Origin of the sequence: Variovorax sp. PAMC26660, assembly GCF_014302995.1 — a bacterium.
In the GTDB taxonomy this organism is placed as follows: Bacteria; Pseudomonadota; Gammaproteobacteria; order Burkholderiales; family Burkholderiaceae_C; genus Variovorax.
The window spans coordinates 1458893-1685641 of sequence record NZ_CP060295.1 but is presented as its reverse complement, the minus strand read 5'-3'; the positions used below and the strand labels follow the sequence as shown (position 1 = coordinate 1685641).

At 66.6% G+C, this 226749-nt stretch carries 210 protein-coding genes, 2 tRNA genes, 1 pseudogene and 1 riboswitch (2 of these 214 only partly in view); of the genes and pseudogenes, 111 read left to right on the top strand and 102 right to left on the bottom strand.

The genetic code is table 11. From position 1 onward, the window contains the following. The 7 genes in view from H7F35_RS08080 to H7F35_RS08050 are tightly spaced (at most 59 nt apart) and all read left to right on the top strand, a layout consistent with a single transcriptional unit that may run on beyond the window. Nucleotides 1-451 carry the 3' portion of an enoyl-CoA hydratase/isomerase family protein gene (locus tag H7F35_RS08080; protein ID WP_187112397.1) on the top strand. It extends 350 nt beyond the left edge of the window, so the window shows 451 of its 801 coding nt (coding positions 351-801); its start codon lies off the left edge, out of view; the stop codon is at nt 449-451. Between the two features lies 1 nt (nt 452). Further along, nucleotides 453-956: an SMI1/KNR4 family protein gene (locus tag H7F35_RS08075; protein ID WP_187112396.1), complete on the top strand. Its 504-nt coding sequence runs from the start codon at nt 453-455 to the stop codon at nt 954-956. 10 nt (nt 957-966) lie between these two features. Next, nucleotides 967-1641: a DUF4126 domain-containing protein gene (locus tag H7F35_RS08070; RefSeq protein ID WP_187112395.1), complete on the top strand. Its 675-nt coding sequence runs from the start codon at nt 967-969 to the stop codon at nt 1639-1641. Then, complete coding sequence (locus tag H7F35_RS08065) at nt 1634-3637, top strand: acetyl/propionyl/methylcrotonyl-CoA carboxylase subunit alpha (protein ID WP_187112394.1); 2004 nt, start codon at nt 1634-1636, stop codon at nt 3635-3637. The genes H7F35_RS08070 and H7F35_RS08065 overlap by 8 nt, the downstream gene beginning before the upstream one ends. A 59-nt stretch (nt 3638-3696) precedes the next feature. After that, the gene (locus tag H7F35_RS08060; protein ID WP_187112393.1) at nt 3697-4662 is read left to right on the top strand and encodes a DUF4349 domain-containing protein; all 966 of its coding nucleotides are present in this window, start codon (nt 3697-3699) and stop codon (nt 4660-4662) included. A gap of 45 nt (nt 4663-4707) precedes the next feature. After that, complete coding sequence (yfcF, locus tag H7F35_RS08055; RefSeq protein WP_187112392.1) at nt 4708-5334, top strand: glutathione transferase; 627 nt, start codon at nt 4708-4710, stop codon at nt 5332-5334. A gap of 34 nt (nt 5335-5368) precedes the next feature. Next, nucleotides 5369-5947 carry a hypothetical protein gene (locus H7F35_RS08050; protein ID WP_187112391.1) on the top strand — a complete coding sequence of 193 codons (579 nt, stop codon included), beginning with the start codon at nt 5369-5371 and terminating at the stop codon, nt 5945-5947. Between the two features lie 9 nt (nt 5948-5956). Here H7F35_RS08050 and H7F35_RS08045 read toward each other — a convergent pair whose 3' ends face one another. Then, nucleotides 5957-6271: an EthD family reductase gene (locus H7F35_RS08045; protein ID WP_187112390.1), complete on the bottom strand. Its 315-nt coding sequence runs from the start codon at nt 6269-6271 to the stop codon at nt 5957-5959. Between the two features lie 94 nt (nt 6272-6365). On the opposite strand from H7F35_RS08045, the gene H7F35_RS08040 reads away from it, so the two are divergent. The 13 genes from H7F35_RS08040 (at nt 6366) to H7F35_RS07980 (ending at nt 17756) form a co-directional block, all read left to right on the top strand. Then, nucleotides 6366-7286 carry a 2-hydroxyacid dehydrogenase gene (locus tag H7F35_RS08040; protein ID WP_187112389.1) on the top strand — a complete coding sequence of 307 codons (921 nt, stop codon included), beginning with the start codon at nt 6366-6368 and terminating at the stop codon, nt 7284-7286. A gap of 400 nt (nt 7287-7686) precedes the next feature. Then, nucleotides 7687-8436, top strand: coding sequence for an IclR family transcriptional regulator (locus H7F35_RS08035; RefSeq protein ID WP_187112388.1), 750 nt, complete (start codon nt 7687-7689; stop codon nt 8434-8436). Further along, on the top strand, nt 8433-8831 hold the full coding sequence (locus tag H7F35_RS08030; RefSeq protein ID WP_187112387.1) for a cupin domain-containing protein: 399 nt from the start codon (nt 8433-8435) through the stop codon (nt 8829-8831). Before H7F35_RS08035 ends, H7F35_RS08030 begins: the two co-directional genes overlap by 4 nt. Nucleotides 8832-8858: 27 nt before the next feature. Next, the gene (locus H7F35_RS08025; protein ID WP_187112386.1) at nt 8859-9875 is read left to right on the top strand and encodes a Bug family tripartite tricarboxylate transporter substrate binding protein; all 1017 of its coding nucleotides are present in this window, start codon (nt 8859-8861) and stop codon (nt 9873-9875) included. A 148-nt stretch (nt 9876-10023) separates the two neighbouring features. Further along, complete coding sequence (locus tag H7F35_RS08020) at nt 10024-11250, top strand: CaiB/BaiF CoA transferase family protein (protein WP_187112385.1); 1227 nt, start codon at nt 10024-10026, stop codon at nt 11248-11250. Next, nucleotides 11247-12416 (top strand): acyl-CoA dehydrogenase family protein, encoded by a 1170-nt coding sequence (locus tag H7F35_RS08015; RefSeq protein WP_187112384.1) that lies wholly within the window; start codon nt 11247-11249, stop codon nt 12414-12416. Before H7F35_RS08020 ends, H7F35_RS08015 begins: the two co-directional genes overlap by 4 nt. A gap of 179 nt (nt 12417-12595) precedes the next feature. After that, complete coding sequence (locus tag H7F35_RS08010) at nt 12596-13516, top strand: hydroxymethylglutaryl-CoA lyase (RefSeq protein WP_187112383.1); 921 nt, start codon at nt 12596-12598, stop codon at nt 13514-13516. 25 nt (nt 13517-13541) lie between these two features. Further along, entirely contained in the window at nt 13542-14189 is a 648-nt protein-coding gene (gene rhtB, locus H7F35_RS08005) for a homoserine/homoserine lactone efflux protein (RefSeq protein WP_187112382.1), read from the top strand. A gap of 13 nt (nt 14190-14202) precedes the next feature. Beyond that, nucleotides 14203-14691, top strand: a complete 489-nt coding sequence (locus tag H7F35_RS08000) for a YbaK/EbsC family protein (protein ID WP_187112381.1) — start codon at nt 14203-14205, stop codon at nt 14689-14691. Then, on the top strand, nt 14688-14954 hold the full coding sequence (locus H7F35_RS07995) for a DUF1289 domain-containing protein (protein ID WP_187112380.1): 267 nt from the start codon (nt 14688-14690) through the stop codon (nt 14952-14954). The genes H7F35_RS08000 and H7F35_RS07995 overlap by 4 nt, the downstream gene beginning before the upstream one ends. Continuing rightward, nucleotides 14951-15598: a 2-hydroxychromene-2-carboxylate isomerase gene (locus H7F35_RS07990; RefSeq protein ID WP_187112379.1), complete on the top strand. Its 648-nt coding sequence runs from the start codon at nt 14951-14953 to the stop codon at nt 15596-15598. Before H7F35_RS07995 ends, H7F35_RS07990 begins: the two co-directional genes overlap by 4 nt. 180 nt (nt 15599-15778) lie before the next feature. Beyond that, nucleotides 15779-17473 (top strand): MFS transporter, encoded by a 1695-nt coding sequence (locus H7F35_RS07985; protein WP_187112378.1) that lies wholly within the window; start codon nt 15779-15781, stop codon nt 17471-17473. Nucleotides 17474-17591: 118 nt separating this feature from the next. After that, a complete protein-coding gene (locus H7F35_RS07980) occupies nt 17592-17756 on the top strand; it encodes a hypothetical protein (protein ID WP_187112377.1) in 165 nt (54 codons plus the stop codon). 16 nt (nt 17757-17772) lie between these two features. Here the strand turns inward: H7F35_RS07980 and H7F35_RS07975 are convergent, their stop codons facing one another. Beyond that, nucleotides 17773-18885: an ABC transporter substrate-binding protein gene (locus H7F35_RS07975; RefSeq protein WP_187112376.1), complete on the bottom strand. Its 1113-nt coding sequence runs from the start codon at nt 18883-18885 to the stop codon at nt 17773-17775. Between the two features lie 177 nt (nt 18886-19062). After that, complete coding sequence (locus tag H7F35_RS07970; RefSeq protein ID WP_187112375.1) at nt 19063-20175, bottom strand: ABC transporter substrate-binding protein; 1113 nt, start codon at nt 20173-20175, stop codon at nt 19063-19065. A 186-nt stretch (nt 20176-20361) separates the two neighbouring features. On the opposite strand from H7F35_RS07970, the gene uvrA reads away from it, so the two are divergent. Beyond that, on the top strand, nt 20362-26211 hold the full coding sequence (gene uvrA, locus H7F35_RS07965) for an excinuclease ABC subunit UvrA (protein ID WP_187112374.1): 5850 nt from the start codon (nt 20362-20364) through the stop codon (nt 26209-26211). A 30-nt stretch (nt 26212-26241) separates the two neighbouring features. Here uvrA and H7F35_RS07960 read toward each other — a convergent pair whose 3' ends face one another. Next, on the bottom strand, nt 26242-27195 hold the full coding sequence (locus tag H7F35_RS07960; protein WP_187112373.1) for a LysR family transcriptional regulator: 954 nt from the start codon (nt 27193-27195) through the stop codon (nt 26242-26244). 105 nt (nt 27196-27300) lie between these two features. On the opposite strand from H7F35_RS07960, the gene H7F35_RS07955 reads away from it, so the two are divergent. The 5 genes from H7F35_RS07955 (at nt 27301) to H7F35_RS07935 (ending at nt 32894) form a co-directional block, all read left to right on the top strand. Then, nucleotides 27301-28296: a Bug family tripartite tricarboxylate transporter substrate binding protein gene (locus H7F35_RS07955; protein WP_187112372.1), complete on the top strand. Its 996-nt coding sequence runs from the start codon at nt 27301-27303 to the stop codon at nt 28294-28296. An 8-nt stretch (nt 28297-28304) separates the two neighbouring features. After that, complete coding sequence (locus H7F35_RS07950; RefSeq protein ID WP_261803562.1) at nt 28305-29516, top strand: M20 family metallopeptidase; 1212 nt, start codon at nt 28305-28307, stop codon at nt 29514-29516. A gap of 143 nt (nt 29517-29659) precedes the next feature. Then, entirely contained in the window at nt 29660-30709 is a 1050-nt protein-coding gene (locus H7F35_RS07945) for an ornithine cyclodeaminase (RefSeq protein ID WP_187112371.1), read from the top strand. Nucleotides 30710-30740: 31 nt separating this feature from the next. Next, a complete protein-coding gene (locus tag H7F35_RS07940; protein WP_187112370.1) occupies nt 30741-31781 on the top strand; it encodes a histone deacetylase family protein in 1041 nt (346 codons plus the stop codon). Nucleotides 31782-31922: 141 nt separating this feature from the next. Next, nucleotides 31923-32894 carry a Bug family tripartite tricarboxylate transporter substrate binding protein gene (locus H7F35_RS07935; protein ID WP_187112369.1) on the top strand — a complete coding sequence of 324 codons (972 nt, stop codon included), beginning with the start codon at nt 31923-31925 and terminating at the stop codon, nt 32892-32894. A 6-nt stretch (nt 32895-32900) separates the two neighbouring features. On the opposite strand, the gene H7F35_RS07930 is transcribed toward H7F35_RS07935, so the two are convergent. Next, a complete protein-coding gene (locus H7F35_RS07930) occupies nt 32901-33971 on the bottom strand; it encodes a Fic family protein (RefSeq protein ID WP_187112368.1) in 1071 nt (356 codons plus the stop codon). A 94-nt stretch (nt 33972-34065) separates the two neighbouring features. Beyond that, complete coding sequence (locus tag H7F35_RS07925; RefSeq protein WP_187112367.1) at nt 34066-34641, bottom strand: TetR/AcrR family transcriptional regulator; 576 nt, start codon at nt 34639-34641, stop codon at nt 34066-34068. An 88-nt stretch (nt 34642-34729) separates the two neighbouring features. Here H7F35_RS07925 and H7F35_RS07920 point away from each other — a divergent pair, with 88 nt between their 5' ends. Next, entirely contained in the window at nt 34730-35989 is a 1260-nt protein-coding gene (locus H7F35_RS07920) for an MFS transporter (RefSeq protein WP_187112366.1), read from the top strand. On the opposite strand, the gene H7F35_RS07915 is transcribed toward H7F35_RS07920, so the two are convergent. Next, nucleotides 35979-36815 carry an HAD-IIB family hydrolase gene (locus H7F35_RS07915; RefSeq protein ID WP_187112365.1) on the bottom strand — a complete coding sequence of 279 codons (837 nt, stop codon included), beginning with the start codon at nt 36813-36815 and terminating at the stop codon, nt 35979-35981. The genes H7F35_RS07920 and H7F35_RS07915 overlap by 11 nt on opposite strands. A gap of 102 nt (nt 36816-36917) precedes the next feature. Here H7F35_RS07915 and H7F35_RS07910 point away from each other — a divergent pair, with 102 nt between their 5' ends. From H7F35_RS07910 to H7F35_RS07900, 3 genes are all read left to right on the top strand, one after another. Continuing rightward, on the top strand, nt 36918-37913 hold the full coding sequence (locus H7F35_RS07910) for an ATP-binding cassette domain-containing protein (RefSeq protein WP_187112364.1): 996 nt from the start codon (nt 36918-36920) through the stop codon (nt 37911-37913). Further along, complete coding sequence (locus H7F35_RS07905; protein ID WP_187112363.1) at nt 37910-38767, top strand: ABC transporter permease; 858 nt, start codon at nt 37910-37912, stop codon at nt 38765-38767. Before H7F35_RS07910 ends, H7F35_RS07905 begins: the two co-directional genes overlap by 4 nt. A 374-nt stretch (nt 38768-39141) precedes the next feature. Next, nucleotides 39142-39945: an ABC transporter permease gene (locus H7F35_RS07900; protein WP_187112362.1), complete on the top strand. Its 804-nt coding sequence runs from the start codon at nt 39142-39144 to the stop codon at nt 39943-39945. 24 nt (nt 39946-39969) lie between these two features. Here the strand turns inward: H7F35_RS07900 and H7F35_RS07895 are convergent, their stop codons facing one another. From H7F35_RS07895 to H7F35_RS07855, 9 genes are all read right to left on the bottom strand, one after another. After that, nucleotides 39970-40479: a hypothetical protein gene (locus H7F35_RS07895; protein WP_187112361.1), complete on the bottom strand. Its 510-nt coding sequence runs from the start codon at nt 40477-40479 to the stop codon at nt 39970-39972. A 2-nt stretch (nt 40480-40481) separates the two neighbouring features. Then, on the bottom strand, nt 40482-42110 hold the full coding sequence (locus H7F35_RS07890) for a peptide chain release factor 3 (protein WP_187112360.1): 1629 nt from the start codon (nt 42108-42110) through the stop codon (nt 40482-40484). A 67-nt stretch (nt 42111-42177) separates the two neighbouring features. Further along, a complete protein-coding gene (locus H7F35_RS07885; RefSeq protein ID WP_187112359.1) occupies nt 42178-42786 on the bottom strand; it encodes a GNAT family N-acetyltransferase in 609 nt (202 codons plus the stop codon). Further along, the gene (locus H7F35_RS07880; RefSeq protein ID WP_187112358.1) at nt 42783-43853 is read right to left on the bottom strand and encodes an alpha/beta fold hydrolase; all 1071 of its coding nucleotides are present in this window, start codon (nt 43851-43853) and stop codon (nt 42783-42785) included. Before H7F35_RS07880 ends, H7F35_RS07885 begins: the two co-directional genes overlap by 4 nt. Next, nucleotides 43850-44284 carry a hypothetical protein gene (locus H7F35_RS07875; protein WP_187112357.1) on the bottom strand — a complete coding sequence of 145 codons (435 nt, stop codon included), beginning with the start codon at nt 44282-44284 and terminating at the stop codon, nt 43850-43852. Before H7F35_RS07875 ends, H7F35_RS07880 begins: the two co-directional genes overlap by 4 nt. Before the next feature lie 17 nt (nt 44285-44301). After that, nucleotides 44302-45222 carry an alpha/beta fold hydrolase gene (locus tag H7F35_RS07870; protein ID WP_187112356.1) on the bottom strand — a complete coding sequence of 307 codons (921 nt, stop codon included), beginning with the start codon at nt 45220-45222 and terminating at the stop codon, nt 44302-44304. Between the two features lie 20 nt (nt 45223-45242). Further along, the gene (phaP, locus tag H7F35_RS07865; protein WP_187112355.1) at nt 45243-45743 is read right to left on the bottom strand and encodes a TIGR01841 family phasin; all 501 of its coding nucleotides are present in this window, start codon (nt 45741-45743) and stop codon (nt 45243-45245) included. Nucleotides 45744-45892: 149 nt separating this feature from the next. Beyond that, a complete protein-coding gene (locus H7F35_RS07860) occupies nt 45893-46534 on the bottom strand; it encodes a hypothetical protein (protein WP_187112354.1) in 642 nt (213 codons plus the stop codon). A gap of 152 nt (nt 46535-46686) precedes the next feature. Then, on the bottom strand, nt 46687-48774 hold the full coding sequence (locus H7F35_RS07855) for a hypothetical protein (protein WP_187112353.1): 2088 nt from the start codon (nt 48772-48774) through the stop codon (nt 46687-46689). Between the two features lie 162 nt (nt 48775-48936). After that, nucleotides 48937-49005: riboswitch (S-adenosyl-L-homocysteine riboswitch) on the top strand. A gap of 63 nt (nt 49006-49068) precedes the next feature. On the opposite strand from H7F35_RS07855, the gene ahcY reads away from it, so the two are divergent. From ahcY to H7F35_RS07835, 4 genes are all read left to right on the top strand, one after another. Then, complete coding sequence (gene ahcY / locus H7F35_RS07850) at nt 49069-50508, top strand: adenosylhomocysteinase (RefSeq protein WP_187112352.1); 1440 nt, start codon at nt 49069-49071, stop codon at nt 50506-50508. A gap of 71 nt (nt 50509-50579) precedes the next feature. Beyond that, the gene (locus H7F35_RS07845) at nt 50580-51356 is read left to right on the top strand and encodes a TlyA family RNA methyltransferase (protein ID WP_187112351.1); all 777 of its coding nucleotides are present in this window, start codon (nt 50580-50582) and stop codon (nt 51354-51356) included. Nucleotides 51357-51366: 10 nt separating this feature from the next. Then, on the top strand, nt 51367-52191 hold the full coding sequence (gene metF, locus H7F35_RS07840) for a methylenetetrahydrofolate reductase [NAD(P)H] (protein ID WP_187112350.1): 825 nt from the start codon (nt 51367-51369) through the stop codon (nt 52189-52191). Between the two features lie 89 nt (nt 52192-52280). After that, on the top strand, nt 52281-52886 hold the full coding sequence (locus H7F35_RS07835; RefSeq protein ID WP_187112349.1) for a septal ring lytic transglycosylase RlpA family protein: 606 nt from the start codon (nt 52281-52283) through the stop codon (nt 52884-52886). 15 nt (nt 52887-52901) lie between these two features. On the opposite strand, the gene H7F35_RS07830 is transcribed toward H7F35_RS07835, so the two are convergent. Next, a complete protein-coding gene (locus tag H7F35_RS07830) occupies nt 52902-53852 on the bottom strand; it encodes a 23S rRNA (adenine(2030)-N(6))-methyltransferase RlmJ (protein WP_187112348.1) in 951 nt (316 codons plus the stop codon). Between the two features lie 180 nt (nt 53853-54032). On the opposite strand from H7F35_RS07830, the gene H7F35_RS07825 reads away from it, so the two are divergent. From H7F35_RS07825 to mdtD, 6 genes are all read left to right on the top strand, one after another. Next, entirely contained in the window at nt 54033-54554 is a 522-nt protein-coding gene (locus tag H7F35_RS07825; protein ID WP_187112347.1) for a hypothetical protein, read from the top strand. Further along, the gene (locus tag H7F35_RS07820; RefSeq protein ID WP_187112346.1) at nt 54551-55807 is read left to right on the top strand and encodes a S1C family serine protease; all 1257 of its coding nucleotides are present in this window, start codon (nt 54551-54553) and stop codon (nt 55805-55807) included. The genes H7F35_RS07825 and H7F35_RS07820 overlap by 4 nt, the downstream gene beginning before the upstream one ends. A 187-nt stretch (nt 55808-55994) precedes the next feature. Then, nucleotides 55995-56426, top strand: coding sequence for a 50S ribosomal protein L13 (gene rplM, locus H7F35_RS07815; RefSeq protein ID WP_007827946.1), 432 nt, complete (start codon nt 55995-55997; stop codon nt 56424-56426). A 12-nt stretch (nt 56427-56438) separates the two neighbouring features. After that, the gene (gene rpsI / locus H7F35_RS07810; RefSeq protein WP_007827948.1) at nt 56439-56831 is read left to right on the top strand and encodes a 30S ribosomal protein S9; all 393 of its coding nucleotides are present in this window, start codon (nt 56439-56441) and stop codon (nt 56829-56831) included. A gap of 184 nt (nt 56832-57015) precedes the next feature. Further along, on the top strand, nt 57016-57381 hold the full coding sequence (gene erpA, locus H7F35_RS07805) for an iron-sulfur cluster insertion protein ErpA (RefSeq protein ID WP_007827949.1): 366 nt from the start codon (nt 57016-57018) through the stop codon (nt 57379-57381). 90 nt (nt 57382-57471) lie between these two features. Next, nucleotides 57472-58905 (top strand): multidrug transporter subunit MdtD, encoded by a 1434-nt coding sequence (mdtD, locus tag H7F35_RS07800; protein WP_187112345.1) that lies wholly within the window; start codon nt 57472-57474, stop codon nt 58903-58905. Nucleotides 58906-58921: 16 nt separating this feature from the next. Here the strand turns inward: mdtD and H7F35_RS07795 are convergent, their stop codons facing one another. Continuing rightward, on the bottom strand, nt 58922-60046 hold the full coding sequence (locus tag H7F35_RS07795; protein ID WP_187112344.1) for an anhydro-N-acetylmuramic acid kinase: 1125 nt from the start codon (nt 60044-60046) through the stop codon (nt 58922-58924). Nucleotides 60047-60084: 38 nt separating this feature from the next. Further along, nucleotides 60085-61431 carry a M23 family metallopeptidase gene (locus tag H7F35_RS07790; RefSeq protein ID WP_187112343.1) on the bottom strand — a complete coding sequence of 449 codons (1347 nt, stop codon included), beginning with the start codon at nt 61429-61431 and terminating at the stop codon, nt 60085-60087. 159 nt (nt 61432-61590) lie between these two features. Here H7F35_RS07790 and tyrS point away from each other — a divergent pair, with 159 nt between their 5' ends. Further along, nucleotides 61591-62823, top strand: a complete 1233-nt coding sequence (tyrS, locus tag H7F35_RS07785; RefSeq protein WP_187112342.1) for a tyrosine--tRNA ligase — start codon at nt 61591-61593, stop codon at nt 62821-62823. Between the two features lie 27 nt (nt 62824-62850). Here tyrS and H7F35_RS07780 read toward each other — a convergent pair whose 3' ends face one another. Further along, the gene (locus H7F35_RS07780; RefSeq protein WP_187112341.1) at nt 62851-63468 is read right to left on the bottom strand and encodes an OmpA family protein; all 618 of its coding nucleotides are present in this window, start codon (nt 63466-63468) and stop codon (nt 62851-62853) included. Beyond that, a complete protein-coding gene (locus H7F35_RS07775) occupies nt 63465-63995 on the bottom strand; it encodes a FecR domain-containing protein (protein WP_187112340.1) in 531 nt (176 codons plus the stop codon). The genes H7F35_RS07780 and H7F35_RS07775 overlap by 4 nt, the downstream gene beginning before the upstream one ends. A 154-nt stretch (nt 63996-64149) precedes the next feature. On the opposite strand from H7F35_RS07775, the gene H7F35_RS07770 reads away from it, so the two are divergent. Next, nucleotides 64150-65064 (top strand): cation diffusion facilitator family transporter, encoded by a 915-nt coding sequence (locus H7F35_RS07770; RefSeq protein WP_187112339.1) that lies wholly within the window; start codon nt 64150-64152, stop codon nt 65062-65064. Next, nucleotides 65061-65507 (top strand): D-aminoacyl-tRNA deacylase, encoded by a 447-nt coding sequence (gene dtd / locus H7F35_RS07765; protein ID WP_187112338.1) that lies wholly within the window; start codon nt 65061-65063, stop codon nt 65505-65507. Before H7F35_RS07770 ends, dtd begins: the two co-directional genes overlap by 4 nt. On the opposite strand, the gene H7F35_RS07760 is transcribed toward dtd, so the two are convergent. The 3 genes from H7F35_RS07760 to H7F35_RS07750 form a co-directional block, all read right to left on the bottom strand. Further along, complete coding sequence (locus H7F35_RS07760; RefSeq protein WP_187112337.1) at nt 65501-66115, bottom strand: class I SAM-dependent methyltransferase; 615 nt, start codon at nt 66113-66115, stop codon at nt 65501-65503. The genes dtd and H7F35_RS07760 overlap by 7 nt on opposite strands. A gap of 2 nt (nt 66116-66117) precedes the next feature. Further along, entirely contained in the window at nt 66118-66576 is a 459-nt protein-coding gene (gene ybeY / locus H7F35_RS07755) for an rRNA maturation RNase YbeY (RefSeq protein ID WP_187112336.1), read from the bottom strand. A gap of 357 nt (nt 66577-66933) precedes the next feature. Continuing rightward, the gene (locus tag H7F35_RS07750) at nt 66934-67890 is read right to left on the bottom strand and encodes a PhoH family protein (protein WP_187112335.1); all 957 of its coding nucleotides are present in this window, start codon (nt 67888-67890) and stop codon (nt 66934-66936) included. Between the two features lie 20 nt (nt 67891-67910). Here H7F35_RS07750 and ruvA point away from each other — a divergent pair, with 20 nt between their 5' ends. Together ruvA and H7F35_RS07740 are read left to right on the top strand one after the other, a co-directional pair. Continuing rightward, nucleotides 67911-68483 carry a Holliday junction branch migration protein RuvA gene (gene ruvA, locus H7F35_RS07745; protein WP_187112334.1) on the top strand — a complete coding sequence of 191 codons (573 nt, stop codon included), beginning with the start codon at nt 67911-67913 and terminating at the stop codon, nt 68481-68483. After that, nucleotides 68480-69370: a hypothetical protein gene (locus tag H7F35_RS07740; protein ID WP_187112333.1), complete on the top strand. Its 891-nt coding sequence runs from the start codon at nt 68480-68482 to the stop codon at nt 69368-69370. Before ruvA ends, H7F35_RS07740 begins: the two co-directional genes overlap by 4 nt. A 4-nt stretch (nt 69371-69374) precedes the next feature. Here the strand turns inward: H7F35_RS07740 and H7F35_RS07735 are convergent, their stop codons facing one another. The 7 genes from H7F35_RS07735 to H7F35_RS07705 all read right to left on the bottom strand — a co-directional run bounded on the left by H7F35_RS07735 (nt 69375) and on the right by H7F35_RS07705 (nt 78661). Beyond that, the gene (locus H7F35_RS07735; RefSeq protein WP_187112332.1) at nt 69375-70370 is read right to left on the bottom strand and encodes a Bug family tripartite tricarboxylate transporter substrate binding protein; all 996 of its coding nucleotides are present in this window, start codon (nt 70368-70370) and stop codon (nt 69375-69377) included. 24 nt (nt 70371-70394) lie between these two features. Continuing rightward, nucleotides 70395-71654 (bottom strand): alkyl sulfatase dimerization domain-containing protein, encoded by a 1260-nt coding sequence (locus H7F35_RS07730; RefSeq protein ID WP_187112331.1) that lies wholly within the window; start codon nt 71652-71654, stop codon nt 70395-70397. Beyond that, nucleotides 71651-72988 carry a DUF1254 domain-containing protein gene (locus H7F35_RS07725; RefSeq protein WP_187112330.1) on the bottom strand — a complete coding sequence of 446 codons (1338 nt, stop codon included), beginning with the start codon at nt 72986-72988 and terminating at the stop codon, nt 71651-71653. Before H7F35_RS07725 ends, H7F35_RS07730 begins: the two co-directional genes overlap by 4 nt. Nucleotides 72989-72991: 3 nt before the next feature. After that, nucleotides 72992-74407: a DUF1254 domain-containing protein gene (locus H7F35_RS07720; protein ID WP_410010767.1), complete on the bottom strand. Its 1416-nt coding sequence runs from the start codon at nt 74405-74407 to the stop codon at nt 72992-72994. Nucleotides 74408-74428: 21 nt separating this feature from the next. Next, nucleotides 74429-75370, bottom strand: a complete 942-nt coding sequence (locus tag H7F35_RS07715) for a Bug family tripartite tricarboxylate transporter substrate binding protein (protein WP_261803670.1) — start codon at nt 75368-75370, stop codon at nt 74429-74431. Nucleotides 75371-75465: 95 nt separating this feature from the next. Beyond that, nucleotides 75466-77577, bottom strand: a complete 2112-nt coding sequence (locus tag H7F35_RS07710) for an acetate--CoA ligase family protein (protein ID WP_187112328.1) — start codon at nt 77575-77577, stop codon at nt 75466-75468. A 22-nt stretch (nt 77578-77599) separates the two neighbouring features. After that, complete coding sequence (locus H7F35_RS07705) at nt 77600-78661, bottom strand: porin (protein WP_187112327.1); 1062 nt, start codon at nt 78659-78661, stop codon at nt 77600-77602. A gap of 273 nt (nt 78662-78934) precedes the next feature. On the opposite strand from H7F35_RS07705, the gene H7F35_RS07700 reads away from it, so the two are divergent. Further along, entirely contained in the window at nt 78935-79549 is a 615-nt protein-coding gene (locus tag H7F35_RS07700) for a Crp/Fnr family transcriptional regulator (RefSeq protein WP_261803561.1), read from the top strand. 6 nt (nt 79550-79555) lie between these two features. Here the strand turns inward: H7F35_RS07700 and H7F35_RS07695 are convergent, their stop codons facing one another. The 7 genes from H7F35_RS07695 to H7F35_RS07665 all read right to left on the bottom strand — a co-directional run bounded on the left by H7F35_RS07695 (nt 79556) and on the right by H7F35_RS07665 (nt 86131). Then, on the bottom strand, nt 79556-80188 hold the full coding sequence (locus H7F35_RS07695) for a YdeI/OmpD-associated family protein (protein WP_187112326.1): 633 nt from the start codon (nt 80186-80188) through the stop codon (nt 79556-79558). Further along, the gene (locus tag H7F35_RS07690; RefSeq protein WP_187112325.1) at nt 80176-81132 is read right to left on the bottom strand and encodes a phosphatidate cytidylyltransferase; all 957 of its coding nucleotides are present in this window, start codon (nt 81130-81132) and stop codon (nt 80176-80178) included. The genes H7F35_RS07695 and H7F35_RS07690 overlap by 13 nt, the downstream gene beginning before the upstream one ends. Then, complete coding sequence (locus tag H7F35_RS07685; RefSeq protein WP_187112324.1) at nt 81129-81857, bottom strand: lysophospholipid acyltransferase family protein; 729 nt, start codon at nt 81855-81857, stop codon at nt 81129-81131. The genes H7F35_RS07690 and H7F35_RS07685 overlap by 4 nt, the downstream gene beginning before the upstream one ends. Continuing rightward, complete coding sequence (locus tag H7F35_RS07680; RefSeq protein ID WP_187112323.1) at nt 81854-82300, bottom strand: hypothetical protein; 447 nt, start codon at nt 82298-82300, stop codon at nt 81854-81856. The genes H7F35_RS07685 and H7F35_RS07680 overlap by 4 nt, the downstream gene beginning before the upstream one ends. Continuing rightward, the gene (locus tag H7F35_RS07675; protein WP_187112322.1) at nt 82293-83639 is read right to left on the bottom strand and encodes a phosphatase PAP2/dual specificity phosphatase family protein; all 1347 of its coding nucleotides are present in this window, start codon (nt 83637-83639) and stop codon (nt 82293-82295) included. The genes H7F35_RS07680 and H7F35_RS07675 overlap by 8 nt, the downstream gene beginning before the upstream one ends. Before the next feature lie 61 nt (nt 83640-83700). Continuing rightward, a complete protein-coding gene (locus tag H7F35_RS07670; RefSeq protein WP_187112321.1) occupies nt 83701-85470 on the bottom strand; it encodes a bifunctional alpha/beta hydrolase/class I SAM-dependent methyltransferase in 1770 nt (589 codons plus the stop codon). A gap of 34 nt (nt 85471-85504) precedes the next feature. Continuing rightward, on the bottom strand, nt 85505-86131 hold the full coding sequence (locus tag H7F35_RS07665) for a CDP-alcohol phosphatidyltransferase family protein (protein ID WP_187112320.1): 627 nt from the start codon (nt 86129-86131) through the stop codon (nt 85505-85507). Between the two features lie 169 nt (nt 86132-86300). Between H7F35_RS07665 and ruvB the strand changes: the two genes are divergently transcribed. From ruvB to H7F35_RS07650, 3 genes are read left to right on the top strand one after another with little or no spacing between them, the layout of a single operon-like run. Further along, on the top strand, nt 86301-87365 hold the full coding sequence (ruvB, locus tag H7F35_RS07660) for a Holliday junction branch migration DNA helicase RuvB (RefSeq protein ID WP_187112319.1): 1065 nt from the start codon (nt 86301-86303) through the stop codon (nt 87363-87365). Nucleotides 87366-87372: 7 nt separating this feature from the next. Beyond that, a complete protein-coding gene (gene dmeF, locus H7F35_RS07655; protein WP_187112318.1) occupies nt 87373-88329 on the top strand; it encodes a CDF family Co(II)/Ni(II) efflux transporter DmeF in 957 nt (318 codons plus the stop codon). A 4-nt stretch (nt 88330-88333) separates the two neighbouring features. Beyond that, complete coding sequence (locus H7F35_RS07650) at nt 88334-88714, top strand: nuclear transport factor 2 family protein (protein WP_187112317.1); 381 nt, start codon at nt 88334-88336, stop codon at nt 88712-88714. A 135-nt stretch (nt 88715-88849) separates the two neighbouring features. Here H7F35_RS07650 and H7F35_RS07645 read toward each other — a convergent pair whose 3' ends face one another. Continuing rightward, complete coding sequence (locus H7F35_RS07645; protein WP_187112316.1) at nt 88850-90592, bottom strand: lysoplasmalogenase family protein; 1743 nt, start codon at nt 90590-90592, stop codon at nt 88850-88852. A gap of 94 nt (nt 90593-90686) precedes the next feature. Here H7F35_RS07645 and H7F35_RS07640 point away from each other — a divergent pair, with 94 nt between their 5' ends. From H7F35_RS07640 to H7F35_RS07615, 6 genes are all read left to right on the top strand, one after another. Next, nucleotides 90687-91556 (top strand): UDP-2,3-diacylglucosamine diphosphatase, encoded by an 870-nt coding sequence (locus tag H7F35_RS07640; RefSeq protein WP_187112315.1) that lies wholly within the window; start codon nt 90687-90689, stop codon nt 91554-91556. Between the two features lie 84 nt (nt 91557-91640). Beyond that, a complete protein-coding gene (locus H7F35_RS07635) occupies nt 91641-92837 on the top strand; it encodes an acyl-CoA dehydrogenase family protein (RefSeq protein WP_187112314.1) in 1197 nt (398 codons plus the stop codon). A 10-nt stretch (nt 92838-92847) separates the two neighbouring features. Continuing rightward, nucleotides 92848-94005 (top strand): acyl-CoA dehydrogenase family protein, encoded by a 1158-nt coding sequence (locus tag H7F35_RS07630; RefSeq protein WP_187112313.1) that lies wholly within the window; start codon nt 92848-92850, stop codon nt 94003-94005. An 89-nt stretch (nt 94006-94094) separates the two neighbouring features. After that, a complete protein-coding gene (locus H7F35_RS07625; protein ID WP_187112312.1) occupies nt 94095-95207 on the top strand; it encodes a CaiB/BaiF CoA transferase family protein in 1113 nt (370 codons plus the stop codon). Nucleotides 95208-95232: 25 nt separating this feature from the next. Further along, on the top strand, nt 95233-96792 hold the full coding sequence (locus H7F35_RS07620) for a long-chain-fatty-acid--CoA ligase (protein ID WP_187112311.1): 1560 nt from the start codon (nt 95233-95235) through the stop codon (nt 96790-96792). A 42-nt stretch (nt 96793-96834) separates the two neighbouring features. After that, the gene (locus H7F35_RS07615) at nt 96835-97983 is read left to right on the top strand and encodes an acyl-CoA dehydrogenase family protein (protein WP_187112310.1); all 1149 of its coding nucleotides are present in this window, start codon (nt 96835-96837) and stop codon (nt 97981-97983) included. A 22-nt stretch (nt 97984-98005) separates the two neighbouring features. Here H7F35_RS07615 and H7F35_RS07610 read toward each other — a convergent pair whose 3' ends face one another. The 4 genes from H7F35_RS07610 to H7F35_RS07595 form a co-directional block, all read right to left on the bottom strand. Further along, complete coding sequence (locus H7F35_RS07610; protein ID WP_187112309.1) at nt 98006-98386, bottom strand: hypothetical protein; 381 nt, start codon at nt 98384-98386, stop codon at nt 98006-98008. Between the two features lie 97 nt (nt 98387-98483). After that, complete coding sequence (locus H7F35_RS07605; protein ID WP_261803560.1) at nt 98484-99302, bottom strand: AP2 domain-containing protein; 819 nt, start codon at nt 99300-99302, stop codon at nt 98484-98486. Between the two features lie 164 nt (nt 99303-99466). Beyond that, nucleotides 99467-100270 carry an AP2 domain-containing protein gene (locus H7F35_RS07600; protein WP_187112308.1) on the bottom strand — a complete coding sequence of 268 codons (804 nt, stop codon included), beginning with the start codon at nt 100268-100270 and terminating at the stop codon, nt 99467-99469. Nucleotides 100271-100544: 274 nt separating this feature from the next. Further along, nucleotides 100545-103232: a LuxR C-terminal-related transcriptional regulator gene (locus H7F35_RS07595; protein ID WP_187112307.1), complete on the bottom strand. Its 2688-nt coding sequence runs from the start codon at nt 103230-103232 to the stop codon at nt 100545-100547. Between the two features lie 149 nt (nt 103233-103381). Here H7F35_RS07595 and H7F35_RS07590 point away from each other — a divergent pair, with 149 nt between their 5' ends. The 3 genes from H7F35_RS07590 (at nt 103382) to H7F35_RS07580 (ending at nt 106473) form a co-directional block, all read left to right on the top strand. Continuing rightward, nucleotides 103382-104164, top strand: coding sequence for an SDR family NAD(P)-dependent oxidoreductase (locus H7F35_RS07590; RefSeq protein ID WP_093246642.1), 783 nt, complete (start codon nt 103382-103384; stop codon nt 104162-104164). A gap of 76 nt (nt 104165-104240) precedes the next feature. Then, complete coding sequence (locus tag H7F35_RS07585) at nt 104241-105419, top strand: acetyl-CoA C-acetyltransferase (protein ID WP_187112306.1); 1179 nt, start codon at nt 104241-104243, stop codon at nt 105417-105419. 34 nt (nt 105420-105453) lie between these two features. After that, the gene (locus tag H7F35_RS07580; RefSeq protein ID WP_187112305.1) at nt 105454-106473 is read left to right on the top strand and encodes a DUF2272 domain-containing protein; all 1020 of its coding nucleotides are present in this window, start codon (nt 105454-105456) and stop codon (nt 106471-106473) included. Between the two features lie 30 nt (nt 106474-106503). On the opposite strand, the gene H7F35_RS07575 is transcribed toward H7F35_RS07580, so the two are convergent. The 8 genes from H7F35_RS07575 to H7F35_RS07540 form a co-directional block, all read right to left on the bottom strand. After that, nucleotides 106504-106752, bottom strand: coding sequence for a DUF3297 family protein (locus H7F35_RS07575; protein WP_187112304.1), 249 nt, complete (start codon nt 106750-106752; stop codon nt 106504-106506). A gap of 50 nt (nt 106753-106802) precedes the next feature. Further along, entirely contained in the window at nt 106803-107252 is a 450-nt protein-coding gene (locus tag H7F35_RS07570) for a ribonuclease HI family protein (RefSeq protein ID WP_187112303.1), read from the bottom strand. 20 nt (nt 107253-107272) lie between these two features. After that, a complete protein-coding gene (locus H7F35_RS07565; RefSeq protein WP_187112302.1) occupies nt 107273-107743 on the bottom strand; it encodes a DUF4124 domain-containing protein in 471 nt (156 codons plus the stop codon). A gap of 9 nt (nt 107744-107752) precedes the next feature. Further along, the gene (locus tag H7F35_RS07560; RefSeq protein WP_187112301.1) at nt 107753-108358 is read right to left on the bottom strand and encodes a hypothetical protein; all 606 of its coding nucleotides are present in this window, start codon (nt 108356-108358) and stop codon (nt 107753-107755) included. A 110-nt stretch (nt 108359-108468) separates the two neighbouring features. Beyond that, nucleotides 108469-109359, bottom strand: a complete 891-nt coding sequence (locus H7F35_RS07555; RefSeq protein ID WP_187112300.1) for a DMT family transporter — start codon at nt 109357-109359, stop codon at nt 108469-108471. A gap of 36 nt (nt 109360-109395) precedes the next feature. After that, nucleotides 109396-110169: a helix-turn-helix domain-containing protein gene (locus H7F35_RS07550; RefSeq protein ID WP_187112299.1), complete on the bottom strand. Its 774-nt coding sequence runs from the start codon at nt 110167-110169 to the stop codon at nt 109396-109398. Between the two features lie 59 nt (nt 110170-110228). Beyond that, nucleotides 110229-111023 (bottom strand): phosphodiesterase, encoded by a 795-nt coding sequence (locus H7F35_RS07545; RefSeq protein WP_187112298.1) that lies wholly within the window; start codon nt 111021-111023, stop codon nt 110229-110231. A 55-nt stretch (nt 111024-111078) separates the two neighbouring features. Continuing rightward, nucleotides 111079-111750: a nitroreductase gene (locus H7F35_RS07540; RefSeq protein ID WP_187112297.1), complete on the bottom strand. Its 672-nt coding sequence runs from the start codon at nt 111748-111750 to the stop codon at nt 111079-111081. Nucleotides 111751-111904: 154 nt separating this feature from the next. Between H7F35_RS07540 and H7F35_RS07535 the strand changes: the two genes are divergently transcribed. Beyond that, entirely contained in the window at nt 111905-113545 is a 1641-nt protein-coding gene (locus tag H7F35_RS07535) for a 3-(methylthio)propionyl-CoA ligase (protein ID WP_187112296.1), read from the top strand. A gap of 219 nt (nt 113546-113764) precedes the next feature. Here H7F35_RS07535 and H7F35_RS07530 read toward each other — a convergent pair whose 3' ends face one another. From H7F35_RS07530 to H7F35_RS07510, 5 genes are all read right to left on the bottom strand, one after another. Then, entirely contained in the window at nt 113765-114157 is a 393-nt protein-coding gene (locus H7F35_RS07530) for a hypothetical protein (protein WP_187112295.1), read from the bottom strand. 175 nt (nt 114158-114332) lie between these two features. After that, nucleotides 114333-114773 (bottom strand): hypothetical protein, encoded by a 441-nt coding sequence (locus tag H7F35_RS07525; protein ID WP_187112294.1) that lies wholly within the window; start codon nt 114771-114773, stop codon nt 114333-114335. A gap of 261 nt (nt 114774-115034) precedes the next feature. After that, on the bottom strand, nt 115035-115520 hold the full coding sequence (locus H7F35_RS07520; RefSeq protein WP_187112293.1) for a copper chaperone PCu(A)C: 486 nt from the start codon (nt 115518-115520) through the stop codon (nt 115035-115037). Between the two features lie 41 nt (nt 115521-115561). Beyond that, complete coding sequence (locus tag H7F35_RS07515) at nt 115562-116218, bottom strand: SCO family protein (RefSeq protein ID WP_187112292.1); 657 nt, start codon at nt 116216-116218, stop codon at nt 115562-115564. A gap of 104 nt (nt 116219-116322) precedes the next feature. Beyond that, nucleotides 116323-116676: a DUF2946 family protein gene (locus tag H7F35_RS07510; RefSeq protein ID WP_187114187.1), complete on the bottom strand. Its 354-nt coding sequence runs from the start codon at nt 116674-116676 to the stop codon at nt 116323-116325. A 278-nt stretch (nt 116677-116954) separates the two neighbouring features. On the opposite strand from H7F35_RS07510, the gene H7F35_RS07505 reads away from it, so the two are divergent. After that, complete coding sequence (locus H7F35_RS07505; protein WP_261803559.1) at nt 116955-117128, top strand: YadA C-terminal domain-containing protein; 174 nt, start codon at nt 116955-116957, stop codon at nt 117126-117128. A 356-nt stretch (nt 117129-117484) separates the two neighbouring features. Further along, nucleotides 117485-118408 (top strand): response regulator transcription factor, encoded by a 924-nt coding sequence (locus H7F35_RS07500; RefSeq protein WP_187112291.1) that lies wholly within the window; start codon nt 117485-117487, stop codon nt 118406-118408. Between the two features lie 41 nt (nt 118409-118449). On the opposite strand, the gene H7F35_RS34710 is transcribed toward H7F35_RS07500, so the two are convergent. The 3 genes from H7F35_RS34710 to H7F35_RS07490 form a co-directional block, all read right to left on the bottom strand. Further along, nucleotides 118450-118917, bottom strand: a complete 468-nt coding sequence (locus H7F35_RS34710; protein WP_261803558.1) for an amidohydrolase family protein — start codon at nt 118915-118917, stop codon at nt 118450-118452. Beyond that, the gene (locus tag H7F35_RS34705) at nt 118899-119165 is read right to left on the bottom strand and encodes a hypothetical protein (protein ID WP_261803557.1); all 267 of its coding nucleotides are present in this window, start codon (nt 119163-119165) and stop codon (nt 118899-118901) included. The genes H7F35_RS34710 and H7F35_RS34705 overlap by 19 nt, the downstream gene beginning before the upstream one ends. Nucleotides 119166-119231: 66 nt before the next feature. After that, nucleotides 119232-119308, bottom strand: a tRNA-Met gene (locus H7F35_RS07490). A 169-nt stretch (nt 119309-119477) separates the two neighbouring features. Here H7F35_RS07490 and H7F35_RS07485 point away from each other — a divergent pair. Both H7F35_RS07485 and H7F35_RS07480 read left to right on the top strand, forming a co-directional pair. Further along, nucleotides 119478-120143, top strand: coding sequence for a sigma-70 family RNA polymerase sigma factor (locus tag H7F35_RS07485; RefSeq protein WP_187112290.1), 666 nt, complete (start codon nt 119478-119480; stop codon nt 120141-120143). Continuing rightward, complete coding sequence (locus H7F35_RS07480; protein WP_187112289.1) at nt 120140-121477, top strand: hypothetical protein; 1338 nt, start codon at nt 120140-120142, stop codon at nt 121475-121477. The genes H7F35_RS07485 and H7F35_RS07480 overlap by 4 nt, the downstream gene beginning before the upstream one ends. A gap of 48 nt (nt 121478-121525) precedes the next feature. Here the strand turns inward: H7F35_RS07480 and H7F35_RS07475 are convergent, their stop codons facing one another. Continuing rightward, the gene (locus tag H7F35_RS07475) at nt 121526-122305 is read right to left on the bottom strand and encodes an enoyl-CoA hydratase (RefSeq protein ID WP_187112288.1); all 780 of its coding nucleotides are present in this window, start codon (nt 122303-122305) and stop codon (nt 121526-121528) included. Nucleotides 122306-122484: 179 nt separating this feature from the next. On the opposite strand from H7F35_RS07475, the gene H7F35_RS07470 reads away from it, so the two are divergent. Both H7F35_RS07470 and H7F35_RS07465 read left to right on the top strand, forming a co-directional pair. Next, nucleotides 122485-122820: an SMR family transporter gene (locus H7F35_RS07470; protein WP_187112287.1), complete on the top strand. Its 336-nt coding sequence runs from the start codon at nt 122485-122487 to the stop codon at nt 122818-122820. Between the two features lie 65 nt (nt 122821-122885). Next, nucleotides 122886-123473, top strand: coding sequence for a DUF2325 domain-containing protein (locus tag H7F35_RS07465; RefSeq protein ID WP_187112286.1), 588 nt, complete (start codon nt 122886-122888; stop codon nt 123471-123473). A 4-nt stretch (nt 123474-123477) separates the two neighbouring features. Here H7F35_RS07465 and H7F35_RS07460 read toward each other — a convergent pair whose 3' ends face one another. From H7F35_RS07460 to H7F35_RS07450, 3 genes are read right to left on the bottom strand one after another with little or no spacing between them, the layout of a single operon-like run. Further along, complete coding sequence (locus H7F35_RS07460) at nt 123478-125337, bottom strand: M61 family metallopeptidase (protein WP_187112285.1); 1860 nt, start codon at nt 125335-125337, stop codon at nt 123478-123480. Next, a complete protein-coding gene (locus tag H7F35_RS07455) occupies nt 125337-126059 on the bottom strand; it encodes a DsbC family protein (RefSeq protein WP_187112284.1) in 723 nt (240 codons plus the stop codon). The genes H7F35_RS07460 and H7F35_RS07455 overlap by 1 nt, the downstream gene beginning before the upstream one ends. 26 nt (nt 126060-126085) lie before the next feature. After that, nucleotides 126086-127213, bottom strand: a complete 1128-nt coding sequence (locus H7F35_RS07450; protein WP_187112283.1) for an FAD-dependent monooxygenase — start codon at nt 127211-127213, stop codon at nt 126086-126088. A 117-nt stretch (nt 127214-127330) separates the two neighbouring features. Between H7F35_RS07450 and H7F35_RS07445 the strand changes: the two genes are divergently transcribed. After that, the gene (locus H7F35_RS07445) at nt 127331-128212 is read left to right on the top strand and encodes an MOSC domain-containing protein (protein ID WP_187112282.1); all 882 of its coding nucleotides are present in this window, start codon (nt 127331-127333) and stop codon (nt 128210-128212) included. A 323-nt stretch (nt 128213-128535) separates the two neighbouring features. Here H7F35_RS07445 and rbsD read toward each other — a convergent pair whose 3' ends face one another. From rbsD to H7F35_RS07415, 6 genes are read right to left on the bottom strand one after another with little or no spacing between them, the layout of a single operon-like run. Beyond that, entirely contained in the window at nt 128536-128928 is a 393-nt protein-coding gene (rbsD, locus tag H7F35_RS07440) for a D-ribose pyranase (RefSeq protein ID WP_187112281.1), read from the bottom strand. After that, nucleotides 128925-129911 carry a ribokinase gene (gene rbsK / locus H7F35_RS07435; protein ID WP_410010766.1) on the bottom strand — a complete coding sequence of 329 codons (987 nt, stop codon included), beginning with the start codon at nt 129909-129911 and terminating at the stop codon, nt 128925-128927. The genes rbsD and rbsK overlap by 4 nt, the downstream gene beginning before the upstream one ends. Beyond that, complete coding sequence (locus H7F35_RS07430) at nt 129908-131020, bottom strand: LacI family DNA-binding transcriptional regulator (protein WP_187112280.1); 1113 nt, start codon at nt 131018-131020, stop codon at nt 129908-129910. The genes rbsK and H7F35_RS07430 overlap by 4 nt, the downstream gene beginning before the upstream one ends. Before the next feature lie 30 nt (nt 131021-131050). Further along, a complete protein-coding gene (locus H7F35_RS07425) occupies nt 131051-132034 on the bottom strand; it encodes an ABC transporter permease (RefSeq protein ID WP_187112279.1) in 984 nt (327 codons plus the stop codon). Continuing rightward, on the bottom strand, nt 132031-133635 hold the full coding sequence (locus H7F35_RS07420; protein WP_187112278.1) for a sugar ABC transporter ATP-binding protein: 1605 nt from the start codon (nt 133633-133635) through the stop codon (nt 132031-132033). Before H7F35_RS07420 ends, H7F35_RS07425 begins: the two co-directional genes overlap by 4 nt. A gap of 36 nt (nt 133636-133671) precedes the next feature. Next, complete coding sequence (locus H7F35_RS07415; protein ID WP_187112277.1) at nt 133672-134625, bottom strand: sugar ABC transporter substrate-binding protein; 954 nt, start codon at nt 134623-134625, stop codon at nt 133672-133674. 203 nt (nt 134626-134828) lie between these two features. Between H7F35_RS07415 and ychF the strand changes: the two genes are divergently transcribed. The 3 genes from ychF (at nt 134829) to H7F35_RS07400 (ending at nt 138285) form a co-directional block, all read left to right on the top strand. Beyond that, nucleotides 134829-135923, top strand: coding sequence for a redox-regulated ATPase YchF (gene ychF / locus H7F35_RS07410; RefSeq protein WP_187112276.1), 1095 nt, complete (start codon nt 134829-134831; stop codon nt 135921-135923). A 1061-nt stretch (nt 135924-136984) separates the two neighbouring features. Further along, the gene (locus H7F35_RS07405) at nt 136985-137839 is read left to right on the top strand and encodes a DUF4019 domain-containing protein (RefSeq protein WP_187112275.1); all 855 of its coding nucleotides are present in this window, start codon (nt 136985-136987) and stop codon (nt 137837-137839) included. A 17-nt stretch (nt 137840-137856) separates the two neighbouring features. After that, on the top strand, nt 137857-138285 hold the full coding sequence (locus H7F35_RS07400; RefSeq protein WP_187112274.1) for a hypothetical protein: 429 nt from the start codon (nt 137857-137859) through the stop codon (nt 138283-138285). A gap of 87 nt (nt 138286-138372) precedes the next feature. On the opposite strand, the pseudogene H7F35_RS35110 reads toward H7F35_RS07400, so the two are convergent. After that, nucleotides 138373-138480, bottom strand: a pseudogene (locus tag H7F35_RS35110) (serine protease); the annotation flags it as partial. A gap of 255 nt (nt 138481-138735) precedes the next feature. Between H7F35_RS35110 and H7F35_RS07395 the strand changes: the two are divergent. Beyond that, the gene (locus H7F35_RS07395) at nt 138736-139410 is read left to right on the top strand and encodes a glutathione S-transferase (RefSeq protein ID WP_187112273.1); all 675 of its coding nucleotides are present in this window, start codon (nt 138736-138738) and stop codon (nt 139408-139410) included. Nucleotides 139411-139420: 10 nt separating this feature from the next. On the opposite strand, the gene H7F35_RS07390 is transcribed toward H7F35_RS07395, so the two are convergent. Further along, nucleotides 139421-139891 (bottom strand): YqaA family protein, encoded by a 471-nt coding sequence (locus tag H7F35_RS07390; RefSeq protein WP_187112272.1) that lies wholly within the window; start codon nt 139889-139891, stop codon nt 139421-139423. A gap of 174 nt (nt 139892-140065) precedes the next feature. On the opposite strand from H7F35_RS07390, the gene dusB reads away from it, so the two are divergent. The 3 genes from dusB to purH are packed head-to-tail and all read left to right on the top strand — an operon-like array spanning nt 140066 to nt 143002. Beyond that, nucleotides 140066-141124: a tRNA dihydrouridine synthase DusB gene (dusB, locus tag H7F35_RS07385; protein ID WP_187112271.1), complete on the top strand. Its 1059-nt coding sequence runs from the start codon at nt 140066-140068 to the stop codon at nt 141122-141124. 17 nt (nt 141125-141141) lie between these two features. Continuing rightward, on the top strand, nt 141142-141378 hold the full coding sequence (locus H7F35_RS07380) for a Fis family transcriptional regulator (RefSeq protein WP_007838304.1): 237 nt from the start codon (nt 141142-141144) through the stop codon (nt 141376-141378). A 16-nt stretch (nt 141379-141394) separates the two neighbouring features. Then, complete coding sequence (purH, locus tag H7F35_RS07375; RefSeq protein WP_187112270.1) at nt 141395-143002, top strand: bifunctional phosphoribosylaminoimidazolecarboxamide formyltransferase/IMP cyclohydrolase; 1608 nt, start codon at nt 141395-141397, stop codon at nt 143000-143002. 117 nt (nt 143003-143119) lie between these two features. Here the strand turns inward: purH and H7F35_RS07370 are convergent, their stop codons facing one another. From H7F35_RS07370 to H7F35_RS07360, 3 genes are all read right to left on the bottom strand, one after another. Next, the gene (locus H7F35_RS07370; RefSeq protein ID WP_187112269.1) at nt 143120-143593 is read right to left on the bottom strand and encodes a hypothetical protein; all 474 of its coding nucleotides are present in this window, start codon (nt 143591-143593) and stop codon (nt 143120-143122) included. Between the two features lie 231 nt (nt 143594-143824). Further along, nucleotides 143825-145111: a glutamate-1-semialdehyde 2,1-aminomutase gene (hemL, locus tag H7F35_RS07365; protein ID WP_187112268.1), complete on the bottom strand. Its 1287-nt coding sequence runs from the start codon at nt 145109-145111 to the stop codon at nt 143825-143827. Between the two features lie 360 nt (nt 145112-145471). Further along, nucleotides 145472-146440 carry a hydroxymethylpyrimidine/phosphomethylpyrimidine kinase gene (locus tag H7F35_RS07360; RefSeq protein WP_187112267.1) on the bottom strand — a complete coding sequence of 323 codons (969 nt, stop codon included), beginning with the start codon at nt 146438-146440 and terminating at the stop codon, nt 145472-145474. 112 nt (nt 146441-146552) lie between these two features. Between H7F35_RS07360 and H7F35_RS07355 the strand changes: the two genes are divergently transcribed. The 6 genes from H7F35_RS07355 (at nt 146553) to H7F35_RS07330 (ending at nt 156630) form a co-directional block, all read left to right on the top strand. Further along, complete coding sequence (locus H7F35_RS07355) at nt 146553-146723, top strand: rubredoxin (RefSeq protein WP_007838397.1); 171 nt, start codon at nt 146553-146555, stop codon at nt 146721-146723. Nucleotides 146724-146807: 84 nt separating this feature from the next. Further along, nucleotides 146808-147206: a PleD family two-component system response regulator gene (locus tag H7F35_RS07350; protein WP_081271091.1), complete on the top strand. Its 399-nt coding sequence runs from the start codon at nt 146808-146810 to the stop codon at nt 147204-147206. Next, nucleotides 147206-147571, top strand: coding sequence for a PleD family two-component system response regulator (locus H7F35_RS07345; protein WP_013543587.1), 366 nt, complete (start codon nt 147206-147208; stop codon nt 147569-147571). Before H7F35_RS07350 ends, H7F35_RS07345 begins: the two co-directional genes overlap by 1 nt. A gap of 19 nt (nt 147572-147590) precedes the next feature. Beyond that, nucleotides 147591-148127, top strand: coding sequence for a chemotaxis protein CheW (locus H7F35_RS07340; protein WP_187112266.1), 537 nt, complete (start codon nt 147591-147593; stop codon nt 148125-148127). A 42-nt stretch (nt 148128-148169) separates the two neighbouring features. Then, nucleotides 148170-150488 carry a methyl-accepting chemotaxis protein gene (locus H7F35_RS07335; RefSeq protein WP_187112265.1) on the top strand — a complete coding sequence of 773 codons (2319 nt, stop codon included), beginning with the start codon at nt 148170-148172 and terminating at the stop codon, nt 150486-150488. A gap of 28 nt (nt 150489-150516) precedes the next feature. After that, a complete protein-coding gene (locus H7F35_RS07330; RefSeq protein ID WP_187112264.1) occupies nt 150517-156630 on the top strand; it encodes an Hpt domain-containing protein in 6114 nt (2037 codons plus the stop codon). Between the two features lie 47 nt (nt 156631-156677). On the opposite strand, the gene H7F35_RS07325 is transcribed toward H7F35_RS07330, so the two are convergent. Further along, nucleotides 156678-158180, bottom strand: coding sequence for a cryptochrome/photolyase family protein (locus H7F35_RS07325; protein WP_187112263.1), 1503 nt, complete (start codon nt 158178-158180; stop codon nt 156678-156680). Here H7F35_RS07325 and H7F35_RS07320 point away from each other — a divergent pair, their 5' ends adjacent. From H7F35_RS07320 to H7F35_RS07295, 6 genes are all read left to right on the top strand, one after another. Beyond that, a complete protein-coding gene (locus H7F35_RS07320; RefSeq protein WP_187112262.1) occupies nt 158181-158780 on the top strand; it encodes a YqgE/AlgH family protein in 600 nt (199 codons plus the stop codon). Between the two features lie 11 nt (nt 158781-158791). Then, the gene (gene ruvX, locus H7F35_RS07315; protein ID WP_187112261.1) at nt 158792-159232 is read left to right on the top strand and encodes a Holliday junction resolvase RuvX; all 441 of its coding nucleotides are present in this window, start codon (nt 158792-158794) and stop codon (nt 159230-159232) included. Further along, nucleotides 159229-159726: a bifunctional pyr operon transcriptional regulator/uracil phosphoribosyltransferase PyrR gene (pyrR, locus tag H7F35_RS07310; RefSeq protein WP_187112260.1), complete on the top strand. Its 498-nt coding sequence runs from the start codon at nt 159229-159231 to the stop codon at nt 159724-159726. Before ruvX ends, pyrR begins: the two co-directional genes overlap by 4 nt. Nucleotides 159727-159811: 85 nt before the next feature. Then, entirely contained in the window at nt 159812-160774 is a 963-nt protein-coding gene (locus H7F35_RS07305) for an aspartate carbamoyltransferase catalytic subunit (protein WP_187112259.1), read from the top strand. Next, nucleotides 160771-162057 (top strand): dihydroorotase, encoded by a 1287-nt coding sequence (locus H7F35_RS07300; protein WP_187112258.1) that lies wholly within the window; start codon nt 160771-160773, stop codon nt 162055-162057. Before H7F35_RS07305 ends, H7F35_RS07300 begins: the two co-directional genes overlap by 4 nt. 40 nt (nt 162058-162097) lie before the next feature. Further along, nucleotides 162098-162844: a lysophospholipid acyltransferase family protein gene (locus H7F35_RS07295; RefSeq protein WP_187112257.1), complete on the top strand. Its 747-nt coding sequence runs from the start codon at nt 162098-162100 to the stop codon at nt 162842-162844. 277 nt (nt 162845-163121) lie between these two features. Here H7F35_RS07295 and H7F35_RS07290 read toward each other — a convergent pair whose 3' ends face one another. After that, a complete protein-coding gene (locus tag H7F35_RS07290) occupies nt 163122-163919 on the bottom strand; it encodes an IclR family transcriptional regulator (RefSeq protein ID WP_187112256.1) in 798 nt (265 codons plus the stop codon). A gap of 187 nt (nt 163920-164106) precedes the next feature. On the opposite strand from H7F35_RS07290, the gene H7F35_RS07285 reads away from it, so the two are divergent. From H7F35_RS07285 to H7F35_RS07240, 10 genes are all read left to right on the top strand, one after another. Continuing rightward, the gene (locus tag H7F35_RS07285) at nt 164107-165867 is read left to right on the top strand and encodes an FAD-dependent oxidoreductase (protein WP_187112255.1); all 1761 of its coding nucleotides are present in this window, start codon (nt 164107-164109) and stop codon (nt 165865-165867) included. A gap of 37 nt (nt 165868-165904) precedes the next feature. Further along, complete coding sequence (locus tag H7F35_RS07280; protein ID WP_187112254.1) at nt 165905-166681, top strand: SDR family NAD(P)-dependent oxidoreductase; 777 nt, start codon at nt 165905-165907, stop codon at nt 166679-166681. Nucleotides 166682-166733: 52 nt separating this feature from the next. Beyond that, the gene (locus H7F35_RS07275) at nt 166734-167933 is read left to right on the top strand and encodes an ABC transporter substrate-binding protein (RefSeq protein ID WP_187112253.1); all 1200 of its coding nucleotides are present in this window, start codon (nt 166734-166736) and stop codon (nt 167931-167933) included. Between the two features lie 72 nt (nt 167934-168005). Then, nucleotides 168006-168929 carry a branched-chain amino acid ABC transporter permease gene (locus H7F35_RS07270; RefSeq protein ID WP_187112252.1) on the top strand — a complete coding sequence of 308 codons (924 nt, stop codon included), beginning with the start codon at nt 168006-168008 and terminating at the stop codon, nt 168927-168929. Then, nucleotides 168926-170716: an ABC transporter permease subunit gene (locus H7F35_RS07265; RefSeq protein ID WP_187112251.1), complete on the top strand. Its 1791-nt coding sequence runs from the start codon at nt 168926-168928 to the stop codon at nt 170714-170716. Before H7F35_RS07270 ends, H7F35_RS07265 begins: the two co-directional genes overlap by 4 nt. Nucleotides 170717-170736: 20 nt before the next feature. Further along, nucleotides 170737-171447 carry an ABC transporter ATP-binding protein gene (locus H7F35_RS07260; RefSeq protein ID WP_187112250.1) on the top strand — a complete coding sequence of 237 codons (711 nt, stop codon included), beginning with the start codon at nt 170737-170739 and terminating at the stop codon, nt 171445-171447. A 57-nt stretch (nt 171448-171504) separates the two neighbouring features. Beyond that, nucleotides 171505-172479: an MBL fold metallo-hydrolase gene (locus H7F35_RS07255; protein ID WP_187112249.1), complete on the top strand. Its 975-nt coding sequence runs from the start codon at nt 171505-171507 to the stop codon at nt 172477-172479. Nucleotide 172480: 1 nt separating this feature from the next. Continuing rightward, the gene (locus H7F35_RS07250; protein ID WP_261803556.1) at nt 172481-173419 is read left to right on the top strand and encodes a DMT family transporter; all 939 of its coding nucleotides are present in this window, start codon (nt 172481-172483) and stop codon (nt 173417-173419) included. Between the two features lie 24 nt (nt 173420-173443). Then, entirely contained in the window at nt 173444-174622 is a 1179-nt protein-coding gene (locus H7F35_RS07245; RefSeq protein ID WP_187112248.1) for an NADH:flavin oxidoreductase/NADH oxidase, read from the top strand. Next, nucleotides 174619-175317 carry an EthD family reductase gene (locus H7F35_RS07240; protein WP_187112247.1) on the top strand — a complete coding sequence of 233 codons (699 nt, stop codon included), beginning with the start codon at nt 174619-174621 and terminating at the stop codon, nt 175315-175317. The genes H7F35_RS07245 and H7F35_RS07240 overlap by 4 nt, the downstream gene beginning before the upstream one ends. Before the next feature lie 31 nt (nt 175318-175348). Here H7F35_RS07240 and H7F35_RS07235 read toward each other — a convergent pair whose 3' ends face one another. Continuing rightward, nucleotides 175349-176851 (bottom strand): hypothetical protein, encoded by a 1503-nt coding sequence (locus H7F35_RS07235; RefSeq protein WP_187112246.1) that lies wholly within the window; start codon nt 176849-176851, stop codon nt 175349-175351. Nucleotides 176852-177089: 238 nt separating this feature from the next. Between H7F35_RS07235 and H7F35_RS07230 the strand changes: the two genes are divergently transcribed. Further along, nucleotides 177090-177407: a hypothetical protein gene (locus tag H7F35_RS07230; RefSeq protein ID WP_187112245.1), complete on the top strand. Its 318-nt coding sequence runs from the start codon at nt 177090-177092 to the stop codon at nt 177405-177407. A 26-nt stretch (nt 177408-177433) separates the two neighbouring features. Here the strand turns inward: H7F35_RS07230 and H7F35_RS07225 are convergent, their stop codons facing one another. Continuing rightward, nucleotides 177434-179104 carry a methyl-accepting chemotaxis protein gene (locus H7F35_RS07225; protein ID WP_187112244.1) on the bottom strand — a complete coding sequence of 557 codons (1671 nt, stop codon included), beginning with the start codon at nt 179102-179104 and terminating at the stop codon, nt 177434-177436. 135 nt (nt 179105-179239) lie between these two features. Then, nucleotides 179240-179914: a site-2 protease family protein gene (locus H7F35_RS07220; protein ID WP_187112243.1), complete on the bottom strand. Its 675-nt coding sequence runs from the start codon at nt 179912-179914 to the stop codon at nt 179240-179242. 117 nt (nt 179915-180031) lie between these two features. On the opposite strand from H7F35_RS07220, the gene H7F35_RS07215 reads away from it, so the two are divergent. After that, the gene (locus H7F35_RS07215) at nt 180032-180592 is read left to right on the top strand and encodes a DsbC family protein (RefSeq protein ID WP_187112242.1); all 561 of its coding nucleotides are present in this window, start codon (nt 180032-180034) and stop codon (nt 180590-180592) included. 12 nt (nt 180593-180604) lie between these two features. On the opposite strand, the gene H7F35_RS07210 is transcribed toward H7F35_RS07215, so the two are convergent. Continuing rightward, a complete protein-coding gene (locus H7F35_RS07210) occupies nt 180605-181759 on the bottom strand; it encodes an acyltransferase family protein (RefSeq protein WP_187112241.1) in 1155 nt (384 codons plus the stop codon). A 50-nt stretch (nt 181760-181809) separates the two neighbouring features. On the opposite strand from H7F35_RS07210, the gene H7F35_RS35105 reads away from it, so the two are divergent. Next, nucleotides 181810-182187, top strand: a complete 378-nt coding sequence (locus tag H7F35_RS35105; RefSeq protein ID WP_410010765.1) for a TraB/GumN family protein — start codon at nt 181810-181812, stop codon at nt 182185-182187. Between the two features lie 66 nt (nt 182188-182253). Here H7F35_RS35105 and H7F35_RS07200 read toward each other — a convergent pair whose 3' ends face one another. Continuing rightward, nucleotides 182254-182730, bottom strand: coding sequence for a hypothetical protein (locus H7F35_RS07200; protein ID WP_187112239.1), 477 nt, complete (start codon nt 182728-182730; stop codon nt 182254-182256). A gap of 440 nt (nt 182731-183170) precedes the next feature. Here H7F35_RS07200 and H7F35_RS07195 point away from each other — a divergent pair, with 440 nt between their 5' ends. From H7F35_RS07195 to H7F35_RS07180, 4 genes are all read left to right on the top strand, one after another. Next, nucleotides 183171-183380: an excisionase gene (locus H7F35_RS07195; protein ID WP_187112238.1), complete on the top strand. Its 210-nt coding sequence runs from the start codon at nt 183171-183173 to the stop codon at nt 183378-183380. A gap of 1057 nt (nt 183381-184437) precedes the next feature. Next, complete coding sequence (locus H7F35_RS07190; RefSeq protein ID WP_187112237.1) at nt 184438-188382, top strand: RHS repeat-associated core domain-containing protein; 3945 nt, start codon at nt 184438-184440, stop codon at nt 188380-188382. 1 nt (nt 188383) lies between these two features. Further along, the gene (locus H7F35_RS07185; protein WP_187112236.1) at nt 188384-188683 is read left to right on the top strand and encodes a hypothetical protein; all 300 of its coding nucleotides are present in this window, start codon (nt 188384-188386) and stop codon (nt 188681-188683) included. A gap of 2 nt (nt 188684-188685) precedes the next feature. Then, the gene (locus H7F35_RS07180; RefSeq protein ID WP_187112235.1) at nt 188686-188970 is read left to right on the top strand and encodes a hypothetical protein; all 285 of its coding nucleotides are present in this window, start codon (nt 188686-188688) and stop codon (nt 188968-188970) included. 15 nt (nt 188971-188985) lie between these two features. On the opposite strand, the gene H7F35_RS07175 is transcribed toward H7F35_RS07180, so the two are convergent. From H7F35_RS07175 to H7F35_RS07145, 7 genes are all read right to left on the bottom strand, one after another. Continuing rightward, nucleotides 188986-189060, bottom strand: a tRNA-Arg gene (locus H7F35_RS07175). 35 nt (nt 189061-189095) lie between these two features. Next, on the bottom strand, nt 189096-193181 hold the full coding sequence (locus H7F35_RS07170; RefSeq protein WP_187112234.1) for a translocation/assembly module TamB domain-containing protein: 4086 nt from the start codon (nt 193179-193181) through the stop codon (nt 189096-189098). Between the two features lie 15 nt (nt 193182-193196). Next, nucleotides 193197-195143: an autotransporter assembly complex protein TamA gene (locus tag H7F35_RS07165; RefSeq protein WP_187112233.1), complete on the bottom strand. Its 1947-nt coding sequence runs from the start codon at nt 195141-195143 to the stop codon at nt 193197-193199. Between the two features lie 70 nt (nt 195144-195213). Beyond that, the gene (locus H7F35_RS07160) at nt 195214-196401 is read right to left on the bottom strand and encodes a vWA domain-containing protein (RefSeq protein ID WP_187112232.1); all 1188 of its coding nucleotides are present in this window, start codon (nt 196399-196401) and stop codon (nt 195214-195216) included. A gap of 21 nt (nt 196402-196422) precedes the next feature. After that, on the bottom strand, nt 196423-197010 hold the full coding sequence (locus tag H7F35_RS07155; protein WP_187112231.1) for a GNAT family N-acetyltransferase: 588 nt from the start codon (nt 197008-197010) through the stop codon (nt 196423-196425). A 34-nt stretch (nt 197011-197044) separates the two neighbouring features. Next, on the bottom strand, nt 197045-197290 hold the full coding sequence (locus H7F35_RS07150; protein WP_187112230.1) for a hypothetical protein: 246 nt from the start codon (nt 197288-197290) through the stop codon (nt 197045-197047). 4 nt (nt 197291-197294) lie between these two features. After that, nucleotides 197295-198149, bottom strand: coding sequence for an AAA family ATPase (locus H7F35_RS07145; RefSeq protein WP_187112229.1), 855 nt, complete (start codon nt 198147-198149; stop codon nt 197295-197297). Nucleotides 198150-198299: 150 nt separating this feature from the next. On the opposite strand from H7F35_RS07145, the gene H7F35_RS07140 reads away from it, so the two are divergent. Then, nucleotides 198300-198992 carry a c-type cytochrome gene (locus H7F35_RS07140; RefSeq protein ID WP_187112228.1) on the top strand — a complete coding sequence of 231 codons (693 nt, stop codon included), beginning with the start codon at nt 198300-198302 and terminating at the stop codon, nt 198990-198992. Between the two features lie 66 nt (nt 198993-199058). Here H7F35_RS07140 and pcaG read toward each other — a convergent pair whose 3' ends face one another. Continuing rightward, the gene (gene pcaG, locus H7F35_RS07135; protein WP_187112227.1) at nt 199059-199667 is read right to left on the bottom strand and encodes a protocatechuate 3,4-dioxygenase subunit alpha; all 609 of its coding nucleotides are present in this window, start codon (nt 199665-199667) and stop codon (nt 199059-199061) included. Nucleotides 199668-199683: 16 nt separating this feature from the next. Further along, a complete protein-coding gene (pcaH, locus tag H7F35_RS07130) occupies nt 199684-200418 on the bottom strand; it encodes a protocatechuate 3,4-dioxygenase subunit beta (protein WP_410010764.1) in 735 nt (244 codons plus the stop codon). A gap of 104 nt (nt 200419-200522) precedes the next feature. On the opposite strand from pcaH, the gene H7F35_RS07125 reads away from it, so the two are divergent. Then, nucleotides 200523-201512, top strand: coding sequence for a LysR substrate-binding domain-containing protein (locus H7F35_RS07125; RefSeq protein WP_187112226.1), 990 nt, complete (start codon nt 200523-200525; stop codon nt 201510-201512). Nucleotides 201513-201621: 109 nt separating this feature from the next. Here the strand turns inward: H7F35_RS07125 and H7F35_RS07120 are convergent, their stop codons facing one another. After that, nucleotides 201622-202053 (bottom strand): DUF1841 family protein, encoded by a 432-nt coding sequence (locus H7F35_RS07120; RefSeq protein WP_187112225.1) that lies wholly within the window; start codon nt 202051-202053, stop codon nt 201622-201624. Between the two features lie 301 nt (nt 202054-202354). On the opposite strand from H7F35_RS07120, the gene H7F35_RS07115 reads away from it, so the two are divergent. From H7F35_RS07115 to H7F35_RS07085, 7 genes are all read left to right on the top strand, one after another. Next, nucleotides 202355-206758 (top strand): hypothetical protein, encoded by a 4404-nt coding sequence (locus H7F35_RS07115; protein ID WP_261803554.1) that lies wholly within the window; start codon nt 202355-202357, stop codon nt 206756-206758. 83 nt (nt 206759-206841) lie between these two features. Beyond that, the gene (gene pal, locus H7F35_RS07110) at nt 206842-207345 is read left to right on the top strand and encodes a peptidoglycan-associated lipoprotein Pal (protein ID WP_187112224.1); all 504 of its coding nucleotides are present in this window, start codon (nt 206842-206844) and stop codon (nt 207343-207345) included. Nucleotides 207346-207451: 106 nt separating this feature from the next. Further along, entirely contained in the window at nt 207452-210541 is a 3090-nt protein-coding gene (locus H7F35_RS07105; protein WP_187112223.1) for a glutamate ligase domain-containing protein, read from the top strand. Next, nucleotides 210538-210840 carry a hypothetical protein gene (locus H7F35_RS07100; protein WP_261803552.1) on the top strand — a complete coding sequence of 101 codons (303 nt, stop codon included), beginning with the start codon at nt 210538-210540 and terminating at the stop codon, nt 210838-210840. The genes H7F35_RS07105 and H7F35_RS07100 overlap by 4 nt, the downstream gene beginning before the upstream one ends. A gap of 91 nt (nt 210841-210931) precedes the next feature. Next, complete coding sequence (locus H7F35_RS07095) at nt 210932-212752, top strand: peptidase domain-containing ABC transporter (protein ID WP_187112222.1); 1821 nt, start codon at nt 210932-210934, stop codon at nt 212750-212752. Nucleotides 212753-212781: 29 nt separating this feature from the next. Then, a complete protein-coding gene (locus H7F35_RS07090) occupies nt 212782-214098 on the top strand; it encodes an HlyD family type I secretion periplasmic adaptor subunit (protein WP_187112221.1) in 1317 nt (438 codons plus the stop codon). Continuing rightward, the gene (locus H7F35_RS07085; RefSeq protein ID WP_187112220.1) at nt 214095-215672 is read left to right on the top strand and encodes a TolC family protein; all 1578 of its coding nucleotides are present in this window, start codon (nt 214095-214097) and stop codon (nt 215670-215672) included. Before H7F35_RS07090 ends, H7F35_RS07085 begins: the two co-directional genes overlap by 4 nt. Nucleotides 215673-215814: 142 nt before the next feature. Here the strand turns inward: H7F35_RS07085 and H7F35_RS07080 are convergent, their stop codons facing one another. The 11 genes in view from H7F35_RS07080 to H7F35_RS07030 are tightly spaced (at most 48 nt apart) and all read right to left on the bottom strand, a layout consistent with a single transcriptional unit that may run on beyond the window. Next, nucleotides 215815-217236, bottom strand: a complete 1422-nt coding sequence (locus H7F35_RS07080) for a sigma 54-interacting transcriptional regulator (protein WP_187112219.1) — start codon at nt 217234-217236, stop codon at nt 215815-215817. 42 nt (nt 217237-217278) lie between these two features. Next, nucleotides 217279-219378, bottom strand: coding sequence for a TadG family pilus assembly protein (locus H7F35_RS07075; protein WP_187112218.1), 2100 nt, complete (start codon nt 219376-219378; stop codon nt 217279-217281). Between the two features lie 12 nt (nt 219379-219390). Then, nucleotides 219391-219894, bottom strand: a complete 504-nt coding sequence (locus tag H7F35_RS07070) for a TadE/TadG family type IV pilus assembly protein (RefSeq protein WP_261803551.1) — start codon at nt 219892-219894, stop codon at nt 219391-219393. Beyond that, entirely contained in the window at nt 219891-220373 is a 483-nt protein-coding gene (locus H7F35_RS07065; RefSeq protein WP_187112217.1) for a TadE/TadG family type IV pilus assembly protein, read from the bottom strand. Before H7F35_RS07065 ends, H7F35_RS07070 begins: the two co-directional genes overlap by 4 nt. A 48-nt stretch (nt 220374-220421) precedes the next feature. Continuing rightward, nucleotides 220422-220856 carry a DUF3613 domain-containing protein gene (locus tag H7F35_RS07060; protein ID WP_187112216.1) on the bottom strand — a complete coding sequence of 145 codons (435 nt, stop codon included), beginning with the start codon at nt 220854-220856 and terminating at the stop codon, nt 220422-220424. Beyond that, nucleotides 220853-221707 carry a tetratricopeptide repeat protein gene (locus tag H7F35_RS07055; protein WP_222622012.1) on the bottom strand — a complete coding sequence of 285 codons (855 nt, stop codon included), beginning with the start codon at nt 221705-221707 and terminating at the stop codon, nt 220853-220855. The genes H7F35_RS07060 and H7F35_RS07055 overlap by 4 nt, the downstream gene beginning before the upstream one ends. Continuing rightward, nucleotides 221704-222660, bottom strand: a complete 957-nt coding sequence (locus tag H7F35_RS07050; protein WP_187112215.1) for a type II secretion system F family protein — start codon at nt 222658-222660, stop codon at nt 221704-221706. Before H7F35_RS07050 ends, H7F35_RS07055 begins: the two co-directional genes overlap by 4 nt. After that, nucleotides 222660-223658: a type II secretion system F family protein gene (locus H7F35_RS07045; RefSeq protein ID WP_187112214.1), complete on the bottom strand. Its 999-nt coding sequence runs from the start codon at nt 223656-223658 to the stop codon at nt 222660-222662. The genes H7F35_RS07050 and H7F35_RS07045 overlap by 1 nt, the downstream gene beginning before the upstream one ends. Beyond that, nucleotides 223651-224964: a CpaF family protein gene (locus H7F35_RS07040; RefSeq protein ID WP_187112213.1), complete on the bottom strand. Its 1314-nt coding sequence runs from the start codon at nt 224962-224964 to the stop codon at nt 223651-223653. Before H7F35_RS07040 ends, H7F35_RS07045 begins: the two co-directional genes overlap by 8 nt. A gap of 4 nt (nt 224965-224968) precedes the next feature. Continuing rightward, a complete protein-coding gene (locus H7F35_RS07035) occupies nt 224969-226342 on the bottom strand; it encodes a CpaE family protein (RefSeq protein ID WP_261803550.1) in 1374 nt (457 codons plus the stop codon). Further along, nucleotides 226282-226749 carry the final stretch of a type II and III secretion system protein family protein gene (locus tag H7F35_RS07030; RefSeq protein WP_261803668.1) on the bottom strand. It continues 813 nt past the right edge of the window, so the window shows 468 of its 1281 coding nt (coding positions 814-1281); the start codon falls outside the window, past its right edge; the stop codon is at nt 226282-226284. Before H7F35_RS07030 ends, H7F35_RS07035 begins: the two co-directional genes overlap by 61 nt.

Genomic DNA, 226749 nt, shown 5'->3' with positions numbered 1-226749 from the left:
CCTCGTGGCCGCATGCGACATGGCCGTGAGCGTCGACACCGCCTGGTACTGCCTGAGCGAAGTCAAGATCGGCCTTGTGCCCGCGACCATCAGCCCGTATGTGCTGCGCGCGATGGGCACGCGCGCCTCGCAGCGCTACTTCCTCACTGCAGAGCGCTTCACGGCCACCGAGGCGCACCGCATCGGCTTCGTGCATGAAGTGGTGGCGGCCGATGCGCTCGATGCCAAGGTCGACGAGCTGCTGAAGGCGCTGACCGGCGCAAGCCCTGCGGCCGTGCGTGCCTGCAAGCAACTGATTGCCGATGTGGCCGGCCGCGAGATCGACGATGCGCTGATCGCGAAAACAGTGGAAGGCATCGCCGACATCCGTTCGAGCGAAGAAGGCCGCGAGGGCGTGCAGGCCTTCCTGCAGAAGCGCAAGCCATCGTGGCTGGACGCCGGCAAGGCCTGAGATGCCGCACCGCCCGCTGATCGAACGCATGGATGCCTGGCTGGCCGCGAACCGCGCCGGGTATCACGCTGCGCTTCAGCCGGGCGTGAGCGATGCGCAGCTCGACGCCTTCGAGGCGAAGTTCTCGCTGACGCTGCCCGAAGCCTTTCGCGCGCTCTATCGCTGGCGCAACGGCCAGCCGAACAGCAGCTTCGACAGCTTCCAGGACAACCGCATGCTCTCTTCGCTCGAAGACATCGCCGACACCAAGGAGATGCTTGACGACATGATCGGCTCCGACTTCGAGGACCCGGCCACCTGGCGGCGCGGCTGGGTACCGTTCCTGTCGAACGGTGGCGGCAGCTACCTGTGCGTCGATGTCGATGCAGAGGGCGGCGGCCAGCCGGGCCAGTTGATCGCCTTCTGGAAGGCCGACGAAGACCGGCCGGTAGAGCACGCCTCGGTACAGGCCTGGCTCGCGGACCTCGTGGCTTCCATGGAAGCCGGAACGCTCGAACTTTCCTGAGGGCTCATCCATGAACACCAGCCTCGACATGCCCCAACTGCTCGCATTGGCCGCCGCCATCGGCTGGGCCAGCGGCGTGCGCCTTTACCTGGTCGTGCTGCTGACCGGCATCGTCGGCTACTTCGGCTGGGTGCCGTTGCCCAGCGGGCTGCAATTGCTGGCGCATCCGGTCGTGATCGCGGCGAGCGGCTTCATGGTGTTCATCGAGTTCTTCGCTGACAAGATCCCCGGCCTCGATTCGCTGTGGGACATGGTGCACACCGCCATCCGCATCCCGGCCGGCGCGGCGCTCGCGGCCAGCGTGTTCGGTGCCGACCATGGCGTGATGGCCATCGTGGCGGCGCTGGTGGGCGGCGGCTTCGCGGCCACGGCGCATGCGGCCAAGGCCACCACGCGCGCGGCGATCAACACCTCGCCCGAGCCGTTCTCCAATGTGGGCGCATCGCTGGTCGAAGACACGATGGTGCCCGTGGGGCTGTGGCTGGCGGTGGCGCACCCCTTCATTTTTTCCGTGCTGTTCGTGCTGGTGCTTGTGCTGAGCGTGTGGCTCATCCGCAAGAGCTGGCGTTTCCTCAAGGCGCTGTTCGCCCGCGTGGCCCGCATCTTCAGCGGCCGACCCGATCCGGGCGTGGTGCCCGCGTTTCAACTGAAAAAGAATCCTCCGGGAGACACTCCGAATGTTTAAGAAGATCCTCATTGCAAACCGTGGCGAGATCGCTTGCCGTGTTGCTGCAACCGCGCGACGCATGGCGATTCGTACGGTGGCCGTGTACTCCGATGCCGACGCGCATGCCAACCACGTGCGCGCCTGCGACGAGTCGGTGCACATCGGCGGCAGCGCGCCCAAAGACAGCTACCTGCGCTGGGAAAAGCTTCTCGAAGCCGCCAAGGCCACGGGCGCGGAAGCCGTGCACCCCGGCTACGGCTTCCTGAGCGAGAACGAAGAGTTCGCGCGGGCCTGTGCCGAAGCCGGTCTGGTCTTCATCGGCCCGCCGCCCTCGGCCATCAAGGCCATGGGCCTGAAGGCCGAGTCGAAGCAGCTGATGGAAAAGGCCGGCGTGCCGCTGGTGCCCGGCTACCACGGCCATGACCAGGACCCTGCGCTGCTGCAGCGCGAGGCCGACCGCATCGGCTACCCGGTGCTCATCAAGGCCAGCGCCGGCGGTGGCGGCAAGGGCATGCGCGCGGTCGACAAGGCCGAAGACTTCGCGGCGGCGCTGGCCTCTTGCCAGCGCGAGGCGATCAACAGCTTCGGCGACGACGCGGTGCTGATCGAAAAGTACGTGCAACGCCCGCGCCACATCGAGATCCAGGTGTTCGGCGACACGCAAGGCAACTACGTGTACCTGTTCGAGCGCGACTGCTCGGTGCAGCGCCGCCACCAGAAGGTGCTGGAAGAAGCGCCCGCGCCTGGCATGACCGAAGCCATGCGCAAGCAGATGGGCGATGCCGCCGTGGCCGCCGCACGCGCCGTGAACTACGTGGGTGCGGGCACGGTCGAGTTCATCGTCGAGCAGCGAGAAGGCGGCGAAATGAACTTCTTCTTCATGGAGATGAACACGCGCCTGCAGGTGGAGCACCCCGTGACCGAAGCCATCACCGGCCTCGACCTCGTGGAATGGCAACTGCGCGTGGCCTCGGGCGAGCCGCTGCCTGCGAAGCAGGCCGACCTGCAGATCCACGGCCATGCCATCGAGGCGCGCATTTGCGCCGAGAACCCCGACAACAACTTCCTGCCCGCCACAGGCACGCTGCGCGTGTACCGCAAGCCCCAGGCCACGGCCTTCCAGCGCAGCCGTGTCCGCATCGATGATGGCGTGCGCGAAGGCGGCGAAATCTCGCCTTTCTACGACTCGATGATCGCCAAGCTGATCGTGCACGGCAGCACGCGCGAAGAGGCGCTGGCCCGGCTCGACGCCGCGCTGGCACAGGTGCAGATCGTGGGCGTGTCGACCAACGTGCAGTTTCTGCGCGGCATCCTGGCGACCGAGTCGTTCTCGAAGGCCAATCTCGACACGGCGTTGATCGAGCGCGAGCGTGCCGTCTTGTTTGACCGTGAGGCCCTGGGCCTGCCACTGGCGGCGGCCGCCGCCATCACGCGCACGCTGGTCACCGAACGGCCGGCGGGTGTGCCGGATCCTTTCGAGCGCCGCGATGGCTGGCGTTCGCATGGCGAGTACCTGCGCCGCTTCGACTTCGAGTTTCGCGGCGCCGAACAGATCGCCCTGCTGACCTACAAGCGCGACGGCAGCCTCTGGCTCGAAGCCGGCGGCGTGGAAGGCCCGCTGGTTGTCGGCCAGTTCCCGTCGGGCGAGTTCGAGGTCGAGTTCGCGGGCAACCGGCAGACGCTCGACGTGCACGTCGACGGCGCCACGGCCCATGTGTTCGCATCGAAGGGCGCGACGAAGATCACCGCCATCGACCGCCTTGCCCATGCGGGCGATACGCAGGCCGAAGGCGGGCGGCTCACGGCGCCGATGCCGGGCAGGGTCGTGTCCTTCGCGGTCAAGGCCGGCGACAAGGTCAGCCGCGGCCAGCCTCTGGCGGTGATGGAGGCGATGAAAATGGAGCACACCATCGCAGCGCCCGCAGACGGCACCGTGGAAGAACTCATGTTCGCCCCCGGCGAACAGGTGGCCGAAGGCGACGAATTGTTGCGAATGGCCACGGCAACGGTTTAACCCCGTTGCGGGTTCCGGCCCGTATCAGCTGCGGTAGTCGTTTTTTCAAAGGGATTTTCATGCCGCATCGCAAGCCTCTCGTTTCGTCCCGCTTCGCCCGTCACCGCACGGGCATCGTCCTGCTGGCCCTGGCGGCCGCGCTCTCCATCGCCGGTTGTAGCCAGAAGAGAGATGCCGAATCATCTGGCGCGCCACCGCCGCCAGCCCCCATGCAGGCGGCTGCAGGCTATGGTGGCATGGCGAAGAAGGAAGACCGCGTGCGGGCCGCGATGCCGCAGACAGCATCCGCACCCGCGCCTGCTGGCGCCGACCAGCAGGCGCAGGAGACGCCATTCCAGCGCTACCTTGCCATCCGGCAGGACTTGAACGTGGAGGTGCCGTCCGAGCAACTGCCCGACGCTTGGGGCAAGGTGCGCGACCTGTGCGACACCCTGAAGTGCGAGCTGCTGTCGTCATCCCTCTTGCGCGAGACCCCGCGGCAGGTCGGCAAGGCCATGCTTGAAATGCGTGTGGAGCCCGCCGACGTCGACAAGCTGCTCAACGGCCTGGCCGGCGTGGCCAAGGTGGTGTCGCAGAACACCACCTGCGAAGACAAGACCTCGGAAGTGATCGACGTCGAGGCGCGCATCAAGAACCGCACCGAGTTTCGCGACAGCCTGCGCCTGATGCTGCGCGACAAGACCACCAAGCGCGACATGTCCGACGTACTGGAAATACAGCGCACGCTGGCCGACACGCAAGCCGAGCTGGACAGCAGCGCCACGCAGCGCAAGGTGCTCGAGCAGCAGACCAGCAAGCAGCACATCCAGATCCAGTTCACGACGACCCGCGTGCTGGTGCAGGGCGGCGACAGCTACAACCCGATGATGCGTGCGCTGCGCCAGGCGGGCTCGGTGCTGGCCGAGAGCGTGGGCGTGCTCATCACCTTCCTGGCGGCTGTGTTGCCGTGGCTGTTGCTGGTGGTGCTGCCGTTCGGCTGGCTGGTGCGGATGCTGTGGCGCCGTCGCCGTTCTAAGATCGCCTGAGGACCGAGCCCGGGTCCGTCATCTACCTTGCAGGAGATTGCCTTGATGGACCCGCTTCGCCTCTACGTGGACGCCCAGTTCACGAGTCCCTATGCCATGTCGGTGTTCGTGGCGCTGCACGAAAAAGAGTTGCCGTTCGAGATGTCGACGGTCGATCTTGGGGCGCTCGAACATCGGGCGGCGGGCTTTTCAGACCTGTCGCTGACGCAGCGCGTGCCGACGCTGCGGCATGGCGACTTCGCGCTCTCGGAGTCGTCGGCGATCACCGAGTACATCGACGAAGTCTTTCCGGGCACTGCGCTGTATCCGTTGGAGCCGCGCAGCAGGGCGAGGGCGCGCCAGTTGCAGGCCTGGCTTCGCAGCGACCTGATGCCGATCCGGCAGGAGCGTGCGACCGACGTGGTGTTCTTCCGGCCTTCGAGCGTGCCGCTGTCCGCCGCCGCGCAGGCGTCGGCGAAGACGCTTTTCGATTTTGCGGAAGCCCTGCTTCCCGCTGATGCGGAGAACCTGTTCGGCGCGTGGTCCATCGCGGATGTGGACCTGGCGCTGATGCTGAATCGCCTGGTGCTGAATGGGGATGCCGTGCCTCAGAGGCTGGCGTCGTATGCGAGCCGGCAGTGGCAACGGCCGTCTGTCCAGCGTTGGGTTCAGCAGGCGCGTGTGCCGATCTGACATGCCTGGCGCGCGTGCTCCGAGCCGGCGCTCCGTGCTTGCCGCTCTTGCCGGCACGCTCGCGTCATCGTCCGCATTGAGTGAGCCGATGCGCGGCATCGAGCGCGAAGCCATTGCGGCCTATCTGAATTCCCAAGCGCCCGGCGAGCCGTCGCGCAGAACGCTGGTCATCGAGTCGACCACGGCCATCACCGCAGATGCCTTCATATCCAGTGGACCCGACCGCAAGGAACTGGCGAGCCGCTTGCCAGAGGCAACAAGCGCGGTGATCGACGATTTCATCCGCGTGCTCTCCGAGACCTCGGCGTTGCAGATACCCGGGCATCTGCTGCGCCGGGACATTCGCTGGCAAATGATCGGCGAGGGCGATATCGACCGCATTTTCAGTGCGAAAAAACTCGGCGTTGCCTGGGAGAATTTCCACAAGGCCTATCCGGGCGGTGGCCTCCTGGTTCGCTTCTCACGCGTGGGAATCGACGAGCGCGCGGCGCAGGCGCTCTTCTTCGCATCGGTGAGATCCGGTGGCCTGGGCGGCAGTGGATTCTTCGTGCTGTTGCACAGGCGATTCGGCATATGGCGCCTGCTCGCCACCGAGCAGGCGTGGATCAGCTGACGCGCGCGGCTATCCCACCACCACTTCGCTGATCTGCATCACCGGCGCGATGTCGGTGTAGTTCTTCACGTCGCCCATGATCTCCTTCATGTGCGGCCCGAACGCTTTCTGGAAGGCCTCGACGGATTCGCTGAACACGTGGCACATGCCGATGTAGGTGGGCGTGGACCCCGGCGCGCCGCCGGCCAGGCCCTTGTCGATGGTGTACGAGAGGCAGGCGTCGCCCATGCGGGCCTTCAGCAGCGGCATGTGCTTGTCGCGGTAGTAGGCGTGGTCGAAGCGGGCATCGGCCACGTAGGGGTACATCACGCTGACTTTGATCATGGTTGTTCGTCTCCTGGGGTGCGGGGTTGAGTGACGTTCGAGCATAGGAGATGGCTCGCCGCACAACAAGCCGGCGCCCCCTAAGATTCGGGCCATGCGAATCACCGTCTACCTCACCGACAACCGCCCAGACCCCTGGATCGAAGGCCTGCAGGCCGAACTCCCCGATGCCGTCATCGAAGCCTGGAAGCCCGGGGCGGCCCAGGCCGACCATGGCGTCGTCTGGGCGCCGCCGCAGCAGTTTCTCGACGAGCAGCCGAAGCTGCGCGGCCTCTTCAACATCGGAGCGGGCGTTGACGCACTGCTCAAGCTGAAGGTGCCGGCGCACACGCGCATCGTGCGGCTCGACGATGCCGGCATGTCGGTGCAGATGGCCGAATATGTCTGCCACACGCTGATCCGCCATTTCCGCGAGTTCGATGTCTACGAGGCCGATGCGCGCGAAGGGCGCTGGAGCTACCGCAAGCCGAAGCTGCGCCGCGATTTTCCGGTCGGCATCATGGGGCTGGGCGTGCTCGGCGAGCGCGTGGCCAAGGCGGTGGCGCAGTTCGAGTTTCCGGTGCTGGGCTGGAGCCGGTCGGCCAAGGCCATCGATGGCGTGCAGGTGTTCAGCGGCGAAGCGCAGTTCGACGAATTCCTGTCGTCCACGCGTGTGCTGGTCAACCTGCTGCCGCTGACCGAGGCGACGCGGGGCATCCTGAACCGCAAGACGCTGGGCAGGCTTTTGCCCGAGGGCTACCTCATCAGCATCGCGCGCGGCGGCCATCTGGTGGAAGAGGAACTGATCCCGATGCTCGACGCTGGCGAACTGGCAGGCGCCACGCTCGACGTGTTCCAGGTCGAACCGCTGCCGGCTGAACATGCTTTCTGGCGGCATCCGAAGATCACGGTGACGCCGCATGGCTCGGCGCGCACGCTGCGCGAGGAGTCCATCACCCAGATCGCCGGGAAGATCCGTGCGATGGAGCAGGGGCTGCCCGTGAGCGGTGTGGTCGACCCTGCGCGCGGGTACTGACTCGGTACGTCACTGACCGCCGTTGGGGCGGTTGTTTGTTTGCTGGGGGCGCTGCTGTTCAGGGCGACGCTCACGCCGACACGGTGCTCTTTTTCGCGAATGTCCCCCGCTTCGCTCCTCCTTTATTTCGCGAAAAAGAGCACCGTATCGACGTGAGCGTTGGTCAGAGCGGTCGTTGATCGCAGAATCAATCAGAGCGTGCCCAGTGCGAATGACGCCGGGTGCTCCCCGCAGCGAAATAAAGGAGGAGCGAAGCGGGGGACATTCGCGGAGGGGAGTACCCGGTGTCATTCGCACTCGCCCCGAACAGCAGCAGCGCCTCAAACAAGCGCGCCTCGAAAAAAGCATCGGCAGGGGAAACCCTGATCGCTTTGTTTTTCACAAGTGTGAAAATTAATTCATGGTTGTGAAAACTGCATTCCGCGTGATCGAGATCGTCGAGCTCTTCGCTCGGGAGAAGCAGCCCCTTGCGCTGTCTGAAATGGCGCGCCTGCTCGACATGCCCGTGTCGAGCTGCCTCGGCCTGATCCGCACGCTCGAAGAGCAGGGCTACATGTACGAAACCGGCCGCCGCCAGGGCTATTACCCGACCGGCAGGCTGCTCGCGATGGCGCAGGTCATCGCCGCGCATGACCCGGTGCTCGACCGCGTCAAGGCCACGCTCGAAGAGCTGCGCGACGCAGCGCGCGAAACCGTGGTGTTCGGCAAATTCCGCGATGCGAGCCAGGTGGTCTACCTGGAAGTGCTGAGCGCGCCGCAGGCCATCCGCTATTCCGCCGAATCCGGCGAAACACGCCCGGCCTATGCCAACTCGCTGGGCCGCGCCCTGCTGTCCACGCTCGCGCCCGATGCCCGCCGCAAGCTGCTTGACGGCATGACGCTGGCGCCGCTGACCGACGCCACGCTCACCACCGCCGATGCCATCGAAGCCGAACTGCAGCGCGGCACCGCGCGCGGCTGGTACGGCAATCTCGGCGAAAGCATTCCCGATCTCATCGGCCTCGCATGGCCGCTGCGCATCGGCGGCGAGGCCTATGCGATCTCGGTCGCCGGCCCGCGCTACCGCATGGAAGCGCGCATCGAAGACATCGCCGCGATGCTGCGCTCCGCCTGCCTCGCGATCGAACCCAAGACAGAGAACCCCCGATGACCACCACCACCGCCACGGCACCCCGCTACTTCGTCCGGGAAGCCGACATCGCCGGCTACCACCCGGCCAACCACACAGGCACGCTGAACAAGCGCTTGATCGGCCCCGAGACCGTGGGTGCCAAACAGCTCGAAGTGCTGGTGGGCCACATCCAGAAGGGCAAGGGCGCGCTGCCGCATGCGCACCCCGGCATCGAGCAGGTCTGCTACATGCTCGAAGGCCGCGCGGTCGCCGAGGTGGGCGGCCAGCGGCAGGAGCTGAGCCCCGGCGACAGCTGCTTTTTCCCGGCCGACGCCATGCACACCTTCACGGTGGTGAGCGACGAGCCGGTGCGCGTGCTGGTGATCTACAGCCCGCCGTATGAAGAATCGCCGGAGCGCGTGATCCGGCCCTGAACCGACAACAACCCGGAGACAAGCAACATGCAGACAACGAAGAACGCGACCGAGAAATCGGTCGTGGTGGCAAGCCGCCGCCGTTTCATTTCCATCAGTGCCGCCACAGGCCTTGCCAGCGCCGCGCCGTGGGCCTTTGCGCAGGACGGCTACCCGAAGCAGCCGATCCGCCTCGTCGTGCCCTTCGCGGCCGGCAGCGGCACCGACGCGGTGGCGCGCATCACCGGGCTGATGCTCGGCGAGGCGTTGAAGGGCTCGGTCATCGTCGACAACAAGGCGGGCGCCAACGGCGTGATCGGCGCGGAGGCGGTGGCCAAGGCGGCACCCGACGGCTACACGCTGTTCATGACGACCAACACCACCCACTCGGCCAATCCGAGCCTGATGAAGTCGCTGCCCTACGACCCGGTGAAAGACTTCGCGCCCGTCAGCCGCATGGGCAACCTGCCGTTCATGCTGGTGGTCAACAACGACCTGCCGGTCAAGAGCGTGGCCGAGCTGCTGGCCTGGGGCCGCGCGCATCCCGGCAAGCTGACCTACGCGAGCGGCAACAGCACCGGCATCGTGTGCGGCGCCACGCTGTCGCGCATGAGCGGCATTCCCATGCTGCACGTGCCCTACAAGAGCACGCCGCCCGCAATCGCCGATCTGATCGGCGGGCAGGTGTCGATGATGGTGGTCGACCTGGCCGCCGGCCTTGCCACGGTGAAGGCCGGCAAGATGCGCGCGATTGCCGTCACCACGCAGGAACGCACCAAGCTCTTTCCCGAGCTGCCGCCGCTGGCCGATACGCCGGAGCTGAAAGGCTTCGACATCACTTCGTGGAACGGCGTGTTCGCACCGGCCGGCACGCCGCGCGACATCGTGCTGAAGCTGAACAAGGCTCTGTCGGGCATGGCGAACAGTGCGGCGTTTCGCGAGCGGGTGGCCAAGCTGGGCTTCGATGCGTTCGGCAGCACGCCGGAAGAGCTGGGCGCGTTCACCGTGTCCGAGCTGGCGAAGTGGAAGAAGCTGATTCAGGCCGCGGGCATTCAACCCGAATGAGCGCGGTGTCGAATTTGCATTTGAGTTTGAATTTCTCCCTCCCCTTCCGGGGGAGGGCAGGGGTGGGGGAAAGCGGCGTACCCATCGAGCGCTCTGCCCGCCCCCATCCCAATCTTCCCCCAGAGGGGGAAGGAGCGAAGACCAAGACATGAACATCTCCGGACCTCTGCAAGGCATCCGCATCCTCGACCTCACCGCCGTGGTGATGGGCCCCTACGCCACGCAGACGCTGGGCGATCTCGGCGCCGACATCGTCAAGGTCGAGCCGCCCGCCGGCGACAACCTGCGCGCGGTCGGGCCGATGCGCAACGCAGGCATGGGCGCGATGGCGATGCACCTGAACCGCAACAAGCGCTCGATCGTGCTCGACCTGAAGCAACCCGAGGGCCGCGAGGCCTGCCTGCGGCTCGCAGCCGGTTGCGATGCGCTGATCTACAACACGCGTCCGCAGGCGATGGCGCGGCTCGGGCTCGACTACGCGGCGGTGTCCGCGGTGAACCCGAAGATCGTCTACCTCGGCGCCTTCGGCTACGGCGAAGAAGGACCGTATGCAGGCAAGCCCGCGTACGACGACCTGATCCAGGGCGCCGCCGGCGTCGCTTCGCTGTTCGCGCAGCAAAGCGGCGGTGCGCCGCGCTATGCGCCCGTCACGCTGGCCGACCGCGCGGTGGGGCTGCAGGCGGCCATCGCATTGCTGGCGGCAGTGCTGCATGCGCAGCGCACCGGCCAGGGCCAGGCGGTCGAAGTGCCGATGTTCGAGGCACTCTCGCAGTTCGTGATGGGCGACCACCTCGGCGGCCACAGCTTCGAGCCGCCGCTCGGCCCCACCGGCTATGCGCGCCTGCTCGCGCCGCATCGCAAGCCCTACGCCACGTCCGACGGCTACCTCAGCGTGCTCATCTACAACGACAAGCACTGGCAGGCCTTCTTCGATGTGATCGGCCGGCCCGAGCTGCGCAGCTCGCCGATGTTCGGTACGCACACGGCGCGCGCCGCCAACATCGGTGCGGTCTACGCCTTCGTGGCCGAGGTGATGGCCACGCGCGGCAGTGACGAATGGATGACCGTGCTGGAAGCCGCCGACATTCCGGTCGCGCGCCTGCACAGCACCGAAAGCCTGCTCGACGATCCGCACCTGCGCGCCGTCGACTTCTATCCCGAGTTCGATCACCCGACCGAAGGCCGCATCCGCACCCTCGCGCCGGTCGGCCGCTACAGCGCCACGCCCGCCGCCATCCGTCGCCCCACGCCGCGCATCGGCGAGCAGAGCGTCGAGTTGTTGCGCGAAGCGGGCTATGCGAGCGAAGAGATCGACCGGATGCTCGCGCGCGGCATCACCGTGCAGCCGAACCCACCCAAGGACAACAGCGAATGAATTTCTCCCTCGACGAAGACCAGCGCTCGCTGGTCGCGGCCATCGAACGGCTGTGCGAAGACTTCCCCGCCGACTACTGGCGCGACCATGACGACCGCGCCGTGTTCCCGCACGAATTCCACCGCGCCGTGGCCCAGAGCGGCTGGCTCGGCATCGCCATGCCCGAGGCGCAGGGCGGCGCGGGGCTCGGCATCACCGAGGCGGCGCTGATGATGCGCGCCATCAGCGCGTCGGGCGCGGGCATGTCGGGTGCATCGGCGGTGCACATGAACATCTTCGGGCTCAATCCGGTGGTGGTGTTCGGCACGGAAGAACAGCGCCAGCGCTTCCTGCCGCCGCTGATCGCCGGCACCGAGAAGGCCTGCTTTGCCGTGACCGAGCCCGATGCGGGCCTGGACACCACCAGCCTCAAGACACAGGCGGTGCGCCAGCCGCATGGTGGCTACCTGCTGCACGGCCGCAAGATCTGGATTTCGACCGCGCAGGTGGCCGACCGCATGCTGATCCTCACGCGCACCACGCCGCTCGACCGGGTGAAGAAACCCACGCAGGGCCTCACGCTGTTCTATACGCCGCTGGACCGCAGCAAGGTCGAAGTGCGCGAGATCCACAAGCTCGGGCGTGCGGCGGTGGACTCCAACATGCTCTTCATCGACGGGCTCGAAGTGCCGGAAGCAGACCGCATCGGCGAGGAAGGGCGCGGCTTCGAATACATCCTGCACGGCCTCAACCCCGAGCGCATATTGATTGCGGCCGAGGCCATCGGCATCGGCCGCGCTGCGCTTCGCATCGCTTCGCAGTACGCGCAGGAGCGCGTCGTGTTCGGCCGGCCCATCGGCCAGAACCAGGGCGTGGCGCATCCGCTGGCGCGCGCCTGGGCCAACCTCGAAGCGGCCGACCTGATGGTGTTCAAGGCCGCCACGCTGTACGACGCGGGCGAGCCCTGCGGCATCGAGGCCAACGCCGCCAAGTACCTCGCGGCCGAAGCGGCGCACGATGCCTGCCAGAACGCCGTGCTCACGCTGGGCGGCATGGGCTACGCGAAGGAATACCACGTCGAACGCCTGCTGCGCGAAAGCTACATCCCGCGCATCGCACCGGTCAGCCCGCAGATGATCCTGAACTTCATCGCCGAGAAGGCGCTGGGCCTGCCGAAGTCGTACTGATCCTTCGCCGCCGCCGGTGCGGGCACGCGCCGCGCACCCGGCGGCGTGCGGCTGGCACCATTTGCAACCTCACAGGCGCGCATTGCTACCTTCCGCGACTTGTGTACCCAGCAGGGCATTTCCATGTGTCGGACAATGGGCGGCGGTTTTTCATCCTCCCGCGACACAAGAGACATCCCATGAAACTCCCCACCCAAGTCAAGCTCGTCGACGTCGGCCCGCGCGACGGCCTGCAGAACGAAAAGCAGCCCGTTTCCGCCGACATCAAGATCGGCCTCGTGCACCGCCTGCAGGACGCGGGCCTGAAGGAAATCGAGGTCACCAGCTTCGTGTCGCCCAAGTGGGTGCCGCAGATGGCCGACAACGCCGAGGTGATGCACGGCATCCGGCGCTTGCCCGGTGTGCGCTATTCGGTGCTCACGCCCAACATGAAGGGCTTCGAGGCCGCCATCGCCGCGCCGCGCGAAGAGTGGCCCGACGAGATCGTGGTGTTCGGCGCCGCGAGCGAGGCCTTCAGCCAGAAGAACATCAACTGCTCGATCGCCGAGAGCATCGAGCGCTTCGCGCCTGTGGTGGCAGCGGCGCTCGAGAAGGGCATCCGCGTGCGCGGCGCGATGTCGTGCACGGTCGGTTGCCCCTATGAGGGCGAGATCGCGCCGGCCAAGGTCGGCTACCTCGCGCAACTGATGAAGGGCATTGGCGTGCAGCGCGTGGACGTGGCCGACACCATCGGCGTGGGTACGCCGCGCAAGGTGCAAGCGGCGATGGAGGCCACGCTGGCGCACTTCGATGTAGCCGCCATTTCCGGCCACTTTCACGACACCTACGGGCAGGCGCTGGTCAACACGCTGGCGGCGCTCGAGATGGGCGTGTGGAACTTCCAGTCGTCCTCGGCCGGCCTGGGCGGTTGTCCTTACGCCAAGGGGGCGACCGGCAACGTGGCGACCGAAGACGTGGTCTACATGCTGCACGGCATGGGCATCGAGACCGGCATCGATCTCGACAAGCTGATCGACGCGGGCGTGTACATCAGCGAGGCACTGGGCCGCGAGCCGAACTCGCGCGCGTCGAAGGCCATCCGCACCAAGCGGGCCGGCTGAGCCACTTACACACACAGGAGTTTTTGTGGACCTGCATGTCTGGCTCGCATTTCTGGTGGCCAGTTGCGTCATCGCGGTATCGCCCGGTTCGGGCGCGGTGCTCAGCATGAGCCATGGGCTCAGCTACGGCGTGCGGCGCACCACGGCAACCATCGTCGGCCTGCAACTGGGGCTGGCCGTGATCCTGCTGGTGGCCGGTCTTGGCGTGGGCGCGGTGCTCACCGCCTCGGCCACCGCGTTCACGGTGATCAAGGTGGTCGGCGCGTGCTACCTGCTGTGGCTGGGTTGGCGGCAATGGCGAGCGCCTGTCGCGGCCGTGGCAACAGCGGACGGCGGTGCGCCCGAATCGGCGCGCGAGCCCGGCCTCACGGCACCGCAGCGCGTGCTGCGCGGCTTCCTGACCAACGTGACCAACCCCAAGGGCATCGTCTTCATGGCCGCCGTGCTGCCTCAGTTTATTCAGCCGACGCGGCCGTTGTGGCTGCAACTGCTGGTGCTGCTGGCCACGACGGTGATGGTCGATGTGACCGTGATGCACGGCTACGCCTGGCTGGCCGCGCGCCTGCAGGGCATGCTGCGCAGCGTGCGCGCCCGGCGTGCGCAGAACCGCGTCTTCGGCGGCGTGCTGATGGCGATGGGCGCATTCCTGTTCATGTTCAAGCGCAGTGCCTGATAGATTCAAACCCATGTGCGGCTCTGAACTCCACTCGCTCCCCGAAGGCGTCCAGCGCGTCTCCCGTGTGCTGCAGGATGCCGGCCATCCCCATTCGCCGCGCATGCTCGACGACGCCTGCCGCACCGCGCAGCAGGCGGCCGATGCGCTCGGCATCTCGGTCGGTCAGATCGCCAAGAGCATCATCTTCCGCCGCAAGAGCGACGAGGTGGCGGTGCTGGTCATCACCTCGGGCGACAAGCGGGTCGACGAGAAGAAGGTCGATGCGCTGGTCGGCAAGACCGGCCGCGCCGATGCCGAGTTCGTGAAGGCACGCACCGGCTTCACCATCGGCGGCGTGTCGCCGGTCGGGCACGTGACCAAGCCCGTGGTGCTGATCGATCGCGAGCTGTTCCGCTTCGAGGAAATCTGGGCTGCTGCGGGTCATCCGCATGCGGTGTTCCAGCTCAAGCCGCAAGACCTTGAAACGCTCACCGGCGCGCCGGTGGCGGACGTGGTGTGAATTTCGCGGAAGCCGAGACGCTGGCCGATCGCGCGGTGGCCGTGCGCGACTTGCCCGAAGACGTCCCGTCGCCTTGCACCTCGGTCTGCCGCATGGACCGTCTGAGCGGCTTCTGCGAAGGATGCCTGCGCACCATCCCCGAGATCGCGGGCTGGAGCAAGATGGAAGACGACGCGCGGCGCAACGTGTGGCGCGCGATAGAGTTGCGGGCCCGGGCCGGCATCTGGCGCATCCCGGAAGAATCCGGAGACACCCACGCATGAAGCACATCGATTTCTATCTCGACTTCATCTCGCCTTACGCGCACCTCGCGTTCGAGCATTTGCCCGAGGCGCTCGAAGGCCTGTGCTACAGCGTGGCCTACAAGCCGGTGCTGCTCGGCGCGCTGCTCAAGCAGCACGGCCAGCTCGGCCCGGCGGAGATTCCGTCGAAGCGCAGTTGGACCTATCGCCACGTGCTGTGGCTGGGCCACACCCATGGCATCCCCATCGAGATGCCGGCCTCGCACCCCTACAACCCGCTGCCGCATCTGCGGCTCGCGGTGTCGAGCGGCGACGACGGCAGCATCAGCCGCCTCGTGGCCGAGACCATCCTGCGCAACGTGTGGCGCGGCGGCGAAGAAGCCGGCGATGCCACGCGCCTTGCCGCGTTGGCCGCACAACTGAACCCGAAGCGCGAGGCCAGCAGCGACGAGAGCAAGGCCCTGCTCAAGCGCAACACCGACGAAGCATTGGCGCTCGGTGTGTTCGGCACTCCTGCTTATGTCGTCGATGGCCGCCTGTTCTGGGGCTTCGACGGCCTTGCGATGCTGCGCGCGTACCTGGCCGGCGATGCGTGGTTCGACGGTCCGCAATGGACTGCGGCAGACCAGCGTCCGTCTCTGCTGCGCAGCAGCAAACAGGGCTGAGTAAAAACCCGGGCAAGGGCCCGATTTCTTACAGGCTGAAACGCACCGCGCGGGTTTCACCCTAATCCGTAAGCGTCGGTTCAGTTTCGCGAAAGCCTCGGGTCAGTCAGGCCTCCAAGAATGCTTCACGGTCTCCGGAATCGGGGAACCGCATGAACGCATACAACCAGGAGACGACCAATGGCAGCCACACTAGATTCACGGGGAGTGCCGCATCCGGCCCCCCGGCCCATGTCAGCGGAGGAGAAGAAAGTCATCTTCGCCTCCTCGCTCGGCACCGTGTTCGAGTGGTACGACTTCTACCTCTACGGTTCGCTCGCCGCGATCATCGCCAAGCAGTTCTTCAGTGGCCTGGATCCGGCCGCCGGGTTCATCTTCGCGCTGCTGGCGTTTGCTGCCGGTTTCCTGGTGCGTCCGTTCGGCGCCATCGTGTTCGGCCGCCTGGGCGACATGATCGGGCGCAAGTACACATTCCTGGTGACGATCCTGATCATGGGCCTGTCGACCTTCATCGTCGGCCTCTTGCCCAGCTACGCGACCATCGGCGTCGCGGCGCCGGTGATCCTGATCGCGCTGCGCATGCTGCAGGGCCTGGCGCTCGGCGGTGAGTACGGCGGTGCCGCCACCTACGTGGCCGAGCACTCGCCGCACGGCAAGCGCGGTGCGTACACCTCGTGGATCCAGACCACGGCAACGCTGGGCCTGTTCCTGAGCCTGCTGGTGATCCTGGGCGTGCGCGAGTTCATGGGCGAAGCGGTGTTCAACGACTGGGGCTGGCGCATTCCGTTCCTGGTGTCGATCCTGCTGCTCGGCATTTCGGTGTGGATTCGTCTGTCGCTGAGCGAGTCGCCGGCCTTCCAGAAGATGAAGGCCGAGGGCAAGACCTCGAAGGCGCCGCTGTCCGAATCCTTCGGCGAGTGGAAGAACCTGAAGATCGTGATCCTGGCGCTGGTCGGCCTCACGGCAGGCCAGGCGGTGGTCTGGTACTCGGGCCAGTTCTACGCGCTCTTCTTCCTGACGGCACAGCTGAAGGTCGATGCGACCACGGCCAACCTGATGATTGCCGCGGCGCTGCTGCTGGGCACGCCCTTCTTCGTGATCTTCGGAACGCTGTCCGACAAGATCGGCCGCAAGCCGATCATCATGGCCGGCTGCCTGCTGGCCGTGGTCACGTACTTCCCGGTCTTCAAGATGCTGACCGAAGCCGCCAACCCCGACCTGGCCCGTGCGCAAGCCACGGCCGGCGTCACGGTGACGGCCGACCCGGCTTCGTGCTCGTTCCAGGGCAATCCGGTGGCCCGCGAGATCGACTTCAAGAGCTCGTGCGACATCGCCAAGCGCTACCTCGTGCAGAACTCGGTTAGCTATGAGAACGTGGCCGGCGCGCCGGGCTCGAAGGCGATCGTGAAGATCGGCGACAAGTCGGTCGAAGCACCTGTCGGCAACGTCGTGAACCTCAAGTTCGACGAAGGCTCCGCCAAGGAAATCGCCGCCTTCAAGAAGGGCGTGGCCGAAGACCTGAAGGTCGCGGGCTACCCGGCGAAGGCCGACCCCGCGAAGATCAACAAGGTGGTGACGATCCTGCTGCTGTTCTGGCTGGTGCTGCTGGTGACGATGGTCTACGGCCCGATCGCAGCGATGCTGGTCGAGATGTTCCCCACGCGCATCCGCTACACCTCGATGAGCCTGCCGTACCACATCGGCAACGGCTGGTTCGGCGGCCTGCTGCCGACCACCGCCTTCGCCATCGTGGCTTCGACCGGCAACATGTACAACGGCCTCTGGTACCCGATCATCATCGCGGGCATCACGCTGGTGATCGGCACGCTGTTCATCCGCGAGACCAAGGACGTGGACATCTACGCCAACGACTGATCTTCAGCCGCACCGGAGGGCGCAGGCCCTCCGTTCAACAAAGAGGCTTCATGCCAGTCGGCATGAGGCCTTTTTCTTGAACGCATCAGCATCATCAGCAACCCAGGAGACAACCCCCATGTGGAAGATTGCAGTCGGCTTCGTCATCTTCGCGGCCATCGCCTTGTTCGTGATCTCGAAGGCCGGTGACAAGGTCGACATGTCGGGCGAGAAGCACGGCGTGGATGCGACGACGCACGAGCCCGCCGCCACGCCGGTGCCTGCGCCGGCTGCGCCGAAGTAAGGCGCGGGATCGTTCTTCAGCGTTTGAAGCGGCCGTCGCTCACGATCGAGAGGTCGACGTAGTCGATGCCCGTGTGATCCGTCGGCGAATAGCTCACGTCGAGCCCGCCGCCCACGTCGTACTGGAAGTTGTTGAGCGTGGCGATCAGCTTCGCGCGCGTGGGCTTGGGGCCCGTGCGGCGCAGCGCCTCCACCAGCACCTTGGTGGCGACGAAGCCTTCCAGCAGTGCGGGCGACAGGTCGTTCTGGCCCTTGGCCTTGGCGAGCGCCAGCGCCTCCTTGATGAGCGGATGGCCGAACGAACGCTCGTAGGGCAGCACCTGCGTGATGATCACGCCCGCGCTGGCCGAGCCCAGTTCCTTGATGAAACCCGAGGCCGCGTTGTTCGACAGCGTGATGATCTGCGCCGCCGAGCCCGTGGCCCGCAGCGCCTTGATGCCTTCGGTCACCGCGGTGCCCGAGCCGATCCACAGCACCGCCTGCGCATTGGCCTTGGTCAGTTGCGGAACGATGACGCTGTAGTCGGGCTTGTTGCGGTCGGCCAGTGCGACCACAGCCGGCTTCAGCTTCGCTTTCTCGAAGCCCTTGTTCGCGCCTTCCATCGCGTCCTTGCCGAAGGAGTCGTCGGCCTGCACCACGGCAATGCGCTGGATGCCGGTGGTCTGCAGGTGCTGCACGGCCTTCTCGGCTTCGCGCTGGTAGGTCGAGCGCACGTTGAAGATGTTCTTCTGCAGCGGCTTGTGCAGCGCCATCGCGCCGGTCGAAGGGCCGACCAGCGCCACGCCGTACTTGTCGAGCAGCGGAATGATGGCGAGCGTGTTGGGCGTGCCCCGGTTCAGCAGCAGCGCCACGACCTTCTTGTCTTCGATGAGCACGCGCGAGTTTTCCAGCGAACGCTTGGCATCGAGCCCGTCGTCCATGCGGATCACCTCGATCTGCTCGCCATTGATGCCGCCCTGGGCGTTCACCTGGTCGATGACCAGTTGCGAACCCATGATGGTTTCCTTCACGCTGGCCGCCACCGGGCCCGACAGGTCGGCCGACTGGCCGATCAGGATCTGGGCCGATGCGCCCGGAACCGCAGCCGCCAGGAGAAGCGCAGCAGCGCAGGACGTGAACGTCTTCTTCATCAAGCAAAGCCTTTCGCGAGGCGAAGGCCTCTGTCAACAGGTGTGTAATGTGTTGCTGGAAGTGACATTCACTAGCTCGCGGAAACCCTGTCAAACCATTGTTTCCAGAGTCCCAAAAGCAACGGCCCGCCGGGTGACCGGGCGGGCCGTGTGCGGAGCGGCGAAGAGGGCTGCAGCTCAGCGCTTGAACCGCCCGTCGCTGATGATGGCCAGGTCCGCAAAGTCGATCCCGCTGTGGTCTGTGGGCGAATAGCTCACCTCCAGCCCGCCGCCCAGGTCATAGCCCCGGATGCTTTCGAGCGCGGCCACCACCTTGGCGCGCGTCGGCTTGGGGCCCGCGCGGCGCAGCGCCTCGACCAGCACCTTGGCCGAGGCGAAGCCTTCGAGCGCGGCCGGCGACAGTTCCTTCTGGCCCTTGGCCTGCGCGAGTGCGAGCGCCTCCTTCACCATCGGCTGGCCGAGCGAGCGCTCGCTCGGGAACACCTGCGTCACGATCACGCCCTTGCTCGCATCGCCCAGTTGCTTGATGAAGCCCGACGACGCGTTGTTCGACAGCGTGACCACCTGCGCCGCGGAGCCCGAGGCGCGCAGCGCCTTGATGCCATCGACCACCGCGACGCCCGAGCCGATCCACAGCACGGCCTGCGCATTGGCTTCCTTGATGGCCGGCACGATGGTCTTGTAGTCGGGCTTGTCGCGGTCGGCCGGCACCGTCACGATGGGCTTGGCCTTGCCCTTGGTGAAGCCGGTCATGGCGCCTTCGAGCGCGTCCTGCCCGAACGAGTCGGTCACGTAGATCACTGCAATGCGCGTCAGGCCGATGGTCAACAGGTGCTGCACCGCCTTCTCGGCTTCGCGCTGGTAGGTGGCGCGCACGTTGAACACATGCTTTTGCAGCGGCTTGTGCAGCACCATCGCGCCGGTGGACGGGCCGATGAGCGCCACGTCGTACTTGTCGAGCCACGGAATGATGGCCTGCGAATGCGGCGTGCCGCGGCTCATGAAGAGCGCCAGCACCTTCTTGTCCTCGATCAGCACGCGTGCGTTCTCGCTGGCGCGCTTGACGTCGAAGCCGTCGTCCATGCGCAGCACCTCGATCTTCTCGCCGTGGATGCCGCCCTGTGCGTTGGCCGCATCGATCACCAGTTGCGCGCCGCCGATGGTCTCGTTCACGCTTGCGGCCACCGAGCCGGTCATGCCGGCGGTCTGGCCGATCAGGAGCTGGGCCGATGCGCCCATGGCCGTCAGGGCCAGCAGGGCGGCGGCGCAAAGCGTGCGCGTCTTCGTCATGGAAACCTTTCAGAAAGGGCCGCAAGTGGCGGCGGAAACGGGTGCAAACAAACGTCGTATTTGTTTCTGAAAGTGTCCGAAATGCCATCCAGACAAACCCCTGCGCGGCCACCAACCATGTGGGCCCTTGCGCGAACGCGTCACGGACCACTCCCTAGAATGTTTGCCCCACCCCCCAAGGCATCCATGACACAGGGCTCCATCCGGATTCGCGGCGCGCGCCAGCACAACCTCCAGAACCTCGACCTCGACATCCGCACAGGCGAGATGACCGTGGTCACCGGGCCCAGCGGCTCGGGCAAATCGAGCCTCGTGTTCGACACCCTCTATGCCGAAGGCCAGCGGCGCTATGTGGAGACCTTCTCCGCCTATGCGCGCCAGTTCCTGGACCGCATGGACAAGCCGGCCGTCGACAAGGTGGAAGGCGTGCCGCCCGCCATCGCCATCGACCAGACCAACCCGGTGCGCTCCTCGCGCTCCACGGTCGGCACGATGACCGAGCTGAACGACCACCTGAAGCTGCTGTTCGCGCGCGCGGCCAATCTGTTCGACCGCGAGACCGCGCTGCCGGTGCGCCACGATTCGCCCGACAGCATCTATGCGCAGATTGTCGAGCGCGCGGCGGCCGCGGGCGATCCGCGCCTGGTCATCACCTTCCCGGTCGAGCTGCCCGCCGGCACCACGGCGGACGAGGTCACGCAGTGGCTGTCGGCCAGCGGCTTCACGCGGGTGCAGTCGGAGCGCGAGGTGGCCACGCCCACCGGGCCGCGCAAGGTGCTCGACGTGGTGGCCGACCGCTTCCGCGTGTCGAGCGGCGAGCGGGCGCGCGTGGTCGAGGCCATCGAGGTGGCGCTCAAGCGCGGCAGTGGGCGCGTCACGGTGCATGCGCTCGCGGCCGACGAGGCCACGCCGCCCGATGTGTGGAAGTTCTCCACCGGGCTGCATTGCCCCGAGAGCGACATCCGCTACACCGACCCCATTCCGTCGATGTTCTCGTTCAACTCGGCCGTCGGCGCCTGCGACACCTGCCGCGGCTTCGGTCGCGTGATCGGCGTCGACCTGGGCCTGGTGATCCCGAACGACAAGCTCACGCTGCGTGCCGGCGCCATCAAGACCATTCAGACGCCCGCGTGGAAAGAAGCGCAGGACGACCTCATGCGCCACGCCGAGGCCGCCGGCATTCCGCGCGACACGCCCTGGAACAAGCTCACCGACGAGCAGAAGCACTGGGTGATCGAAGGCACGCCCAACTACAAGGACGGCAACTGGAACAAGCAGTGGTACGGCGTGCGCCGCTTCTTCGCGTACCTGGAGAGCAAGGCCTACAAGATGCACATCCGCGTGCTCTTGTCGAAGTACCGCAGCTACACGCAATGCCCGACCTGCAGCGGCGCGCGCCTGAAGCTCGACAGCCTGATCTGGCGCATCGGCAGCAAGGACGACGCCGACGCGGTACTGCCGCCCGAAAAGCGTTTCATGCCGACGGGGGTGAAGTGGACGCGCGCGCAGCTCGAAGCGCTGCCGGGGTTGTGCCTGCATGATTTGATGCTGTTGCCGATCGAGCGGTTGCGGCGGTTCTTCGATCGCGTCGAGCGCCACGGCAACGGCAACAGCGCGAACGAAGGCGACACGCAGGCGCTCAAGCTGCTGTTCGATGAAATCACCACGCGCCTGCGCTACCTGCACGACGTCGGCATCGGCTACCTCACGCTCGACCGCCAGAGCCGCACGCTGAGCGGAGGCGAAGTGCAACGCATCAACCTCACGACAGCACTGGGCACCTCGCTCGTCAACACGCTGTTCGTGCTCGACGAGCCCAGCATCGGCCTGCACCCGCGCGACATGAACCGCATCACCGAGGCCATGCTGCGCCTGCGCGATGCCGGCAATACGCTGGTGGTGGTCGAGCACGACCCGGCCGTGATGCTCGCGGCCGACCGCGTGATCGACATGGGCCCCGGCCCCGGCATCCGCGGCGGGCAGATCGTGTTCGACGGCACCACCGACCAACTGCGCGATGCCGACACGCTCACCGGCCACTATCTCGGCGGGCGCAAGAAGATCGGCATGGGCTTCAAGCGGCTGGTGAGCGAGAACACGCACCGGCTCATCCTGGAGGGTGTGCGCGAGCACAACCTGCAGAACATCACCGTCGAGTTTCCGCTCGCGCGCCTCGTGTGCGTGACCGGCGTCAGCGGCTCCGGCAAGTCGACGCTCATTCAGGACGTGCTGGCGCCCGCGCTCATGCGCCACTTCGGCAAAGCCACGGAAACGCCGGGGGCGCACGACCGCATGCTCGGCGCGGATCACCTGGGCGACGTGGTGTTTGTCGACCAGTCGCCCATCGGCAAGACCGCGCGTTCCAACCCCGCGAGCTACGTGGGCGCATGGGACGCGATCCGCGAAATCTTCGCCACCGCCGCGCTCTCGCGCCAGCGCGGCTACACCGCGAGCAAGTTCAGCTTCAACTCCGGCGACGGGCGCTGCCCGACCTGCGGCGGCTCGGGCTTCGAGCACGTCGAGATGCAGTTCCTGTCGGACGTGTACCTGCGCTGCCCCGATTGCGACGGCAAGCGCTACCGCCCCGAAATCCTCGAAGTGCGCGTGGAGCGCAAGGGCAAGACCTACAACGTGGCCGACGTGCTCGACCTTACCGTGGCCGAATCGGCCGTGGTGTTCGACGCCGACCGCGACGTGCTGCGCGTGCTGCAGCCGATCTCCGACGTGGGGCTCGACTACGTCAAGCTCGGCCAGCCCGTGCCCACGCTGAGCGGCGGCGAGGCGCAGCGCCTGAAGCTCGCCGGCTTCCTTGCGGAAGCGGTGAAGAGCGCGACATCGAGCAAGCAGTCGCTCGCGCGCAAGGGCACGCTGTTCCTGTTCGACGAGCCGACCACCGGCCTGCACTTCGACGACATCGCGCGCCTGATGCGCGCGCTGCGCAAGCTGCTCGACGCCGGCCATTCGCTGGTGGTGATCGAGCACAACCTCGACGTGATCCGCGCCAGCGACTGGTGCATCGACCTCGGCCCCGAAGGCGGCGAGGGCGGCGGCCTGGTGGTGGCCGAAGGCACGCCCGAGCAACTGCGCGAGAACCGCGCATCGCTCACCGGTGCGGCGCTGGCCGACTACGAACTCGCCATCGGCCCCGAGGCCTACAAGGTGGCCGAGCGTGCGGCACGGCGCTACATCGCCAACGCCAAGACGGCGCCCGGCAGCAACGCGATCGAGATCGTGAACGCGCGCGAGCACAACCTGAAGAACCTGAGCGTGAACATCCCGCGCGGCAAGTTCAGCGTGGTGACGGGCGTCAGCGGCTCGGGCAAGTCGACGCTGGCCTTCGACATCCTGTTCAACGAAGGGCAGCGCCGGTATCTCGAATCGCTCAACGCCTATGCGCGCAGCATCGTGCAGCCGGCTGGCCGGCCCGAGGTCGATGCGGTCTACGGCATTCCGCCGACCGTGGCCATCGAGCAGCGCCTGTCGCGCGGCGGCCGCAAGAGCACGGTGGGCACCACCACCGAGGTCTGGCACTTCCTGCGCCTCCTGTACGTGAAGCTCGGCATCCAGCACTGCATCCACGACGGCGCGGCCGTGCAGCCGCAGACGCCCGACAGCATCGCGGCGCAGCTGATGCGCAACTTCAAGGGCCAGCACATCGGCCTGCTCGCGCCGCTGGTGAGCAACCGCAAGGGCGTGTACACCGAGCTGGCCGACTGGGCGCGGCCGCGCGGCTTCACGCACCTGCGCGTGGATGGCGACTTTTTGCCGACCACCGGCTTCCCGCGCATCGACCGCTTCAAGGAGCACAGCATCGAACTGCCGGTGGCCAGCCTCGACGTGCTGCCCTCGAAAGAAAACGAACTGCGCGAGGCATTGACCCGGGCGCTCGAGCACGGCAAGGGCGTGGTGCATGTGCTGAGCAATCTCGACGGCCTGCGCGCCGCGATGATGGCCGGCGTGTCGGCCGTTGGCATCGGCCGCGTCAACGTGTTCTCCACGTTGCGCGCCTGCCCGATCTGCAGCACCAGCTACGCCGAACTCGACCCGCGCCTGTTCAGCTACAACAGCAAGCACGGCTGGTGCCCCGACTGCGTGGGCACCGGCGTCAAGCTCAGCAAGGACCAGCGCAAGGTCTTCGACGACTCCATCCGCGACGACGACAACAAGGGCCGCGAACAGACCTTCGCCGAACCCGAGATCGAAGACCTGGCCGACACCGCCTGTCCGACCTGCCAGGGCACGCGCCTGAACGCCACGGCACGCGCAGTGAGCTTCGGCGCCGCGTTGGCCGACGGCTCGGGCGGCATCGGCATCACCGAGCTGGCGCGCATGAGCGTGACCGAGGTGCGCCAGTGGTTCGAGGGGCTGGTGCTCAAGGGCCGCGAAGCGGAGATCGCGCGCGACCTGGTGCCGGAAATCAAGAGCCGCCTCGAATTTCTCGAAGAGGTGGGCCTGGGCTACCTCACGCTCGACCGTGGCGCGCCCACGCTGAGCGGCGGCGAAGCCCAGCGCATCCGCCTGGCGGCGCAGCTCGGCAGCAACCTGCAGGGCGTGTGCTACGTGCTCGACGAGCCGACCATCGGCCTGCATGCGCGTGACAACCAGATCCTGCTGAACGCGCTGCACAAGCTCGGCGAGAAGGGCAACACGCTGGTGGTTGTGGAGCACGACGAAGACACCATCCGCCGGGCCGATCACATCATCGACATCGGGCCGAGCGCGGGCAAGCGCGGCGGGCGGCTGGTGGCAGAGGGTTCTGTGGCCGACATCGAGGCGGCGGGCGAATCGCAGACCGGGCGCTACCTGCGGGATGCGATCAGACATCCGCTGCAGGCGCGGCGTCTTGTCCCTCTCCCTCCCCTTCCGGGGGAGGGCCGGGGTGGGGGCACGACGGCCTCCAAGAAGACCACTGGCCGTTCGAGCGCCGCTAGCCCCCACCCCAACCCTCCCCCAGAGGGGGAGGGGGCAAATGCCAATGCCTGGCTCACCGTGCACAGCGCCGATCTGCACAACCTGCAGGACATCACCGCCACGGTCCCGCTGCACCGCCTCGTGGTGGTCACTGGCGTCAGCGGCTCGGGCAAGTCCACGCTGGCGCGCGACGTGCTGCTGGCCAACGTGCAGGCCATCGTCATCCAGCGCATGACCAAGGCGGGCCGCGATGCGGACGCCGCCGGCAAGCGCCCGGCCTGGGCCGGCTGCAGCAGCGTCGATGGCTATGAAGTCATCGACCGCGTGCTCGAAGTCGACCAGACCCCCATCGGCAAGACGCCGCGCAGTTGCCCGGCCACCTACATCGGCTTCTGGGACACCATCCGCAAGCTCTTTGCCGACACGCTCGAAGCCAAGGCGCGCGGCTACGGCCCGGCGCGCTTCAGCTTTAACACCGGCGAAGGCCGCTGCCCCGGCTGCGACGGCGCGGGCGTGCGGACCATCGAGATGAGCTTCCTGCCCGACGTGAAGGTGCCCTGCGAGGTCTGCCACGGCGCGCGCTTCAACCCCGAGACGCTGGCCGTGAGCTGGCGCGGCAAGAGCATCGGCGACGTGCTGAAGATGGAAGTGGACGAGGCGGTCGAGTTCTTCTCGGCCATGCCCAACATCAGCCATCCGCTGCAGTTGCTCAAGGATGTGGGGCTGGGCTACCTCACGCTGGGGCAGCCCTCGCCCACGCTGTCGGGTGGCGAGGCGCAGCGCATCAAGCTGGTGACCGAGTTGAGCAAGGTGCGCGACGACATCACGCGCCGCGGCCAGAAGGCGCCGCACACGCTCTACGTGCTCGACGAGCCGACCGTGGGCCTGCACATGGCCGACGTCGAGAAGCTGATCCACGTGCTGCACCGGCTGGTGAACGGCGGCCACAGCGTGGTCGTGATCGAGCACGACCTCAACGTGATCGCCGAGGCCGACTGGATCATCGACCTCGGGCCCGAAGGCGGCAACGCCGGCGGGCGCATCGTGGCGGCGGCGCCGCCTGAAGAAGTGGTGCGGCTGGGCACGCACACCGGCGTGGCATTGGCGCCGGTGCTGGCACGCTGACTTGCCGGCCTTGAGGGGCGCGCGGGCGGTTCAGGCGATGGGCGCCTGCGCCGCCTCGCGCAGCGCTTCGAGGCATGCCACCACGGCCTGGCTGTCGCTCTGGGGGCCCCGCAGCACGCCGATGCCCTCGAACTCGCTGTGCAGCTCGAACGCGACGCGCGCGATCAGCCCCCACTGCACGAAGGGCTCGATCAGGCTGCGCGGCACCAGCGACAGCACACGCTCGCGGCGCAGGATCTCCAGCACCAGCGGAAGCGAGGTGGTCGAGATCGGGTGCAGCGCAGGCGCGGGTGCGCCGGGGTCGAACAGCGCGTCGAAGACGTCGCGCACGCCCAGTCCCTGAACCGGCAGCGTCCAGCGCGCGGCGCGCAGGTCGTCGAGCGTGGGCCTTGGCTTGCGCGCCAAGGGATGGCGCCGGCCCGCCACGATCCAGGGCACGTCCGGCGCAAGGGGCTCGAACATGCAGGGCGCCGGCGTTTCAGTCGGCCGCCGGCACAGCGCCAGGTCGACGCGGCCGGACATCACGTCGGCCTGCAACTGCTCGCCGGGCGCCTCCAGCACTTCGATGCGCAGGCCCGGATGGCGTGCGCCGAACGCGGGCAGTATGCGGCACAGCAGGCCCGATGCGGCCGCAGGAATGGCGCCCACGCGCAGCACACCGCTTGCGCCCGCCTGCAGCGCGTGCACCGTGTCGGCGGAGGCGCGCAAGGCACTCAGCGTGTTGCGGGCCATGGGGACCACGGCGCGCCCGGCAGCCGTGAGCCGCATGCCGCGCACATGGCGCTCGAAGAGCGGCGTGCCGAGCAGTTCCTCGATGTCGCCGAGCGCCTGCGTCGCCGCTGGCTGGCTCATGCCGATCTGCTCGGCCGCGCGCCGGACGCCGCCCGAATCGGCAATCGACACCAGCAGTTGCAGGTGCCGCAGGCGCCCCTTGGCGAGCAGGCGGGCGTACAGAACCGAGGAGGCGGGCGTGACCGTGGGCATCGGGCGGTATTGATTCTGCTTATGGGTGTGGCGATGAATCTATTGGAAACCGATCGATGGCGTCAACATAATCCGACCCACTTTTCGCTCCCACAGAGAAACGCCATGCAGTTTTCGCGACGTCGGCTTGCGGCCCTTTCATCCCTCCTGGGTCTTCTCGCGTTCTCGGCCGCTGCGCCGGTCTTCGCGCAGGACGGCTACCCGCAACGCCCGATCAAGCTGGTCGTTCCGTTCGCGCCCGGTGGTTCCACCGACCTCGTGGCCCGCCTCGTGGCCGACAGGATGCAAGCCACGCTGGGGCAGCCGGTGATCGTGGACAACCGCGCCGGCGGCGGCGGCATGATCGGCTCCGAGGCGGTGAGCCGGGCGGATGCCGATGGCTACACCATCGGCATCGGCACCGTGAGCACGCTGACGGTCAACCCCGTCATGCTCAAGGCGAACCGCGTCGACCCGCTCAAGGACCTGGCGCCGATCACCGTGCTGGCCACCGTGCCGTCCGTGTTCATGGTGCATCCGTCGTTTCCGGCGCGCAGCTTCGAGCAGGTCGTGGCCGAGGTGCGGGCCAAGCCCGACAACTACAACATGGGCTCGTCGGGCCCGGGCTCGATCAGCCACCTGCTGATCGAGGCGATGAACGCCGACCTCAAGTTCAAGCTGCGCCACATTCCCTACCGTGGCATGGGCCCCGCGTTGACCGCGGCGCTCGCGGGCGAGACCCAGGTTTCCAGTGACCAGTACCCCTCGTCGGCCTCGTACATCAAGAGCGGCAAGCTGCTGCCCTTCGCCGTGGGCGCCCAGCGGCGGCTGGACGCGCTGCCCTCGGTGCCTACGCTCAAGGAACTGGGCCAACCCGACCTCAATGAACTCGCCATGACCTGGTTCGGCCTCGTGGCGCCTGTGAAGACGCCACCTGCCATCCAGAAGAAGCTGCACGACGCGGCCGTTGCGGCGCTGCGCGACCCGGCCCTGCTGGCGCGCATGAAGGAACTGGGCGTGGAGGCTGTCGGCGGTTCGCCCGAAGCCTTCCGTGCGCAGATCGAAAGCGGGCTGGCGCGCAACCGCCGCATCGTCCAGGCCGCGGGCATCAGCCCCGAGTGAGCACCGCCATGACCGCAATCAAAGAAATCACCATGTCCCACGCGAGCATTGCAGAAACCGTCGACGCGCAATCGCAGCGCCAGCATGCGGAGGTCGTCGCCATGCGGCGCCACCTGCACCGGCATCCGGAGCTGTCGTTCAAGGAGGTGGACACGGCCGACTTCCTGGAGCGCGAACTCGCGGCCATCGAGGGGTTGGAGGTGACACGCCCCACATCGACAAGTCTGGTGGCGCGCCTGGTCGGAGGCCGGGCAGGGCGCACGCTCGCCATGCGCGCGGACATCGATGCGCTGCCGCTGCAGGACCAGAAAAGCTGCGACTACGCCTCGCGCAATGCCAACGTCATGCACGCCTGCGGCCATGACGGCCACGCGGCCATGCTGCTCGGCGCTGCCCGCATCCTGGCCGGCCTGCGCGCGCAGGTGCCGGGCGAGGTCCGCTTCTTCTTTCAGCATGCCGAAGAACAGCACCCGGGCGGCGCCCAGCAGATGGTGGATGCGGGCGTGATGCAGGGTGTCGATCAGATCATCTCGGCCCACGTGATGTCGACGCTCGACACCGGCCACATTGCCGTGCTCGACGGCCCGGCGCTGGCCAGCTCCGACCGCTTCGTGCTGCGCCTGCGCGGCCGTGGCGGCCACGCGGCCAACCCCGACCGCTGCATCGATCCGATCATGATCGGCGCGCAGATCGTCGGCAACCTGCAGTCGATCGTCTCGCGCAACACCGATCCGCACGAGGCGGTGATTCTCTCGGTCACGCGTTTCGACGGCGGCAGCGCCTTCAACGTGATTCCCGATACGGTCGAACTCTGGGGCTCGGTGCGCTGCTTCAGCGAGCCGGTGCGCGAGCAGGTGCCCGCGCTGGTGGAGCGCATCGCCAACGGCGTGGCGGCGGCGCACGGCGCGCAGTGCACGCTCGAATACATCCGCGGCTACAGCCCGGTGGTCAACGACGCGGCGGTGGCCGAGCGGATGCGCGCGGTGGTGCAGCAAGGCATTGCCACGGCGGCGCTCCACGCGATTCGGCCGCTGCCGAACAGCGAGGACTTCAGCGCCTTCCTGAAGCATGCGCCGGGCGCCTATGTCTTCGTGGGCGCGCGCAGCGGTGCCAAGGGCATCGTGCACCCGCATCACCATCCGCATTTCGACTTCGACGAAGACGCGCTGCTGCATGGCGTGCAACTGTTCGCCAACACGCCATTCCACCTGAACGCATAGGCCTTTCGAGGGTCTCGCACGGGTGTTGAAACGGGCGCACAATGACTCGAACCCTTGGCGCAGGCGCATCCTGAATCAGCCATGGTGGAGTGAACATGTGAAGGGATGAAGCGCCGCGTCGGGGCTACGCAAGGAGCCATGTCATGACCCGCTTCATCGATGTTCACAGCCTGGTCCGCCTGGTGGACGAGACCGGCGTTCCCCAATTCCTCGAGGCCCTGGCGGACGCCCTGCGCGACGACTTCTTGCGCTGGCGCGAGTTCGACAAGAAGGCACGCGTGGCCAGCCATTCGCACCTGGGCGTGATCGAGCTGATGCCGGTGGCCGACGATGGCGCCTACGCCTTCAAGTACGTCAACGGGCACCCCCACAACACACAGGTCGGACTGCCCACCGTCATGGCCTTCGGCGTGCTGGCCGAGGTCGATACCGGCTATCCGACGCTGCTGTCGGAACTCACGCTCACCACCGCCTTGCGCACCGCCGCCACCTCGGCCATGGCGGCGAAGGCGCTGGCGCGGCCCGATTCGCGCAGCCTGGCGCTGATCGGCAACGGCTCGCAAAGCGAGTTCCAGGCGCTGGCCTTCCATGCGCTGCTGGGCATCGAGGAAGTGCGCGTGTTCGACACCGACCCGCACGCCACCGACAAGCTGGTGCGCCACCTGTCGGCGTGCACGCCGCTGGAGATCGTGCGTGCGCGTTCCGTGGCCGAGGCCGTGCGCGGCGCGGACATCGTGACCACCATCACCGCCTACCAGGGCCGCGCGACCGTGCTCACGCCCGACATGATCGAGCCAGGCATGCACATCAACGCCGTGGGCGGCGACTCGCCCGACAAGACCGAACTGCACCCCGACGTGTTGCGCATGGCGCGCGTGTTCGTCGAGTACGAGCCGCAGACCCGCGTGGAGGGCGAGATCCAGCAACTGCCTGCCGACTTCCCGGTGCATGAACTGTGGCGCGTGCTGCTCGGCGAAGTACCGGGCCGCGAAAGTGCGGGGCAGGTCACGCTGTTCGATTCGGTCGGCTTCGCGCTGGAGGACTACACCGCGCTGCGCTACATCCAGCGGATCGCCAGTGAACGCGGCATCGGCCAGCAGATTGCGCTGGTGCCCGAGCTGGACGACCCGAAGGACCTGTTCGGCCTCACGGCCTCGGGGCGGCGCCGGGCGGTGCTGCGGCGTGCGGCATGATCGGCGGCTTCGTCGATCACGCATTCCTTTCATGCTCACCATCTACAACGACCAGCATTCGCTTCACCAGGGCAAAGTCGAGATGTTCCGCGGCGAACTCGTGCCGTGCTTCGAGGTGCCCGCGCGCGTCGACCATGTGAGGCATGAGCTGGAGCGCCGCAAGCTAGGTGCGCTGCAACTGCCCGATGCCTTCGACGACGCCTTGCTCGCCAAGGTGCATGCGCCGCGTTACCTGGACTTCATTGCGCATGCGTGGGAAGAGTGGGTGGCGCTCGATCCAGCCAACGCGACACGCGACGTGCTGCCGTCGTACTGGCCCACGCGCGGCATGCGCACCGATGTGCTGCCCAGGAGCTTTCCGGCGCGCATGGGGCTGTTCTCGTTCGATGCGGGCACGCCGCTGATGGCGGGCAGCTGGGCCGCCGCGCGCCACGGCGCGGCCTGCGCATGGACAGCGGCGCAGCGCGTCATCGGCGGCGAACGCTCGGCCTTCGCACTCACGCGGCCACCGGGCCACCATGCGGGCGTGGATTTCTTCGGCGGTTACTGCTTCCTCAACAACGCCGCCGTCGCGGCGCAGGCGCTGCGCGATGCGGGCGTGGAGCGCGTGGCCGTGCTCGACGTGGACTACCACCACGGCAACGGCACGCAGGCCATCTTCTACGAGCGCAGCGACGTGCACTTCGCCAGCCTGCATGGCGATCCGCTGACCGACTACCCGTACTACCTCGGTCATGCCGACGAGCGCGGCGCCGGAAAAGGCGAGGGCTTCAACCACAACCTGCCACTGCCGCGCGGCACCGATTTCACGGCCTGGCGCGCGGCGCTGAAGACCGCGCTCGACGGCATCGCCGCGGTGAAGGCGGGCGCGCTCGTGGTCTCGCTCGGCGTCGACACCTTCGAGGGCGACCCGATCTCCGGTTTCAAGCTCAAGAGCGACGACTACCTGCGCATGGGCGAAGACCTGGCGCGTGCCGGCCTGCCGACAGTGTTCGTGTTCGAGGGCGGCTACGCGGTGGAAGAAGTCGGCATCAACGCGGTCAACGTGCTCCAGGGGTTCGAGCAGGTGTAGCCACGGGGTCGGGCTGACGCAAGCGCGACTCCGGCAGCCCGAATGGCCCTGATTTCCCCGGGAAATCAGGGGAGCCCCGATTGCCTTCGCCCACCGGGCAAGGCCCAATCGGCGCTTTGCAAAGTCAGGATCCAGTCAGCCATGCTCCGCCGCTCATCATTCCTTCGTGCCGCCACGCTCGCCGCGTGCGGCCTCGTTTCTCCGCTGGCGGCCTTTGCGCAGGCCTTTCCCACCAAGCCCATCAAGCTGGTCATTGCCTTCCCCGCAGGCGGCCCGACCGACATCACGATGCGCCAGCTTGCCGACAACGCAAGCCGCATCCTCGGCCAGCCCGTCATCATCGACAACAAGCCCGGTGCTGGCGGCACGCTGCCCGCGCAGGCGCTGCAGACCTCGCAGCCCGACGGCTACACCGTCGCGCAGATCCCGCTCGGCGTGTTCCGCCTGGGCTACACCACCAAGATCAACTGGGACCCGCTCAAGGACATCACCTACGTCCTGAACGTGACGGGCTACGCCTTCGGCATCGTGGTGCCCGCCAACAGCCCGTTCAAGACCTGGGCCGACTTCGTCGCCTACGCCAAGGCCAACCCCGGCAAGCTCACCTACGGCTCGACCGGCAACCTCACCAGCCCGCACCTGACGACCGAAATCATTGCGCAGAAGGCCGGCATCGAGCTGCAGCACGTGCCCTACAAGGGCAGCGCCGACCTGATGCTCGCGGTGGTCAGCGGCCAACTGATGGCCGCTGCAGACAGCACCGGCTTCGCGCCGCAGGTCGAAGCCGGCAAGCTGCGCGTGCTGAACACCTGGGGCGACAAGCGCCTGGCCAAGTTCCCCGACGCGCCCACGCTGAAGGAACTGGGCTACGACATCGTGCAGAACTCGCCCTTCGGCATCGGCGCACCCAAGGGCACGCCGCCCGAAGTTGTGAAGAAGCTGCACGACGCCTTCAAGCAGGCGATGGAAGAACCGAGCTACGTGGCCTCGCTCGGCCGCTACGACATGCTGCCGAACTACATGAGTTCGGCGACGTACACCAAGTTTGCGCAGGACACGGTGGTGCGAGAGAAGGTCATCATCGACAAGCTGGGGCTGGCGAAGGAGAAGTAGGACGCTCTATTTGCCACCTTGAAGAATGGGCGTGAGTGCCACGTTGATGTAGTAATTGGCGCGCCCGATCTTCTGCTTTTGCAGGAAGCCTCCATCGACCAAAGCATCCAGATACTTGGTCGCAGTGAGGCGCGACACCTGCAGGTCGCGCTGCACGAATTCGATCTTTGTGTAGGGGTGCGTGAAGAGGTTGTTGATCAGGTCCTGGCTATAGAACTTGTAGCCCTCGCGAATTCGGTGCTTGTAGTCGAACAGCGCTGCCTTGATCGCCTGGATGGTTGCGATGGCCTGGCCTGCCGTCTGCTCCACGGCCTCCAGCAGGTAAAGCACCCATTCTTCCCACGCGTCGTCATCTCGTACCGCTTGCAGCAGCCGGTAGTAGTCGGCTTTGGTGCGCACGATGTAACTGCTCAGATAGAGCACTGGAATGTCGAGCAGCCGCTCCTTGACCAGATAGAGCACGTTGAGAATGCGGCCCGTGCGTCCGTTGCCGTCGTAGAACGGATGAATGCTCTCGAACTGATGATGAATCAGTGCCATCTTGATCAAGGGATCGACGGCGAACAGATCGGACTCATTGATGAAGCGCTCGAGTGCGCGCATCAGTGCAACGATTTCGCTGTGATCCTGCGGTGGTGCGTAGACCGTTCGGCCGCCGCTGTCTTTCAGTGCGGTGCCTGGCAGCTTGCGAAAACCTGCGTTGTTCTTCTCCAGTTCCGACTGGATCACGAGGATGTGGTTGGCGGTGATGAGGCCACTTTCGCGCACTTGCTCGAAGCCCACGCGCAATGCCTGCCGGTATCGCAGAACCTCTTTGGCCGCTGGATTGACGAAGGCCTCGGGCAAGACGTCGTCCTTGAACAGTTCGTCGTGTGTGGTGACGATGTTCTCGATTGCGGAACTGTCCTTGGCTTCCTGCAGCCCCAGGGTATTGATGAGGATTCCCTGATTGGGGATGGCCGCCGCGATGCCTTTCAGTTCAGCCAACTGGCGGCTCGCGCTGGCGAGCCTCTTCAGAATGGCGGGCGAATCGAAGCGGGAGGGGACCAGATGGTCAAGGGGCTGGAGGAAGTGCATAGGAGTTTCGGTTTCCTATACATGGTAGGCCTGACATGCATAGAAAAATCGAATTTCTATACATATAGATGCGAAGCATGGAAGATTCGGTGAATCAGTGAGTTGCGGCTGCGATCGCAAACAGCTCGCCCACCAGCCGCTTCGCGAGCGCCGGCTTCACCGGATCGCCCCCAAACACCAGGCGAAACACGATGGGCGCGATCAGGTGGTCGATCACCTGTTCCGGCTCGGGCGTCTGCTCGCCGCGAGCGCGCGCCTGTTCGACCAGCGCGAGCGCCTCCTTGCGGCGGTTGCGCAGGCAGTCGGTGTCGGAGCCGCCGTTGGCCAGCGCAGCCGCGGCTTTCAGCAGCGAGGTGTTGCACGGAAGCGCGAGGTGCACGATGAGTTCGCGCGCCCAGGCTTCCAGGTCCTTGCGCAGCGTGCCGGTGTCGGGCAGCGGCCGGTTCGGGTCCAGCTTGTGGGTGGCCGTTTCGGCCAGCAGCCCCGCCAGATCGCCCCAACGCCGATAGATGCTGGAAGCGCTGACGCCCGCGCGTTCGGCCACGGCCGGCACGGTGACGCGCTCGCGCCCCTGTTCGGCCACCAACTCTTCGAGCGCCGTTCGCACCAGTGTCTGCACCTGTGCGCTGCGGCCGCCTGGGCGCTTGTTGGGAAGGGCAAGGTCGTTCATGTTCGGACTTTAACGCAAAGATATTTGCTTTAGAAGAGGTGCAGGTCTAGAATCACAAAAGCTAAAAAAGTTGCGTTAAGGATCTGCCATGCCGTCCACCTGCCCTGAACTGGCCGTTGCCACCGCCGCCATTGCCGCCCGCTCCAAGCCCTGGCGCCTGCCGGCCGGTGTGGCGTTTCCGTTGCTGGCGGCCGTGCTGTTCGCCTTCTTCTTCGCGGCCAGCGCGCCGTCGCCGCTGTTCGTGGTGTTCCAGCACGCCTGGGGCTTCTCGTCGTCGATGCTCACGGTGGCCTTTGCGATCTATGCGATCGCACTGCTGATCTCGCTGCTGGTGGCGGGCTCGCTGTCGGACCACATCGGCCGGCGGCCGGTGGTGCTGGCCGCGCTGGTGCTGCAGGCGGTGGCGATGGGGCTCTTCCTGTGGGCGCACGACATCGGCGGGCTGATCGTCGCGCGCGTCGTGCAGGGCATTGCCACGGGCGTCGCGAGCGGTGCATTGAGCGCGGCGGTGGTCGAAGCCGCTCCGGCCTCACGCAAGCGGCTGGGCGCGCTGATCACCAGCGTGTCGCCGCTGGCCGGGCTCGCGGTCGGTGCGCTGCTGACGGGCATGGCCGTCAAGCTCACAGGCCAGCCGGTGATGCTGGTGTTCGGCGTGTTGGCGGTCGTGTTTGCCATCGGCGCGGTGGTGGTGCTGTGGATGCCCGAGACCGTCACGCCGCGCGCCGGCGCGCTGGCCTCGCTGGTGCCGCGCGTGTCGATTCCCGTGCAGGCCCGCGCCGAGTTTGCGCGTGGCTTGCCGGCCTTCGTCGTGGTGTGGGCGCTCGGCGGGCTGTACCTTTCCCTTGCGCCGTCGCTGATGCTGCATGTGTTCGGCGTCGACAACGGCGTGGTCAACGGCCTCACGGTGGCGGTGCTCTCGGGCATGGGCGCCATCGCGCCCACGCTGCTCGGTCGCTTTGCCGCGCCCCGGCCGGCCATCGTCGGCATGGCGAGCATCGCGCTGGGCGTTGCGCTGCTGCTGGCATCGCTCGCCACGCGCTCGCTCGCGCTGTTCTTCGTCGGTACCGCGGTGGCGGGCATCGGCTTCGGCGGCGCGTTCTCGGCGCTGGTGCAGACGCTGGCGCCACTGGCGCAATCGCATGAGCGCGGCGAGCTGTTCGCGGCGATCTTCGTGGTGAGCTATCTCGCGTTCAGCCTGCCCGCGATGCTGGCGGGCTTTCTCGTCAAGCCGCTGGGCCTGCTGGCGACAGTGGAAGGCTATGCGGCCGTGCTGATCCTGATTGCCGTCGCGGGCGCGTGGAGCCAATGGGCGGTGCTGCGGCGCAATCGCCTGCCGCTCAGCGGGTAGCGCGGGCCGAGAGAATCGCGCGCGCCGCTTCGGCAAAGCCCGCGCCGCGCTCGCCCTGCGTCACGTAGCGCGGCAGGTGCTCCAGTTGCGGCACGAAGCGCGCAACGTTCGCCACGCCGATGCTGCTGGCGAAGGTGCGGAACATCAACTGGTCGTTGGTGGAATCGCCCACGTAGGCCCAGCGGTCCATCTCGTCGTCGAGCGTGCGGCCCCAGAGTTCGCGCACGATCCAGCGCGCGCCTTCGAGCTTGTCGTTGTCGCCGTACCAGCCGTTGATGTGGATGCTGCTCACGGTGGCGTGCATGCCTTCGCTGCGCATCAGCGCCACGACCTGCGCGATGGTTTCTTCGCCCAGTTGCACGAACTCGCTGTGGTCGATGGCGATGTCGGTTTCGCGGCCGGGCGAGTCGGTGGCGCGTGCGGCGCCGGGAATCTCGCGCTCGATGCGCGCCAGCACGGCCTGCATGCGCGCGAAGTGGGTGGCGCGTGTGGCGGCGTCCTGCTGGTAGCGCTTCTCGACCTGGCCATCGGCCGTGGGCAGCAGCGCCACCGCACCGTTTTCCGCCACGATGGCATCGACCGGCCAGGTGGTCACGAAAGGCAGGCTCCAGCCGACCGGCCGGCCCGTGATGGCCACCACGGCCAGGCCCGCCGCTTTCAGGTCGCCCAGCGCCTGCAGCGCATCGGGCGTGATGGCGCCGTCGGTGGTCAGCGTGTCGTCGATGTCGGTGAACACGCCGACGAGCGCGCTGCGCGCCGGCGCGGCCCATCGGGTCAGCGGCAGCAGGTGGTTCGGCGAGGACGGAAGGAGGGACGACGCGGGCATGGCAAGGAATCTCTGAAGGGGCCGTGATCGTACCGGGTGGATTTTTTGTTTCGTGTAGCATCCCGCCCCCGCCGCGCATTCAAGCCCGGCGCGGCGCTTTCCATGTCTCACATCCTCGTCGATCAACTCCTCAAAACCTACCGCATCTCCGAGCGCGACCCGGGCGTGATGGGCGCGCTGCGCGGGCTCGTGCACCGTCGCCATCGCACGGTGGAGGCGCTGTCGGGCGTGTCTTTTTCGCTCGAACGCGGCGAGCTGCTGGGCTTTATCGGGCCGAACGGCGCGGGCAAGTCCACCACCATCAAGATCCTCGCGGGCATCTTGCGGCCCGACGGCGGTCGCGTGGAAATCGACGGCCACGACCCGTTCAAGGACCGCGAGCGGCACGTGGCGCGCATCGGCGTGGTGTTCGGTCAGCGCACGCAACTGTGGTGGGACCTGCCGGTGGGCGACGGCTTCGACCTGCTGCGCGACATCTACCGTGTCGATCCGCAGCGCTACCGCCGCACGCGTGACGAACTGGTCGCGCTGCTGCACCTGGAGCGCGTGCTCGACCAGCCTGTGCGGCAACTCTCGCTGGGCCAGCGCATGCGCGCCGAGATCGCGGCGGCGCTGCTGCACGAACCCGACATCCTGTTCCTCGACGAGCCGACCATCGGCCTCGACGCGCCGTCGAAGCTGGCGGTGCGCGACTTCGTGCGGCGCGCCAACCGCGAGCGCGGCACCACCGTGCTGCTGACCACGCACGACATGCACGACATCGAAGCGCTGGCGCGGCGCGTGATCGTCATCGGCCACGGCCGCGTGCTGGCCGACAGCCCGGTCGAGGCGCTGCGCGCGCAGGTGATGGCCGAGCGCCGGCTGGTGGTCGATTTCGCGCAAGGTGCCGAACTGCCCGCGCAGGTGCCCGGCGCCACCGTGCATTCGCGCGACGGCCAGACGCTGGTGCTCGACTTCGATCCCGCCGTGACCACGGCCCCGGCGCTGATCGCGCGCATCGCGGCTGAGCATCCGGTGGAAGACCTGCGCCTCGAAGGCATGGCCATCGAGGCCGTCATTGCGCGCTTCTACGCGATGCACGGGGCGGCCGAGGCATGAGCACGCGCACGCACGGCCTGCGAGACACGGTGCGCCCTTACGTCGCGGCCTTTGCTTCGCGCTTCCTGCAGATGCTGCAGTACCGAACGGCCGCGCTCGCGGGCTTTGCAACGCAGTGCTGGTGGGGCGGCATCAAGGTGATGGTGTTCGCCGCGTTCTACGGCGGGACGGCCATTGCGGGCGCGAGTTCGTCGATGTCGCTCGCACAAGCCATTACCTACACCTGGCTCGCGCAGGGCATGCTCGTGCTGATGCCCTGGCTGGGCGACCCGGAGGTGGGGCAGGCCGTGCGCACCGGCGCGGTCGCCTACGACCGGCTGCGTCCGGTGGACGCTTACGCGCTCTGGTTCGCGCGCAGCGCCGGCTGGATCGCAGCGCGTCTGCTGCCGCGCGTGGCGCTCATGGCCGCTTTCGCCGCGGTCGCTCTGCCGCTGACGGGCTTGGGCGACTGGGCCTGGCAATTGCCCGCGAGCGTGACGGCGGCCGTCGCGTTCCTGTTGTCGGCGTTGCTCGCACTGCTGCTTTCGGCGTCGATGGTGATGCTGCTCAACGTGGCAGCCACGGCGGCGCTGAACGAGCGCGGCATCAACGCGGTGGCGACACCTGTGGTCATCGTGCTCTCGGGCAACCTGCTGCCGCTCGCGCTGATGCCGGATGCCTGGCAGACCGCACTGCTGATTCAGCCATTGGCTGGCCTGATGGACATTCCGGCGCGGTTGTACTTCGGGCAACTGAGCGGCTGGCATGCGCTGGCCGGCTTGGGCCTGCAGTGCTTCTGGATCGCGGTGCTGGTCACGTTGGGCCGGTTCGCGATGGGGCGCACGATGCGCAGTCTTCAGATTCAGGGTGGCTAGGATGGAAATTTCCTGCCTTTCTGTTCTTCGCGCTGTTCGTTTGGGGCGCGGTTGTTCAGGGCGTCGCTCACGCCGACACGGTGCTCTTTTTCGCGAATGTTCCCCGCTTCGCTCCTCCTTTATTTCGCGAAAAAGAGCCCCGTATCGACGTGAGCGTTGGACAGAGCGGTCGTTGATCGGCTGCACACCAGCAGCGCGTCCCTGTGCGAATGACACCGGGTGCTCCCCGCAGCGAAATAAAGGAGGAGCGAAGCGGGGGACATTCGCGGAGGGGAGTACCCGGTGTCATTCGCACGCGCCCCGAACGAACTCCCCTGAACGAACACGCCCGAACACAAAAGAACCGCATCACAAAACGAGGAAGGGCAACTGAAATGGGCTCGCTCCCTCTCTTCTTCCGTCTCGTGCAGGCGTCAGTCGGCGGCCAGGCGCGCTATCCCGCCTCGGCGCTGCTGCTGACCCTGGGCCAGTTCCTGGGCAGTGGCATCGAGGTGGTCGCCGTCTGGGCGCTGTTCCACCGCTTTGGCGACGTGCAGGGCTGGCACATCGGCGAGGTGGCGCTGTTCTACGGTCTGGTGAACTGCATGTTCGCCATCGCCGATGCGCTGGGGCGCGGCTTCGATGTGCTCGGCACCGAGTTCCTGCGCACCGGCGCGTTCGATCGCCTGCTGCTGCGCCCGCGCCCGCTCGCGCTGCAACTGATGGGGCATGACTTCCGCATCAGCCGCATGGGCCGGCTGTTGCAGGGCATCGGGGTGATGGTGTTCGCCACGTACCAGGCGGGCATTGCATGGACGCCGGCCACGGTGGCCGTGGCGCTGTTCGCGCTGGCCGGCGGCATCGCGCTGTTCCTCGGCATCCTGGTGCTGCAGGGCACGCTGGCGTTCTGGACCGTCGAGAGCCTGGAGATTGCCAACGTGCTCACCTACGGCGGCGTGCAGGCGGCGCAGTACCCGCTGGCGCTGTACGCGAACTGGTTCCGCCGTGTGCTGACCTTCGTTGTGCCGTTGGCCTGCGTGGCCTATTACCCGGCGCTGACCATCCTCGGCAAGCCCGATCCGCTGGGGGCACCGGATTGGATGGGCATGGTGTCCCCGCTCGCGGGCTTCGTGTTTCTGGCCGCCGCCTTCGGCGTGTGGCGGCTGGGGCTGCGGCGCTACGCCTCAACCGGGAGTTGACCCGGCGCAGCGCGCGAACGTCACTTACTTCTTCGGCACCGCTTTCTTGGCGCGATGCTCGGCAAGAAGAATCCCGGCGGTTTCATAGAACGAGAAGATGGAATCCTCGCCGCCGTTGGCAAATTGCTTGGCCACCTTGTTGAATGGAAAGACGACGAATTCGGGCTCGCACTGCAAGGCGACTTGACCTTCGTTCCCGACCCAGGTGCAGTCGTACTTGCGCCGCATGGCCTCGCCCAGGTAGGAGCCCAGGACCTGTGAAATCCCCGAAGCATCAGGGATCTTGGATCGCGTTCTCTCTATGTATCCGTCGAGCCATTTCACGGACTCTGGCGTGAAATTGAAGTCCACGCCGGAGATCGCGCCAAGCCGATCTTGAACAGACTTCGCGTTCGCCTCGATGGATGCGATCTGCGCGGGCGTGATGGAAGCCATCCTGGACGACCCCCGGGCGTTGTTCGAGGGCGACTGTGCCCATGCAGATGGCAGCAGCAACAGGCTCGCCGCGATCAGCGCGGCACGCAGGCACGACATGCTCAGCCGGCGCTCTGCAGCGCCAACCCCGCATGCTCGCGCAGCGGATGGAAATGGATCTTCGGAAAGCGTTCCTGCGCCAGCCGCACGTCGTACGGCGAGGTGCACAGGAAGGCCAGCGTATCGGCCGCGTCCTTGGCCATGCGCACCGGATAGGCGTTGACGAACTCGCGCAGCTCGGCCGGGGTATCGGCCGTGATCCAGCGCGCGCCGGTGTACTGGCAGCCTTCGAGCCGCACGTCGGCGTCGTACTCGGCCTTCAGGCGGTGCTGCACCACTTCGAACTGCAGCTGGCCGACGGCGCCCAGCAGCATCGGGCCGCCGACTTCGGGGCGGAACACCTGGATTGCGCCTTCTTCACCGAGCTGGGCCAGGCCCTGCTGAAGCTGCTTGGTGCGCAGCGGGTTCTTCAAGATCACCGTCATGAACAGCTCGGGCGCGAAGAAGGGCAGGCCGGTGAACTGCAGGCTCGCGCCGTCGGTGATGGTGTCGCCCAACTGCACGCCGCCATGGGTGGTAAAGCCCACGATGTCGCCCGCATAGGCTTCTTCGACCGCCTCGCGGCGCTGGCTCATGAAGGTCACGACGCTGGTGGGGCGCAGCTCTTTCGAGGTGCGCTGCACCTTCAGCTTCATGCCCGGCGTGTACTTGCCCGAGGCCATGCGCACGAAGGCGATGCGGTCGCGGTGGTTGGCGTCCATGTTGGCCTGCACCTTGAAGACCACGCCCGCGAAGTCCTTGTCCTCGGGCTGGATTTCCTTCACCACCGGCTGGCGGTTGACCATCGTGGTGCTGGTGCGCGACTGCGGTTGCGGTGCCAGGTCGACCAGCGCGTCCAGCACTTCCATCACGCCGAAGTTGTTCACACCCGAGCCGAAGAACACCGGCGTCTGCTTGCCGGCCAGGAAGGCCTCGCGGTCCCAGGTGGGCGATGCACCGGTGGCCAGCTCCATGCTGTCCATGGCGGATTCGAAATCGGCGCCGAAGCGCTTGGTGAGCGTTTCGCGCTCGGTGAGTGCGATGGTCTCGAAGTCATGCGGCAGTCGTTCGCTGCCCGACTCGAACACCGTCATCGTGTGCGTGCGCAGGTTCATGATCCCGCGGAAAGTCTTGCCCTGGCCCACGGGCCAGGTCATGGGCACGCAGGGCATGCCCAGTTCGCGTTCCACTTCGTCCAGGATGTCCAGCGGCTCGCGCACTTCCCGGTCCATCTTGTTGACGAAGGTGATGATGGGCGTGTCGCGCTGGCGGCAGACCTCGATCAGCCGGCGCGTCTGCGCTTCCACGCCGTTGGCCGCGTCGATCACCATCAGCGCCGAGTCGACGGCCGTGAGCACGCGGTAGGTGTCTTCCGAGAAGTCCTTGTGGCCGGGCGTGTCGAGCAGGTTGATCACATGGTCGCGGTACAGCATCTGCATGACCGACGACGCCACCGAGATGCCGCGCTGCTTTTCGATTTCCATCCAGTCGGACGTGGCGTGGCGCGTGGCCTTGCGCGCCTTCACCGAGCCGGCGATCTGGATCGCGCCGGAGAAAAGCAGCAGCTTTTCGGTCAGCGTGGTCTTGCCGGCGTCAGGGTGGGAAATGATCGCAAAGGTGCGACGGCGGCGGGTTTCGGCAACAAAAGACAAGGTGGGCAATCTGCGGGGGAATGCCGCGATTTTAGAAGGGCGCCCGGAACCGGCCCGCTTCGGGGGCCTAAAACGCCTCCGTCATCCCATAAGCCCGCATCTGCGCCTCGAACCGGGCCACGTCGTGGCTCAGCACCACGAGGTCGTGCGTCAGGCCCTGCCAGTCCTTCACGTGCTTGCCCAGCAACGCCTCGGGGCGAAAGCCCAGGGCCTGGAAGACGGCGATGGCGCCGCGCTGGTCGACGGTCATGCGCGCGACGAGTTTTTCCGCACCGCGCTCGATGGCGAGCGCGCAGGCTTCCCGCGCGAGCCGGTGGCCCAGGCCGCTGCCGCGCTGCTCGGGCGCGGCCAGCACGCGCAGCTCGGCCACGTGGCTGGACCACGAGTGCGGATCGCGGATCACCGCCGCGCAGCCGAGCACCGTGTCGCCGCGCACGGCCAGCACACTGTCGATGTCGCCGCGCTCGATGGCGCGAATCCACGCACCCATCACCTTGGGCTGCGTGATGTCGCGCGGCAGGAAGAGCAGGTCGTGTGCGGGCAGGGCCTGTGCGAAGGCCAGCACGGCGGCCGCGTCGAACGCGGTCATCAGGCGCAGGACGATGTTGCCTTCGCTGCTCGTCACGGTGCGCGGATAGGTCCGCGAAAAAGAATCGGAAACGGTGGTGATGGTCATGTCGATCGCACTCCAAGCCATTCGTCGAGTTTGGGCCACAGCCTGCGCACCGCGTTGGCGCCTGCGGCCAGGCTGACGTGGCCGCCCTTGAGCACGATCTCTTCCTTGTCGGCCGAGCCGATGTTGGCGATCAGCGGCTGGCCGGCTTCGTACGGCACGATGTGGTCGTGCTGCGCGAGCGCATGCAGCACCGGCACCTTGATGTTCTTCAGCAGCACCTTGCGGCCGCCCAATACCAGCTCGTTCTTGAAGAGCTTGTTGTCCCACATCAGCTCTTTCACGGTCTGGCGGAAGTACTCGCCGGCCAGCGGCAGCATCTCGGCACCCCAGCGGTCGAACATGCGATAGGACTTCACGAACTCGTCGTTGGCCATGTTGTCCCAGAGCTGCACCACGCCGGCGCTGCGACCGGCCGGGCGCAGCATGTCGAAGGAGGCGAACAGCATCTCGGGCGGCACGTTGCCCACGGTGTCGATGAGGCGGTCAACGTCGAAATAACGGCGGTCCGACCACGCATGGAAGAGCTTCATGCGGCTGAAGTCGATGGGTGTGGTGAAGAGCGCGAGGTTCTTCATCGGCCCGCCGGGGTGCAGCGCCGCGTACATCGTGGACAGCACGCCACCCATGCAGTAGCCGGCAATGGTCACGTCTTCTTCGCCCGAGTCTTCCTGCACGCGGCGGATGGAATCGGGAATGAAGTCGAGCACGTAGTCCTCGATGCGCAGGCGCTTCTCGTCGGCGCGCGGCGCGTTCCAGTCCATCACGTAGACGTCGTAGCCCTTGTGCAGCAAATACTCGACCATGCTCTGGCCCGGCGCGAGGTCGAAGATGTAGGCGCGGTTGGTGGTGGCCATCACCATCAGCACCGGCACGCGGTAGATCTCGTCGACCAGCGGGCGGTAGTGGTACAGGCTCAGGGTGCCGCGGCGATGGATTTCATCCTTCGGCGTCAGGCCGACGGCCGGCGCGGCGGAGGTGAGGAAGTCGAGGCCCTTGATATTGCGCTGGATCGCACGCTCTATTTCGGCGCCGATGTCGGGCAGGGCGAGATCGGCGGGAGGGCTCATCGTGCGCGCTTTCCGGCGGGGCGCTTGGGCGGGGCTGCGGGCGTTTTCGATGCCGCTGCGGGTGGTGCGCCTGGCGGCTGCTTCGTCCGGCGCGGCTTGACGGGCGCCGCGGCCGTTGCACGGGTTGCCGGGCTGCGGCCGCCTTCCATCGCGCGGCTGATGTTCGCCAAGTGATCGTCGATGCGCTGCAACTGCTCGCCCAGCGCCTGGATGTCGGCGCGCGTCGGCAGGTTCAGCAGTGTGAGGTAGCGCGCCATCAATTCGCCCAGCGCCTTCTGCGCCGTCAGCGAGGCGTTCATGCCGCCATGCATGCCCTGGCGGAACGGGTCCGAGGACATGGTCTCGTTGGCGAACGCGTTGGTGCCTTTCTCCCACTGGGCCATCAGCTCGCGCCACATGGCCATCGGGTCGAGGGACGAGAACTGGGTCATGGAAGGAAGCTCCGTCGTCAGTGATCGCGACGTTGCGCCGTGTGCGTGGCGATGGCGTCGACGATCTGCGGCCACATCGGAATCGGCAGCGCGTGGCCCATGCGCGGGATGCGCAGCAGCCGCGCGCCGGGAATGGCATCGGCCACATCGACGCCGCATTCCACCGGCACGAGCGGATCGACATCGCCGTGGATCACCAGCGTGGGCACGCGCACGTCGCGCAGCGCGGGCTTGCGGTTGCCCGACGCGAAGATGGCCGCGAGCTGGCGCGCCACGCCGCCGGGGTTGAGCCCGCGCAGGAAGGTGAGCTGCGCGCGCTCGGCATCGCGTGCTTCATCGAGCGGAAAGGCGTCGGGGCCGCGCAGCACGCGCCACACCTTGGCGTAGTGCGGCAGGTAGGCCTCGAAGGTGGTGGGCGAGGGCGAGAACAGCACCGCCATCGCTTCGGGCGTGGGCGGCGGCAGGCCGGGGTTGCCGGTGGTCGACATGATGCTGGTGAACGAATGCATCCGCTGCGGATGGCGGATTGCCAGCTCCTGCCCGATGGCACCGCCCATCGAGGCGCCGACGATGTGCGCGCGCTCGATCTTCAGTGCGTCGAGCAGGCCGATGCAGTCGTTGGCCATGTCGTGCAGCGTGTAGGGCGCCTGCAGCGCCTTGCCCGCCATGGCCTGCAGCATCAGCGCCTGGATGTCGGGCACGCCGAGATGCGACAGATGCGTCGAGTGGCCGGTGTCGCGGTTGTCGAAGCGGATCACCCGGTGCCCGCCCGCTTGCGCGAGGCGGGCGCAGAACGCGTCGTCCCACGCCACCATCTGGGCGCCGAGGCCCATGATCAGGAGCAGCGGCGGCGCGCCGGGGTCGCCGAAGCTGTCCCATGCGAGTTCGATGCCATTGGCGCGCGTGCGATGTTCGGTGTTCTGCGGAACGGCGGTCATGGGGCTGCCGGCTTGCTTGCTTACTTGCGCTGCAGCAGCTTGGTCACTTCGTCCACGTTGGACTGGATGCGCTGGCGCACCACGTCGAAGGCATCGGCCTGCGACTTGGCGGCGAGGTTGGCCAGCTCCTTGATGTCGTCGATGGCGCGCTGGAACGACTGGCGACCCAGTTCGTCGAGCTTGGCGAGGTTGGCCTTGGCGTCCTTGCCGGGCATTTCCTTGGCTGCAGTCTGCCATTCGCCGATGGCGCTCTTGATCATCTCGGTCTGCCGCTGCACCACGGTCTGCAGGCCCTGGTAGGACTTTTCGTTGGCCTGCATCAGCGCCTGCAGGTCCTTGCGGCCGCTTTCGAGCAGCTTGCCCGCGCCGCCGGTCAGGTTGAGTTCCTGCAGGCGGTCGGTCATGCCCTTGAGATTTTTCAGCGGGTTGAGCATGTCGGCGGCGCTGGGGGCAGCCGCCTTGCTGCTGCCACTGCTGCTGGCAGTGGTCTTCTTGGCGGCGGCTTTCTTGGCAGTGGCCATGGTGCGGTATCTCCTGTGCGGGTGAACGGGTGGATGGCAAGGACCAGCCGGACGGCAAAAGTCCCTCGCCACGATACGCCGCACCGGCACGGCCAAGTTCACCGCAGCGAAAAAAATGCCTGCGGGATTTCCCTTGGGTGACCGATTGATTACATCGGCGGCGCGAAGCCGTTGCGCCCGGCCGTCACGCGCAGCGCCGTGGGCGTGCCGTTCTTTTCCTGCGCGTTCACCAGCACCTTGGCGCCGGGCACCAGCAGGGCCTCGGTGCCGGGGCGGAAGGTAACCACCGGCACGTCGGGCGGCACGATCACGGTTTTTTCGCCGCCCTTGTAGGTCAGCCGCAGTTGCTGCCCGCCGCGTACCGATTTCGGCGCGGCGGCAAGGTCGGCCACGGTGGCGTTGGTCATGGTGCTCTGCGGCAGCAGGTCCCATGGGCGATGGCCTTCGCCGGTGCCGCGCGCGGCCTCGGGGAACACCACCACTTCGAGCGCCTTCTGCGTGCCGTCGGCCTGCGGCATGGCAGCGGTGCCGATGAAGCTGCCGCGCTTGATGTCGGACAGCTTGATGCGGTAGACCTCCGACACCGCCATGTCGGCCGGCCGCGCAAGGCTGATGACTTCGCCGCCACGGTCCTGAACGATGAGGGTGTTTGCGTCGACGCGCACGAGGGTGCCCCGGATGCGCACGGTCTCGGAGGTCTGGGCGGCCGCGGAGATCGGCAGAACGGCGGCGGTCAGGCACAGGGCGGCGGTGGCGAGCAGGACCTTGGGGGCGCCGGGTAGAAGCGACATGAGAGCTTTCGAGGGTGGGGGATGAAGCCAATGTACGCCGCTGCGGCCAAACGTGCCGGCTGCCGAATTAGGTGGAAATGAGCACGCGGAATGAAGAAAGGCCGCATGCCGCGCGATGCGGCATGCGGCCTTTGGCCTGCGCCTTCGGAGCGTCAGTCGATCAGGTCGATTTCAATCGCGCCGGCGGTGGCCGGGTTGCGCGAGCCGACCATCGCAAAGAGCTTGTTGCTCTGGCTCGCGAAGTGGCCTTCGGGGCCGCTGAACGAGGCCAGGCGCATGTTGAGCGGGCCGATGATGCCCATCGTGGCGAGCGTGGCACTGCGGGTGGCCGACGTGCCGTCGGGAAGCACCTGCGTGCGCGCATAGCTGGTGGCGCCGATGGATGTGTTGCCCCAGCTGCCGTTGGTGGCGCCGCCGCGCGCGGCGATGGTGGGCCAGGTCGCGCGCTCCGGCAGGCCGATGCGGAACACCGAGGTGGTGGGCGTCGAAGGCACGATGCCGGCCGAGAGATACACGTTGTCGCCGCCGATGCGCGCGATGCCGAAGTTGCCGTTGTCCGACGGATTGGTCACGTTCACGATGTGCCAGGTGTCGACGGTCGGCCCTGCCGACACGGTGTACGTCCGCACCGAGGCTGTGGGGCAGTTGTCGATGCGGTACACCCCGTTGTCGTTGCACAGGTAGAGCGTGGTCCCGCCGTTGGCGACCTGGATCTGGGTGATCGACGAGTCTCCGGTGGTGGCCGTCAGGTTGATGCCCAGGCGGTTGTAGACGCCGTCAAGCTCGGCCTGTGCCTTGACCAGCGCACGCGAGGCGACGAACGGACGCACCGCGTAGCTGGCCGGCGTGACCTGCGCCACCGCGAACGGGAATGCGCCGACCACCGTGTCCGTCGTCAGCCTGAAACGCGCCGTGTTCGTCGGGCTTGTGATGCGGCTGCTGTCGAAGACGAAGCTGCCCGCCTCGGCACTGTCTGCCGTGAAGCTGCCGGATGCGGTGACGCCGGTGTCGTCGGTCATCTCGTAGCGCAGGCTGTCCATGTTCAGCGCCAGCGTCTGCCGCGAGCCGTTGGCGGCGTAGACCTTGTAGCGGCCGTTGCGTGCATCGGGGGCCGGGCCGGTGTCGATCAGGTTGATCTGGATGTAGCCCTGCGTATTCGGGTTGCGCGTGCCGACGACCACCGACAGCAGGCCGTTCTGCATCGCGTAGTACTTGCGCGTTCCGCTGGCGTTGAGCAGGCGGATGCCTTCGGGCTGCGACGAGAAGGTGCCACCCACCGGGAGCGTCAGGCTGCCGTAGGAACCATCCAGATTGGTGGCGGTTCGCACGGAGTTCGCGGTGTCGATGAGGTTGCTGCCCCAACTGCCCTCGGTCGATGCGCCCAGGCCGCGCGTGGTGGGCCAGTTGGGTGATTCGGGCAGGGCGACCCGCAGGAACTGCACCGCCGGCGTGGTGCTCAGGCCGGCGCTCAGGTAGACGTTCTGGCCCCCGATGCGCGCCATGCGGAAGTTCGCGGTTTCGTTCGCGTTGGCGGTGTTCGTCGCGACCCACGCGTCGTCGATTCCGGCCGTGACCGCATACGTCCGCTTGGAGGCGGCGGGGCAGAGGTCGATCTTGTAGATCACGTTGTCGAAGCAGAACTCCAGCAGCGTGCCGCTGCCTGAAATGCGCATGGCGAGCATCTGCGAATCCGGCCCGCCGGGACTGCGCGTGACGCCGAAGCGGTTGTAGGTGCCGTCGAGCTGCGCCGCCGCTGTCAGGAAGTTGCGCGCGGCCACGAAGGGCTGCACCGCGTATGCGGCAGGGCTCGAATATGCCGCCTGGAACGGGAACGCGCCGACGATGGCATCGGCCGTGACGCGGAAGCGCGCCGTGTTGGCCGCCGAGCTAATGCGGCTGCTGGCGAAGACGTAGGTGCCCGGTTCGGTGAAGTCCTCGCTGAAGGAGCCGGATTCCGCCACGCTGAGGTTGTCGGTCATCGTGTAGCTGGCGGTGTCGAAGTCCACCGACAGCGTTTGCTGCGTGCCGTTGGCCGCGTAGACGCGGTAGGTGCCGCTGCGCGCGTCGGCGTTGTCCTGTGCCTTGGCCATCGCGGCTGCCACCGCGACTTCTGCTTGCGGCTGGGCATTGCCACCGGACAGCGGGAGCCCGCCGCCGGGCGCGCCGCCGCCACCGCCACCTCCGCAGGCCGCCAGCAAGGCGGCCAGTCCGCAACCCGCGAGATATCTCGTCATCCTCATGTGGATCCCTCTTCTTTTCAGATGGGCTAGGCAGCGAGCCGGCTGGCTCCTGAACCGAACCCCGGGGAAATCGTAAAAAGAGGTGTCTTTAACGCCGAGGCTGACAAATGGCAGCCCAAACCCCCCGGCTTGGCTCGGCCTTGCGCCCCGTCTACAATCCGCGGTTCCGAGGAGCGTTGCAGCGCCATCAGGCGTGAGGCTCGGACCACATCGCAACCACGCTCATCCGCTGTTCTCGCGGTGAGTTTTTTCCCCGTACGCAGTGGCATCTTTCAAACCAGTTTTGGAGTTCTCATGAGCGCTGTTCTCAAGCCGACCCCCGTTTCGACCGCCGACCAGGCGATCGCCGACCTTTCCCTTGCCGCCTGGGGCCGCAAGGAAATCCGCATTGCGGAAACCGAAATGCCCGGCCTGATGGCCATCCGCGAAGAGTTCGCCAAGGGCCAGGCGCTCAAGGGCGCGCGCATCACGGGCTCGCTGCACATGACCATTCAAACGGCCGTGCTGATCGAGACGCTGCAAGCCCTGGGCGCCGAGGTGCGCTGGGCCTCGTGCAACATCTTCTCGACGCAGGATCACGCCGCCGCCGCCATCGCTGCCGCAGGCACGCCGGTGTTCGCGATCAAGGGCGAGTCGCTGACGGACTACTGGGAATACACGCACGCCATCTTCGACTTCGGCCCCAAGGGATCGAAGGGCGAAGGCCCGAACATGATCCTGGACGACGGCGGCGACGCCACGCTGCTGATGCATCTGGGCCAACGCGCCGAGAAGGACCTGGGCGTGCTGGCCAACCCGACCAGCGAAGAAGAACGCATCCTGTACGCCGCGATCAAGGCCAAGCTGGCCGTCGATTCGACCTGGTACACCCGCAAGTCCGCCGAAATCATCGGCGTGACCGAAGAAACCACCACGGGCGTGCACCGCCTGAACGAAATGAGCGCCAAGGGCACGCTGCTGTTCCGCGCCATCAACGTGAACGACTCGGTCACCAAGAGCAAGTTCGACAACCTGTACGGCTGCCGTGAATCGCTGGTCGACGGCATCAAGCGCGCAACCGACGTGATGATCGCCGGCAAGGTCGCTTGCGTGGCCGGCTACGGCGACGTGGGCAAGGGCTCGGCACAGGCGCTGCGCGCACTGAGCGCCCAAGTGTGGGTCACCGAGATCGACCCGATCAACGCCCTGCAGGCCGCGATGGAAGGCTACAAGGTCGTGACCATGGAATATGCCGCCGACAAGGCCGACATCTTCGTGACGACCACCGGCAACAAGGACGTCATCACGCACGACACCATGGCCGCCATGAAAGACCAGGCCATCGTCTGCAACATCGGCCACTTCGACAACGAGATCGACGTCGCGTCGATCGAGAAGTACGAGTGGGAAGAAATCAAGCCGCAGGTCGACCACATCACCTTCCCGGACGGCAAGAAGATCATCCTGCTGGCCAAGGGCCGCCTGGTGAACCTGGGCTGCGGCACGGGCCACCCGAGCTTCGTGATGTCGTCGTCGTTCGCGAACCAGACCATCGCCCAGATCGAGCTGTTCACCAAGACCGACGCCTACCAGGTCGGCAAGGTCTACGTGCTGCCCAAGCACCTGGACGAGAAGGTGGCGCGCCTGCACCTGAAGAAGGTCGGCGCCATGCTGACCGAGCTGACCGACTCGCAAGCCGCCTACATCGGCGTGAGCAAGAACGGCCCGTACAAGCCGGACACGTACCGTTACTGATAGCACGATGAAAAACCTTCGTGCTTCGCACTGCGGTGCGAGCTTGCTTGGGGCGGCCCGGCGCTTCGCTCATGCGCGCTGATCAACTGTTGGTGGAGCGCGGCCTTGCCGCGTCGCGTTCGCAGGCCGTGCGGCTGATTGCCGGCGGCATGCGCTGGCGTGACGCGGGCACGAGCGACGCGTGGCGCTCGGTCGTCAAGAACAAGGACGACGTGCCCGAGTCCGCCGAGCTGGAGCTGGTCGATGCGGCCGAGGCGCGCTATGTGTCGCGCGGCGGCCTGAAGCTCGAAGGGGCACTGCAGGTCAGCGGGATCGATCCCGCCGGCAAGCTGTGCTTCGACGTGGGCCAGTCGACCGGCGGCTTCACCGATTGCCTGCTGCAGCGCGGTGCGACGAAGGTTGTGGGCGTCGATGTCGGCCACGGGCAACTGCATGCGAAGTTGCGCGAGGACGAGCGCGTCGTCGCCATCGAAGGCGTCAATGCGCGGGCCCTCTCGCCGGACGATCTGGAAGAAGAAGGTGAGTCGCGCTTCGACCTGATCGTTGGCGACCTGTCCTTCATCTCGCTCACGCTCGTTCTGCCGGCTGTCGTCGAGTTCCTGGCCGAAGACGGCCGTTTGCTCATGCTGGTCAAGCCGCAGTTCGAGCTGCAGCCCGGCCAGGTCGGCAAGGGCGGTATCGTGCGCGACGAGTCGATGTATGCGGTGGTCGAAAAGCGCCTGCGCGAGGCTTGCGAGGCGCTCGATTTGCGCGTGCTGCAGTGGTTCGACAGCCCGATCGCCGGCGGCGACGGCAACCGCGAGTTTTTCATTCATGCCGTTCGCGCGGACGCAGCGAACGGTTCTTAAGGAGACGCAGGTGCGCCTTCCGCTGAGCTTCGAATTCTTTCCGACCAAGACGCCCGAAGGCGCGGTCAAGCTGCGCGCCGTGCGCCAGCAGCTGTATGTGCGCAAGCCGCAGTTCTGCTCGGTCACGTATGGCGCGGGTGGCTCCACGCACCAGGGCACTTTCGGTGCGGTGCAGGAGATTCTTTCTGAAGGCGTCGACGCCGCGAGCCATTTCTCGTGCATCGGCGCCACGCGTGCCACGGTGCGCGAGCAACTCGCCGAGCTGAAGGCCATGGGCGTCAAGCGCCTGGTGGCGTTGCGCGGCGACCTGCCGAGCGGCTACGGCATCGGCGGCGAGTTTCACTATGCGAGCGACCTCGTGGAATTCATCCGCGAAGAGACCGGCCGCGACTTCCACATCGAGGTGGCCTGCTACCCCGAGATCCATCCGCAGGCACGTTCGCCCGAAGCCGACCTGCAGGCCTTTGCCGCGAAGGTGAAGGCGGGTGCCGATTCGGCCATCACGCAGTACTTTTTCAGCCCCGAGGCCTACTTCCGTTTCGTCGACGACGTGCGCAAGCTGGGGATCGACACGCCCATCGTGCCCGGCATCATGCCGATCACCAGTTCGACGCAATTGATGCGCTTCTCCGACGCCTGCGGCGCCGAGATTCCGCGCTGGATTCGCCTGCGGCTGCAGGGCTTTGGCGACGACATCGCGTCGATCAAGTCCTTCGGCCTCGACGTGGTCGCCGACCTGTGCGCACGCCTGCGCGACGGTGGCGCGCCGGCGCTGCACTTCTACACGATGAACCAGTCGGCGGCGACGCTGGCTTTGCTGGAGCGCCTCGATTGACAGGGCGCGCGGCCGGAGCGGCGGGTACGTTGCGCGCGGGGCTTCGCATAGCCCTCGTCGCTGCGACCTGCGTGCTCGCGGGCTGCGCCATGCCTCCGGCCACCGAGGGCACGGCCGATGGCCAGTTGAAGCCCTTGGCACGCGCGCTCGCCGTGCCGCCGGGCGTGCCCGCGCGCTCCGATGTGCCCTCGGTGCGCTACGACCTGGCCGTGTCGGGTACCGGCGAACTGACGCCCGATGACGGCGTGCCCGGCGACGACGGCCCGCGCGACATTTTCGAGCGCGGCGGTGCTTCCTGGTACGGCATCCAGTTTCATCAGCGCAAGACCGCCAGCGGCGAGCGCTTCGACATGACCGCCATGACGGCAGCCCACAAGACCCTGCCTTTCAACACGCGCGTCTGTGTGCGCAGTCTCGTGAATGGCAGCGAAGTGCTGGTGCGCATCAATGACCGTGGCCCCTACGCGCTGGGCCGCGTGATCGACCTGAGCCGCGCGGCGGCCGACCGCATCGGCCTGACCGGGCTGGGCATCAAGCAGGTGGCGTTGACCGTCGTCGACCGGGAGGGCATGCGCTGCGGCGGCTTGTCCGTGGAGTCGGGCGATGCGCAGGCGCCCGCGCCGGTGGCTGATCGCGCGAAGGCGCCGGCTCCCGCACGGCGCAAGGCGGCCGTGCCGCCGCGCCGCCGCCGATAGACAAGCCGTTCGGCTTCAGCCGCCCGAATCGAGCGAGAAGGTGGCGTGCCGGTCTTGCGCCAGGCGCTCTGCCAGTTGCGGCAGTGCAGCCGCGAGCAGCGGCTTCAGCGTGTACGGCGGATTGATCAGGAACATGCCGCTGGCCGGCAGGCCCGGCCGGTGCGTCTCGCCCGAGGCGTCCGTCGTGATCTTGCTGGACTTGACCGTCAGCGTGGCGTGCAGCCACGACTTGCCGGCCTTGGTCGCCATCGTCTTCAGGCGCCGTGGCAGGTCGTGCGCCTCGGGGCGCGGAATGATCGGATACCAGATGGCGTAGGTGCCGGTGGCAAAGCGCTTGAGCGCCTCGGCCGCGAAGTCGAGCACGCGGGCGTAATCGCTCTTGATCTCGTAGCTCGGGTCCATCAGCACCAGCGCGCGGCGCGAGGGCGGCGGCAGGAACTTGGTGGCACTGCCGAAGCCGTCGTCGCGCAGCACGGCGATCTGGCGGCCGGCTTCGAGCTGGGCAATGTTGGCTTCGAGCGTGCGCGAGTCGGTGGGGTGCAGCTCGAACAGCTTGAGCTTGTCGTGGTCGCGCAGCAGGTGCTGCACGATGAACGGCGAGCCCGGGTAGACGCGCGCCCCGCCCTTGGGGTTGAAGTCGTGGATCACGCCGAGGTAGCGCGCGATGGCGTCGGCCAGCGGGACTTCGGCTTTGGGCGCTACCTTTTTTGCAGCGGACTTCGCTGCAGGGATGGGCGTGGCGGGCTCTTTCTTTTCCGCAAGCAGGCGCAGGATGCCGTCGGCCGCCTCGCCGCTGGTGCCGGCGTAGTCGCCGTCAAGGCGATACAGGCCGGCGCCGGCGTGGGTGTCGACGACCGTCAGTGCGGCCTCTTTTTCGAGCATGTGGTCGAGCGTGGCAATCAGCACCGTGTGCTTGAGCACGTCGGCGTGGTTGCCGGCATGGAAGGCGTGGCGGTAACTGAACATGAGAAATGGTGCCTGAAGAATAAAGAAGGGAGAACGCTAGACTTGCCCGGAAACATTGGCTAACAAAAAGGGCAGATGATGCGAGGAACTGGATGGCGATTTTGGGGCCTGTTCGTTGGCGCAGGCGTTCTGTCTATTTTGACGGGCTGTGCGTCGGTCACCCACGGCACCACGCAAAACGTGAAGATCGAGACGCGGACGCCTGCAGGCCAGGTGGTCGACGGTGCCAAGTGCCTGGTAACGAATGACAAGAACGACGCGGTGATGCGCTCGGGCCAGAGCCTGCCGGTGCGCCGTTCGAGCGCCAATCTGAACATCGAATGCACGCAGCCCGGCTATGCGCCAGCCAGCGGACAGGCCGTGTCCCGCGTCAACACGGGCATGGTGGGCAACATCCTGCTGGGCGGCGTGATCGGCGCCGCGGTCGATTCTGGCACGGGAGCCGGCTTCAACTATCCGAGCTGGATGCAACTGGTGTTCGGCGAGGTGCGGAATTTCGACCGGAGCGCGCAGACGGGCGACCAGGTGACGGTGGGCGTGCGCGTCGGGGAGACGAAGCTGGCGTCGGTGGCTGGCAAGCCGGCGACGGGCGCGGCCCCGCCTCAGGTGAGTCCCCCCGTCCCGGCGCCGGCGCCGAAGGCGCAGCCCGACGCTCGCGTCTCGATCGACGATCTCGCGGGCTTGCTACCCCCCAAGCCATGAAGCGGGTCCATCGCGCATTCATCTCGCTGGCGGTCGTGTTCGCCGCCGGCAACGCCTCGGCGCTGGAGCCCGACGCGCTGTTCACCAAAGTGTCGGGCGGCGTCTGGGCCGTCCGCACCTTCGACGCGCAAGAGCGTCCGTTGCGGGCGGGCAGTGCGGTGGTCATTGCGCCCGGGCGGCTGGTCACCAATTGCCATGTGCTGGCCAAGGCCAGCAGCTTCGTGATTCGCCAAGACAACGTCACCTACGGCGCCACGCTGGAATATCCCGACCCGGCGCGCGACCTGTGCCAGATCAAGGTCGCGAATTTCAGCGTTGCGCCCGTTCCACTCGCGCCCGCGGGCAGTGCGCATGTCGGTCAGCGCGTGTATGCCATCGGTAATCCACTGGGCCTGGAGAACACGCTCAGCGAAGGGATTCTGTCGGGGCTTCGCGGCGGCGATTCGCAAGCGCCGCTGCTGCAGACCACCGCCGCCATTTCGCCGGGCTCCAGCGGTGGCGGCCTGTTCGACAGCGAAGGCCGGCTGTTGGGCATCACGAGCTTCGGTGCCAGGGATGGTGGCAGCCTCAATTTCGCGGTCCCGATCGAATTTCTGGCCGAGCTGCCGGCGCGCGCCAAGGCGATGCTGGAGACGCGTCCGAGCGGGCCTGCCGCCGCCGAGACGGTCCGAAAGACGGCCGAAGCCGGCAGCGGCGGCGCAGCCGGGCTCGCCGTGCCGCTGCACCGTGGCGACGCAATCGAATACGTGCACACCGACAAGCTGACGGGCATCCGCACGCCGGTGATCTACCGGCTGGACCGGATCGACGGCGACGTGTTGTCGTTCAACGGTGGCGGACGCATCGAGAAAGCAGATGGGCGGCTGGTGTCGGCACCGTCCCCGCTCGGCGGTCTTTTCGATTCCTCAGCGCCGCCCGGCGGCTGGGGCCGAAAGGACATGCAGCCTGGGATGCGCTGGCACCTGGACTACACGACGCGTGGCAGGCAGCGGCACGAACTGGACGCCACCGTGGGCGAGGAGCGCCCGATGCACATCGGCGGCACGGAAATGAACGTGACGCGAGTGGCCTACGAGGGCTGGATCTACGGGGCCTACGGAGGCGCGCCGCTAACCACGATCAGCGCCCGTTTCACGGGCACCGCGTGGTACAGCGTCGAATTGGGGCGGGTCGTCAAGTTCGACGGCGAGATCCAGCGCACGGGCTCGGTCGGCGGCAGCGAAACCATGGAATTCGTCCGCATCCAGCGCTGATTTGCAGGAAATTGGCCATTTGGCCGTTTCTTCATATAATCGCGGGCTTCGCAGCGTTTTTGTAGCCCCGCGGCGAAGGGCACTCACCTGCTTTGGCAGGCTTGCAAAACCCACCTAAGAGATTCCCATCAGAGGAACGCCGACCGTGGAAAAGGGCTCGCCAAACCCTCTTCAAAGAGAAAAACTCATGACCAAAACGTTCAGCGCCAAGCCCGCTGACGTGACGCACGAGTGGTTTGTGATTGACGCGACCGACAAGGTCCTCGGACGAGTAGCCAGCGAAGTTGCTCTCCGTTTGCGCGGCAAACACAAGGCCATTTACACGCCTCACGTCGATACCGGTGACTTCATCGTCATCATCAACGCCGCGCAACTGCGCGTCACCGGCGCCAAGTCGATCGACAAGGTGTACTACCGTCACTCGGGCTATCCCGGCGGTATCACGGCGACGAACTTCCGCGACATGCAGAACAAGCACCCGGGCCGCGCCCTGGAAAAGGCTGTCAAGGGCATGCTGCCCAAGGGCCCGCTTGGTTACGCGATGATCAAGAAACTCAAGGTGTACGGTGGTGCTGAGCACCCGCATACCGCCCAACAGCCCAAAGTGCTGGAACTGTAAGGAGCCTTGAGAATGATTGGTGAATGGAACAATGGCACCGGCCGTCGCAAATCCAGCGTCGCTCGTGTGTTTCTGAAAAAAGGCACCGGCAAGATCACGGTCAACGGCAAGGACATCCAAGAGTTCTTCGGCCGCGAAACCTCGATCATGATTGCCAAGCAGCCCCTGGCGCTGACCAACAACCTCGAAGCATTCGATGTGATGGTCAACGTGAACGGTGGCGGCGAATCGGGTCAAGCCGGCGCCACGCGCCACGGCATCACCCGTGCGCTGATCGACTACGACGCAACGCTCAAGCCCGTGCTGAGCCAAGCCGGCTTCGTGACGCGCGATGCGCGTGAAGTCGAACGTAAGAAGGTCGGTCTGCACTCCGCCCGTCGTCGCAAGCAGTTCAGCAAGCGCTGATCCTGTTCCTTGCGAACACAAGAGCCGCCTTCGGGCGGCTTTTTCGTTGCCAGTACTTGGTGTGCGAGGCATCCAACCCCACTTGCGTTGGGGTGCACGCCACAGTCCGCCTGCCGGAAATGCGGCATTGCAGTAGCATTCGTTCCATTGGCCGTTCGTTCGGCCCCCCAGGAGTAACCACCCCATGAGCGCCGTAGCCGAAAACATCCAGACCCAGATGCCAGAGCCGATTGTCTTCACCGACAGCGCGGCAGCCAAGGTGGCCGACCTGATCGCCGAAGAAGGCAATCCCGATCTGAAGCTGCGCGTGTTCGTGCAGGGTGGCGGCTGCTCGGGCTTCCAGTACGGTTTCACCTTCGACGAAATCACCAACGAAGACGACACCACCATGACCAAGAATGGTGTGTCGCTGCTGATCGATGCCATGAGCTACCAGTACCTGGTCGGCGCGGAGATCGACTACAAGGAAGATCTGCAAGGCGCCCAGTTCGTGATCAAGAACCCGAACGCCACCAGCACCTGCGGCTGCGGATCGAGCTTCTCGGCCTGATGCCTGGATGCTGCTGATCCAGCCCCCTCAAGAAGCCGCCTCCGGGCGGCTTTTTGCTGCCCGTCGTCTTTTCACTTTTCCTTTTCTTCCATGACCTCCGAGGCAGCCATCCCCGTCGATCCCGCCCGCAAGAGCCTGTTGTGGCTCGTGGCCGTCGGCTTCTTCATGCAGACGCTCGACGCCACCATCATCAACACGGCGTTGCCGGCGATGGCAGCGAGCCTGGGCGAAAGCCCGCTGCGCATGCAGTCGGTGGTGGTGGCTTATGCGCTCACCATGGCGATGCTGATCCCCGCCTCGGGCTGGATCGCCGACCGCTTCGGCACGCGGCGCATCTTTTTTTCGGCCATCGTGCTGTTCGCGATCGGCTCGGTGCTGTGTGCGCTGTCGCACAGCCTGGGCCAACTGGTGGCGGCGCGCGTGGTGCAGGGGCTTGGTGGGGCGCTGCTGCTGCCCGTGGGGCGACTGTCGCTGCTGCGCACGGTGCCGCGCGGGGAGTTCCTCCAGGCGATGAGTTTCGTGGCCATCCCGGGGCTAATAGGGCCCTTGCTGGGGCCTACGCTGGGCGGGTGGCTGGTCCAGTACGCTTCCTGGCACTGGATCTTCCTGATCAACGTGCCAGTGGGGCTGGCGGGCTGCATCGCCACGCTCAAGTACATGCCCGACCTGCGCGGCGTCGTGCAGAAGCGCTTCGACAGTGTGGGCTACGCGATGCTGGCCTTCGGCATGGTGGCAATTTCGCTGGCGCTCGACGGCGTTTCCGAACTGGGGCTGCGCCAGGGTGGCGTGATGGTCGTGCTGATCTTCGGCTTCGCGAGCGTGGTGGCCTACTGGCTGCGCGCGGCACGCACACCCGAGCCGCTGTTCGCGCCCTCGCTCTTCAGCGTGCCGACGCTCAGCATCGGGCTGATCGGCAACCTGTTCTCGCGCCTGGGCAGCAGTTGCATGCCCTTCCTGGTGCCGCTGCTGCTGCAGGTGTCGATGGGCTATTCGCCGGTGAGGGCCGGGCTGATGATGCTGCCGATCGCGCTGGCCGGCATGGCCATGAAGCGCTTTGCCACGCCGCTGATCACGCGCCACGGCTACCGCAAGGTGCTGGTGGTCAACACCGTGTTGGTGGGGCTCACGATGGCCAGCTTCGGCCTGACGGCGCCGGGCCAGCCCATGGTGCTGCACGTGCTGCAACTGCTGGCGTTTGGCGCGGTCAATTCGCTGCAGTTCACGGCCATGAACACCATCACCTTGAAGGACCTGGACGGCAGCATGGCGAGCAGCGGCAACAGCCTGCTGTCGATGGTGCAGATGCTGGCGATGAGCCTGGGCGTGGCGGCGGCCGGCGCCGTGCTGGCGGGCTACAACGGCATCTTCGGCACCGAAACGGCGGCGCACACGCTGGATGCCTTCCAGGCCACTTTTGCAAGCATGGGGTTGATCACGATCGCTTCTGCGCTGATCTTCTGGCATTTGCCGGGCGAAGTGCGCGCAGCGCATCCGGCGCAGCCGGAGGTTTCCGGCCAGGGCTGACGCCGCCAACAGGCGCTCAGGCGGGGTAGATCGCGCCCAGCACCCGGGGACCGCGTGCGCCGGTCACGCTCGCCAGATTGCCAGGCTCGCGCCGCACGGTGGCGCGGGCCAGCCAGGCGAAGGCGGCCGCTTCGACCTGCTGGGGCGGCAGGCCGTGATCGTTCGAGGCAGCCACTTCCACGCCGGGCAGCAACGCCCGTAGGCGTTCGAGCAGGTGGTCGTTCAATGCGCCGCCACCGCAGACGATTAGCAACTTGCTATCTTTTCCGTAGTGCCGAACGTCCGCTGCACAAGCGCTTGCGGTCAATTCGGTCAGCGTCGCCTGCACATCGGCCGGCTCCATCGCCGTGGTGCCGAGTTGCGCGGCAAGCCAGGTCGGGTTGAACAGGTCGCGCCCCGTGCTCTTGGGCGGCGCCTTGGCGAAGTAGGGATCGGCCAGCAACTGCGCAAGCAGACCAGGCAGCACCTGCCCGCTGGCCGCCCATTGGCCGCAGCGGTCAAAAGGCTGGCCGAGGTAGGTCTGGCACCAGTGGTCCATCAGCGCGTTGCCGGGGCCGCAGTCGAAGCCGCGCACGATGGCGCCGTCCGGCGCATTGGTGGCCGGCAGCAGGCTCAAGTTGGAAATGCCGCCGATGTTCAGCACCGCAACGGTCTCGTCGGCGCGCGCGAACAGGGCGCGATGGAAGGCAGGCACCAGCGGCGCACCCTGGCCGCCCGCGGCCAGGTCGCGGCTGCGGAAGTCGCCGACCACGTCGATGCCCGTCAGTTCGGCCAGCAGCGAGGGGTTGTTGATCTGCAGCGTGTAGCCGACCTCATCGAATTCGATCGGCCGGTGGCGCACCGTCTGCCCGTGGGCGCCAATGGCGGTGACGGCCTCGGCGGCCGTGCCGCTGTCCGCCAGGAGCTGATGAACCACGCCGGCATAAGCCCGCGCAAGCCCGTTGCCGGCCAGCGCTGCACGATGCAGTTCGTTGTCGCCCGGTGTGTTCAGCGCCAGCAGCTCGGCCCGCAGTGACACGGGAAACTCGGCCGTCGCGTAGGCCTGCACCGCGATGCGGCCGTCGGAAAGATCGGCAAGCACGCCATCGACACCGTCGAGCGAGGTGCCCGACATCAGGCCGATGAAAAGCTCGGCGGCCATGGTGTTTCGAGGAGGCTGGAAGGCCGCGAGGCGGCGATTCAGTCCGCGCTGGCCTGGATGACCGAGAACGCGGCCGCCAGCTCGGTGCGGGCGCCCACGGCGATCCGCTCGAAGGCCGGGCGCAGCGCCGCGGTGATCGGTGCGCCGCCTTCTTGCGCGATGGAAGCCGGGTCCTGGTAGACGCCGCCCACGCGGAATTCGAAGTGCAGGTGCGGGCCGGTAGCCCAGCCGGTGGAGCCCACCGCGCCGATGGCCTGGCCCTGGCTCACGCTCTGGCCGGCCTTGACGTCGATGCGGCTCAGGTGCGCATACGCCGTCTGCTGGTTGTTGCGGTGGTTGATGATGATGATGTTGCCGTAGCCGTTCTGCGTGCCGGCGAAATCGACCGTGCCATCGCCCACGGTGCGAACCGAGGTGCCCGTGGGCGCCGCGTAGTCGATGCCGTTGTGCTGGCGCCAGCTGTTCAGGATCGGGTGCATGCGCATCGCGAAGCCGCTCGACACGCGCGAGAACTCGACCGGCGTCGCCAGGTAGGCCTTGCGCAGGCTGTCGCCGTTCGGGCGGTAGTAGCTGCCCTTCTGGTTCGCGCCCGGGGGCTGGAACCAGACGGCCTGGTGCACCTTGCCGTTGTTCTCGAACTCGGCCGACAGCACGCGCCCGCTGCGCAGCGCCTGCCCATCGGCCTCGAGGGTTTCATAGACCACGGCGAAGCGGTCGCCCTTGCGCAGCGCGCGCACGTCGACGTCGCCCGCGAAGATGTCGGCCAGTTGGCTCGCCACGGCATCGGGAATGCGCGAGTCGTCGGTGGCGGCGAACAGCGAGGTGCGGATGGTGCCGCTGGCCAGCCGCGTGCCCGGCGTCAGCGTGTCGCGCTCGGTGACGCCGGCAAAGCCGGTAGGCGTGCGTTCGATGACGAAGCGCTTGAAGCCGCCGTCGCCGTCGGGAATCCAGCGGGCGCTGAGCTTCTGGAGCCGGTTTTCCTGCGTGGCCTCGGCCGTCACGGTGCGGCCGGCGCGCGCGAACAGCGCATTGCGGGCTTCGGGGCTGCCGCGCACGAAGGCGGTGGCGGTGGGGTCGGAAATGCCCAGGCGCTTCAGCAGCGCCTCGGCCGTGTCGCTCGAGCGTGTGACATCGGTGCGAAACAGCGTGAAGCTGAAGTTTTCGAGCGATGCCGTCTGGTCGGCGAAAGACACCGGGGCCGCCGCTTCGAGAATCTGGCGGACGGGGAGGTCGGAGGCGTCAGGACCCAGCGAGGCGACCGCGAGGGTGCCGGCGCTCAGCAAGGCCGCCGCGATGATCGCGGTGATCTGCTTGGGGTAGGTCCGGAACGTATAGGCCACGCGAGAAGCGAGAAGCTCCTCGGCGGCAAGAATGCCGTTGATCAAACTTTGAATTCCAGCTCAGGTTCTGCAAATCCGTGCTGCAAGGCCCAGTACGTTCAGGGCGGCAGGAGACGGTGCGGAAAAAGCGCCGCTTAGAATTCGGCGCTTGAAAAGTCGGGCTGAGTATAGCTTCGGCATCTAAAAAGTCAGCCAAAAAAGCCTATGAATGCCGATTCTGTTACATCCGCCAGCCTCTCAGATGGTGTAAGACAAGCACTCGAAATATCCCTCCGCGGCGCTGACGAGCTGCTGCCGCAGGACGAGTGGGTGAAAAAGCTGCAGCGGGCCGAGGCCACTGGAACCTCGCTGCGCATCAAGTTCGGCCTGGACCCCACGGCTCCCGACATCCACCTCGGGCACACGGTCGTCTTCAACAAGATGCGCCAGTTGCAGGACTTGGGGCACACCGTGATCCCCTTGATCGGCGACTTCACGACCACCATCGGCGACCCTTCCGGGCGCAACAACACCCGACCGCCGCTGACGCGCGAGCAGATCGAGGCCAACGCCGCGACCTACTTCGACCAGTTGCGCCTCGTGCTGAACGTGGATCGCGCCGAGGTTCGCTACAACTCCGAATGGAGCGACCCGCTGGGCGCTCGCGGAATGATCCAGCTCGCGGCCAAGTACACGGTCGCCCGGATGATGGAGCGCGACGACTTCAACAAGCGCTTCAAGGCCGGCCAGTCGATCTCGGTGCACGAGTTTCTCTACCCGCTGATGCAGGGCTACGACTCGGTCGCGCTCAAGAGCGACCTCGAACTGGGCGGCACCGACCAGAAGTTCAACCTGCTCGTCGGCCGACATCTCCAGCAGGAGTATGGTCAAGAACCGCAGTGCATACTCACTATGCCGCTGCTGGAAGGGCTCGATGGCGTCGAAAAGATGTCCAAGAGCAAGAACAACTACATCGGCATCAGCGAAGACGCCAACACCATGTTTGCCAAGGTGCTGTCGATTTCCGACGACCTGATGTGGCGCTGGTACACGCTGCTGAGCTTCCAGTCGCTGGCGCAGATCGAGGCGCTCAAGGCGGAAATCGCGGGTGGCCGCAACCCGAAGGATGCGAAGGTCGCGCTGGCCAAGGAAATCACCACGCGCTTCCACAGCGCGGCGGCGGCCGAGACGGCCGAGCAGGATTTCGTCAACCGCAGCAAGGGCGGCGTGCCGGACGAGATTCCCGAGGTGTTGCTGACAGGCGCCCCGTTGGGCATCGGGCAGTTGCTCAAGCAGGCAAACCTGGCAGCTTCGTCGGGGGAAGGCAACCGCCTGATCGACGGTGGCGGTGTGCGGGTCGACTCGACAGTGGTCAGTGACAAGGGGTTGAAGCTGCCTGCGGGCATCTACGTGGTGCAGGTCGGCAAGCGCAAGTTCGCGCGCGTGACCCTGAGCTGATCGACACAGGCCCCGCGGGGCCTGCCCTCAGCGAACTTCGATGGTGACGCGCCGGTTGCGCGGCTCGTCCACGTCATCGGCCGTGGGCACTGCCAGTTCGCGTTCGCCCCGGCCCACCGCCTCGATGCGGCTCGCCGGGAACTGGCGCTCCACGAACAGCTGAGCCACTTCCTGCGCTCGACGGCGCGAAAGCTCGTCGTTCTGCTCGACGGTTCCCTTGGTGTCGGTATGGCCCGTCACCACGATGTCGCCACCGCTGCGCGCCAGCGCCGCAGCCAGTGCCTCGGTCATGATCTGCTGCGAAGCGGCTGTCAGCGTCGTGCCGCCCAGCTCGAAGTACACCGTGTAGCGCTGTGGCAGGGGCGGGCGCATGTCGAACAACGGCTTGTTCTCTGCCTGCACCTTGGCCGCGTCGGCCCGGTCGACAACCGGCGCACCTTTGGCGCCCACGGCCGCAGTGGCGCGCTGGTAGGGCTGCGAGAGGACTTCTTCGCCGTCCTTGGCGCGCACCACCACGGCGGAAGGCGTGCCATCGGCCTGGGGCAGCAGCACCACGCGCGTGCCCGGCGTCGAGCATGCGGCGAGCAGCAGGGCCACCAATGCGGCAGCAAGGAACGAGGCGTAGCGCGATGTCTTCATCTTCATGGCTGGCCGTCCGCCTGCACGATGAAGTCGGTGCCGCGAATGCCGATGGTGGCTGTTTGCGTCTCGACCCGCACCGCGTCGGGGTTCGTCTTGCCGATCAGGCCGGTGATCATCCGCATCGAGCCGCGCAGCAGCGAGACCAGCATGCCGCCTTCGTGCGTGGTGCCGTCGAAGTGGAATTCCTTCAGGTCCAGGCGCGACGAGGGGCCGACCACCAGCGTTGTGTCGTCGCGCAGCACCACGGCGGCGGAGGAGTCGGGGCCGGTCACGATCCGGTCGACGGCGCCCAGCGCGTCACCGGGGTTGGCCGGGCGCGTGGTGCCGGCCGCGCCGAGCAGTTGCACATTGCCGCGCACGGACTTCACGAAGCCCGCGTGGAGTTCGGCTGCGGTTGCGGCAGGCGCCACGGCAGGCGCCGCAACGGGGGCAATGGGCGTTGCAGGTGCGGGGGGCGGTGTCTGGGCTTGCGCCAATGTGGCTGAGCCCACAATGGCAAGACCGCCCAGGGCGATCAAGAAATTTTTCATCGTCTGGCTCTCTGCGATTGGAATGTTTTCGCGATAGTCGTAAATGTTAAGGCGAAGGCGTTACATGTGGACACGAGGCCGATAATTCACTCGGTTCTTGCGGCCTTTTACCGCTTTTCGCGTGGCCTTTTGCCCAAAACTCGACCAAATTTGCATGACGTTGAACCCCAAAACGCTGCTTCGTGTGTCAGTAGTCGTTGCCTTGATCACCATCGTGCTCAAGGGACTGGCCGGCTACATGACGAATTCCATGGGCCTGATCTCGGACGCGATGGAGTCCTTCGTCAACCTCGCGAGCGCCATGTTCGCGCTGGCCATGGTGACCATCGCCGAGCGCCCTGCCGACGACGACCATCCCTACGGCCACCACAAGGCCGAGTATTTCTCCTCGGGCTTCGAAGGCATCCTGATCGTGGGCGCCGCCATCGCGATCCTGTGGGTTTCCATCCAGCGGCTACTGTCCCCGCAGCCCCTGGAGCAGTTGGGCTGGGGCCTTGCGTTGTCGGTGATCAGCTCGGGCTTCAATGCGGCGCTGGCCATCGTGCTGTTCCGGGCGGCGCGCACGCACCGCTCGATTGCGCTGGAAGCAGACGGCCGCCACCTGATGACCGACGTCTGGACCTCCGCCGCCGTGGTGATCGGCATCATCGGCGTGCATTTCAGTGGCTGGCTCTGGCTCGATCCGCTGCTCGCCATCGGCGTCGCGCTCAACATCGTGCGCGAGGGCGTCAAGCTGGTGTGGCGCTCGTCGCAAGGGCTGATGGACGAAGCCCTTGACCCCGAGACCATCGCCACCGTGCGCGCCACCCTCGACGCCTTCGCCGCACGCCAGCCCGAAGGCAACCGGCTGCGCTTCGACGACATGGTGACGCGCGGCGCCGCCCAGCGCCGCTTTGCGGACCTGCACATGCACGTGCCCGGCGACTGGACCCTGCAACGCGCCGCGAACATGCGCGACGAACTGGAGCAGGCCCTGATGGACGCCGTGCCCGGCCTGCGCGTGACCATTCAATTGCTGCCGCTGACCATGGAAGCGCGCGCCACCCGACTCGAGGAACATCACTCATGAAAGCCGTGCTCCAGCGCGTGGCCCACGCCCGTGTCGACATCGCGGGCCGCACCGTCGGCGCCATCGACGCAGGCCTGCTCGTGCTGCTGTGCGCCGAGCGCGGCGACGTCGATGCGCTGGCCGACCGCATGCTCGCGAAAATCCTCAAGCTGCGCATCTTTTCCGACGACGCCGGCAAGATGAACCGCAGCGTGCAGGACGTCGGCGGCGGCCTCTTGGTCGTGAGCCAGTTCACGCTGGCGGCCGATGTGAGCGGCGGCAACCGCCCCAGCTTCACCCAGGCTGCATCGCCCGACGAAGGGCGCAGGCTCTACGACTACTTCGTGACCCAGGCGCGCGCCGCGCATCCGGTGGTGGCGACCGGCGAGTTCGGCGCCGACATGCAGGTGCACCTGCTCAACGACGGACCGGTCACGATCCCGCTGCAGATGACCGCTCAATAAGGCCGGGGCTCGAGCACCACTTCCCACGCGACCTTCGGGTGCTCGTAGCGGTCGATCGTGACCTCTGCGAGATGGTGCATGTGCCAGCCGTCGGCAAAGAGCTGTTCCACCGCAGTGCGGTCGAAGAAGCGCTTGGGGAAACCGTCGAACAGGTAGAAGCAGTCTTCATCCCTGCCGGTCACCGACGACGGGCCGCGCCCTCCGTAGTGCAGGTCGTTGACCGAATTCAGTCGGCACAGCAGCACGCCATCTGGACGCAGCACGCGATGAATGCGTCGGACCAGTTCCAGCGTCGCAGCCCACTCGAAGTAATGCAGCGACAGGCTGGCCAGCACCACGCCCACGGTGGCGTCGGCTGGTAGCGGAAACGGATCGCGAAAATCCTGGCAGTGAAACTGCGCACCGGCCGGCACCCGCACACGCGCGTGCGTCACCGCTTCCGACGACAGCTCGACCGCCACGACATGCAGGCCCGCATCGACCAGCGTGGCGCTGTCGCGACCCGCCGCGCAACCCAGTTCGAGCACCGGGCCTTCACGGGCCCGTTCCACCAGCAGGGGCAGCCACCGCGTCAGCCAGGGATCGGTGTTCGCGCCCGCGTTCGTCACTGCTACTTGCCGTAGGGATTGCGAATGCCCAGGCCCGCAAGAATCTCGATTTCGTACGCTTCCATCTCATCGGCGTCGCCTTCGCTGGTCTCGTGGTCCCAGCCCTGCGCGTGCAGCGTGCCGTGCACCAGCAGGTGCGCGTAGTGCGCGGCCAGCGTCTTGCGGTTTTCCTTCGCCTCGCGCGCGACCACCGGCGCGCACAGCACCAGGTCGGCCATCACCAGCGGGTTGTTCGCATAGTCGAAGGTCAGCACGTTGGTGGCGTAGTCCTTGCCGCGGAACTCGCGGTTCAGGCGCTGGCCTTCGTCGGCATCGACGATGCGCACGGTGATCTCGCCGTCGATGTCGAGCGCATGGCGAATCCAGCGCGTCACGCTGTGGCGCGGCAATGCGGCGCGATGCCGTTCGACGCCTTTGAAACGACCGAACTGCAGGGAGAGTGACAGTGTGGGGAGTGCCATTTCAGTGGCTCCGTTGGGCGTTGTGCTGCGGGTGCGGATGCTGGATACATTCGGGGCTTGTGCGAATGACACCGGGTACTCCCCTGTGCGAATGTCCCCCGCTTCGCTCCTCCTTTATTTCGCTGCGGGGAGCACCCGGTGTCATGCGCACAGGGCACGCTGCTGGTGTGCAGCCGATCAACGACCGCTGTGCATAACGCTCACGCTGGCGGTGTGCTCTGCGCAGCGAAATAAAGGAGGAGGGGCGCGCAGCGCCCCGGGGGACATTCGCGGAGCAGAGCACACCGTCGGCGTGGGCGCGCCCTGAAGAACGACGCACTCCAAACACAACGCGACGAACAAAAAAGCAAGCCCGCATCAGTGAGCCCCCGCACGCTTGCGCTGCCCGTCATAGGCGTCCACGATCTTCGCCACCAGCGGATGCCGCACCACGTCCGCACTCGTGAAGTGCGTGATCGCGATGCCGCTCACGCGCTTGAGCACGCGCTCCGCGTCGATCAGCCCGCTCAGTTGGTTCTTGGGCAGGTCGATCTGGCTCACGTCGCCCGTCACCACCGCGCGCGCACCGAAGCCGATGCGCGTGAGGAACATCTTCATCTGCTCGACCGAAGTGTTCTGCGCTTCGTCCAGGATCACGAAAGCGTTGTTCAGCGTGCGCCCGCGCATGAAGGCCAGCGGCGCGATCTCCAGCGCATTGCGCTCGAAGGCCTTCTGCACCTTCTCGTAGCCCATCAGGTCGTACAGCGCGTCGTACAGCGGGCGCAGATACGGGTCGACCTTCTGCGTCAGGTCACCCGGCAGGAAGCCGAGCCGCTCGCCCGCTTCCACCGCCGGACGCGTGAGCACGATGCGCTGCACCGCCGCCCGCTCCAGCGCATCGACCGCGCAGGCCACCGCCAGGTAAGTCTTGCCCGTGCCGGCCGGGCCGATGCCGAAAGTGATGTCGTGCTTGGCGATGTTGTCCAGATACAGCGCCTGAGTGGGCGTGCGTGCGCGCAGGTCGGGGCGGCGGGTGACGAGCATGGCCGCGTCGTCGTCGCCCTCGGTCATCGAGCCGTCGCCGGCCAGCGTGAGCTGCACCACGGCCGGGTCGATCGTGCGCTGGGCAATTTCGTAGAGTGCCTGCAGCACGTCCATTGCGCGCCGCGCGGTGGCCTTCGGGCCGTCGACCTTGAACTGCTCGTGACGGTGCGCGATCTTCACTCCCAGGGCTTCCTCGATGCGGCGCAGGTGCGCATCCAGGGGGCCGCACAGGTGACCGAGGCGCGAATTGTTCAGTGGGGTAAAGGTGTGTCGCAGAATCACGCCGGACATTTCAAGGAAAAAGGGCACCCATGATAGGCAAACTCACCGGCATCCTGGCCGAACGCAATCCGCCGCAAGTGGTGGTGGACTGCAACGGCGTCGGTTATGAGGTCGATGTGCCGATGAGCACGTTCTACAACCTCCCCGCCACCGGCGAGCGCGTGTCGCTGCTCACGCACTTCGTCGTGCGCGAGGACGCGCAGATTCTCTATGGCTTCGGCACCGCCGAGGAGCGAGCGGCCTTTCGCCAGCTCATCAAGATCACCGGCGTGGGCCCGCGCACCGCGCTCGGCCTGCTCTCGGGCATGAGCGTGGGCGAACTGGCGCAAGCCATCACGCTGCAGGAACTCGGCCGCCTGGTGAAGATTCCGGGCATCGGCAAGAAGACCGGCGAGCGGCTGCTGCTCGAACTCAAGGGCAAGCTGGGCGCCGACATCGGCCTGCCCGCGCACGCGACCTCCGACGCGCAGGCCGACATCCTGCAGGCGCTGATCGCTCTGGGCTACAGCGACAAGGAAGCCGCGCTCGCGCTCAAGGCGTTGCCGAAGGAAGCGACGGTGAGCGAAGGCATCAAGTTGGCACTGAAGGCCCTGGCCAAGTGAGCCTGCGCGGGGCCTGGTCGCGCGTCCAGGCGCTGCGCCAGGAGTCCGTCCGCAGCGATGAGCTGCTGATGCGCGCAGCCCTGATCGGCTGCGTGCCGATCCTCCTGGCCTACGGGTGCGCGGGCCTCGTGTACGGCAACCTGCCGCTGTTCACGCCGATCGGCTTCATCGACATGCCGGGTGCCTGCGCCTGGCTGACGGCCGCGATGGCTTTCGCGCTGGCGATCTTCGCGGTCGACTGGCTGGTGCGTGGCGAGCTGGAGCCCGTGCCGCCGCCAGTCACGGTGGTTAAGAAGCAGGTCTGGCGGCCGGGGATTTTTCCGTTGCCCGCGCCGCCGCCGCATGTTTTTCCGCAGCCTCGTTCTTCCCCGTTGCGCATCGGCTGCCTGAGCGTTGCGGCCGTGGCTTGCATGTCCGCGCTGGCAGGGCGCGCCACGCTCGCGCTGGGCTGGCAGGCCTTTGCGCGCCCCGGCGGCCTGGCGCCGCAGGCGGAATGGCCGCTGTACCCGTTGCAATGGATCTGGCAATGGTTGCTGCCGCTGGTCCGCGACCGCTTCGTGCTCGGGCTGATCGGTGTCGGGGCCGCCCTGTTCGTCGCGGCGCAGTTGATGGCGTGGCGCAAGGTGCGCGGTGCGTGGTTTCCGCTGCTGGTGGTCTTGCCGATGCTGCTGACGCTCAACTTCCTCGGCTCGGCCGCCTTCGACTTCGCCGCCGCCCGGGGACTGGGCGGCTTGAACGAGCCCGAACTGGTGAGCGCGCTCGCGCAACAGCCGGGTCGCTACAACATCTTCACCTTCCTGAGCCTCTGGGGCGCCATCGGCTTCGGCACGGTCGGCCTCATCGTGGGCTTCTGGTTCGGCCGGTCGCGGACCATGGACAAGGATTGATCGCTCATTCGAGCGTCAACCCGATGTCCTTCACCAGCGCGCCCCAGTCGTGCATGTCTTTCTGGATCGTCGCGGCGAACTGCTCGGGCGTGTTCTGCGGCAGGTCGGTGAAATTGAGCTCGCGCATGCGCTGCACCACGGCCGGGTCTTTCAGCACCTGGTTCACCGCCTCGTTGAGCCGCTTCACGATGGCCGGCGGCGTCTTCGCCGGCGCCAGCAACCCGTACCAGGAATAGTTGGTGAAGGGGTAGCCGGCCTCGGTCATCGTCGGCACGTCGGGCAGCATCGGGATGCGCGCGGGCCCGCTGTAGGCCAGCGCCTTCAGGCGCCCGGCGCGCACGATCTCCACCGTCGACGATATGTCGGCGAACGCCGCATCGACCTGGCCGCCCATCAGGTCCTGCACGCAGGGGCCGCTGCCCTTGTAGGGCACATGCATCATCGACAGGCCGGCCTGCTTCTTGAGGCTTTCCATCGCCAGGTGGCCGCCGGAGCCGTTGCCCCAAGAGCAGTAGCTGAGCTTGTCGGGGCGTGCCTTCGCATAGGCGATGAATTCCTTGAGCGTCTTCACCGGCAGGTCCTGGCGCACCAGCAGCAGGTTGCCGCCGCGCCCGACCTGCGCCACTGGCGCGAAGTCCTTCACCGGGTCGTAGGGCAGCTTCTTGTAGAGGCTGGGGTTCACCACCATCGCCGCGGCGTAGGTGAACAGCAGCCGATAGCCGTCGGGCGTGCCGCGCGCCGCAAGGTCGATGCCGAGGATGCCATTGGCACCGGGCCGGTTGTCGACGATGAAGGTCTGCTTCAGCGTCTTGCCGAGCGCTTCCCCGATCAGGCGCGCGATGGTGTCGGTGCCGCCGGCCGCCGTCGTGGGAACGACCAGTGTCACCGGCTTGTCGGGGTAGGCCTCGGGGCCCTGTGCGTGGGTGGCTGTCGCCACCCAGGCGGCGAGCGCGCCGCAGGCCAGCGCGCGCAGGGGGTGTCGCAGGAATGTGTTTGTCATGTTTTTTGTCTCCTGGGATTTGAATCAGTGAATGCCGAAGCGCGCCTGCGTTCCCTGCTCGATCATGTCCGCGCCGACGCGGTACAGGTTGCGCGACACGTAGCTGGGCACCTGCCGTGCGCGCTCGCGAAGCCATTCGGCCTTGAGCGAGCGTGCTTCCACGATCTCTGGCGCGTTGCCCTCGGCGGTGGCCAGCAGGTCGATCACGTGAAGCGCAAGCTGCCAGTTGCCGCCCTGCGCCAAGGTGCTTGCATGCGTGATCACGCCGCGCTTGTCGGTGATGGCGTCGGCCACGGCCTGCCCTATCGCCTCGGGCGCCTCGGGATGCAGCGAGGTCGGGTTGCGGTCCCACCAGCCGTTCTCCGAGCGGTAGATGTCGCGCACGATGTAGCCAGGGTCGCCGTAGGTGGGCTTCATCCAGTCGACGCCGAACAGCTCGTCGGGAAAGCGGATGCGCGCCAGGATGCCGCGCTCGTTCAGCCCCTCGTTCATGAGCCGCACGACTTCGGCACGCAGCCAGCGCAGCGCGCGGGCGGTGTGCGTGAGCACGTGCCGCACCTGTTCCTCGCCTTCGAGCGTGGTGCCGAATTCGCGCACCGCCTTGCGCGCACCGAGTGCTGCGAGCGCATCGAGCGTGTCGGCCCAGCGCACCGTGTCGCGCATCGTGCGAAAGGGCGTGCCGATGTTGGGAATCGAATCGATCAGCGCCGCGCCGCCGTAGAGCACGCGTTGAGCCGGGCTCCACAGCGCGATCGCGTCGTCGGTTTCCGAAGGCGCCCAGCGCAGCTCGACGCGACGGTCGCCGTGGCCGATCTGCAGGCGGTCGTCGAAGGTCTCTGTCGGCGTGTGCATGGCGAGCCGGCGGTCGAAGAAGCCGGCAGGCCGGTTGAACTGGATCTCGGCCATGCGGTGCTGCAGCGCCTCGGTCTCGCGGTAGCGCGCATAGCGCCGCGGCACGTTGCGGTGCGCGATGACGCGTGGCGGCGCATCGCCTCGCTGCGCGGCATGCGCCAGCCACATCGGCACGCCGGCGTTGTAGCCCACGTGCCCGTGGCTGTAGCACAGCGCATGCAGCGGCGCATCGCTGATCTGGCGCACCGCGTCGATCATTCCCTGCGTCACCGAGCCGCCCGGACCGGCGTCGATCACCACGAGGCCGAGGTCGGTCTCGGCCACGAAGGACTGCCCCTGTCCACGCAGGATATGCAGGCCGGGCGCGACCGTCTCGGTGCCCGTGCCGACGATGAGGAAGGGTTTCTCCTGTTCCACGTTGTTCGTGCTCATGCGGCCTCCCCGGTGCGGACCAGCGCCGGCAACGCATAGCGGCCGTCCAGCATTTCGGTGCGCGGCACATAGGCGCGAAGGCAAAGGTAGAAATCGCCTTCGGGCGCGGGCAGCCAGTTCGCCTGCGCGGCTTCGCTGTCGGGGCGCGCATGCTGGATGTGCAGCGTGAGCCCGCCGTCGGCATCGCGGCGCAGCGCGGGCGTGCGGTCGCCGATGGCATAGCGGTCGATAGGGTTGTCGACCAGCATGTAGTCGCGGCAGTCGTACATCGTGAGCGACCAGAAGGCCTCGACCGGTGGCATCGCATTGGGCGCGAATCGCAGCGTGTAGCGGCCGCTTCCGCGCAGCTTGCGGCCCGAGGCGTCGTGCCATGCGAGCGGATAGGTCGCCTCGCGGCTTTCGAGCATGCCGATGTACTTGAGCGCCACCAGCGCGCGCGCCAGATGGTCGTCGCCGAAGCTGCCTTCGACCAGCGGCATCTGCACCCAGCCGGTGGAAGTCGAGGCGCCGGACTGCGCGTTGCGTAGCCGCGGCAGCACGGTATCGAGCGCGTCCTGCAGCACGGTACGTTGCGCTTCGTCGAATGCGCCGGCATCAGGCCCGAGCCCGAGTTGGGCGAAGCGGGCGATCAATTCGGCATCACGCGCGGGCGGCGGGTTCTCGCGCAGCGCACGGTTCACCTGCGCCGCGAAGTGTTCGGCGGTCAGCGGTGCCTTCGGGTCGCAGGCCGGGTCGAAGGGCTTCGGCTTTGAAGGCTTGCCGGCCTGCCAGTCATCGAGCGTGCGAACGAGAAAACCATCCTGCAGCGCATTGACCGCAGGCACGTCCTGCAGCCCGTCGACCAGGATGCGGCCGATGATCCACAGCCAGCGCGTGGGCGCTTCGATGTGCGCGCCGGCCTCACGGAATGGGGCAGGCAGTTCGCCGCGCCAGCCCGGCGGCGTGACGAGGAACGAACGCGCGCCCGTGCCCGTGAGCCGCTGGCCGATGTGCACGAAGGGGTTCGTGTAGAAGTCGAGCAGGCCCAGCACGTAGTAGCGCCCGGCCGTGTCCGGCACGTCGATCACCAGCGGGCCGTCGACCAGGTCGAGCCATGCGTTGGTGTAGAGCGTGTCATTGTTCGGCGTCACCACGCGACTCTTGCCCGCGCCCAGCAACTGCCGCGCGTGCGTGAACACGTTGCACCAGCGCTGGGGCTTCGGCGCCTCGCCGGCGATGTCGGTGCGCTGCGGCGAGGTGGCCGCGCGCATGCGGCCCATCTCGTAGAGCGGAAAGGCGTAGACGACGGCCTCTTCGGCCAGCGTGTGCAGTTCGGTATCGGTGTTCGCTTGCATCGCTCAGCCTTGTTGTGCCTGCAGTGCAGGAATGCGCCAGCTCTGCACGCCTTCGCGCGGGTAGTACATGCGCAGGATCAGGTAGAAGCGACCGGCCGGCGTGGGCAGCCAGTTGGCGGTGTCGGCCGGACGCGCGTGGCTCAGCCTGATCTCCAGGCTGCCGTCCGCTGCGCGCTTCAAACCGGGCGTGCGGTCGCCGATCGCATGGCGCCTGATCTCGTTGGAATAGAGAAAACGGTCTGCGTCGTAAAGCGTCACCGACCAGAAGGCATCCGCCGGCGGCAGGTCGTCCGCCTCGAAGCGCATCGCGTAGCTGCGCTGGCCATCCAGCGGCTCCTGCTTCGCGTCGTGATGCGCCGCCGCGTACACCGCCTCGCTGGTGGCCAGCGCGCCAAGGCCCAGGTAGGCCGTGCGGGCGCGGCCGAGGAATTCGTTGCCGTAGCGTCCGGTCGCTGGTGTCATCGACCAGGGCTTGGGGCGGCGGTTGCGGCCCGTGGCCGCGATCAGCTGCACGCCTTCGGCAAAGCCTTCGAGCAGGCCCTCGCGTGCCGGCTCATCCAGCGACTCCCATGCAAACGCGGCATCCGCTCGCAGCCCGACCTGGCCGAACCAGGCCACCATTGCGCGGTCTTCCACCCGGCCCGGTGATTCGGCCAGCGCGTGGCACATGTTTGTGAAGAAGCGCGGCGCCACCTGCGCGGCCGGCTCGTCGTGCTCGAAGGCGGCGGCCATGGCGTCCACGGGCGGGCCGGCCCAGTGCTCGACGGCGGCCGGCCGCCCCTGCAGTGCTGTGCCGGGAGCAGGCGCCAGCCCGATCTCGGACTGCAGCGCACGCGCGGCCGGCCAGTCGCTCTCGTCGCCTACCAGGATGCGGCCGATCAGCCAGACGAGGTCGGTCGGGCAGCGCACCACGCGGTGGCCGGCGAGCGATTCCGGCACCGTGCCGCCAGGGCCGACGAGCACCACGGTCTCGCCCTCGGGATTGCAGTTGCGCGGCCCCAGGTTCTCGAAGTTCTCGGTGTACGCGTCGTACAGCGGCAGCACGAAGTAGCGCCCCGGATGGCGCGCCGACGCAGGCACCGTCAGCAGCATCGGCCCGTGGGCCAGGTGAATCCACGCGATGGTGTAGAGCAGGTCGTTGGCAGGCGTCACCACGTCGCGGTCTTCGTCGGTGGAAGGGCGCGGCGCATGGTGCAGCGTGTTCAGCGGCGCGCGCACATCCGAGCCGTGCGAGGCACCGGTGCGGCGTTCGCCCTGCGGCGCGGTCTGCATGGCACAGGTGCGGTAGGTCTCGGTGAGCGGATAGCCGTAGACGAAGGCGGCCAGGCCGATCGAGCGGGCGAGTGCCTTGCGCGCGAGGGCGACGGCGAGATGGGGTTCGGGAGCATTCATGGGGAAGACCTCGTTGCTGGAATTCATGGGGATGCGAATGGATGGCGCTCAGTCGAGCTTCACGCCCGTGGCCTGCGTGAGCCGCAGCGTCACGGGAAGGAAGGCCTTGTAGGCGGCCGTGGCCTCGGCCGGCAGGTTGCCGACCGGCTCGGCGCCCAGTTCCTCGATGCGTCGGCTGACCTCTGGCTGGCGGATCACCGCGCTGACTTCGCGCCCGAGCCGTTCGACCACCGCGTCGGGCGTCTTCGCGGGCGCCATCAGCGAGGTCGGACCGGTGAGCGCATAGACCTCGTCGGCGTAGCCCTGCTCGGCGAAGGTCGGCACATCGGGCAGCGCCCTGGCGCGGCGCGGGCCGGCGACCGCCAGCGCGCGCAGCTTGCCGGCCGCGATGTACGGCTGCAGCGTGGTGATCGAGCCCACGGTCATGTTGATGACGCCGCCGATCAGGTCGACTGCCATCGGGCTCTCGCCCTTGTAGGGCACGTGCAGCGTCTGCAGGCCGTAGGTCTTGTCCATGTAGACCTGGATCTGGTGCGGCTGCGTGCCCGGCCCCCACGAGCCCATCGTGTACTTGCCGGGCGCGGCCTTCACCGTGGCGATCAGGCTCTTGAAGTCCCTGGCCGGCACGGAAGGGTGAACCGCCAGCACCGTGCGCGTGGTGGCGATGTCCGAGACCATGCGCAGGTCGGTGCGCGGGTCGTACGGCAGCTTGCTGTAGAGCACCATGTTCGCGGTGACCGGGCCGGGCACCGTCAGCAGCAGCGTGTAGCCGTCGGGCGCGCTCTTGGCAACGTAGTCGGTGCCGATGATCCCGCCCGCGCCGCTGCGGTTCTCGACCACCACCGGCTGCCCCAGTCGCTTCGACAGCCCTTCCGCCACGATGCGCGCAAGGATGTCGGTGGAGCCGCCTGCCTGGTACTGCACGATGATGCGCAGCGGCTTCGACGGGAAGGCGCCTTCTGCCAATGCACTGCCTGCCGCGAGGGCCATCGCAGCGCCGATGCCGAGCACGCGCACAAGTCCGGCGGCCGTGGTGCGTTGCTTCTTCGATGTCGTCATGCGATCTGTCTCCGGTGGTTGTTCGTTCATGTGCCGCGCCCGACGACCAGTGCATCGACCGCCACGCAGCCGCCATCGGCCAGCGGCCGCGCGATCAGCGGGTTGATCTCGGCGCTGTCGAGCGAGTCGCCGGCGCGCAGCGCGAAGTCGGCCAGCGCGCACAGCGCATCGGCGATCGATTCGAGGTCGACTGGCGCACGGCCGCGCGCGCCGTCGAGGATCGCGAAGGCACGCAGCCCGCGCACCATCGCCAGTGCGTCGTCGCGCGTGATCGGCAGCGCGCGCAGCGACACGTCGCGCAGGGTCTCGACGTGGATGCCGCCCAGGCCGAACATCAGCACCGGGCCGAACACCGGGTCGCGGTGCACGCCCGCGATGCATTCGACGCCGCCGGTCAGCATGCGCGCCACGAGCGCGCCGTCGAGCCGTGCATCGGGCCGCGCGGTGAGGGCGTGGTCGCGCGTGCGCTCGAAGGCCGCGCGCGCCTGCGCCGCGCCGCGCAGGCCGAGCGCTACGCCACCGACGTCCGACTTGTGCGGGATGTCCGCGCTCACGATCTTCACGACCACTGCATCGCCGATGGCTGCGGCGGCTGCCGCAGCCTCGTCGGCGCTGCGCACCACGCGGTGCGCCACCACGGGCACGCCGGCTTCGGCAAGCAGCGCCAGCGCGTCGGGTTCGGACATCGCGCCGGGTGCGAGCTTCAGCGGATTCGACGGAGGTGCCGAGGCCGTCGAAGGCGCAGCGCCCGTCTTCAGCCCCGCCAGCGCGGCAATGGTGCGGATGCCGTCCGACGGATCGGCGAACACCAGGCAGCGCATTGCTTCCAGCTCGGCGCGGCGCTCCGGCGCCAGCAGCGTGCTGATGGCGAGCAGCGTGTGGGGATAGACCGCGCGCAGCGAACTCACGAGCCCGCGCAGCACCGGCCAGAACGCATCCGATGCACCCGCAGCAGCCAGGAACCCCATCCACGAGGCGAAGCCACGGTCGTCGAGCATCACGCGGGCGCTGCGCTCCAGCAGGCTCATGTCGTTGGTGACCTGCCCCGTGATGTCGACCGGGTTGCGCGGCGCTGCGAAGGGCACCCAGCTGCGCAGCGTGTCCTGCGCGGCCTCGCTCAGCGGCTGCACATCGAGGCCCTGTGCCGAGGCCTCGTCGGCCATCAGCGCACCCACGCCGCCCGACAGCGTGAACAGGCCTATCGAGCGGTCGCGCGGACGCCCCGCCACGGCCGCGCTGTGCGCCAGGTCGAAGAACTCGGTGAGGTTGCGCGCACGCAGCACGCCGTACTGACGGAATACCGCGTCATACACCGCGTCGTCGCCAGCGAGCGCGGCGGTGTGCGAGGCGGCGGCCTGCGCGCCCAGCGCCGTGCTGCCGACCTTGACCATCACCACCGGCTTTCCGTTCGCCTGTGCCAACGCCAGTGCTGCGCGCAGCCGGGGGCCGTCGCGGCAGCCTTCCATGTAGCCCATGATCACGTCGGTGGCCGGGTCCTGCGCGAGCCAGGCCAGGCAATCGGCGAATTGCACGTCGGCCTCGTTGCCGGTGGTGGCCCACAGCGACAGTCCGACGCCGCGCTCTCGCGCCATCGAATACGCATAGGCACCGAACGCGCCCGATTGGCTCACCAGTCCGATGCGCCCCGCCGCCACGCGGCCCACGCCGGGCGCCGGCGAGAAGGTCGCGTAGACATTGCGCGCGATGTTCATGAAGCCCAGGCAGTTGGGTCCGATGAGCCGCACACCGGCCGCGCGCGCCTTGTCGCCGAGCCGCACCTGCGCAGCGGCACCCTCGGCGCCGATCTCGGCAAAGCCCGAGGAGAACAGCACGACCCCTTTCACCTTGGCGGCAATGGCGTCGTCGAGCGCACCGTCGACCAGCGCGGCGGGCACGGCGAGGATGGCCAGGTCCACCGGTTGGCCGATGTCTCGCAGGCTCGGCCATGCGGGCAGGTCCTGGATGCGGTCGGCATTGGGGTTGACCGGATAGAGCGCGCCGTCGAAGCCGAAGCGGCGCTGGAAGTCGACCGGAATGCCGCCGATCTTCTGCGGGTTGGACGAGGCACCGACCACCGCGATGGAGCGTGGTGCGAACAGGGCCGACAGCGATTCGGCCTGGGAAGTGAAGAAATCCATGGAGCGAGTTGAAGAAGGCGTTTCAGAAGTTGTGGCGGATGCCGGTGGCGAGCACGCGCACGCCGTTGCCGCTGTTGGGCGCGACCGCGATGGTCGCGAGCGAGGCCGAGGCGCCGTGCCGGTTGAGCAGGCGCAGCCAGCGCGCATAGAGCACCGTGCGCTTGCTCAGGTAGTAGTCGTAGCCCAGCGTCCAGGCCAGTTGCGAGCGGTCGGTGCCGGCCACCTTGCGCTGCACGGCCTCGAACATCAGGTTCGACGAAGGCGTCACGTTGTAGGTGGCGCCCAGGCTCGCGAGCTTCGCGGTCGGAACGCCGGGCAGGCTCGAGGTGTTGCGCATGTAGTTGGCATAGAGCTGCAGCCCGATGGCCGGCAGCTCGTACGCACCGCTCAGCGCCTGGTAGGTGGTGGTGGCGGGCGAGGCCACGGGCGCTGCGGCCGAGCCGGAACGCGCGCGCTGAAACGCATAGGCGATGTAGTAGGGCTTGCTCGCCCAGCCCATGCTGCCGCCGTAGAAGTTGCCGCTCTGGTGGCTCGGCGCACTTGATTCGCCCGGTGCATAGGCGATGTCCGCGAAGAAGTCGCTGCTGGCCGGCGTGCGGTAGCGCACCATGTTGCTGGCACGGGCCGCGAAGGGTGTGAGCCCCGGCTGCGCATCGGTGGCGGCCACCAGGTTGATCGGCGAGAACACGGAGTTGATGCCGTACGGGTCGGCCCGGAACAGCGCATAGAACATCGGCGTGTACATGCGGCCCGCGTCGATCTGCCCCCACGGCGCCGAAAAGCCGACGAAGGATTGGCGGCTGAACGAGATGGCCGGCCCGGGCAGCGTGCCGCTGCCGGTATCGGGCGCGAAGCCGCTTTCGAGCGTGAAGTGCACGCCGAGGCCGCCGCCCAGGTCTTCCGTTCCGCGAAAGCCGATGCGCGATGCCGTCTGGCCGCCATCTTCGAGCCGCACCGACGAGGTGTTCCCCGACTTGGCCTGCGCCATGTAGAGGTCGACGGTGCCGTAGACCGTCACGCTGCTCTGCGCCAGCGCGAGCGAGGAGGCCGCCAGCGCGAGGCCGGCGGTGCTTGTCTTCTTCATGTGGTCTTGTCTCCGGTGTGGCTTGCCGCATGCGGATGCATGCCGGTGCCGCTTGTGTGCTTGTCGATGTCCGGTCCTTACGATAGAAACGACAGCCCCCCGAATCTGTCAACGCTTTGACAGATTCGCGAACATCACGGCAGGGAGAACCCGCTGGCCCGATCGACCCCATCCACCTCCAGAGATGCTGAAGAAAGCACCGCGCTGCTGGAGCGCGCGCTGCGCTGGAACGAGCTGTTCTCGCGCTGGCCCGACGCGCGCCGCGCCGATCTCATGAAGTCGGCGCGCCTGGAGCGCTACAGCCGGCGCACGCAGGTGCTGGCGCACGACCGCCACCGGCGGGAGCTGCTGGTGGTGGTGTCGGGCTGCCTGGAGATCAGCAGCATGAGCACCCAAGGGCGCAAGTACGTCAACGCCCTGCTCGGCCCCGGACAGGTGGCGCCACTGGTGCGCCTGCTCGACGACGTGCCGCTGGCCTACGACTACCACGCGCACGAGGACTCGGTGATCGTCCATCTGCCCTGCGATGCCGTGATTGCGGTGCTCGATGCCGAGCCCATCCTGTGGCGCGACGTGGCCAAGCTGGGCCTGCAGCGCCAGCGGCTGAGCATCGTGCTGCTGCAGAACCAGATGCTCAATTCCGTGCACGGCCGCGTGGCCGCCACGCTGATGAGCCTGATCCACTTCTACAGCGGACAGGGGGAGGGCGATGCGGCGCCGCTCGTGCGCCTCTCGCAGCACGACTTGGCGGCGATGCTTGGGCTGTCGCGCCAGACCATCAACAAGGAACTGGGTCGACTGGTGGAAGAGGGTGCGATCGACATGAGCTACAAGCGCATCCGCATCGTCGATGCCGAACGGCTTGCGCGCATTGCCGCAGGCACCTGAGCGCGCTCAGGGGTGGATCTTCTCGCCCTTGGCCAGCATCTCGACGAACTGCGCGATGCGCCGTGCCCGCGTCTCGGCTTTCTTCGCGCCCTGTGTGCGGAACAGCACCGCGTAGCGGTTGCGCGCATCCAGCGTGGCGAAAAACGCGGCGGCTTTCTTGTTGGCATCGAGCGCCGCCTGCAGGTCCGGCGGCACGACGGCCACGCTCGCTGCCTCGTAGGCCGCGTCCCAGCGGCCATCGGCCTTGGCGCGTTCGACTTCGGCCAGCCCGGCCGGCTGCATGCGGCCTTCCTCGATCAGCTTCAGCGCCTTGGCGCGGTTGATCTGCGACCAGATGCTGCGCTTGGTACGTGGCGTGAAGCGCTGCAGGAAGTACTGCGCATCCTCGCCCTTGCGCTGGCCGTCGATCCAGCCATGGCACAGCGCCAGTTCGAGCACGTCGGCGTAGGCCACCGTGGGAAAGCCGCTGTCCTTCTTCGCCATGCGCAGCCACACGCCGGCTGCGGTGCTGTGGTGGCGCTTGAGCCAGCGCGCCCAGCCGGCCACGGTGGGGCAGTCGACCGGCGTGTCGTGCGCGACCCGCTCGGGAACAACCGCCGCCGTGGCCGCCTTGGCGCGCGCCGCGCTCACGGCACCCACCAGTAGCGCAGTGCGTGGAAGTAGATCGGCGCGGCGAAGATCACGGAGTCGAGCCGGTCGAGCATGCCGCCATGGCCCTCGATCATCGAGCCCCAGTCCTTCACGCCACGGTCGCGCTTGATGGCCGACATCACCAGCCCGCCGAAGAAGCCCATCAGGCAGATCGTGAGCGCCATCAGCGCGGCCTGCCACGGGTTGAACGGCGTGGCCCAGGAGAGCGCGGCGCCCAGCGCGGTGGCGCTCGCCACGCCGCCGATCAGGCCTTCCCAGGTCTTGGAAGGCGACAGCTCGGGCGCCACCTTGCGCTTGCCGAACAGCTTGCCCCACACGTACTGCAGCACGTCGCTGCCCTGCACCACGATCACCAGGAAGGCAATCAGCAGCAGGTTGCGGCCCTCGAAGCCCGGAATCTGCAGCGTGAGCAGCGCGGGCACGTGGCTGATGCAGAACACGCACACCATCAGGCCCCACTGGATCTTCGAGGTGCGCTCCAGAAAGCGCTGCGTGTCGCCGCCCATCGTCGCAAGAATGGGCAGGAGCAGGAAGGCGTAGACCGGGATGTAGATCGAATACAGCCCGTACCAATCGATCCAGATCAGGAAGTACTGCCCCGGCAATGCGACGAAGAAGGCCAGCGCGATGGCCCCGTGGTCGCCGCGCCGCGTGTAGGCCAGGCTGATGAACTCGCGCAGCGCGTAGAACGAGATCAGGTAGAACAGCACGATCACGCCGCCCTTGCCGAGCGCGAAGGCCACGCCGATCACCGCCACCATCACCCACCACGCATTGACGCGCGAGTTGAGGTTGTCGATCACCGAATGCGGCTGGCCGTGCGCCACGCGCCACTTGAGCAGCGCGCCGATGGCCGAGGCCAGCACCAGCACGCCGAAGACGCCACCGAAGAGCTTGAGCGTGGTCCAGGCGAAAGGAGACAGTTCGATCATGATGCGGCGCCCTCGGCCTTGTCGTTGCGGTCGTATTCGGGGCGCAGGTCGAGCATGGCGGTGCGTGCGCGGGCGATGAAGGTGTTCTTGTCTTCGCCTTCCTCCAGCTTGATCGGCGCACCGAAGCGCACCGTGCAGGCCAGCGGAATCGGCACCAGCGTGCCCTTGGGCAGCACGCGCTTGAGGTTCTCGATCCACACCGGCACCAGCCGCACGTTGGGGCAGGCGCGCGCCAGGTGAAAGAGCCCGCTCTTGAGCGGCAGCAGGATGTCGTCGCCGGTGTTGCGCGTGCCCTCGGGGAACATGATGAGCGAGTCGCCGCCGTCCAGCGCGGCCTTCATCTGGTCGACCGGGTTCTCGCCGCGCGTTCCGCCGTCGCGCCGGATCATCAGCGCGTTGAACACGTCGGCGCCGATGAAGTGGCGCATCTTCGAGGCCATCCAGTAGTCCTGCCCCGCGACCGGCCGCGTGAGCGCGCGCAGGTCGGGCGGCAGCGTGGCCCAGAGCAGCACGAAGTCGCCGTGGCTCGTGTGGTTGGCGAAGTACAGCGTCTGCTCGGCCTTGGGGCTGGTGCCCGACCAGATCGCGCGCACGCCGGTCAGCAGCCCGGCCGCGCCGATGATCAGCTTGCCCGCGACGATGGCCAGTCCGCGCCGCAGTGCCGTGCTTTCGGGCGCCTGGGCGGGCGTGCCGTCGTTCTTGTTGTTGTTGTCTTCTTCGTTCAAGAGATGTCCTGTGTCATCAAGGCAAGGAGAAACATGGCGCTCTGGCAGGCGACCACGATGGCGTGGCGCTGCATGAGCTGTCGGGTGCCGAGCACGCGGTCGTCGAGCGGGCGTGTGGCTTGTGGTTGCTGCGATGGTGTCTCGCGCAGGCCGAGCGCAGAAAGCGCGCCGTCGAGTGCGTCCAGCGATGCAATGGTGCCGCGCGCCAGGCCGTCGAACAGCGCCTGGTCCAGCCGCAGCCGGAACGAGAAGTAGCGCTCCAGCACGCCGAGCACCAGCACCGCGCCGAAGCCCATGGTGGCCGTGGTCGAGAGCGAATGCAGCGTCAGCGCGAGCACCAGCGCCGCAATGCACATCAGCGCGAAGCCCCAGAGGGCCAGCACGGTGACGGCGTGCAGCAGCCCGGCCAGCGCCGCGCAGGTGGCGCGTTCCTTGTCAGTCATGGGGTGTTGCCTCCTGCACCGGATTCAGCGGTGCCAGCGACACCCGCCATGCGGGGCGCAGCACGATCTGCGGACGCGCGCGGCGCACGGCGTCCTCAGCCTGCGCTACGCCACCGACCGCGCCGTAGCGGCCCAGCCAGGCGATCACCGCGGCGGCGCTGCGCGAGAAGCCGAGCGCGCAGCAGACCCAGACCGGTGCACCGTCCGCATTGCGGCGCTGGCCTTCGATGACCGCCGCCGCGCGCTGCAGCCGCACCGTCGGCGGCACGACCAGATCGAGCAAAGGCACGCAGCGCGCATGCGGCACGCCGGCCGGCATCTGCAGCTCGGCGCACAGGCTCACCAGCCGGGGCTTGCCGGCGGCCAGCCATTCGGCGTGCGTGGGCCGGCGGCCCAGGCGAATGCCTGGCACCACTTCGACGGAGGCCGGGAGCTTGCGCGTCCAGAGCCAGGCGTTGAGCGCTGCGCCCAGTCGGTACGGCGCGAACAGCCAGCGCGCCGCCCAGCCCATGCGGCCCTGTCCGTTCATCTGGAACCCGCGCGCGCCGAAGCCGATGTAGTTGAGCGCCACGAAGGCGAGCGATGCCGCCGGCCATGCGAGCCACAACCACACACCGCCGCCATACAACGCAGCGGCAAGAAACAGCACCGCACCGATCGCATAGAAGCCCGCGAGCTTCCAGCGTTGCGCATCGCGCGTGATCCGCCACGCGCGCGGCATCGACACCACGCGTTCCAGCGGCCACAGCCACACGCACACCAGCCCGAGCAGCGCGCCGGTCGGAATGTCGATGAAGTGGTGCTGCCATGTCGTGAGCACCGAGGCGCAGATCGCGAACGCCCACACATGCAGCACCACCCGCGCCCACAGTGCGCGCAGGAACTGCCGATACCAATCCCACAGGATCACCGCCAGTGCGATGTGCAGCGAAGGCGCCTGGTTGAAAGGCTGGTCGAAGCCGCGCAGCGCATTGAACAGAAACGCCGGCGCGCCCTCGACCGGCGGCTGGCCGAAGCTGAAGTGCAGCGGCCAGACGATGAAACAGGTGCAGGCGATCAGCGTCGCCGTCACGAGCCGCAACGCATGCCGGTCCAGCGTGTGCTTGCTGCGCGCGAGGAACAGCGACAGCGCGTAGAAGACGTTGATCGTCCAGTACGGAAAGATGGTCCACGGCCAGAACGGTATGTGCCGCTCCCACTCGAAGGCCATCGACGGCACGTTCGCACAGGTGGTCGCCCACCAGTTGGCGAAGCCGTAGGTTGCATAGAACAGCGGCCCCAAAAACACCAGCCATGCGGCGGCGCGCTTCCAGGGCCGCTGCGCGAGCCAGGCGGTCATCGGAAAGCCTCCGTGCTGCGCACTGCGGCGCGAGCTTGCTTGGGGCGGCCCGGCGCGGCGCTCATCGCCCGGTGCGCACCGCCAGCGAAACCGTGAAGATCCCCCACTCATCGACCCGCTGGTCGATCTTGCGAAAGCCCGCTTCTTCCACCAGCTGATCCATCTCGACCTGCGTGCGGCGGCGCATCACCCAGGCTTCGCCCTGGCGATGGCTGGTGAGCGCGCGCGCGATCATTTCGAGTTGCGGATGCCACGGCTGGCCGGTGTAGACAAGGTAGCCCCGGTCTTCCACCGCGTCACCCACGCCCGCGAGCGAGCGCTTGACCATTTCGTTGTCGGGGAACAGTTCATACAGGCCCGACACCACGGCCAGCGTGGGGCGCGGCGTCACGCTCGCGAGGCTCATGCGGTCGAAGGCGTCGGCCTGCACGAACTGCGCAATGTCTTCCAGGCCCTTCTCGGCGATGAGTGCGCGACCGTCGCGCACGTTGATGTCGCTGTAGTCGCGCAGCAGGATCGACGCAGCCTTGACCGGGCTCGCCAGCACCGCGTCGAGCACGTAGCGGCCATGGCCGGCCGCGATGTCCATCACGCGCACTTCGCGGTGCATTTCGGCCAGCCGCTCCATCGCGATGCGCAGCAGCTCTTCGACGTGGATCTTGCGTTGGCGAATGCCGCGCCAGCCGATGGAGTTCAGGTAGGTGTTGTCGACGGACTTGCCCAGCGGCCCCTTGCCTTCCGGACGATTGCGGTAGACGTAGTCGAGCGTGCTGCCCGAGTCGAAACCGGTCGCGTGGCCGAGTGCAATGCCGCTCGACAGCGTGCCGCCCACGCGCAGGCCGCCGCGCGTCATGGCCCAGTAGGCGCCGCGCGGCGACAGGGGCGACAGCGGTTCGGCCAGCGCGCGCGATTCATCGGCGGTGTCGCCGCTCAGGTGCGCTTCGCGGCGGTCGACCGGTACGGCCGGCTCGTCGAAGCGCTGCAGGATGAATTCGCGGATCGACGCCACCGCGGGCGCGCGGTCTTTTTCGCCCAGCGTGTCATGGAAGAAGCCCGGCAGTTCGGTCTTGGTCTTGACCGCGCTGCCCAGCCGCTCGAAGAACTGGTGCTGCGGCTTGTGGTGCACCACCCAGTCGGCGCCCGAGATCAGCAGTTGCACCGGCAGCGTGATCGCGTTGGCATCGGCCACCACGCGGTCGGCCGCTTCGTACAGGCCCAGCAGGATGTTGACCGCGATGGGCCGCGAGATCAGCGGATCGCTCTCGTAGCTGGCGATGCGCTCGGGGTCGTGCGTGAGGAACTTCGCCTTCACATAGCTGTTGACGAAGAACAGGCCGCGCAGCTTGTGCATCAGCCCCAGCCCGGCGCGCGCGAACGGCACGTAGAGCTTCACCTTGAAGGCGGGAGACGCCAGCGTGAGGCCGCGCACCTTGGGCGCGTAGTCGTGCGCCCAAGTGGCGATCAGCACCGCGCCCACGCTTTGTGCGACGACGTGGATGTCTTGTTCGGGCACGCCGTGCGTGCTGCCGATGTGATGCACGAAGGTCTGCACGTCGCGCACCGAGGTGCCGAAGCTCGGGCTGTAGCCGCGCTGGCCGGGCGAGCGGCCGTGGCCGCGGGCGTCCCAGGCGAAGAAGTCGAAGTCGGGCAGGTTCAGCTCATCGACCAGGTGCGCCATGCGCGCGCCGTGCTCGTGGCCGCGATGGAACAGCACGATGGCGCCGCGCCGCGTGGCGCCCGTGGCGGGCCAGTGGCGGTAGAACAGCGATTCGCCGTCGTGCGTCTGGAAATGAAGTTCGTTCGGAACGCGTGGGGTGGTGTTGTTGGTCATTGAATCCCTGTGAATCTGTCTTGTTGTGTGTTGTTCAGCGGCGGCCGGCCGTGCCGGCAGCATCGGCTTCGGCCAATGCGCGGCGAATGCGGTTGACGGTGGTCCAGGCCACGAGCGCGGCGACCAGCGGCATCAGCCAGGCCGTCCAGCCCGGCAGCGGCCAGCCCAGCGCCACGTAGAGGCCGAGCGCGCCGAACACGAAGGCCCGGTCGCTCTTGCCCAACGGCCCGTCGTAACGGCGCGAGGCGCCCACCGTGGGGCCCAGCGCGCCGGCGAATTCGCTCAGCCCGGCCAGCACGATCACCGCGCCGACCCAGAACGGGCTGAACGGCAGCACCAGTGCAAAGGGCAGGTAGAGCGCGGCATCGGAGACCACGTCGGTCAGTTCGTTGAGAAAGGCGCCCAGCTTGCTTTGCTGGTTGTGCTCGCGCGCCAGCATGCCGTCGATGGCGTTGAAGGCCATGCGCAGGAACATCCATGCGGGGATGAGCCCGAAGGCCGCGAGCGAGGGGGCGGCAAAGAAAAGCCAGAGCCCGAGCGCGACCGATACGACGCATGCCGCCATCGTGACCTGGTTGGCGGTGACACCCATCGCATGCAGGCGGACCACCAGCGGCCGCAGCAGGGCCTGGAAACGCGGCTTCAGTTCGTAGATGGACACGTGCTGGCTTCCCCTCGTTTGTTATATGGCCGAAGCATTCTGCCAGTGAAGAATGGCCCCCACGCTCGGCACTTCGTGTCCTCGCTGCCCCCCGAGGGGGCCGCTCGCTTGCTTGGGGCGGCCCGGCGCGGCGCTCGGGACTAAACTCGTTGGCGCACACCTCTCTCAAATGACCATCCAGACCGACGACTTCGCGCCCGCCCCCCAACGCGTGGTGTCCGCAGCCCCTGCTTCGCCCAACGAAGAGGCCATCGAGCGGGCTTTGCGCCCCAAGCTGCTCGACGAATATGTCGGTCAGGCGAAGGTGCGCGAGCAGCTTGAAATCTTCATCGGCGCCGCGCGCAAGCGCAAAGAGGCGCTCGACCACGTGCTGCTGTTCGGCCCACCTGGCCTGGGCAAGACCACGCTGTCGCACATCATCGCGGCCGAGCTGGGCGTCAACCTGCGCCAGACCTCCGGCCCCGTGCTCGAAAAGCCCAAGGACCTGGCGGCGCTGCTGACCAACCTGGAGCCCAACGACGTGCTCTTCATCGACGAGATCCACCGCCTGAGCCCGGTCGTCGAAGAAATTTTGTACCCCGCGCTGGAGGACTACCAGATCGACATCATGATCGGCGAAGGCCCCGCGGCGCGCAGCATCAAGCTCGACCTGCAGCCCTTCACGCTGGTGGGCGCCACCACCCGCGCCGGCATGCTGACCAACCCGCTGCGCGACCGCTTCGGCATCGTCGCGCGGCTGGAGTTCTACACACCCGAAGAGCTGGCGTTGATCGTGACCCGCAGCGCCCGCCTGCTCAAGGTGGAAACCGACGAAACCGGCGGCTTCGAGATCGCCCGCCGTTCGCGCGGCACGCCCCGCATTGCCAATCGCCTGCTGCGCCGCGTGCGCGACTACGCCGAGGTCAAGGGCAACGGCCGCATCACCGAAGACATCGCGCACAAGGCGCTGGCCATGCTCGACGTCGATCCGCAGGGCTTCGACCTGATGGACCGCAAGCTGCTCGAAGCCGTGATCCACCGCTTCGACGGCGGCCCGGTCGGGCTGGACAACGTGGCCGCCAGCATCGGCGAAGAGCGCGACACCATCGAGGACGTGATCGAGCCCTACCTCATTCAACAGGGCTACCTGCAACGCACGCCGCGCGGGCGCATCGCCACGCTGGCAGCGTACCGCCACCTGGGCGTGACCCCGCCTTCCAGCCGCTCGGACGGCCAGGACCTGTTCGGAGTTTGAGAAGCCCATGCACACCCATGACCTGAGCGCCTGGCAGCACGACCACCATTTCGGCGCCGGCAATGTTTCGGCCGAGCGCAGCACGCGGCTGGTGATGTGGATCACCGCCGTGATGATGGTCGTCGAGATCGGCGCCGGCTGGTGGTTCAACTCGATGGCATTGCTGGCCGACGGCTGGCACATGAGTTCGCACGCGCTGGCCATCGGCCTGAGCGCCTTCGCCTATGCGGCTGCGCGGCGCTACGCGCGCGACCCGCGCTTCGCCTTCGGCACCTGGAAGATCGAGGTGCTCGGCGGCTTCGCGAGCGCACTGGTGCTGCTCGGCATCGCGGCGCTGATGGTGGCGGGCTCGCTGGAGCGGCTGTGGTCGCCCTCGGCCATTCACTACCCCGAAGCCATCTCGGTGGCCGTGCTGGGGCTGGTGGTCAACCTGGTCTGTGCGCGGCTGCTGGGCGGCACGCATCACGACCACGGCCATGACCATGGGCACCACGGGCATGACCATCACGACCACGACGGCCATGGCCACGACCTGAACCTGCGCTCCGCCTACATCCACGTGGTGGCCGACGCCGCCACATCGGTGCTCGCTATCGCGGCGCTGCTGGGCGGCTGGTTCTACGGCTGGGCCTGGCTCGACCCGGCGATGGGCATCGTCGGCGCGGTGCTGGTCGCGATCTGGGCCAAGGGGCTGCTGAAGGAAACCGGCAAGGTGCTGCTCGACCGCGAGATGGACCACCCGGTGACGGCCGAGATCCGAGAAGGCGTGGAAACCACCCTGGCCGAGTCTGAAACCCGCGTCGCCGACCTGCACGTGTGGCGCGTCGGCCGTGGCGCCTATGCCTGCGCGCTCACCGTCGTGACGCACTCGCTCACGCTGACGGCCGACGAGGTGCGCGCCTGCTTCTCGATGCACGAGGAAATCCGCCACTCGACGGTGGAAATCCAGCGCTGCGTGGACTGAGCCCGTGACGCTTCTTCATTTCTCCGCGGAAGCCGTGGTCCAGCGCCAGTTGGCTGCCTACAACGCGAAGGACCTTCAGGCATGGCTGGCCACCTATGCCGAAGACGCCCGGCAATACGAACTGGCGGGAAAGCTGCTGGCTTCCGGGCACGCCGAGTTGCGCGCCCGAACAGAGGTCCGCTTCGCGGAGCCCGATCTTCATGCGCATCTGCTGCAGCGCTCGGTCATGGGGGATGTCGTGGTCGACCACGAGGTGGTGACGCGCAACTTCCCCGAGGGTGTGGGCACCGTGGAGATGGTTTGCATCTATGTGGTCAGGGATGGCCTGATCCGGACGGCGTCGTTCGAGATCGGCCTACCGACGATGGGGCGAAAGCCCGCATAGCCGAGCGTCGGGTCTGCTCCTTCCCCCTCTGGGGGAAGGTTGGGATGGGGGCAGGCAGAGCGTGCCCAGTGGTGACGCCGCTTGCCCCCACCCCAACCCTCCCCCGAGAGGGGAGGGAGAAAGAGAAAGACAAAGTCAGGCAGCAGGCCGAGCGTGCCGAACGATCAATATCTGCGCCACGTAATACGTGGCCAGCACCCACAGCGACGCCAGCGGCAGCGGCATCACGAACCGATTCGTCGCCAGCAGCGCGTCGCTCAGCATGAAGAAGCACGCACCCACCGCCACCCATCGCGCGGACGGATCGGTGTCACGCAATACCGCAGCCCGCCCGATGGCCTGCGCCGCCATGCAAGCGATCACCGTCACATAGATGCCGACAGGAATGCGCAAGGCCGGCGGCAATCCGCCCTGCCAGAGAAACACATACATCGCCACGCCGATCAGCAGCGTCACCGCCAGCACGCCGCGCCGCGGGAACATGCCGACGCCGATGCGAAAGAGCGCGATGTACGCCAGATGCGCGAGCAGAAAGCACACGAGGCCCGGCACGAACAGGCTGGCGGAGCCCATCAGCAGCACGTCGCCTGCGAGCGAGCCGACCAGCCCCGCGAGCAGCAGCGCATCGAACCGGCCCACCGCGCCGGCTTTCATCGCGCGCCGCGCCGCGAAGAAGATGGCAATCGACAGCGCCAGCGGCTTGAAGATGTGATGCAGCCACGCAATGTCCAGCGCCGCGCTCGCGGTGGCGAAGGCGGCCGCTTCCACCAGCAGCACCTCGGTGACTGAAAGGCGCCCCTGCAGCGCGCAACCGATGGCCCACAGGCACGCCGTCAGCGCGGCCAGCCAGACGGCCGACTGCTGCAACGGCATCGCATCGGAAACCCAGAGGAAGAGCGCCACGCCCACCAGCAACAACAGGAATTGCAGGCCGGCAAACCACTGCACGCCGGGGCTGATCGGTGGCTCGTAGCGCGTCACCTTCGTGATGTCGAACGCCGGCTTCGGAAAGCGCGCCGCCACATCGGCCGGCCGCCAACCGGGCGGCTTGAGCCACACGCGCAGCTTGTCGGTCCAGCTCTTCGCATGCCATGAATCCTTCGCCAGCCCCCAGTACACCTCTGCGTTGGCCCACAGCGGGTCCCAGCTGCGAAGCTCGCCGCGCGTGCCGTAGACGCAGCGTTCGTCTTCCTCGCGGAAGGTGCCGAACATGCGGTCCCAGATGATCAGGATGCCGCCGTAGTTGCGGTCCAGGTAGTGGTCGTTCACGGCATGGTGCACCCGGTGGTTCGACGGCGAACAGAACCAGCGGTCGAACCAGCCCAGCTTGCCGACCTGCTCGGTGTGCACCCAGAACTGGTAGAGCAGGTCGACCAATGCCACCACCGCGAACACCAGTGGCGGCACGCCCGCCACCGCCATGGGTAGGTAGAAGATCCAGCCGAACAGCGCGCCGCTTGAGGTCTGCCGCAGCGCGGTCGACAGGTTGTAGTGCTGGCTCTGGTGATGCACCACGTGCGCCGCCCACAGCACGGCCGACTCGTGGCCCATGCGGTGCAGCCAGTAGTAGCAGAAGTCGTAGAACACCAGCGCCAGCAGCCAGCCGTACCAGGTGGTCCAGAAATCGCGGGCCGCCTCCTGCGGAAACAGCACCACCGCCGAATACACGGCGGTGTAGATGCCGATGCGCAGCAGCCCGGTGAGCACCGCGCTGATCTGGCTCAGCATGCCCAGCCCGATGCTGTTGACCGCATCGGCCAGGCGGTAGGTGTCCTGCCCCGTGCCCCGGCGTGCGCGCACGCGGCCGACCACGAATTCGATCGCGATCAGAAGAAAGAACACAGGGGTCGCAAGAACGATGATCTGGCCAGGGCGCATCGCGCGATTGTGGCGTTGCCGCCGGCCCACATGTCACCGGGATGTCACGGGGGCGCCATCGTCCGGTCACGTGGCAGTGAGAGCCTACCCGTCCATGCAACGCGACGACGCTTTCATTCGCGCATGGCGCGACACCGCGACCCGGGACCTCGACCCCGAGGACGAAGATCGCGCACGCCCACCGCTGCACTTTCGCACGCTGTGGATCTCCGACCTGCACCTGGGCACGCCCGGTTGCCAGGCCCGCGCGCTGCTCGACTTCCTGAAGCACACGGAGTGCGAGACGCTGTTCCTGGTCGGCGACATCATCGACGGCTGGCAGCTCAAGCGCCACTGGTACTGGCCGCAGGCGCACAACGACGTGATCCAGAAGCTGCTGCGCAAGGCGCGCAAGGGCACGCGCGTGATCTTCATTCCGGGCAACCACGACGAGTTCGCCCGCAAGTACCTGCACCACAATTTCGGCGGCATCGACGTGGCCGAAGAGTGGATTCATGAGACGGCCGACGGCCGCAAGCTGTGGATCATTCACGGCGACCTGTTCGACGGCGTGATCCAGTGTGCCAAGTGGCTCGCCTATGTGGGCGATTCGCTTTACGAATTCACGCTCAAGCTCAACCGGCATCTCAACTCGCTGCGCGCGCGGATGGGTCTGCCGTACTGGTCGCTCTCCAAGTACCTCAAGGGCAAGGTCAAGCGCGCCGTGAGCTACGTGGGCGACTTCGAGAACGCCGTGGCGCGCGAGGCCCGCAAGCGCGGTGCGCAGGGCGTGGTCTGCGGCCACATCCACCACGCCGAGATGCGCGACATCGACGGCATCCTCTACTGCAACGACGGCGACTGGGTCGAGAGCCTGACGGCGCTGGCCGAGCATGCGGACGGCACGCTGGAAATCATCGACTGGGCGCAGCACATGGCGGTGCCTTCGAAGGTGCCGGCGCCGCGCGAAGCCATCGCGGCCTGAAAAGACGTTTCTTCGTCCGATCCGACGATGCCCCCGGCGGGTTCCGGGCGCACACTGTCCGGTGCATTCCAACGGGACGACACCATGGCCTGGACCCTCAGCGCGGCGGAGACCGCATTCCGAGACGAGGTGCGCGACTTCCTCGCGCGCGAGCTGACGCCCGAGTTGCGCGCGGCGGGCCGCCGCTGCTCCGGCATCTTCACCGACCACGAATTCGGCAACCGCTGGCACCGTATCCTCGCGGCGCGCGGCTGGAGCGTGCCGCACTGGCCCGTCGAACACGGCGGCACCGGCTGGACGCCGATGCAGCACTACCTGTTCGCGAGCGAGCTGGCCGCCGCCGATGCACCGCCGCGCGCGCCCATGGGCCCCGGCATGGTCGCGCCGGTGATCATCGCCTTCGGCACCGAGGCGCAAAAGCGCGCATGGCTTCCCGGCATCCGCTCGGGCGAAGACTACTGGTGCCAGGGCTACTCGGAGCCGCAATCGGGCTCCGACCTGGCTTCGCTGCAATGCAAGGCCGTGCGCGACGGCGACCACTACGTCATCAACGGCACCAAGATCTGGACCACGCACGCGCAGTACGCCAACCGCATGTTCTGCCTGGTGCGCACCACCTCGGGCGGCAAGCCGCAGCAGGGCATCAGCTTCCTGTGCTTCGACATTCCCGCGCCGGGCATCACCATCCGGCCGATCATCAGCATCTCGGGCGACCACGAACTCAACCAGGTGTTCTTCGACGACGTACGCGTGCCCGCCGAAGGGCTGATCGGCGAGGAGAACCAGGGCTGGACCATCGCCAAGTACCTGCTGCAGCACGAACGCGGCGGTGCGTGGGCACCGATGCTGCGCGCCCGCCTGCGCCGCCTGAGCGCGGCGGCCGATGCGGCGTTCGCGACGTCCGGCCACGACGGCGACGAGGCCTGCGACATGGCCTTGCGCCTGGCCGAAATGGACTGCGCCATCGACGCCGTCGAAGCGACCGAGCTGCAGTCGCTGCGCGCGCAGGCACGTGGCGAGCCGCACGGCATTCGCCCGTCGATGGGCAAGGTGCTCGGTTCCGAACTGCGCCAGCGGCTGACCGAACTCGGCGTCGAAATTGCTGGCCACTACGCCGCCGCCAACCTGCCGCTGGATGACGGACTGCAAGGCGAGCTGCCCATTCCGGAAGAGGCCGTGTTCTCGATGTCGGCCTACCTCAATGACCGCGCAGCTTCCATCTACGCCGGCTCCAACGAGGTGCAGCGCAACATCGTCGCCAGCCACCTGCTCGCCCGCTGAGGACATCGCCATGAACACACGGACCGAACAGGACAACACCCTCGCGATGCTGAGCGACAGCCTCGGGCGCTATCTCGACAACCACCACGGCTTCGAGCAGCGCCTGCATGCGCTGGCCCGCGCCGACGATGCGCCGCCGCCGTTCTGGCAAGGCCTGTCGCGCGAGCTTGATCTGCTGGGCGCGGCCTTGCCTGAATCGCACGGTGGCATGGGCTTCGGCATGGTGGCGCATCTCGCGCTGATGAAAACGCTGGGCGGCGCGCTCGCGGCCGAGCCCTACCTGTCCACGATGGTGATCGGCGCGGGCCTGCTGCAGCGCCATCCCGGCACGCAAGCCGATGCACTGCTCGCACGTGTCGTCGCGGGGCAGGCCGTGCTGGCCTTCGCGCACAGCGAGCCGCAAAGCCGGCATGACCGCGCCGATGTGCAGGCGCGCCTCGTGCGCGAAGGCGATGGCTTCCGGCTCGACGGCCATAAGGCCATCGTGCAGGCCGCGCCGTGGGCCAGCCACCTGATCGTCACCGCGCGAAGCCGGGGCGGCCCCTGCGATGCGGACGGCCTCTCGCTGCTGGTGGTGCCCAAGGACACGCCGGGCCTGCGCCTGCGCGCCTACCCGACGCGCGATGGCGGTCGCGCCGCGGACATCGTTTTCGACAACGTGCATCTGCCCGCCGATGCCCTGCTCGGCACCGAAGGCGCAGCGCTGCCGCAGATCGAGCAAGCACTTGACGAAGCCACGCTCGCCATCTGCGCCGAATCCATCGGCGTCATGCGCCGCCTGATGCGCGACACGCTCGACTACGTGCGCCAGCGCAAGCAGTTCGGCGTGCCGATCTCCAGCTTCCAGGTGCTGCAGCATCGCCTTGTCGACATGCACATGGCGCTGGAGCAGGCGGCTGCGCTCACTGCGAGCGTGGGCGAATCCATCGACACCGCGACGGCGCAAGAGCGCGCCCGCGCCGTGTCTTCCGCCAAGGTGGCCGTCGGCAAAGCGTGCAAGGCCGTGGGGCAGGGTGCGGTGCAACTGCACGGCGGCATGGGCATGACGGAAGAGCTGGCGGTCGGCCACTACGTGCGCCGCGCCACCCTCATCGAAGGCCAGTTCGGCCCGGCCTCGTGGCACCTGCGCCGCGTGGCGCGGCTTCGCGCCGCGAACGACGCGCCGTAGCCACAGCCCGCGCGCTGCATTCGTCGCTTTGGACGATGCAGCGCCACCGTCCCCGCGCCAAGATGGCTCCACGCAACAGGAGACAAACCATGGCAGGCCCATTGCAGGGACTACGGGTGATCGAGATGGCGGGCATCGGCCCCGGGCCTTTCTGCGCGATGCTGTTCGCCGACATGGGCGCGGAGGTGATCCGCATCGAGCGCCCCGGCACGCGCACCGCGCCGCACGACATCCTGGCGCGCGGGCGCAGCACGCTGCAGGTCGACCTGCGCGCGGAAGGCGCGGCGCAATCGGTGCTCGACGCGATCGCGAAGGCCGACGTGCTCATCGAGGGCTTTCGCCCCGGCGTCATGGAACGGCTGGGCCTGGGCCCGGCCGAGTGCCATGCGCGCAACCCGCGCCTGGTGTACGGCCGCATGACCGGCTGGGGGCAGCACGGGCCGCTCGCGCACGCGGCGGGCCATGACATCAACTACATCGCCATCAGCGGCGCGCTGCACGCCATTGGCCGCGCGGGCGAGCCGCCCGTGCCGCCGCTCAACTACGTGGGCGACTTCGGCGGCGGCGCGATGCTGCTGGCCTTCGGCATCCTGGCCGCGCTGCACGAGGCGAAGGGTTCCGGGCAGGGCCAGGTGGTCGATGCCGCCATGACCGATGGCGCGGCGCTGCTGTCTTCGATGATGTACGGCTTCAAGTCGGCCGGCATGTGGAGCAACCAGCGCGGCGAGAACATGCTCGACGGCGGCGCGCACTTCTACGACACCTACGCCTGCGCCGATGGCAAGTACGTCGCCGTGGGCGCCATCGAGCCGCAGTTCTATGCGCTCATGCGCGAGCGCTGCGGCATCGCCGACGACCCGGCCTTCGACGCGCAGATGGACGCCGACCGCTGGCCCCTGCTCAAACTGCGCATGGCCGATGTGTTCCGCACCCGCACGCGCGACGAATGGTGCGTGCTGCTCGAAGGCAGCGACGCCTGCTTTGCCCCCGTGCTCGATTGGGACGAAGCACCCGAACATCCGCACAACGTGGCGCGCGGCACCTTCGCGAACGTGGGCGGCGTGGTGCAGCCCGCGCCCGCGCCGCGCTTCAGCCGCACCGCACCCGTCGTGCCGCCAGCCAGGGCGCACGACGACGGCCCGGCCTTGCTGCGCCGCTGGGGCGTGGCCGCCGAAGCCATCGCGCCGCTGAGCGCAGCCTGAACACAAAGACCGGAGACAAACCCCGATGTTCCTCACCCAACCCCTGCACAAGGGCCGCCGCGAGAAAGGCAAGGCCACCGCCGTCGTCTGCGGCAAGCACCGGCTGAGCTACGGCGAGTTCACCGACCGCGTCGCGCGGCTCGGCGCCGTGCTGAAGCAACTCGGCATGCAGCCGGGCGACCGCGTCGGCATGATGAGCCTGAACTCGCACCGCTTCGTCGAGTACTTCTTCGGCACCTGGTGGGGCGGCGGTGTCATCAACCCCGTCAACATCCGCTGGAACCCGAAGGAGGTCGCCTACTCGCTGGACGACTGCGACACCCGCATCCTGCTGGTGGACGATGTCTTCGCGCCGATGGCCGCCGAGCTGCGCAGGCTCTCGGCCTCGCTGCGCACCGTGGTCTATTGCGGCGATGGCGCCGTGCCCGAAGGCATGGTCGGCTACGAGGCGCTGCTGGCCGATGCCGTGCCCATCGACGACGCACCGCACAGCAGCGACGAGCTGGCGGCCGTCATGTACACCGGCGGCACCACCGGCCAGCCCAAGGGCGTGATGCTCTCGCACGGCAGCCTGTGCATCAACGCACTGGGCACGGTGGCCGCGTTGCCGCGCGACACGCAGGACGCCGTGGCCATCGTCGCGGCGCCCATGTTCCATGTGGCCGGCTGCGGCATCGCGCTGCAGAGCATGCTGCGGCTGGTGCCCGTGCATGTGGTGCCGATGTTCGACGAGCTGGCGGTGCTGCAGACACTGCAGTCGGCGCGCGTCACTGAAATGTTTTTGGTGCCGACCATGATCAAGCGCGTGATCGAGCATCCGCGTTTTACGGAGTTCGACCTGTCGAGCCTGCGCCTGCTGTCGTATGGCGCGGCACCCATCGATGCGGCGCTGCTCGACCAGGCCATGCGCGCCTTTCCGGGCAGCGCGTTCGCGCAGGTCTACGGCATGACGGAGCTGTCGCCGGTGGTCACCGCGCTGCCGCCGCACTGCCACCAGCCCGGTCCCGACCGCGAGCGCCTGCTGCGATCGGCCGGTACGCCCATCACCATCGCCGAAGTCCGCATCGTCGATGGCGAAGACAACGAGCTGCCCTTCGGCCAGGTCGGCGAGATCGTTGCGCGCGGGCCGATGGTCATGAAGGGCTACTGGAACAAGCCGGAGCAAACCGAGGCCGCGCTGCGTGGCGGCTGGATGCACACCGGCGACGGCGGCTACATGGACGAGGACGGCTACGTCTTCGTGGTCGACCGCATGAAGGACATGATCGTGAGCGGCGGCGAGAACGTGTATTCGGCCGAGGTCGAGAACGCCATCGCCCAATTGCCGCAAGTGCTGATGTCCGCCGTGATCGGCGTGCCCGACGACAAGTGGGGCGAGCGCGTGCATGCGGTGATCGTGCGGCGCGAAGGTATGGCGCTGGAGGCTGACGCCGTCATCGCGCACTGCCGCGACCAGATCGCCATCTACAAGTGTCCGCGCAGCGTGGAGTTTCGCGATGCGCTGCCGCTGTCGGCGGCCGGCAAGCTGCAAAAGTTTCAACTGCGCGAGCCCTTCTGGGCTGGCAAGGCCCGCCGCGTCGGTTGACGCGCCAGCGCCCCCCAAAGAACACAACCCAAGGAAACCATCATGCCCATCGACTTCCGCCGCTCCTGGAGCGACGAAGACCTGGAGCTGTACCGCGACAACGTGGTGCGCTTCGTCGAAACCGAAGTGCTTCCGCACGACGAAGAAGCCCGCAAGCGCGGCCACGTGGGCCACGAGGTCTGGCGCAAGGCCGGTGCGCTCGGCCTGCTGTGCGCCGACATTCCCGAGGAGTACAGCGGCGCCGGCGGCGACTTCCGCCACGAAGCCGTGGTCTACGAAGAGATGTCGCGCCGCGCGCTCACCGGCATGGCCACGTCGGTGCATGCCATCGTGGCGCACTACATCCTGAACCACGGCACCGAGGAGCAGAAGCGCCACTACCTGCCACGCATGGCGCGCGGCGAAATGGTCGGTGCCATCGCCATGACCGAGCCCGGCGCCGGCTCCGACCTGCAGGGCGTGCGCACGCGCGCCGAGAAGAAGGACGGCGGCTATCTCATCAACGGCTCGAAGACCTTCATCACCAACGGCTACCTGGCCGGCGTGGTGCTGGTGGTGGCCAAGACCGATGCGACGCAGGGCGCCAAGGGCACGTCCATCCTCATCGTCGAGACCGAGGGCTGCAAGGGCTTTCGCGTCGGCCGCGTGCTCGACAAGATCGGCATGAAGGCGCAGGACACCTCCGAACTTTTCTTCGACGACGTGCGCGTGCCGGCCGATGCGCTGCTGGGCGGCCAGGAAGGGCAGGGCTTCTTCCAGCTCATGAGCGACCTGCCGTACGAGCGCACCATCATCGGCGTGAGCGCGCTCGCGGCGATGGAAGGCGCCTACCAGGCCACGCTCGATTACGTGCGCGACCGCAAGGCCTTCGGCAAGCCGATCGCCGAGTTCCAGAACACCAAGTTCAAGCTGGCCGAGATCGCCACGCAGATCAAGGTGGGCCGCGCCTTCATCGACCGCTGTGTCGAAGACCTCGTGGCCGGCACGCTCGACACCGCCACCGCCTCCATGGCCAAGCTGTGGGGTTCCGAAACGCAGGGCCGCGTGATCGACGAATGCCTGCAGCTCTTCGGCGGCTACGGCTACATGAGCGAATACATGGTGGCGCGCATGTATGCCGACGCGCGGGTGCAGCGCATCTACGGCGGCACCAACGAGATCATGAAAGAGGTGATCTCGCGGGCGCTGTGAGGCGAAGGCGCAGGGCGCCCGATCAGGACAGTCGGCGCAGCTCCGCCCGCGCGATCTCGCGATGCGGGTACGAGGGCGAAAGGCCGATGAAGGTCGAGTACTTCTCGCGCGCCGCCGCCGTGTCGCCGGCGTCTTCCAGCTCCAGCGCCTCGATGGTGAACTGGGTGAAGAGCCGGTTGGCATCTTCCTCCCGCGGCGAGGCCGCCAGCGACTTGGGCTGCAGCTCGGGCTGCAGGGCGTAGATGCGCCGCTGCACTTCGATCAGCTCGATCAGCGCGCGGCCGATGCCTTCGATGTTGTCCGAGACCGGCTCCAGGTCTGTCGTGCGGACATCCGCCGCGGCCTGGTCCAGCAGATGCGAAGCGACCCGCAGCAGTTGGTGAAGGGGCTTGAGCGTCGTCATGGGCGGACGGTTCGTGGTGGGGTGGCCGTTGCGGCAGGCGCGCGCTGGCTGTCGGGCTTCGCTGCTTTGTCTGCGAAGCCGGTTCGGTGTCGATCCATCAGTTGTCCTGTTTCGCGCCGGAGGCCGAGCGACCGCGCTTTTTCACGTGAGGTGGTTGTGGCTGCTGGCTGGCAGCGGCAGACGAGGATTCTTCGCCGCGCAATTTTTCCGCGAGCTGTTTCGCGCGCTCGGCAATCGCCAGGCTCTTGGCCATGTCGGGGCCGTGCTCCTTCACCGAGAACGCCTTGCTCACCGAGCCCTTGCCCGCCGTGTAGGTGATGGCCAGCCAGTAGCCGAGATGCGCGGCGTGGGGCGTCTTGAAATGAACGCCGCTCACGCCGCTGGTGTTGTTGCGCCGGGTGATCTCGGACTTGGAGCGCTTGGGCGAGCGCGGGCCGTGCGCGTGTGCCGACAGCCCCATGCGGATCGCTTCCTCGGCCGGATGCAGCCGCGCCAGTCCCGTCATGTGCTTGAGTTGCCGCGCGCGTTCCATGACGGCCAGCGTGTGCGCCGCATCGCCCAGGCCATCGACGGGAAAGTCGGCGCGCAATATTTCGTCTTGCGCGATGTAGGTCTTGGCCATCCATCCGCGCACCTTGCCGCCGGCCGCGATCTGATGGAACACGCCCGGGACGCCGGTGGTGTTGTTGGCCCGGGGCTTTTGCGCCCGCACGCGCCGCTCGACCGGCGGCACGCTCCTGACGATGAAATCGCGCCAGTCCTGCGCGTGAAGCAGCGCCTGCTCGACGCTGCCGTAGCTGGCCTTGCCGAACAGCTTGTGGTGGCGAATGCCATTGCGAACCAGGGAAACTTCGAAACCCCAGGACCTGGGGTAAATGCCATACATGGCTGCCGGATTGGGGATACCTTTGGGCATTCTCGACGCGCTGATTGCTTCAGCCTTGCTGCTTCTCATGAACTCCCCGAACCGCGCGGGGCTCATTGGCGCTCGCATTTCGCCGCTATTTTGGCCGAAGCGAGAAGACAGTTCGGCGGCACGCCGCTTTTTAAAGACGAAACCGGAGACGGCGCACGAAACCTTCACAGGTCTTGCCTCGCCTCGGAGGTGGTCGCGTGCTGCTGGCGGACCTCTTGCCGGGGCGAAAGAGTGGATACGTCTGTAGCGTTCAGTTTCCGTTCAAGCTGACGTTCGCGCTCCGCGATGGCAAGGCGCTTGGCGGTGTCCGGGCCGTGTTCCTTGATGGAAAACGCCTTGCTCACGCTGCCCTTGCCCGCGGTGTAGGTGATGGCGAGCCAGTAGCCCGGGTGCCCGACGTTGGGCGACTTGAAATGAACCCCGCTGACGCCGCTGGAGTTGGTGCACCGCCTGATTTCCGACTTCGAGCGCTTGGGCGAGCGCGGCTCGGCGGGGCAGGCCGCAGGCGCCGTGCGGATCGCTTCCTCGGCCGGATGCAGCCTGGACAGCCCCGCCATGCGCTCCAGTTGCCGTGCCCGTTCCTCGATGGCCAGCGCTTGCGCCGCGTGGCCCATGGCATCGACGGGGAAGTCGGTGCGAAGTATTTCGTCCTGCCCGATGTAGGTCTTGGCGACCCACGCCCGGATCTTGCCGCTGGACGCAACCTGGCAGAAGACCCCCGACACGCCCGTCGTGTTGTTGACGCGGAGCTTTTCGGCCCGCGTGCGCCGCAGCACCGGCGGCACGCTGCGCACGACGCCGTCGCGCCAGTCCTGCGCCTGCAGCAGCGCCTGTTCCTCGCTGCCGTAGCTGGCCCGCCCGAACTGCTTGTAGTAGCGGGTGCCGTTGCGCACGATCGACACCTCGAAGCCCCAGGCACGGGGCGAAATGCCATACATGGCGGCCGGGTTGGGAATTCCTCTGGGCATGGTGGCTTCGTGCTTTGCAGCGCTCTCGACGTGGACAACTCCCCGAACCGATTTCCGGGCCCGCGGGTCGAACCGTTCCACAGCCGCGCCGGAGGCCGTTGCGGCAGGTGGAAGCTTCGACTCACCAGAGGGAATGCTAGGGATTGCGCGGGGGCGGCGGTATCACCGGAATCCGTAGTACTGTGGGTGGCGGGCCGCGCGGAGGGCCATGCCTACCCAGTTTGCGAGGCCGCCGGTTTCAGGATGTACGCCGCGTCGACGGCGTACCCGGCTGCTAGCGGATCACGCCGAGCTTGCGCGCGATCGCCACCGCCTGCGTCCGGCTTTTTGCATCCAGCTTCATGTTGATGTTTCGCAGGTGCGTGCGCACCGTGCTGTCGGACACAAAAAGTTTCTCGGCCATCGCGTTGTTGGAGTACCCCTCGGCCAGCAGTTGCAGCACGCGGATCTCCTTGCGCGTGAGCGGTTCCTTCATCGCGTCGCCGGCCGGTGCTTCGGCGTCGGCCGGTGTCGCCATCGGCCCGATCAACTGCAGCAGCCGCTGCAGGTAGTCGGCCAGGATCGGATCGGTGTGGCCGCCGCGCGACGCGGGCGCTTCCTGCATCGCCATGGCGTAGCGGTGGATCAGTGTGCCCACGGCCGTGCCTTCGTCCAGGATCAGCCGCACGAAGCCTTCCTGGCTCGCGGTCTGCAGCACCTCGCCGATTTCTTCGATGGCCGCGGCCATGTCGCCGGCGCGTTGCAGCGCCATCGCGCGCAGCACCTTGAGCTTGAGCGCGCGGCGGTTGTGCGCGGAGGCGCGCGCGGCATGGATCTCCGCGTCGAGCACGCCCAGCGCTGCGCGCGGGTCGCCGAATGCGATGTCCCAGCGCGCCTTGGCCAGCGCCAGGTAGTCGAGGTCGTGCGCGGGCAGGCGCTGGCGGCGCTCGCGCTCCCACAGCGCAGGGTCGTCGGCGCGCATCAGTTCGTCGCGCGAGGCGGGGCCGTTGCCTTGCAGCAGCAGCATGCGCGAGCGCTCCAGCTTGGCGCCGGCCACCACGCGCGGCAGTTGCCGGTGATGGCCGAGGTATTCGAGCTCGGTCAGCGCCTGGAAAGCCGCGTCGATGTCACCAGCGTGGAACGCGATGCGCGAGCGCATCACATGGCTCAGGATCATGTGATCGGGCAGGCCCACATCGCGCGCCAGCGGCAGGTACACGTTCAGCAGGTGCTCGGCCTGCACGAGCTGATTGGTTTCGTACACGGCGCCGGCATACAGCACGCCGGCCCAGGCGTTGCCGTGGCTGTGGTTGTACGACACGGCATGGGTCGAATCGACGGCCATGCGCAGGCGCGCGGTGGCCTGCCGCAGCCGGCCTTCCTGCAGGTCGAACAGGCCGGCCAGCGACTCGGTGTACATGCGGTTGAAGGTGCTGCTGCCTTGCTCGCGCGCGGCTTCGAGCATGCGCCGCGCCTCGTGCTGGTCGCCGCGCACCGCCAGGATGTGGGCCATGGCATTGAGCAGCACGCTGTCGGCAAAGGCCAGCCCCGTGGGCAGGCGCGACAGGCTCTGGCGGCCCACTTCGTAAGCCTCGTCGTGCCGGTCCTGCATGGCCAGCAGCAGCGGCACGAGCGTGTGCGCGCTCGCCCGCACTTCGGGAATGGGGCTGTCGAGGCAGCCCGATTGTTCGAGCATGCGCATTGCGTCCCACGGGCCGTGCGTGAAGCAGGTGGCCCACAGCGCGATGGGCTGCAGGAAAGGGTGTTCGCGCAGTTGGTGTTCGGGAATGGCCGAGAACCAGCGCGCGAGCATGCGCATGCGGCCCTGTTCGAGAAACTGCGCCGCATAGCTGTCGAGCAGGGTCAGCGCGTACGGGTGGTCACCGCCTTCGATAGCATGGTCGATCGCGGGCACGGGGCGGTCCTGCGATTCGTACCAGCCCGAGGCCGCGAGGTGCAGGCGCTCGATCTCACCGGGTTGTTCGCGCGCCAGTTGCGCGCGCAGGAAGTCGGCGAACAGGCTGTGATAGCGCCATGCGCGGGCGTCGCCATCGCCGCCCACCGGCGTCAGGAAGAGGTTGGACGCCGCGAGCCGTTCGAGGATGGCGGCGCAGTCCACGCGCGGGTTCAGCGCCTGGCACACCGAGGCATCGAGCTGGCGCAGGATGCTGGTGCGCAGCAAAAAGTCGCGAATCTCCTTCGGCTGGTGTGCGAGCACGTCTTCGGCCAGGTACTCGGCCACCGCGCGGTCGGAGCCCGAGAAGCGTTCGACAAAACCGGTTTCGGTGCCGTGCCGCTCCAGCGCCATCGATGCGAGCCAGATGGCGGCCACCCAGCCTTCGGTCTTGCGATGCAGTTGCGACAGCATGTCGGCGGGCAGCGCCTGCATGGCCAGGGCCGTGCGCAGGCCGAAGAAGGCGCTGGTTTCTTCCAGGCTGAAGCGCAGGCGGTCGGTGTCGATCTCGATGAGCTGGCCGCGCGCGCGCAGCCGCCCCATGCCCAGGTCGGGCAGGCCGCGCGAGCCGATCACGATCTGCCCGCGGCGCGGCAGGTGCTCGACGATCTCGCGCACCAGGCCCAGCACCGCCGGCTCCTGCACCACTTCGAAGTCGTCGAGAAAGAGGGTGAAGGGCGCATCGTGCGCGGCCAGCGCCGCCACCGCATCGAGCGGGCCGTTGGCGTGCGGCTCTTCCACGCCCAGGCGCAGCGCGGCTTCGGCCAGGCAGTTCAGGAAGCGCGAGACGTCGTTGTCGGCGCGGTCCAGCGTGAGCCAGGCGGTGGCAATGCCCTGCGCCTCCATGCGCTCGCGGATCTGCGCCATGGCGGTGGTCTTGCCGAAGCCGGCCGGCGCGCGCACCAGCACCAGCTTCACGGTGGCTGCGGCGGCGATCTCTTCACTGATCGCGGTGCGCGGCACCTGCGTGGCGGTGGAGGCCGGCGGGTTGAGCTTGGTTTCGAGAATCCTGGCGGTGGGAGGCGACATCGCGAACGGAAAAGGACAGGGGCGGCGCAGAGGCCGAAGCGGCCCGGATTTCCGTCGTTTCCGACGATGCCTCCGCCGATTCTGCTTCCTAAACTGGCTGGCGACAAACCCATCGCCCCATCGCCAACCACTCTCCGCAAGGACTCCTGATGCAACTCGATTCCAGCATTGCCGCCGTCGTCACGGGCGGCGCCTCGGGCCTGGGCGCCGCCACCGCGCGCCGCCTGGCCAGCCACGGCGTGAAGGTCGCGCTGTTCGACCTCAACGCGGAGCAGGGCGAAGCGCTGGCCAAAGAACTCGGCGGCGTGTTCTGCAAGGTCGACGTGACCTCCGAAGAGCAGGTCGATGCGGCCTTCGCCAAGGCCCGCGCCGCGCACGGGCAGGAGCGCGTGCTGGTCAACTGCGCCGGCACCGGCAATGCGGTGAAGACCGCGAGCCGCGACAAGGCCACCGGCGAGATCAAGCACTTTCCGCTCGCCAATTTCGACCGCATCATCCAGATCAACCTGGTGGGCACCTTCCGCTGCATCGCCAAGTCGGCGGCCGGCATGCTCACGCTCGACATGCTGCAGGACGGCGAGCGCGGCGCCATCGTCAACACCGCGTCGGTGGCGGCGCAGGACGGGCAGATGGGCCAGGCCGCCTACACCGCGTCGAAGGCCGGCATCGTCGGCATGACGCTGCCCATTGCGCGCGACCTGATGGGCGAGGGCATCCGCGTCAACACCATCCTGCCGGGCATCTTCGACACGCCGCTGCTGCAGGGCGCGCCGGACAACGTGAAGGCGGCACTGGCGGCGTCGGTGCCTTTCCCGAAGCGGTTGGGCAACCCGGCGGAGTACGCGACGCTGGCCGAGCTGATGATCACCAACGGGTATTTCAACGGCGAGAGCGTGCGGCTGGATGGGGCGATCCGCATGGCGCCGCGCTGAGGACTTTGCCTTTCGCTCCTTCCCCCAGAGGGGGAGGGAGCCCCATCCCATTCCCACTTTTGAACAGGAGACCCCAATGCCCGAAGCCTATATCGTCGCCGCCGCGCGCACTGCCGGCGGCCGCCGCAACGGCCGCCTTGCCGGATGGCACCCGGCCGATCTTGCCGCACAGGTGCTCAACGCGCTGGTCGAGCGCACCGACGTTGATCCCGCGCTGGTCGAAGACGTCATCATGGGCTGCGTCGGCCAGGCGGGCGAACAGTCGGCCAACATCGCGCGCAATGCGGTGCTGGCCTCGCGCCTGCCCGAGTCGGTGCCGGCCACCTCGGTCGACCGGCAATGCGGCTCGTCGCAGCAGGCACTGCACTTCGCGGCGCAGGCCGTGATGTCGGGCAGCATGGACATCGTGATTGCCGCCGGCGTCGAGAGCATGACGCGCGTGCCGATGGGCCTGCCCACCACCTTGCCGCTGAAGAACGGCCTGGGCTTCTACGTGAGCCCGCTCATGCAGAAACGCTACCCCGACATCCAGTTCAGCCAGTTCACCGGCGCAGAGATGATCGCGAAGAACTACGGCATCGAGAGATCCGAACTCGATGCCTATGCGCTGCACAGCCATCGCAATGCCATCGAAGCCACGAAGGCCGGCCGCTTCGAGCGCGAGATCGTGCCGGTGGCGGTGCGCCTGGCCGATGGCACCGAGCCGGGCGAGATGCACACCACCGACGAAGGCATCCGCTACGACGCCACGCTGGAGAGCATCGCCAGCGTCAAGCTCATCGCCGAAGGCGGGCGCTGCACGGCGGCCACGGCCAGCCAGATCTGCGACGGCGCGAGCGGCCTGATGGTGGTCAACGAGCGCGGCCTGAAGACGCTGGGCGTGAAGCCGCTGGCACGCATCCATCACATGAGCGTGATCGGGCACGACCCGGTCATCATGCTGGAGGCCCCCATTCCCGCCACGCAGCGCGCGCTGCTGAAGGCCGGCATGAAGATCGAGGACATCGACCTGTACGAAGTCAACGAAGCCTTCGCGCCGGTGCCGCTGGCCTGGCTGCAGACGCTGGGCGCAGACCCGGCGCGGCTGAACGTCAACGGCGGTGCGATCGCGCTGGGCCATCCGCTGGGCGCCTCGGGCACCAAGCTGATGACCACGTTGATCCACGCGCTCGGCCAGCGCGGCAAGCGCTACGGCCTGCAGACCATGTGCGAAGGCGGCGGCATGGCGAACGTGACCATCGTCGAGCGGCTCTGAACGGCGGCGTGGCGCGGGCTATGCTCGCGGCCACATGCCGTCCACCGACTTTTCTTCTTCCCTGCTGGCCACGGGCGTTCTCGCGCTCGTGCTGGCTTTCAGCGGCAATGCATCGGCCATGTCGGGCTGCCTCGACACCGCCGTGCAGATTCCGTCGCCGCCGCGTGCGCTGGCCATGGCCGATGCGGCGCTGCTGGAGCACCAGGCCTTCGGCGGCCAGACCATGGATGCCGAAGGTCGCCTGACCGAAGTAGGCGACTACGAGGCCGAAGACACGCGCCGCACGGCGAAGGGGATGCCACCCTGGCAGCGCGTGCTCGGCTACTGGCGGGCCATCGATCCGCAGGACAGCAGGTTGCCGTCGCTGGTGCGGTTCGGCGGTGCACATCCGGCGGACCGGCGATTGCTGACGCAGGCGCTGAACCAGTCGGCCGCAGCCTCCACGCAAAGCCCTGGCGGCGGACCTGACCAAGGGCTCGACGACGTCGGCCTGCGCGCCGTCGAAGTCGCGGTGAACCGGGTGGCCGTGATCGACTCGCCCTGGTCCGCCGCGTTCATCAGCTGGCTTGCGCGCCGTGCCGGGCTCAGTGACGAGGAGTTCGTTTTCTCGGAAGCGCATGTCGACTATGCCGGCGCCGCGTGGCAGGCCGGCGTGGCCGAGTCGCTGGGGCAGCCCACGCGCTCTGCGATGCGTGCCTGCGATCTGATGCGCACGCCGCCGCGCGTGGGCGACCTGGTCTGCCAGGCGCGGGGCGACGGTGCCGGCCTGGATACCTACGACAAGATCGGCGAGGTGCTGGCCACGCGCTCCACCGGCGGCGATGCGCTGCCGATGCATTGCGATGTGGTCGTGGCCGTCGATGCCACCGGCTTCGACACCGTGGGCGGCAACGTGGTCCAGTCGGTCACCCTGCGCCGCCTCGACTTTGCGCGCGGAACGAACCTGCTGGACCCGAGCTATCTGCCCGAAGGGTGCGCCGTGAGTGGCGCGGCGGGATGTGTGGACCGGCACATGAGCCGCCAGCCGTGGTCGCTGCTGTTGCAGTGGCGCTGAAGAAAGGCCGGTGCCCTGCGGGCTGTCCGGCTATCGGTAGAACGCTTCGACCTTGCCCTTCAGCTTGAGCAGCAGGGGGTGGCCCTTGCGGTCCACGGTCTTGCCCGAGGGCACCTTGATCCAGCCTTCGCTGATGCAGTATTCCTCGACGTCGAGGCGTTCCTTGCCGTTGAATCGGATGCCGACGTCGTGCTCGAAGACAGCCGCCACATGGTGCGGGCTGCGCGGGTTGGAGGACAGGTGGTCGGGAAGGGGTGGGAGGGGAGTGGCTTCTGTCATGGCGCCCGATGATAGGACCTGACGGCCGGCCGTTTCGCCGCGCGGCTGTGCTATCGCCGTTTCTTCTTCGTGACCTTGGCGGCCGGCTTGGGCGCAAAGCCCAGCGCGGCACGTGCCAGCGCGTCGGCCTCGCCATTGCGATGGCGCGGAATCCACCGGATGCTGGCCTGCTCGAAAGTGCCGAGCAGCGCGCGGGCGTCGTCGAACAGCTCGGCCATGCGCGCGATCGGCTTGGCGTGTGCCGCGCCGAGCTGCTCGACCAGGATGCTGTTGTCGCTGTAGGCCAGCACGGCCGTGGCGCCCTGGGCCCGCAGTTCCTGCAGTGCCAGGGTCAGCGCCCTCAGTTCGGCCTCGTTGTTGCAGCCCGTGGTGTGCGTGGCCTGCGACAGCGTGTGGCGGCTGCCGTCAGGCGCGGTGATGACGGCGCCGATGCCCATGCGGCCCGGGTTCGGCATGGCGCTGCCGTCGCAGTAGACGACCCACGGAAGGCTCTCGCTCATTCGTTCGCTCGCTTGCTCGCTCAGCAGTTGTTGCGCTTGATGCCCGCGAGGTTGCAGGGCCGCTGGCCGGGCGGTGGCCCGGGGTCATGCACATGCGGCGGTGGCCGTCGCGGGCGGCGCCAGCCGTCGTAGTACGGGTCCGGGCTCAGGACGACAACACCGGGGTCTTGTGCGGGTTCCTGCACGGGGCGGGCATCGGGGTTGCGCGGAATGATGGACGGACCCGATGGGCGCGTCTGCGCCAAAGGGGGCATGGCGCTCGACGGTGGCGATGCGTAGTCCGGGCGGCGCGCCTCGTCGGATGGTGCGCGTGGCGCCGGCGGCGGCGATTCGAGGATCGGCACCTGCCGCGACTGCCGGTTGCCTGAAGGACAGGCGCCATCGGTGTACGACACGGCGCCGTTGGCGTCCGTGCAACGAACCACGTCCGCGTGCGCGCCCGACGCCATCGCGAGGATCGAGAGGAGGAGCGAAACGGCCGGGATGCGCATGGGGTGAGGTTAGCGGGGATGCGGGGCTGGGGCAATCGGCGTGACGGGCATCCCGAGCTGCGCCACCAGCGCATCGCACACCTGCGCATAGTCCGCCCAGAACCGATGCATGCCAGCTTCTCCCCGCAGCCCGCGCCGGCGTGCATAGGGTGTCTGTTCGATGTACGCGGCGACTTTGCGTGTCCAGTTCGGACCGCGAAAGCTGGCGGTGGCTTGCGAATGAGCCACGGCGTCCACGGGGCGCAGGTAGATGAAGCTCGGCTGCAGTGGGCTGACGATTTCTTCGAAGTGCGCGAAGTATCCGGCGATGCCTTCCCGGTCTTGCTCCAGCATGAAGCGCACCGTGCTCTGAAAGGCGCTGCCTTCGAGAATGTGCAGCGTGTCTTCGGATCGGGTCCGGTCTGCAAAGCGTTGCCAGCTTTGCAGGCACCGGAAGGGGAAGTCGTCATGCGCCTTGCGTGCGCTGAGCGCGTGGGGATGCACCGGGTGGTCCGCCGCCTCTTCCAGATGCCATTCGCTTGCGTGGCCAGCCAGCCGTTCGACTTCACACAGGTGCTTGGCCAGCGTGGTCTTGCCACTTCCCGGCAAGCCTTCGATGAACACCACGCGCTTCACGGTTCACTGCGCCAAGCTGGTCCGGGCCACCGAAAGGATGCGCTTCTCCATGTGTGCCTCGAAGTGATTTTCTGGAGCGCATTCTGCCCGGGCAGCCGCTGCCTGCAGCATCAGGACGGCCTTGCGCGAATTCGCAAGGCACCGCTCGCAAGCACGACGCCCGGCACGACGAGCGCCAGCGCCAGCAGCACCGCACCAGTGACCGGTTCGTTCATCCAGCACGCGGCGCCCAGCGTGGTCAGCACTGGCACCAGCGCGGCAGACAGGGATGCACGCGATGCACCCAAGCGCGCGACCGCCACCATATAGACCACCAGCCCCAGCAGACCTGCGACCACGCCTTGCCCGACAGCTTGCAGCGCAATGTCCTGCCACGGAGCGCTGAGCAGCTTCGGCGCGCCGACAAAGCAAAGCACGGGCAGCAGGAGCAGGCTCGACCACCCGTTCACGAACGCCGCGCCCTGCCACGGCGTGAGCCCGCAATGTGCGAAGGCCAGCGAGTGCACGGCCCACAGCATGGCCGCTGCAAGAAAGAGCAGGTCACCCCGCCAGTCGAGCGAGCCGGAACGGAAGCTGCCTGCGGCAAACAGCGCCATGCCGGCCGCAATGCAGATCAACCCCAGCAAGCGGATGCCACCGACCTTCTGTCCTTTGTGAAGCCATGCCCCAAGCGCCGTGAAGAGCGGCAGGCTGCCCGCCATGAAGATGCCCATGTGGCTCGCGGGTGCCCAGCGCGCGCCGGCCAGCACCATCAGCCCGAAGGGCAGGCCACCGCCGATGACGAGCAGCACGAGCGCGATGCGTGGGGCCTTCGGCGGGATCAGCCCCTTGCCGAACCACAGCGGACTGAGCAGCAACGCGGGAATGCCGTAGCGCATCAGTGCCAGCTCCATCGGGCCCAGCGTGGTGGTCACGCCGTGGCGCGAGACGAGTTGCCATGCGCTGCCGACAAAGGCGGCTGTCAGTGCGGCGAGAAAGCCTGTGGAAAGGTTGCGGTCCATCGCGGTGAGTCTCGCGACCGCGCCGCGTGGCAGCTATCAGATTCGTGCGCCCAGCACCCGCCGCGCTTCGCCCAGTGTCACGCCGACCTCCTGCCTGAACACGGCACCCAGATGGCTCTGGCTGCAGTAGCCCAGGTCGTGCGCGATGCCCGCCAGCTCATGATCGCCATCGACCAGCCGTTCCATGGCCGAGGCCAGCCGCAGGTGCTGGCGGTACTGGTGCAGGCTCAATCCGGTCTGTTGCCGGAAGCTGCGCGCCAGATGAAACGGAGAACGCGATACCGCGTCGGCGACATCGTGCAGGGACACGCGTGTGCTCCGATCGGCGGTTTCCGCCAGCAGCCGCCGGGCACGGGCGACCGCGCCCGTCAGCGGCACTTGCGGGCGCGAGGTGCCGAGCGCTTCGACCAGCGCCGCGACGTCGGCTGCACCCGTGCCGCGCGTCAGAAGCTGCCGCTGCGCGGCATGGAGCCGGTACAGCGACTTCGGCCGCAGAAAGCTGAAGTTGGGCGCGGCATCCACGGGCAGCGGTGAAGCGTGTCCGCTGACCACCATGCTTTGCCGCGCGGCGTGGGCGTTCGGGCGCATCTGGTAGACCGTCGCATCGGCGAAGCGCATGGCAGTGAGCCCATCGACCAGCCAGGTGCCGGACCCCGAGCGCACATCGAACATGGTGCGGCCCATCGGGAAGACGATGCGTTGCGAGGCCACGGTATAGAACGCGCTCCACTCGCTGCGCTGCGCGTGGAAGCGCACGTGCTCCACCGCGAACTCTTGTCCGGTGTAGAGGAGCGTTCGTTCCTTGGGCATCGTCTGGCGTGGGCGGTGGGTTCCGTGCGCATTCTCCTGCCGCGCGGGCCGTGCCGCCATCAGGCAAATGGATAGGGCCCTTCCATCGCGCCGATGTGGCTCACATGGCTCACCATGCCGTGCACCTCGTCCCACAGGTGCAGCATGCAGCCCGGCCGCCCCTTGTACGAAGTCGGTGCCGCGTCGGGGGCCAGCCGCAGCGCGATCTCGGTCGTGCTGCTGGGGCACGAACACACGACCGTGCCGGCCCAGCGCCGCAGCATCGTGCGGTGCACGTGCCCGCACAGCACGCGCTCCACGTTGTCGAACGCACGCACGATGGCTTCGAGCGGGGCCGTGTCCATGTAGCGGTAGGCATCCATGTAGGGAATGCCGCTCATGAACGGCGGGTGGTGCAGCATCAGCAGCGTTGGCTTCTTGCGGTCGGCCTCCAGCGTGCGCTGCAGCCATGCAAGGCCTTCGGCATCGACACCGCCGTGATGCAGGCCGGGAATGCACGAGTCCAGCGCGACGATGCGCACCGGATGGTCGTCGATGCAGTAGTGCAGTGCGCCGGTGTGCGGCAGATAGGCATGGTCCGCGAAGGCCGCGCGAAAGTTCTCGCGGTGGTCGTGGTTGCCGGGGATGACGAGGTACGGAACCTCCAGCCTTGCGAGCCGGGTACGCACTTCAGCGTATTCCTGCGGCCGGCCTTCATCGACGAGGTCGCCTGTCAGCAGCACCAGGTCGGGTTGGCGGTCCAGTGCGTGCAAGTGATCGATGGCCTCGTCGAACATGCGGTTCGAGTCGGCAACGCCCTGGTAGAGCTGCCCGGCGGGCCTTACGTGGGGATCGGAAATCTGCGCGATGAGCATAGGGGGAACAAGCCTCGTGGTTCTCCATCATCAAGCAGGTTTCGTTCCGGGCTCTTCAGATGCCGACGAACTCCGCCACCTCGTCCAGCGCCGCGCGTTCGGTCACCAGCGCATCCAGCGGCCTGCTGCGGTCTGCATAGCCGATGGCCATGCCGGTGAACAGCATGCGTTCGGGCGGCAGCGAGATGAACTGCCCGATGGTCTGCGGGTAGATCGCCCAGCATTCCTGCGGGCAACTGTCGAGGCCTTCGGCGCGCAGCAGCAGCATCACGTTCTGCAGCATCATCCCCAGGTCGGACCACTGCGGCGGGCCCATGCGGCGGTCGACGCTGCAGAACAGCGCGAGCGGCGCACCGAAGAACTGGTAGTTGCGCGCAAACCATTCGCGGCGCGCCGCCTTGTCTTCGCGCGGAATGCCCAGGCGCGCGTACATGGCCTCGCCGACGGCGAAGCGGCGGTCGCGATAGGGCGCGACCAACTCGCGCGGGTAGATGTCGTATTCGCTGCCTTCGCCGGTCGGCGCTTCCTGCACGCGGTTGTGCATGATCGTCTTGAGTTCGGCCAGGCTGTCGCCGCCCACCACATGCAGGTGCCAGGGCTGCAGGTTGCCGCCCGAAGGCGCGCGCAGCGCCTGCGCGACCACGCGGCGTATGACGTCGCCCGGCACCGGCGTGTCTAGAAAATCGCGCACCGAGCGGCGGGTGGCCACAGCGTCCTGAACGTTCATGCAAGGGTCCTTGTGATGCCCCCGGGCGCTGGGGCTCGTCCGGCATGGCGGGCCCATGTTAGGGGCAACCCTCGGGTGCCTTCAATCGTCCGTTCCGACGATGGGGTGCACGATGGGGCCTGCCTACCATTTCCGGCGCACAGGAGACACACACATGCTCGGATTGATGCAAGACCGCCCGCTGCTGATCTCGTCGTTGATCGACCACGCAGCCACCTTCCATCCGCACGCGGAGATCGTCGGACGCACCGTGGAGGGGCCGGTTCACCGCACCAACTACGCGGAACTGCGGCGGCGCTCCAAGCAGGTGGCCAATGCGATGAAGGCGTTGGACATCGAACCCGGCGACCGCGTCGGCACGCTGGCATGGAACACCTACCGTCACCTGGCGCTGTACTTCGGTGTCTCGGGCTCGGGTGCGGTGCTGCACACGGTGAACCCGCGGCTCTTTCCGGAGCAGATCGACTACATCGTCAACCATGCCGAAGACAAGGTGCTGTTCTTCGACGCCAACTTCGCGCCGCTGGTCGAGAAGCTGGCGCCCGGCCTGAAGTCGGTGCGCGCCTTCATCGCCATGACCGACCGCGCGCACATGCCCGCCATCGACGTGCCCAACCTGCTGTGCTACGACGAGCTGATCGGCGCGCAGAGCGAGGACTACACCTGGCCCGAGTTCGACGAGCGCACCGCCTCGTCGCTTTGCTACACCTCGGGCACCACCGGCAACCCCAAGGGCGTGCTGTATTCGCACCGCTCCACCGTGCTGCATTCGCTGATGGAATGCGCGCCCGATACTTTCGGCGTCAACTCGCAGATGACGCTGCTGCTCGCCGTGCCGATGTTCCATGCCAACGCCTGGGGCATGCCCTATGCGGCCGCCATGACCGGCATGAAGCTCGTGATGCCCGGCCCGCACATGGACGGCCAGAGCCTGTACGAGCTGATGCGCGATGAAAAAGTCGGTTTCTCGCAGGCCGTGCCCACCATCTGGATGATGCTGTTCCAGTACTTCGATGCGCACCCCGAAATCGACACGCACGCCCTGGGCCTCAAGCGCATCGGCGTCGGCGGTGCCGCCACGCCGCGCACCATGATCGAACGCTTCGAGCGCGACTTCGGCGCCGACTTCGTGCAGGGCTGGGGCATGACCGAGACCAGCCCCATCGGCGTGATCGGCAACCTGCTGCCCAAGCACTACGCGATGCCGAAGGAAGAGCAGATGCGCGTGAAGATGCGCCAGGGCCGGGGCGTGTGGGGCGTGGAGCTGAAGATCGTCGGCGAAGACGGCCAGCGTCTGCCGCACGACGGCAAGGCCTTCGGTCACCTGCACGTGCGCGGCCCGTGGATCGCGAGCGGCTACTTCAAGAGCGAAGGCGGCTCGGTGCTCGACGCCGAGGGCTTCTTTCCGACGGGCGACGTCGCCAACATCGACGAAGACGGCTACGTGCAGTTGGTCGACCGCGCCAAGGACGTCATCAAGTCGGGTGGCGAATGGATTTCGTCCATCGACCTGGAGAACGCCGCGAGCGCGCACCCGGCCGTGGCCGAGGCGGCGGTGATCGGCATTGCCCATCCGAAGTGGCAAGAGCGCCCGCTGCTCATCGTGGTGAAGCGCCCCGGTGCAGAGGTGACGGGCGAGGAACTGCTCACTTTCCTGTCGGAACGGGTCGTGAAGTGGTGGCTGCCGGACGACGTGGCTTTCGTCGACAGCCTGCCGCATACAGCCACCGGCAAGCTGCTCAAGACCAAGCTGCGCGAGCAGTTCAACGGATATGTCGCGGCCAAGTCAGTTTGATGACTTGTTCGATTTTTCTGTGGACAACTCTGTGGGTTGTCGGGGGAGGCGAGGTAGCGAAGCGAGGATTGACGGGGCTTCCCACCACGTTGCCTGTTGAATAGGCAGTACCTGTGCCTGGGAAAAAAAGGCATCTGCCGGGGGCGCAGGCATTCAGGAAAGCGTGATAGGGGATGGACGGGTTGTGCGGTCGGCCACAACCCGGCCGCCGAACCTGGCTTAGGACTTGCGCCGCGGCGGCGCGTCCTTGCGGGCAGGCTCACTGCCATCGTCGCGATAGCGCAGTTCGTTGCCGACCCGGCTCGGGTACTTCAGCGCATCCATCGATCCTGCGCGTCCCGTGAACGGGCGCATCTCGCCGCCGGTGTACGTTTCGCGGCGCAGGGGGGGGCGGGGGCCGATCGTCGGCATCAGCGCGGAGGCGCCCAGCCCGTCTTGCGCTTGCAGCGCCTGGCTCCCCTTGGCCGTGATCGTTTGCAGATGGCTGGGCGTTCCGTCATGCCGGGGGCTGGAAACTTCCCGCACGTAGCCCTGTGCGCGCAGTGCCGCCAAGTCTTCGGTCACCGGTCTGCCCAGGCTCTGGCCGATGGCGATTCCAAGAGACAGGTCCATGCGGGCAACTGCGCGCAGAACGGCAAGATGGTCCGGGGAGAGGAGGGCAGAGGTTGAGGCGGTCATCTCGCATTCTCCACGGGTCTTGCCACAAAGCGAAATCGAGGCATTGAGAGCGTCACCAGGACGGCCCATCGCCCAGCAACGCGCGCCGGGCAACCGATGAACCCGATGGCTACCTGCCTCGCGCAAGCGCCGCCCGTCCAAATGGCGTGATGCGCCTGACGATCGCCAGCTCGCGCGGAGTGGGGCTGTCTTTCCAGTTCAGCGCAGGGCTGATCGACGCATCGACGAAACCGGCCTGCTTCAGCGCCTCGACGCAGTTGATCTCTTCGGGCTCCTCCACGCGAAGCGGAAACGGCGAGCGCTCGATGTCGTGCAGGTAGGCCATCGGCTCAAGGCTCTTCTTCGCGGGAGCCGATGACAGTCCGGCATCGCGGCCGCGCATTCTTGCGATCTCCGCGTACCCCTCGTCGGTGATGCACAAGACCAGCGCCGCCTGCGCCAACCTGTAGTTGCCGCCCGCATCGAACGCCGGGTCGATCACGGCCTCGATGAGGCTCGTCGCCTTCAGGACAGACACGCGCCTGACATCGTGCGCGTCGGTCACGTGCATCGGCAAGCGAGCGTGCTCCAGTTGGAGAAGGTAAGTAAGCGGCACCGAAGATCCCCTGTGTGCGCCTCCCCACTGCCGTCGATGCTGTTGCGCATCGCCCCCGCCTTGAATTGTCAAAATTTGTTAGCTAATGACGATTTTTGTAGGCCGGGTGTGCGGGCGCCATCCCCAAAACAGGGTATTCGGTGGTGTGGGCTGCCGGCCGTGGGGCTGTCGAATGTAAAGCTGGCGCCATGGGTGCGGCCAACCACCGCCCATTGATCAGTGCTTGTGATCGCCGTGCGCAGAAGCACTGGCAGGCTGCGCCGATGCATTCAACGCCCGCACCGGCGCCTTCACTTCGACCGTTTCGCGCTTGCCGTCTTTCCCCTCGAACACCAGCGTCAGCGGCACCGTGTCGCCTTCCTTCACCTGCTGCTTGAGGTCGAGCAGCATCACGTGGTAGCCGCCGGGCTTGAGTTCGACCGTCTTGCCCGCGGGCACTTCGAGGGCCGGGATCTGCCGCATGCGCATCACGTTGTCCTGCATCGCCATCTCGTGGACTTCGACGACCGGGGTGACGGGTGAGCTGGCCGATACCAGCTTCGTGTCTTTCGCGGCGCTGAGTTGCATGAAAGCGCCGGTGGCCTTCTGCTGCGGCACGGTGGCGCGGACCCACGCCTCCTTGACGGTGACTTGCGCGTGGGCGGTGGCCACCATGAGGAACGAAGCCGCGGAGAGGGCGAGGATGCGTGCAATGGGTGTCATGGAAAGAATCTCCTTGAATGTGTGGATCGGGTTGTTGAAGCTCAGGCGGACGTCTTGAGAATCTGCCGCAGGTCCTGCGCGCATTCTTCTGCGCTCTGCTCGTGGCGCAGCACCAGTCGGATCTTTCCTTTCGGATCGAACACGTAGCTGAAGGCCGAATGGTCCATGGTGTAAGAAGAGCCGGTGGGCACCTTCTTGTAGAAAACCTTGAAGTCCTTCGCCGTCTCGCTGGTCCTCTGCATGTCGCCGTACAGCCCGATGAAGCTCGGGTCGAAGGCCTGGGTGTAGGCCTTCAGCACCACGGGCGAATCGCGCTCCGGATCGACGGTGACGAAGATCACCTGCAGGCGCTCGCCGTCGGCGCCGAGCAATCGGCGGATTTCCGCGGCGCGCACCAGCGCGGTGGGGCAGACATCGGGGCATTGCGTGAAGCCGAAGAACATCATCACGGCTTTGCCTTTGTAGTCGGCCAGGGTGCGTTCGTGGCCGTCGGGGTCGGTCAGGCGAAAGTCCTGCGCGTACTTGGCGCCGCTGATGTCGACGCCGTTGAAGCTGGCGGGCAGCACCTTGTCGCAGCCCGCCACTGACAGCGCGGCCAGGCCGCCGGCCAGCAGCAGCAGGTTGCGGCGGCGCAAAGGTACGCCTGCCCGGGGAGATGCCGCGCACGCCGATGCGCGCGGCCATAGGGTCTTGTTCATGAAAGCTCTCTCCAGCGCCCGCAGGGGCGCCGACTCGTTGCAGGAACGCGCGATGCAACTTCCGCCCTTGCGGCGGCATCACGCGCTGAAGAACCGAAGCAGAGTCAGGAGAACGCAGGAGGCCCACGCGCCGGCATCGGTGCGGCAGTGACCGCAGCGATGTGCGTGGACGGAATCGGCCGGACCGCTTGGGCCAGCGGCACGAGCACAGGAAGAGACGACGTGGCCGGTGCAGCAGGCGGTGCGCCGGACAGCACGCACAGCGGGCAGTCCATGTGGCCGGCACCCAGCTCCTGCGCACCGTCGTCGGTGTGCACGATGGCCTTGATCGAACCGACACTCGCGCAGACGAGTTCCACAGTCTGCGGGTGCACCACCGGCGAAGCCACCGCCACGCCGATCGACAGCGTGAACCACAGCAGCACCCAGCGGATCAGGCCTACACCCGGACGGCGCATGCCTGCGCGCGCGGCGGGCATGTTGCGTGGGGCAAAAGCGAAGGAGCGCATCGGCGCGGATTATCGGCCACCGCGTGAATGAAGGTCCCCCGTTTCACCGACTCGGGTTCGCGATATGCCCCCATGCTTCGGGGTCCAGCACCGTCAGTCATGGCGTTGTACTCAAGGTTAATCGCACCCAAAGCCACCAGTGCCTTGAGTTCCTTGTTCACTGCTTGCCGGTTGGCCTGTGACACCTGCAGGCGAACAATGGCGCCGTCTGCAGCTTGCCGCAAGCGATGACGCCGGGGAAGAGTCTGGTCTCCATCGGTACTGGGCATTACTCGGGCTACAACGCGATTGCCTTCGGGTATTCGGCACGCTCTGAAAGCGGAAAGTGGGTCTACAAGGTCAACGGTGCCTACGCGGGCCAGAAGTTCAACCTTGGCGTGGGGGTGGGCTACGAGTGGTGACGCGCTGAAACGGGTCGACGGCAGCGTCGTGACCGTCGCAAACCTCACACGCGCATCGGGCCTCATGTCGAGGCTCGATGCATTTGCATATGTCAATTCAAAAAATTGTCACGCTTGAAGAAGTTCTTCTGCTGGAAAAAGTCGCTTTCTTGACATTCAAAAAAATGCTTTTGAGAGTGCAAAAGTAAATTCTCTCCCGGTCGATCGGCCCCCGGGAACGGAGAGTTTTTCTCTCCCGATATTTGCCAGTTGCACACACAGCATTCCAGGGCGTGTGTGCCTTTCTTGAAGTAAACAAAATGTTGTATCGCGATACCAGCGACGGCTCTTCCAGCACGTGGGTGAAGGCATCTGAAATGACCCAGACCCTGGAAAAGCGGGGCAACGGCGAAAGAGCCGGGTTTGCCGCACAGCCGGATGTAGGCGTGCACCCCTTGGCGCCGCTGTCTCGCGTTGCTTCCAGGCCGCTGGGGCGTGCGCAAGTCACGGGCGCGGCGTCCCCGAACTCACTGCATCAGTCTGCACAGGCACACCACGCGAAGCAGGACGGACCATTTCTCATGGCACTGGTAGATGGCGATGCCGAGCGACGCAACGCCTTGCGCCAACGGCTCGATGCATTGGGTCATGCCTCCCTGGCGTTCGATTCGCCAGAAGACCTGCTTGCTGCGCTGAGTGTCGGGCGGCAGTTTGGATGCGTGATGGTCGCGCTGCAAGGCGATGCGTTCCAGGCCCAGTTGGAAACCGTCTTGAGCGCGGCTCGCGCTCCCTTGCTGCTTGTCACTCCCCAGGACAGCCTCAGTGTCTTGTCCGACATCGGCAAGTCGTTCCTGGCCTGCGGCAGCGTTGACGTGGTGCCGTTGTCCTGCAGCGATCGTGAGCTCGAATGGCGACTGCAACTGCTGATGCAGCGAAAGACGGCACTTCAGGTCGATGGCGACGATCTGGTCTGCGGGCCCTATCGCTTTGAAACAAGAAGGCGCTCTGCATGGGTCAACGAGCGAAAGGTGTCGCTGAAGCCGTTGGAATTCGAGCTTGCACTTGAATTCTTCCGGCACATGAATTCCATGGTGACGCGCGAGAGGCTCTACGCGGTGTTGTGGGGCGACTTGCCCAGCTCTCCGAAATCCAGAAAGCTCGATGTGTGTGTTTCCAATGTCCGTAGAAAGTTGGGGCTGGGGCCCGACAGCGGCTTTCTCTTGAGGTCGATCTACCGGCGCGGCTACGAACTCAATGAAGTGACGCCGCTAGCCGGGGGCAACGCGCAAGCGCCGCTTTGAACCGCGCCAGTCCGCCTGCCTGGTATCGCCTCGTCCGAACCTCAGAGCTTCAAGGTATCGCCTGCAGCAGTGCGAATCCGGTCCGCTGATTGCTGCGCGCGGCGCATGGTGCCCCGCGTGTCGTAGCCCTGCAGCCGCCCGTTGCGCTTCACGATGCGCCCGTCGACCATCACGGTGTCGACGTTGGCGGCACTGCCGCTCTGCACGATCGCCGTCTCGATGTTGCCGATCGGTCCCATGTTCAGGTCTTGCGTGCGCACCAGAATGATGTCGGCGCGCTTGCCCTCGGTGATCGAGCCGGTGACGTCGCCGAGCCCCAGGGCAATGGCACCGTTGATCGTTGCCATTTCGATCACCTCCGGCACACCGACCGCCTTCGATCGCTCGCTCGGCGTTCCGGCCCACGGCACGCCCAGGTTCCAGGTGAAGTGCATCGCCTCGAACATGTCCGGCGGCGCGATGGAGGTCGCATCGCTCGACAGCGAAATGGTCAGGCCCGCGTTGCGCATTGCGAAGAGCGCGCACGCGCATCGCCGGTGCCGCTGAGCCGCAGTTCGGAATGCGTGGCAAAGGACAGCGGTGTTTTCGTGCGTGCCATCGCCGCCAGGTCGGCCGCGCTGGCGGGCACGTAATGGGCGATCATGAAATCCGGTCCCAGATAGCCGCGTCGCTCGTAGTCGACAGCATCGACGTTGTTCGGTGCCTCCTGCGGTGCATGGATCGCGACGGGCAGTCCGCTGGCCTTGACGAACTTCATCTCTTCGTGGAACCCCGGAAAACAAAAAAGCCTTGTAAGTGGTTGACTTACAAGGCTTTTATTGACTGGTGGCTCTTCACGGATTCGAACCGCGGACCTGTGGATTATGATTCCATCGCTCTAACCGACTGAGCTAAAGAGCCGTTCGGGGCAGTTTTGCACCGAGCCCAAGATTATATCCCAGGCTTTGGGCCGAGTTCAACTCCATGTGGGCAACTTGCCCAAATCTTCTGTCGAGCCCGCGCTGTTTTTTTGCCGGCACCAACCCCGATAGCTCCCGCCGCCCGTACAAGCTGAGGTGAGAATCCTCCGATGTCCGCGCTTCCCCGCGCCCCTTCCGCCAAGAACGCTCCCGAGCACCAGGCCATGCCCGACGACCAGTTGATGCTGGCCTACGCGCACGGCGACGCCGCCGCGTTCGATGTGCTCTATGCGCGCCACGAAGGCGGGCTGTTTCGCTTCGTCAAGCGTTTGCTGGGCGCGCGGCTCGTGGCGCAGGCCGACGAGGTGTTCCAGGACACCTGGGTGCGCATCATCTCGGCGCGTGAGAGTTTCTCGCCGCAAGGCGCCACCTGGCGCACCTGGGCATTCACCATCGCCCACAACCTTGCGATGGACCGTCTGCGGGTGAGCGGGCGTGAAGTGGCACTCGATGCGCATGCGGACGACGACAGCGACCCCGTGCCCTCGCTCGACCGCGGCGTGCGCGGCGCCGTCGATGCGGCGGCACATCCGTCGGCCGAAGAGCTCGCGTTCTGGCGCGCCGCCGGCCGCCGCCTGCTGACTTGTCTCGACGAACTGCCGGCGGAACAACGTGCCGCCTTCCTGCTGCACCACGAAGACGGGCTGACCGTCGAAGCATTGGCGGCGAGCCTGGAGATCGGCTTCGAGACGGTGAAGAGCCGCCTTCGCTACGGACTGCAGAAACTGCGTGGCTGCATGGAACGCTACCTGTCGGTGCTGGAGCAGAAGACATGAGCGGCAACGACACCCTCACCAATTTCGACGGCGATGACGCTCTGCGCGACCCCGCGCTGCGCCGCGCGCTTGACCATGCGCCTGACAGCGAGGCAACGCCCGATCCCCGCACGCGCGACGCCATCCGCAAGATGGCGCACAACCTGGCCGCAACGCCTGTATCGGCAACGGCCTCGGCTGCCAACAGTGCAAGCGACGCGCCGTGGTGGCGCCGACTGCTCGGCGGCGGAAAGCCGCGTTCGCGCATGCCCTGGAATGCGGCGTTTGCGACGGTGCTCGTCGCCACTTTCGTGACCGTGCTGTGGCATCGCGAACCGATCCCGGATGCGCAGCTCGACGGCGAAGCACGCGTTGCAGGAGCGACCGCGCCTGCCCAGGCGCCGGCACCGATTCAGCCTCCTGCGGAGATCACGTCGCAGGCCAGTCAGCCGGCAGCCGCTGCAGCGCCGGAGCCGACGCCACCTGCGGTCGCTGCGCAGCAAGCGCCGGCATCGCCAGCGGCTGCGCCACGCGATTCACGCGCCAAAGAGTCGGCCAATGCAAGCACGGCGGATGAGGTCCGGCGGCCCGCCGCAGCGCAGCCATACGCCAAGCAGGCGCCCCGGGCGCCCGAGAGCGATCAGAAGAAGTCGGTGGAGGCATCGGCACCAGCACCAGCACAGGCTGCACCTGCACCCATCGCGCCTTCACCCCCACCCGCTATTGCTGCCGAGCAATCAGCTCCCGCGCGCGACGAGCAACGCGAAAAGCAATTGGATGGTGAGCGGCGTCGCGCGTACAGTGCGGCACCCTCGGCCGCATCGGTTGCCCTACCGCCCACAGTCGACCTCGAGAGAAGCCCGTCTTCACCACCAGCTCCGGCAGCCGCGCCGCGCCCGGCGATCACGCGCAAGGAAACGCAAGGCAACAACACGTCGTCGTTCGCCGGCCAAGCCAATGCAGATGCACAAGCAACCGGGGCGTTGCGCCAGGCGGCGCCGTCTGCTGCCGCCAAGGCGGCAAAGCCATCTGGCGCCGCATCCTTCGCGGCGCTGGACCAGTGGACTTCATTCGACTTCGCGCGCTCCGGCCTTGGCGTGCGCAATGCGCGCGGTGACATCGAAGGGTTGGCGGCGCTCGTGAACACCGTGGCCCGTTCGGCCACATCCGTCGATCAGCCGCTGGTCGCACCGGTCGAGGTGCGGCTGGCGCTCTATCGAGGCGACGCGCTCATCGCCGTGCTCGAGATCGCCGGGGATCAGGTGCGCTGGACGCCGCAGCCCGATGGCATCGCGACAGTCGGCATGCCCCCGGCCCAGGCGCTCGTTGCACTGCGTGCCTTGCTGACGCGCTGACTGCCGACGAGACGGCAGCCGCGCGTCGCGCTACCCCGATCAGGGCGATCAGGCGTTCTTGAAATCCGGCTGGCGCTTGTTGAGGAAGGCGTCCATGCCTTCCTTCTGGTCGACCGTGGCGAACAGCGCGTGGAACAGCCGGCGCTCGAACATCACGCCATCGCTCAGGCCGCTCTCGAACGCGCGATTCACCGATTCCTTGGCCGCCATCACTGCGATCTGCGAGTAGCCCGCGATGATCAGCGCGGCGCCCAGGGCTTCGTCGGCCAGTTTTTCAAAGGGCACCACGCGGCTCACGAGGCCCGCGCGCTCGGCTTCGGCGGCGTCCATCATGCGGGCGGTGAGCGCCATGTCCATGGCCTTGCTTTTGCCCACTGCGCGCGGCAGGCGCTGCGTGCCGCCGGCGCCAGGGATCACGCCGATCTTGATTTCGGGCTGGCCGAACTTCGCGTTGTCGGCTGCGATGATGAAGTCGCACATCATCGCCAGCTCGCAGCCACCGCCCAGCGCAAAGCCGCTCACAGCCGCGATCACCGGCTTGCGGATCGAGCGGATGGTTTCCCAGTTGCGCGTGATGTAGTCGTTCTTGTAGGTGTCGATGAAGCTGTACTTGGCCATCGCGGCGATGTCGGCGCCTGCGGCGAACGCGCGCTCGCTGCCCGTCAGGATGATGCAGCCGATGGCATCGTCGGCGTCGAAGGCCTTCAGGGCCTGGCCCAGTTCGGTCATCAGCGCGTCGTTCAACGCATTGAGCGCCTTCGGGCGATTGAGGGTGACGATGCCGACCTTGCCTGCTTCGGTCCGCACTTCGATGTTTTCGTAGCTCATGGTGTCTCCGGGGGAAGGGGAAAAAACGCGCTTCACTATACCCAGCATGGCCACGGGCCGCAGGTTTTGCGCACAGCCCTTGCGGGCCGTCAAATTTGCGGGCGATGCCCCGGGGTTGATGCAGGGGCTCCGCCAGCGCGGGTGGCGCGGGGCGGCGAGTTTCCATAGAGTCGGCGCCAATGACATCCAACTACGCCTACCTGTTCGTCGCCATCATTGCCGAGGTGATTGCCACCAGCTTTCTCAAGGGCTCCGACGGCTTCACCAAACTCTGGCCCACCGTGGCGTCCGTGGCCGGCTATGTGGTCGCCTTCTTTTTCCTGTCGTTGACCCTGCGGACCATTCCGACGGGCATCGCGTATGCAATCTGGTCCGGTGTCGGCATCGTGCTGATTTCGCTGGTCAGTTGGCTGTGGTTCGGGCAAAAGCTCGACGGGCCGGCGATTGCGGGTCTCGGGCTGATCATTGCGGGCGTGGTGGTCGTGAATGTCTTCTCCAAGTCCGTAGCCCACTGAGCGACCGGGTAATTGGCTCCAATTGAGAATTGCTCTCAACTAGAATGCCCGCCATGGAGTTCCCGATGCAAGAACATGCCGTGTTGCTGCGGGCTTATGCCCGGGTGCAGGAGCGCTGCTCGCGCCTGCTGGTCGAGCAGGCCGCGCTCGTCGAAAGGCTCGAAGCGCAGATCGTGCGCCTGCGTGGCGCCCTGGTGGCGCGCGATTCGGCCATTGCCATCGTGCGTGAGGAGCTTGCGGCTCGCACCGTTGCGGGTAGCCCGCTGCCCAAGCGCCTGCACGCGCTGCTGGCACCGGGCCGCCGCCGCCATGTCATGCCGCCGGAACAGGATGTACCCGCCGACCTGCGCGAAAAGGCCGTGCTGTGCGTCGGTCGCGAAGAAGCGGCGCCGTCGCTGGCGCGGCAATTGGTCGAAATCGCCGGTGGCCGCTACCTGCAGCACGACGGCGGCGACGATGCCGACGACCCCGCACTTGAGGCCGGCCTGCGCGCCGCCGATCTCGTCATCTGCCAGACCGGCTGCGTGAGCCACGGCGCCTACTGGCGTGTGCAAGACCACTGCCGCCGCACCGGCAAGCCGTGCGTGCTGGTCGGCGAGCCGCAGCCGATGCTTTTCGTGCGGCACCCCGCCGCGGCGGAGCACTTTAGCTAGCTGTTCAGCGCTGCGCCGCCGGCGCCAGCCAGGCCGCCACCTTCGCGGCGTCGTGCGCGAACAGCCGCCAGGTGGTCACCCCCGTGGGCAGTACCAGCGGCAACTTCAACAGCTTGCGATCGCGCGCGACGATGGCAGTGAACTTCGTCGCATCGCCCAGGTACAGTGCCAGGTCGTCGAGCTTGGCGATGCGCCAGGCCTGTGCCGGCCGCTGCTGGCCCTTCTTGCCAACGGCGGGCAGCTCGATGCCGATCCACTCGTCGTTCGCGGAAAAGCCGGCCTTCTCGGCCGCGCCACCGCGCAGCACCACCTTCACCTGCACACTGCCATTGGCTTCGGCCACGCGCAGGCCCAGCACCTGCGCCTGTTGCGAAGGATCTTCCAGCGTGGCGACACCATGGGCGCGCAGCAGTTGCGCCAGCGGCAGCTCTTCGGTCGAGTGCACCCAGCGCGCGAGTTCCACCGCATACGAACGGCCGCTCACGGCTTCGAGTGCCGCAGCCACATCGGCTTCGCTGATCGGCCCGCCGCTGCTGTGCGTCCACAGGTGGCGCATCACGTCGTCGAGCGTGCCCTTGCCTTCGTGGCGCAGCGTGAGGTCGAAGCACAGCGCCACCAGCGCGCCCTTGGTGTAGTAGCTCACCGTGCTGTTGGGCGTCTGTTCGTCTTGGCGGTAGTACTTGACCCAGGCATCGAAGCTCGCATCGGCCACCGGCTGCACGAGGCGGCCCGGCGTCTGCATCACCTGGTTGATGGTCTTGTTCAGCAGGCGCAGGTAGGCCGCATCGTCGATGCGGCCGGCGCGGCGCAGCAGCAGGTCGTCGTAGTAGCTGGTGAAGCCCTCGAAGAACCACAGCAGCTGTGTGTAGTTTTCCTGGCTGTAGTCGTAGCGCGCGAACTCGGCGGGCCGCATGCGCTTGACGTTCCAGGTGTGGAAGTACTCGTGGCTGATCAGGCCCTGCAGCGTGGTGTAGCCCTCGGGCTGCTTTTTCTTCTCGCCGCGCTGCGGCAGGTCCCGGCGATTGCAGATCAGCGCCGTGGAATGCCGATGCTCCAGCCCGCCGTAGCCGTCGTCGACTGCGTTGAGCATGAAGACATAGCGGTCGATGGGCAGCTTCGGGCCGCCGCGCTTGCCGACCTTGTCACCGTGCCAGAAGCGCATCTCGGTCTCGCAGATGGCCTTGGTGTCGGCGATCAGCCGCTCGCCATCGAACGAGGCTGCGGCACCCGCTATCACGAAGCGATGCGGCACACCACAGGCTTCGAATTCAGCGCTCCAGAAAGCGCCCATTTCGACCGGGCTGTCGGCCAGTTCGTCGTAGCCTGAAGCCTGGTAGCTGCCGAAGCCGTGCTTGTCGATCTTCGAGGGGACGAGGGCGGTGGCACACGACCAGCGCGCGCCTTCGTCGGCCGACGGTGCCGGCGCAACGATGTCGATCGCGTGCGGCGCATCGGTCTGGCCTTCGACCCGCAGGCACACGCTGGTGCCGTTGAAGAAGCCGCGCTCGGCATCGAGCCAGGCGGTGCGCACCGAGTTGTCATACGCGCAGACCTGGTACTGCAGCACCAGCGGCTGGTCCGGCGTGCATTCGACCAGCCAGCTGCACTTGTCGAGCTGCGTCAGCACCGTCTTGCGGCGGCCCTGCGTGGCGCGCAGGCCCTGCAGGTTCTTGGAGAACTCGCGCACCAGGTAGCTGCCCGGAATCCATACCGGCAACGTCACGCGCTGCTGCGCGGCGGGCGCGTCGATGGTCAGCGTGACGGCGAAGAGGTGCGCATGCAGGTCCGCGCATTCGACGCGATAGCGCACGCCTGCCACAGGCGCTGCAACGGCCGCGCGCCGCGAGATGGCTTTCGTTGCCATCAGCTGGACGAAGCGGCGAGTTGCTTCTCGACCTGCTCTGCGGGAATGGCGCCCGGCGTGCGGGTGCCGTCGCTGAAGATCAGCGTGGGCGTGCCGGTGATGTTGTACTTGCGGCCGAACTCGACGTTGCGCTGCAACGCGGTCACGTCGCAGCCGCTGGCGGCGGTGGCGGGCTTGGCGCTGGCTTCCATCCAGTCGCCCCAGGCCTTGCCCTTGTCCTTGCTGCACCAGATGTCACGCGACTTGATGGTCGAGTCGGGTCCGAGCACCGGATAGAGGAACAGGTAGACGGTCACGTTGTCGACCGTCTTCATGTCTTTCTCGAAGCGCTTGCAGTAGCCGCAATTCGGGTCCTCGAACACCGCCAGCTTGCGCTTGCCGTTGCCGCGCACGATCTTGATCGAGTCCTTCAGCGGCAGTTGGTCGAAGGCGACCGCAGTGAGCTTGTCCACGCGCTCTTCGGTCAGGTTCTTGCGGGTCTTCACGTCGATCAGGTTGCCCTGCAGCAGGTAGTTGCCCTGTTCGTCGGTGTAGAAGATCTGCGAGCCGTTCACGCGCACTTCGTACAGGCCCGGCACCGGTGACTTCGAGACTTCGTCGATGGTCGGAAACTGCGGAATGCGCGCGGGCAGGTTCTTGCGGATCTCGGCTTCGCCGGCGGTGGCGGCCACGACCGCACCCAGCGTGCAGGCGGCGAGAAGAAGGTTGCGTACGAGTGTCATCGGGAGATCCGTTGAAGAGTTTTGCGTCATGCCTTCAGGCCCATGGCCTGAGCAGTGATCCAGTGCTTGACGAGGCGCGTGCGGTCGAAACCGCGCATGCCCCAGTTGCGCAATGCAGGGAGTGGACCCACGTTGTGCGAGAAAAGTTGCTGCAATCCGTCGGTGGCGAGGCTCATCTGCAGCACATCGGCGCGGCGGGCGCGTTCGTAGCGGCGCAGCAGGCGGGCATCGCCCACGCTGCGCCAGTAGTCGCGGTTGCGGATCACGTCGGCCAGCGCGGCCACATCGGCCAGGCCGAGGTTCAGGCCCTGGCCCGCGAGCGGATGCACCGTGTGCGCGGCATCGCCCGCGAGCGCCCACGAACGGGCAGGTTGCCCCGGCATCACGCCGGTCCAGCGGTCGGCAATCGCACGCTGCAGCGGCCATGCCGCGCGCTCGCTGGTAAGCCGAAGCGCACCGAGCGCACCATGGCTGGCCTCGCTCACGGCGGCATTGAATTCCTCGTCGCCTTGCGCCAACAGGGCCGGCGCGCGCAACTGGTCGACCGACCACACCAGCGCGAGCGACTTGCCGTGCGTGCCGCCGAGCGGCAACAGCGCGAGCACTTCGCCCCTGTCGTTGAACCACTGGCGGGCATTGCCGTCGTGCGACTGGTCGGCATCGAGGCGGGCCGCCACTGCATGCTGCGGATAGCGCGTGACCTCGTAGCTCACGCCGAGCGCCGCGCGCGTGGCGCTGGCCTTGCCTTCGCACACCACGGTCAGCGGCGCGGGCACTGCCTCGGTCACGACTTCGATCTGGGGCTGGAAGCGCACCGCGTCGGCAAGTTGCTGTTCGAGTGCGGGCACATCGACGATCCAGGCCAGCGCATCGACCTTCTGGCGCGCGGCGCTGAACTGCACGCGGCCACCTTCGTCGCCATGCACCAGCATTTCGCGCACCGGCGTGGCATGGGCCGCGTCGGGCCAGGCGCGCAGCGATTCGAGCAGCGTGCGGGAGGCGGTATTGAGCGCGTAGGCGCGGATGTCTTCCTTGCCCTGCGTGGCCGGCGGCACCATCAGCGCAACGCGCACACGCTCGCGCGCGAGCAGCAGGGCCAGCGTGCGGCCGACGATGCCGGCGCCGCGAATGCAAACTTCTGGAGGGAGGGCCATTTCACAATTGTAGGAGTTGCCCGTTCGTGGGCGACCGGCGCCTGCCCCCGGTGCGCGAAGGTCTTCCCGCCGAGGCGATGCGGGACAATCGCAGCCGATTTCCAAGGAACCCCCACCGTGTCCCAGCCCGCTTTCGATCTCGAAGCCACCATCGCGCGCCTGTTCATCTACCCGGTCAAGTCCTGCGGCGGCGTGGAGCTTCCCGAAGTACTGCTGACCGAGACCGGGCTCGAATTCGACCGCGCCTGGATGGTGGTCGACGCCCAGGGCGAGTTCGTCACCCAGCGCCAGTTGCCGCGCATGGCGCTGATCCGGCCGCAGATGAAGCACATGGAAGTGGTGTTGCGCGCCCCCGGCATGCTGGCGCTGCACCTGGCTTTCGACCGCGTCGAAAAGCCGGCGCGCGTGCGTGTGTGGAAGGATGAAGTGGCCGCCTACGACATGGGCGACATCGCCGCCCAGTGGTTCAGCGACTTCCTCTCCGAGCCGGGCAAGCCGCAGACCTTGCGCCTGGTGCGTTTCGACCCGGAGCAAAAACGCCTGTCGAGCATGAAGTGGACCGATGGCGTCGAGGCGCAGAACCAGTTTGCCGACGGCTTTCCGTTGCTGGTGGCGAGCGAAGGCTCGCTGGCCGAGCTGAACGACCGGCTCGCGGCGCAAGGCCACGACCCCGTGGGCATCGAGCGCTTCAGGGCCAACATCGTGCTGGCCGGCATCGAGTCGCACGACGAAGACCGGGTCGACGCGCTGCACGTCACGACGGGCGAAGGCGAGGCCGAGTTGCGCCCCGTCAAGCCTTGCACGCGCTGCCCGATTCCCGACATCGACCCGGCGACGGCTGTCAGCAGTCCCGAGGTTGGCAACACGTTGCGTACCTACCGCGCGGACGCGCGTGTCGATGGCGGCATCATCTTTGGGATGAACTGCATCGTCATTCAGGGTGTGGAGCACATGCTCAAGGTGGGGCAGGCTGTGGGGGCGAACTACCGCTTCGAGTGACACGCGTTCTGGGCGTTTGAGTGGGATGGGTTCATTCAGGGCGAGTGCGAACGACACCAGGTGCTCCCCTCCACGAATGTCCCCCGCTTCGCTCCTCCTTTATTTCGCTGCGGGGAGCACCCGGCGTCATTCGCACCTGGACACGCTGCTATTGATCCTGCGATCAACGACCGCTCTGTCCAAGGCTCACGTCGATACGGTGCTCTTTTTCGCTAAATAAAGGAGGAGCGAAGCGGGGGACATTCGCGAAAAAGAGCACCGTGTCGGCGTGAGCGACGCCCTGAACAGCAGCGCCCCAACGTAGCCCCACAGCCCTCAGAGAGTCAGAAGCTCACGCCCGCGACAAGAATGATGTTGGCGTAGGGCGTGCATTCGCCCGTGCGCACTATGGCGCGAGCTTTCGCACTGCGGCGCTTGAACTCCTCGTGTGACACGGTCTGCGGCGCGATGCCGAGCGACTGCGGATACCAACCCGGCAACTTCTTCGCATCGCCCAGCGCCTCGTCGGCCACCACGATGCTCTCCACCTGCATCTCCGACAGCACGGCCTTCAACACGTCGGTGATCAGCGGCACGCCGCGCATGAGCGCGAGGTCGATGCGCCGGGGGCCGTCGGGAATCGGCAGGCCGGCATCGCCGATCACGAGCATGTCGCCGTGGCCCAGAGCGGCAATCACTTGGGAGAGTTCGGCATGCAGCAGCGCAGAGCGTTTCACAGCGAGATCCAGTCGGGGGGCATGGGGCTGCGCAGCACGGCGTCGCGCTGCGGAATGGAGGGTTGGGCGCCGGGCTGCTGAATGCACAGCGCAGCGGCGCGGATGCCCAGGCGCACAGCTTCGTCAAAGGACTGGCTTTCGCCCAGTGCCACGGCGAGCGCGCCCAGGAAGGTATCTCCAGCGGCAGTGGTATCGACCGCCTGCACCTTCGGCGCGGGATGATGGCGTGCGCCATCGGCGTCGACCGCCACCGCACCGCGCGCGCCGAGCGTGACGACCACGCGCGCGATGCCCTTGGCGCGCAGCGCCTGCCCTGCGACGGCCGCTTCCTGCGGGCTGTCGGCCGACTGGCCGCACAGCGTTTGCGCTTCAATCTCGTTCACCACCAGCGTGTCGATCTGCGACCACAGCGGCTCGGCAATCGCCTGCACCGGCGACGGGTTGAGCAGCACCTTGCAGCCCGCGCCGTGCGCCACGGCAATGGCACGCGCGACCTGGTCCATCGGCGTCTCGAACTGCGTCACGAGGAAGGCCGCGCCTTGCACTTGCTGGCGCAGCGTGGCTTCGTCGATCTCGACCTTCGCATTGGCGCCCGGAATCATCACGATGCGGTTCTGGCCGCTGTCTTCGACCAGGATGAGCGCGGTGCCGGTCGGTTCGTCCGCCACGGTGCGCAGCGCCGCGGTGTCGATGCCATCGTGCTGCAGCGCGTCGCGCAGAGCCGCACCGTGCGCGTCGTCGCCAACGCAGCCGATCATTTGCACCTGCCCGCCTTCGCGCGCACAACTCACCGCCTGGTTGGCGCCCTTGCCGCCGGGAATGGTGGCGATCGAATGGCCCAGCAGGGTTTCACCCGCGGCCGGTGCGTGCGGCACGCGCAGCACCAGGTCCATGTTGAGGCTGCCAAGCACCACGATGCGTGGTGACTGGCTGCCGTTGGTGTTGCTACTGCTGCTGTGGCTGGAAGAAGACTGCGGACTCACGGGGTGCGGGACTTTCGGGTTTCCGTTGAAGGCGTTTCGGCGGCGACTGCCGCAGACGAAGCAGAAGAGGGGGCGGTGGCTTCGCGAAAACTCGCATGCCGCGCCGTCGAGGCGCGCACGCGCAATTCGGGCTGCAGCACCACCTTGCGCGCATCGCGGCGCTTGCCGCCCACGCGCTCCAGCAGCATGTCGACCGCCAGCGCGCCGATGCGTTCCTTGGGCTGCGCCACCGTGGTGAGCGGCGGACTGGTGTAGGCAGAGAGTTCGATGTCGTCGAAGCCGACGATGGAGAGTTCGTCAGGCACGTGCACGCCGCTTTCATGCGCCGCGCGCAGTGCGCCGATGGCCATCAGGTCGTTGCAGACGAACACGGCCGAGGGCTTTTCTTCGGTGCGCAGGATGGCGTGCATGGCCTCGTAGCCGCCCTGGCTGGTGAAGCCACCGCGCCACAGCAGCGCATCGGCATTCGCAATATCGGGTGTGGCGCCGATCTCGGCCAGCGCCATGCGCCAGCCTTCGATGCGTTGTTCGCTCGGCATCACGCCCACCGGCCCGCCGATGCAGGCGATGCGCTTGTGGCCCAGCGACAGCAGGTGCCGCACCGCGAGCAGGCCGCCCTGCATGTGCGCGGTTTCCACCAGGTCGCAGGCCGGGTCGGCGATCTCGCGGTCGACCAGCACGGTCGGAATGCGCAGGCCGCGCAGTTGGGTCACGAGCGAATCGTCGTCGCCGGCACCGGTCGACACCACGATCAGCCCGTCGATGCGGCGCTCGGCCAGCACCTGCAGGTAGACGCTCTGGCGATGGGGCTCGTCGTCGGTGTTGCACAGCACCAGCGTGTAGCCGGCGCCGAAGCAGCGGTCTTCCACGATGCGCACGATCTCGGCGAAGTAGGGGTTGGAGCTGTTCGGAATCAGCATGCCCAGCGTCGACGTGGTGTTGCTCTTCAGGCTGCGTGCCATTGCGTTGGGCACGTAGCCCAGTTCGCGGATGGCGAGTTCCACGCGCTCGCGCACCTTGGCGCTCACGTGGCGGGTGTCGTTGACCACGTGCGACACGGTGGTGACGGATACGTCCGCCTGGAGTGCGACGTCCTTGATGGTGGCCATGTGCTTGTCTGTTCCTGATTCGGTGGGGTGTCAGGCCAGGCGACGGTCGGCCCGGCGCTGGCGCAGGGTGTCGATGATGACCGCCACCACGATCACCGCGCCCGTGATGATGCGTTTGCTCGGCTCGCTCGCGCCCACCTGCGCCAGCCCGGCTTCGAGCACCGCGATGATCAGCACACCGAAGAAGGTGTTGACCACCGAGCCGCGTCCGCCCATCAGGCTGGTGCCGCCGATGACCACGGCCGCGATCACCTGCAGCTCGATGCCGACGCCGGCATTCGGGTCGGCCGCCTCGAGCCGTGCCGACTGCATCAGCCCCGCGAGCCCGGCCAGCAGGCCCGTGACGGCGAACACGATGATGCGGATCGGCCGCGGGTCCACGCCCGCCAGGCGCATGGCTTCTTCGTTGGTGCCGATGCCCACGACATGGCGGCCGAACACCGTGCGCGTGAGCACCATCTGCCCCACGACCACCAGCACCACCGCCAGCACGAAGGCGGCCGAGATGCCGCCGATCCACGGCGCGGCCAGGCCGGAGATGGCATCGCCCACGTACTGTGTGCGCGAATCGGTCACGAGGTAGGCACCGCCGCGCACCGCTTCGAGCATGCCCAGCGAGACGATGAAGCTCGGCAGCCGCCATGCGACCGACACCGCGCCCGTCACCGTGCCGCATACCAGTCCGGTGGCGAGGCCCAGCGCAGCCGCCAGCGGCACCGAGAGCTTCCATTCGAGAATCGCGGCCGCCGTCACGGCCGCGCTGAGCGCCAGCACCGAGCCGACCGACAGGTCGATGCCCGCGATGATCAGCACGAAGGTCATGCCGATCGCCATCACGGCCAGCGCGGGAATTTCGTTGGCGATCGAGACGAAGGTCTCGCGCGTCAGGAAGTATTCGCTCATCGAGCCGAAGAGCGCGATCATTCCGACGAGCACGACGGTCAGGCCGAGGTAGGTGCCCAACTGGCCCTTGAGCGCGGAAGGCGAGGTGGATGTCGAAGCAGGTGCGGTCATGGTGTGTCTGCGGTGGCCGGGGTCGGCGCGGCGGAAGTAGGGGCTGGCGTGATGGGCGTGGCGGCGCGTCCTGTCGCGTCGCTGAACGCGGCGGCCAGCAGCGATTGTTCGCTCCATTCGCCGCGTTCGAACACCGCGACCAGCCGGCCGGCGCTCATCACGCCGATGCGGTCGCACATGGCCATCAGCTCGCGCAGGTCGCTCGACACCATCAGCAGCGCTTTGCCGGCGTCGGTCATGCGGTCGAGTTCGGCGTACAGGTCGGCGCGTGCGCCGACATCCACGCCGCGCGTCGGTTCGTCGAGCAGCAGCACCTTGCATTCGCGGTGCAGCCAGCGTGCGAACACCACCTTCTGCTGGTTGCCGCCGCTCAGGGTGGCAACCGGTTGTTCGATGCTGCGCGAGCGGATGCGCAGCAGCTCCACCAGGCGTTGCGCGATGCCGCGCTCTTTGGCGCGCAGCAGCCAGCCGGCATGCGAGATCGCGCCCAGGTCGCTCAGCGTGGCGTTGACGCGGATCGACTGGGTGAGCAAGAGGCCTTGCGACTTGCGGTCTTCCGTCACCAGGCCGATGCCGGCGCGGATGGCCTGCATCGGCGAGCGCCAGCCCTTGCGCGCGCGCTGCGTCGGCTGCGTGCCGGACGCGGCGTCGTAGAGGGAAATTTCGCCGCGGTCCGCGCGGTCGGCGCCGAACAGCAGCCGCACCAGTTCGGTCCGGCCCGAGCCCACCAGCCCGGCCAGGCCCATGACTTCGCCGGCGCGCAGGTCGATGTCGACATCGCGCACCACCTGCGCCCGGCCCAGGCCGCGTGCACTCAGTAGCACCGGCCCGGCGACACGGCGCTCGCGCCCTTCGTGCTCGTGCACCTCGCGCCCCACCATGCGCTGCACCAGTTCGGATTCGCGCACGCCGGCCATGGCGCGCACGTCGACCAATCGGCCGTCGCGCAGCACCGCCACGCGGTCGGCAATGCGCTGAAGTTCTTCGAGGCGGTGCGACACATAGACGATGGCCACGCCGCGCGCCTTCAGCAGTTCGATCTGCTCGAACAGGTGCGAGGTCTCGCGCGGGGTGAGCATGGCGGTGGGCTCGTCGAGCACCAGCACGCGCGTGTCGTCCTGCAGGTTGCGGGCGATCTCGACCATCTGCTGCTGGCCGATGCCCAGCCGCGCCACCGGCGTGGCGGGGTCGATGTTCTCCATGCCGATCTTGGCGAGCTGGCGCGCGGCCAGCTCGTGCAGCCTGGCCTTGCGTATCCAGCCGGTCTTGTTGGGCAGGCGGTCGAGCAGCAGGTTCTCTGCCACCGACAGCGTGGTGACCAGCCCCAGCTCCTGCATGACCATGCGCACGCCCTGGCGCTCGGCGTCACGGCGTGAGCCCGGCCGGAAGGCCTTGCCGTCGAGCAGCATCTGGCCGCGCGTGGGCTGCACCAGGCCGCAGACGATCTTCGACAGCGTGCTCTTGCCCGCGCCGTTCTCGCCCGTGAGCGCGAGCACCTCGCCGGCGTTGAGCAGGAGCGAGACGTCGTCGAGCACCGGCGCCGCATAGTCCTTGCCGAGTGCGCTCAGCGAGAGCACGGGCACGGCGGGACTGGAATTCATGGCGGGTGCTGCGTTCAACGTCTTCGCTCTCTCGGTTTACTTGGAGTCTTTGGTGACCAGCACCACGTCGGTCTTCACTTCGGCGGGCATGGCCGACTGCGCCTTCTTGTCGGCGATGGCCTTCAGCGCGGTCTCGATGCCGAACACGGCCTGCTTGGCGGCGAACTGGTCGGCGGTGGCGAGCACGCGGCCGTCCTTCAGCATGGGCTTGATGGCGCCGATGTTGTCGTAGCCCACCACCAGCACCTTGCCGGTCTTGCCGGCGGCCTTGACCGCTGCGACCGCGCCCAGCGCCATGCTGTCGTTGCCGGCGAGCAGCGCCTTCAGATCGGGGTGTTCGCGCAGCATGCCGGCGGCCACGGTGTTGCCCTTGTCGATTTCCCACTGGCCCGACTGCACGCCCACCACCGTCACGCCGGCGGCCTTCATGGCATCTTGATAGCCCAGCGTGCGCTGCTGCGCATTGAAGGTGGTCGACACGCCTTCGATGATGCCGACCTTGTCGCCCGACTTCAGGTCCTTGGCGAGTGCGTCGCCGACGAGCTTGGCGCCGGCGCGGTTGTCGGGGCCGACGAAGGGCACCTGGATGCCCTTTTCCTTGAGCGCGGCGGCGTCGAGCTGGTTGTCGATGTTGACCACCAGGATGCCCTTGTCGATGGCTGCCTTGATCACCGGCACCAGCGCCTTCGAATCGGCGGGGGCGATGACCAGCGCATTGATCTTCTGCGCCATCATCTGCTCGACCATCTTGATCTGGGCGGAGGTGTCGGTCTCGTCCTTGATGCCATTGGCCACCAGCGTGTACTGCGAGGCGTTGGCTTTCTGGTGCGCCTTGGCGCCGTCTTCCATGGTGCGGAAGAACTCGTTGGCCAGCGACTTCATGACCAGCGCGACCTTCGGCTTGTCCTGGGCGAAGGCGGGCGATGCGGCAATGGCGCCCAGCAGCGTCAGTGCGGCAGCGCTTTGCAGGGTACGGCGGGTGAACTTCATGGTGTGTGTCTCCTGAGGTGGTTGAGCGGTACGCCGGTCTCTGGCCGGGGCTCCGATGTTAACCAGCGGAAACGTTTGCGCAAACGTTTGCTAATCGGTGCTAACCCTGAGGTTTCGCGGCCATGAAAGGTGGCCCGAAGACCTCCTGGGCGGGCCTGAAACCTTGCTCGCCTAAAATCGCCGGTTACCCAAGAGGACCCCCCATGAGTTTGCAATGCGGCATCGTCGGCCTGCCCAACGTCGGTAAATCCACCCTTTTCAATGCGTTGACCAAGGCCGGCATCGCAGCGGAAAACTATCCGTTCTGCACCATCGAGCCCAATGTGGGCGTGGTGGAAGTGCCCGATCCGCGGCTCGCGCAACTGAGCGAGATCGTCAAGCCCGAGCGCGTGGTGCCTGCCATCGTCGAGTTCGTCGACATCGCCGGCCTTGTGGCCGGTGCCAGCACCGGTGAAGGCCTGGGCAACAAGTTCCTGGCGCACATCCGTGAGACCGACGCTACGGTCAACGTGGTGCGCTGCTTCGACGACGAGAACGTGATCCACGTGGCCGGCAAGGTCGACCCGATCTCCGACATCGAAGTGATCCAGACCGAACTCTGCCTGGCCGACCTCGCCACGGTCGAGAAGGCGCTGCACCGCCACACCAAGGTTGCCCGTTCGGGCGACAAAGAAGCGCAGAAGCTGGTTGCCTTGCTCGAACGCTGCCAGGCCGCGCTGAACGAGAACACACCGGTGCGTGCACTGGAATTCACGAAGGAAGAGCAGCCGCTGGTCAAGACGTTCACGCTGATCACCGCCAAGCCCGCGATGTTCGTGGGCAATGTGGCCGAGGATGGCTTCGAGAACAACCCGTACCTCGACCGCCTGCGCGAATACGCCGCCAAGCAGGGCGCGCCCGTGGTCGCCATCTGCGCCAAGATCGAAGCCGACCTGTCCGAGATGGACGACGAGGACAAGAAGATGTTCCTCGCCGAAATCGGCCAGGAAGAACCGGGCCTGAACCGTTTGATCCGCGCGGCCTACAAGCTGCTGGGCCTGCAGACGTATTTCACCGCCGGCGTGAAGGAAGTTCGCGCCTGGACCATCCACATCGGCGACACCGGCCCGCAAGCGGCCGGCGTGATCCACGGCGACTTCGAGAAGGGCTACATCCGCGCCCAGACCATCGCGTTCGAGGACTACATCGCGTTCAAGGGCGAGCAGGGCGCCAAGGACGCGGGGAAAATGCGTTCGGAAGGCAAGGAATACGTCGTCAAGGATGGCGACGTGATGAACTTCCTGTTCAGCCCGACATAAGACGCCATAGAAGCAGCCGCCGCGGCGTCAGGGGCTGGCCGTGGCGCCTGCGGATCAGGACGCCGGAACTCCAAGGCGGCAGCGCGCATCGGGTACTCCAAGGATTTGCCCGAGATCGGCGGCTGCTTGCCGCCTGTCGCTGGTCGCTGGTCGACCCGCGACTTCATGGACCCTGGCTGCATGCTGGATTGTTCCAACCGATGCAGGGACATCAGCTGCAGCCTGCAGGCCTCGCGTCACGAAAACTCCCTGTCGACGTCTCCTCCAGCCCCACGTGCGACAGCGACAGTCGCCCGTCGCTACAGGCCTCGCTGTCCGGATCGGCGGGCGAGGACAACAACCCGGTCCCATGGCGCCTTGGGCAACCGCAATTCTGGCGATGGCAACCGCAGCGCGAACGTGCGACCTGCACGGCAATGCGACAGCGTTGAAGAGCCAAAAATGACGCGCCAGCCTATGGCCGCGCCTGCGGGAGCGTGCCCGCATCGCAGTTGCCAAACCTCGCCAGATCGCGCGGCCAATTTGCGTTTCTTTCTAAATAGATTTAGCGGAAGACCGTGATTTGCTCCTCAAAAATCAGAGTTGATTGCTGAATTTTGAGTTCAATCCTACATAGGATCGCTACGGGTTTTGTTTTTCAGTTGAATGCATTTTCTTGGGCAATCGATACTTTCGATTGCCGTCGAAGTTCGAATTGCACTGTCACTCTGGATTCAATTGAATTGGATTTTTCTGGCGGGCACAGGCTCTCGCATGGAAATTGTGAGCGTCGCCATTTTCCCCGGCAGTAAAAAATATCGGCTCCGCGTCACTCGCCAGCATGAGCCGCAAATGGAGTGATAAAAATCAATGCCAGTCTGACGTCGATCGTCAGGGCGAGCGATCAGTAAAAAGAGGGGTGACCGGGCAAGGACGCTGGCAACGCCTTGATGCTGGTGGCGATGCGTAATTGCCTTGGTGGCTGGGGCATCAACGCCACGTAAAAGGATCTATTGCGCACAAAGCTCGCTGCCAGGTAAATCGGTTGAACAATTGTCCAAAAAAATGAAAAAAGGGAATCAATGAATCAATTCTTCACGCGGCTTCTTGCCGGATGTCTCATGGCTGCGGGTTTGCAGATCGCTGCCGCGGCGGCACAGGTGCCGGACGTGGCGTCCGATGAATTGCTCCGCGCCGCGACCGAAATTCTTCAGAAAGCCGACGCCGACCGATCGGGCGAGCTTTGGGATTCGGGCTCCAGTGTGCTGAAGAGCCGCATGAGCAAGGCCACCTTTATCCAGGCCACGCGAAAGGCACGGCAGTCCATGGGGCCTGTGGTGGACCGCGATTGGTCGACTGTGACGCGCCTCAAGTACCTGGCGGACAACGAGTCCGGTTTCCCCGCGGGTCTCTATGCCAATGTCGTGTTCTCCACCCACTTGAACAGCGGGAAAAGAGCCTCCGAAAAGATCAGCTTTGCGATGGAGAACAACAACTGGAGCTTCACGGGGTATGCGATAGCGCGAGAGGTGCCGGACATCACCGTGGCGCCGGCCAAGCCTGCTACCCAGCCATCGCCGCCCTCGGCGCCCGGTGCCAGCGTTGCCGAGGTCGAAGCGGCCGTGCACGCCTGGGCCTCGGCCTGGTCGGCCCGGGACATGGATCGCTACTTGGCGGCCTATGCGCCCGAGTTCACACCAGCCCGCAGCCAGAGCCGCAAGAGCTGGGAAGAAGAACGCCGTGCCCGCATTACCGGCAAGTCGAGCATCGACGTCGCCGTTGAAGACCTGGTGATCGGCATCAACGGTCAGACCGCGAGTGCTCGATTTCGGCAGAACTACCGCGCGGACAAGCTGAGGGAGGCCAGCCGCAAGACGCTGGAGTTGCAGCGCTCGGGCAGCCAATGGCTGATCCGCAAAGAAAGCACCGGCGGCTGACATCGCCGCGAGCTGCAATGACCTCGACTTCCAACGACGATCTCCTGGCCCAAGTCGTGTTTGCCTCTACCCAGGCAGGCGAGCAAATCATGCGCAGGGACGGGACGCTTCCTCCATTGGGTATCGCATTCCTTGGCGAGGCGGCCAATTTTCAGGTGCTGAATCCTCTGGAAGAAGACGGGGCGAAAGACCTCGGCGGCGAGCGGCTCCAGGAGCGGGTACATGAGCGTCTTTGCGCCATCGCCCAGCAGCGCGACGACGTCCTCGCTGTTTCAACCGTCTTGTACAAACGGGAAAGGGGACGGATTTATGTTCAGGTTGAACTTCCCGATGAAGTGCTGCGGCCGCTTGCCTTTGCTGTAGCGAGGGTGAATGGCGTATGGACCGTCTCGGACAGCTGGATGCCGCTTCACCACTTCGTCGCGGCGCCCGTCTTTGCGCGCTGATGCAAGGCGGGAAACGGTCTCGATTGTCACCAGGCCGGCTTCGTCATCGAACAGCCCGTCGCCGCGGGAGCCCGTGGACACCGGCGCGGAGGTCTGGATGATCGGCAGCTGGCCTCGCGACCGGGGCCGCAAGGCGGAGATCGGCCCTTCGGTCAACGTGAGTTCGAGTCCGTGCGGGCTGCCGATGGCGAACACGCGCAGGCCTCCAACCGGTGCAATCTGCACGGCCGGCAACTGCAGCGCCCACGCGTGGCAGGCGAGGGCATCGAGCCAGAACACGGCTGCCAAGGGCTTCCTGGGCCGGAGAGGTTTTTCATTCGGGCGAGTGCAGGAAGCGAGCACTCCGGTTCCCTGTAGGCGGGGACACCGTGTCGATGGGTGTCAAAGCCCCGTAGTTCCTGTTGTTGGTTAGACTGCGCGCGCCCCGATTTCTCCACAAGGTCCGCCGCCATGCTCACCGTCCACCACCTCAACAACTCGCGCTCGCAACGTGTGCTCTGGCTGCTCGAAGAGCTCGAGTTGCCTTACGAGATCGTTCACTACCAGCGCGATGCGCAGACCATGTTGGCGCCCGCTTCGCTGCGGGCCGTGCATCCGCTGGGCAAGTCACCGGTGGTAACGACGGATGACGGCATCACCCTCGCGGAATCGGGCGCGATCGTCGAGACGCTCATCGAGCGTTACGGCAATGGCCGCCTGGCGCCTGCGGCCGGCACGCCGGACGCGATCCGTTATCGCTACTGGCTGCACTTTGCCGAAGGCACGGCCATGTCGCCGCTGTTGCTGAAGCTGGTGTTCGACCGGATCGAGACGAGCAAGATGCCGTTCTTCGCGAAGCCGGTTGCCAAGGCGATCGCGTCCAAGGCCAAGTCGGCGTTCATCAATCCGAATATCGCGAGCCACCTGAACTTCATGGAAGCAGAGCTGGGCAAGTGCGAGTGGTTCGCGGGCGATGCGTTCACGGGCGCGGACATCCAGATGAGCTTCCCGGTCGAAGCCTCGCAGGCGCGCGGCGGGCTCGATGCGAAGCGGCCCAAACTCATGGCGTATCTGGAGCGCATCCACGCGCGTCCTGCGTACAAGCGCGCGCTGGAGCGCGGCGGCCCTTACGGCCTGTTGAGCTGAGGCGCTGGTCTCAGGACGGGAAGACGTAGAGCAGCGCGACCGTCATGGTCACGTAGCGCAGGAATTTCCCGATCGCCATGTAGGCCACGCAAGGCCAGAACGGCAGCTTGAGCCAGCCCGCCACCGCGCACAGCGGATCGCCCACCAGCGGCAGCCAGGCCAGCAGGCAGGCCTTGGGCCCGAGCCGTTCGAGCCAGCCGAGCACGCGCACATGGTGCTTCGAGTGCGAGTACTTGTCGGCCACCTTGTGGGCGCCGTAGCCCATCCACCAGTCGACTGCACCCCCCAGCGTGTTGCCTACGGTCGCCACCGCGATGGCCGGCCAGAACATGTCGGGGTTGAGCTTGAGCAGGCCGAACAGAACGGGCTCGGAGCCCACCGGCAGCAATGTCGCGGAGACGAATGCGGCGACGAACAGGGTCGACAGACCGTACTGCGGCAGCGCCAGCAGCGCCATGAGGGAGTCGAGCCAGGCTTGCATAGAGTCGGCGAAGTATAGGCAGCGCTCACGTCGCAACCATGTGGGAGAAAGCCCCGCGAACCACTGGTGTTTACGCCTGTGCCAAAGGCGCAAATCGTTTCAGTCGCTGAAATGCGGGGTGGCTACAATCGTGCCTCATTTTTCAGCAGCCGAGCTCGCACCGCTTCCTTCCAAATGACCTTGCAGATCGGCACACACACGCTGGAAAACCGCCTGTTCGTCGCGCCCATGGCCGGCGTGACGGACCGGCCCTTCCGCATGCTGTGCCGCGAACTCGGCGCCGGCTATGCGGTCAGCGAGATGGTCACGTCGCGCAAGGAACTGTGGGGCACGCTCAAGACTTCGCGCCGCGCCAACCACGACGGCGAGCCGGGCCCCATTGCCGTTCAGATCGCCGGCACCGACGCAGCCATGATGGCCGAGGCCACGGTCTACAACATCGAGCGTGGCGCGCAGATCATCGACATCAACATGGGCTGCCCGGCCAAGAAGGTCTGCAACAAGTGGGCTGGCTCTGCGCTGATGCGCGACGAGCCGCTGGCTTTGGAAATCGTGCAGGCCGTGGTCGATGCCGCGCAGCCGTACAACGTGCCGGTCACGCTCAAGATGCGCACCGGTTGGAGCGACGAACAGCGCAACGCGGTGAAGCTTGCGCGCGATTTCGAATCGGCCGGCGTGCAGATGCTCACGGTGCACGGACGCACGCGCGAGCAGGGCTACAAGGGGCACGCCGAATACGACACCATCGCGGCAGTGAAGGCCGCGGTGCGCGTGCCGGTGGTGGCCAACGGCGATATCCGTTCGCCGGAGAAAGCACGCGACGTGCTCGCGGCCACCGGCGCCGATGCGGTGATGATCGGCCGCGCCGCGCAAGGCCGCCCCTGGATCTTTCGCGAGATCGCGCACTTCCTGGAAACGGGCACGTACCGCGCGCCGCCGCTGGTGGCGGAAGTGCGCCGCTTGCTGCTCGACCATCTGGTGGAGCACTATGCGCTGTACGGCGACTACAGCGGCGTGCGCACCGCGCGCAAGCACATCGGCTGGTACGTGCGCACCCTGCCCGACGGCGAGGCCTTTCGCGGGCGGATGAACAGCATCGAGGACTGCGGCGAGCAACTGCGCGCCGTCGGTGATTATTTCGACGGGCTTGCGGACCGGATGGACCGCATGCCTGCACACCAGGCAGACGAAGAGCTGTCCGGTGAAGAGGAGGCGGCTTGCGCCGTCGATTGAGAAGAAGAGAAGAAGCAATGAGCAAGAAACACATCGAGGACTGCGTGCGCACCAGTCTGGACAGCTACTTTCGCGATCTGCGCGGCACCGAACCCGACGGCATGTACGAGATGCTCGTGCGCGTGGTCGAGAAACCCCTGCTCGACGTCGTGATGACGCGCGCGGAGGGCAACCAATCCAAAGCCGCGCAATGGTTGGGCCTGAATCGCAACACCCTTCGCAAGAAGCTGGTCGAGCACAAACTTTTGAAATAACTCCACGGCATACCCCATGGCCCAGACTGCACTCATCTCCGTTTCCGACAAAACCGGCATCCTTGAATTCGCCCAGGCGCTGCATGCGCTGGGCATCAAGCTGTTGTCCACCGGCGGCACCGCCAAGCTGCTGGCCGACGCCGGCCTGCCAGTGACCGAAGTCGCCGACCACACCGGCTTTCCTGAAATGCTCGACGGCCGCGTGAAGACGCTGCATCCGAAGATCCACGGCGGCCTGCTCGCGCGCCGCGACCTGCCCGCCCACGTGGCGGCGATCAAGGAACACGGCATCGACACCATCGACCTGTTGATCGTCAATCTCTATCCGTTCGAGGCGACCGTGGCCAAGCCCGGCTGCACGCTCGAAGACGCGATCGAGAACATCGACATCGGCGGCCCGGCCATGGTGCGCAGCGCGGCCAAGAACTGGAAGGACGTCGGCGTGCTCACCGACGCGTCGCAGTACGCCGTGGCATTGGCCGAGCTGAAGGCCGACGGCCAGCTCAGTGACAAGACCAAGTTCGCGTTCTCGGTGGCCGCGTTCAACCGCATCGCCGACTACGACGGCGCCATCAGCGACTACCTCTCGGCCATCGACTTCGATGCCAGCATCGGCCAGCCCGCGCCCAAGCGCTCGCTGTTCCCCGCGCAAAGCAATGGCCGTTTCGTGAAGGTGCAGGACCTGCGCTACGGCGAGAACCCGCACCAGCAGGCCGCGTTCTACCGCGACCTGCATCCGGCACCCGGCTCGCTCGTGTCGGCCAAGCAACTGCAGGGCAAGGAACTCAGCTACAACAACATCGCCGATGCGGACGCCGCATGGGAATGCGTCAAGAGCTTCGACGTGCCGGCCTGCGTGATCGTCAAGCACGCCAACCCCTGCGGCGTGGCCGTGGGCAAGGACGCGGCCGAAGCCTATGGCAAGGCCTTCAAGACCGACCCGACCTCGGCCTTCGGCGGCATCATCGCCTTCAATCGCCCGGTCGATGGCGCAACCGCGCAGGAGATCGCCAAGCAGTTCGTCGAAGTGCTGATGGCACCGGGCTACACGCCCGAAGCACTCGAAGTCTTCCAGGCCACCAAGGCCAAGCTCAATGTGCGCGTGCTCGAAATCGCGCTGCCCAAGGGCGGCGCGAGCGACTGGGACAACGGCCGCAATGCGATGGACGTCAAGCGCGTCGGCTCGGGCCTGCTGATCCAGACCGCCGACAACCACGAGCTCGCGGCCAGCGACCTCAAGGTCGTCAGCAAGAAGCAGCCCACGCCGCAGCAACTGCAAGACCTGCTGTTCGCATGGAAGGTCGCGAAGTACGTCAAGAGCAACGCCATCGTGTTCTGTGCCGATGGCATGACCATGGGCGTTGGCGCGGGCCAGATGAGCCGCCTCGACTCGGCACGCATCGCGAGCATCAAGGCAGAACACGCCGGCTTGTCGCTGAAGAACACCGCAGTGGCGAGCGACGCCTTCTTCCCGTTCCGCGACGGCCTCGACGTGGTGGTCGATGCGGGCGCGAGCTGCGTCATCCAGCCGGGTGGCTCAATGCGCGATCAGGAAGTGATCGATGCCGCAGACGAGCGCGGCGTGGTCATGGTGTTGTCAGGCGTGCGCCACTTCAGGCATTGAAGGGGCTTCTTCAGCTTCTTCGAGAACACCGCGGAACCGGCTTTGCCGGGCCGCTGGTGTTGCCCCCGGTAGGGGGTTGGCGAAGCGACACGAAGTGCGCGTAGCCTGGGGGTGAGCCTATTCTCCGAACCGGTACTTCAACTGGAAGGTGAGTGCACCGTACAGCCGGTTCTTGATCGTCGGCACGTACGCGATGTTCAGTCCCCAGTTCTTGCCTTCGATGGCGGCCGTCGGAATGATGGCGGGGAACCAGTTGCCGTTGCGGTAGTTCGGGTAGCCGTCGAAGCCGCCCACCACCGCGCCGAACTTCACGCCGTAGAACTCGAAGGGCAGCACATACAGGCCGACGTAGTTCGATTGCTTGCGGTCGCTGTTGTGGAAGGTGCCGGCCGTGATGCGGTAGGTGTCGCTCAGCGGGTACTCGAAGCCCAGCCCCTGGTTGACGTTCTCGAGGCCTCTGCCGCTGTCGAAGTGCGCCGAATAGAAACCCGGATTGATCCAGATGTTCTTCGGCTCGAAGGACTGTGCAAGCGCGAGGCCGGGGAAAAGAAGGGAAGCACTCAATGCCGGCAGCAGGCGCAAGGCGTTCATGGTCGATGGCGTTCTGAAAATCTCTCTGGCCGCTTCTGCGGCGGCCGCGATGTTTTCCTCCCCGTGTGCTGCGCTCTGCGAAGCCTGCTTCGCAGAGCGCGGGGGCAATATACACGCCGCGATCTTGAAAGCCGCGAAAGCGCGCGCCGATTTTTTGCGTGCTCGGCTGTCATCACCATGGCATGGTGCCGTGCTTGCAGGGCGGCCTGTGCCAGGTGCTTGCAAGAGCGGTCAGCGCCTCCTGAAGATGTCCCGCGCGGCCTCGATGGTGGCCGCGATGTCTTCATCGCTGTGCACGGCGCTCACAAAGCCTGCTTCGTAGAGCGCCGGCGCGATGTACACGCCGCGGTCGAGCAGGCCGTGGAACAGCGCATTGAACTGCGCGTTGTCGGTGGTCATCACGGTCGCGTAGTTCTGCGGCAGGTCCTTCATCAGGAAAAAGCCGAACATGCCGCCTTCGCTGTCGGCGTTGAAGGGCTGGCCTTCGGATGCCGCAGCGGCCTTCAGGCCATCGACCAAAGCACGCGTTTTCTTGCCCAGCGCTTCATAGAACCCTGGCTTGGCAATTTCTTTCAGTGTGGCCAGGCCGCAAGCGGTGGCCACCGGATTGCCCGAGAGCGTGCCAGCCTGGTAGACCGGGCCTTGCGGCGCGAGCTGCTCCATGATGGCGCGCGGGCCGCCGAAGGCCGCCAGCGGCATGCCGCCGCCGATGACCTTGCCGAGCACCGTGAGGTCGGGCTTGACGCCCAGCACGCCTTGCGCACCGTGCAGGCCGACGCGAAAGCCGGTCATCACCTCATCGAATATCAGCAGCGCGCCATGCTTCGTGCACAGCTCGCGGCAGCGTCGGGCGAACTCGGGCGTGGCGCGCACGAAGTTCATGTTGCCAGCAATGGCTTCGATCATCAGGCAGGCGATGTCGTTGCCGTGCAGTGCGAAGGCTTCGTCGAGCTGCTGCAGGTTGTTGTACTCGAGCACGATCGTGTGCTGCACCACCTCGGGCGGCACGCCGGCCGAGGTCGGGTTGCCGAAGGTGGCCAGGCCGGAACCGGCCTTCACCAGCAGCGCGTCGGCGTGGCCGTGGTAGCAGCCCTCGAACTTGATGATGCTCTTGCGGCCGGTGGCGCCGCGCGCCAGGCGCAGTGCGCTCATGGCGGCTTCGGTGCCAGAGCTGACGAGTCGCACCATTTCCATCGACGGCACGAGCGCGAGGATGGCTTCGGCCAGTTCGATCTCGCGCTCGGTGGGCGCGCCGTACGAGAAGCCTTCGAGCACGGCCTTCTGCACCGCCTCGACCACGGCGGGATGGCCATGGCCCAGGATCATCGGACCCCAGGAGCCGATGTAGTCGATGTAGCGCTTGTCGTTGGCATCCCAGAAGTAGGCGCCCTGGGCGCGCTGGATGAAGCGGGGCGTGCCGCCGACGGCCTTGAAGGCGCGCACTGGCGAGTTCACGCCGCCGGGAATCACGGCGCGGGCGCGCTCGAAAAGAATGTCGTTGCGGTCGGTGTTTGGCATCGAGGTTTCGGGAAGTTTTTGTGGAAGGAGTGCGGGGCTGTGTTCGTTGGGGCGTTGCTGTTCAGGGCGAGTGCGAATGACACCGGGTGCTCCCCTCCGCGAATGTCCCCCGCTTCGCTCCTCCTTTATTTCGCTGCGGGGAACACCCGGCGTCATTCGCACAGGGGCACGCTGCCATTGATCCTGCGATCAACGACCGCTCTGAGCGCTCACGTCGATACGGGGCTCTTTTTAGCTAAATAAAGGAGGAGCGAAGCGGGGGACATTCGCGAAAAAGAGCCCCGTGTCGGCGTGAGCGTCACCCTGAACCGAACAGCGGCGCCCCGAACCAGAGCAACGCACCGAGCCCGAGGTCCCATCCTAATGACGGGTGTCGTGAGGAGGCAAGGCGAAATCGGGCGTGGCGTCGGGGTCGTCATCGTCATCGTCCTCGTCGTCTTCGGGCTCGGCCCAGAACAGGCGGTCGGGCAGCACGTGGCCCATGCCGGGGCGAAAGCCCGCGTCGAGGCAGCGGTCCATGTAGGCCAGTGCCTCGGTCGTCGCGGCCACGAGGTCGGTGCCGCTCGCGAGCAGCGCGGCCAGGGCGGCCGACAGGGTGTCGCCGGCGCCGGCGAAGATGGCTTCGAGCCGCTCGTATTTCTCGCTGGTGAGCACCGACTGTGGCGAGGCCAGCACGTTGTCGATAAACTGATCGGGCAGCACCATGCCTGTGACCAGCGTGTAGGGCACACCGAACTCGCCGGCCGCCTTGGCGATGTCGCGCGCGCCGGGCGGACGCTCGCCGCTCCAGTCGGGAAGCAGCCATCGCCACAGGGTGCTGTGGTTGCCAACCAACACCGTGGTCTGGGGCAACACCAGTTCGCGGAAAGCGTCCAGATAGCCTTCGATCAGGTTCTCGTCCCACCACGACAGGTTGGGCATGTAGGCCACCAGGGGCACCTCGGGGTAGTCGGAGGCGGTCTCGGCGATGGTGCTCAGCGCCTCGGGGGAGCCGACAAAGCCCACCTTGATCAGCTGGACTTCGACGTCTTCCAGGATGGCCCGCGCCTGTTCGGCGATGGCTTCCTCGTCGAAGGGAAAGTGGTCGAATATCTCGGCCGTGTCCCGGGCGTAGGCGCCAGTGACCACGGGCAGCACGTGCGCCCCCACCGAAGCCATGGCCAGCGCGTCGGCGCCCAGGCCCCCGGCCCCGCTCGGATCGCTGGCATTGAACACCAGCACGCAGGGGGGATTCAGGTCGCGCTCGGCCACCTCCTCGGGGTCGTCCGAGGGGTCGTTAAGATCGCCCGGTTTGCGGGCGTTACCTGCTGGAAGTAAGTAGATGGTCATACGCCGTGCGGAATCCCCTGGATGGTGGCATAGGCGCGACGTTTACGGTCGGCCAGTGAGATACGCATAGATACACTCGTTGCATTTAATGAACAAGGACTTTAAGCTCCCGATGAATACGAAAACTTGGATGTGCCTGATTTGTGGGTGGATCTATGACGAAGCGGTTGGTGTACCAGAAGACGGCATCGCGGCAGGCACGGCCTGGGCCGATGTGCCGATGAACTGGACCTGTCCTGAGTGCGGTGCGCGCAAGGAAGACTTCGAAATGGTTGAAATCTGAAAGCATGGCATAGATAGAGCTACGCGGTCTGCGTCGGTGTTCGGCGCGGCGGGCTACCAAGTCTCATGAGCAGGAGCGTTTGCAATGGGCCCGAATGGATCAGGTTACAAGGTGCTCGTCATCGACGACAGCAACACCATCCGGCGCAGTGCCGAGATATTTCTGAAGCAGGGTGGGCACGAGGTTCTTCTGGCGGAAGACGGATTCGACGCGCTCTCCAAGGTTAACGACCACAAGCCGCATCTGATTTTCTGCGACATCCTGATGCCGCGTCTCGACGGCTACCAGACCTGCGCCATCATCAAGCGCAATGCCCACTTTTCCAACGTTCCGGTCGTCATGCTGTCGTCGAAAGACGGTGTATTCGACAAGGCACGCGGCCGCATGGTCGGCTCCCAGGACTACCTGACCAAGCCTTTCACCAAAGACCAACTGCTGCAGGCCGTGCAGCAGTTTGGCATCGTTCAACAGGAAGCGCAGTAATGCCTATTCGAAAAATCCTCGTCGTCGACGACTCCAAGACTGAATTGGTGTTCTTGACCGACCTCCTCCAGAAAAACGGCTTTGCCGTGAAGACCGCCGAAAACGCCGACGACGCCATGCGCCGCCTCGAGGAAGATCAGCCCGATCTGATCCTCATGGACGTCGTGATGCCCGGCCAGAACGGCTTTCAGCTCACGCGCGCCATCGCCCGCGATCCGAAGTACGCCGCGATCCCGATCATCCTGTGCACCAGCAAGAACCAGGAAACCGACCGCGTCTGGGGCATGCGCCAGGGCGCACGCGACTACATCGTGAAGCCGGTCAATGCGGCCGATCTGATGTCCAAGATCAGCGCGCTGGCCTGAGCGAAGGCCAGCCCAGTCCATGGCGAATCGCGATGCTCTGAGAGCCTTCCAGTCCCGGCTGGCGAGCCGTCTGCAGGCTGCGCGCACGACGGGCGTGGCTGCGACGTGGCTGGCGGTCGAGGCGGGCGAGGGCAAGTACCTCTTTCCGCTAGGCCATGCCGGCGAAATCTTTCCCTGGACGCCACCGCAGCCAGTGCCCTACACGGAGCCCTGGTTCCTTGGCGTGGCCAACCTGCGCGGCGGCCTCTATGGCGTGGTGCAGCTGTCGGCATTTGCCGCAGGCGCATCGGGCGGCGTAGCGGCCACCACCGAGGCGACGCGCATCCAGTCGCGGCTCGTTGCTTTCAACGAGCTGCTCGAAGTCAACTGCGCATTGCTGGTCGATCGACTGGCGGGGTTGCGGGGCGCGGAGGCCTTCACGGCCTCCGAGGCTCCGGGCGCAGAAGCACCTGCCTGGCACGGGCATCTGTACACCGACGCGGCAGGAGAGCGCTGGCAGGAAGTCAACCTGCAGGCGCTTTCGCAGCAACCCCAGTTTTTGAGTATTGGTGCGTAGTGCTTCGGCACGCCGTACCGGCAACCACCTGAAGGACCGACCGTGAGCTCGATCGCCGACAAGTTCAAGAAATTACTGCCCGTGAGCAACGGGAACGACAAGGCCCGCGTCGACGGCTCCGGTTCGATATCGCTCGACGATGTCGATACGGTTCAGGCTCCGGACGAGAAAACCGTGCGGCTGGCCAAGGGCGCAAGCGCCTCCGCCGCACCTGCCGATACCGGCTTCGGCGACCCGGCCCTGCTGGGCGGCGGCGATGCCGCCAACGAGCCGGGTGCCGCGGGACTCGACGCCGTACCGCAGGCCGGGGGCGGCCGCATCGGCGCGAACCCCGCGAGACAGCAACGGATCCTGGCCATCATGCTGGCCGTCGTGGTGCTGTTGCTGCTGCTGGTGGCCGGCTCCGCCATTCTTCGCGCGGAACGCCTGGCCCAACAGGTGGCGGCCACCGGCCAGTCGCTGATGCAGTCGCAGCGTCTTGCCAAGTCGATCTCCCAGGCCCTCGTCGGCAGCGCCTCGGCGTTCGTCGAAGTGAAGGACAGCGCCGACGACCTCTCGCGCCGCGTGTCGGGCCTGACCAACGGCGACGATGCCCTGCGCCTCGAACGTGTGGGCAACCAGTACGACGAGGAGATGAACAAGATCAATCCCCTGGTCGCTCGTGCCGATGCCAGCGCCAAGGCCGTGCTGGCCCAGCGCCAGATCCTGACCCAGGTGGGTGCCGCCTTGCGCGACATCAACCAGCAGTCGTCCACGCTGCTCGAAATGACGGAAACCGTCGCTTCGCTGAAGATGCAGCAGAACGCCACGCTGCCTGAAATCTCGGCCGCCGGCCAGCTCGTGATGCTGACGCAGCGCATCGGCAAGTCGACCAACGAGTTCTTCACGGTCGAGGGTGTGAACCCCGACGCCGTGTTCCTGCTCGGCAAGGACTTGAACACCTTCCAGGAAACCACCCGTGGCCTGCTCGACGGCAATGCGCAGCAGCGCTTCCCCGGCTCGAAAGACCCGCAGACCCGCCAGCAGCTCGAAGCCATCCTGAAGACCTACGAGCAGATGCGCACGCAGGCTTCGGCCATTCTGGGCAACCTGCAAGGTCTGGTCGCCGCACGTGAAGCGCAGGCTTCCATCCTGACCGACAGCGAGCCGCTGCGTAAGTCGCTCGGCGACCTGCAGGACAAGCTGTCCGCCCGCACCGGCCTGGGCGCCGGCACCATCGTGCTGCTGTTCGTGCTGTCGCTGGCGGCCCTGGCTCTGGCCGGCGCCATCGGTTTCGTGCAGGTGCGCGAAGGCCGCGAACGTGCCGCCAACGCCGAACGCGAACGTCTGGCTGCGGAGCAGACCTCCGAAGAAGCGGGCCGCGTCAACAACGCCAACCAGGCCGCCATTCTTCGGCTGATGAACGAACTGCAGACAGTGGCCGAAGGCGACCTGACGCAGGAAGCCACCGTGACCGAGGACATCACCGGCGCCATTGCCGACTCGGTGAACTACACGGTGGAAGAACTGCGTTTGCTGGTGGGCAACGTGCAGAACACGGCAACCCGCGTGGCACAGACGACGTCGCAGGTGGAAAGCACCTCGACAGAACTGCTCGCCGCCTCGACCGAACAGCTGCGCGAAATTCGCGAAACCGGCCAGTCGGTGCTGACCATGGCCGAGCGAATCAACGGCGTGTCCACGCAAGCGCAAGAGTCCGCCACGGTGGCGCGCCAGTCGCTGCAAGCTGCATCGTCGGGTCTGCAGGCCGTGCAGAACGCCATCGGCGGTATGAACTCCATCCGCGACCAGATCCAGGAAACCTCCAAGCGGATCAAGCGCCTGGGCGAATCGTCGCAAGAGATTGGCGAAATCACCGAGCTGATCTCGGACATTACCGAACAGACGAACGTGCTGGCGCTCAACGCTGCCATCCAGGCCGCATCGGCCGGTGAAGCCGGTCGAGGCTTCTCGGTGGTGGCGGAAGAAGTGCAGCGACTGGCTGAACGCTCCGCAGATGCCACGCGCCAGATTTCTGCGCTGGTGAAGGCTATTCAGACCGACACCCAGGATGCCGTGGGCGCCATGGAGCGCTCCACGCAGGGTGTGGTCGAAGGGGCCAAGCTGTCCGACAACGCGGGTACCGCGCTGACCGAGATTGACCGCGTGTCGCGCCGCCTGGCAGACCTCATTGAGCAGATTTCGCAATCCGCCTCCCGCGAAGCCGATTCGGCCAACGTGGTGGCCGCGAACATCCAGCACATTTTTGCGGTGACCGAGCAGACCGGAGAAGGTACGCGGACCACGGCACAGCAGGTGCGCGAACTGTCGCAGATGGCCGAAGAGCTGCGCCGCTCGGTAGCCCGTTTCAAGATTGCCTGACAAAAGATAAGAACGGCGAGCACCCAACGTGTCGATCCAAACCCCTGCCACGGCCCCTCTCGCCGGCAACATGCCGGCCACCGAAGATCTTGGGCCGCTGGCCTGGGTGCTGGGAGAAATCCAGAAATCCCTCGACGGTGTAGGCAAGTCGTTGCGGCGCATCGTGCGCGACGTGGGCTCGGCAGCGGAGCCCGAAAGCGGCCCGCTGCAAATGGCCCGCCAGCAACTGCACCAGGCCGTGGGCGCCCTGCAGATGGTGGGGCATTCCTCGCCCGCGATGGTGCTCGGCGCCATCGAATTCGCGGTGCAGGGCTTCATTGCCGATCCGCAACGCTGCACCGACAGCGCGGTGCACAAGATCGAGCGTGCCGGCTTTGCCGTCACCGACTTCCTCAACGCCCTGCTGGCCGGCAAGCCCGTGTCGTCGGTGGCGCTGTTTCCGCAGTACCGCGATGTGCTGGAACTGGTCGGCAACGAGCGCGTGCATCCGGCCGACCTCTGGAGCACCGCGTGGCGCTGGGTCGAGGTCAAGCCTGCGTTGACGCAGGCGGCCATTGCCTATGACCCAGCCGTGCGTTCGCAGCTCGACCGTGAAGTGCTTCAACTGGTCAAGAGCGGCGACTTGCAGGCCGCGCGGCGGCTGCATGCCACGTGCCTGGGGCTCGGACGCGGCGCGCTGCTGCCCCGCGTCGCCAGCTTCTGGACCCTGGCCGCGGGCTTCTTTGAAGCCCTCGCGCTGAACCTCATTCCCGCTGACGCCTACGTGAAGCGCGCCGCCACGCGGGTGCTGCTGCAGTACGCCACGCTCGCGCGCGGCGACAGCGTGGTGTCCGACCGCCTTGGGCAAGACCTGCTGTTCTTCTGCGCGCAAGCCGTGCCCACCGCGCGCGACGACGCCACCACGCTGCGCACCGTGCGCAGCGCCTGGGGCATCGCCAGCGAACCGCACATCGACTACACCGTCGAGCAGTTCGGCCGCTTCGATCCGCTGGTGCTCGCACAGGCGCGCAAGCGCATCGAGACCGCCAAGGAAATGTGGTCGGCGCTCTCGGGCGGCGACATCACCCGCACGCGCCAGGTGGCCGACACCTTCGCGCAACTGGGCGAATCGCTGCAGAAGCTGCATCCGCCGAGCCTGCCGATGGTGCAGGCGCTGACCCATGCGGTCGAAGCGTCCGTGCGTTCCAGCCAGGCGCCCGACACCGAGCTTGCGATGGAAGTCGCCACCTCGGTGCTTTATCTCGAAGCTGCGCTCGAAGACCTCGATCCGAGCGATCCCCAGCTCACCGCCCGTACCCTGCAACTCGCCGGTCGCATCGAACGCGTGCGTGCGGGCGGCCATTCCGAGCCGCTCGAGCCGTGGATGGAAGACCTGTATCGCCGCGTGAGCGATCGCCAGACCATGGGCACCGTGGTCGACGAGCTGCGCAGCCACCTGAGCGAACTTGAAAAGTCGCTTGACCAGTACTTCCGCCGTCCCGCCGAAAAGGGCCTGCTGCGCACCGTGCCGACGCAACTGATGCAGATGCGCGGTGTGTTCTCCGTGCTCGGCCTCGAACAGGCTGCGCACACCGTGCAGCGCATGCGCGACGACGTCGAGGCCATGTTGGTCAGCACCTCGCCGGCCGAAGAAATGGCTGGCTTCGATGCGCTGGGCAACAACCTCGGCGCATTGGGCTTCCTGATCGACATGCTGGGCTACCAGCCCGCGCTGGCCAAGCGCCTGTTCGTGTTCGACGCCGAAGCCGGTGAACTCAAGCCGCTCATGGGCCGCCAGGCCACCGACAGCGTGGCCGCCGACAGCGCCGCGCCGAGTCCGGCACCGGTCGCCGAGAGCGTGCTGAGCATCGAGGAAGTCGACGCGCAGATCGCATCGAAACTCGCCGCACTTGCCACGCCCAGCCGCAAGGCCAAGGTGTCGCCGATCGAGGAATTCAGCCGCAAGACCGAAAGCTGGACCTCCAAGATCGCCGGCCCGAGCTCGCTGCCCGACACCGAGGTGACCGAGCTCGAAGAAGACGACCTGCAGAACATCTTCCTCGACGAAGCCCGCGAAGTGGTGCAGAACGGCCTGGCCGCCATCGCCGAACTGGGTGGCCACCCCGACGACGTCGAAGAACTCACCATCCTGCGCCGTGCGTTCCACACGCTCAAGGGCAGCTCGCGCATGGTCGGCCTGACCGACTTCGGCGATGCCGCCTGGTCGCTCGAACAGGTGGTCAACACCTGGCTGGCCGACCAGCGTGACGCCACGCCCGAACTGCTGTCCGGCACCGAAAGAACGTTGCGTGAATTCAGCCAATGGGTCGAAGCCATCGCCTCGGGCCAGCCGCACGCGTGGCAGGCCGCGCCGTTCAACCGCGTGGCCCAGGCCCTGCTGGCCGGCGAGCCGGTGCCCGCGCCGGTGCGACTGGCCGATGCGGAGGCCCTGGCGGTCGCTGCGCGCCACATCGCCGCTGAAGCGCCCGCACCCGTGGCCGTGCCGACGCCGTTGTCGGAACTGCCGGACTTGCCCGACCTGTCGTTCCTTGAATCGCCCACCGCGCCAGTCGCGGCACCCGAGGCGGCCATCGAAATGGTGGCGTGGCAAGAGCCCGAAAAGCCTGCCGCGCCCGAGACCGACGACGATTTCGCATCGACCGACTTCGTCGACTTCGAGGCGAAGCACGACACCGAGCCTGCTCCGCTGCTGACATTGCCCAGCGGCGACGAATTCGATTTCCTGGCGCCCCCGAAAACGCCGGCGCGCGCGGAGCCTGTTGCGGCCCAGCCGGAGCCCGAGCCCGTCATCGAAGCCGCCATGCCGACCGCCACCGGTCTGCCCGATCTGGAATGGGTGCCTGAGCCGCTGCCCGTGGAGGCTGGCGAGTTTGAAGTCATCGAGGCGGCACAACCGCCGCACGAAGAGCCGGTCGTCGAACCGGAGCCCGAACTGCAGCTGGCGCCCGAACCAGTGCCTGAGCCGGAACCCGCGCTGGTTGTCGCCGAAGCTGTCGCGCCGGCCGAAGTGCATGCAGCGCCGGTCGAAGCACCCGCCGAATTGCCCCTCGCCCTCGAGGTTGCCGAAGAAGCACCTGAGACGGTTGCGCAACAAGCAGCGGCAGAAGCGGCAACAGTCGCTGCCGCAGCAGCAGCAGCAACAGCAACAGCCGCAGCCGCAGCCGCAGCAGAAGAGGCCGCTGCCGCAGCCAGCGCTGAAGACCAGGTCAAGGTGATCGGTCCGCTGCGCATCGGCATCGCGCTCTACAACGTCTACCTCAACGAAGCCGACGAATGGTCCCGCCAATTGGCCACCGACGTCGGCGAGTGGGCACTCGAATCGCACGAACGCCTGCCTGATTCCACCGTCGCACTGGCGCATTCGCTGGCCGGCAGCTCCGCCACCGTCGGCTTCCACAGCCTGTCGGGCATGGCCCGTCTGCTCGAATCGGCGCTGCAGCATCTGCAGATGCAAGGCAGCGGCACGCGTGAACAGGGCGTGGTGCTGGTCGCTGCGGCCGACGAGCTGCGTCGCCTGCTGCACCAGTTCGCCGTCGGCTTCCTGCGCGATCCGGCCGAAGGAACGCTGCAGGCGCTGCGCGACATCGCCGCAGCCCCGATGCCCACCGAAGTGGCCATGCGCGCCGAAGCCGCGCGGCCGCTGCACCAGGTGGTGGTCAGCAACAGCGTGGCCGACGTGGCGCTGGACGATTCCGAAGACGCCATCGACCTGGCCGATGCGGTCGACGTCGACCTGTTCCCGATCTTCGAGGAAGAGGCCGCCGAACTGCTGCCGCAACTGGGCGAAGCACTGCGCCAGTGGGCGCATCATCCCGACGACAGCGCGCCGCGCGCCTCGGTGCTGCGCACGCTGCACACGCTCAAGGGCAGTGCGCGTCTGGCGGGCGCCATGCGCCTCGGCGAGCGGGCGCACCGCATGGAGTCCGAGATCGAAGTCCTGGGTTCCCAGGGCGCCGAACGCTCCGACATCGAGAAACTGCTCACGCGCCTGGACGCCCTGCAAGCCACCTTCGACGCGTTGCGCGCGGCGGACGATGCCACGCAGGTCGAGCTGGCCCATTTGGTGGCAACCGCGACCGCCTCTGCGGCGGCCACCTCGCTGCTGCAGGTCGCGCCTGAAGCCGGCGTGCCGGCGAACGACGCCGTGGCCGCCCCGGTCACCAGCGACGACGACCTGTCTGCTGCTGGCGAACCGGCCGCAGTGATGCTGCAGCCGCGCCCGGCGCCCGCGTTGCTCGCGCCCTTGCGTGCCGCCTCGGGCCAGGCCGTGCGCATTCGCACCCAGCTGCTCGACCGCCTGGTGGCGCAGACCGGCGAGGTCATCATCACGCGCTCGCGGCTCGAAGCCGAACTGGGCCAACTGCGCGGATCGCTGTCCGACCTCACGGGCAACCTGGACCGCCTGCGCCAACAACTGCGCGACATCGAAGTGCAGGCCGAAAGCCAGATGCAGTCGCGCCTGGCGCAAGCCAAGGACTCGCAGCAGAGCTTCGACCCGCTCGAATTCGACCGATTCACCCGCGTGCAGGAACTCACCCGCATGATGGCCGAGTCGGTGAACGACGTGGCCACCGTGCAGCGCACGCTGCAAAAGACGGTGCAGGCCACGGAAGACGACCTGAGCGTGCAGGCACGCCAGACGCGTGAGCTGCAGCGCGGCCTGCTGCGCACACGCATGGTGGAGTTCGAGGGCATCTCCGACCGCCTCTACCGCGTGGTGCGCCAGGCGTCGAAGGACACCGGCAAGCAGGTGCGCCTGGACATCGTCGGCGGCTCCATCGAAATGGACCGTGGCGTGCTCGACCGGATGACGCCCGCCTTCGAGCATCTGCTGCGCAACTGCGTGGCGCACGGCATCGAGGACGCGGCGGCGCGCGAGAAGGCCGGCAAGGACGCCAGCGGCCTGATCGTGATCGACCTGCACCATGAAGGCAACGACGTCTCGGTGAGCTTCCGCGACGACGGCGCCGGCCTCGACCAGCAACGCATCGCCGAGCGCGCCCGCGCACTCGGCCTGCTGGGGCACGACCAGCAACTGACGGCCGACGAAGCCACCGAACTGATCTTCAAGCCCGGCTTCTCGACCGCCGGCCAGGTCTCCGAACTTTCCGGTCGCGGCATCGGCATGGACGTGGTGCGCGCGCAGATCGCGGCGCTCGGCGGCCGCATCGAAACGCACAGCGCCTCCGGCCAGGGCACCACCTTCAAGCTGGTGCTGCCGCTGACCACCGCCGTGACGCACGTGGTGATGCTGCGCGCAGGTGAGGTGTCGATCGGCGTGCCGTCGAATCTGGTGGAACTGGTGCAGCGCGTGAGCGGGACCGACCTCGAAGCGGCCTACGTGCACAACAGCCATCCCTTCGGCAGCGAGCAGGTGCCGTTCTACTGGGCCGGCGCGCTGCTGCAGGCTTCGGCCCGCAGCGAACACACGAGCACCAAGAACAACACCATCGTCATCGTGCGAAGCGCGGCACAGCGCGTCGCGCTGCACGTGGACGAAGTGCTGGGCAACCAGGAAGTCGTGGTGAAGAACCTCGGCCCGCAGCTCGCACGGCTGCCCGGCCTGGCCGGCATCTCGGTGCTGGCGTCGGGCGCGGTGGCGCTGATCTACAACCCGGTGGCGCTGGCCTCGGTGCATGGCGAACAGGCGCGCTTGCGTCAGGCCGCCGCACTGGCGGTGTCGCATGCCGCCGCGGCCGATGACCATGGCGCGCCGCACGAGCCGTTGCCGGTGCTGGCCCCCGTGGCGCCGCAGGTGCCGCTGGTGCTGGTGGTCGATGATTCGATCACCGTGCGCCGCGTCACGCAGCGCCTGCTGCAGCGCGAAGGCTATCGCGTGTCGCTCGCAGCCGACGGCCTGCAGGCGCTCGAACGCCTGCAGCAGGAACGGCCCGCCGTGGTGCTGTCGGACATCGAGATGCCGCGCATGGACGGCTTCGACCTGGCCCGCAACATTCGCGCCGACGCTGCGCTGGCCGAGCTGCCGATCATCATGATCACCTCGCGCATCGCCGAGAAGCACCGCGATTACGCGCGCACGCTGGGCGTGAACCACTACCTGGGCAAGCCGTACTCGGAAGAAGAACTGCTGCGGCTGGTGCGTGCGTACACCAGCGAACCCGCGCTGGCCGCTGCCGCCTGAAGTTCAGCAGGCGCGCATTGAAAGTAAAAAGGGCCTTCGGGCCCTTTTTACTTTTGCGCCACCGCCTTGGCCCGCGCCACCCCATAGCGCTGCAGCGTCTTCTCGCGCGCCTCGGCATGGTCCACCACCGGCACGGGATAGGTCTCGCCGAGCTTGATGCCCGCCGCCTCCAGCTCCACCGGCGATGCCGTCCACGGCGCATGGATTGCCGCGTTCGACAACCCCGCCAGTTGCGGCAGGTAGCGGCGGATGAACTTGCCCTCGGGGTCGAAGCGCTCGCTCTGCGTCACCGGGTTGAAGATGCGGAAGTAGGGCTGGGCGTCGCAGCCGCTGGAGCTGGCCCACTGCCAACCGCCGTTGTTCGAGGCCAGCTCGAAGTCGTTCAGGTGCTGTGCGAAGTAGCGTTCGCCACGCCGCCAGTCCAGCCCCAGGTCCTTGCACAGAAAGCTCGCCACCACCATGCGCAGGCGGTTGTGCATGTAGCCGCTCTGGTTGATCTGCAGCATCGCGGCATCGACCAGCGGGTAGCCCGTGCGGCCTTCGCACCAGGCGTCGAACAACTGGTCGGCGTGCTTGCCGTGGTGCCACTGGATCTTGTCGTACTCGGGGCGAAAGCTCTTCGACTCGCCACCTGTGTGCACGTGCGGGAAGTGCGCCAGGATCTGGAAGTAGAAGTCGCGCCAGATCAGCTCGCTGAGCCAGGTCGCGGCACCGGCATCGCCCAGCAGCGACAACTGATGCGCCACGCCGGTCATCTGCCGGATCGACACCGTGCCGAAGCGCAGGTGCACGCCCATGTAGCTGGGCCCGCGCACGGCCGGGAAGTTGCGCGCGGCGTCGTAGCGGTCGATGCGCTCGAAGAAATCCTCGAACAGCGCGCCGGCGCCCCGCGTGCCGGTGGGGATTTCCAGCTCCCCGAGGTTGCTCTTCGCAAAGCCGATGTCCTCCAGCGACGGCACCGGCTCCCTGTAGGCCTCCGGCAGTGGCGCCAGCGCGTCGGCATGGCTGCGCACGGGGTACGACTTGAGGAAGAAGGCATCGACCTTCGCCAGCCAGGCCCGCTTGTAGGGCGTGAACACGGTGTAGGGCTGGCCGGTCTTGGTCATGACCTCATCGCGGTCGAAGACGGTCGAGTCCTTGTACGTGTGGAAGGTCACGCCGGCATTGGCCAGCGCGCCGAACACCTTGGCGTCGCGCGCCAGTGCATCGGGCTCGTCGTCGCGGTTGGCGAACACGGCCTGCACATCGAGGTCGCGTGCCAGCGCGGGAATCTCGTGGACGGCGATGGCATGACGCACGATCAACCCGCCGCCCAGTGCGCGCAGCTCGGCTTGCAGCTCCACCAGCGATTCGCGGATGAATTCCACCCGCCGGTCGACGGTGGGCAGTGCGTCCAGGATCGCCTTGTCGAACACGAAAACACAGACCACCTGGCGGCAGGCGCGCAGTGCGCGATAGAGGGCCGCGTTGTCGTCCACGCGAAGGTCGCGGCGGAACCACATGAGCCCTTTGGGATAGGTCTTGTCGACGGCCAGTAAAATCGGGGGCATATGGCTGCCGATTCTGCCCCGATGAACCTCACGCATCACTTTTTGATAGCGATGCCCGGGATGGAAGACAAAACTTTCAACCGCAGCGTCGTGTACCTCTGCGAACACAGCGAGCGCGGTGCGCTCGGCCTGGTGATCAACAAACCCAGCGACATCAACCTCAAGGTGCTGTTCGAGAAGATCGAGTTGCACCTGTCGCGCCCCGAACTGGGCGAAGCGCCTGTTTTCCAGGGCGGCCCGGTGCAGACCGAGCGCGGCTTCGTGCTGCACGAGCCGGTCTTCGCCCATGCCGAGAAGCCCGAGGAATCGGTCTATGCCTCGACCATGACCATCCCCGGCGGGCTCGAAATGACCACCTCCAAGGACGTGCTCGAGGCCCTGGCCACCGGCTCTGGCCCGCGCAAGGTGCTGGTCTCGCTGGGCTATTCGGCCTGGGGCGAGGGCCAGCTCGAATCCGAACTGGCCGAGAACAGCTGGCTCACCGTGGGCGCCGACCCGGCCGTGATCTTCGATACGCCGGTCGAGCAGCGCTACGACAAGGCGTTGATGCTGCTGGGCCTCGAAGCCTGGAAGCTGTCTCCCGAAGCAGGGCACGCGTGAGCGTCGTGGTCATGCCAGACGCTCCCGCTCCCTCCGCTTCTTCACCTGTTCCCGTTGCCGTTCCGGCCCATTTCCAGACCTTCCTGGCCTTCGACTTCGGCCTGAAGCGCACCGGTGTGGCCAGCGGCAACCGGCTGCTGTCCACCGCGACCCCGCAGGCCACCATCAAGGCCGAGGGCGACGCCCGCTTCGTGCAAGTCGAGGCGCGCATCAAGGAATGGCAGCCCGACGCGCTGGTGATCGGCGTGCCCTATCACCCCGATGGCGCTCCGCACGAGAACACCCGCCGCGCGCAGAAGTTCGCGCGCCAGTTGCGGGGCCGTTTCAATCTCCAGGTGTTCGAGGTCGACGAGCGCTACAGCACCACCGAGGCCCTGTCGTCGGGTGCGCGCGATGCCGATGCCGCCTCGGCCTGCATCATCCTGGAGCAATTCCTGAGGAGCCTTGCGTGAGTTCAATTCCCGACGCCGAAGCGCTCTACACGAAGCTGCTGGCCGGCGTGAAGACGCTGATGCGCGCTGAAACGAAGCTGGTCGGCATCACCTCCGGCGGTGCCTGGCTGGTCGGGCGGCTGCAGAAAGACCTGGGCCTGCCCGGCGCCCCCGGCGTCATTTCGTCGGCCATGCACCGCGACGACTTCGCGTGCCGTGGCCTGTCGGCCAGCGCGCAGACCGCGCTGCCCTTCGACGTGAACGGCACGGACGTGCTGCTGCTCGACGACGTGTTCTACACAGGCCGCACCATCCGCGCGGTGCTCAACGAACTGTTCGACTTCGGCCGCCCGGCCTGCGTGCGGCTCGCCGTGCTGGTCGACCGCGGCGGGCGCGAGCTGCCGGTGGCGGCGGACTTCGCCGCGACGACGCTCACGCTGCCCGACACGCAGCTGCTGGCCCTCGCACGCGCGGACGATGGCGCGTTCAGCCTCAAGGTGGAGGAGAACTCGTGAGCTCCCACACTCATCACTGCGTGTATTCGTTGCCCCCCGAGGGGGCGCAGGCCTCCCTTGGGGCGGCCCGGCGGGAGGCCTGCTGATGCTCTACAAGCGAAATCCGCAGCTCAACAAGCACGGCGAGCTGATCCACCTGCTGTCGATCGAAGGGCTGCCCAAGGACATCGTCACGCACATCCTCGACACGGCGGCCAATTTCACCAGCGTGAGCGACCGCGAGGTGAAGAAGGTGCCGCTGCTGCGCGGCAAGAGTGTGTTCAACCGGTTCTTCGAGAACTCCACGCGCACCCGCACCACCTTCGAGATCGCGGCCAAGCGCCTGAGCGCCGACGTCATCAATCTCGACATCGCGCGCTCCTCGGCCACCAAGGGCGAATCGCTGCTCGACACCATCGCCAACCTGAGTGCGATGGCGGCCGACCTGTTCGTGGTGCGCCACAGCGAGTCGGGCGCGCCCTACCTGATCGCGCAGCACGTCGCGCCGCATGTGCACGTGGTGAATGCCGGTGACGGCCGCCACGCACATCCGACGCAGGGGCTGCTCGACATGTACACGATCCGCCACTACAAGAAAGACTTTGCGAACCTCACGGTCGCGATCGTCGGTGACGTGCTGCACTCGCGTGTGGCGCGCTCCGACATCCATGCGCTCACCACGCTCGGCTGCGCCGAAGTGCGCGTGGTCGGCCCCAAGACACTCGTGCCCGGCGACATGGCCGGCATGGGCGTGCGCGTGTGCCACACGCTCGAAGAAGGCATCAAAGACTGCGACGTCATCATCATGCTGCGCCTGCAGAACGAGCGCATGAGCGGCGCGCTGCTGCCCTCGTCGCAGGAGTTCTTCAAGACCTACGGCCTCACGCCCGAGAAGCTGCAACTGGCCAAGCCGGATGCCATCGTGATGCATCCGGGGCCGATCAATCGCGGGGTCGAGATCGACTCCGCCGTGGTCGATGGAAAGCAGAGCGTGATCCTTCCGCAGGTCACTTTTGGCATTGCGGTGCGCATGGCCGTGATGAGCATCGTGGCGGGCAACGAAGCATGAAAACGACACTGATCACCCACGGTCGCGTCATCGACCCCGCATCCGGCATCGACAGGAAGGCCGACATTGCACTGGTCGACGGCAAGATCGTCAGCATCGGCAACACGCCTGAGGGCTTCAGGGCCGACCGCACCATCGATGCCGCAGGCTGCGTCGTCGCCCCGGGCCTCGTCGACCTCGCCGCACGCCTGCGCGAACCCGGCTACGAACACGAAGGCATGCTCGAAAGCGAAATGGCCGCAGCCGTCGCGGGCGGCGTCACCAGCCTCGTGTGCCCGCCCGACACCGACCCGGTGCTCGACGAGCCCGGCCTGGTCGAGATGCTCAAGTTCCGCGCCGAGAAGCTGCAGTGCGCGCGCCTGTTCCCGCTCGGCGCGCTCACGCGCAACCTTGCCGGCGGCGTGCTGACCGAGATGGCCGAACTCACCGAGGCCGGTTGCATCGGCTTCAGCCAGGCCGACGTGCCGTTGGCCGACACGCAGGTGCTGCAACGCGCGTTGCTGTACGCCAGCACCTTCGGCTACACCGTCTGGCTGCGTCCACAAGACCGCGACCTCGGCAAGGGCGTCGCGGCCAGCGGCCCGCTCGCCACGCGGCTGGGCCTGGCGGGCGTGCCCGTGGCGGCCGAGACCATCGCCATCTTCACCATCATCGAACTGATGAAGAGCACCGGCGCGCGCGTGCACCTGTGCCGCATCTCCAGTGCCCGGGGCGTCGAGCTGGTGCGCGAGGCCAAGGCACAGGGCCTGCCGCTGACCTGCGACGTCAGCATCAACTCGCTGCACCTGGCCGACACCGACATCGGCTACTTCGACAGCCGCGCGCGCCTGAATCCGCCGCTGCGCCAGCAACGCGACCGCGAGGCACTGTCGGCCGCGCTGGCCGACGGCACCATCGACGCGCTGGTGTCCGACCACACGCCGGTCGAAGCCGACGCCAAGACGCTGCCCTTCGCCGAAGCCGAGCCGGGCGCCACCGGGCTCGAACTGCTGCTGCCGCTCGCGCTGCAATGGGCCGAGCGCAGTGGCGCCGGCATTGCGCGTGCGATCGAGGTCATCACCAGCGCGCCGGCACGCCTGCTGGCCGCCGCCGATGCGGGCAGCGGCATCGGCCGCCTTGTCGAAGGCGGCGTGGCCGACCTGTGCATCTTCGAGCCGACGCTCGAATGGCAGGTCCAGCCCTACGCGCTCAAGAGCCAGGGCAAGCACACGCCGTTTGCCGGCTACCCGCTGCAGGGCCGCGCGCGCCACACGCTGGTCGCGGGCCGCGTCGTCCACGGCTGAAGATCCCAAGCACGCCAAAGAACAAAAGGCCCACGTCCAGATGCTGCACTCACTGAAAGCCTGCTGGCGCCTGCTGCATGCGGTGGGGCATGCATTGGGCGGCTGGTGGACGATCCGCTTCACCTTTCCCGAGCTGTCACAGCAGGAGCGCAATGCGCGCGTGCAGGCCTGGTCGCAGCGCATGCTCGAGATCATGGGCATCACCCTCAAGGTGCAGGGCACGCCGCCGAGCGAAGGGCCAGTGCTGCTGATCTGCAACCACCTCTCGTGGCTGGACATCACCTGCATCCATGCGTCGCGCCACGTGCGCTTCGTGTCGAAGTCGGGCGTGAAGCAGTGGCCGCTGATCGGCACGCTGTCCACGGGTGCGGGCTCGCTCTACATCGAGCGCGAACGCCGCCGCGATGCATTGCGCGTGGTGCACCACATGACCGAGGCGCTGCGCAATGGCGACCTGATCGGCGTGTTCCCCGAAGGCACCACGAGCGACGGGCGCGGGCTGCTGCCCTTCCACGCCAACCTGCTGCAAGCGGCCATTTCATCGGGCGCGCCGGTGCTCCCGGTCGCGCTGCGCTTTGCCGATGCAGCCACTGGCGAGAACAGCCAGGCGCCGCGCTACATCGACGACGACAGTCTCGTCGCCTCGCTCTGGAACACGCTGCGCGCGCCGCCGCTGCTGGCCATCGTGCGCTTCGGCGAGCTGCAGGACTCGCACGGCCGCGAGCGCCGCGTCTGGGCGCAGTCGCTTCACGAAGACGTGCAGCAGTTGCGTCGCGATACCCACTGACGGCACCGACCGCACTGACCAAAAAAAGCGCCCCGTGAGAGGCGCTGAACGACGCGGATGCGTCGCGAGGAGGAAACGGTGTTCGAGTTCAGAGAATGCCGAAGACCTTCAGGCCGATGATCACGATGAGTGGCACGCCGCAAAGCCAAAGGATGATGCTTTTCATGATCGAGGTCTCCGTGAAGTAGGTAGGCCTCTACAGTGGCGGCACCCGTGACCGCCGCTTGCGGGATAAGGCAAAACACGCGCGTGAGCGCGTGCCTACACCTCTGTCGCTTCAGGCCTGCTCTGCTGTAGGCACAAAGCCCAGCCGGCGCGAAATTTCCAGCGCGCAGGCTTTCAGCGGCACGGCCACGCGGCCGTCCCAGTCGCTGTCGAAGGTGGCCTCGGGGCCCATCGCCGTGATGCCCAGCACCAGGTTGTTGGTCGAGTCGAACACCGGCGCGCAGAAGGCGTCGATGCCCGGGATCGGCTGGCCCAGCGTGCGCGACATGCCGTGCAGCCGCGTCTCGACCAGCAGTGCCTCGATCTGCGACTGCGACAGCTCTTCCGCGCCACGGCCGCCGGCCGGCCCGCGCAGGCGCGCGAGGTCGTCCACCATCATCTTTTCCACCACCTTGGGCGGCAGGTAGGCCGCGAACAGCCGCCCCGTGGCCGTGTAGGCCAGCGACATCACGGTGCCGGTGCGCAGGTTCACGTGCAGCGGGTGGATCGGCTCTTCCAGCCGCACGACGGTCGGCCCGAAGTTGCCCCACACGGCCACCGCGATGCTCTGCTCGGTCTCGGACGCGAGCGCCTCGATCAGCGGCGAAGCCTCCTTGATCGGGTCCAGCCGCTGCAGCTTGGCCAGGCCCAGTTGCAGGGCCAGCGGGCCCAACTCGTAGCGGCCCGCGCTGTCCTGCACGACAAAACCCACCTTCAGAAAACTGACGAGGTAAGGGTGCGCCTTGCCGACCGGAATGCCCGCCGACTTGCCGAGGTCGCGCAGCGCCATGGGCGCGACGTGCCGGCCGAGCGCAACCAGCAGTTGCGTTCCGATTTCGACTGACTGAATGCCACGTCTTGGCTTTTCCATGGGGCGCCCGGCGTGGGGGTTGAGAGTGGGGGCGAGTATAGCCATCAGGGTTTCTACTGATATTGTCACGATCAATCGACGATGACTGATCATCTGATAGTAACTAAACGACTTGACCATATCAACATCGCTACCTAAACTTCGCCGCAACTTAAGTCGTACACACACAGAGGCAAGACAGGCAGAGATGGAACAGAACACTTTTGAATGCGATGTGCTGGTTGTCGGCAGCGGCGCCTCGGGCATGTCCACCGCCATCACGGCGGCTTCGCAGGGGTTGAAGGTGCTGGTGGTCGACAAGGAGCCGCGCTTTGGCGGCACCACCGCGCGCTCGGGCGGCTGGCTGTGGATTCCGGGCACGCGCCTGGCCACGGAGCAGGGCATCCACGAACCCGAGGGCGCCGCGCTCGCCTACATGCGGCACGAGACCACCACCCACTTCGACGCGGCGCGCGTCGGCGCCTTCCTGGACATGGGCCCCAAGGCCATCGACTTCTTCACGCGCAACACCTGCGTGCAGTTCGACATGCCGGCGGTGTTTCCCGACTACCACGCCGAAGCACCCGGCGGCCAGCCGGGCGGTCGCTCGATGGTCACGCGCCCGTTCGATGGCCGCGAACTCGGCAAGCGCGTCAAGCAACTGGCGCCGCCGCTGCCCGAACTCACGGTGTTCGGGATGATGTTGGGCTCCGGCCCCGAGATCAAACACTTCATGCGCGCCTTCAAGTCGCCGACCTCGTTCTGGTACGTCACCAAGCGGCTGACCCGGCATTTCCTGGACGTGCTCGGCCACGGACGCGGCATGACGCTGACCAACGGCAATGCGCTGGCCGGCCGCTTGGCCAAGGCCGCGATGGACCTGGACATTCCCGTGTGGCTGTCGTCGCCGGTGAAGAAGCTCGTGGTCGAGTACGACGGCGTCTCCGGCGCGGTGGTGGAGCACGAAGGCAAGACACTGCGCATCGTCGCCAGGCGCGGCGTGGTGCTCGCCTGCGGCGGCTTTCCCTACGACGTGGAGCGCCGCAAGCAATTGTTCCCGCATGCGCCCACCGGCAAGGAGCACTACTCGCCTTCGCCCGAGACCAACACCGGCGACGGCCTGCGCCTGGCCGAAGCTGTGGGTGGCCGCGTCGACGGCACCATCCCGCATGCGGCGGCCTGGGTGCCCGCCTCGGTTACCACGCGCCCTGATGGCAGCAAGGGCGTGATGCCCCACTTCATCGACCGCGCCAAGCCCGGGGTGATCGCGGTCACGCCCAAGGGCAAGCGCTTTGCCAACGAAGGCAACTCGTACCACGACTTCGTGCAGGCGATGGTCAAGGCCTGCGAGGGCGAGCTCGAAGTCACGGCCTGGCTGCTGTGCGACCACAAGGCGCTGCGTGACTACGGCCTGGGCTGTGTCGCACCGTCGCCGCTGCCCATCGGCCGTCACCTGAAGAGCGGCTACCTCAAGCGCGGCGCGAGCATCGGCGAGCTGGCGAAAGAAATCGGCATTGCACCGGCCACGCTCGAAGCCACCGTGCAGGAGTTCAACAAGGGCGCACGCACCGGCGACGACCCCGCCTTCGGCAAAGGCAGCAAGGCCTACAACCGCTACCAGGGCGACGCCAACGTCACGCCCAACCCCTGCGTCGCGCCGCTGGAGAACGGTCCGTACTACGCCATCAAGCTGGTGATCGGCGACATCGGCACCTTCGCCGGCCTGGTCACCGACGAGAAGACCCGCGTGCTCGATGCCAACCGCCAGCCGATCCAGGGCCTCTATGCGGTCGGCAACGACGCGGCCAGCGTGATGGGCGGCAACTACCCCGGCGCCGGCATCACGCTCGGCCCGGCGCTGACCTTCGGCTACGTGGCGGGCCTGCAGCTCGCGCAGGCAGAGGCCCTGGCAACGGTGCAACTGAAGGTCGAGCAGCGCGAAGCCGTGCCCGTGAGCCGCAAGGCCTGAGTTTTCCAGTCAACGCATTCCACAGAAGGAGACACCGATGGCCTTTCCCTCCAACGTCGCGCCGCGCCTGCTCGAAGGCCGCCTGGCCCTCATCACCGGCGCCGGCCAGGGCAACGGCCGCGCGCTCGCACTCGGCCTGGCGCAAGCCGGCGCCCGCGTGGTCGTGACCGACATGAACGACGCCACCGTGCGCGAGACCGAGCAACTGGTGCGGGGCGAAGGCGGGCAGGCCTGGTCCTTCCTGCTCGACGTCACCTCACCCGAGGCCTGCAATGCGCTGGCCGCGAAGGTCGGCGAAGAGGTCGGCACGATCGACCTGCTGGTCAACAACGCCGGCATCATCATTCGCGAGACCACCGCCAGCCCCAACGCGGCGGCCAACTGGAAGAAGACCATCGACGTGAACGTGCACGGCACCTTCAACACGACGCTGGCCTTCATCCCCGCGATCAAGCAGACCCGGGGCTCGATCATCAACATCGCCTCGATTGCCGCCTATGCGGGGCAGGGCGCGAGCCTCGGCTACTCGCCCTCCAAGGGCGCCATCAAGATGCTTACGCAGTCGCTGGCGCAAGAGCTGGCACCGGCTGGCGTGCGCGTGAATGCGCTCGCACCGGGCGTGATCGAAACGCCGATGACCGCCGCCACGCGCGACAACCCGGGCCGCCTCGAATCGTTCATGACGCGCATCCCGATGGGCCGCGTCGGCCAGACCGAAGACCTCGTGGGCCCGGTGATCTTCCTGGCCAGCGACATGTCGCGCTACGTCACCGGCATCACGCTGCCGGTGGACGGCGGCTTCCTCGCCGTCTGAGCCCCTTCGCCTTTCCGCTTCCTCGTCCGTCACATCCATCAGGAGACAAAAAATGAAAACCATCCGTCTGTACAAGACATTGCTCGCGACCGCCGCGTTCGCAGCTTTTGCCGCCACCGCGTCGGCGCAGGACATCAAGCTCGGCTACAACGGCGACCTCTCGGCCTCACCCTCGGCGCAGAGCGGCCAGGCCGCGGTGCTCGGCATGGAAGCGGCTATTGCGGACATCAACGCCGCCGGTGGCGTGCTCGGCAAGAAGCTGGCGCTGGTGACGCGCGACGACGTGTCGGCACCGCCCAAGTCGATCCAGAACATGAGCGACCTGATCGACAACGAGAAGGTGGTCGCGGTGTTCGGCCCCACCAACTCGGGCAACGCCATGGCCTGGAAGCACATCGCCAACCAGAAGAAGATTCCGGTGCTGGGCAACGTGGGCTCGGGCACCGACATCACCAAGCCGATGAGCCCCGGCGCCGACAACTACATGTTCCGCGTCTCGATGGTCGACCGCGAGCAAGTGGCTGCGCTCATGGCCTACGTGAAGAAGAACACCGCCGGCTCCAAGGTCGTGGGCCTGATGGCCGAGACCACCGGCTACGGCCAGGGCGGCCTGAAGGACATGGAAGACATCGCCAAGCTGCAGGACATCAAGATCGCGGCCACCGAGCGCTTCGGCGTCGGCGACACCGACATGACCTCGCAGCTGAGCAAGATGAAGGCGGCCAACGTCGACACCGTGGTGGTGTGGGCGCAGGGCACGCCCATCGCGCAACTGGTGCGCAGCATGGAGAAGATCAACTACTTCCCGTTGACGCTCACCTCCTGGGCCGCCGACAACATCACCTTCTACGACGCGGCAGGCAAGGCGCTGGCCGAGAAGCCGATCTTCATGCGCACCGTGAGCGAAACCCGCACGCCCGCGCAGCAGAAGCTGTTCGACCGCATCGGCACCAAGCTGAAGGCGCCGGGCTCGTTCTCGTTCGCGCTGCATGGCTACGACTCGATGCAACTGCTGGCGCAGGCGATGAAGCAGGCCAACAGCACCGACGGCGCCGCCGTGCGTGCCGCGCTGGAAGACCTGAAGACGCCGGTGCAGGGCGTGCTCAAGACCTACGACAAGCCCTTCAGCAAGACCAACCACGAAGCCCTGACCGCCAAGGACCTGGTGTGGATCCGCTGGAAGGACGGCAAGCTGCTGCCCTACAGCGACGCGCTGATCGGCGCGCTCAAGCCGGCCGACTTCAAGCAGTAACAAGAGAACCAAGAGACGGGGCGGGGCTGTCCTCGCGCGGCCCCGCTTCGTCTCGCAACGGAGATACACACCATGGTTGAAGCCCTCCTGCAGGCGCTCATCAGCGGGCTCGCCGTCGGCGGTGCCTATGCGCTGGTGGCACTCGGATTCAGCATCACGTTCACGACCACCAAGACGTTGAACTTCTCTCACGGCGAGTTCGTCTCGGCCGGTGCGTTCATCGGCATGAGCGCGCTGTTCCTGGTGCTGGGCAAGCCCTTCGATTCCACCACCTTCGGCGACGCCATCCCCGGCGCGGGCGCGCAGATGTTCGCGCTCGTGGCCGCGCTCGGCGTGATGGGGCTGCTGGGCTGGTTGCTCTACGTACTGGGCGTGCGCCCGTTCGCGGGCCGCCCCGGCATGGCCTGGGTGATGAGCACGCTGGGCTTCGGCGTGATTTTGCAGAGCGTGGGCCTGGCCATCTGGGGCCCGAAGCCCGTGGTGGTGCCCGCGCCCGTGGGCGATGCGGTGATCCGCATGTTCGGTGTGGGCGTGCGCCCGCAGGAACTGCTGACGCTCGGCGTGGCCGTGGTCGTGATGTTCGGCTTCGACCGCGTGATGAACCGCACCATGGTCGGCAAGGCCATGCGCGCGGTCGCGCAGAACGGCAACGTGGCGAGCCTCATGGGCATCAACACCAACGCCATGATGATCGGCGCCTTCGTCGTCAGCTCGGCGCTGGCCGGCCTGTCGGGTTTCCTGCTCGCGCCCATCGCGCAGGCTTCGCTGTTCATGGGGTTGACCGTGGGGCTCAAGGGCTTCTCGGGCGCGATGATCGGCGGCCTGAGCAATCCGCGCGGCTGCGTGATCGGCGGCTTTTTGCTCGGCGTGCTGGAGTCGATGGTCAATCTCTGGCAGGCGCAGTGGCGCGAGGTGGCGGTATTCGCACTCGTGATCCTGGTGCTGGCCTTCCGGCCCACCGGCCTGTTCGGCCGCAAGACGGTGGAGAAGGTATGAAGCGCTTCGCCCATCCCGCCGGCGTGGTGCTGGCGGCGGCCGTCCTGATCGGCATCGTCTCGATGCTCGGCAACGACTACTACCTGCGCATCGCCTTCATGATGTGCGTCTACTACCTGTGCGCCGCCGGCATGAACGTGCTGGTCGGCTATGCGGGACAGAAATCGCTCGGGCAGGCCGGATTGTTCGCGGCCGGTGCCTACGGCGTCGCGCTGCTGACCTCGCGCACGGACATGGACCCATGGCTCGCGCTCGCACTGGCCGCCGTCATCTCGGGCCTGTGCGGCGTGCTCATCGCACTGCCGTCGCTGCGCGTGAAGGGCCCGTACCTGGCCATGGTCACGCTGGCCTTCGGCATCGTGGTCGAGAAGCTCGTGGGCGAATGGACCGACGTGTTCGGTGGCGCGCAGGGCATCTACGGCATCCGCCCGCTCACCTGGAAGGGTGCGCCGCTGGACACCACGCAGTGGGTCATCCTCGGCATCGTGCTGTGCGCCGCATTGCACCTGCTGCTGCGCAACCTGTTGAGTGGCCGCTTCGGCCGCGCGCTGCTGTCGCTGCAGGCGGACGAGATCGCTTCGTCGTCGGTGGGCGTGCGCGTGTACCGCGCCAAGGTCATGGCCTTCGTGGTCGCGGCCGTCACCTGCGGCATTGCGGGCGCGCTGGTCGCGCAGCAGAACCAGTACATCAACTCGGACTTCATCACTTTCCACCTGTCGATCTTCATCCTGCTGCTGGTGCTGTTCGGCGGCGCGGGTTCGATGTACGGCCCGCTGGTGGGCGCGGTGCTGCTCACGCTGACCGACGCGCTGCTGGCGCGCTGGCCGTCGGCGCAGCACTTCCTGTACGGCTTCCTGCTGCTGTTTGCGCTGTACGTCATGCCGGGCGGTGTGGTGGGCCTGTTCAACAAGTGGTTCATGAAGCCGCGCCATCGCGGCGAAGGCACGGGCGACAGCGGCGTGCCCGGACAGATAGGCCCCGGCGGCGAAGGCGAGCTGCTGGTGGTGCAGGGCGTCACCAAGTCGTATGGCGGCGTGAAGCCGGCGCAGGACGTGTCGTTCCGCCTGCAGCGCGGCCACATCCATGCGCTGATCGGGCCGAACGGCGCGGGCAAGAGCACCATGATCAACATGCTCACCGGCGTGATCGAGCCCGATGCCGGATCGATCCGCTTCCTGGGCCAGAACATCGTGGGCCAACCGGCCCACACCATCTGCTGCCTGGGCATGGGCCGCACCTTTCAGAACCTGCGGTTGTTCGCGGACCTCTCGGTGCTCGACAACGTGATGCTGGGCCGGCACAGCCGCATGAGCAATGGCTTCCTGTCGTCGCTGCTCGCCTGGCCGACCGCCGGCAGGCAGGAGCAGGCGACGCGCGACCGTGCACTGCAACTGCTCGACCTGGTGGACCTGGGCCACCTCGCGCACTGGCCCGCGGGCAGCCTGCCCTATGGCCTGCAGCGCCGCGTGGAGCTGGCGCGCGCGCTGGCCACCGAACCGCAACTGCTGCTGCTCGACGAACCCGCCGCCGGCCTCAATCCGCAGGAGACGGCCGAACTCGGCGAGCTGCTGCTGCGCATCGGCAAGTGCGGCGTATCGATCCTGATGGTGGAGCACCACATGGACCTTGTGATGTCGATCTCGGACCATGTGATCGTGCTCGACTACGGCATCAAGATCGCCGAGGGCAAGCCCGCCGAGGTGCAGGCCAACCCGCGCGTGGTCGAGGCCTACCTGGGCGTCGACGACGACGAAGAAGAAGTGCTGGCCACGGCCATGCCCGCCTGAGCAGAAAGACCGACCCCATCATGTTGAAAATCGAATCGGTGAAGGTCTCGTACGGCGCCATCGAGGCCGTCAAGGGCGTGAGCCTGGAAGTGCGCGCGGGCGAGGTGGTCACCATCATCGGCGCCAACGGCGCAGGCAAGAGCACGCTGCTGAAAAGCATCGTCGGGCTGGAGCCCGTGACCGAGGGCCGCGTGCTGATCGACGGCAAGGACTGCACGCACGTGCCCGCACACAAGCGCGTGGGCCTGGGCGTGGCGCTGTCGCCCGAAGGCCGCGGCGTGTTCCCCGACCAGACGGTGCGCGAGAACTTGTTGCTGGGCGCCTATTCGCGTCGCAATGACAAGGCCTTCGTGGAGCGCGCCATCGAACGCGAGTTCGCGCGCTTTCCGCGTCTGAAGGAACGCCAGGACCAGCCCTCGGGCACGCTGTCTGGCGGCGAGCAGCAGATGCTGGCGATTGCGCGTGCGCTGATGAGCGAGCCGCGCCTGCTGCTGCTGGACGAGCCTTCGCTGGGCCTGGCGCCGCTCATCATCAAGGACATCTTCGACGCCATCCGCCAGTTGCGCCGCTCGGGTCTCACGATCCTGCTGGTCGAGCAGATGGCCAAGCAGGCGCTGGGCGTGGCCGACCGCGCCTATGTGCTGGAGACCGGCTGCATCACGCTCGAAGGCTCGGGCCGCGAGCTGCTCGACAACCCCAAGGTGAAGTCGGCGTACCTCGGCTCGCACTGAGCGGACCGGCCCCTTCACGCCCATTCATTCATCACTGAAACAGACAAAGGAATCCTCATGACCGCACCCACCAAAGTCTTTGCCAGCCAGGCCGACCTCGAAGAAAAGAAGGTCTCGTTCACCCGCCTCTCGGAGAACGCCTACGCCTACACCGCCGAAGGCGACCCGAACACCGGCATCTTCATCGGCGACGAAGCCGTGATGGTGGTCGACACGCAGGCCACGCCCGCGATGGCGCAGGACGTGATCCGCCGCATCCGCGAAGTCACGCCGCTGCCCATCAAGTACGTGCTGCTGAGCCACTACCACGCGGTGCGCGTGCTGGGCGCGTCGGCCTACTTCAAGGAAGGCGCCGAGCAGATCATTGCCAGCCGCGACACCTACGACCTGATCGTCGAGCGCGGCGAGCAGGACAAGGCCAGCGAGATCGGCCGCTTTCCGCGCCTGTTCCGCAATGTCGAGTCGGTGCCGGCGGGCCTGACCTGGCCCACCATGACCTTCGACGGCACCATGAGCGTGTGGCTGGGCAAGAAGCTCGAAGTGAAGATCGCGCAAGTGGGCCGCGGCCACACCAAGGGCGACACCATCGCCTACCTCGAAGACCAGAAGATCTGCTTTGCCGGCGACCTGGTCGAATACCAGAGCACCGCCTACGCGGGCGACTGCTATTTCCGCGACTGGCCCACCACGCTCGACCGCCTCGCCGGCTTCGGCTTCGAGAAGCTGGTGCCCGGCCGTGGCGCTGCGCTGGAGAACGCGGCCGACGTGCGCAAGGCCATCGCCTCCACGCGTGCCTTCATCTCCGACGTGTACACGCTGGTGAACAACGGCGTGGCACTGGGCAAGTCGCTCAACGTCATCTACAAGGAAACCGTGGCCGCGCTGCGCCCGACCTACGGCCACTGGGTGATCTTCGACCACTGCATGCCCTTCGACGTGACCCGTGCCTATGACGAAGCCACGGGCCATGTGAACCCGCGTATCTGGACGGCGGAGCGCGACATCGAGATGTGGAACGCGCTCGAAGGCTGAGGTGACCGCCTCGGCGCGCCCCACAGGCGCCACGCCTGCATCGGTGCAGGGCTGGATGCTGCTGGCGATGCTGCTGTGGGGCGTGAACGTGTCCGCCGTGAAGGCGCTCACCGCGTCCTTCGAGTCGCTGCCGCTCGCCGCGCTGCGCATGGCGGTGGCCTGCGTGGCGCTGACGGCCATCGTGCTGTGGCGGCGCGGCGGGCTGCCTGCCCTGCGCGCGAAGCAGCTTGCAGGCATGACGGGCTGCGCGTTCCTGATGGTCTATGCCAACCAGATCCTGTTCGCGCAGGGGCTGTTGCGCTCCACCGCAACCAACGGCGCGCTGATCATGGCGCTGAGCCCGCTGGTCTCGGCGCTGATGGCGGCGCTGGTTTTTCGCGAGCGCTTCACGCCGAGGCGCATGCTCGGCGTGGCGCTGGGCTTTGCCGGCGTGGCTGCGGTGGTGTTGAGTCACCCCGGCGCGGGGCTCTCGAGCGCCGGCATCGGCGACCTGATGCTCGCGCTGGCCGTGGTGAGCTTCGCGGTCGGCGGCGTGGGCGTGCAGCGGCTGGCGCGGCAGATCGATCCGCTGTCGATCAGCTGGATCATCTACATGATCGGCACTGGCATGCTGGTCGTGCACACCGTGCTCGGACCGTCGCCGCTCGGCTCGGCCCAACTGTTCCCCGGTGTGTGGCCGTGGGTGCTGGTGCTGTTCTCCGGCGTGGCCGCCACCGCGGCCGGCAACCTGATCTGGAACCGCGCCATCTCGATCATCGGCGTGGCGCGCACGGCCGTGTATCTCTACTGGGTGCCGGTGTTCGGCGTCGCATTCGCTGCGCTGCTGCTGGGCGAGGTGCTCACCTGGTGGCACCTGCTCGGCTTTGCCGCGGTGATGGGCGGAACCTACCTTGGCACGCGGCCCGCCGTCGCGGTGGTTGCGCCTGCGCGTGCGTCCTGAGTGCTTCTATTTTTGTAGCCCTTCATGCCCGACTCATCTCCCTTGCTGTTCCAGCCCCTGAAGCTGCGCAACCTCACGCTGCCCAACCGCGTCGTGATCTCGCCGATGTGCCAGCACGCGGCCGACCGCGGCCATGCCACGCCCTGGCACATGGTGCACCTGGGCAAGTTCGCGCTCGGCGGTGCGGGCCTGATCCTCACCGAGAGCACCGCAGTCGATCCGCGCGGGCGCATCGGCACCGCCGACCTCGGCCTGTGGAAAGACAGCCAGATCGCGCCGCTGAAGGCTGTCGTCGATTTTGTGCACGCGCAGGGCTGCGCCATCGGCGTGCAGCTCGCGCATGCGGGGCGCAAGGCCGGCAGTGAGCCGCTGTGGGAAGGCGGCGCGGCGCTGAGTGCCGAACGCATGGCGGCCGACGAGGAGCCATGGGAACGCCTCGGCCCGAGCGCGCTTGCGGCTGGCCCCGGTTGGTCCGCGCCGCGTGCGCTCGATGCGAACGGCATCGCCTCGGTCGTGAAGCACTTCGTCGATGCGACGGTGCGGGCCGACAAGGCGGGCTTCGATGTGGTCGAGCTGCATTTCGGCCACGGCTATCTGGTGGCGAGTTTCTTGTCGCCCAACGCGAACCATCGCGGCGATGCGCTCGGCGGCAGCCGCGAGAACCGCATGTGGCTTGCACTGGAAATCGCACAGCGCGTGCGCGCGGCGTGGCCTGCGGGCAAACCGCTGTTCTGCCGGCTCTCGGCGGTCGATGGCACGCTCGATGGCTGGAGTCTCGATGACTCGGTGGTCCTTGCGCGTGAACTCAAGCGCTGCGGCGTCGACGTGATCGATTGCTCGTCGGGCGGGCTCACCGAAGAAACACGCGCCTTGCCCGTGCCGCGCGGCCTGGGCTTTCAAGTGCCGTTCTCCGAGCGTATCCGGCGCGATGCGCAGATCGCGACGCAGGCGGTCGGCATGATCGTCGACGCACAGCAGGCTGAGGCGGTGCTCGCTGCTGGCGAAGCCGACTTGATCGCGATTGGCCGCGAGGCGCTGCTCGACCCCTACTGGCCGCATCACGCAGCCGCTGCGCTGGGCGCCGACCCGGGCTACGAACGCTGGCCCGTGCGCCACGGCGTGTGGCTCGCCAAGCGCGCGCCGGGCCTGGCGCGCGCACGCGCTGAAGCGGCCGCACTGTCCAACGAAGAAGGCAAGACATGACAACGACGACCCTGCGCATGGGCCTGATCCGCAAGAAGCCCGAATGGACCGACGACGCCTTTCGCAGCCACTGGCGCGAGAGCCACGGGCCGCTGGTGGCGCAACTGCCCGCGCTGCGTGCTTATCGGCAGAACCTCGTGGTCGACCGGTTGCAGCGCGGCATCGATTTCGCGCGCGGTCCTTGGGACTTCGATGGTTTCTCGCAACTGCGCTTCGATGAAGCTGCGCGAGCGACCGAAGCCTTCACGAACGGTGAACTTGCGGCGGCCATCCGCGCGGACGAACAGCACTTTCTTGGCGGACTGCACATCGTTACGGTCGAGCAGACCGAAGTCATCGCGCTGCCTGCGAAGCCCGAAGGCCTGCTCAAGCGCATCTCGCTGCTGCGCCGGCCGATCGCGCAATCGGATGAAGACTTCCGTCGCGAATGGAAGGTCCATGCCGATCACGTGCGCCGCATGCCCGGCGTGAGCGGCTATCGGCAGAACGTGGTCGTGGCGCGCGAGTTCGAGAAGGGCACGCCTTGTGCCTATGTCGAGCTGCCGATCGACGGCATCGTCGAGCTGTGGTTCGAGAACACCGACATGCTGGACGCCGCGTTCGCATCGCCGCAAGGGCAGCGCACGATGGCGCATGCGCGCACCTTCCTGGCGGAGATCACGGCGTTCGTGGTGCGGGAGCACCGGGTGGTGTGAGTGCCCTGGCCGCACCCACGTCGCGTCGCGCTCAGAAGTTCTTCAAGGTATCGAGCTGCTGCTGCGTCAGGCCGCGCTGGTACACCACGTCGGTGCGGAAGTTCGCGGCGATCGCGGCGGCCTGCGTGTCCACTTCGGCGGCGCGGGCCGCGGTGCTCGTGGCGCCGATCCAGGTGTTCGTGCCCGTCAGGATCAGGAAGTTCGCCAGCGTGACCGTGCCGCCGGCCGGCACCGTGATGTCGAATTGCATCGTCACCATGTTGTTCCCGTCCGATGCGTTGAGCGTGACGGCGGAGGCGTAACCGACGCTGTCCGCCGCGCCGAAGACGAAGCCCGCATCGCGGCCCTTGCCCATGCCGTCCCACACCGTCAGCGCCTTCAGCGGCGCACCCGCCGGCGGATAGATCACGCCCGAGCCGTAGGAGCCCAGGAAGCTGGTGTACGTCACTCTCGCCGTGACGGATGACGCCGATGGGTTGTGGAAGGTATCCGTCATCCGCCCCCACGACTGGCTGGGTTGCGCGTAGAAAGTGCGCTGCACTTCGAGCCCGCGCAGGGTCCTGATGCCTGAGCGGATGTTCTGCACGCCGCGCGTCTGCGACACGGTCCAGCCCGACAGGCCCGCGCTGAAGTCGCCGTTGACGATGAAGCTGCGAGACCGCGGCGCGCTGTCGTCCACCGACACCAACTCGATCGATGTGCCCTGGCCGCGGTTGCATTGCTCGAACGACAGCACGACCACCTGGCCGACGTAGGCCGTGAGCCAGGCGAATCCCCACGTGCCCGTCGAGCCGCTGCTGTCGATCTTGAAGAGCGTGGCCAGCAGCCCACCACTGGTGTCGCGCAGCACCACCTGCATGAAGGCGGGCTCGTCACTGAAGTTGCCGCGCAGCGCGCCCCACATGCCGGTCCACCCGAGGTTCACGCGACCGACGGCCTGCCGCAAATCCAAGGTCTGCTGCAGCCGTGCGTCGGGTACCGGATGCAGGAACGCCGCCACGCCGTTCGATTGGAACTGCGGGTCCGTCGTGGTCGATACGACCTTCATGCCGTCGGTCGCCGTCATCTCGGGGCCCAGCGGCGTCAACTCTGCGAAGGTCTGATCGCCATCGAAGCCTTCTGAACGGTTGCCCACTTTCACATTCAATGCCAGCGCGCCCGCGAACTGGCCGTTCCAGCCGTCCCCGATGCAGAAGTCGGGCCTCAGGTCCCAGAAGTTCGCCTGGCCAGGGCCGACGCTGGCGTAGGTGTCGTTGTCGTGGTTGACGATGCTCTGCGCAAGGATCGTCGATGCGGGCAGCAAGGTCGGCGTTGCAAGCTCGGGACCGGCAGGCGGCGCCGGTGGATTGGGCGCAGGCGGGACCGGCGGTTGCGGCGCGGGTGGCACCGGCGCAGGAGGCTCGCCCGGGGCAGGTGCCGGCGGCACGCCGACCGGTGGAAAGGCGAACCCACCACCGCCCCCGCTGCCGCCACCACCGCACCCGCTCAACACCGCGATGCCCACCGCGCTGAGCGCAAACCTTCTCCGGTCCATGATCGATTTCCTCGTGATTCTTCTGACGACAGTTCCAAAGCGGCGCGCCGATGGCGGCCGTGAGGCGCCGATTGAAGCGGCTTGGGTGTCTTTGAACCATCACGGGAACAGGGGAGGAAGGCGCTTTGCGTGTAGTCCATTTGTGCGATTGACGCCGCCGTCGCGCGACGCCGCTGTGGTGGCAGCGGCCGCAAGTGCAAAAGTAAGATCGGCCCTCGGCAACACCGGAGCAGCAGGCATGGGGCACATCTTCTTCGTGGGCATCGTCATGACCACCGTCGCGTGCGCGGCTTCCGCCCAGGCGCGCAAGCCGCTTCCACCCGGCGTGGTGGGCGTGCTGCGCATCGACGCCGGCACCGACTACGTGTTTCTCGACCGGCCCACCACCGTGGGCGGCGCGTGCAAGGGGTGGAAGGCGGTGTCGATACAGGCCCCGGGCCCGGCGGGCTCGGGCATGACCCACATCATCTGCTGGAAGGAGTCGAACGGCCAGTTGCTGACCGCAACCGCGGCCAGGGTCACACCGGAAGTCGTGCCGATGGACCTGATTCGCTGAGGCGAACGGAACGGCGGCCCGCTCGCTCAGGCTGGCAGCAAGCGGTCTTTCGGCGCTGCCGCCAATTGCACCGCCCGTGTCGTCGGTGGCGGCATCCACTGCGCACCCTGCTGTGCGGCCTCGCCGTCGCCGGGCAGCACGAACTGGCTGATGAGCGCATCGAGATGACGCGCCTGGTCACGCAAGCCTTCCGATGCAGCGGCGGACTCTTCCACCAGCGCCGAGTTCTGCTGCGTCATGCGATCCAGATGAGACACGGCGGTGTTGATCTGCCCGATGTCCCGCGTCTGCGCATGCGTCGCGACCGTGATGGCGCTCACGGTGTCCGCCACCTGCCGGATCGAATCCATGATGCGGCCCATGGTCTGCCCCGCGCTGTCGGCCAGCGTCGTGCCGGCTTCGATGCGGTGCACCGAGTTTTCGATCAGGCCCTTGATCTCGCGCGCGGCTGCGGCCGATCGCGTGGCGAGCTGTCGCACTTCCGCCGCGACCACCGCGAAGCCCCGGCCCGACTCGCCGGCGCGCGCCGCTTCGACGGCGGCATTGAGCGCGAGGATGTTCGTCTGGAAGGCGATGCTGTCGATCACGCCGATGATGTCGGCCATCTTGTGCGAGGCGCGATGGATGTCCTGCATGGTCCCGACCACCTGCGACCCCACCTCGCCGCCCTGCGCCGCCACCGCGGCTGCAGCGCCCGCCATCTGCTCGGCCTTGCCTGCGGCATCGCTCGACTGCTGCACGTTGCGCATCACCTGCTCGAGCGCAGCGGCCGTCTGCTGCAGGCTGGACGCGGCGTTCTCGGTGCGCGCCGACAGATCCGAATTGCCGTGAGCGATTTCGCCGGCCGCCACGTGCACGCTCTGCACCGACTCGCGCACCCGCAGGACCAGTTCGCGCAATGCGCCTTGCATCGCGCCCAAGGCCAGCAGCATCTGGCCGGCTTCGTCGCGAGAATGGCCTTCGATGTCCTGGCGCAGGTCAAGGCTGGCCACGCGTTCGGCCGTTTCACCCGCCACGCGGATCGGCCGGCTGATGCTGCGCACCAGCCACTGCGCCAGCACGATGCCCAGCAGCAGCGCCGTTGCACTGAACAGCACCAGGGCCAGCCGGGCCGACGTGCTCAGGTCCTCGATGCGAACACCGGCTGCATCGATGGCCTCGCGCTGCGACTGCGCGAGCTTGCCGAGAGCCTCCAGCAATGCGGCGGCGCCGGGCTGAAAGCGCTGCGCGTAGACGGCGCGGATGCGCTCGGTGAGGCCCGAGTCGCGTGCGGCGATCAGCTCCTTCACGGCCTTCCTGAAGTCGTCGCCGGTGGCTTGTGTTTGTGCGAGCAATGCGCGGTCGGATGCCGTGTGAAGGCGTTCCGACACTTGCTGCAGCAACTCGGTGTAGCGGGTTTCGGTCGCCTGAATGTCGGCGGCCAGGATCTCGCCCACTTCAGGTTCGGAACTCAACGCCATCGCCTTGTAGCGCTCGGCGTTGATGGCCTGGTGGCGGTAGGCGTCCACCACCAGGCGCTCCGACACGCCGTGCTGCTGGATGGCCTCGTGCGTGGCCTCGTTCACCTTGGCGAGCGACCAGATGCCGATGCCCGAGCCCGCAAGGGTCAGCAGCAGCACGACGCAGAAGGTGGCCAGGAGCCGCCGGCCAAGAACGTTGGTGGTGTTGAATCGGGGAGCGCGGAGAGCAGTGGTCACAGGCGAATTCCTGAGCCGTGTGCGGCGCAGGACGATGAGGGCAGGGGAGGTTTCCCGCGCTGGATTAAACCGATGCCTTGTTACCGCTCATTGACTGTTTCGGCGCAGGGGTTGTCTTGTGTCGCCCCGTTTTATTCAGCGCCCGAGCACGAAGAAACCGATGGCCACCGCCCATGAAAAGGCCAGCGCGATGAACAGCCACACGGACCATTGCATCAGCATCTGTTTCCAACGCGGTGTTTCATGCGGGGCGGGGTCCAGCAACGCCAGCAGTGCCTGCCCACCATTCATCACCGTCAGTGGCAGGAGATTCAGTGCGGCGAACTTTGCGGCGAGCACGCCGAGCAAGGGCAGGAAGCCGAGCGTCGCGATGTGGCTTGCACCGGCGATCAGTGGCTGGGCAGTCGAGAGTGGCGAGAGCCCGCCCGTCACGATCTGCACGAAGCCGTGGCCCAGGCTCGCGAGCGCCGAGCCCGGATGCAACAGGAGCGCCATGGCCACCAGCGAGGCCGCCCCGGCCAACGGCAGCAGGGTCTGGACCCATCGCGGCCGATGATCGAAGGCGTCTTTCACCCAACCGGGTGGCGCGCCTTCAGGAATGGCTTCGGCACGCGTGTCCTTGAACAGGACGGCGCCACCCAGCGGCACCGCGCGCAGCCGGAAGATGCCGGCGGACAGCAGCACCGGGCCGAAGCCGAGCGACACCTCGCGGATCGCGATGCGAAGCCGCAGGCCAAGCACCGTCATGACCAGGACGTGGACGGCGGTCAGCAGCGCGGTGGCTGCGATGAACTTCAGGGCAATGGGCATGGGGCGGGAGGGCGATGAAAAGCGAGGGCGGGCGAATGTTAGCGTCGGGGACTCGTGCCGCCTCGCGCTCGCTGCGGCGAGACGGACATCTTCTCTTTGCTTCCAATGAACCCACCGATGAAACTTCGACGCCAACTTCTTCTTCTGATCCCCTGTGCGGTGGCGCTGCTCGCGGGCGCCAACGTCAGTGAAGCCCAAAGCCGCAAGAGTTCTGTCGAAGGTCGATTCGAAAAGCTTGCGGGCTTCACCTTCGAACAACTGCCGCTGGCGGACGCCATCAAGGTCGTCCACGGCGATGGCAAGCGAAAGCTGGCCGTGTTCTCGGACCCCAACTGCGGCCATTGCAAGCGCGTCGATCAGGATCTGAAGAAGATCGGCAACGTGACGGTCTATGTTTTTCTCTACCCGATCCTGGGTGCCGATTCGGTCGCCAGGTCGCGCAATGTGTGGTGCAGCAAGGAACGCACGAAGACCTGGGAAAGCTGGATGCAATCGGGCACGGAGCCCGCCCCAGCGGCAGGCGCCTGCGACGCGGCGGCCCTGCAGCGGAATGCCGACTTCGGCCGCAAGCTCGACGTGAAGGGCACGCCGACGATGATCTTCAAGGACGGGACGCGGGTTCCGGGCGCGATCTCGGCGGATTGGATCGAGCAATTGCTCGTGGCGTCGGAGCGCTGATCGATATCGCGCTCAGGCCCCGACCTTCACGCCTTCGGTCGTCGCGGGGACTGCTGGCGCAACGGGCCGTCGCCCGAATCGCTTCCCCAGCGCCGCTGTCGGCAATTCCACGGTGCGATGGATCAGGTAGGCAAGCGCAACGGCCGCGCCGAACGCGAGCAGCGCTGCAGGCACGAAGCTCACGCCGTTCGCCATCAGGAAACGGATGGCCGCATACCCGACGAGCGAGTGCACGATGTACAGGGGATAGCTGACGTCGGCGAAGAAATCCAGGACGCGGTTCGCCCGGAAACGGCCTCGCAGCACATAGCAGACGCCAAAGAGCAAGAGCGCATAGCTGTAGTTCGCTGCCGCACTCGCGGATTGAGCGAACCAGGGCGTTTTCTTCCACATCGCCAGGAAGATGATCAGAACAGCAAGGGCCGAGCCGATGAGCGCCTTCGGCGAAATCTTCTTTGTCAGCTCGAGATGAAAGAGGGTTCCGATGAACAGGAACGGAAGAAACAGCAGCTCGGTATTGGTCGAGGTGAGGCCGATCTGCATGACCCCCATCGGCACGATGTTCCAGCCCTTGGGGATGCAGCTCATGTAGGCCAGCAGTGCCAGGGAGAAGCCCGTGATGGTCAGCACCGGCCGGCACCGGATCCAGGGCCACAGCAGCATGGCGACGATGTAGAACTTGACCTCGACCGCGAGCGTCCAGTTGACGAGGTCCGTCGACAGGTGGCCTGTCTGGATCTGGACCAGCAGCATGTTCGCGATCAGCCGGCCTGTGTCCATGTGGAATGCCTGTCCCCAGTATTTGCTGGAGAGCCAGGCGATGAATATCACTGCGGCACTGGCGGCCCAGTACGTGGGATAGATGCGCAGCAGGCGCGCCGCAAGGAATCGCGCAGCGCCCAGTTTCTCCAGCGAGAACGGAATCACGAAGCCGCTGATGAGAAAGAAGATGGCGACGCCGAACGGGCCGTAGGCCACAGTGGGTGGCGTGATGAACCGGCTCACCAGTGAAGATGGGCCTTCGACAGGCGGCGCGAAGACGAACAGGGAAACGAGTTCGCGCGCGCTCCAGTAGGTCCCCGCGTAGTGGCTGACGATGACCATGAGCACGGCCAGGCCGCGCAACTGGTTGGCGAAGGCGATCTTGCCTTGTGCGGGGAGTGTCATCGTGGGGTGCTGGTGCCTCGACAGGAATCGAAAATCATCCTGCAGGCCGCATGAATACTAGGCATCTTGATTCTTTGTTCCAAAGATACCGACAAAAGTACCGGCAAATTCTTTGGTGTCGTGCTTGCGCAACGACGGGATGGGGTGATGACTGTCAGTTGGATTTTCTCATCGCGAAGGCTTGGGAGCGCTGCGACCATGCTGCACTTGCGGAGCTACAAGAGGCGAGCCCATTGGTATCGGTGCCATCTCTACGGCGTGCCTTTTTCCCCGCTCGCAACGAGAATTGGGCCAACACCATCGCCGCTCGCGGCGCCGCAGAGGAGAGGCAACTGCTTGTGGTTGACGCCCTTCATCTGGTCGGACCAGATAGCCGACTTGATCGGTTGGCTGCGCGTGGTTTGGTGGTCCATCGGCTGATTACGTGATCGCCCAAAGAAAAGCTTTCTGTAGAGGGTCGGTCACTGGAGCCGGTGCGCAATGCTGAGCCAAGGCTACTTGCGCTTCTGGCTTTGATACATCTCGGTTAGCGTGTTCGCCAAATCGTCTGCAACCGCAAAAATCAGTGCATCCGGCATCAGCGCGCACCCTCTGTCCAAGACCTTTTTTATTGATTTGGGGTCTGGGACTTCCAAGACCATCTTGACTGTGGTGCCAGTGGAATTCTTGCTTGATAGGTAACCCTGCACCCAAGAGGTCATCATTGCCTCCGTGATGGTTTCCATAGCCAGCCCTGCCGGCGCCTTGCGAGCCTTGATCCAAACATCGCATGAACTGTTGCCGACGCCACCGATTGCGACCTGTGCCTGCAGCAGACCAGTCGCACACAGCATGATTGCCGGGATAACGTATCGAATAGATTTCATGAGCCCATTTTCCACGAGGCGGCGGCCCTCTAAGAGCGCTCGCAAGTACCTACTCGGTGCTGCGGCGATGTGGCCGATACCTGAGCCGAGGCTGATCTGAAACATCGCGGGATGTCGAGGAAAAGGTCGAACTTTCCAGCGTTTTTGTCAGAGTGGCTAATAGCTGCTAAGAATCCTGGTTACAACTCAGAAAATCACGGCTCCTGGTCCGTGCACCTGATTACTAGTAGCCATGGCTACTAGCAATGCGCTGGCAAATTCCGTCGCTTCGCCCCTGCACTCGGGGGCAACTACCTGCCATTGCAAGCCAAACGTGTGAGGAGGTTGCCTGTGACTGTGGCGTGGCGAACGACTGCGAGTGATGCACGCCCTACAGTTGCTGTCGGATGGCTGGTTATTGCGTGCCCAAGCGCTCGGTAATGGCACGCGCGCTGAGGCCTCGCACTGTCGCCAGACTTTCAAGCTGCGGCGCGCGTGGACGCGCCTTGCCCTGCTCCCAGTGATAGATCGTCTGGCCCGATGATTTCGATTAAGGAGACCTTGGAATGTCTCTCAAAATCACATTAGCTGCATGGGCTGCTCAGCAGTTCGACCCGCCTCCGGCAGAGCGGACACTACGGCTCTGGGTGCGCGAAGGCCGCATCGTGCCGGCGCCCCTCAAGATCGGGCGCGCCTACTATGTAGAACCCAGTGCCCGGCACATCGCCGAGGTCATGGCGGATAGCCGATTGGTGAGCCGGCTTCGGCGCGGTTAGCTCTGATTTTTCAAAAAAGGGCGCCCCGGGAGAGCTACAAAAGCCTCGCGCGCGCGTACCGGTCTCGTTTCCCGCCGTTGTTCCGCTGTTATCAGCAAATGCTGTCTGCTTGTGGTCCGTTCTCAGACCATGCTTGTTCGCCGGTTCGCCCGAAAGATTGGGCTATGCACCCGAATCACTGGGCTGCCGCAGGCGTGCGTTGCGGCTGTGGACAAGGCTCCACTGACCAATGGCCGCAGTGCGTTTGGCCCGGTCGTTCGCATGCGCCGCTCTTGTCGTTGAGCAACAACGCAAGGCGCAATCACTGCGTACTTTCCCATTCAACATGCTTGTGCCGGCCCTAACTTCGTCAAATTGACCTTGGTTGCCAATGGCCGCTCGGCTAATCTGAAACAACTTGTACGGAGTGCGCTGCGTGGCAGTGCGCGTCACCTGAGGGGGTGATTGACCGTTCAAAAACACACTGCGAGTCACGACAGCTAAGAGTTGGCTGTGGATATGCAAGAACGCAAACGAGAAAGTACGAGGGGGGATTGCGATGAGCGGGCCTGAAACGCGTTGGAGAACTGACGAGAGTCCTAAGGTGATTTCGCTGACGGTGCACGGTTTCAATAGGAAACTAGCGCAGGCTTTCCGAATAGTTGTGATCGCGTCGTCGCTACTGTTTGCTGTGGCATCGCACGCGTTAATTTCGCCGATTTCGCAATGGCGATTGACATGGAACTGGGAGAGCGCGGGCTTCAGTGAAGCACATTTTGGAGTGACTGCCAGTGCAGCTTGCGACGCTGCCGCACCTGCCGGGATTGCTCATGCGAAAAAGGACGGGTGGTTGAATCCGAGGGTCCAGTTTGATTTGCCCGCCTGGTGCAGAGTGTTTTCTACGAGTCCTTCGACGGGTGCCGAGATTAACGCAGGTAGTGCCAATGCGAGCGAAGTTGGGATTGTTTGCCCAGCCAATAGTTCGTTACTTGGGACTTTTTGCGTCTGTGACCTCAAAACTCAAGAAGACGCGACAAGTACTGCGTGCATTCCAGCCGCCCCTCAGCCGTTGATGTGTATGGCTGGTGCTGAAGCTGGTCGCCCCATCCTCCCTGCGACTGCCGAGAAATACCGCTCCGAAACCGATTGGTCCGACTCCGGCCCCGAGGCCTTGTCCTTCACGCGCACCTATCGCAGCAACTGGGCAGGTGATTCGACCCGGGCGAGCAACCCACTCGGCCAAGTCTGGTCGCATAACTTCAGCACGAGACTTGTTGCCACGCCTGCCACTGCTCCGCTGGGCGTAGCCATCACCACCGGCGAGGGCTATGTTCGGACCTTTGGCAAGCCGGCAGGCGCCACCACCTGGACCGCGAGCAACAGCGCCGACACACTGGTGCAGCAGTCCTCTGGCGCCTGGACCTACCACCGCACCGACGACGACACCACGCTCAGCTTCGACGGCTCGGGCAAGCTGCAGACCGAAGCAAACCGCAACGGTTGGGCCACCGCCTATACCTACAACGGTGCCGGCCAACTGGCCTCAGTCACGAATGGCTTCGGTCGAACCCTCGTGTTTGCGTACAACAGCGCGGGGCAGTTGGCTTCTGTCACGACACCCGATGCGCGTGTCATCGCTTACGCCTACGACAGCACGGGCCGCCTGTCCTCTGTTCTGTACCCCGACGGAAAGTCCCGAAGTTTTGTCTACGAGAACACTTCGTTTCCCCAGGGGCTGACCGGCATCTTTGATGAGGCTGGTGTTCGCTGGGGCACGTTCGCATATGACAACTCAGGCCGTGCAATCAGCACCCAACTCGCGGGCTCCGTCGATAAGTATCAAGTCAGTTACTCATCGGCGGGTGCTGCCACGGTAGTTGATCCGTTGGGCACGAGCCGCAACTACAGCTATGGCACCACGCTGGGCAAGCTCGCCGTCACTGGAGGCTCATTGCCCTCAGGCGAAGGCAAGAGCGATGCTGCCAGCCGTGTACAAGATGCCAATGGCCTGATCACCAAGGAGACCGACTTCAAGGGGGCGATCAGCACGACGACATGGGATGTCGCCCGCCGCCTGCCCACGACCGTGGTCTACGCCTCAGGTACGCCCGATGCGCGGACGGTGGCCACTCAATGGCATGCAACTTTTGCGTTGCCCGCGCTCGTGACCGAGGCCGGCCGCACTACTGCCTACACCTACGACACGCTGGGCAACACGCTGTCGAAGACCGTCACCGATACGGCCACCAACAAAGCCCAGCTCTGGCAGTGGACCTACACCCCCCGAGGCTTGGTAAGTACCCAGACGGAGCCCAACGGCGCAGTCACCAGCTACACCTATGACCTCCTCGGCAACGTCCTGACGTCTACCAACGCTCTGAGCCACGTCACCAGCTACAGCTACGACACCTCCAATCGCATCGTCAGCAGTACCGCCCCCAATGGCCTTGTCACTGCCTATACCTATGACGCCCGTGACCGCTTGCTGACCCAATCCGTCGGCGGCCAGACCACCACGCTCACCTACAAGCCCTACGGCACCGTCGAGACGATCACACTGCCTACAGGGCTCGTCCTGACCTACACCTACGACCCAGCCCACCGCCTGATCGGCTGGAGCAACAAGCGAGGCGAGAGCGGCACCTACACCCTCGATGGCATGGGCAACCGCACCACCGAGCAGATCAAAGACAGCGCGGGCACCGTGGCGTGGAACACCGCCCGCACGATCAACAACATCAACCGCCTGAGCGCCAAGACTGAAGGCCCGAATCAGACCAGTTCCTTCGGCTATGACGGCAATGGCGAACTGAACAGAATTGTGAGTGGCGCAAATCCGAGTACCGACCTGAGCCGCGACGGTCTGAGACGCGTCGTGAAGATCAACGACCCTGCGAGCCAGAACGCCTACCTGAGTTGGAATGCCCTCGATGCCGTCACCGAAGCCAAGGACTTCAAGGGCGTCAGCACCACCTACACCCGAGACGCCCAAGGCAACGCCACCACCGAAGCCAGCGCCGACGTGGGCAGCGCCAGCACCCAGTACGACAACCTGGGCCTGCCCAGCCAGATCACCGACGCCCTGGGCCAGGCCACAACAATCACCCGCGATGCATTGGGCCGCCCCACAAGCCTGGTCTTCGCCGACGGCAAGACCACCACCCTGCGCTACGACCTCACGGCCAACAGCAAGGGCTATCTGTCCGAGATCGTGGACCGCAGCGGCACCACCGAGTACACCCGCGATGCCTTCGGCCGTGTCACCCTCAAGAAGCAGACGCTGATCAACGGCAGCGTGCAGCAGGTCAGCTACGGCTACAACGCCAACGGCACGCTGGCGAGCATCGGCGACCCCAACGGCGCCACGCTCACCCACCTGTACGACGCCACCGGCCGCCTTGCGGGCCTGAACTGGAACGGCAATCCCCTCGTCACCGGCATCGCCTGGAACCCGCTGGGCCAGCCCACGGCATGGACCTGGGCGTTTGCAAACCCCGCCGTGGCCGCCAGCCGGGCTTATGACACTGCTGGCCGTCTGACCTCCACCGAGTTCAGCAGCTACGTCTACGACGCCGCAGGCCGCATCACGAGCCTGACGCAGAACCTGTACCAGCCCGGCGACACGGACCCCACGCACAGCACCATCTCGCTGGCGCCGCAGACATGGAGCGTGGGCTACAACAATGTCGGGCGCATCGTGAGCTTCAATGCCACGGGCAACACCGCAGGCTTCGGCTACGACGCCAACGGCAACCGGAACAGCAGCACCCGGGCCGTCAACGGCCTGAGCACCAGCCGCACCTACACGGTGGGCGCGTCGAGCAACCAACTGACGGGCTTCACCCAGAGCATCAACGGCGCGAGCAACACCAGCGTCACCTATGGCTACAACGCAAACGGCGACCTCGTGAGCGATGGCCTGCGCAGCTACACCTATGACGCCGAAGGGCGCCTCGGTGCATCGACCACAGGCGCTACCGATGTCAGCCCGACCACGCGCTACGCGCACAACGCGCTGGGGCAGCGGGTGTTCAAGACCGAGCCGCTGTATCCGCCGAGCCAGGGCAATGCGGCCGATCCCGGGTTCATGCAGAGCCTGATTGCGTTCTTCACCAAGCTGTGGAGCCCGTCGACCAGCCAGGCTGAGCAGTTGGGCTATGCGTATGTCTACGACGAGCAGGGCACGCTGCTCGCAGAGGTGGGCAGCGGGGGTACGAACAGTGCGGGGCAGAGCCAGTACATCTACCTGCCCACGGCCAACGGGCCGATGCCGATTGCGGCAGTAATCAATGGCGCCACGTATGCGGTACACAGCGATCACCTGAACACGCCGCGCAAGCTCACCGATGCAAGTGGTCAAGCGGTCTGGCAGTGGAGCTACAGCGCGTTCGGGGAAGACAAGCCGACGCTGGCGAGGAATCGCTTCGCCAATCCGGAGACGACACCGAATCCGGGCACGACCAACCTCTCCGAGGTGAAGTTCAACCTGAGGTATCCGGGGCAGTATGCGGATGAGGAGTCCGGGTTGTTCTACAACGGGTACCGGACCTACAGCCCCATCACTGGCCGATACACGCAAGGCGATCCGATTGGCTTGGACGGCGGGTGGAATCGGTTCGGGTATGTGGATGCGAACCCGCTGAGTTACAGCGATCCGAGCGGGCTCAGCGCCTTAGGGACAGGTCTTGGGGTCGCAGGCGCTTGGGGTGGTCGGATTGGCGGAGCTATTGTGGGAGAGGCGCTTTTCCCTGCTGGCGGTGGAGTGCCCGGAGCTCTTATCGGCGGAAAGCTGGGCAATTCCGCCGGAGTCGCGACGGGTGATTGGTTGGATTCAATTGTTTTTGCCCAAAATAATAAACAGATTCGCAAGAGAATAGAAAGCTTGGAGAGAAATATTGAAGAGCACAAACAAAAGTTAGATCAAGAGCCTGAATGCAACGCGGCGAACCATTGGAAAAACGAAATAAAAGTATGGGAGGATGAGGTTGCGAGATTGAGGCTTCGGCTTCCTAATGGAAAATAATATGGAAAAGAATAATTTATTGGGTGTGGTGAAAAAAGAGCTAGACAAATATTCGCTTGATGAAAATTTGTCTGGCAGAATTTTTGTGGACCTTTCTGACATATTTGAAGCATGCAAGTGGTTTGTCGACACAATTGAAAGTGAGAAATTCGAGTCATTGAGTCAAGACGAGCTCGAGACGCTGTTAATCAATATTGACGTTAATTTGATTCAGCATATTTCGTATCATTTGGAGTCCCTGCGAAAAGATTTCCCTGTTGTTCTTGACGCAATTGGGCTACCTGAAGACAAAGACAAATAGGTATGAGCGGCATTGTTGACGGCAATGGCACGCTGGCTGCCAAGCAGCGATCACCCGAACATGCCGCGCAAGCTCACGAGCGCGGATGGGCAAGCGGTCTGGCGGTGGAGCTACAGCACCTTCAGGGAAGTCAAGCCGACGCTGGCAAGGTCATGCTCCGCGCAAACGCATTGGACTCCTCGACCGCCTGTGCAACGTTGTTGATGCTGTCGATCAACTGTCGGCGTGGAATGTCCTCGCTCTGGGTTTTGTCCCACGCCCGTCCCAGTAAAAAGAAAAGCCGTTGAAAATCAACGGCTTACTGGTGCCCTCGACAGGAATCGAACCTGTATCTGAGTCTTAGGAGGACCCCGTTCTATCCATTGAACTACGAGGACCGAAGGCAGGGCGAGACTTTACCAGTTCGGTCCTGTCAGTCGTACTTCACCGTATAGATCAGGTCCAGCCCGCTGGTCTGCCCCGCCTGCCCCCGCAGCGTGAGCCTTTGTGTCAGGTCGTAGAAGATGAAGATCGTGCCGAAGGTGCCGCCCAGGCTGCGTTCGTAGGTCACGTAGAAATCCTTCGACAGCCGCTTGCCCAAGGTCACTGCCGACTCGCGCAGGTCGCCGCCGCTGCCGGGGCCCTTGAAGCCGAGTTCGTCCAGGCCGAAGCGGCTGGCCAGGCTGCCGCCGGTGCCGCTGCCGCCGATCTTGCCCAGCAGCGACAGCGCGGCCTGCTGCAGCAGGGCCGACTCGCCGCCGCTGGTGGCCGAGGCGCGGCCCAGGATCACCCATGACAGCGTTTCTGCATCCGACAGCGATGGCTCGGAATAGAGCTTCACGCGCGGTGATTGCGCGCTGCCCGTGATCTGCACGCCAGCGCGCTGCGAGATGTTCGGCCGGATCGCGAGGATGTCGAGCGCCGGGTTGTCGAAGGGGCCGTTGAAGCGCGCCACGCCGGTTTCCACATCGAGCTGCTGGCCGTAGGCGCGGTACTGGCCCTTCACGGTCTTGACTTCGCCGGTGATGCGCGGCGGCGCATTCAGCTTGGTGCTGCGGATCTCCAGGTCGCCTTCGAGCCGGGTGGTGATGCCGCGGCCCTGCACCGCGAAGTCGTCGCCCAGGTCGAAGTTGACGACGATGTCCGGTGGCTTGGCGGTCTGCGGCTTGGCGGCCTGCGCATCGACGCGTGCGGACTCGCGCTTGGCGTCTTCCGCGGCCTCGCGGTCCTTGGCGGCCGAGCGCACGACCACGTCGCTGCCCAGGCTGGGCGCGGTCTCGTCGGGCAGGATGATGACGGCACGGTCGGTCTTGAGCTTGCCGCGCACGCTGAACTGGCCGTTGTCCAGCTTGGCCTGCAGGTCGCCCGAGAGCGTGACCTGCCGGTCGGTGCGCACCAGCACGCGCAGCGCGCGCAACTGGCCTTGCAGGGCCATGCGGATGCCCGATGCGGCGCCGCTCGCGGGGCCCCAACTCATCTCGCCGCTGGCCGAGAGCGAACCGCCATCGGTGCGGGCCTCGCTGGCAGAGGTGCTGCGGTTGCCGCTCTGGCCGGCGATGCGCGCCGAACTGCCGGCGCCGCCTTTGAGCGAGAACTCGGTGATCTCGATGCGCTCGCCCGTCAGCGTGGCGCGCAGGCGTCCGTCGCGCAGGTCGAGCCCTTCGACCGGTGCGCGCAGCGCGAGCTTGTCGGCGCCGAGGGTGCCGTTCCAGCGCGGTGCCGCGCGGCTGCCCGACAGGGCCGCGCTGGCGTCGAGCGTGCCGGCGATGCGCCAGCCCGGCGGCGCGAGCATCGACCACACGCCCAGGTTGGGCAGCGTGGCCTTGATGGTGCCGCCCAGAGGCGCATCGGCCGCCCATTGCCAGCCGCCCGCGCGCTGCTGCACGCGGGTGTTGATGTCGGCGTTGATCTGGCCGGCGCGTTCGCTGTCCCATGCAAGGGTGGCGTGCACCGCATCGCCTTGCGCATCGAGTTGCAGCTCGGCCTTGCGAAGGCCGGCCGGCGTGCTGGGCGCTTCGGCGCCGTTGGCGGCCGTGGCGGAGTTCATCGTGCGTTCGCTGGCGGTGCCCGTGCCGGTGCTCGTGATGCGCGTGACCAGCGCAGCTTCGCCGGCCTGTACGCGGATGTCGCCGCTCTGGCGCGCGAGCCGTGCCTTGGCGCGCAGCGTGTCGCCGGCGTCGATGTCCCAGTCGCCGTCGAACATCAGGTCGCCGCTGATGCCGAGTTCGCTCAATGTCGAGCTGGCACCCAGCGCGCCGGCCCATGCCATCGGCAGGCCTTGCATCTGCCCCTTGGACTGCAGGCGGAACACACGGTTGGGCGCCGCACCGCTCTGGCTGAAGCGCAGCGGCTGCCAGTCGATGCGCACGGTGCCGGGCACCGGACCGCGCAGCGTCGCTGCTGCGGCGGAGGCTTCGACGTCGAGGCGGCCTGCGTTCGTGCCACTGCCGGTTCGCACGGTGGCGGTGACTTCGCGGCTCAGTTCCACCACCCACGGGTTGCCGGGGCGTGCGCTGTCTTGCGCCTGCAGGCGCAGGCTGGCCAGCGCCGCGCGCCATTGGTCGTTGCCGGCGATGCCGCCGCTGGCGCGCGTGTCGATGGTGAACTTCTGGGTGCCGGTGGTGGCCTCGCCCTGCAGCGTGAGCGTGGCTTGCGCAAGGCTGCCCGCGAGGTCGGCGCGCAGTTCGCGCAGTTGCACCGTGGTGGCGGTGCCGCCGGCCTCTGCGGCCGGCAGGTGCAGTTCGAGGCGGGGCACGCCGAGCGCGGCCTTGAGCGTGGGTTCGGTGATGCCGCGCTGCGCCGGCGCATTCGCGTTCTGCAGCCGGCGCTGGATGGTCTGCCAGCCGCCTTGCCAACTGGCGTCGAGCTTCGCGGAGCCCTTGGCGCTGGCATTCGCGAACATGCCCGAGAGCCCCGGCAGGCTTTGCACCCAGCGCTGCAGGGTGTCGGCATCGTCGATGCTGGCCTTGATCTCGCCGCCGCCCGTGGTCGGTGCGATGCGGCCCTCGAGCTGCGCGCCGCCGCCCGGCAGTGTGAGGTTCAGCTTGCCGCTGCCGGCCTGCTCGGCCACGCGCACCTGCAGCTTGCCGTCGATGCTGGCGCGCTGGGCTTCGATGCGCAGCGTGCGCAGGTCGAGCACCTGGTCTTTCCACTGGCCCTGGGCCAGTGCGCGGTCGAGCGCGAAGCCCGGCAGCGCCTTGCTGCCCGTACCACCGCCTGCGCCGCCTTCGGCGCGCAGTGCGGCGTCGAAGCTGATGGTGTCTTCGCGTTGCTGGGCCTTGAGCTGGCCGCTGACGGGCGCGCCCGAGAGTTCGCTGTACAGCGCCGCTGGCCGCACACCGCGCACGGTGGCCTGTGCCTTCCAGGGCGCGGGAGCCGGGCTCCAACTGCCTGCGGCATCGATGCGGCCGCCGCCGGCACGCACGGTGGCTTCGGGAATGGTCCAGTTCGTGCCGTCGAAGCCCACGCGCGCTTGCACCTGTTCGACCGGCAGCTTCTCTTCGTCCCACGGGCCTGACACGGCATTGCGGATGTCGGCCGAGGCCTTCCATGCAGCGGGGCCGGTGTCGGCATCGGGTTCGAGCGAGACGGTGCCGGTCAGCCGGGTTTCGGGCGCGCCGGGCCACAGGCTGGAGGCGTCGACGTTGCGAAGGTCGGCCTTGGCGTCGATCACCGGTTGCGGCAGCCAGGGTGCGATCTGCGCCTGCAACTTCGCTTCCATCGGCGCGTCGGCGTTTTCTTCGGCGGGCTTCAGTTCGGCCGCGACCTGCAGACGCGCCGCCTTGCCCGACAGCGTGCCCTTCACCGTGGCTTCGGCCAGCACGTCGATGTTGTGGTCTTCGGCCAGCGGCGCCTTCACGCGGCCGTCGAGCGCGGCATCGATGGCCATGGGCGCCGGGCCTTGCAGCTTGACGCGCGCGCTGTAGTGGCCGTCGGCAATGTCCACGCCCTTGACTTCGAGCGCGTGCTCGGCGGCCTTGTAGCTGTAGTTGCCCGTGAGGTTGGTTGCCGCCAGCGCGGGTGGGCCGGCCCAGCGCAGGGTGTCGATGCGAAACGGCAATTCCACTTCGACCGGCAGCGCGAGCTGTTCCAGTGGCTCGGTGGGCTTGTCGCTCGGCGGGCCGCGGCGCTCGATCAGCACCTGCTTTGCGTGCACCTCGCCGAGCTGCACCTTGCGCTTGAAGAGCGGCGCGAGCTGCCAGCCGATGGTGGCGTCATCGACCTCGATGGCGATGCTCTCGCTTTGATACTTCAGCCAGCCGATGTGCCCGCCGCTGCGCAGCGAGCCGGTCACGTCGCGGCTTTCGAGCGACTGGCCTGCGGGCAGCCGTTGCGCAGCCTGCGCCAGCGCGAAAGCCAGCGACTGGTTCGAGCCCAGCCACCACCAAGCGCCCGCGCCCAGCAGCAGCACCGCGATGAACAGGCCGAGCACCGTCCAGGCCAGCGCGCGCATCACCCGGCGCATGCGCGAGCGCCTGGCGACAGGAGGCGTGGGCGAGGGTTCGGGTTCGGTCGACATCGGTAAGGGGCAGGGTCAGAAGGTGAAGCCGAGGCGAAAGTGCAGGCGGAACTTCTTCGTGTCCACGCCATAGGCCAGGTCGGCCTGCACCGGCCCGACCGGGCTGCGCCAGCGCGCGCCGACACCCACGCCCACCTTGGGCTTGAGCTCGCCGGGCTTGTCGGCCACGGCGCCGGCATCGACGAACACCACACTTTCCCAATCGGTGAGCTTGTCCTTGTAGACGTAGGGGCGCTGCCATTCCGCGCTCAGCACGCCGAGGTAGCGGCCCGCGACGGTCTGGCCGTCCGAGCGCACGGTGCCGATCTGCTTGTAGCTGTAGCCGCGCACGGTGGTGTCGCCGCCGGTCAGGAACATCAGCGTCGAGGGGATCTGTGCGCTGTCTTTCGCCGAGACGGCGCCGGCTTCGGCGCGCAGTTGCAGGCGGCTGCTGCGCGCGCGGGTTTCCTTGTCGTCGGACGAGCCCAGCACCAGCGGCAGCACGCCGAGCCAGCGCACATAGGTGCGCGTGAAGGGCGTGCGCTGGCCGGTCAGCGTGTAGCCCGCGGCCAGTTCCAGCGCAAGGCCGTAGCCGCGCGAGGGCGCGGAGTTGCTGTCGAAATAGCGCCCGGTCCAGCCCCAGTTGGCGGTCACGGCCGAAGCCGAGGGCGGCGCGTTGACGCCGCGGTTCTGGGCGTAGTCGTACTGCAGGAAATAGCTGCGGTCGATGTGGTCGCTCGACTTGTTGCGGCCGCCGCGCAGCCGGCCGCTGTCGACGATGTAGCTGCCCGACTCTTCGCGCTTGATCTCGCTGCCGGCGAACCAGCGCCAGCCGTGGTCGTCGGGAATCGCGTTCCACTCGGTGCCGAGCGACTTGATGTCGCGGTCGACCGACAGCCGCGAGACCGCGCGCCAGCCGAGCAGCGGGATCTGGTTGTGGATGTGGTCGATCGACAGGCGCGGGCCGTTGTCGGTGGTGAAGCCGGCGCCCAGCACCACCTTCTGCAGCGGTGCCTCGCGCAGTTGTGCGGTGACGGGGGCGAACTGCGGGTTGCCGCTCTCGGTGTCGAGCGTGAGGAACACCGAGTCGTAGTAGCCGCTGCTGGCCAGGCGCTGCTGGGCATCGAGCAGCTTCTGCTGGTCGTAGTCGGTGCCGGTGGGCAGGCGGGCGATGCGGCGCGCGCCGTCGGGGTCGTAGCGCTTGAGGCCGTGCAGCACCAGCGGGCCGAACTTGTAGGCCGGGCCCGACTGGTAGGTGACATTCAGGCGGGCCTCATGGCGGTCGGCATCGACCTCGGCGCGGCTGATCTCGATGTTGCCCGTGGGAAAGCGCTTGGCCGTGAGGCTGCGCAGCGCGGTGGTCTTGGCGTTGTCCCAGGCCTGCTGGGTGAAGGGCTGGCCGGCGCGCAGCGCCCATTCGGTGCGGATCGTGTCGCGCTGGCCTTCGGCAGCCGCATCGTCGGCAATGGCACCGCCGTAGCTGATCTGCACGTTGCTCACCTTGGTGATGTCGCCGGGCGCGACCGTGATGACGATCTCGCGCGGGGCCTTGGTGCTGTCGGGTGTCTCGTTGAGTTCGAGCGTCAGCGTGGGCGTGAAGTAGCCGAGGGTGCCGAGCAGTTCGCGGGCATTGCCCTCGGCAGCCACCATGAGGCGCGAGATCTCGGTGGCGCCCAGGTCGTCGAGTTCACGGTAGCGCTGGATTTCGAGATGCAGCGTGAGGTAGTCGCGCACATCCTCGGGGCCGCGCACATCGACGGTGAAGGCATCGCGGCGATCGGCCTTGGCCTTGTCGTCGTCCTTGCTGCCTTTGCCGTCCTTGGCGGTGCTGTCGGCATTGCCGGCGCGCACGAGACCGGCCACGGGCTTGCCTTCGGTGTCGTCTTTTTTCGGCAGCAAGCTGCAGCCTTGCAAAAGCAGGACGCCTGAAAAAAGCAAAGCCGGCAACCACGCCGGCGCAAAAACGGAAACCACCCTGACCATGGGCGGATTCTGACAGCAAGACCTACCGGTTCCTGAAGGGGCCGGAGACAGAGGGCGTCGTCCTACTTGCTTACTTGGACAACATGCGCATTGCTTCCTCGAGCCCCCGCAGGGTGAGGGGGTACATGCGGTTCGACATCAACTGCTGCATCACAGAGATGCTCTGGCGGTACTGCCACACGCCCTGGGGCTCGGGGTTGATCCACGCGAACTTGGGGAAGGTGTGCGTGAGGCGCTGGATCCACTCGGCACCGGCCTCTTCGTTGTTGTACTCGACACTGCCGCCGGGCTGCAGGATCTCGTAGGGGCTCATGGTCGCGTCGCCGACGAAGATGAGCTTGTAGTCCTTGTTGTACTTGCGCAGGATGTCCCAGGTCGCGAACTTCTCGGAGAAGCGGCGCTTGTTGTTCTTCCACATGAAGTCGTACACGCAGTTGTGGAAGTAGAAGAACTCCAGGTGCTTGAACTCGGTCTTGACGGCCGAGAACAGCTCTTCCACGCGCTGGATGTGCTCGTCCATCGTGCCGCCCACGTCCATCAGCAGCAGCACCTTGACGTTGTTGTGGCGCTCGGGCCGCATCTTGATGTCGAGGTAGCCGGCGTTGGCGGCGGTCGAGTGGATGGTGTCGTCCAGGTCCAGCTCTTCCTCATGGCCTTCGCGTGCGAACTTGCGCAGGCGGCGCAGCGCGACCTTGATGTTGCGCGTGCCCAGTTCCTGGCTGTCGTCGTAGTCCTTGTAGGCGCGCTGGTCCCACACCTTCACGGCGCTCTTGTTCTTGCCGGCACCGCCGATGCGGATGCCCTGCGGGTTGTAGCCGCCGTTGCCGAAGGGCGAGGTGCCGCCGGTGCCGATCCACTTGCTGCCGCCCTCGTGGCGTTCCTTCTGCTCCTCGAAGCGCTTCTTGAGCGTTTCCATGAGCTCGTCCCAGCCCATCTTCTCGATCTTGGCTTTTTCTTCGGCCGTGAATTCGCGCTCCAGCGTCTTCTTGAGCCAGTCGAGCGGCACTTCCTTGGTGAAGTCGGTCAGCATCTCGACGCCCTTGAAGTAGGCGGCGAAGGCGCGGTCGAATTTGTCGTAGTGCTTCTCGTCCTTCACGAGCGCGGTGCGCGAGAGGTAGTAGAAGTCGTCCAGGCCGTAGGCGCCGTCGGAGTTGGGCCCCACCACGTCGGCCTTCAGGGCTTCGAGCAGCGTGAGGTATTCCTTGACCGACACGGGCAGCTTGGCCGAACGCAGGGTGTAGAAGAAGTCGATGAGCATGAAGCGCTCCTTGTGTTTCGTTCAGCCGCGCGGCTTGTCGAGCAGGTACAGCAGCTGCGCTTTCACTTCGGGCCATTCGCCCGCGCGCAGGCTGTACATCACGGTGTCGCGGATGGTGCCGTCGCGGCGCATCGCGTGGCCGCGGATGACGCCGTCTTTCTTCGCGCCCAGCCGCTCGATGGCGCGCTGCGAGGCGAAGTTGAAGTTGTCGGTGCGCCAGCCCACCACGTTGCAGCCGAGCGTGTCGAAGGCGTGGCCGAGCATGAGCAGCTTGCAGGTGGTGTTGACGTGCGTGCGCTGGCAGCGTTTGGCGTACCAGGTGTAGCCGATCTCCACGCGCTTCACGCCCGGCAGGATGTCGTGAAAGCTGGTGCTGCCGAGCACGGTGCCCGTGGCGGCCTCGGTGACGGCGAAGGCAAAGCGGTCGGCGGTCTTGAGCGCGGTCTCGATGTAGGCGCGGGTGTTCTCCGGTTCGGGCACGGACGTGACACGCAGTTTCCACAGCTCGCCGTCGGCAGCCGCGGCGCGCAGGCCTTCTTCATGGTCGAGCGACAAGGGCACCAGCGCGATGTCGCGGGCCTTCAGCGTGACAGGTTCGACGAACGCCATCTTTTGTCCCACTCTCTTCGAGCTTGTGTCGGCTTCAGCCGCGCGGGTCGCCGTACTTGCGCACGTACCAGACCCGTGCCGCCTGCGCCCCGGCACCGCCGCCCAGGCCGACCAGCGCAATGCCGAAGATCTCGCGCTTGCTGTAGTCGCCGGCGCCGAAAGCGTCGAGCCCGAGCAGCAGCCCGAGCCCGCGGCCGAGCAGCGCGCCCACCACGAACAGCACGGCCTGGGCAACGCCCAGCTTCATGAGCTGTTTGGTGGAATGTGGTTGTCGGCTCATGGGCTCAACGGTTGTTGCGTTGCATGAAGACGAGCTTCTCGAACAGCGTCACGTCTTGTTCGTTCTTGAGCAGCGCGCCCACCAGCGGCGGCACGGCGACCTTTTCGTCCTTGCTCTGCAGCGCTTCGAGCGGAATGTCTTCGGCCACCAGCAGCTTGAGCCAGTCGAGCAGTTCGGAGGTCGAAGGCTTCTTCTTCAGGCCCGGCAGGTTGCGCACGTCGTAGAAGGTCTTCATCGCGGCCGTGAGCAGCTCTTGCTTGAGGCCGGGGAAGTGCACGGCGACGATGTGCTTCATCGTCTCGGCATCGGGGAACTTGATGTAGTGGAAGAAGCAGCGGCGCAGGAAGGCGTCGGGCAGTTCCTTCTCGTTGTTCGAGGTGATGAACACCACCGGCCGGTGCTTGGCGCGGATGAGCTCGCGCGTCTCGTAGCAGTAGAACTCCATGCGGTCGATTTCGCGCAGCAGGTCGTTCGGGAATTCGATGTCGGCCTTGTCGATCTCGTCGATCAGCAGCGCTACCGGCTCGTCGGCCGTGAAGGCCTGCCAGAGCACGCCCTTGATGATGTAGTTCTGGATGTCCTTGACGCGTTCGCCGCCGTCGAGGTCTTTCAACTGCGAGTCGCGCAGGCGGCTCACGGCGTCGTATTCATACAGGCCCTGCTGCGCCTTGGTGGTCGACTTGATGTGCCACTGCAGCAGCGGCAGGCCAAGCGATTGCGCCACTTCCTCGGCCAGCATGGTCTTGCCGGTGCCCGGCTCGCCCTTGACGAGCAGCGGACGCTTGAGGGTGATCGCGGCATTGACCGCGAGCATCAGGTCCTGTGTGGCGACGTAGTTGTCTGAGCCCTGGAATTTCATGAATGAGACGGAGGCTGGGGGTGGAGAAAAGAACACACTCGACACGCGTTGTGCAGCCTCAGGGTTGGCCTGCACAGGGATCCGGAAGACCCCTGCATATAATCGATGTTGATTCGAAAAACTGTAGCTCCACGAGATTGTGCGCGCAAAATGAACAAGTTGTTGACCACGATGTTTGCCCTTGCTGTCGCTTGCGTGACGCTCTCGGCACAAGCCCAGCAAGTCACGGGCAAGGCCCAGGACGGGGCCAAGAAGGTTGCGATGTGCGTGGGTTGCCACGGCATCATCGGCTACCAGGCCAGCTTCCCGGAGATCCACAAGGTGCCCATGATCGCGGGGCAAAGCGCCACGTACATCACGTCGGCTCTCACGGCCTACAAGGGCGGTGACCGCAAGCATCCGACCATGCGCGCCATCGCCGACACGCTCACCGAGCAGGACATGGCCGACCTCGCCGCCTACTACAGCCAACTGGGCGTGAAGGAAGGCGATGCACCACCGGCCGCGCTGGCCAAGGCCACGCCGGAGAACATCCAGGCCCTGATCGCACGCGACAAGGACAACAGCTGCACCAAGTGCCACGGCGCCAACTTCAACACGCCGAACGACGGCACCGTGCCCAAGCTGGCCGGCCAGCATGCCGACTACCTCTTCGTTGCGCTCAAGTCGTACCGCGTCAAGAACAACCCGCACCTGGGCCGCTCGAACGCGGTGATGGGCCAGCAGGTCGAACCCAAGAAGTTCACCAACGCCGAGCTGAAGACGCTCGCGACCTACATCAGCTCGCTGCCCGGCGAACTGAAGACGGTGCCGGAGTCACGCATTCACCACGGCGCGGAATAAGCGTTTCGCTCCCAACAAAAAGCCCGCACGATGCGGGCTTTTTTGTGTCCGGGATTTCCCTCGGTTTCAGACGTCGAAGAAGGCCGTCTCGTCCGCGCCCTGCATGCGGATGTCGAAGCGATAGGTGATGGCACCGCCCTGTTCGCTGCGCTGCGCGATCAGTGTGTGGCGGCGATCGGCCGGCACGCTGTCGAGCACCGCGTCCTTCGCATTCGCCTCGGCTTCATCGCTGAAGTACACGCGCGTGAACGCATGCAGCAGCAGGCCGCGCATCAGCACGATCACATTGATGTGCGGTGCTTCGCCCGGCGTTTGCGCGCCAGGCTTGACGGTGTGGAACACGAAGCGGTTCTGCGCGTCGGTGCCCGTGCCGACACGGCCGAAGGCGCGAAAGCCCAGCGCGCGCGCTTCATCGGGCGTTTGCGGATAGCGGCCTTCGCCATCGGGCTGGCTGATCTCGACCATGGCATCGCCGATCGGATGGCCGTCGCCGTCGATCACCTGGCCTTCGAGGCGGATGCGCTGGCCGGTGGCGTTGTCCAGCGCCACGACGGCATCGAAGGGCTGGTTGAAATCGTAGCCGTACTGCGTGGCCGTGAGGCCATAGGCGAAGTAGGGGCCCACGGTCTGGGAAGGGGTCTGGCCGAAGTCGGCTTCCTGTGCGCTCATCAACATGGTGTGTGTCCTTGGCTCAGCGGTTCTCGAATGGCGTTTCATCGGCGCCGCGCAGCACCATGTCGAACTGGTAGCCCAGTGCGTAGCCTTCTTCGGTGATGTCGAGGCTGAAGTCGGCAACCAGCCGGTTGCGATAGCGCTCGGGTGTGCCGGTGATCATTGGGTCGTACTGCATCAGCGGATCGCCGGGGAAGTACATCTGCGTGACGAGGCGGCTGGCAAAGCTCTGGCCGAACAGCGACAGGTGGATGTGCTGCGGACGCCATGCGTTCGGGTGGTTGCCCCAGGGGTAGGCGCCGGGCTTGATCGTGAGGAAGCGGTAGCGGCCTTCGCTGTCGGTCAGGCAGCGGCCCGCGCCGAGGAAGTTGGGGTCGAGCGGCGCGTCGTGCTGGTCGACCTTGTGCACGTAGCGGCCCGAGGCATTGGCCTGCCAGAGTTCGACCAGCGTGTTGGCGACCGGGCGGCGATGCTCGTCGAGCACCTGGCCAGTGAGGATCATGCGTTCGCCCAGCGGCTCGCCGTTCTTGCGCGCGTTGCGCGTGAGGTCATGGTCGAACTCGCCGATGCTGTCGTGGCCGTACACCGGCTGTTGCAGCTCGCCGAGCGAAGCCTTCAGCGGGATCAGCGGCTTTAGCGGGCCGCGCTTGGCGGTGGATTTGTAGCCCGGGTAGACATAGCTGGGGTGGGCTTCCCAGTCGCGCGGGGTGAGGGTGGTGAGCGGGCCTTGCAGGCCCTGGGTCTTGGTCAACATCGATGTTGTCTCCTGTCGTGGGACGAATCCGGAAGCCCAGACTTTAGAAGCGCCATCCAATGATGTAAATTGAAGATTGATCCAGTTCCAATAACCAGCAGGCATTGAAAACCCCCACCGATCTTCGCCAGGATTTCGTGCGCAACGTGCAGCTGCGCCATCTGCGCTGCCTCGTCGCCGTGGCTCAAGAGCGCCACCTGGCGCGTGCGGCCGGGCGGCTGGCGCTGAGCCAGCCCGCGGTATCGAAGACGCTCTCGGAGCTGGAGGCCATCGTGGGCGCGCGCCTGGTCGAGCGCAGCAAGGCCGGCCGTCGCGGCGTGCAGGGCCTCACGCCGGCCGGCGAGCAATTGCTCACGCATGCGCTGCGCGTGCTCGAAGCACTGGACGCCAGCGCGCAGGCGGTGGCGCCGGCATCGGGCGAGCGCATCGAGCGCCTGCGCATCGGCGCGTTGCCGAGCGTGGCGCCGGCCCTGCTGCCGGCGGCGCTGGCGCGGCTGCGCGATGGCTGGCCAGCCGCACAGATCATGGTCAAGAGCGCTGCCAATGCCGCGTTGCTCGACGAACTGCGCGCGGGCGAACTGGACATCGTGGTGGGCCGCATGAGCGATCCGCGCCTGATGGGCGGCCTGAGTTTCGAGCTGCTGCACACCGAGCCGCTGGTGTTCGCCGTGCGCGCCGGCCATCCGCTCGCACTGAAGGCGGCATCGGTGCAGGCGGTGCTGGCTTACCCGCTCGTGGTGTACGGCGAGGGCACGATCCCGCGCCACAACACCGAGAGCTTTCTGTCGGCGCGCGGCCTCGTGTTGCCGACCAACGCGCTGCAGACGCTCGACGTGGCGGTGGCGCGTGCACTGGTGGCGGTGTCCGACGCGGTGTGGATCACGCCGCTCGGTGCCGCGCGCGGCGAACTGGCGGACGGCCGGCTGGTGCGATTGCGAATCGACACGGCCGGTACCGAAGAGCCGGTCGGCCTTCTGCAGCGCAGCGATGCCGAGCCATCGGCTTTGCGCGGTGCGATGGCGGCGCTGCTGCGCGAGGCTGCGAAGCAGCAGGGCGCGCTGCCGCCAAGGTCCAGAAGAAAGCCGCGGAGTTAGCGTGTCTCTTTCGCGAAACACCGCGGAACCGGCTTTGCCGGGCCGCTGGTGTTGCCCCCGGTAGGGGGTTGGCGAAGCGACACGAAGTGCGCGAAGACTGGGGGCGAGCCTATTTCGTTGCCCGGCGCTGCACGCAGGCCACATAGCCCTCGCCATCTGGCGGGCGACCGGCGCGCTGGCTCTCCCACATCATCTGGCCCAGGCAATCCATCGCCTCGTGATGCGCGTGCAGCAGCGAGCCGCGGCGCGCCGCCAGCAGCTCGACCGCCTGGCGGATGCCACGCGGCTGGTCGATCGAGCATTGCTCGCTGATCGACAGGTGCATCGACAGATGAAGGAACGGGTTCTCGCGGCCGTTCGATCCGTCATAGACCCGCGCGACCGCGGCGTCGGCATCGGCCAGGTCCTCGTGGTATTCGGGGTGTTCGTCGATCCATCCGGCGGCGATGGTCTCCAGCGCTTCCATCGGCAGGCCCTGCCGATGCTTGGCGTACACGTCGCAGAAAAAGCGGCGCACATCTTCCTGGGAGGGGTTGAACATATATAGATAGAAGGCAGAAAAAGAGGAGGAGAGAGCAGCAAGAAAAGGCGGCTTCGAACGCGGCTTGCGACGCGGCTGGATGTGTCGGACGTTCCGGGTACATCGCGTTACTTCGTAACGTAACGAATCGCGAAATGACCTTCTTACGAGCTGTTTCGACCTGAGGTCGACAAGCCGATTTTTAGAAAAATATTCATACGAATCAACAGGTTGCGTGGTCTGCAGCCGGTCTGGCACAAGGCGAAATAAAAGCGGCACGCAAGTTGCCCCTGTTAAGGCATCTTTTGTCACAGAGGCTGCCATGACCGCTCAACAAGCATCGACCAATTCGACCGAAGGACTTGCCGCCGCCGGCGCTGCTCCAGTGGTCATCGCCCAGGCCACCGTCACTCCGCTCGGCGCTCCCGCCGCGATGAGTTCGGCGGCACCCGCTGCAGCTGGCCCCGCCAGCATCGGCACATTATCGAATGCGACGCAGGGCGTTGCCGTGATGCGCGACGGTGTCCGCATTCCTGTCGATGGCAATCAGACGCTGGTGGCCGGTGACCGCGTGATCGTTCCGCAGGACGGCCACGCCAACGTGCTCTTTCCCGGCTCGGCCACCAACAAGGCGCCGCTGTCCGGCGTCTTCACCGGCGGCACCGATGCCACCATCGGCTCGACCAAGCTGCCGGGCGGCCTTGAACAAGTGAATGTGGATGTCGCCTCGGGCGACCTGCAAGTGACCCCACCGGACAGCGATGCCGACGCAGCCGCGCTGGCCGTGACCAAGAAGCTCGCCGCCGGCAGCGGCATCGGCCTGGGCGAATTCGCGCTGGGTGCTCTGGGTGCCGCGGCACTGGGTGCGGCGCTGAGCGGTGGTGGCGGTGGTGGCGATACCGGCATTCCGCTCCTCGTGTCCTCGGGCAACCCCACGACACCCCCGACCGGCTCCGACGCGGACGCCGATTCCGATGCGGACGCGGACGCGGATGCCGATGGTGACGCCGATGCGGATGCCGACTCGGATGCAGACGCCGATGCGGACGCAGACTCCGACGCGGATGCTGATGCCGATTCGGATGCAGACGCCGATGCGGATTCGGACTCCGACGCAGATGCCGATGCCGACTCGGATGCAGACGCGGATGCCGATTCGGACTCCGATGCGGACGCAGATGCCGACTCGGACGCGGACGCGGATGCAGACGCCGACTCCGATGCAGACGCGGATGCCGATTCGGACGCAGACGGCGACCACCTCCTCGATCCGGGCGACAGCCTCGTCCACCACGTGCTCGACGGCCTCGGCGGGGCACTCGGCCTTGGCGGCGCGCTCACTCCGGTCGGCCACGCGGTCGATGGTGTGACCGACGTTGTCGACAACGTGCTGGCTCCGCTGCTCGGCACCAACTTCACGCCGAACAACCCGAACGAGTTCGACCCGATCGACAACACCGTCGGCAACGTGACCCACCTGCTGGGCGGTGCGCTGAGCCCCGCACTCGACGGCCTGCTGGGCGCGGGTGCCACCACCGCCATCCTCGGCACGGTGCTGGGCCAGGTCGACTACCTGACCGACGCGCTGCACAACGGCCTGGAAAACCTGATCGGCGACCACGGCATCCTCAGCGGCGTGACCGGCGCCCTCGGCCTCGGTGGCGTCACCGACCAACTGCTGGGCACGCATGGCGTGGTCGGCAATGTGCTGGGCACGGTGCTCGGACCGAACAGCCTCGTGACCGGCCTGCTGAGCGACCACGGCCTGGTGGGCGGCCTGCTCGGCAGCGACGGCCTGGTGGGCGGCCTGCTCGGCGAGCATGGCGCGGTCGGCGGCCTGCTCGGCAACGTGCTGGGTCACGATGGTCTGGTCGGTGGCCTGCTCGGCAGCGACGGCGCCGTGGGCGGCCTGACCGGCGGCCTTCTGGGTGAACACGGCCTGCTCGGCGGCCTGCTCGGCGACGGTAGCGCCCTTGGCGGCCTGCTTGGCAACGACGGCCTCGTGGGCGGCCTGCTCGGCTTCAACGGCGGCCTGTCGAACCTGCTGGGCACCAACGGCGTCACCGGCGAACTGCTGGGCCACGGTGGTCTGGTCGACAGCCTGCTCGGCGAGCACGGCGTGATCTCCGGCCTGATCACCGACAGCCCGCTGGGCGGCCTGCTCGGCGAGCATGGTGTGGTCGGCGGCCTGCTGGGCGGCTCGCTCGGCGGCCTGCTCGGCAACGACGGACTGGTCGGCGGCTTGCTCGGCGACCACGGTCTGCTGGGCGGCCTGGTCAGCAACGACGGCCTGCTCGGCGGCCTGCTGGGCGACAACGGCATCGTGGGCGGCCTGCTCGGTGGCGACGGCTTGCTCGGCGGTGTGCTGGGCAACAACGGTCTGGTGGGCGGTTTGCTGGGCAACGATGGTCTGCTTGGCGGCGTGCTCGGCAACGACGGCCTGGTCGGCGGCCTGCTGGGCAGCGACGGCCTCGTGGGCGGCCTGCTGGGCGATCATGGCCTGGTCGGTGGCCTCCTGGGCAGCGGCGGCCTGCTGGGCGGTGTGACCGGCATCGGTGGCGGCCTGCTCGGACCGGACGGCCTCGTGGGTGGCCTGCTGGGCGACCATGGTGTGGTCGGCGGCCTGCTGGGCAATGACGGCCTGCTGGGTGGCGTGCTCGGCGGTGTGCTGGGTGGCATTGGCGGTGGGGGCACCGGCGCACCCGGTACGGCGCTGCTCGACCCGGTCGACAGCATCGTCGGCGGTGTGGCGAACGGCCTGAACCACGGCGTGCTCGGAGGCCTCGGCCTGGGCAACGTGCTGACCCCGGTCGTCAGCCTCACGGACCACGTGACCGACACGGTCGACGGCCTGCTCGGCCCGCTGCTCGGCACCACCTTCACGCCGAACAGCCCCAACATCCTCGACCCGGTCGACAGCGTGGTGAAGAACGTGACGGACGGCGTGAGCGGCCTGGTGAGCCCGCTGACCGACCAACTGCTCGGCGCCGGCACGACGCACGCGCTGCTGAACGCAGTCGACACGCAGGTCGACTTCCTCACCGACGGCGTGGCGCATCTGCTGAACGGCGGCCTGCTGGGCGGTGCGCTCGGCGGCGGTGCGGCGGGTGGTCTCCTCGGTGGCGTGCTGGGCAACGACGGCCTGCTGGGCGGTCTGCTTGGTGGCGACGGCGGTTTGCTCGGCGGCGTTCTCGGCGGTGACGGCGGCCTGCTTGGCGGCGTCCTCGGTAACGACGGCCTGCTGGGTGGTCTGCTTGGTGGCGACGGCGGTTTGCTCGGCGGCGTTCTCGGCGGTGACGGCGGCCTGCTTGGCGGCGTCCTCGGTAACGACGGCCTGCTGGGTGGTCTGCTTGGTGGCGACGGTGGTTTGCTCGGCGGCGTTCTCGGCGGTGACGGCGGCCTGCTTGGCGGCGTCCTCGGCAACGACGGCCTGCTGGGTGGTCTGCTTGGTGGCGACGGTGGTTTGCTCGGCGGCGTTCTCGGCGGTGACGGCGGCCTGCTTGGCGGCGTCCTCGGCAACGACGGCCTGCTGGGCGGTCTGCTTGGTGGCGACGGCGGTTTGTTGGGCGGTGTGCTCGGCGGCGGTGCCACTGGCGGCATCCTCGACGGCGTGCTCGGCGATCACGGCCTGGTCGGTGGTCTGCTGGGCAGCGACGGCCTCTTGGGCGGTCTGCTTGGTGGCGTGACCGGTGGCACCACCGGCGGCCTGCTCGACGGCGTGCTCGGCGATCACGGCCTGGTCGGCGGCTTGCTCGGTAGCGACGGCCTCGTTGGCGGTCTGCTCGGTGGCGTGACCGGTGGCACCACCGGCGGCCTGCTCGATGGCGTGCTCGGCGATCACGGACTGGTCGGCGGCTTGCTGGGCAGCGACGGCCTCGTGGGCGGTCTGCTCGGTGGCGTGACTGGTGGCACCACCGGCGGCATCCTCGACGGCGTGCTCGGCGATCACGGTCTGGTCGGCGGCTTGCTGGGCAGCGACGGCCTCTTGGGCGGTCTGCTCGGTGGCGTGACCGGTGGCACCACTGGCGGCATCCTCGACGGCGTGCTCGGCGATCACGGCCTGGTCGGCGGCTTGTTGGGCAGCGACGGCCTCGTGGGCGGTCTGCTCGGTGGCGTGACCGGTGGCACCACTGGCGGCCTGCTCGATGGCGTGCTCGGCGATCACGGACTGGTCGGCGGCTTGCTGGGCAGCGACGGCCTCGTGGGTGGTCTGCTCGGTGGCGTGACCGGTGGCACCACTGGCGGCCTGCTCGATGGCGTGCTCGGCGATCACGGACTGGTCGGCGGCTTGCTGGGCAGCGACGGCCTCGTGGGTGGTCTGCTCGGTGGCGTGACCGGTGGCACCACCGGTGGTCTGCTCGGCAGCGACGGCCTGGTGGGTGGCTTGCTCGGCGGCCTGCTGGGAGGCAGCGGCCCGGCCGCCAACATCCTTCAGCCGGTGACGGACCTGGCCTCCCATGCGACCAGCGCTGTCGCCCCGGTGGTCTCCACCGTGACGAGCGCGGCATCGGGCGCCACGGCACCTGTGACCGACATCCTGGCTGGCGCGTCCCACGCGGCTGCTCCGGTGACCGACGTGGTCAGCGGAGTGGTGAACGGTGTCGAACATGCAGTCACCCCGCTGGTGAACGATGTGCTGACCCCGATCACCAGCCTGGTCGAGCACTCGCCGGCCGGCAACGTCCTGTCGCCCGTGACGAACATCCTGCACGGCTTGCTGGGTTGAACAAGAACATCAGAAGGAGAGGGGTGAGGGAGCTGCAGCAGCAGGGACAGGCCACCACCGGCCTGTCCCTCGAAAGGATTGATATGAAAAAGAATTTCCAGATACTCGCCCTCGTTGCGATCAGCGCAAGCCTCGCGGCCTGCGTCCCTCCCAGGACCGGCCGCGACGATGCGACCTACTACTACTCGAACAAGGGCGCGAGCGCGGTGGCGAAGGTGGAACCGGCACCGCCGCCGCCGGTGCAGAACGGCCCGGCCGGCGTGTCGAAGATCGTCTACTTCGACTTCGACAAATACAACATCAGGCCCGGCGACCGCAACATCGTCGAGGCGCACGCGAGCTTCATGCGCAACCGGCCGTCGAGCCGGGTCGTGATCGAAGGCAACACCGACCAGCGCGGCGGCCGCGAATACAACCTGGCGCTGGGCCAGCGCCGCGCCGAAGCCGTGCAGCGTTCGCTCACGCAACTGGGCGTGCCGGCCGAGCGTGTCGAAGCCATCAGCTGGGGCACGGAAAAACCCGCATCTCTCGAAACCACCGAGGAGGGCTATCAGCTCAATCGCCGAGCCGAATTCAGCTACCGCTGAAGCCGGATCAACGCGATGACTTCGACGGCAGTTTCCGGTCAGCGTTCACGTCGAAGCGAGAGCAGATGACGGACGCGACCGGTTTCCCGCATTCGATCGGGGCCGAATGATGTCCTTCCCAGACCAACTCCACGCCTGCCACGAACGCCTGGTGTCAGTGTGTGCGGCGTTGCCTGCCCCTTATCCGGCCTTCACGCTGTTCTTCTCGGTCAGCGACGGTTCCCAGCGTGCACACGTCGTGCATGCGCGGGCCGCCGATTTCGAGACGGCATGGCGCGAGGGCTCCGAGATTGTCGAGCGCTGGGTGCGCGAGCGCGGCATCGTGTCGCCGTGGCTGCGCATCGACTGGGTCGAGGGCGCGAGCCCGATGGACTGGGTGCAGTTCAAGACCCAGCTCACGGCCGTCAAGCGCAATTACTTTCGCCTCGGCCTGGCCTTCGACCAGGACTTCGAGGTCGCCTTCACCGAGCAGGAGCTCAACGCCAACGCGATGCTGTGCGGCGACTCGACCATTGCGCATTCGGTGGTGAACCAGCGCAACTTCGAGGTCTATGCGCAGGCTCGCTTCGAGCGCACGCCGCCGCTGGACATGCCGACCGACCAGCCGGTCTACCTGCTGGCGATGGTGGGCATGTTCTGCCAGCCCGACGGCGTGGTGCACAAGCTCGTCGGCACGGGGCTCGATGCCGGCCGGCGGCAGATGCCGGCGTTGAATCCGCAGTCGGTGCTGGAGCTGGTGCGCAGCGGATCGTCCTACCTTGCGCGGCAGGTGCAGGCCGATGGGCTCTTCGTCTACGGCTACTTCCCGTGCTTCGATCGCCGCATCCCGACCTACGACGCGATGCGCCATGCGAGCGCGGTGTACGCGATGCTCGAAGCGTGGGAGCTGACGCGCGACGAGACCCTGCGCTCGGCCATCGACCGATCGCTCGACCATCTCACCACCTGGCTGATCCGCGACTACACGCTGGCGGACGGGGGCGAAGTCGCGTTCCTTGTCGACACCGGCGGAGAGATCAAGCTCGGCGGCAACGCGGCCTGCGTGCTCGCGCTGGTGAAGTACTGCGAGCTGATGGACACGCGCCGCTGGCTGCCGCTGCTGGAAAAACTCGCGCTGGGCATCGTGTCGCTGCAGGACCCGGCCACCGGCCGCTTCAACCATGTGCTGCACGCCACCGACCTCACGCTCAAGCAGGCCTCGCGCATCATCTACTACGACGGCGAAGCGGCCTATGGCCTCATGCGCCTGTATGGCCTGACGCGCGATCCGCAATGGCTGGCCGTGGTCGAGAAGGCTTTCGATCACTTCATCGCAAGCCAGCACTGGCAGGCGCATGACCACTGGTTGAGCTGCTGCGTCAACGAGCTCACGTACTGGAGCCCGCAAGAGAAGTACTTCCGCTTCGGGCTGCAGAACGTCGCGGGCTACCTGGACTTTGTGCTCGACCGCAAGACCACTTTTCCGACGCTGCTCGAACTCATGCTGGCGGCGCAGCAGATGCTGCAGCGGCTCGAAGGCATGCCCGCGATGCGGCACCTGCTCGACGAGCTGGACACCGAGAAGTTCTATCGCGCGCTCGACTACCGCGCGCATTACCTGCTCAATGGTTTCTTCTGGCCCGAGATGGCGATGTACTTCCGGCGGCCTTCGACCATCGTCGGTTCCTTCTTCATCCGGCACCACTCGTTCCGCGTGCGCATCGACGATGTCGAGCAGTACCTGTCGGGCTTTGCCGCCTACCACCGCTACCTGCTGGAGCGCCGTGCCCTGTCTGTTGCCAGTGGTGGAACGGGCGGCGCGGCGCCAAGGGACGACGGCCCCGCGTGGACCGCGAGCGAGATGGCGCGCGTGACCGGTGGCGAGTGGGTCGTCAAGCCCGAAGACGGCTGGCGCGCCAGCGGCGTGACGCAGCGTTCCTTCATGCGCAAGGGCCGCGTGGTGTTCGATCACCAGACGCGCCCGTCGAAGACGCCGCTCGCGGCCGTCACGCTCAAGGGCGTGCTGCAGCCCGCCGCCGCCGTGCTGTGCACCGACCCCAAGCCGCACCTGGACAAGCGCGTGCCCGTGCTCAAAGTGCAGAACGTGCTGCAGGCGGTGTTGGAACTGGGCGACCACGCGCGCGCCGAATTCACCGGCCGCGTGTGCGGTGTGCTCGGCAGCGGTGCCGGCAGCAGCACCGTGGCCGCCATGCTGGCCAATGCGTTGACCGTGTGGGGCGAGGTCGGCCAGCCTGAAGGCAACATCAGCCTGCCCTCGGGCATTGCCTGGAACATGACCTGCATGCCGCGCCACGCGGCCTACTGGGTGATGGAGATGGGCAGCTCGCACATGCCGGCCTCGGCGCAACTCGTGCGGCCTTCGCTGGTCGTGGTGACGGGGCTGTCGGCCGCGTCGCAGAAACACCGTGGCCCTTCGGAGGCCGCCGCGCGGCTCGACAGTCGCGTGTTCCAGGGCATGGCGCCCGGCGACAACGTGGTGTTGAACCGCGACATGCCCGAGTTCGCGACCTTCGCCGAAGCTGCGATGGCGCATCAGTTGCAGATCGTGACCTGCGGCGAGCACAAGGACGCCGACGTGCGCCTGCTCGCCTTCGACCACGGCGAGGTGCAGGCGCTGGTGGCGGGTGAGCCCTTCCAGTTGCGCCTGAATGCGCCGGGGCGCCACATGGGCGCGAGCGCCATTGCCGCACTCGCGGCGCTGCAGGCCCTGCGCTTGCCGCTGGCTGCCGCGGTCGAACCCTTCGCGCACTTCGAGCCGCCGGGCGGACGCGGTGCGCTGCACACCATTCACATCGGCGGCGGAAGCTTCAAGCTGATCGATGAAACCTATGACGCCAACCCCAGCTCGATGCGGGCGGCGCTCGAATTGCTGTCACAGGCCCCCTGCGAACCCGCGCGGCGCGTCGCCATTCTTGGCGATATGCAGGAACTAGGGCCCGCCGCCCAGCGGCACCACCTCGATCTCGAGGCGGAGCTGCTGGCTTCTCAACCGGACCGCGTGCTGTTGTGCGGTCCGCTGATGCGCGCATTGCATGCGCGCATTCGTACCAAAGTTCGCTCGCATTGGTTCGTCGATGTGTCGGACCTTTCCACCGCCCTCGGCGGCCTGCTGCAACCAGGCGACTGGGTGCTGGCGAAGAGTTCGGCGGGTGTCGGTCTTTCCCGACTGGCCCGGGTTCTGAAAGCACTGCCATGAACATGAGATGGAACGCCCTCCTGCATTCGCCCTTTGAACGCGAGGCGCAACTGCAACCGCAGCAACGCCGATGGTGGCTGGGCTGGCTCCAGTTGTTTTGCGCGTGGGTGCTGTGCATGCTGCTGTGCGCCAACATCGCGCTCGTGCTCGCACAGGGTTTGCCCCATGAAGCGAAAGAAATGACAGTGGGAAAACCGGTCGGCTGCATGGTCAGGGGAGCGGCCACGCCATCCGATTCGGGTGCTTCGATCCATGGCGCGCAAGTCGATCCGATGAAGAGGCGAACGCTTCCGTGCTGAGCCGCACGGAGACTGAATTTTTGCCTTGTAACAGCCGGGTAACAGTTGATAATGACGCAGGCGTCATTGCACGACGGATCGGCTTTTTCCCATGATCAAGTTTCTCTTGCCCAGTCAGTTGGTTGCCGAAACGCCAGACGAGCCTGGTGCCAGCCCCTATGCGGGCGCGTTGCATGAATCGTTTCGCGAGGCCTATCCGCTGGTCAAGGGCGCTGCGTGGCGCTCGCTGCCCATCAGCCTGTTCGGGCTGCTGCCTTCCATCTTCCTGCTGCAGGTGTACGACCGCGTGCTGTCGCGCAGCGGCACCTCGACGCTCGCCGCGCTGGTGAGCGGCATCTTTTTCTTTCTGTGCATCGAGTTCTGGTTGCGCACACGGCGCTCGCGCCTGCTGCGCAATGCGGGCGCGATCATCGACCACGGTGTGTCGGGCGCCTTGCTCAATTCGATGCTGGCGCGTCCGCTGCGCGCGCTCGAAGCGCGGCCCGCGTCGTCCTGGCAGCTTTACTTTCGCGACGTGGGTTCGGTGCGCGGCACCGTCACCGGCGGGCTCGCGCAATCGGTCTTCGATTTGCCGATGGCGGTCTTCGCGCTCGTGGTCATCGGCATCGTCGCGTTGCCCGTGCTGCCGGTGGTGGCGCTGTTCCTTGCGATCATGTCTTTCCTTGCGTGGTGGTGGGCCGATGAGGTGCGCGCCGGCCGTGTGGAGGAAGTGCAGCGCGGCCGCGGCCTGGACCGCATCACCTCCGAGATCTGCCATGCGCGCGAGACGCTGAAGACGCAGTCGAACGACGGCCCCACCATCGAGATGTGGCGCCAGACTTACAACGCGTGGCTCACCGAGAGCTTCAGCAAGAACGGCCAGATCGAAACCGCGCGCGACGGCACGACGGTGCTGCTCACGGTGTTCTCGGTCATCGTCGTCACTGTCGGTGCGATCTCGGTGATGGAGCAGTGGATGACTGTGGGCGGCCTCGTCGCCTCGAACATGCTGGCACTGAAGGCGCTGCAGCCGGTGGCCGGGCTGGTGTCGAACTGGCGCTCTCTGGCCACTGCGAAGGAAGCCGCCAAGCGGCTCGAAACCGTGCTGCGCGAGCCGGTCGAAAAGCCTTCCACCGGCATGACGCTGCCGCAGCCGCTGGGCCGCGTCACGCTCAAGGACGTGAGCTTCAGCTTCACCGAATCCGCGCAGAAGCCCGTGCTGGAAAACGTCGATCTCGACATCGGCCCTGGCGGGCTGCATGTGATCGTCGGGCGCAACGGCGCGGGCAAGTCCACGCTGGTGAAGCTCATCTCGGGCCTGTACACGCCGACGCGCGGCACCGTCAACATCGGCGAATACGACCTCTCGCAGTTCGGCCGCGAAGAGCTGTCGCGCTGGATCAGCTACCTCTCGCAAGAGGTCTACTGGTTCGGCGGTGCGCTGGTCGACGTGATGCGGCGCGGCGCCCCCGGCCAGAGCGACGAGCAGATCGTCGCGGCCTGCAGGCTCTCGGGCGCGCACGACTTCATCTCGCGCCTGCCCGATGGCTACCGCACCGTGGTCGGCGAAGGCGGCACCGGCTTTTCGGTGGGCGAGCGGCGCAAGCTGGCGCTGGCCATGAGCTTCCTGCGCAAGCCCTCGGTGCTGGTGCTCGACGAGCCCAGCAACGACCTCGATTTCCAGAGTGAGCGCAACCTGCTCGCCACCATGCTCGCGGTCGCCAAGGTGCGCACCGTGGTGGTGGTCACGCATTCGCTGCGCATCGTCTCCGCGGCCAGCGTGGTCTATCACGTGACCGGGCAGGGCAACGTCGAGCAGGGCACCGCCGCGGTGATGGTGCCGAAGCTGTTCGGCGTCAGGACGCCGCTGGTGGCAGTCGGCGATGCGGAAAACAGCGGCGCGGGGGCCGAGGCCTCCCGCTCCATGGCTTGATTCATGACGAGTGATTGGGGACCGCGATTTTGAAATCAGATCTGCCGCAGGTATTGCAGGACGAGAACGCCAGGCGAGCGGCGCAGACCTCGCCGCAAGGGCGACGGCGACAGTGGATCATCGGCGGGGCTGTCGCGGTGCTGGCACTGGTCGGCCTGGGCTTTCCGATGGAAACCGTGGTCGTGGCACCCGGCCGCGTGATCCCCTCGGACCGCGTGAAGTCCATCCAGCATCTGGAAGGCGGCATCGTCAGCGCCGTGCTGGTGAAGGAAGGCGACAAGGTCAAGCAGGGCCAGTCGCTGGTCGAGATCGACCTGGGCGGCAGCGGCATGAACCTGGAAGAACTCACGGCCCGTTATGCGGCCACACAGGCCACGCGCGTGCGGCTCATGGCCGAGAGCCGCGGCCAGCCGCTCAGGCGCGACTCCTTTTCCGCCGACATCGATGAAGGCGTGTTCGCGGGCGAGACCGGTGCCTACCAGGCGCGCGCGCTCGAACAGCGCGGCGTGATGGCCGGCGCCGTGTCGGGCCTGGAGCAGGCACGCAGCAAGAAGCTGGAGCAGCAGGCCAAGGTCAAGGGCCTGAGCGACCGGCTGGCGCTGATGCAGAAAGAACTCGAGATTTCCGAGCAATTGCTCAGCGAGAAACTGGTTGGGCAGGTCGAGGTGCTCGAGAAGCGCCGCCAGTCCGAAGGCGTGCGCAGCGAACTCGCGGTGGCACGCCAGGGCGTGATCTCCGCCGACGCCGCCATCACCGAGGCGCAGGCCAAGATGGCCGAGGCCGAAGGCCGCTACCGGCGCCGTGCTTCCGACGAACTGGCCACGGTGGAACGCCAGTTTGCGAGCCTGAGCGAAGACTTGGCGCGCGCCCGCACGCAGCGCTCGCGCACCGTGGTGAAGGCGCCATCGGACGGCATCGTCAAGGGCCTGCGCAACTCCAGCCCCGGCTGGGTCGTGAAGCCCGGCGAAGCCATCATGGAAATCGTGCCCGACGAAGACGAGATCATGGTCGAGGCGCGGCTCAACCCCAACGACCGCGGCTTCATCGAAGTGGGACAGACCGCGCGCGTGAAGATCACCGCCTACGACTACCTGCGCTACGGCGCCGTCGACGGCAAGGTCAAGCTGGTGGCCGCCGATGCCGACCGCGACCCGGCCGTCTCCAACGGCGCACCGTACTACCGCCTGCTGATCAGCATGTCGCAGTCGCACGTGGGGCGCGACGAAAACCGCATCACCGCCGGCATGGAGTCCGAAGTGGACCTGCGTGTCGGCACCGACCCGTTCATCTGGTACATGCTGCGACCTGTGCTCAAGCTGCGGCGCGAAGCCTTCCGCGAACCATGATGGACAGAATTTCGGCCAACCGGCGCCGCATCGGCCCCGGTGTTGTCTGCGCAGCGCTGTGCGTGAGCTTCACGCAGCCCCCGGTCGCCTTTGCGCAAGAGCAGCAGGAGCCGCAAGCGCAGCAGGAAGCCATGCCCGGCCTCATGCTCGCGCGCCGCCTGTCCACACCGTCGATTGGCGCCGCGAGCTATTCCCAGCAGGTCAAGCAGGCACTGATCACGCTGTCGCGGGAATACCCCGAAGTGCAGACGGCCCAGGCCGCCGCCAACACCAGCAGCTACGGCGTGGATGCCGCCAAGCAGGCGCGCTACCCGCGCTTGAACTTCAGCACATCGTCCGGCAACTACAACAGCGGCGTATCCAACGCCAAGACCAAGGGCTACACCGTGCTCTCGGCCCAGGCCCGCATGAGCCTGATCGACGGCGGCGGCATGAGCGCCGCGCAACGCGCCGCCGAGGCGGCCAACATGGCCGACGACGAAGCCGTCGTCACCACCTCGCAGAAGGTGGTGCTCGATGCGCTCACCGCCTACCTGCAGGTACAGCGTTTCGACCTGAAGAAGCAGATCGCGCACCGGGCCAGCGAAGTGGTGGCCGAGCTGTCGAAAGCCGAAGCCCGTCGCGTTGCGCTCGGCGTGACCGGTGACAACGACCTCAACATGGCCGCATCGCGGCGCGCCCTGGTGGCCGCGCGCGAATCGGACTTCGAGGCCCAGCGCGACGAGGCGCTCGCGAAGTTTCGCAACTACTACAAGTTCTCGCCCAACCCCGATTCGCTGCCCGTGCTCGCCGCGCCGCAGCAATGGCGCATCACCTCGCAGGACGAGGCACTGCGCCGCGCCGAATCGCGCAGCACCGAGATCGCCGAGGCCCAGGGCCGCATCGACCGCGCCAGGGCGCTGGCCGACCAACAGGACGCGAGCCTGTATCCGACCCTCGACGCCGTCGTCATCAAGACCAGGGACCCCAACGACGTGACGCAGAACCCGACGCGCGCGGGCTTCGAGCTCAACTGGAACTTCGGCAACGGCTTCGACAGGCAGTTGCGCCTGAAGTCGGCGCTTGCGGAAGTTGCCAACCAGGAAGCCAAGCTCGAAGGCGTGAGGCTCAACCTGTTCGAGCTGACATCGGCGTCATGGGCCCGCACCGTGTCGGGGCGCGAGCGCGAGCGGCAGCTCATGGAAGCCGTCAGCACCTCGGGCCAGGCCTTCCGCGGCCGTCGCCGCCTGATGGAGTTCGGGCGCGAGACACTGCCCAAGGTGCTCGATGCACAGCTGGACTACTACACGCTGCTGTTCGACTACATCGACGGCGTGTTCGACCTGCGCATCTCCGAGCTGCGCCTGGCGCGCACCACGGGCGAACTGCGCATCGACCCCGCCACCACCAACACCTGGATCGACCACCTCTTCGGCGCACCTGGCCGCCCCGTGCTCACCGAAGACGGCTTGCTGGGCGCGCTGTGCATCTCGAGCAATACGGCCTGCGCGAGTGAACCGGTTGTGGAGCGCACGGCGAGCGCCGCCATAGGCAACCCGCCGCTGCGCAGAGCCCCCCGCCTCACCATCCCCTAAAAGAAAGGGGAGGAGGGGCGAGCGAAGCAAAGCCCCGAGAGTTCGGGAAACACCGAGGAACCGGCTTCGCCGGGCCTCAGGTGTTGCCCCCGGTAGGGGGAAGGAGCAGCGACACGAAGTGCGCGAAGCCTTGGGGGCGAGCCTAGGCCTCTTCGGGAATGCCGGGCTCGCCGTCCAGGATCTGGTACTTGCGCATCTTTTCCCACAGCACCTTGCGGCTGATGCCCAGGTGCTGCGCCGTGTCCTGGCGCTTCCAGTCGTTGATCTCCAGCGCCGCGATGATGCGGTTGCGTTCGCCGCTGTTCCAGCCCTTGCGATCGCCATTGCTGTCGAGCGCCACACCAGCGCCACCCACGCCATTGCGGTCGGCCGAGATCGCCGGCGCCGGCGTGCCGCGCGTGAGCGCGATCGCGCGCTGGATCAGGTTCTGGTCCCAGCCATGCAACTGCCGGGCGATCACGCCCACGCGCTCCGCGAGGTTGCGCAACTGCCGCACATTGCCGGGGAAATAGGTTTCGGCCACCGCGTCGCTCAGCCAGTGCGGCGTTTCGCCAAGTGCCTCCAGCTCATCGCCCAGCACGTTGCTCAGCAGCGCCTTGAAGATCGCGATCTTGTCGACCTCGCCACGCTCTTCGAGGCTGGGCACATGCAGCTCGATCACCGCGAGCCGATAGAACAGGTCGGCGCGAAACTCGCCGCTTGCCACCATCTCGCGCAGGTTGCGGTTGGTCGCCGCCACCAGGCGAAAGTCGACACGCACCGGTGATGTCGCACCCAGTCGCGTGACCGTGTTGTCTTCGAGCACCCGCAGCAGTTTCACTTGCTGATAGCGCGGCAGGTCGCCGATTTCGTCGAGGAACAGCGTGCCACCCGTCGCCTGCTCGAAGTAACCACGATGCGCATGCACCGCGCCCGTGAACGAACCCTTGGTGTGGCCGAAGAACAGCGACTCGAAGAGGCCATCGGGAATCGCACCACAATTCACCGCCACGAAGGCGCCCTTGTTGTACGCCTGATGCCCAAGGTGCAACTGCTGCGCGATGCGTTCCTTGCCCACGCCGGTTTCGCCGCGCACCAGCACAGGGTGATCGCAGTCGGCAAAGGCGCCCACTTCCGAAAGCAGCGCCTTCATCGCTTCGGAGTGCGCCACCAGCACATCGGGCGCTTGCGGCGCCACATCGCGCGCGCGCAGTTGCCGCACCAGTTTTGCGACCATCGTGCGCAACTCGGCGCAGGTGAAGTCGTAGGGCAGAACGTGCAGGTACTCGGGCGGATAGGTGCGCGAATCGCGCTCGCGCGAACCTGCTGCGACCCAGATCACCGGCATGCCTTGCAGCAACTCGGTGGCATGCGCGAGGCCGCCGCTGTCGATGACGGTGACGCTGATGATCGCGACGGAAGGGCGAACCGCAACAGCGCGGTCCTGCTGCGGAGGCGGCAGGCCATCGGCCCGGATCACTTCCACGTCGAAGCTCGCCATGCACCGCGCGATGCGGTCGAGGATGTCGGCTTTGCCTTCCCAGACAAAGAGGTCGAGTTCGTCGAAGTTGGATGCAGGATTCATCGAGGAGACAAGGGACTTGAACGGATCTGGCAAGAGGCCGCGTCAGTACACCAGCTTGGCATTCTGGCAACTCATGGATTGCAGGAAAACATCGGTACGGCCGAGTTCCAGCCCGAGCGTGTTGCTCAGCAGATTGGAAATCAGGCCGCCTACAGTATTGAGGATGGGTTGAAGAAGTTGGATCAGCGGCCCGAGCAATGCAGACAAAAGAGGCGTGCCGCCCGCGTCCGGATTCAGGCCCAGGACGCCGGTCACGAGTGCGACCAAGCCCTTGAGGATCCCGCTGACGAGGCCATCTTGGTTGGGTGTTTGCAGCGACTGGATCAGTGCGTTCCGGGCGCAGGATCCGCTGAGGCTGCCTCCGCAACCTCCAAGCCAAGTTGCGGTGTTCACCTTCGCCTCCCATTCCTGGGGCATCGTTGTCGAAAGTAGCAGCAATACCGGCCTGCTCCATGTCAGGTTATCGGCCTCCAGCAGGCCCCTGAGCACGGGCACCTGATTGGTCTTGGCCAGGTAGTAGTCCGCCATGCTGGCCGCAATGGTCGCATTCGCCGCCCGGTCTGCCGGAACTGCAGGGCTTCCTGTGAGGCTTCCTCCCAGGAGTAGTTTGAGCAGCGAAGCCAGGGTGTCGCCGATGGACAGCGGATTGGCTGCCGTCGACTGGGTCTCGCCGACCTTGAGCGTCACATCGCTGGTGTTCTGCAGGGCGGGGAGGTATGCCTTGCCTTGCAACAAGTTGATGCCGAGGAGCTGGACCAGAGGCATCGTGGCCAGGTCGGTGGAGCAGACATCGGTCTTCGACCAGAGCGCGAGCGAATCGATCTTGCCAATGCAGGCACTCAGGATAGGTGCATCCACGCGGATCATGGCCTGCGGCGGTGTCGCGTCGCAGTTCATGGTTTCGAGTGTTCCCAATGCGTTGACAACGTCAATGGCAATCGGAAGATTGATCTGGGTGCCTAAGGCACCGAGCAGATCGCCCAGGAGTTCACCCGGCTTGGTCATGAGCACGATGTAGACCCGGACCTGGGAGTTATAGGCCTTGGTGCCCACGCCGCCAATACCGATGGATGGCGGCTCGATGATGCGAGCCTCGACCGTCAGCGAAAGCCCCAACAGGTTGATGCCGGTGGCGAGTTGGACCGCATGGTCGTTCGTGCCGATGCCCACGGCCGTTGTTAGCACGTTGAGCGCGTCGAGTTTCACGTCGAGTGCGGAGCCGGCGGTAGGCGCCGTGATTTGCGCAAACAGGCCGCGCACGCCGCTTGTGGCGTCGGTACCCAATTGCACCATCAGCTTGTCCACGTTCACGCCCGCGCTGATGAGCGAATTGATGAGGTTCGCATTGACATTGATCAGCCCCGTCTGGCCAGCGACCGTCGCGATGGCATTGAGCAACTGTCCGAGCGTCACCTGCTTGGCCGCCAGCAAGGCATTGAGGCCCGCGACCGTCAGGTCGGTGGTGACCGGAATGCCTAGTGCGGAGAGCAGCCCGCCGGGCGTGATCTTGACGCCCGCCAATCCTGTGTAGCAGCCGATGCAGGTGCCGGAAATGTCGGCACCGACAAGCTTCAGAATGGAGATGAGTGGCGCATTGGAGTTGATGTCGATGAGCTTCGATCCGACGCTGAACGCAGCCACGGCCGCTTCCTTGGCGGCATAGGCTTCCACGACGATGGTGCGTACGGCATTGCCCGGCAAGGATGGAAATATCAGCGAGGGCGTGCCGGAGATCTTCACGTAGAGGGCGTTGATGTTGCTCCCCCCGCTACTGAAATAGGTGGGCTTGAGGGCTGCCACCGTCGGGTCCCATACGCCGCAAGTCGTCGTCAGCACGTACTGCGACGGCGTCATGGACGGCAGGTTCTGGGCCGCGCTGGCAGAAGCTGCCGCCTGTGCCGCGGCACAGTTGTTCCCTTTGAGCGTCTGCGTGCCCGCAAGCGCTGCCAGATCGACCGCCTTTTGCAGCTCACGCTTCATGTAGAACAGATAGCCCAGTTCCGTGCCGATCAGGACGATCAGGATGAGGGACAACGCAATGACTGCATTCAGGACTATGGAGCCGCGCAGCTTCGACCGGCGCACGCACGGGCGCTGCGCGCCGGATGGGCGAAGTGCTGGGCCCTGTTTCTTGATCGTCATGTCGTCGCTCCTCTAGGACGGGATCGCGGCCGTGGCGCTGCTTTGCAGCTTGTCGGGCAACCAACTGCTCATGTCGATCAAGGGCAATTTGGGGATCAGGGGATTGGCGCTGTACGAGTACTTAACAGTCACCACGGCCGTCGTGTTGGGGGCGCTTCCGCTGCCACCGCTGAGCGCAACAGTCACCGTCGCGTTCACGGCGATCCAGTCGTACTTGCTGGGCGCCGAGAAGGGGACGACCAGCGCGGCCGTCAACGAGTCGAACACCGTGGCCTGGATTCGCAAATCGTCGACGGCCACGGGGGGCGCCAGCAACATGCGCACGGCGCGTGCACCGTCTTCCGCCGCGCGCGAGACCACCTGCTGTGTGTAGAACACGGCGCCGAAGGTTGCAATGCCATAGACGAGCACGAAGAGCGCCATGAACACGAACGAGAACTCGATCGCGGCGATGCCGCGCTGCCGGCGCGCGGCACGGCCCATCCGTGCGAGCGAGAGATTGGGTGCAGTCTTCATGGTGACTTCCCGTCGAGCATCATGCTGGCCTGGCCGACCAGGGTATCGGGCACTGCAAAGAGTGGCAGCGGAGGCAGCGCGGTCTGGATGGCCGTGGCGGTGACGGTCACGACCACCTGGCAACGGTATTTCCAGTCGGTGCCGCAGGTCGGCGTGGTGCAGTTGTTCGTGCCGTCCGCGAGAACCTGGCAGCGTTGCGCGCTCACCTGCGGTTCGGCGGGCAGTGTGAGGGCCGGGAGCTGCGCTTTCGCGACCGCCTCGGCGGTGTTCTTGCGGTCGATCCAGCTCGTCTGGTAGCGCAGGGCCGCCCGCGCCCCGTCTTCCGCCGCGTTCTGGAGGCCGAATCTCAGCGCGAACATGATGCTGTAGCAGATCAGTGCGTAGAGCAGCGTGAACGAGACGATAAACACGATGGAAAACTCGACCGCATACGACCCGCGCTGGCTGCGGGTGGAGGCGTTGTGACGAAGGTTTCTCATGGTGGGTGAGCCCGGATTGCGAAGTACGCGTGGCGCCGTTCGTTCCTGCTACTTGCTCGACGATGACTTCACCGACGAGTTGAGACGCTCGGGAATGGGGAACTCGAAGCTCTTCAGGTAGCGCTCGTAGCTCCGGTAGGCGATGGCGCCCGGAATCGGCCTGGGTGTCGGCGATGCGATCACGCCGGAGCGCTGCCAGGCCAGTAGGTCTTGCGTGGCATCGCCCACTTGCAGTGGTGGCGCGTATTCAGGTTGTTCCATTGCCATTTCCTCGCCGCCGGGCGTCGGAGCGCGTGCATCGGGTGCGGGAGGCGCCTTCTCGGTCGCAGGCACTGTTGCTGCAAGGGGCGGGGGCGGCACTGCCGGGCCTTGCGCCCGGGCCGTGTGCGTGGCGATCAGGCATGCGATGGCAAGGCCGATCGCCTGAACCGACAGCAGGACGGCGGGCCGAGTGGTGCGGTGGCTGGATGGACTTGGCTTCATGGGGTACCTCTTGGAGTCGGGCTGGAAGGCGGCATGGTGGTGGAGCGCGAGGCCTTGAGTGCAAGCGGTGCCGAGACGTCGCCGACGACCAGCGTGCCGTCGGTACCGGTCTGGGCTGCGGGGGGTGACCCGGCAATCTGTCGCGCCGCGTCCCGAATGGCGACGCGGGTGGCGGCCGGGATCTTGTTGGCGTCCATCAATGCTGTCGCCTGCTCGCGCTGCTGGGTGGCCTCGAGGTATGTCGCGAGGTTGGCTTGCGCCTGCGGGTTGTCGGGCTTGAGTTGCAGCGCCTGCATCAAGGGCAGGCGGGCTTCGGCGAGAAGTCCTGCGCGCAGGCTGGCGTAGCCGAGGTCGTTCAGCAGCAGCGGGTCTGTCGGGTTGCGTTGCTGTGCTTCTTTCAGCATGCGCACGGCTTCCGGATAGTCGCCGCGCGCACCGGCCAGCAAGCCGAGTCCGCGATAACCGGCAGCCGCGAGCGGTGTGCCGAGGAGCCGCCGGTAGGCGGCCTCGCTCTGCAGCGGCTGGCCCGCATGACGCAGCGCTTCGGCGCGGGTGCGTGTCGATTCGGGCGAGGCACCCCAGCGCTGTTCCAGTGCATCGATGTGTGCAAGGGAGGCGAACCAGAGGCCTTCCTGCTGCATCTGTGTCACCAGTTGGAGGTAGGTGGCTTGTGTGTCGATGTTGGCGCCGGCCTTCATGTTCGCGCTCTCCTCGGCGGCCTGGCGCTGCTGCGCTTCCGCGGCCGCGGGATAGGCGTCCTTGAGACCGGCGCAACCTGTGGCGGCAAGCGCGACGACGAGTGCGATGCAGCCGCGCAGGGCGCAGGCGTTGGGTGAAGTGCGTTCAGTCATTTGCTAAGGGCTCCCAGCGAGCGAAAGACGGCGAGGAAGCCGGGACCGGCCGTGACGATCACCAGCGCGGGCAACAAGGTGGAGACCATCACGCCGGTCATCTTCACGGTGATCTTGCCGATGCGTTCCTTCATCTCCGCGCGCCTGTGCTCGCGCAGGCGGTCGCTGAACAGGCGCAGCGGCTCCTGCACGGCGCCGCCGTGCCGATCGACCTGCACGAGCAGCGAGACAAGTCCGGCCAGGTTCTCGTTGTTGTGCAAGGTGGCCAGGCGTTGCAGCGAGTGCTCACGGGTGCGCCCCTGGCTGTACTGGCGGTTGGCCAGCGTCAACTCGTGGCCCAGTACGCGCAGCACATGCGAGAAGTCGGTGGCCATGATCTGCAGGCTCTGGTCGAGGCTCAGTCCGACGCCCTGGAGCAACCGCAGCAGGTCGATGAAAAGCGGGAGTTCATGGCCGACGCGTTCGCGCCGCGTGGCAGCGTGCCGGCCAAGCAACCACTTGGGCGCCATGAAGCCGATCACGAACGCTGCGGCCAGCACGGGCACGACCTGGCGCGCGGCATGGTTGCTGCCCCAGACCACGTAGACGAGCACCGGCAACCCTATCGCCATCACGATGCGCACGACCAGGAAGATCAACTGCGCGCGCTGCGAAGCGAAGCCGCATTGATCGATCAGCTTGCGATCTTCGTCGGCCACCAGCATGCGTCCCAGGCGGCTGTTGAGCCAATGGAAGGGAAGCTCAACCTCGGCGCGTGTCTGCGTATCCAGCGAAGGCTCAGCGTTTGCTGGCGTTGCGGGTGTTTCCAGTCCGCGGCGGATGGCACGACCCAGAACTTCGCCCCGGCGCGCACGCCGCAACTCACCACCGATGAGCAGTCCGGCCGCGACCAGCAATCCCAGCGCCAGCAGAACGAGGCTGAGGGTGGCAAGTTGGGAGGGCGCGAAATTCATCATGTGAACCTTGCCAGTCGATAGAGCAGGAAGGCACCCAGAAGCTGGAGGCCCAGTGCGCCGAACACCATGTATTGGCCTGTGGTGTCGTGCCACATCCGCAGGAAGTAGGCGGGGTTCAGAGTGATGATCACAGCCCCTACGCCGACCGGCAGCAGACCCAGGATCCAGGCGGACAGGCGCGTTTCAGCAGAGAGCGCTATCAGCTCGTGTTCGGCTTGCTCGCGATCGCGCATGAAGTTGGCGACGCGTTCGAGCAGCAGGTCAGCGCGGCCGCCGTAGCGCACGCCCAGGCCCAGGATCGACGCCAGCAGGAACATCTCCTCGATATGCACGCGCGAAGCCATCTGGTGCAATGCCTTGTCCAGGTCGACCCCGGCGCGCACGAGGCCGCCGGCTCGGTCCAGATAGCCACGCAATGGCGCGCGCGACGAGGGAATCGCCAGCTGGAAGGCGGCCTGTGTGGAGTTTCCGATGGTGATCAGGCGCACCATCGAATCGATGAAAGCCGGGAGCTGACCCACCAACTGGCGACGAAACTTCTGTAGGCGAAGCCACACCGTGAACGACGCCAGCAGCAGCAACAGCAGCAGCGAGCCGGCCGCGGCAGGCCAACCGCCGAGCGATGCGGCCAGTATCGTCAGCACGATGATGGCCACCACGCCGAGCACGACCGTGGGGGCGCCTATCGCGCCCTCGAGCCAGGCCGGTATCAGCGATTCGATGCGGTTCTTGCGCGGTGCGGCTGCAGACTCGGTGGCGGCTGCCTCGGTCCATGGGTCCGACAAAGGCGTGGCACCGCCCGCGCCTGACGCCGGGGCATTGCGCATCGGCGAGAGCGCAGGTGTCTCCGGCGTGAAGCTCGCATGAATCTGCTGCTGCAGGTGCAGGCCGGTGGCATGCCGGATCTGGCGTGTGGCTGCCCATTGCCACAGCATCAGCCCCGCTGCGGCCAGCAGCAAGGCGATGCAGCCGACGACGAGCAGGCCTTCACCCACGGCGCTCTCCCGAGGGGCGTGCGAGCGTCTGGCGGAAGCGCGTGATCTTCGGCGAATGCGGTGCGATGCCCAGTGATACCCACCGGTCGCGCTCCTCGCCGTCGGGCGTCACCACGGGCTCGTAGCGATACAGCTCCTGCATGGCGACCACGTTGTCGTTGACACCGGTGACTTCGCTCAGGGAAAGAATGCGGCGTTGTCCGCCGGACAGGCGGCCGATCTGAACAATGAAGTCGATCGCGTTTGCGATCTGCCGGCGCAGGCTGGTTTCGCTGCCCTGGTAGCCCGCAAAGCCCGCCAGCATTTCGAGGCGGTACAGGCATTCGCGTGGCGAACTCGCGTGGATGGTGCCCATGGAGCCTTCGTGGCCCGTGTTCATGGCCTGCATCATCTCGATGACCTCGGCGCCGCGCACTTCGCCGACGACGATGCGGTCGGGCCGCATGCGCAGGCTGTTGCGCAGCAGGTCGCGGATCGACACCACACCCGTGCCGTCGAAGCCGCCAGGCCGGCTTTCCAGCCGCACCACGTGCGTATGGCCCAGCGACAGTTCGGCGGTGTCCTCGATGGTGATCACGCGCTCGGCATGCGGAATGAAGCTGGCGAGCGCGTTGAGCAGCGATGTCTTGCCCGAGCTCGTGCCGCCGCTCACCAGGATGTTGCAGCGCGCACGCACGGCGATCTCGAGCAACTGCGCCATGCCCGCGTCGAAGGTGCCGAGCTTGACCAGGTCGGCTGGCGTGAGCGGCTCCTTGCGGAATTTGCGGATCGACACCGAGAGGCCATCGATGGCCAGCGGCTCGATGATGACGTTGATGCGGCCGCCGTCGGGCAGGCGCGCGTCGACCATCGGATTGGCTTCGTCGAGCCTGCGACCCAGCGGCGCGAGGATGCGCCGCACGATGCGCATCACGTGCTCGGTGTCGGCGAAGCGCAAGGTCTCGCGCTCCAGGATGCCGTTGCGCGACACGTACACGTTCGTGTGGCCGTTGATCAGGATGTCTTCGACCGCGGGGTCGTTGAGCAGGTCTTCGAGCGGCCCGAAGCCCGCCAGCTCTTTGGTCAGCGCATCGGCGATGAGCTGCATCTCGCGGTCGTTGATCGGCACGCGGCGCAGGCGCACGAAGCTGTCGACTTCGAGTTCGACGAACTGCTGGATCGACGCGCGCGACCAGCGGCCGAACTCCGCGCCCAGCTCTTCGATGCGGCTGAGCAAGTGATCGTGCGTCCAGCTCTTGATGTCCTGGAACTGCTGTGAGTTGATGAATGCCTGGTCGTCGTCGGCAAATTCGATATCGGTAGACATTGGCTCAACCCTCGTTTGAACTCTTCCAGAGCCCTGTGACTTGCGACATGAGTGCAACCCAGCGCGGATCTTTGGCCGGTGGTTGGCCCGTGGCGGACATGTATTCCTGATGCAGGGTGCGGGCTAGCCCGGTGACAGCCTGCGAATAGGGGTCGTTGCGCGCGGTGCGCACCAGCATCTCTCCGCGGCTTGCAGCGGCCAGTAGCGGGGCGCTGCGGGCGGGAAGGACATGGTGCAGCGGCAGCTCCAGGCGCTCGGCAATGTCCTTGGCGGACAGGCCGACGTGACTGTCGAACTTGTTGACGACGAGTGCGAAGCGTTCGGTGTCGACGCTGCGCGTGCGCAGCTCCTTGAGAAGGTTGGCCGTCGAGACGATGGCGCCGATGCTCTGGTCGCACACGACCCAGGCGCGTTGTGCTTCGCGCACGGTCTGTGCGATGAAGTCGATCGTCGAGAAGCCGCCCAGGTCGGCGATCTGGAAGTCGAAGAAGTCGGCGAGCCGTTTGATGAGCGCTACCGAGTCGGCATGCGAGATCTCTCGCACCTGTGCCAGGCTGGCCGGCAGGGGCAGGACGGCGACGCCGCTCGTGTGATGCGCGAGCGCGGTGTGCAGCAGGGTCTGGTCGAGGCGACGCAGATTGCGCACGCCGTCGACGAAACTGAACCCGCTTTGTGTGTCGAGGTAAAGCAGGCCGTCGCGTGCCGGCAGTCCCAGGTCGAGCAGCGCCACACCGTGCCGCGCGGTACGCCCGGGCGGTCGTGCAGGCGCTTGGGCCAACTGGTCGTTGAGCGTGAGTGCAAGGCTGGTGGCAAGAGTGGTCACACCCAGTCCCGCGCGCGCGCCGAGCAGCGCCAGCGTACTGCCGCGTGTGCCGCCCTGCAGGGTGCTGCGCCTCTCGAGCAGAGTCCGCAACGTGCTCACCGCATCGAGGGGCGGCGCGGCCATGTCGATGAAATCATCCACGCCAGCGCGCAGTGCGGCGAGCATGGCGGTCGGTTCGGCGGAGACGCCGGTGGCCAGAACCGGTAGCGTGGGCCAGTCGCGCTTGAGGCGCTGGTGAAGCTGAATTGCCTCGGCGCTCTGGTCGGGTGAAAAATCGACGAACACGGCCACCGGGCTCAGCAGCGCAATGCGCTCATCGATCGACTGGGTGTTCGGCGCGAGAACCACGACCGAGCCTAGGCGACCGAGTGCATCGGTCAACCAGGTGATGTGCCCGCCGTTGGTCGACGCGAAGAGATAGGTCTCTGCGCCGGTTTCGGGAATGCTGTCGCGAGGAGCGTTCATGGTGCCGGCAGTCCGCTCTGTCTTGTTCATCAACGCGAGAATCCCGGGAGCGCTGTGTCGGCCGCGCCACCCAGGAAGATCGAGCGCCATACGGCGCCGTCGCGTTGCTCGGCGTTGCCGGGCAGATAGGGCGAGAGATCGGTGTCGCGGGCGATCGGCTTTACCAGGTGCGGCGTGACGATGATCACGAGTTCCTTCTCGTTCATCTGGTACTTGCTCTGCTTGAAGAAGGTGCCGAGGATCGGCAGATCGCCGAGCAGCGGGACCTTGTCCGCATTGGCGGTCGTGGTGCGGCTGACGAGGCCGCCGATGATGAAGCTCTCGCCGTCGCCCAGCTCGACCGTGGTGTCGGCGCGGCGCGTGGTAATGGCGGGCACGGCCACGCCCCCGAGGCTCAGCGAGTTCGTGTAGTCCAGGTCGCTCGCCTCCGGAGCCACCTTGAGCACGATGCGTTCGTTGGAGAGCACCGTGGGCGTCACGGTCAGGCCGATGCCGAA

Coding starts and splice junctions, on each gene's coding strand:
- H7F35_RS07060 (WP_187112216.1), bottom strand. CDS start 220,856: ATGAAGCCAAGTCCATCCAGCCACCGCACCACTCGGCCCGCCGTCCTG.
- dmeF (WP_187112318.1), top strand. CDS start 87,373: ATGCACACCCATGACCTGAGCGCCTGGCAGCACGACCACCATTTCGGC.
- H7F35_RS07215 (WP_187112242.1), top strand. CDS start 180,032: ATGAAACTTCGACGCCAACTTCTTCTTCTGATCCCCTGTGCGGTGGCG.
- H7F35_RS07420 (WP_187112278.1), bottom strand. CDS start 133,635: ATGAATTCCAGTCCCGCCGTGCCCGTGCTCTCGCTGAGCGCACTCGGC.
- ybeY (WP_187112336.1), bottom strand. CDS start 66,576: ATGGCACTCCCCACACTGTCACTCTCCCTGCAGTTCGGTCGTTTCAAA.
- H7F35_RS07235 (WP_187112246.1), bottom strand. CDS start 176,851: ATGGACCGGAGAAGGTTTGCGCTCAGCGCGGTGGGCATCGCGGTGTTG.
- H7F35_RS07970 (WP_187112375.1), bottom strand. CDS start 20,175: ATGACGAAGACGCGCACGCTTTGCGCCGCCGCCCTGCTGGCCCTGACG.
- H7F35_RS07600 (WP_187112308.1), bottom strand. CDS start 100,270: ATGCCCAGAGGAATTCCCAACCCGGCCGCCATGTATGGCATTTCGCCC.
- H7F35_RS07735 (WP_187112332.1), bottom strand. CDS start 70,370: ATGACAAACACATTCCTGCGACACCCCCTGCGCGCGCTGGCCTGCGGC.
- H7F35_RS07345 (WP_013543587.1), top strand. CDS start 147,206: ATGCCTATTCGAAAAATCCTCGTCGTCGACGACTCCAAGACTGAATTG.
- H7F35_RS07050 (WP_187112215.1), bottom strand. CDS start 222,660: ATGAATTTCGCGCCCTCCCAACTTGCCACCCTCAGCCTCGTTCTGCTG.
- H7F35_RS07880 (WP_187112358.1), bottom strand. CDS start 43,853: ATGAGCCCTCCCGCCGATCTCGCCCTGCCCGACATCGGCGCCGAAATA.
- H7F35_RS07515 (WP_187112292.1), bottom strand. CDS start 116,218: ATGAACAAGACCCTATGGCCGCGCGCATCGGCGTGCGCGGCATCTCCC.
- H7F35_RS07775 (WP_187112340.1), bottom strand. CDS start 63,995: ATGAAAAATTTCTTGATCGCCCTGGGCGGTCTTGCCATTGTGGGCTCA.
- H7F35_RS07855 (WP_187112353.1), bottom strand. CDS start 48,774: ATGAGGATGACGAGATATCTCGCGGGTTGCGGACTGGCCGCCTTGCTG.
- H7F35_RS07245 (WP_187112248.1), top strand. CDS start 173,444: ATGCCCGACTCATCTCCCTTGCTGTTCCAGCCCCTGAAGCTGCGCAAC.
- H7F35_RS07430 (WP_187112280.1), bottom strand. CDS start 131,020: ATGGCCACCATCAAGGACGTCGCACTCCAGGCGGACGTATCCGTCACC.
- H7F35_RS08025 (WP_187112386.1), top strand. CDS start 8,859: ATGCAGACAACGAAGAACGCGACCGAGAAATCGGTCGTGGTGGCAAGC.
- H7F35_RS07370 (WP_187112269.1), bottom strand. CDS start 143,593: ATGAACGCCTTGCGCCTGCTGCCGGCATTGAGTGCTTCCCTTCTTTTC.
- H7F35_RS07820 (WP_187112346.1), top strand. CDS start 54,551: ATGAAGCGGGTCCATCGCGCATTCATCTCGCTGGCGGTCGTGTTCGCC.
- H7F35_RS07160 (WP_187112232.1), bottom strand. CDS start 196,401: ATGCTCATCGACTTCTTCTACACCCTGCGTTCGGCCAAGCTGCCCGTG.
- H7F35_RS07835 (WP_187112349.1), top strand. CDS start 52,281: ATGCCTCCGGCCACCGAGGGCACGGCCGATGGCCAGTTGAAGCCCTTG.
- H7F35_RS34705 (WP_261803557.1), bottom strand. CDS start 119,165: ATGAAGTTCGTCAAGGCCAGCGGACTGCCCGTCGCGATCCATGCACCG.
- H7F35_RS07320 (WP_187112262.1), top strand. CDS start 158,181: ATGGCTGCCGATTCTGCCCCGATGAACCTCACGCATCACTTTTTGATA.
- H7F35_RS07325 (WP_187112263.1), bottom strand. CDS start 158,180: ATGCCCCCGATTTTACTGGCCGTCGACAAGACCTATCCCAAAGGGCTC.
- H7F35_RS07905 (WP_187112363.1), top strand. CDS start 37,910: ATGAGCACGCGCACGCACGGCCTGCGAGACACGGTGCGCCCTTACGTC.
- H7F35_RS07105 (WP_187112223.1), top strand. CDS start 207,452: ATGATGTCCTTCCCAGACCAACTCCACGCCTGCCACGAACGCCTGGTG.
- H7F35_RS07085 (WP_187112220.1), top strand. CDS start 214,095: ATGATGGACAGAATTTCGGCCAACCGGCGCCGCATCGGCCCCGGTGTT.
- H7F35_RS07480 (WP_187112289.1), top strand. CDS start 120,140: ATGAGCGGCAACGACACCCTCACCAATTTCGACGGCGATGACGCTCTG.
- H7F35_RS08035 (WP_187112388.1), top strand. CDS start 7,687: ATGGTTGTGAAAACTGCATTCCGCGTGATCGAGATCGTCGAGCTCTTC.
- H7F35_RS07875 (WP_187112357.1), bottom strand. CDS start 44,284: ATGACCCAGTTCTCGTCCCTCGACCCGATGGCCATGTGGCGCGAGCTG.
- H7F35_RS07255 (WP_187112249.1), top strand. CDS start 171,505: ATGACCGCACCCACCAAAGTCTTTGCCAGCCAGGCCGACCTCGAAGAA.
- H7F35_RS08070 (WP_187112395.1), top strand. CDS start 967: ATGAACACCAGCCTCGACATGCCCCAACTGCTCGCATTGGCCGCCGCC.
- H7F35_RS07475 (WP_187112288.1), bottom strand. CDS start 122,305: ATGAGCTACGAAAACATCGAAGTGCGGACCGAAGCAGGCAAGGTCGGC.
- H7F35_RS07710 (WP_187112328.1), bottom strand. CDS start 77,577: ATGGATTTCTTCACTTCCCAGGCCGAATCGCTGTCGGCCCTGTTCGCA.
- erpA (WP_007827949.1), top strand. CDS start 57,016: ATGAGCGCCGTAGCCGAAAACATCCAGACCCAGATGCCAGAGCCGATT.
- H7F35_RS07115 (WP_261803554.1), top strand. CDS start 202,355: ATGACCGCTCAACAAGCATCGACCAATTCGACCGAAGGACTTGCCGCC.
- H7F35_RS07635 (WP_187112314.1), top strand. CDS start 91,641: ATGGCCTGGACCCTCAGCGCGGCGGAGACCGCATTCCGAGACGAGGTG.
- H7F35_RS07530 (WP_187112295.1), bottom strand. CDS start 114,157: ATGGACCTGTCTCTTGGAATCGCCATCGGCCAGAGCCTGGGCAGACCG.
- H7F35_RS07055 (WP_222622012.1), bottom strand. CDS start 221,707: ATGACTGAACGCACTTCACCCAACGCCTGCGCCCTGCGCGGCTGCATC.
- H7F35_RS07180 (WP_187112235.1), top strand. CDS start 188,686: ATGAGCGGCATTGTTGACGGCAATGGCACGCTGGCTGCCAAGCAGCGA.
- H7F35_RS07565 (WP_187112302.1), bottom strand. CDS start 107,743: ATGCGCATCCCGGCCGTTTCGCTCCTCCTCTCGATCCTCGCGATGGCG.
- ruvX (WP_187112261.1), top strand. CDS start 158,792: ATGCCAGACGCTCCCGCTCCCTCCGCTTCTTCACCTGTTCCCGTTGCC.
- H7F35_RS07795 (WP_187112344.1), bottom strand. CDS start 60,046: ATGGCCGCCGAGCTTTTCATCGGCCTGATGTCGGGCACCTCGCTCGAC.
- H7F35_RS07580 (WP_187112305.1), top strand. CDS start 105,454: ATGCCGTCCACCGACTTTTCTTCTTCCCTGCTGGCCACGGGCGTTCTC.
- rpsI (WP_007827948.1), top strand. CDS start 56,439: ATGATTGGTGAATGGAACAATGGCACCGGCCGTCGCAAATCCAGCGTC.
- H7F35_RS08065 (WP_187112394.1), top strand. CDS start 1,634: ATGTTTAAGAAGATCCTCATTGCAAACCGTGGCGAGATCGCTTGCCGT.
- H7F35_RS07100 (WP_261803552.1), top strand. CDS start 210,538: ATGAACATGAGATGGAACGCCCTCCTGCATTCGCCCTTTGAACGCGAG.
- H7F35_RS07570 (WP_187112303.1), bottom strand. CDS start 107,252: ATGAGCGAGAGCCTTCCGTGGGTCGTCTACTGCGACGGCAGCGCCATG.
- H7F35_RS07895 (WP_187112361.1), bottom strand. CDS start 40,479: ATGTCGTGCCTGCGTGCCGCGCTGATCGCGGCGAGCCTGTTGCTGCTG.
- H7F35_RS07040 (WP_187112213.1), bottom strand. CDS start 224,964: ATGTCTACCGATATCGAATTTGCCGACGACGACCAGGCATTCATCAAC.
- dusB (WP_187112271.1), top strand. CDS start 140,066: ATGACCTTGCAGATCGGCACACACACGCTGGAAAACCGCCTGTTCGTC.
- H7F35_RS07070 (WP_261803551.1), bottom strand. CDS start 219,894: ATGAAGACTGCACCCAATCTCTCGCTCGCACGGATGGGCCGTGCCGCG.
- H7F35_RS07715 (WP_261803670.1), bottom strand. CDS start 75,370: ATGGCCCTCGCGGCAGGCAGTGCATTGGCAGAAGGCGCCTTCCCGTCG.
- uvrA (WP_187112374.1), top strand. CDS start 20,362: ATGACACAGGGCTCCATCCGGATTCGCGGCGCGCGCCAGCACAACCTC.
- H7F35_RS07690 (WP_187112325.1), bottom strand. CDS start 81,132: ATGATCGAACTGTCTCCTTTCGCCTGGACCACGCTCAAGCTCTTCGGT.
- H7F35_RS07170 (WP_187112234.1), bottom strand. CDS start 193,181: ATGTCGACCGAACCCGAACCCTCGCCCACGCCTCCTGTCGCCAGGCGC.
- H7F35_RS07705 (WP_187112327.1), bottom strand. CDS start 78,661: ATGAAGAAGACAAGCACCGCCGGCCTCGCGCTGGCGGCCTCCTCGCTC.
- H7F35_RS07615 (WP_187112310.1), top strand. CDS start 96,835: ATGCCCATCGACTTCCGCCGCTCCTGGAGCGACGAAGACCTGGAGCTG.
- H7F35_RS07260 (WP_187112250.1), top strand. CDS start 170,737: ATGTTGAAAATCGAATCGGTGAAGGTCTCGTACGGCGCCATCGAGGCC.
- H7F35_RS07980 (WP_187112377.1), top strand. CDS start 17,592: ATGTGGAAGATTGCAGTCGGCTTCGTCATCTTCGCGGCCATCGCCTTG.
- H7F35_RS07845 (WP_187112351.1), top strand. CDS start 50,580: ATGCGCGCTGATCAACTGTTGGTGGAGCGCGGCCTTGCCGCGTCGCGT.
- H7F35_RS07460 (WP_187112285.1), bottom strand. CDS start 125,337: ATGGCAACGAAAGCCATCTCGCGGCGCGCGGCCGTTGCAGCGCCTGTG.
- H7F35_RS07500 (WP_187112291.1), top strand. CDS start 117,485: ATGACCCAGACCCTGGAAAAGCGGGGCAACGGCGAAAGAGCCGGGTTT.
- H7F35_RS07400 (WP_187112274.1), top strand. CDS start 137,857: ATGACCTCGACTTCCAACGACGATCTCCTGGCCCAAGTCGTGTTTGCC.
- H7F35_RS07425 (WP_187112279.1), bottom strand. CDS start 132,034: ATGACCGCACCTGCTTCGACATCCACCTCGCCTTCCGCGCTCAAGGGC.
- H7F35_RS34710 (WP_261803558.1), bottom strand. CDS start 118,917: ATGCGCAACGCGGGCCTGACCATTTCGCTGTCGAGCGATGCGACCTCC.
- H7F35_RS07220 (WP_187112243.1), bottom strand. CDS start 179,914: ATGCCCATTGCCCTGAAGTTCATCGCAGCCACCGCGCTGCTGACCGCC.
- H7F35_RS07145 (WP_187112229.1), bottom strand. CDS start 198,149: ATGAAATTCCAGGGCTCAGACAACTACGTCGCCACACAGGACCTGATG.
- H7F35_RS35105 (WP_410010765.1), top strand. CDS start 181,810: ATGAATACTAGGCATCTTGATTCTTTGTTCCAAAGATACCGACAAAAG.
- H7F35_RS07675 (WP_187112322.1), bottom strand. CDS start 83,639: ATGACCGCCTGGCTCGCGCAGCGGCCCTGGAAGCGCGCCGCCGCATGG.
- phaP (WP_187112355.1), bottom strand. CDS start 45,743: ATGGCCACTGCCAAGAAAGCCGCCGCCAAGAAGACCACTGCCAGCAGC.
- H7F35_RS07780 (WP_187112341.1), bottom strand. CDS start 63,468: ATGAAGATGAAGACATCGCGCTACGCCTCGTTCCTTGCTGCCGCATTG.
- H7F35_RS07485 (WP_187112290.1), top strand. CDS start 119,478: ATGTCCGCGCTTCCCCGCGCCCCTTCCGCCAAGAACGCTCCCGAGCAC.
- H7F35_RS07075 (WP_187112218.1), bottom strand. CDS start 219,378: ATGACGATCAAGAAACAGGGCCCAGCACTTCGCCCATCCGGCGCGCAG.
- H7F35_RS07925 (WP_187112367.1), bottom strand. CDS start 34,641: ATGAACGACCTTGCCCTTCCCAACAAGCGCCCAGGCGGCCGCAGCGCA.
- H7F35_RS07910 (WP_187112364.1), top strand. CDS start 36,918: ATGTCTCACATCCTCGTCGATCAACTCCTCAAAACCTACCGCATCTCC.
- H7F35_RS07120 (WP_187112225.1), bottom strand. CDS start 202,053: ATGTTCAACCCCTCCCAGGAAGATGTGCGCCGCTTTTTCTGCGACGTG.
- rplM (WP_007827946.1), top strand. CDS start 55,995: ATGACCAAAACGTTCAGCGCCAAGCCCGCTGACGTGACGCACGAGTGG.
- H7F35_RS07505 (WP_261803559.1), top strand. CDS start 116,955: ATGACGCCGGGGAAGAGTCTGGTCTCCATCGGTACTGGGCATTACTCG.
- H7F35_RS07240 (WP_187112247.1), top strand. CDS start 174,619: ATGACAACGACGACCCTGCGCATGGGCCTGATCCGCAAGAAGCCCGAA.
- H7F35_RS07405 (WP_187112275.1), top strand. CDS start 136,985: ATGAATCAATTCTTCACGCGGCTTCTTGCCGGATGTCTCATGGCTGCG.
- H7F35_RS07550 (WP_187112299.1), bottom strand. CDS start 110,169: ATGCCCAAGGAACGAACGCTCCTCTACACCGGACAAGAGTTCGCGGTG.
- ahcY (WP_187112352.1), top strand. CDS start 49,069: ATGAGCGCTGTTCTCAAGCCGACCCCCGTTTCGACCGCCGACCAGGCG.
- H7F35_RS07465 (WP_187112286.1), top strand. CDS start 122,886: ATGCAAGAACATGCCGTGTTGCTGCGGGCTTATGCCCGGGTGCAGGAG.
- H7F35_RS07185 (WP_187112236.1), top strand. CDS start 188,384: ATGGAAAAGAATAATTTATTGGGTGTGGTGAAAAAAGAGCTAGACAAA.
- H7F35_RS07095 (WP_187112222.1), top strand. CDS start 210,932: ATGATCAAGTTTCTCTTGCCCAGTCAGTTGGTTGCCGAAACGCCAGAC.
- H7F35_RS07525 (WP_187112294.1), bottom strand. CDS start 114,773: ATGCACGTGACCGACGCGCACGATGTCAGGCGCGTGTCTGTCCTGAAG.
- H7F35_RS07065 (WP_187112217.1), bottom strand. CDS start 220,373: ATGAGAAACCTTCGTCACAACGCCTCCACCCGCAGCCAGCGCGGGTCG.
- H7F35_RS07450 (WP_187112283.1), bottom strand. CDS start 127,213: ATGGCCCTCCCTCCAGAAGTTTGCATTCGCGGCGCCGGCATCGTCGGC.
- pal (WP_187112224.1), top strand. CDS start 206,842: ATGAAAAAGAATTTCCAGATACTCGCCCTCGTTGCGATCAGCGCAAGC.
- H7F35_RS07590 (WP_093246642.1), top strand. CDS start 103,382: ATGCAACTCGATTCCAGCATTGCCGCCGTCGTCACGGGCGGCGCCTCG.
- H7F35_RS07915 (WP_187112365.1), bottom strand. CDS start 36,815: ATGCCCGCGTCGTCCCTCCTTCCGTCCTCGCCGAACCACCTGCTGCCG.
- H7F35_RS07520 (WP_187112293.1), bottom strand. CDS start 115,520: ATGACACCCATTGCACGCATCCTCGCCCTCTCCGCGGCTTCGTTCCTC.
- H7F35_RS07265 (WP_187112251.1), top strand. CDS start 168,926: ATGAAGCGCTTCGCCCATCCCGCCGGCGTGGTGCTGGCGGCGGCCGTC.
- H7F35_RS07725 (WP_187112330.1), bottom strand. CDS start 72,988: ATGCAAGCGAACACCGATACCGAACTGCACACGCTGGCCGAAGAGGCC.
- H7F35_RS07870 (WP_187112356.1), bottom strand. CDS start 45,222: ATGACCGCCGTTCCGCAGAACACCGAACATCGCACGCGCGCCAATGGC.
- H7F35_RS08000 (WP_187112381.1), top strand. CDS start 14,203: ATGTGCGGCTCTGAACTCCACTCGCTCCCCGAAGGCGTCCAGCGCGTC.
- H7F35_RS07625 (WP_187112312.1), top strand. CDS start 94,095: ATGGCAGGCCCATTGCAGGGACTACGGGTGATCGAGATGGCGGGCATC.
- H7F35_RS07575 (WP_187112304.1), bottom strand. CDS start 106,752: ATGACAGAAGCCACTCCCCTCCCACCCCTTCCCGACCACCTGTCCTCC.
- H7F35_RS07360 (WP_187112267.1), bottom strand. CDS start 146,440: ATGACCATCTACTTACTTCCAGCAGGTAACGCCCGCAAACCGGGCGAT.
- hemL (WP_187112268.1), bottom strand. CDS start 145,111: ATGCCAAACACCGACCGCAACGACATTCTTTTCGAGCGCGCCCGCGCC.
- H7F35_RS07380 (WP_007838304.1), top strand. CDS start 141,142: ATGAGCAAGAAACACATCGAGGACTGCGTGCGCACCAGTCTGGACAGC.
- H7F35_RS07190 (WP_187112237.1), top strand. CDS start 184,438: ATGGCTGGTGCTGAAGCTGGTCGCCCCATCCTCCCTGCGACTGCCGAG.
- H7F35_RS07900 (WP_187112362.1), top strand. CDS start 39,142: ATGGGCTCGCTCCCTCTCTTCTTCCGTCTCGTGCAGGCGTCAGTCGGC.
- tyrS (WP_187112342.1), top strand. CDS start 61,591: ATGAATGCCGATTCTGTTACATCCGCCAGCCTCTCAGATGGTGTAAGA.
- pcaH (WP_410010764.1), bottom strand. CDS start 200,418: ATGTTGACCAAGACCCAGGGCCTGCAAGGCCCGCTCACCACCCTCACC.
- H7F35_RS08060 (WP_187112393.1), top strand. CDS start 3,697: ATGCCGCATCGCAAGCCTCTCGTTTCGTCCCGCTTCGCCCGTCACCGC.
- H7F35_RS07510 (WP_187114187.1), bottom strand. CDS start 116,676: ATGCGCCGTCCGGGTGTAGGCCTGATCCGCTGGGTGCTGCTGTGGTTC.
- H7F35_RS07355 (WP_007838397.1), top strand. CDS start 146,553: ATGAATACGAAAACTTGGATGTGCCTGATTTGTGGGTGGATCTATGAC.
- H7F35_RS07275 (WP_187112253.1), top strand. CDS start 166,734: ATGAAAACCATCCGTCTGTACAAGACATTGCTCGCGACCGCCGCGTTC.
- H7F35_RS07555 (WP_187112300.1), bottom strand. CDS start 109,359: ATGGACCGCAACCTTTCCACAGGCTTTCTCGCCGCACTGACAGCCGCC.
- H7F35_RS07990 (WP_187112379.1), top strand. CDS start 14,951: ATGAAGCACATCGATTTCTATCTCGACTTCATCTCGCCTTACGCGCAC.
- H7F35_RS08045 (WP_187112390.1), bottom strand. CDS start 6,271: ATGATCAAAGTCAGCGTGATGTACCCCTACGTGGCCGATGCCCGCTTC.
- H7F35_RS07860 (WP_187112354.1), bottom strand. CDS start 46,534: ATGTCGCTTCTACCCGGCGCCCCCAAGGTCCTGCTCGCCACCGCCGCC.
- H7F35_RS07165 (WP_187112233.1), bottom strand. CDS start 195,143: ATGGTCAGGGTGGTTTCCGTTTTTGCGCCGGCGTGGTTGCCGGCTTTG.
- H7F35_RS07605 (WP_261803560.1), bottom strand. CDS start 99,302: ATGCCCAAAGGTATCCCCAATCCGGCAGCCATGTATGGCATTTACCCC.
- H7F35_RS07395 (WP_187112273.1), top strand. CDS start 138,736: ATGCTCACCGTCCACCACCTCAACAACTCGCGCTCGCAACGTGTGCTC.
- ychF (WP_187112276.1), top strand. CDS start 134,829: ATGAGTTTGCAATGCGGCATCGTCGGCCTGCCCAACGTCGGTAAATCC.
- H7F35_RS08040 (WP_187112389.1), top strand. CDS start 6,366: ATGCGAATCACCGTCTACCTCACCGACAACCGCCCAGACCCCTGGATC.
- H7F35_RS07640 (WP_187112315.1), top strand. CDS start 90,687: ATGCAACGCGACGACGCTTTCATTCGCGCATGGCGCGACACCGCGACC.
- H7F35_RS07545 (WP_187112298.1), bottom strand. CDS start 111,023: ATGCTCATCGCGCAGATTTCCGATCCCCACGTAAGGCCCGCCGGGCAG.
- H7F35_RS07770 (WP_187112339.1), top strand. CDS start 64,150: ATGACGTTGAACCCCAAAACGCTGCTTCGTGTGTCAGTAGTCGTTGCC.
- pcaG (WP_187112227.1), bottom strand. CDS start 199,667: ATGTTGATGAGCGCACAGGAAGCCGACTTCGGCCAGACCCCTTCCCAG.
- H7F35_RS07155 (WP_187112231.1), bottom strand. CDS start 197,010: ATGGCGTTCGTCGAACCTGTCACGCTGAAGGCCCGCGACATCGCGCTG.
- H7F35_RS07295 (WP_187112257.1), top strand. CDS start 162,098: ATGCTGCACTCACTGAAAGCCTGCTGGCGCCTGCTGCATGCGGTGGGG.
- H7F35_RS07390 (WP_187112272.1), bottom strand. CDS start 139,891: ATGCAAGCCTGGCTCGACTCCCTCATGGCGCTGCTGGCGCTGCCGCAG.
- H7F35_RS07645 (WP_187112316.1), bottom strand. CDS start 90,592: ATGCGCCCTGGCCAGATCATCGTTCTTGCGACCCCTGTGTTCTTTCTT.
- H7F35_RS07080 (WP_187112219.1), bottom strand. CDS start 217,236: ATGAATCCTGCATCCAACTTCGACGAACTCGACCTCTTTGTCTGGGAA.
- mdtD (WP_187112345.1), top strand. CDS start 57,472: ATGACCTCCGAGGCAGCCATCCCCGTCGATCCCGCCCGCAAGAGCCTG.
- dtd (WP_187112338.1), top strand. CDS start 65,061: ATGAAAGCCGTGCTCCAGCGCGTGGCCCACGCCCGTGTCGACATCGCG.
- H7F35_RS07975 (WP_187112376.1), bottom strand. CDS start 18,885: ATGAAGAAGACGTTCACGTCCTGCGCTGCTGCGCTTCTCCTGGCGGCT.
- H7F35_RS07610 (WP_187112309.1), bottom strand. CDS start 98,386: ATGACGACGCTCAAGCCCCTTCACCAACTGCTGCGGGTCGCTTCGCAT.
- H7F35_RS07340 (WP_187112266.1), top strand. CDS start 147,591: ATGGCGAATCGCGATGCTCTGAGAGCCTTCCAGTCCCGGCTGGCGAGC.
- H7F35_RS07945 (WP_187112371.1), top strand. CDS start 29,660: ATGACCCGCTTCATCGATGTTCACAGCCTGGTCCGCCTGGTGGACGAG.
- H7F35_RS07930 (WP_187112368.1), bottom strand. CDS start 33,971: ATGCACTTCCTCCAGCCCCTTGACCATCTGGTCCCCTCCCGCTTCGAT.
- H7F35_RS08020 (WP_187112385.1), top strand. CDS start 10,024: ATGAACATCTCCGGACCTCTGCAAGGCATCCGCATCCTCGACCTCACC.
- H7F35_RS07230 (WP_187112245.1), top strand. CDS start 177,090: ATGGGGCACATCTTCTTCGTGGGCATCGTCATGACCACCGTCGCGTGC.
- yfcF (WP_187112392.1), top strand. CDS start 4,708: ATGGACCCGCTTCGCCTCTACGTGGACGCCCAGTTCACGAGTCCCTAT.
- H7F35_RS07150 (WP_187112230.1), bottom strand. CDS start 197,290: ATGAGCCGACAACCACATTCCACCAAACAGCTCATGAAGCTGGGCGTT.
- H7F35_RS08010 (WP_187112383.1), top strand. CDS start 12,596: ATGAAACTCCCCACCCAAGTCAAGCTCGTCGACGTCGGCCCGCGCGAC.
- H7F35_RS07470 (WP_187112287.1), top strand. CDS start 122,485: ATGACATCCAACTACGCCTACCTGTTCGTCGCCATCATTGCCGAGGTG.
- H7F35_RS07290 (WP_187112256.1), bottom strand. CDS start 163,919: ATGGAAAAGCCAAGACGTGGCATTCAGTCAGTCGAAATCGGAACGCAA.
- H7F35_RS07210 (WP_187112241.1), bottom strand. CDS start 181,759: ATGACACTCCCCGCACAAGGCAAGATCGCCTTCGCCAACCAGTTGCGC.
- H7F35_RS08030 (WP_187112387.1), top strand. CDS start 8,433: ATGACCACCACCACCGCCACGGCACCCCGCTACTTCGTCCGGGAAGCC.
- H7F35_RS07195 (WP_187112238.1), top strand. CDS start 183,171: ATGTCTCTCAAAATCACATTAGCTGCATGGGCTGCTCAGCAGTTCGAC.
- H7F35_RS07935 (WP_187112369.1), top strand. CDS start 31,923: ATGCTCCGCCGCTCATCATTCCTTCGTGCCGCCACGCTCGCCGCGTGC.
- H7F35_RS07720 (WP_410010767.1), bottom strand. CDS start 74,407: ATGAATTCCAGCAACGAGGTCTTCCCCATGAATGCTCCCGAACCCCAT.
- H7F35_RS07620 (WP_187112311.1), top strand. CDS start 95,233: ATGTTCCTCACCCAACCCCTGCACAAGGGCCGCCGCGAGAAAGGCAAG.
- ruvA (WP_187112334.1), top strand. CDS start 67,911: ATGATAGGCAAACTCACCGGCATCCTGGCCGAACGCAATCCGCCGCAA.
- H7F35_RS08075 (WP_187112396.1), top strand. CDS start 453: ATGCCGCACCGCCCGCTGATCGAACGCATGGATGCCTGGCTGGCCGCG.
- H7F35_RS07940 (WP_187112370.1), top strand. CDS start 30,741: ATGCTCACCATCTACAACGACCAGCATTCGCTTCACCAGGGCAAAGTC.
- H7F35_RS07920 (WP_187112366.1), top strand. CDS start 34,730: ATGCCGTCCACCTGCCCTGAACTGGCCGTTGCCACCGCCGCCATTGCC.
- H7F35_RS07035 (WP_261803550.1), bottom strand. CDS start 226,342: ATGGCGCTCGATCTTCCTGGGTGGCGCGGCCGACACAGCGCTCCCGGG.
- H7F35_RS07680 (WP_187112323.1), bottom strand. CDS start 82,300: ATGACTGACAAGGAACGCGCCACCTGCGCGGCGCTGGCCGGGCTGCTG.
- H7F35_RS07750 (WP_187112335.1), bottom strand. CDS start 67,890: ATGTCCGGCGTGATTCTGCGACACACCTTTACCCCACTGAACAATTCG.
- H7F35_RS07730 (WP_187112331.1), bottom strand. CDS start 71,654: ATGAGCACGAACAACGTGGAACAGGAGAAACCCTTCCTCATCGTCGGC.
- H7F35_RS07585 (WP_187112306.1), top strand. CDS start 104,241: ATGCCCGAAGCCTATATCGTCGCCGCCGCGCGCACTGCCGGCGGCCGC.
- H7F35_RS08015 (WP_187112384.1), top strand. CDS start 11,247: ATGAATTTCTCCCTCGACGAAGACCAGCGCTCGCTGGTCGCGGCCATC.
- H7F35_RS07270 (WP_187112252.1), top strand. CDS start 168,006: ATGGTTGAAGCCCTCCTGCAGGCGCTCATCAGCGGGCTCGCCGTCGGC.
- H7F35_RS07540 (WP_187112297.1), bottom strand. CDS start 111,750: ATGAACGTTCAGGACGCTGTGGCCACCCGCCGCTCGGTGCGCGATTTT.
- H7F35_RS07280 (WP_187112254.1), top strand. CDS start 165,905: ATGGCCTTTCCCTCCAACGTCGCGCCGCGCCTGCTCGAAGGCCGCCTG.
- H7F35_RS07830 (WP_187112348.1), bottom strand. CDS start 53,852: ATGTTCAGTTACCGCCACGCCTTCCATGCCGGCAACCACGCCGACGTG.
- H7F35_RS07960 (WP_187112373.1), bottom strand. CDS start 27,195: ATGCCCACGGTCACGCCCGCCTCCTCGGTTCTGTACGCCCGCCTGCTC.
- H7F35_RS07670 (WP_187112321.1), bottom strand. CDS start 85,470: ATGACCAACAACACCACCCCACGCGTTCCGAACGAACTTCATTTCCAG.
- H7F35_RS07285 (WP_187112255.1), top strand. CDS start 164,107: ATGGAACAGAACACTTTTGAATGCGATGTGCTGGTTGTCGGCAGCGGC.
- ruvB (WP_187112319.1), top strand. CDS start 86,301: ATGACCATCCAGACCGACGACTTCGCGCCCGCCCCCCAACGCGTGGTG.
- H7F35_RS07885 (WP_187112359.1), bottom strand. CDS start 42,786: ATGACCATCACCACCGTTTCCGATTCTTTTTCGCGGACCTATCCGCGC.
- H7F35_RS07305 (WP_187112259.1), top strand. CDS start 159,812: ATGCTCTACAAGCGAAATCCGCAGCTCAACAAGCACGGCGAGCTGATC.
- H7F35_RS07630 (WP_187112313.1), top strand. CDS start 92,848: ATGAACACACGGACCGAACAGGACAACACCCTCGCGATGCTGAGCGAC.
- H7F35_RS07985 (WP_187112378.1), top strand. CDS start 15,779: ATGGCAGCCACACTAGATTCACGGGGAGTGCCGCATCCGGCCCCCCGG.
- H7F35_RS07455 (WP_187112284.1), bottom strand. CDS start 126,059: ATGACACTCGTACGCAACCTTCTTCTCGCCGCCTGCACGCTGGGTGCG.
- H7F35_RS07415 (WP_187112277.1), bottom strand. CDS start 134,625: ATGAAGTTCACCCGCCGTACCCTGCAAAGCGCTGCCGCACTGACGCTG.
- H7F35_RS07350 (WP_081271091.1), top strand. CDS start 146,808: ATGGGCCCGAATGGATCAGGTTACAAGGTGCTCGTCATCGACGACAGC.
- H7F35_RS07535 (WP_187112296.1), top strand. CDS start 111,905: ATGCTCGGATTGATGCAAGACCGCCCGCTGCTGATCTCGTCGTTGATC.
- H7F35_RS07595 (WP_187112307.1), bottom strand. CDS start 103,232: ATGTCGCCTCCCACCGCCAGGATTCTCGAAACCAAGCTCAACCCGCCG.
- purH (WP_187112270.1), top strand. CDS start 141,395: ATGGCCCAGACTGCACTCATCTCCGTTTCCGACAAAACCGGCATCCTT.
- H7F35_RS07300 (WP_187112258.1), top strand. CDS start 160,771: ATGAAAACGACACTGATCACCCACGGTCGCGTCATCGACCCCGCATCC.
- H7F35_RS07700 (WP_261803561.1), top strand. CDS start 78,935: ATGAAGTCGGCGCGCCTGGAGCGCTACAGCCGGCGCACGCAGGTGCTG.
- H7F35_RS07950 (WP_261803562.1), top strand. CDS start 28,305: ATGACCGCAATCAAAGAAATCACCATGTCCCACGCGAGCATTGCAGAA.
- H7F35_RS07200 (WP_187112239.1), bottom strand. CDS start 182,730: ATGTTTCAGATCAGCCTCGGCTCAGGTATCGGCCACATCGCCGCAGCA.
- H7F35_RS07955 (WP_187112372.1), top strand. CDS start 27,301: ATGCAGTTTTCGCGACGTCGGCTTGCGGCCCTTTCATCCCTCCTGGGT.
- H7F35_RS07140 (WP_187112228.1), top strand. CDS start 198,300: ATGAACAAGTTGTTGACCACGATGTTTGCCCTTGCTGTCGCTTGCGTG.